The 230,686-nt window shown below is 32.2% G+C and carries 183 protein-coding genes, 25 tRNA genes, 6 rRNA genes, 11 pseudogenes, 1 riboswitch and 2 other annotated features; of the genes and pseudogenes, 201 read left to right on the top strand and 24 right to left on the bottom strand.

All coding sequences use genetic code 11. From position 1 onward, the window contains the following. The first annotated feature begins 412 nt into the window (after window positions 1-412). A complete protein-coding gene (locus ACFWTK_RS07120) occupies window positions 413-1,765 on the top strand; it encodes a glucose-6-phosphate isomerase (protein ID WP_415875320.1) in 1,353 nt (450 codons plus the stop codon). Between the two features lie 115 nt (window positions 1,766-1,880). On the opposite strand, the gene ACFWTK_RS07115 is transcribed toward ACFWTK_RS07120, so the two are convergent. After that, on the bottom strand, window positions 1,881-4,274 hold the full coding sequence (locus ACFWTK_RS07115) for a YcdB/YcdC domain-containing protein (protein WP_415875318.1): 2,394 nt from the start codon (window positions 4,272-4,274) through the stop codon (window positions 1,881-1,883). A 175-nt stretch (window positions 4,275-4,449) separates the two neighbouring features. On the opposite strand from ACFWTK_RS07115, the gene ACFWTK_RS07110 reads away from it, so the two are divergent. After that, a complete protein-coding gene (locus ACFWTK_RS07110) occupies window positions 4,450-4,893 on the top strand; it encodes a YaiI/YqxD family protein (protein WP_415875317.1) in 444 nt (147 codons plus the stop codon). A 44-nt stretch (window positions 4,894-4,937) separates the two neighbouring features. Further along, entirely contained in the window at window positions 4,938-5,597 is a 660-nt protein-coding gene (locus ACFWTK_RS07105) for a phosphatase PAP2 family protein (protein WP_415875316.1), read from the top strand. Window positions 5,598-5,658: 61 nt separating this feature from the next. Here ACFWTK_RS07105 and pulA read toward each other — a convergent pair whose 3' ends face one another. Next, window positions 5,659-7,803 (bottom strand): type I pullulanase, encoded by a 2,145-nt coding sequence (gene pulA, locus ACFWTK_RS07100; protein WP_415875315.1) that lies wholly within the window; start codon window positions 7,801-7,803, stop codon window positions 5,659-5,661. A 253-nt stretch (window positions 7,804-8,056) separates the two neighbouring features. On the opposite strand from pulA, the gene ACFWTK_RS07095 reads away from it, so the two are divergent. The 10 genes and pseudogenes from ACFWTK_RS07095 to ACFWTK_RS07050 all read left to right on the top strand — a co-directional run bounded on the left by ACFWTK_RS07095 (window position 8,057) and on the right by ACFWTK_RS07050 (window position 23,102). Further along, on the top strand, window positions 8,057-10,093 hold the full coding sequence (locus ACFWTK_RS07095) for a triple tyrosine motif-containing protein (RefSeq protein WP_415875314.1): 2,037 nt from the start codon (window positions 8,057-8,059) through the stop codon (window positions 10,091-10,093). A gap of 603 nt (window positions 10,094-10,696) precedes the next feature. Next, complete coding sequence (locus ACFWTK_RS07090; RefSeq protein ID WP_415875313.1) at window positions 10,697-11,413, top strand: pseudouridine synthase; 717 nt, start codon at window positions 10,697-10,699, stop codon at window positions 11,411-11,413. 568 nt (window positions 11,414-11,981) lie between these two features. Beyond that, entirely contained in the window at window positions 11,982-12,281 is a 300-nt protein-coding gene (locus ACFWTK_RS07085) for a YerC/YecD family TrpR-related protein (RefSeq protein ID WP_415875312.1), read from the top strand. Between the two features lie 28 nt (window positions 12,282-12,309). Beyond that, window positions 12,310-15,201: pseudogene (locus ACFWTK_RS07075) on the top strand (UvrD-helicase domain-containing protein); the annotation flags it as partial. Between the two features lie 15 nt (window positions 15,202-15,216). Further along, complete coding sequence (locus ACFWTK_RS13220) at window positions 15,217-15,684, top strand: hypothetical protein (protein ID WP_438825481.1); 468 nt, start codon at window positions 15,217-15,219, stop codon at window positions 15,682-15,684. A gap of 85 nt (window positions 15,685-15,769) precedes the next feature. Next, complete coding sequence (ligA, locus tag ACFWTK_RS07070) at window positions 15,770-17,761, top strand: NAD-dependent DNA ligase LigA (protein WP_415875311.1); 1,992 nt, start codon at window positions 15,770-15,772, stop codon at window positions 17,759-17,761. Window positions 17,762-18,189: 428 nt separating this feature from the next. Next, window positions 18,190-18,477: an Asp-tRNA(Asn)/Glu-tRNA(Gln) amidotransferase subunit GatC gene (gene gatC / locus ACFWTK_RS07065; protein WP_415875310.1), complete on the top strand. Its 288-nt coding sequence runs from the start codon at window positions 18,190-18,192 to the stop codon at window positions 18,475-18,477. A 14-nt stretch (window positions 18,478-18,491) separates the two neighbouring features. Continuing rightward, window positions 18,492-19,949 carry an Asp-tRNA(Asn)/Glu-tRNA(Gln) amidotransferase subunit GatA gene (gene gatA, locus ACFWTK_RS07060; protein ID WP_415875309.1) on the top strand — a complete coding sequence of 486 codons (1,458 nt, stop codon included), beginning with the start codon at window positions 18,492-18,494 and terminating at the stop codon, window positions 19,947-19,949. A gap of 15 nt (window positions 19,950-19,964) precedes the next feature. Beyond that, window positions 19,965-21,395 carry an Asp-tRNA(Asn)/Glu-tRNA(Gln) amidotransferase subunit GatB gene (gene gatB / locus ACFWTK_RS07055; RefSeq protein WP_415875308.1) on the top strand — a complete coding sequence of 477 codons (1,431 nt, stop codon included), beginning with the start codon at window positions 19,965-19,967 and terminating at the stop codon, window positions 21,393-21,395. A 138-nt stretch (window positions 21,396-21,533) separates the two neighbouring features. Further along, entirely contained in the window at window positions 21,534-23,102 is a 1,569-nt protein-coding gene (locus tag ACFWTK_RS07050; RefSeq protein ID WP_415875307.1) for a peptide ABC transporter substrate-binding protein, read from the top strand. An 11-nt stretch (window positions 23,103-23,113) separates the two neighbouring features. Here ACFWTK_RS07050 and ACFWTK_RS07045 read toward each other — a convergent pair whose 3' ends face one another. After that, window positions 23,114-24,490: a hypothetical protein gene (locus tag ACFWTK_RS07045; protein ID WP_415875306.1), complete on the bottom strand. Its 1,377-nt coding sequence runs from the start codon at window positions 24,488-24,490 to the stop codon at window positions 23,114-23,116. Between the two features lie 90 nt (window positions 24,491-24,580). On the opposite strand from ACFWTK_RS07045, the gene ACFWTK_RS07040 reads away from it, so the two are divergent. From ACFWTK_RS07040 to ACFWTK_RS06890, 31 genes and pseudogenes are all read left to right on the top strand, one after another. Continuing rightward, the gene (locus tag ACFWTK_RS07040) at window positions 24,581-25,564 is read left to right on the top strand and encodes an AIR synthase family protein (protein ID WP_415875305.1); all 984 of its coding nucleotides are present in this window, start codon (window positions 24,581-24,583) and stop codon (window positions 25,562-25,564) included. A gap of 35 nt (window positions 25,565-25,599) precedes the next feature. Next, on the top strand, window positions 25,600-26,196 hold the full coding sequence (locus ACFWTK_RS07035; protein WP_415875304.1) for an XTP/dITP diphosphatase: 597 nt from the start codon (window positions 25,600-25,602) through the stop codon (window positions 26,194-26,196). An 11-nt stretch (window positions 26,197-26,207) separates the two neighbouring features. Beyond that, window positions 26,208-26,672: pseudogene (locus ACFWTK_RS07030) on the top strand (metallophosphoesterase). A 327-nt stretch (window positions 26,673-26,999) separates the two neighbouring features. Beyond that, window positions 27,000-27,075: transfer RNA gene (locus ACFWTK_RS07025), tRNA-Pro, on the top strand. A 7-nt stretch (window positions 27,076-27,082) separates the two neighbouring features. Further along, a tRNA-Gly gene (locus ACFWTK_RS07020) sits at window positions 27,083-27,157 on the top strand. 4 nt (window positions 27,158-27,161) lie between these two features. Continuing rightward, a tRNA-Gly gene (locus ACFWTK_RS07015) sits at window positions 27,162-27,235 on the top strand. A 5-nt stretch (window positions 27,236-27,240) separates the two neighbouring features. Next, window positions 27,241-27,317: transfer RNA gene (locus ACFWTK_RS07010), tRNA-Arg, on the top strand. Window positions 27,318-27,322: 5 nt separating this feature from the next. Beyond that, window positions 27,323-27,398: transfer RNA gene (locus ACFWTK_RS07005), tRNA-Lys, on the top strand. 6 nt (window positions 27,399-27,404) lie between these two features. Beyond that, a tRNA-His gene (locus ACFWTK_RS07000) sits at window positions 27,405-27,480 on the top strand. An 8-nt stretch (window positions 27,481-27,488) separates the two neighbouring features. Beyond that, window positions 27,489-27,563 (top strand) — tRNA-Gln (locus ACFWTK_RS06995). A 4-nt stretch (window positions 27,564-27,567) separates the two neighbouring features. Beyond that, window positions 27,568-27,643: transfer RNA gene (locus ACFWTK_RS06990), tRNA-Lys, on the top strand. A 20-nt stretch (window positions 27,644-27,663) separates the two neighbouring features. Continuing rightward, window positions 27,664-27,747 (top strand) — tRNA-Leu (locus ACFWTK_RS06985). A 6-nt stretch (window positions 27,748-27,753) separates the two neighbouring features. After that, window positions 27,754-27,828 (top strand) — tRNA-Gly (locus tag ACFWTK_RS06980). A gap of 4 nt (window positions 27,829-27,832) precedes the next feature. Next, window positions 27,833-27,906 (top strand) — tRNA-Gly (locus tag ACFWTK_RS06975). A 5-nt stretch (window positions 27,907-27,911) separates the two neighbouring features. Continuing rightward, window positions 27,912-27,988, top strand: a tRNA-Arg gene (locus tag ACFWTK_RS06970). Window positions 27,989-27,993: 5 nt separating this feature from the next. Further along, a tRNA-Lys gene (locus ACFWTK_RS06965) sits at window positions 27,994-28,069 on the top strand. A 37-nt stretch (window positions 28,070-28,106) separates the two neighbouring features. After that, window positions 28,107-28,182, top strand: a tRNA-Pro gene (locus tag ACFWTK_RS06960). 6 nt (window positions 28,183-28,188) lie between these two features. Next, window positions 28,189-28,262: transfer RNA gene (locus ACFWTK_RS06955), tRNA-Gly, on the top strand. Between the two features lie 5 nt (window positions 28,263-28,267). Continuing rightward, a tRNA-Arg gene (locus tag ACFWTK_RS06950) sits at window positions 28,268-28,344 on the top strand. Window positions 28,345-28,349: 5 nt separating this feature from the next. After that, window positions 28,350-28,425 (top strand) — tRNA-Lys (locus ACFWTK_RS06945). A gap of 7 nt (window positions 28,426-28,432) precedes the next feature. Then, window positions 28,433-28,508: transfer RNA gene (locus ACFWTK_RS06940), tRNA-His, on the top strand. 8 nt (window positions 28,509-28,516) lie between these two features. Then, window positions 28,517-28,591 (top strand) — tRNA-Gln (locus tag ACFWTK_RS06935). A 4-nt stretch (window positions 28,592-28,595) separates the two neighbouring features. Beyond that, window positions 28,596-28,671, top strand: a tRNA-Lys gene (locus tag ACFWTK_RS06930). A gap of 24 nt (window positions 28,672-28,695) precedes the next feature. After that, a tRNA-Gly gene (locus ACFWTK_RS06925) sits at window positions 28,696-28,769 on the top strand. Window positions 28,770-28,781: 12 nt separating this feature from the next. Beyond that, window positions 28,782-28,858, top strand: a tRNA-Arg gene (locus ACFWTK_RS06920). A gap of 366 nt (window positions 28,859-29,224) precedes the next feature. After that, window positions 29,225-30,397 (top strand): NAD(P)-dependent malic enzyme, encoded by a 1,173-nt coding sequence (locus ACFWTK_RS06915; protein ID WP_061857912.1) that lies wholly within the window; start codon window positions 29,225-29,227, stop codon window positions 30,395-30,397. Window positions 30,398-30,466: 69 nt separating this feature from the next. After that, window positions 30,467-31,444, top strand: a complete 978-nt coding sequence (locus tag ACFWTK_RS06910) for a 2-keto-3-deoxygluconate permease (RefSeq protein ID WP_061857911.1) — start codon at window positions 30,467-30,469, stop codon at window positions 31,442-31,444. A gap of 326 nt (window positions 31,445-31,770) precedes the next feature. Continuing rightward, on the top strand, window positions 31,771-33,378 hold the full coding sequence (locus ACFWTK_RS06905) for a Spo0B domain-containing protein (RefSeq protein WP_061857909.1): 1,608 nt from the start codon (window positions 31,771-31,773) through the stop codon (window positions 33,376-33,378). Next, a complete protein-coding gene (locus tag ACFWTK_RS06900) occupies window positions 33,371-34,045 on the top strand; it encodes a response regulator (protein WP_061857908.1) in 675 nt (224 codons plus the stop codon). The genes ACFWTK_RS06905 and ACFWTK_RS06900 overlap by 8 nt, the downstream gene beginning before the upstream one ends. After that, window positions 34,011-34,271, top strand: a complete 261-nt coding sequence (locus ACFWTK_RS06895) for a helix-turn-helix domain-containing protein (RefSeq protein ID WP_415875303.1) — start codon at window positions 34,011-34,013, stop codon at window positions 34,269-34,271. The genes ACFWTK_RS06900 and ACFWTK_RS06895 overlap by 35 nt, the downstream gene beginning before the upstream one ends. Window positions 34,272-34,990: 719 nt before the next feature. Continuing rightward, window positions 34,991-36,115, top strand: a complete 1,125-nt coding sequence (locus ACFWTK_RS06890; protein ID WP_133241823.1) for an ATP-binding protein — start codon at window positions 34,991-34,993, stop codon at window positions 36,113-36,115. 32 nt (window positions 36,116-36,147) lie between these two features. On the opposite strand, the gene ACFWTK_RS06885 is transcribed toward ACFWTK_RS06890, so the two are convergent. Further along, complete coding sequence (locus ACFWTK_RS06885) at window positions 36,148-36,384, bottom strand: PH domain-containing protein (RefSeq protein WP_082787843.1); 237 nt, start codon at window positions 36,382-36,384, stop codon at window positions 36,148-36,150. 367 nt (window positions 36,385-36,751) lie between these two features. Between ACFWTK_RS06885 and ACFWTK_RS06880 the strand changes: the two genes are divergently transcribed. The 12 genes and pseudogenes from ACFWTK_RS06880 (at window position 36,752) to ACFWTK_RS06825 (ending at window position 46,182) form a co-directional block, all read left to right on the top strand. Further along, window positions 36,752-38,836 (top strand): BglG family transcription antiterminator, encoded by a 2,085-nt coding sequence (locus ACFWTK_RS06880; RefSeq protein ID WP_415875302.1) that lies wholly within the window; start codon window positions 36,752-36,754, stop codon window positions 38,834-38,836. A 173-nt stretch (window positions 38,837-39,009) separates the two neighbouring features. Next, window positions 39,010-39,477, top strand: a complete 468-nt coding sequence (locus ACFWTK_RS06875) for a PTS sugar transporter subunit IIA (RefSeq protein WP_061857904.1) — start codon at window positions 39,010-39,012, stop codon at window positions 39,475-39,477. Further along, window positions 39,467-39,754, top strand: a complete 288-nt coding sequence (locus tag ACFWTK_RS06870) for a PTS sugar transporter subunit IIB (protein ID WP_415875301.1) — start codon at window positions 39,467-39,469, stop codon at window positions 39,752-39,754. Before ACFWTK_RS06875 ends, ACFWTK_RS06870 begins: the two co-directional genes overlap by 11 nt. A gap of 155 nt (window positions 39,755-39,909) precedes the next feature. Continuing rightward, window positions 39,910-40,637: pseudogene (locus ACFWTK_RS06865) on the top strand (PTS transporter subunit IIC). Next, window positions 40,543-41,145, top strand: coding sequence for a PTS transporter subunit IIC (locus tag ACFWTK_RS06860; RefSeq protein WP_415875300.1), 603 nt, complete (start codon window positions 40,543-40,545; stop codon window positions 41,143-41,145). The pseudogene ACFWTK_RS06865 and the gene ACFWTK_RS06860 overlap by 95 nt, the downstream one beginning before the upstream one ends. Window positions 41,146-41,159: 14 nt before the next feature. Next, window positions 41,160-42,209 (top strand): galactitol-1-phosphate 5-dehydrogenase, encoded by a 1,050-nt coding sequence (locus ACFWTK_RS06855; protein ID WP_106024576.1) that lies wholly within the window; start codon window positions 41,160-41,162, stop codon window positions 42,207-42,209. 9 nt (window positions 42,210-42,218) lie between these two features. Next, window positions 42,219-43,148, top strand: coding sequence for a 1-phosphofructokinase (gene pfkB / locus ACFWTK_RS06850; protein ID WP_061857900.1), 930 nt, complete (start codon window positions 42,219-42,221; stop codon window positions 43,146-43,148). 17 nt (window positions 43,149-43,165) lie between these two features. Continuing rightward, a complete protein-coding gene (gene fba / locus ACFWTK_RS06845) occupies window positions 43,166-44,020 on the top strand; it encodes a class II fructose-1,6-bisphosphate aldolase (RefSeq protein ID WP_106024577.1) in 855 nt (284 codons plus the stop codon). Window positions 44,021-44,404: 384 nt separating this feature from the next. Further along, entirely contained in the window at window positions 44,405-44,671 is a 267-nt protein-coding gene (locus ACFWTK_RS06840; RefSeq protein ID WP_061857898.1) for an HPr family phosphocarrier protein, read from the top strand. 3 nt (window positions 44,672-44,674) lie between these two features. Further along, the gene (locus ACFWTK_RS06835) at window positions 44,675-44,803 is read left to right on the top strand and encodes a hypothetical protein (RefSeq protein WP_273091983.1); all 129 of its coding nucleotides are present in this window, start codon (window positions 44,675-44,677) and stop codon (window positions 44,801-44,803) included. Window positions 44,804-45,092: 289 nt separating this feature from the next. Beyond that, window positions 45,093-45,527, top strand: coding sequence for a putative RNA methyltransferase (locus ACFWTK_RS06830; protein ID WP_415875298.1), 435 nt, complete (start codon window positions 45,093-45,095; stop codon window positions 45,525-45,527). 85 nt (window positions 45,528-45,612) lie between these two features. After that, entirely contained in the window at window positions 45,613-46,182 is a 570-nt protein-coding gene (locus ACFWTK_RS06825) for a methyltransferase domain-containing protein (RefSeq protein ID WP_415875490.1), read from the top strand. 429 nt (window positions 46,183-46,611) lie between these two features. On the opposite strand, the gene ACFWTK_RS06820 is transcribed toward ACFWTK_RS06825, so the two are convergent. Further along, window positions 46,612-47,211 (bottom strand): ECF transporter S component, encoded by a 600-nt coding sequence (locus ACFWTK_RS06820; protein WP_061857896.1) that lies wholly within the window; start codon window positions 47,209-47,211, stop codon window positions 46,612-46,614. A gap of 227 nt (window positions 47,212-47,438) precedes the next feature. On the opposite strand from ACFWTK_RS06820, the gene ACFWTK_RS06815 reads away from it, so the two are divergent. From ACFWTK_RS06815 to ACFWTK_RS06645, 35 genes and pseudogenes are all read left to right on the top strand, one after another. After that, window positions 47,439-47,897, top strand: a complete 459-nt coding sequence (locus tag ACFWTK_RS06815; protein ID WP_415875489.1) for a GNAT family N-acetyltransferase — start codon at window positions 47,439-47,441, stop codon at window positions 47,895-47,897. 76 nt (window positions 47,898-47,973) lie between these two features. Continuing rightward, window positions 47,974-48,708 carry a DUF169 domain-containing protein gene (locus ACFWTK_RS06810; protein ID WP_415875297.1) on the top strand — a complete coding sequence of 245 codons (735 nt, stop codon included), beginning with the start codon at window positions 47,974-47,976 and terminating at the stop codon, window positions 48,706-48,708. Between the two features lie 688 nt (window positions 48,709-49,396). After that, window positions 49,397-51,163, top strand: coding sequence for a methyl-accepting chemotaxis protein (locus ACFWTK_RS06805; protein ID WP_415875296.1), 1,767 nt, complete (start codon window positions 49,397-49,399; stop codon window positions 51,161-51,163). Between the two features lie 220 nt (window positions 51,164-51,383). After that, window positions 51,384-52,079, top strand: a complete 696-nt coding sequence (locus ACFWTK_RS06800) for an N-acetylmuramoyl-L-alanine amidase (RefSeq protein WP_415875295.1) — start codon at window positions 51,384-51,386, stop codon at window positions 52,077-52,079. A gap of 324 nt (window positions 52,080-52,403) precedes the next feature. After that, complete coding sequence (locus ACFWTK_RS06795) at window positions 52,404-53,570, top strand: MFS transporter (RefSeq protein WP_415875488.1); 1,167 nt, start codon at window positions 52,404-52,406, stop codon at window positions 53,568-53,570. A 263-nt stretch (window positions 53,571-53,833) separates the two neighbouring features. After that, window positions 53,834-55,123 (top strand): dicarboxylate/amino acid:cation symporter, encoded by a 1,290-nt coding sequence (locus tag ACFWTK_RS06790; RefSeq protein WP_415875294.1) that lies wholly within the window; start codon window positions 53,834-53,836, stop codon window positions 55,121-55,123. A 143-nt stretch (window positions 55,124-55,266) separates the two neighbouring features. Beyond that, a riboswitch (purine riboswitch) is annotated at window positions 55,267-55,368 on the top strand. A 207-nt stretch (window positions 55,369-55,575) separates the two neighbouring features. Continuing rightward, entirely contained in the window at window positions 55,576-56,148 is a 573-nt protein-coding gene (locus ACFWTK_RS06785; RefSeq protein WP_415875293.1) for a xanthine phosphoribosyltransferase, read from the top strand. A gap of 20 nt (window positions 56,149-56,168) precedes the next feature. Continuing rightward, entirely contained in the window at window positions 56,169-57,311 is a 1,143-nt protein-coding gene (locus ACFWTK_RS06780) for a BMP family ABC transporter substrate-binding protein (RefSeq protein WP_415875292.1), read from the top strand. Further along, a complete protein-coding gene (locus tag ACFWTK_RS06775) occupies window positions 57,298-58,824 on the top strand; it encodes an ABC transporter ATP-binding protein (RefSeq protein WP_415875291.1) in 1,527 nt (508 codons plus the stop codon). Before ACFWTK_RS06780 ends, ACFWTK_RS06775 begins: the two co-directional genes overlap by 14 nt. Beyond that, on the top strand, window positions 58,824-59,927 hold the full coding sequence (locus tag ACFWTK_RS06770; protein WP_415875290.1) for an ABC transporter permease: 1,104 nt from the start codon (window positions 58,824-58,826) through the stop codon (window positions 59,925-59,927). The genes ACFWTK_RS06775 and ACFWTK_RS06770 overlap by 1 nt, the downstream gene beginning before the upstream one ends. After that, window positions 59,915-60,856: an ABC transporter permease gene (locus tag ACFWTK_RS06765; RefSeq protein WP_415875289.1), complete on the top strand. Its 942-nt coding sequence runs from the start codon at window positions 59,915-59,917 to the stop codon at window positions 60,854-60,856. The genes ACFWTK_RS06770 and ACFWTK_RS06765 overlap by 13 nt, the downstream gene beginning before the upstream one ends. 160 nt (window positions 60,857-61,016) lie before the next feature. Beyond that, the gene (locus ACFWTK_RS06760) at window positions 61,017-61,439 is read left to right on the top strand and encodes a MaoC family dehydratase (RefSeq protein WP_415875288.1); all 423 of its coding nucleotides are present in this window, start codon (window positions 61,017-61,019) and stop codon (window positions 61,437-61,439) included. A gap of 254 nt (window positions 61,440-61,693) precedes the next feature. Then, complete coding sequence (locus tag ACFWTK_RS06755) at window positions 61,694-63,376, top strand: sigma 54-interacting transcriptional regulator (protein ID WP_415875487.1); 1,683 nt, start codon at window positions 61,694-61,696, stop codon at window positions 63,374-63,376. 330 nt (window positions 63,377-63,706) lie between these two features. Beyond that, complete coding sequence (locus ACFWTK_RS06750) at window positions 63,707-65,257, top strand: acyl CoA:acetate/3-ketoacid CoA transferase (protein ID WP_415875287.1); 1,551 nt, start codon at window positions 63,707-63,709, stop codon at window positions 65,255-65,257. Between the two features lie 360 nt (window positions 65,258-65,617). After that, window positions 65,618-67,000, top strand: coding sequence for a GntP family permease (locus tag ACFWTK_RS06745; RefSeq protein ID WP_415875286.1), 1,383 nt, complete (start codon window positions 65,618-65,620; stop codon window positions 66,998-67,000). A 289-nt stretch (window positions 67,001-67,289) separates the two neighbouring features. Then, entirely contained in the window at window positions 67,290-68,216 is a 927-nt protein-coding gene (pyrB, locus tag ACFWTK_RS06740; RefSeq protein ID WP_415875285.1) for an aspartate carbamoyltransferase, read from the top strand. An 11-nt stretch (window positions 68,217-68,227) separates the two neighbouring features. Then, window positions 68,228-68,419 (top strand): annotated as a pseudogene (locus ACFWTK_RS06735) (aspartate carbamoyltransferase regulatory subunit); the annotation flags it as partial. Between the two features lie 11 nt (window positions 68,420-68,430). Beyond that, window positions 68,431-69,618 carry a dihydroorotase gene (locus ACFWTK_RS06730; RefSeq protein ID WP_415875284.1) on the top strand — a complete coding sequence of 396 codons (1,188 nt, stop codon included), beginning with the start codon at window positions 68,431-68,433 and terminating at the stop codon, window positions 69,616-69,618. Between the two features lie 34 nt (window positions 69,619-69,652). Then, window positions 69,653-70,519 (top strand): orotidine-5'-phosphate decarboxylase, encoded by an 867-nt coding sequence (pyrF, locus tag ACFWTK_RS06725; RefSeq protein ID WP_415875283.1) that lies wholly within the window; start codon window positions 69,653-69,655, stop codon window positions 70,517-70,519. Between the two features lie 15 nt (window positions 70,520-70,534). Beyond that, window positions 70,535-71,270, top strand: a pseudogene (locus tag ACFWTK_RS06720) (dihydroorotate dehydrogenase electron transfer subunit). Further along, a pseudogene (locus ACFWTK_RS06715) lies at window positions 71,263-72,161 on the top strand (dihydroorotate dehydrogenase). The pseudogenes ACFWTK_RS06720 and ACFWTK_RS06715 overlap by 8 nt, the downstream one beginning before the upstream one ends. Window positions 72,162-72,209: 48 nt before the next feature. Then, complete coding sequence (pyrE, locus tag ACFWTK_RS06710) at window positions 72,210-72,782, top strand: orotate phosphoribosyltransferase (RefSeq protein WP_415875282.1); 573 nt, start codon at window positions 72,210-72,212, stop codon at window positions 72,780-72,782. A gap of 252 nt (window positions 72,783-73,034) precedes the next feature. Further along, window positions 73,035-74,120 carry a glutamine-hydrolyzing carbamoyl-phosphate synthase small subunit gene (gene carA / locus ACFWTK_RS06705; RefSeq protein ID WP_415875281.1) on the top strand — a complete coding sequence of 362 codons (1,086 nt, stop codon included), beginning with the start codon at window positions 73,035-73,037 and terminating at the stop codon, window positions 74,118-74,120. 27 nt (window positions 74,121-74,147) lie between these two features. Then, window positions 74,148-77,339 (top strand): carbamoyl-phosphate synthase (glutamine-hydrolyzing) large subunit, encoded by a 3,192-nt coding sequence (carB, locus tag ACFWTK_RS06700; protein ID WP_415875280.1) that lies wholly within the window; start codon window positions 74,148-74,150, stop codon window positions 77,337-77,339. Window positions 77,340-77,479: 140 nt separating this feature from the next. Then, on the top strand, window positions 77,480-78,298 hold the full coding sequence (locus tag ACFWTK_RS06695; protein WP_415875279.1) for a hypothetical protein: 819 nt from the start codon (window positions 77,480-77,482) through the stop codon (window positions 78,296-78,298). A gap of 20 nt (window positions 78,299-78,318) precedes the next feature. Then, on the top strand, window positions 78,319-79,101 hold the full coding sequence (locus tag ACFWTK_RS06690) for a sugar phosphate isomerase/epimerase family protein (RefSeq protein ID WP_415875278.1): 783 nt from the start codon (window positions 78,319-78,321) through the stop codon (window positions 79,099-79,101). Window positions 79,102-79,258: 157 nt separating this feature from the next. Continuing rightward, the gene (gene tig / locus ACFWTK_RS06685; RefSeq protein ID WP_415875277.1) at window positions 79,259-80,551 is read left to right on the top strand and encodes a trigger factor; all 1,293 of its coding nucleotides are present in this window, start codon (window positions 79,259-79,261) and stop codon (window positions 80,549-80,551) included. Window positions 80,552-80,688: 137 nt separating this feature from the next. Beyond that, the gene (gene clpP, locus ACFWTK_RS06680) at window positions 80,689-81,276 is read left to right on the top strand and encodes an ATP-dependent Clp endopeptidase proteolytic subunit ClpP (RefSeq protein WP_415875276.1); all 588 of its coding nucleotides are present in this window, start codon (window positions 80,689-80,691) and stop codon (window positions 81,274-81,276) included. Window positions 81,277-81,295: 19 nt separating this feature from the next. Further along, window positions 81,296-82,588: an ATP-dependent Clp protease ATP-binding subunit ClpX gene (gene clpX, locus ACFWTK_RS06675; protein ID WP_415875275.1), complete on the top strand. Its 1,293-nt coding sequence runs from the start codon at window positions 81,296-81,298 to the stop codon at window positions 82,586-82,588. A 190-nt stretch (window positions 82,589-82,778) separates the two neighbouring features. Further along, a complete protein-coding gene (gene lonB / locus ACFWTK_RS06670) occupies window positions 82,779-84,473 on the top strand; it encodes an ATP-dependent protease LonB (RefSeq protein ID WP_415875274.1) in 1,695 nt (564 codons plus the stop codon). Between the two features lie 147 nt (window positions 84,474-84,620). Further along, a complete protein-coding gene (lon, locus tag ACFWTK_RS06665) occupies window positions 84,621-86,954 on the top strand; it encodes an endopeptidase La (protein WP_415875273.1) in 2,334 nt (777 codons plus the stop codon). Continuing rightward, on the top strand, window positions 86,944-87,543 hold the full coding sequence (gene yihA, locus ACFWTK_RS06660) for a ribosome biogenesis GTP-binding protein YihA/YsxC (protein WP_415875272.1): 600 nt from the start codon (window positions 86,944-86,946) through the stop codon (window positions 87,541-87,543). The genes lon and yihA overlap by 11 nt, the downstream gene beginning before the upstream one ends. A gap of 212 nt (window positions 87,544-87,755) precedes the next feature. Continuing rightward, complete coding sequence (locus ACFWTK_RS06655; RefSeq protein ID WP_415875271.1) at window positions 87,756-88,289, top strand: hypothetical protein; 534 nt, start codon at window positions 87,756-87,758, stop codon at window positions 88,287-88,289. A 39-nt stretch (window positions 88,290-88,328) separates the two neighbouring features. Next, window positions 88,329-88,574, top strand: coding sequence for a hypothetical protein (locus ACFWTK_RS06650; protein ID WP_415875270.1), 246 nt, complete (start codon window positions 88,329-88,331; stop codon window positions 88,572-88,574). 47 nt (window positions 88,575-88,621) lie between these two features. Beyond that, window positions 88,622-89,122: a hypothetical protein gene (locus tag ACFWTK_RS06645; RefSeq protein WP_415875269.1), complete on the top strand. Its 501-nt coding sequence runs from the start codon at window positions 88,622-88,624 to the stop codon at window positions 89,120-89,122. 34 nt (window positions 89,123-89,156) lie between these two features. Here ACFWTK_RS06645 and ACFWTK_RS06640 read toward each other — a convergent pair whose 3' ends face one another. Next, complete coding sequence (locus tag ACFWTK_RS06640; RefSeq protein WP_415875268.1) at window positions 89,157-89,501, bottom strand: bactofilin family protein; 345 nt, start codon at window positions 89,499-89,501, stop codon at window positions 89,157-89,159. Between the two features lie 129 nt (window positions 89,502-89,630). Here ACFWTK_RS06640 and ACFWTK_RS06635 point away from each other — a divergent pair, with 129 nt between their 5' ends. Continuing rightward, entirely contained in the window at window positions 89,631-90,578 is a 948-nt protein-coding gene (locus ACFWTK_RS06635) for a helix-turn-helix transcriptional regulator (protein WP_415875267.1), read from the top strand. Between the two features lie 160 nt (window positions 90,579-90,738). On the opposite strand, the gene ACFWTK_RS06630 is transcribed toward ACFWTK_RS06635, so the two are convergent. Both ACFWTK_RS06630 and ACFWTK_RS06625 read right to left on the bottom strand, forming a co-directional pair. Then, window positions 90,739-91,695 (bottom strand): FG-GAP repeat domain-containing protein, encoded by a 957-nt coding sequence (locus tag ACFWTK_RS06630; RefSeq protein ID WP_415875486.1) that lies wholly within the window; start codon window positions 91,693-91,695, stop codon window positions 90,739-90,741. Between the two features lie 72 nt (window positions 91,696-91,767). Further along, complete coding sequence (locus ACFWTK_RS06625; RefSeq protein WP_415875266.1) at window positions 91,768-92,184, bottom strand: Fur family transcriptional regulator; 417 nt, start codon at window positions 92,182-92,184, stop codon at window positions 91,768-91,770. A gap of 155 nt (window positions 92,185-92,339) precedes the next feature. Here ACFWTK_RS06625 and ACFWTK_RS06620 point away from each other — a divergent pair, with 155 nt between their 5' ends. The 13 genes from ACFWTK_RS06620 to ACFWTK_RS06560 all read left to right on the top strand — a co-directional run bounded on the left by ACFWTK_RS06620 (window position 92,340) and on the right by ACFWTK_RS06560 (window position 109,032). After that, entirely contained in the window at window positions 92,340-93,716 is a 1,377-nt protein-coding gene (locus tag ACFWTK_RS06620) for a PhoH family protein (protein ID WP_415875265.1), read from the top strand. A gap of 146 nt (window positions 93,717-93,862) precedes the next feature. Further along, window positions 93,863-95,302: an LCP family protein gene (locus tag ACFWTK_RS06615; protein ID WP_415875264.1), complete on the top strand. Its 1,440-nt coding sequence runs from the start codon at window positions 93,863-93,865 to the stop codon at window positions 95,300-95,302. A 142-nt stretch (window positions 95,303-95,444) separates the two neighbouring features. Beyond that, a complete protein-coding gene (locus ACFWTK_RS06610; protein WP_415875263.1) occupies window positions 95,445-96,470 on the top strand; it encodes a phosphodiester glycosidase family protein in 1,026 nt (341 codons plus the stop codon). Window positions 96,471-96,483: 13 nt separating this feature from the next. Further along, complete coding sequence (locus ACFWTK_RS06605; RefSeq protein WP_415875262.1) at window positions 96,484-97,557, top strand: hypothetical protein; 1,074 nt, start codon at window positions 96,484-96,486, stop codon at window positions 97,555-97,557. A 191-nt stretch (window positions 97,558-97,748) separates the two neighbouring features. Further along, entirely contained in the window at window positions 97,749-101,357 is a 3,609-nt protein-coding gene (locus ACFWTK_RS06600; protein ID WP_415875261.1) for a 5'-nucleotidase C-terminal domain-containing protein, read from the top strand. Between the two features lie 171 nt (window positions 101,358-101,528). After that, window positions 101,529-102,191: a site-2 protease family protein gene (locus tag ACFWTK_RS06595; RefSeq protein ID WP_415875260.1), complete on the top strand. Its 663-nt coding sequence runs from the start codon at window positions 101,529-101,531 to the stop codon at window positions 102,189-102,191. Between the two features lie 140 nt (window positions 102,192-102,331). Beyond that, on the top strand, window positions 102,332-102,976 hold the full coding sequence (trmB, locus tag ACFWTK_RS06590; protein ID WP_415875259.1) for a tRNA (guanosine(46)-N7)-methyltransferase TrmB: 645 nt from the start codon (window positions 102,332-102,334) through the stop codon (window positions 102,974-102,976). 191 nt (window positions 102,977-103,167) lie between these two features. Continuing rightward, window positions 103,168-103,419 (top strand): DUF3892 domain-containing protein, encoded by a 252-nt coding sequence (locus ACFWTK_RS06585; RefSeq protein WP_415875258.1) that lies wholly within the window; start codon window positions 103,168-103,170, stop codon window positions 103,417-103,419. A gap of 420 nt (window positions 103,420-103,839) precedes the next feature. Beyond that, window positions 103,840-104,361, top strand: a complete 522-nt coding sequence (cobO, locus tag ACFWTK_RS06580; protein ID WP_415875257.1) for a cob(I)yrinic acid a,c-diamide adenosyltransferase — start codon at window positions 103,840-103,842, stop codon at window positions 104,359-104,361. A 99-nt stretch (window positions 104,362-104,460) separates the two neighbouring features. Then, window positions 104,461-105,078 (top strand): DUF3793 family protein, encoded by a 618-nt coding sequence (locus ACFWTK_RS06575; protein ID WP_415875256.1) that lies wholly within the window; start codon window positions 104,461-104,463, stop codon window positions 105,076-105,078. Between the two features lie 92 nt (window positions 105,079-105,170). After that, window positions 105,171-105,911, top strand: a complete 741-nt coding sequence (gene ymfI, locus ACFWTK_RS06570) for an elongation factor P 5-aminopentanone reductase (protein ID WP_415875255.1) — start codon at window positions 105,171-105,173, stop codon at window positions 105,909-105,911. A gap of 56 nt (window positions 105,912-105,967) precedes the next feature. Beyond that, window positions 105,968-107,608 (top strand): methyl-accepting chemotaxis protein, encoded by a 1,641-nt coding sequence (locus ACFWTK_RS06565; protein ID WP_415875254.1) that lies wholly within the window; start codon window positions 105,968-105,970, stop codon window positions 107,606-107,608. 101 nt (window positions 107,609-107,709) lie between these two features. Beyond that, window positions 107,710-109,032 carry a ComEC/Rec2 family competence protein gene (locus tag ACFWTK_RS06560; protein WP_415875253.1) on the top strand — a complete coding sequence of 441 codons (1,323 nt, stop codon included), beginning with the start codon at window positions 107,710-107,712 and terminating at the stop codon, window positions 109,030-109,032. A gap of 32 nt (window positions 109,033-109,064) precedes the next feature. On the opposite strand, the gene ACFWTK_RS06555 is transcribed toward ACFWTK_RS06560, so the two are convergent. Beyond that, window positions 109,065-109,637: a restriction endonuclease gene (locus ACFWTK_RS06555; RefSeq protein ID WP_415875252.1), complete on the bottom strand. Its 573-nt coding sequence runs from the start codon at window positions 109,635-109,637 to the stop codon at window positions 109,065-109,067. Between the two features lie 18 nt (window positions 109,638-109,655). Next, window positions 109,656-110,237 carry a restriction endonuclease gene (locus ACFWTK_RS06550; protein WP_415875251.1) on the bottom strand — a complete coding sequence of 194 codons (582 nt, stop codon included), beginning with the start codon at window positions 110,235-110,237 and terminating at the stop codon, window positions 109,656-109,658. 225 nt (window positions 110,238-110,462) lie between these two features. Between ACFWTK_RS06550 and ACFWTK_RS06545 the strand changes: the two genes are divergently transcribed. After that, window positions 110,463-110,630 (top strand): zinc-ribbon domain-containing protein, encoded by a 168-nt coding sequence (locus ACFWTK_RS06545; protein WP_061857848.1) that lies wholly within the window; start codon window positions 110,463-110,465, stop codon window positions 110,628-110,630. 190 nt (window positions 110,631-110,820) lie between these two features. Continuing rightward, window positions 110,821-111,510, top strand: coding sequence for a hydrolase (locus tag ACFWTK_RS06540; protein ID WP_415875250.1), 690 nt, complete (start codon window positions 110,821-110,823; stop codon window positions 111,508-111,510). A gap of 905 nt (window positions 111,511-112,415) precedes the next feature. Here the strand turns inward: ACFWTK_RS06540 and ACFWTK_RS06535 are convergent. Beyond that, the gene (locus tag ACFWTK_RS06535; protein WP_415875249.1) at window positions 112,416-113,072 is read right to left on the bottom strand and encodes a lytic transglycosylase domain-containing protein; all 657 of its coding nucleotides are present in this window, start codon (window positions 113,070-113,072) and stop codon (window positions 112,416-112,418) included. 238 nt (window positions 113,073-113,310) lie between these two features. On the opposite strand from ACFWTK_RS06535, the gene ACFWTK_RS06530 reads away from it, so the two are divergent. From ACFWTK_RS06530 to ACFWTK_RS06455, 16 genes are all read left to right on the top strand, one after another. Beyond that, a complete protein-coding gene (locus ACFWTK_RS06530; RefSeq protein WP_415875248.1) occupies window positions 113,311-113,556 on the top strand; it encodes a hypothetical protein in 246 nt (81 codons plus the stop codon). A gap of 181 nt (window positions 113,557-113,737) precedes the next feature. Continuing rightward, window positions 113,738-113,813, top strand: a tRNA-Ala gene (locus ACFWTK_RS06525). Between the two features lie 6 nt (window positions 113,814-113,819). Continuing rightward, a tRNA-Ile gene (locus ACFWTK_RS06520) sits at window positions 113,820-113,896 on the top strand. 37 nt (window positions 113,897-113,933) lie between these two features. After that, window positions 113,934-114,007: transfer RNA gene (locus tag ACFWTK_RS06515), tRNA-Gly, on the top strand. A gap of 291 nt (window positions 114,008-114,298) precedes the next feature. After that, entirely contained in the window at window positions 114,299-114,883 is a 585-nt protein-coding gene (locus tag ACFWTK_RS06510; protein WP_415875247.1) for an ECF transporter S component, read from the top strand. A 241-nt stretch (window positions 114,884-115,124) separates the two neighbouring features. After that, window positions 115,125-117,149 (top strand): sigma 54-interacting transcriptional regulator, encoded by a 2,025-nt coding sequence (locus ACFWTK_RS06505; protein ID WP_415875485.1) that lies wholly within the window; start codon window positions 115,125-115,127, stop codon window positions 117,147-117,149. A 221-nt stretch (window positions 117,150-117,370) separates the two neighbouring features. Next, on the top strand, window positions 117,371-118,369 hold the full coding sequence (dhaK, locus tag ACFWTK_RS06500; protein ID WP_415875246.1) for a dihydroxyacetone kinase subunit DhaK: 999 nt from the start codon (window positions 117,371-117,373) through the stop codon (window positions 118,367-118,369). Window positions 118,370-118,390: 21 nt separating this feature from the next. Continuing rightward, window positions 118,391-119,017, top strand: coding sequence for a dihydroxyacetone kinase subunit DhaL (gene dhaL / locus ACFWTK_RS06495; RefSeq protein WP_415875245.1), 627 nt, complete (start codon window positions 118,391-118,393; stop codon window positions 119,015-119,017). 107 nt (window positions 119,018-119,124) lie between these two features. After that, window positions 119,125-119,514: a dihydroxyacetone kinase phosphoryl donor subunit DhaM gene (gene dhaM, locus ACFWTK_RS06490; RefSeq protein ID WP_415875244.1), complete on the top strand. Its 390-nt coding sequence runs from the start codon at window positions 119,125-119,127 to the stop codon at window positions 119,512-119,514. A 693-nt stretch (window positions 119,515-120,207) separates the two neighbouring features. Beyond that, window positions 120,208-121,719, top strand: a 16S ribosomal RNA gene (locus ACFWTK_RS06485). A 232-nt stretch (window positions 121,720-121,951) separates the two neighbouring features. Next, window positions 121,952-124,855: ribosomal RNA gene (locus ACFWTK_RS06480) — 23S ribosomal RNA — on the top strand. Between the two features lie 111 nt (window positions 124,856-124,966). Beyond that, window positions 124,967-125,083 (top strand): 5S ribosomal RNA (rrf, locus tag ACFWTK_RS06475). The 16S, 23S and 5S rRNA genes sit together here, the layout of an rRNA operon. Before the next feature lie 83 nt (window positions 125,084-125,166). Continuing rightward, a complete protein-coding gene (gene cobT / locus ACFWTK_RS06470; RefSeq protein WP_415875243.1) occupies window positions 125,167-126,240 on the top strand; it encodes a nicotinate-nucleotide--dimethylbenzimidazole phosphoribosyltransferase in 1,074 nt (357 codons plus the stop codon). A 13-nt stretch (window positions 126,241-126,253) separates the two neighbouring features. Next, complete coding sequence (gene cobU / locus ACFWTK_RS06465) at window positions 126,254-126,790, top strand: bifunctional adenosylcobinamide kinase/adenosylcobinamide-phosphate guanylyltransferase (RefSeq protein WP_415875242.1); 537 nt, start codon at window positions 126,254-126,256, stop codon at window positions 126,788-126,790. Further along, window positions 126,787-127,521 carry an adenosylcobinamide-GDP ribazoletransferase gene (gene cobS / locus ACFWTK_RS06460; protein ID WP_415875241.1) on the top strand — a complete coding sequence of 245 codons (735 nt, stop codon included), beginning with the start codon at window positions 126,787-126,789 and terminating at the stop codon, window positions 127,519-127,521. Before cobU ends, cobS begins: the two co-directional genes overlap by 4 nt. Further along, complete coding sequence (locus ACFWTK_RS06455) at window positions 127,512-128,081, top strand: histidine phosphatase family protein (protein WP_415875240.1); 570 nt, start codon at window positions 127,512-127,514, stop codon at window positions 128,079-128,081. Before cobS ends, ACFWTK_RS06455 begins: the two co-directional genes overlap by 10 nt. Before the next feature lie 58 nt (window positions 128,082-128,139). Here ACFWTK_RS06455 and ACFWTK_RS06450 read toward each other — a convergent pair whose 3' ends face one another. Further along, window positions 128,140-128,637 carry a TspO/MBR family protein gene (locus tag ACFWTK_RS06450; protein ID WP_415875484.1) on the bottom strand — a complete coding sequence of 166 codons (498 nt, stop codon included), beginning with the start codon at window positions 128,635-128,637 and terminating at the stop codon, window positions 128,140-128,142. Window positions 128,638-128,943: 306 nt separating this feature from the next. Here ACFWTK_RS06450 and ACFWTK_RS06445 point away from each other — a divergent pair, with 306 nt between their 5' ends. Together ACFWTK_RS06445 and ACFWTK_RS06440 are read left to right on the top strand one after the other, a co-directional pair. Further along, on the top strand, window positions 128,944-130,206 hold the full coding sequence (locus ACFWTK_RS06445) for an Nramp family divalent metal transporter (RefSeq protein ID WP_415875239.1): 1,263 nt from the start codon (window positions 128,944-128,946) through the stop codon (window positions 130,204-130,206). Between the two features lie 88 nt (window positions 130,207-130,294). Next, window positions 130,295-130,504 (top strand): hypothetical protein, encoded by a 210-nt coding sequence (locus ACFWTK_RS06440; RefSeq protein ID WP_415875238.1) that lies wholly within the window; start codon window positions 130,295-130,297, stop codon window positions 130,502-130,504. Window positions 130,505-130,551: 47 nt separating this feature from the next. Here the strand turns inward: ACFWTK_RS06440 and pflA are convergent, their stop codons facing one another. Both pflA and pflB read right to left on the bottom strand, forming a co-directional pair. Next, window positions 130,552-131,271 carry a pyruvate formate-lyase-activating protein gene (pflA, locus tag ACFWTK_RS06435; RefSeq protein WP_415875237.1) on the bottom strand — a complete coding sequence of 240 codons (720 nt, stop codon included), beginning with the start codon at window positions 131,269-131,271 and terminating at the stop codon, window positions 130,552-130,554. Window positions 131,272-131,296: 25 nt separating this feature from the next. Then, a complete protein-coding gene (gene pflB, locus ACFWTK_RS06430; RefSeq protein WP_415875236.1) occupies window positions 131,297-133,519 on the bottom strand; it encodes a formate C-acetyltransferase in 2,223 nt (740 codons plus the stop codon). A 635-nt stretch (window positions 133,520-134,154) separates the two neighbouring features. Between pflB and ACFWTK_RS06425 the strand changes: the two genes are divergently transcribed. The 8 genes and pseudogenes from ACFWTK_RS06425 (at window position 134,155) to hemL (ending at window position 142,656) form a co-directional block, all read left to right on the top strand. Then, window positions 134,155-135,078: a (4Fe-4S)-binding protein gene (locus ACFWTK_RS06425; protein WP_415875235.1), complete on the top strand. Its 924-nt coding sequence runs from the start codon at window positions 134,155-134,157 to the stop codon at window positions 135,076-135,078. A gap of 180 nt (window positions 135,079-135,258) precedes the next feature. Further along, window positions 135,259-136,050, top strand: coding sequence for a sirohydrochlorin cobaltochelatase (locus ACFWTK_RS06420; RefSeq protein ID WP_116485982.1), 792 nt, complete (start codon window positions 135,259-135,261; stop codon window positions 136,048-136,050). A 9-nt stretch (window positions 136,051-136,059) separates the two neighbouring features. Continuing rightward, window positions 136,060-137,294 (top strand): annotated as a pseudogene (gene hemA, locus ACFWTK_RS06415) (glutamyl-tRNA reductase). A 14-nt stretch (window positions 137,295-137,308) separates the two neighbouring features. Next, complete coding sequence (locus ACFWTK_RS06410; protein WP_415875234.1) at window positions 137,309-137,926, top strand: precorrin-2 dehydrogenase/sirohydrochlorin ferrochelatase family protein; 618 nt, start codon at window positions 137,309-137,311, stop codon at window positions 137,924-137,926. Beyond that, window positions 137,923-138,825: a hydroxymethylbilane synthase gene (gene hemC / locus ACFWTK_RS06405; RefSeq protein ID WP_415875233.1), complete on the top strand. Its 903-nt coding sequence runs from the start codon at window positions 137,923-137,925 to the stop codon at window positions 138,823-138,825. Before ACFWTK_RS06410 ends, hemC begins: the two co-directional genes overlap by 4 nt. Window position 138,826: 1 nt before the next feature. Beyond that, window positions 138,827-140,317, top strand: coding sequence for a uroporphyrinogen-III C-methyltransferase (gene cobA, locus ACFWTK_RS06400; RefSeq protein ID WP_415875232.1), 1,491 nt, complete (start codon window positions 138,827-138,829; stop codon window positions 140,315-140,317). 72 nt (window positions 140,318-140,389) lie between these two features. Beyond that, window positions 140,390-141,361 carry a porphobilinogen synthase gene (gene hemB, locus ACFWTK_RS06395; RefSeq protein ID WP_415875230.1) on the top strand — a complete coding sequence of 324 codons (972 nt, stop codon included), beginning with the start codon at window positions 140,390-140,392 and terminating at the stop codon, window positions 141,359-141,361. Window positions 141,362-141,366: 5 nt separating this feature from the next. Then, window positions 141,367-142,656 (top strand): glutamate-1-semialdehyde 2,1-aminomutase, encoded by a 1,290-nt coding sequence (gene hemL / locus ACFWTK_RS06390; protein ID WP_415875229.1) that lies wholly within the window; start codon window positions 141,367-141,369, stop codon window positions 142,654-142,656. Window positions 142,657-142,767: 111 nt separating this feature from the next. Here the strand turns inward: hemL and ACFWTK_RS06385 are convergent, their stop codons facing one another. Continuing rightward, window positions 142,768-143,514, bottom strand: coding sequence for a peptidoglycan amidohydrolase family protein (locus ACFWTK_RS06385; RefSeq protein ID WP_415875228.1), 747 nt, complete (start codon window positions 143,512-143,514; stop codon window positions 142,768-142,770). Window positions 143,515-143,807: 293 nt separating this feature from the next. Here ACFWTK_RS06385 and ACFWTK_RS06380 point away from each other — a divergent pair, with 293 nt between their 5' ends. From ACFWTK_RS06380 to ACFWTK_RS06340, 9 genes are all read left to right on the top strand, one after another. Further along, window positions 143,808-144,350: a tRNA (mnm(5)s(2)U34)-methyltransferase gene (locus ACFWTK_RS06380; protein WP_415875483.1), complete on the top strand. Its 543-nt coding sequence runs from the start codon at window positions 143,808-143,810 to the stop codon at window positions 144,348-144,350. Window positions 144,351-144,716: 366 nt separating this feature from the next. Continuing rightward, window positions 144,717-145,223: a QueT transporter family protein gene (locus tag ACFWTK_RS06375; RefSeq protein WP_415875227.1), complete on the top strand. Its 507-nt coding sequence runs from the start codon at window positions 144,717-144,719 to the stop codon at window positions 145,221-145,223. 228 nt (window positions 145,224-145,451) lie between these two features. After that, window positions 145,452-146,006 carry a rubrerythrin family protein gene (locus tag ACFWTK_RS06370; RefSeq protein WP_415875226.1) on the top strand — a complete coding sequence of 185 codons (555 nt, stop codon included), beginning with the start codon at window positions 145,452-145,454 and terminating at the stop codon, window positions 146,004-146,006. Window positions 146,007-146,169: 163 nt separating this feature from the next. Beyond that, complete coding sequence (locus ACFWTK_RS06365) at window positions 146,170-146,643, top strand: methylated-DNA--[protein]-cysteine S-methyltransferase (protein WP_415875225.1); 474 nt, start codon at window positions 146,170-146,172, stop codon at window positions 146,641-146,643. A gap of 335 nt (window positions 146,644-146,978) precedes the next feature. After that, window positions 146,979-147,542 (top strand): 5' nucleotidase, NT5C type, encoded by a 564-nt coding sequence (locus tag ACFWTK_RS06360; protein ID WP_415875224.1) that lies wholly within the window; start codon window positions 146,979-146,981, stop codon window positions 147,540-147,542. A 213-nt stretch (window positions 147,543-147,755) separates the two neighbouring features. Further along, window positions 147,756-149,309: a L,D-transpeptidase family protein gene (locus tag ACFWTK_RS06355; protein WP_415875223.1), complete on the top strand. Its 1,554-nt coding sequence runs from the start codon at window positions 147,756-147,758 to the stop codon at window positions 149,307-149,309. Window positions 149,310-149,476: 167 nt separating this feature from the next. Continuing rightward, window positions 149,477-150,160, top strand: coding sequence for a DNA alkylation repair protein (locus ACFWTK_RS06350; protein ID WP_415875222.1), 684 nt, complete (start codon window positions 149,477-149,479; stop codon window positions 150,158-150,160). Window positions 150,161-150,271: 111 nt separating this feature from the next. Then, a complete protein-coding gene (locus ACFWTK_RS06345) occupies window positions 150,272-151,405 on the top strand; it encodes a betaine/proline/choline family ABC transporter ATP-binding protein (protein WP_415875221.1) in 1,134 nt (377 codons plus the stop codon). Next, on the top strand, window positions 151,405-152,961 hold the full coding sequence (locus ACFWTK_RS06340) for a glycine betaine ABC transporter substrate-binding protein (protein ID WP_415875220.1): 1,557 nt from the start codon (window positions 151,405-151,407) through the stop codon (window positions 152,959-152,961). Before ACFWTK_RS06345 ends, ACFWTK_RS06340 begins: the two co-directional genes overlap by 1 nt. Before the next feature lie 117 nt (window positions 152,962-153,078). Here the strand turns inward: ACFWTK_RS06340 and proS are convergent, their stop codons facing one another. After that, window positions 153,079-154,515 (bottom strand): proline--tRNA ligase, encoded by a 1,437-nt coding sequence (gene proS, locus ACFWTK_RS06335; RefSeq protein WP_415875219.1) that lies wholly within the window; start codon window positions 154,513-154,515, stop codon window positions 153,079-153,081. A 168-nt stretch (window positions 154,516-154,683) separates the two neighbouring features. After that, window positions 154,684-154,899: a binding site (T-box leader), on the bottom strand. Between the two features lie 213 nt (window positions 154,900-155,112). Between proS and ACFWTK_RS06330 the strand changes: the two genes are divergently transcribed. The 10 genes and pseudogenes from ACFWTK_RS06330 (at window position 155,113) to ACFWTK_RS06285 (ending at window position 168,887) form a co-directional block, all read left to right on the top strand. After that, complete coding sequence (locus tag ACFWTK_RS06330; protein WP_415875482.1) at window positions 155,113-157,533, top strand: GxGYxYP domain-containing protein; 2,421 nt, start codon at window positions 155,113-155,115, stop codon at window positions 157,531-157,533. A gap of 307 nt (window positions 157,534-157,840) precedes the next feature. Then, window positions 157,841-158,932, top strand: a complete 1,092-nt coding sequence (gene mglB / locus ACFWTK_RS06325; protein WP_415875218.1) for a galactose/glucose ABC transporter substrate-binding protein MglB — start codon at window positions 157,841-157,843, stop codon at window positions 158,930-158,932. Window positions 158,933-159,015: 83 nt separating this feature from the next. Continuing rightward, a complete protein-coding gene (gene mglA, locus ACFWTK_RS06320; RefSeq protein WP_415875217.1) occupies window positions 159,016-160,539 on the top strand; it encodes a galactose/methyl galactoside ABC transporter ATP-binding protein MglA in 1,524 nt (507 codons plus the stop codon). Between the two features lie 17 nt (window positions 160,540-160,556). After that, complete coding sequence (gene mglC / locus ACFWTK_RS06315) at window positions 160,557-161,573, top strand: galactose/methyl galactoside ABC transporter permease MglC (RefSeq protein WP_415875216.1); 1,017 nt, start codon at window positions 160,557-160,559, stop codon at window positions 161,571-161,573. A gap of 35 nt (window positions 161,574-161,608) precedes the next feature. Then, on the top strand, window positions 161,609-162,772 hold the full coding sequence (locus ACFWTK_RS06310; protein WP_415875215.1) for a galactokinase: 1,164 nt from the start codon (window positions 161,609-161,611) through the stop codon (window positions 162,770-162,772). Window positions 162,773-162,860: 88 nt separating this feature from the next. Then, window positions 162,861-164,363, top strand: a complete 1,503-nt coding sequence (galT, locus tag ACFWTK_RS06305) for a UDP-glucose--hexose-1-phosphate uridylyltransferase (RefSeq protein ID WP_415875214.1) — start codon at window positions 162,861-162,863, stop codon at window positions 164,361-164,363. A gap of 55 nt (window positions 164,364-164,418) precedes the next feature. After that, on the top strand, window positions 164,419-166,377 hold the full coding sequence (locus ACFWTK_RS06300; protein ID WP_415875213.1) for a beta-galactosidase: 1,959 nt from the start codon (window positions 164,419-164,421) through the stop codon (window positions 166,375-166,377). Window positions 166,378-166,396: 19 nt separating this feature from the next. After that, on the top strand, window positions 166,397-167,398 hold the full coding sequence (locus ACFWTK_RS06295; RefSeq protein WP_415875212.1) for a LacI family DNA-binding transcriptional regulator: 1,002 nt from the start codon (window positions 166,397-166,399) through the stop codon (window positions 167,396-167,398). 93 nt (window positions 167,399-167,491) lie between these two features. Continuing rightward, window positions 167,492-168,185: pseudogene (locus ACFWTK_RS06290) on the top strand (PHP domain-containing protein); the annotation flags it as partial. Then, entirely contained in the window at window positions 168,174-168,887 is a 714-nt protein-coding gene (locus ACFWTK_RS06285; RefSeq protein ID WP_415875481.1) for a DUF4397 domain-containing protein, read from the top strand. The pseudogene ACFWTK_RS06290 and the gene ACFWTK_RS06285, both read left to right, overlap by 12 nt. 75 nt (window positions 168,888-168,962) lie before the next feature. Here the strand turns inward: ACFWTK_RS06285 and ACFWTK_RS06280 are convergent, their stop codons facing one another. Next, complete coding sequence (locus tag ACFWTK_RS06280; protein ID WP_415875211.1) at window positions 168,963-169,844, bottom strand: CAP domain-containing protein; 882 nt, start codon at window positions 169,842-169,844, stop codon at window positions 168,963-168,965. 439 nt (window positions 169,845-170,283) lie between these two features. Between ACFWTK_RS06280 and ACFWTK_RS06275 the strand changes: the two genes are divergently transcribed. The 8 genes from ACFWTK_RS06275 (at window position 170,284) to ACFWTK_RS06240 (ending at window position 179,879) form a co-directional block, all read left to right on the top strand. Then, window positions 170,284-170,715, top strand: a complete 432-nt coding sequence (locus tag ACFWTK_RS06275) for a MarR family winged helix-turn-helix transcriptional regulator (RefSeq protein ID WP_415875210.1) — start codon at window positions 170,284-170,286, stop codon at window positions 170,713-170,715. A gap of 31 nt (window positions 170,716-170,746) precedes the next feature. Further along, window positions 170,747-172,474, top strand: a complete 1,728-nt coding sequence (locus ACFWTK_RS06270; RefSeq protein WP_415875209.1) for an ABC transporter ATP-binding protein — start codon at window positions 170,747-170,749, stop codon at window positions 172,472-172,474. Beyond that, complete coding sequence (locus tag ACFWTK_RS06265) at window positions 172,471-174,570, top strand: ABC transporter ATP-binding protein (RefSeq protein WP_415875208.1); 2,100 nt, start codon at window positions 172,471-172,473, stop codon at window positions 174,568-174,570. Before ACFWTK_RS06270 ends, ACFWTK_RS06265 begins: the two co-directional genes overlap by 4 nt. Window positions 174,571-175,014: 444 nt before the next feature. Then, window positions 175,015-176,040, top strand: a complete 1,026-nt coding sequence (locus tag ACFWTK_RS06260) for an ABC transporter ATP-binding protein (RefSeq protein WP_415875480.1) — start codon at window positions 175,015-175,017, stop codon at window positions 176,038-176,040. Between the two features lie 14 nt (window positions 176,041-176,054). Beyond that, entirely contained in the window at window positions 176,055-176,945 is an 891-nt protein-coding gene (locus ACFWTK_RS06255) for an ABC transporter permease (protein ID WP_415875207.1), read from the top strand. 3 nt (window positions 176,946-176,948) lie between these two features. After that, the gene (locus tag ACFWTK_RS06250) at window positions 176,949-178,787 is read left to right on the top strand and encodes an extracellular solute-binding protein (RefSeq protein ID WP_415875206.1); all 1,839 of its coding nucleotides are present in this window, start codon (window positions 176,949-176,951) and stop codon (window positions 178,785-178,787) included. Window positions 178,788-178,988: 201 nt separating this feature from the next. Continuing rightward, window positions 178,989-179,411, top strand: a complete 423-nt coding sequence (locus ACFWTK_RS06245) for a DMT family transporter (RefSeq protein ID WP_415875205.1) — start codon at window positions 178,989-178,991, stop codon at window positions 179,409-179,411. A 15-nt stretch (window positions 179,412-179,426) separates the two neighbouring features. Continuing rightward, a complete protein-coding gene (locus ACFWTK_RS06240) occupies window positions 179,427-179,879 on the top strand; it encodes a DMT family transporter (protein ID WP_415875204.1) in 453 nt (150 codons plus the stop codon). A 53-nt stretch (window positions 179,880-179,932) separates the two neighbouring features. On the opposite strand, the gene ACFWTK_RS06235 is transcribed toward ACFWTK_RS06240, so the two are convergent. Beyond that, window positions 179,933-181,168: an ammonium transporter gene (locus tag ACFWTK_RS06235; RefSeq protein ID WP_415875203.1), complete on the bottom strand. Its 1,236-nt coding sequence runs from the start codon at window positions 181,166-181,168 to the stop codon at window positions 179,933-179,935. Window positions 181,169-181,472: 304 nt separating this feature from the next. On the opposite strand from ACFWTK_RS06235, the gene rluF reads away from it, so the two are divergent. The 10 genes from rluF to ACFWTK_RS06185 all read left to right on the top strand — a co-directional run bounded on the left by rluF (window position 181,473) and on the right by ACFWTK_RS06185 (window position 188,423). Continuing rightward, complete coding sequence (gene rluF / locus ACFWTK_RS06230; protein ID WP_415875202.1) at window positions 181,473-182,162, top strand: 23S rRNA pseudouridine(2604) synthase RluF; 690 nt, start codon at window positions 181,473-181,475, stop codon at window positions 182,160-182,162. A 321-nt stretch (window positions 182,163-182,483) separates the two neighbouring features. After that, window positions 182,484-183,152 carry a hypothetical protein gene (locus ACFWTK_RS06225; protein ID WP_415875201.1) on the top strand — a complete coding sequence of 223 codons (669 nt, stop codon included), beginning with the start codon at window positions 182,484-182,486 and terminating at the stop codon, window positions 183,150-183,152. A 189-nt stretch (window positions 183,153-183,341) separates the two neighbouring features. Further along, the gene (locus ACFWTK_RS06220; RefSeq protein ID WP_415875200.1) at window positions 183,342-183,788 is read left to right on the top strand and encodes a hypothetical protein; all 447 of its coding nucleotides are present in this window, start codon (window positions 183,342-183,344) and stop codon (window positions 183,786-183,788) included. Next, window positions 183,745-184,170 carry a methyl-accepting chemotaxis protein gene (locus ACFWTK_RS06215; protein ID WP_415875199.1) on the top strand — a complete coding sequence of 142 codons (426 nt, stop codon included), beginning with the start codon at window positions 183,745-183,747 and terminating at the stop codon, window positions 184,168-184,170. Before ACFWTK_RS06220 ends, ACFWTK_RS06215 begins: the two co-directional genes overlap by 44 nt. A gap of 119 nt (window positions 184,171-184,289) precedes the next feature. Continuing rightward, entirely contained in the window at window positions 184,290-184,433 is a 144-nt protein-coding gene (locus ACFWTK_RS06210; protein ID WP_415875198.1) for a hypothetical protein, read from the top strand. Window positions 184,434-184,461: 28 nt separating this feature from the next. Next, window positions 184,462-184,626, top strand: a complete 165-nt coding sequence (locus tag ACFWTK_RS06205; protein WP_415875197.1) for a hypothetical protein — start codon at window positions 184,462-184,464, stop codon at window positions 184,624-184,626. After that, window positions 184,623-186,185: an SNF2 helicase associated domain-containing protein gene (locus ACFWTK_RS06200; RefSeq protein ID WP_415875196.1), complete on the top strand. Its 1,563-nt coding sequence runs from the start codon at window positions 184,623-184,625 to the stop codon at window positions 186,183-186,185. Before ACFWTK_RS06205 ends, ACFWTK_RS06200 begins: the two co-directional genes overlap by 4 nt. Next, on the top strand, window positions 186,142-187,422 hold the full coding sequence (locus ACFWTK_RS06195) for a DEAD/DEAH box helicase (protein WP_415875195.1): 1,281 nt from the start codon (window positions 186,142-186,144) through the stop codon (window positions 187,420-187,422). The genes ACFWTK_RS06200 and ACFWTK_RS06195 overlap by 44 nt, the downstream gene beginning before the upstream one ends. 80 nt (window positions 187,423-187,502) lie before the next feature. Next, window positions 187,503-188,045, top strand: coding sequence for a phosphodiesterase (gene yfcE / locus ACFWTK_RS06190; protein ID WP_415875194.1), 543 nt, complete (start codon window positions 187,503-187,505; stop codon window positions 188,043-188,045). An 84-nt stretch (window positions 188,046-188,129) separates the two neighbouring features. Beyond that, a complete protein-coding gene (locus ACFWTK_RS06185; RefSeq protein WP_415875193.1) occupies window positions 188,130-188,423 on the top strand; it encodes a rhodanese-like domain-containing protein in 294 nt (97 codons plus the stop codon). Between the two features lie 49 nt (window positions 188,424-188,472). On the opposite strand, the gene ACFWTK_RS06180 is transcribed toward ACFWTK_RS06185, so the two are convergent. Next, the gene (locus ACFWTK_RS06180; RefSeq protein ID WP_415875192.1) at window positions 188,473-189,549 is read right to left on the bottom strand and encodes a GIY-YIG nuclease family protein; all 1,077 of its coding nucleotides are present in this window, start codon (window positions 189,547-189,549) and stop codon (window positions 188,473-188,475) included. Window positions 189,550-189,829: 280 nt separating this feature from the next. Here ACFWTK_RS06180 and mutT point away from each other — a divergent pair, with 280 nt between their 5' ends. Then, complete coding sequence (gene mutT, locus ACFWTK_RS06175; protein ID WP_415875191.1) at window positions 189,830-190,213, top strand: 8-oxo-dGTP diphosphatase MutT; 384 nt, start codon at window positions 189,830-189,832, stop codon at window positions 190,211-190,213. A 70-nt stretch (window positions 190,214-190,283) separates the two neighbouring features. On the opposite strand, the gene ACFWTK_RS06170 is transcribed toward mutT, so the two are convergent. Then, complete coding sequence (locus ACFWTK_RS06170; RefSeq protein ID WP_415875190.1) at window positions 190,284-193,262, bottom strand: DUF3427 domain-containing protein; 2,979 nt, start codon at window positions 193,260-193,262, stop codon at window positions 190,284-190,286. 374 nt (window positions 193,263-193,636) lie between these two features. Here ACFWTK_RS06170 and ACFWTK_RS06165 point away from each other — a divergent pair, with 374 nt between their 5' ends. The 14 genes from ACFWTK_RS06165 (at window position 193,637) to ACFWTK_RS06100 (ending at window position 208,254) form a co-directional block, all read left to right on the top strand. Then, a complete protein-coding gene (locus ACFWTK_RS06165; RefSeq protein WP_061859036.1) occupies window positions 193,637-194,794 on the top strand; it encodes an HNH endonuclease domain-containing protein in 1,158 nt (385 codons plus the stop codon). Between the two features lie 40 nt (window positions 194,795-194,834). Next, window positions 194,835-195,362 (top strand): hypothetical protein, encoded by a 528-nt coding sequence (locus ACFWTK_RS06160; protein WP_061859035.1) that lies wholly within the window; start codon window positions 194,835-194,837, stop codon window positions 195,360-195,362. Between the two features lie 52 nt (window positions 195,363-195,414). After that, complete coding sequence (locus tag ACFWTK_RS06155) at window positions 195,415-196,134, top strand: TRM11 family SAM-dependent methyltransferase (protein WP_061859034.1); 720 nt, start codon at window positions 195,415-195,417, stop codon at window positions 196,132-196,134. 99 nt (window positions 196,135-196,233) lie between these two features. Continuing rightward, a complete protein-coding gene (locus ACFWTK_RS06150) occupies window positions 196,234-197,016 on the top strand; it encodes a DNA-methyltransferase (protein ID WP_242862649.1) in 783 nt (260 codons plus the stop codon). After that, complete coding sequence (locus tag ACFWTK_RS06145; RefSeq protein ID WP_156473398.1) at window positions 197,006-198,001, top strand: DNA adenine methylase; 996 nt, start codon at window positions 197,006-197,008, stop codon at window positions 197,999-198,001. Before ACFWTK_RS06150 ends, ACFWTK_RS06145 begins: the two co-directional genes overlap by 11 nt. Before the next feature lie 22 nt (window positions 198,002-198,023). Beyond that, the gene (locus tag ACFWTK_RS06140) at window positions 198,024-198,923 is read left to right on the top strand and encodes a type II restriction endonuclease (RefSeq protein WP_061859031.1); all 900 of its coding nucleotides are present in this window, start codon (window positions 198,024-198,026) and stop codon (window positions 198,921-198,923) included. Window positions 198,924-199,215: 292 nt separating this feature from the next. Further along, on the top strand, window positions 199,216-200,085 hold the full coding sequence (locus tag ACFWTK_RS06135) for a radical SAM protein (protein ID WP_415875189.1): 870 nt from the start codon (window positions 199,216-199,218) through the stop codon (window positions 200,083-200,085). Between the two features lie 144 nt (window positions 200,086-200,229). Then, window positions 200,230-201,414 carry a BMP family lipoprotein gene (locus ACFWTK_RS06130; protein ID WP_415875188.1) on the top strand — a complete coding sequence of 395 codons (1,185 nt, stop codon included), beginning with the start codon at window positions 200,230-200,232 and terminating at the stop codon, window positions 201,412-201,414. Between the two features lie 124 nt (window positions 201,415-201,538). Further along, a complete protein-coding gene (locus tag ACFWTK_RS06125) occupies window positions 201,539-203,083 on the top strand; it encodes an ABC transporter ATP-binding protein (RefSeq protein ID WP_415875187.1) in 1,545 nt (514 codons plus the stop codon). Next, entirely contained in the window at window positions 203,076-204,254 is a 1,179-nt protein-coding gene (locus ACFWTK_RS06120; protein ID WP_415875186.1) for an ABC transporter permease, read from the top strand. The genes ACFWTK_RS06125 and ACFWTK_RS06120 overlap by 8 nt, the downstream gene beginning before the upstream one ends. A 3-nt stretch (window positions 204,255-204,257) precedes the next feature. Further along, on the top strand, window positions 204,258-205,220 hold the full coding sequence (locus ACFWTK_RS06115) for an ABC transporter permease (RefSeq protein ID WP_415875185.1): 963 nt from the start codon (window positions 204,258-204,260) through the stop codon (window positions 205,218-205,220). Between the two features lie 243 nt (window positions 205,221-205,463). Beyond that, the gene (locus ACFWTK_RS06110; RefSeq protein WP_415875184.1) at window positions 205,464-206,282 is read left to right on the top strand and encodes an ion transporter; all 819 of its coding nucleotides are present in this window, start codon (window positions 205,464-205,466) and stop codon (window positions 206,280-206,282) included. Window positions 206,283-206,430: 148 nt separating this feature from the next. Next, on the top strand, window positions 206,431-207,321 hold the full coding sequence (locus tag ACFWTK_RS06105; RefSeq protein WP_415875183.1) for a C40 family peptidase: 891 nt from the start codon (window positions 206,431-206,433) through the stop codon (window positions 207,319-207,321). Between the two features lie 120 nt (window positions 207,322-207,441). Continuing rightward, the gene (locus tag ACFWTK_RS06100) at window positions 207,442-208,254 is read left to right on the top strand and encodes an alpha/beta fold hydrolase (RefSeq protein ID WP_415875182.1); all 813 of its coding nucleotides are present in this window, start codon (window positions 207,442-207,444) and stop codon (window positions 208,252-208,254) included. Window positions 208,255-208,386: 132 nt separating this feature from the next. On the opposite strand, the gene ACFWTK_RS06095 is transcribed toward ACFWTK_RS06100, so the two are convergent. After that, complete coding sequence (locus tag ACFWTK_RS06095) at window positions 208,387-209,802, bottom strand: MATE family efflux transporter (protein WP_415875181.1); 1,416 nt, start codon at window positions 209,800-209,802, stop codon at window positions 208,387-208,389. A 1-nt stretch (window position 209,803) separates the two neighbouring features. Further along, window positions 209,804-210,250 (bottom strand): MarR family winged helix-turn-helix transcriptional regulator, encoded by a 447-nt coding sequence (locus ACFWTK_RS06090; RefSeq protein ID WP_415875180.1) that lies wholly within the window; start codon window positions 210,248-210,250, stop codon window positions 209,804-209,806. Window positions 210,251-210,493: 243 nt separating this feature from the next. Here ACFWTK_RS06090 and ACFWTK_RS06085 point away from each other — a divergent pair, with 243 nt between their 5' ends. From ACFWTK_RS06085 to ACFWTK_RS06065, 5 genes are all read left to right on the top strand, one after another. After that, window positions 210,494-211,219: a VCBS repeat-containing protein gene (locus ACFWTK_RS06085; protein WP_415875179.1), complete on the top strand. Its 726-nt coding sequence runs from the start codon at window positions 210,494-210,496 to the stop codon at window positions 211,217-211,219. Window positions 211,220-211,492: 273 nt separating this feature from the next. Next, the gene (locus ACFWTK_RS06080) at window positions 211,493-212,470 is read left to right on the top strand and encodes a diaminopimelate dehydrogenase (protein WP_415875178.1); all 978 of its coding nucleotides are present in this window, start codon (window positions 211,493-211,495) and stop codon (window positions 212,468-212,470) included. A 152-nt stretch (window positions 212,471-212,622) separates the two neighbouring features. Next, the gene (locus ACFWTK_RS06075; protein ID WP_415875177.1) at window positions 212,623-213,156 is read left to right on the top strand and encodes an RNA polymerase sigma factor; all 534 of its coding nucleotides are present in this window, start codon (window positions 212,623-212,625) and stop codon (window positions 213,154-213,156) included. Beyond that, entirely contained in the window at window positions 213,153-214,472 is a 1,320-nt protein-coding gene (locus ACFWTK_RS06070) for a DUF4179 domain-containing protein (RefSeq protein ID WP_415875176.1), read from the top strand. The genes ACFWTK_RS06075 and ACFWTK_RS06070 overlap by 4 nt, the downstream gene beginning before the upstream one ends. 113 nt (window positions 214,473-214,585) lie before the next feature. Then, entirely contained in the window at window positions 214,586-215,062 is a 477-nt protein-coding gene (locus ACFWTK_RS06065; RefSeq protein WP_415875175.1) for a PLP-dependent transferase, read from the top strand. A 94-nt stretch (window positions 215,063-215,156) separates the two neighbouring features. On the opposite strand, the gene larA is transcribed toward ACFWTK_RS06065, so the two are convergent. Together larA and ACFWTK_RS06055 are read right to left on the bottom strand one after the other, a co-directional pair. Further along, a complete protein-coding gene (gene larA / locus ACFWTK_RS06060) occupies window positions 215,157-216,431 on the bottom strand; it encodes a nickel-dependent lactate racemase (RefSeq protein ID WP_415875174.1) in 1,275 nt (424 codons plus the stop codon). Continuing rightward, entirely contained in the window at window positions 216,425-217,831 is a 1,407-nt protein-coding gene (locus ACFWTK_RS06055; RefSeq protein ID WP_106024432.1) for a sodium:solute symporter family protein, read from the bottom strand. The genes larA and ACFWTK_RS06055 overlap by 7 nt, the downstream gene beginning before the upstream one ends. Before the next feature lie 148 nt (window positions 217,832-217,979). After that, window positions 217,980-218,250, bottom strand: a binding site (T-box leader). Between the two features lie 389 nt (window positions 218,251-218,639). On the opposite strand from ACFWTK_RS06055, the gene ACFWTK_RS06050 reads away from it, so the two are divergent. From ACFWTK_RS06050 to nagA, 11 genes and pseudogenes are all read left to right on the top strand, one after another. Beyond that, window positions 218,640-220,151: ribosomal RNA gene (locus ACFWTK_RS06050) — 16S ribosomal RNA — on the top strand. Window positions 220,152-220,430: 279 nt separating this feature from the next. Further along, window positions 220,431-223,334 (top strand): 23S ribosomal RNA (locus tag ACFWTK_RS06045). 109 nt (window positions 223,335-223,443) lie between these two features. Next, window positions 223,444-223,560 (top strand): 5S ribosomal RNA (gene rrf, locus ACFWTK_RS06040). Between the two features lie 280 nt (window positions 223,561-223,840). Further along, the gene (locus ACFWTK_RS06035) at window positions 223,841-224,527 is read left to right on the top strand and encodes an N-acetylmannosamine-6-phosphate 2-epimerase (protein ID WP_415875479.1); all 687 of its coding nucleotides are present in this window, start codon (window positions 223,841-223,843) and stop codon (window positions 224,525-224,527) included. 47 nt (window positions 224,528-224,574) lie between these two features. Further along, window positions 224,575-225,430, top strand: a pseudogene (locus ACFWTK_RS06030) (N-acetylneuraminate lyase). Window positions 225,431-225,584: 154 nt separating this feature from the next. Then, a pseudogene (locus ACFWTK_RS06025) lies at window positions 225,585-227,061 on the top strand (sodium:solute symporter). A 109-nt stretch (window positions 227,062-227,170) separates the two neighbouring features. After that, window positions 227,171-227,623: a YhcH/YjgK/YiaL family protein gene (locus ACFWTK_RS06020; RefSeq protein WP_415875173.1), complete on the top strand. Its 453-nt coding sequence runs from the start codon at window positions 227,171-227,173 to the stop codon at window positions 227,621-227,623. 120 nt (window positions 227,624-227,743) lie between these two features. After that, a pseudogene (locus ACFWTK_RS06015) lies at window positions 227,744-228,604 on the top strand (ROK family protein). Between the two features lie 90 nt (window positions 228,605-228,694). Continuing rightward, a complete protein-coding gene (locus ACFWTK_RS06010; RefSeq protein WP_415875172.1) occupies window positions 228,695-229,132 on the top strand; it encodes a MurR/RpiR family transcriptional regulator in 438 nt (145 codons plus the stop codon). Beyond that, complete coding sequence (locus ACFWTK_RS06005; RefSeq protein ID WP_415875171.1) at window positions 229,084-229,515, top strand: SIS domain-containing protein; 432 nt, start codon at window positions 229,084-229,086, stop codon at window positions 229,513-229,515. The genes ACFWTK_RS06010 and ACFWTK_RS06005 overlap by 49 nt, the downstream gene beginning before the upstream one ends. A gap of 176 nt (window positions 229,516-229,691) precedes the next feature. Beyond that, a partial coding sequence (nagA, locus tag ACFWTK_RS06000; protein WP_415875170.1) for an N-acetylglucosamine-6-phosphate deacetylase occupies window positions 229,692-230,686 on the top strand: 995 nt, incomplete at its 3' end.

The following is a 230,686-nucleotide window of genomic DNA, read 5'->3' as shown; positions in this document are numbered from 1 at the left end:
ACCTATGGAATTTGCATTGTAGAAAGCATTGAACAAGCATTAGAAGCTCTTTATTTCTGGAGTTAAAGCACCGTAAGAACCTTCTATTGTTTGAGCGGCAGCGGGTTTAGAAGGTTTAGGGGCTTTAAATCCAGAAATATTAGAGCTTTTTTGCGAAGTGAAGCTTTCCTAAATGCAAATTCCATAGGTGATGTTCCATATAATAAATTGTGTCGCATTTTTCTTACAGGCTGATTATAAATTAAAATGGATGGGAATATTAAGTGGGTAAGTATGAATATATTAATAAGGTGATTTAAAAATATGTAAACGTAATAAACGTTTGTCCTGTTACTTGAATTCATTGAATAAATGGATTAAAATCTTCGTAAAGACAAATATAATTATTTTATTAATAAGGGAGGGTCAATTTATGTCCAGAGGTATAAGTTTAGATTTATCAAAGACTAAGCCTTACTTAAATGATCATGAAATAGAGCAGTTTCAACCTATGATAAATGCAGCTCATGATATGCTGCATAACAAAACAGGTGCAGGAAGCGACTTTCTAGGATGGGTTGATTTGCCCAATAATTATGATAAAGAAGAATTTGTAAGAATAAAAAAGGCTGCTGAAAAGATAAAGGAAAATTCAGAGGCGCTTGTTGTTATAGGAATAGGAGGATCATATTTAGGAGCTAGAGCTGCTATTGAAATGTTAAATCATACCTTCTATAATATTATTTCAAAAGATGGCAGAAAAGCTCCACTAATATTCTTTGCTGGAAACAATATTAGTTCTACATATATGGCAGAGCTAATAGAAACAGTAAAAGATATGGACTTTTCAGTTAATGTTATATCAAAGTCAGGAACTACTACAGAGCCTGCTATAGCTTTTAGAATATTTAAGGATTTATTAGAAAAGAAATATGGAAAAGAAGGAGCAAAAAAAAGAATTTTTGCTACAACTGATAAAGAAAAGGGAGCACTTAGAACTCTAGCAAAAGCAGAAGGCTATGAAACTTTTGTAATTCCAGATGATGTAGGAGGAAGATATTCAGTTCTAACAGCAGTTGGATTACTTCCAATAGCAGCAGCAGGAATAGATATAGATGAGATGATGAGAGGCGCTGAAGATGCTAGAAAAGAGTACAGCACTCCAGATTTAAAGAATAATGCAGCATACAGATATGCAGCTGCAAGAAATGCCTTATACAATAAAGGCAAAACTATTGAAATGATAGTTAACTTTGAACCATCTCTTCACTACATGGGTGAATGGTGGAAACAGTTGTTTGGAGAAAGTGAAGGAAAAGACAATAAAGGTATATTCCCTGCAGCAGCAGATTTTTCAACAGACTTACATTCTATGGGACAATATATCCAAGATGGTTTAAGAAACCTAATGGAAACACATATTAATATTGAAAAGCCAAGAAAGTCAGTTATTATAGAATCAAATGAGGATAATCTTGACGGATTAAACTTCCTTCAAGGAAAAGATATGGACTTTGTAAATAAGCAGGCATTTAGAGGAACAGTAGTAGCTCATAATGATGGCGGAGTTCCAAATATGATTGTAAATGTTCCAGAATTAACTCCTTATTATTTTGGATATTTAGTATATTTCTTTGAAAAAGCTTGTGGAATGAGCGGATACTTATTAGGAGTTAATCCATTCAATCAGCCTGGAGTTGAAGCTTATAAGAAAAACATGTTTGCTCTTCTTGGAAAGCCTGGATATGAAGACATGAAGGCAGAGATAGAAGCAAAGCTTAAATAAGTTTACAATTGAACTTGTAAAAAAGTCAGCCACCACAGCAAACTGTGATGACTGACTTTTTTAGTTTTCCATTATAAAAACATTATTAGCTATCAAGTGTGCATTGTAAATTATATTATTTATACATAGGGTAGAAATTAGTACTTACATCTTTATTTTGCAGTGCTCTAAAAAGTCCAAGAGCGAGGTCTTCTGATGTAGCTGTTTTTTTAGGGTTTATTTTATTATCTTCCAACTCTATTAAATTGAGTCCTTTAGCTAGAGTAACGTAGCCGAGATTATTCTCATCTACATCCTTAGCATCATCGGAGTTGAGAGTAAAGATATCCAGGCATTTAGCTACATTTTCATATTTAAGGAACCTTATTAAAGCCTTACACATTTCTTCTCTGGATACAGGAGCTTTTATATCGAAGCTGTTTAAGTCTTTATCTATTATGCCATAGTATTTTGCCATAGTTAAATAATCCTCTTCAGAAAGAGCAGTTTGATTTGTATTAACAGAAGATTCTTTTTTATCAGAATCTAGTGATGAATTTGCAGCATCAGCGGTTACTATATAAGGAGTATAAGCAAGGGCATCAACTAGGGTCTTTATCAAATCCATATATTTAACTTCTCTTTTTAATCTAAAATCATTTGTATCTATTAAACCTTTATAGGCTAATATAGTTATCTCTTTTTCAGCTTTACTTCCTTTTATTTCATTTAAGAAATCTGAAATATCAAATTTAATTTCTTCACCATCATAGTCGTTTAGTATTTTACTATCAAAGGCATCAATAAAGCTGCTAGTTACATCTAAAGAGTACGTCAATTTTAATTCGTTCTTTGTTGTTTTAGGGTCGGAGCTTGTGTTTATAAGCATATATTTTAGTAAAGGTGTATATTTATTGTAGTAAATAGTTTTAGCCTTTGAGGTACTTATGCTTGAATCAGGTTTAGGAAACTCTATGCTGTCATCCCAGGATAGATTCATGTTAGATACTTCGCCAGTCTCTGCATTAAATTCTATATAAATATTGTCATTTTCATAAGGTATACCATTTACCTTTCTTATAAATGAATATCTATAAAATCTTTCAGGCTCTGTTGAATTAGAATTTTCACTAGGAATCAATTCTGTATGAGTCAAACTAAATTCTATATCCTTAACTTTATCTTTATAATATTGTTCTATAAGGTTCAAGGATTTGTAATAACCTTCTTTCCAGGTTAATTTTGGAGTAAAGTTTTCTTTATATTCATAAGGTGCATAATTATAAATAGATAATAATTGACCATTTGAAGCATTAATGGATATAGATCCTTGTTTTACTATTGTGTTTATTGTTTGTCCTTTTTCATCTTTAACATCTATTTTTTTGGTAAAAGGAGCAGACCAGACTTTAGCTGAATTAGTATTAACAGAACTGTTATCTTCTTTGTATCTTAAATCGCCTATAGTATATCCTTCACCATATATATTGTAAATTGCATTAGACATGATATTTGAAGCCTCTTCTTTTTTTAGAGGTTCTTTTCTATTTTCAAGCTTTCTATACTTTTTATATATTTCATCAATTTCTTTTTTGTTAAGACTTATAGTTTCTACTTTAGAACCTGGAGTTTCAACTAAGTTTATAGGGTTTCCTGTTTTTGCATCTATTATAGATCCATTTTTTAGTGTAGGTTCATATACAAGTTTTATATTTTTTTTGTTATCTGCATTTTGATATTCATATTTATTTTTAAAGAGTTTATATTTTAAAGTCATATTTGTGTTATTCTTAAAGATAGTTTTTGCCTCATCTAAAGATAGAGAGTCATTGCTGTTAGGGAACACTAAGGAATTATTCCAATTATAATGATAAGATGTAATTTCTCCTGTAACTCCATCCACATTTATATATATACTATCATTTTCGTAATAAGCATCGTTTATAAATCTAACAAAATTGAAACCATAATTTGAAGAATTGTACCTATTTGAAAACCATCTATCGGTTCCTAACTTTAAAGTTTTTAATTCCTCAGGATTTATCTTTTTAATAGCTTCTTGAGCAATACGTTTTGCTTCATCTATAGATAGAGTTGGAATTGATTTCTGACTGCCGTTGTTATAGCTGTTTTTATTCATGGAAATTAGCTTTCCACTGTTGCCATCTAAACATAAACTTATGGTTGTATCACCTTTAAAAGATGAATTTTGCCAGCACATATTCCACACATAAGATTTAGTTTCTTTAATTTCACTGGTTACATAAGGATCTAGGCTTATGTTAAATTTAAAATCATTTTCGTTAATATCAATGTTAAAATACTTTTTTAGAATAGCTTTTCCTTTTAAAATAGCATCTTCCTTAGAAATAGCTACATTTATATCTTCATTAGATGATATTTTATCACTGGATGAGGATATGGTCTCTATACTAGTACTATTATAAGACGTTGCAGCAAGAGCTTGTTGTGCAAAGGGAGAAATAAGAGAAGATGCTAATAAAATAGAAAAAAGTTTTTGTTTATTCATAGATATACCTCCTTATTTTATATAATTGATTGCTCATTGTAGCAGAATTTTCTTAATCATTCATACATAAATATATACGTTGTAAAAATTAATAAGTTATTTAATTATTGGTTAAATAGTTATAATTTAAGTTATACATATGCTAAAATAAGTTTGATAAGGATGGTGAGAAAAGATGAGGATAATAGTTGATGCAGATGCCTGTCCTGGAAGAGAAGTTATTGAAAAGGCAGCAAAAGAAAATAATGTGGATGTAATAATGTATTGCGATATAAATCATGCTATAACCAGTGAGTACAGCACAGTAAGAATTGTGGACAGCGGATTTCAAAGTGTAGATATGAAGGTAGCTAATGAAGCAAAGAATGGCGATATTATCGTGACTCAAGACTATGGGGTAGCTGCTATGGTACTTGGAAAGAAAGCTTATGCAATAAGTCCTAAGGGGTATATTTATGATAATGACAATATAGATAGACTACTATTTGAAAGACACTTATCTTCAAAAGTAAGAAGAGGTGGTGGAAAGACTTTTAATCCTAAAAAAAGGACAGAAGAAGATGATGAAAGACTGTATAGAAATATTTTAAAGCTTATTAAAAAAGCAGATAATTATTAAAGTTATTCATATAATTTATATTATTATTTACGAGGTGGACTGCAGTGAATTACATAAGAAGATTCATAAAGGAAAATAATCATTTTTTATATTTACTTTTATTTATTCCTTTAATACTTGTATTTTATTTTTGTGAAAAATTCATAACACCTAAGTATATAATGCATTCAAAATATGATGATTATATACCATTTATAAAATTTTTTATAATACCATATATGTTTTGGTTTGTATATATGGCTATTGGTTTTGTGTATTTTGGATTAAAATCTAGAGAAGATTTTATAAAACTATTTAAGTTTATTTTTTTTGGCATGAGCATCAGTTATGCCATATTTATACTATTTCCTAATTGGCAGAATATGAGGCCAGTTTTAAGGGATAAAGATGTATTTTCAGAAGCTGTAGGATTTATTTATTCTGTAGATTCGTCAACAAATGTTTTTCCAAGTATACATGTTATAAATGCTATTGGAGTAAATATTGCAATTTGTAAAAGTTCATTATTTGAAGGAAGAAAGAATATGAAGATTTTATCATCACTAGCTATGATTCTTATATGCGCATCCACTTTATTTATAAAACAGCACTCTTTAATTGATGTTATAGGAGGAATAGTGCTTTCTACGATTTTATATGTGTGTATTTACTATGTTCCTGAAAGACATAAAGCAAAATACAATGGAGAAGTGAAGATTTCATAATTGCAAATTCCATGGGTGATGTTCGATATAAGAAAAATGCTGCGCATTTTTCTTATATCCTTTAGTTTGAATAAAGTACATTCAATGATATGCCGTCTACGTCTATTCTATTAGAGGAAATAGTTTTAAAAGGTGTGGTGCCAGCGGTATATTTATCTATTACTTGGTGCCAAGTACCTTTAGGGATATCAATTGATGTTGAAATTCTGTTTCCATTATATATAACTAAGATATTTCTCCAAATGTCATTGTTAGCATGATTTTTAAGTAAGAAAGCTGCGGTATTTTTAGGTGTATTTTCTATAAATTCCAAGTGATTTTTTATATCTTCAACTGAGTACATTCTAAAAGCAGGATGTTCTTTTCTTAGTTTTATCAATCCTTTATAATAATTAAACACATCTAAGAATTCAAACTTTCTATCATAATCAAGATTATTTATTTCATCAGAGGATTTAACGCTGTCCTCAATTCCTTGCTTTGTTCTGCAAAATTCTACTCCAGAGTGAAGAAAGGCAACACCTTGACTGGTTAGAATTATTCCGTTTGCAAGCTTAACCATATGCTTTCTCTCATCTTCGGTATACTCTGGATTACTAAGCTGAAGCTTATCCCAAAGAGTGTTATTATCGTGGCAGGATACATAGTTTATAGCTTGATTAGGAGAAACATATATAGGTTTAAAGTTATCTGTAGAAATAGTGCATGCAGCAATACATCCCTTTATAATATCATCTAAATCTTCTTTGCCGTTTATAAAGCCTCTGTCCTTCTTTAGAAACACATTTCCTTTTATAACATCTCTTATAGTATTATTAAAAAATCCAATTTCAGGAATTTTTTCTGCATTAGTTTGCGTAGCTCTTATATTTTCAGGTAGAGTAGTGTTTAATTCCCATCCTTCACCATATATCATTATGGATTTATTTAATTTATTTAAAGCTTCTTTAACACATTTCATAGTATTAATGTCGTGTAATCCCATTAGATCAAATCTAAAGCCGTCTATATGGTATTCTTTTGCCCAATATAGGACAGAATCAACAATGAACTTTCTCATCATTCTGTGTTCAGAAGCGGTATCATTTCCGCAGCCGCTTCCATTAGAAAAACTTTCATCTTCGTTAAATCTGAAGTAATAGCCAGGAAATATTTTTTCAAGGTTATTATCTGTATTATTATACATATGATTATAAACTACATCCATGTTCACGCTGAGATTATTATTATGAAGATGCTGTATCATCTTTTTTAGCTCTATAATTCTGCATTTAGGGTCGTAAGGGTTAGTAGAATAACTCCCTTCTGGAACATTATAGTTTTGAGGATCATATCCCCAGTTATATTTTTCAGGATTCTTCTCATCTGTGCTGATGCAGCTAAAATCAAAAAACGGCATAATCTGAACATGAGTTACACCTAGTTCTTTTATGTGAGATAATCCAGTAGATATACCTTTATTTGAAAAAGTATTATCTTCAGTTAAACCTAAAAATTTCCCTTTATTGATTATTCCACTATTTTCATTCATGGACATATCTCTAATGCTTATTTCATATATTATGGCATCAGTATAATGCTTTAGAGATGGTGAAAAGTCTTTATCCCAATTTAAAGGATTAGTTTCTTTTAAATCTATAATAGCTCCTCTTAGCCCGTTTATTCCTACAGCTTTAGCATATGGATCCACAACTTCATTTATATAATCATATACATGCACTTTATAAGTGTAGAAGTAGTTTTTTAAATCACCTTTTATAGTTATGCTCCAAAGCCCGTTAGATTCATTGAGGCTTTTTTCTATGGGTTCTTCAGGAATATCTATATCTCCATTTTTATATAAAAGAAGAGAAATTGATTTAGCTGCAGGAGACCATATATTAAATGTAGAAAAATTCTTATTATATAAAACCCCTAAATCTCCACTGTAGTAAAATCTGTCATTAAATTCGCAGCTTGAAAATAGTTTATTATAGCTTGCTTTAATTTTGCTGGCTTTATAATATACATAGCAATAGAATTTTATATTGATATCTTTGTTCAAAAATATCAAAAAGGAATCCGCGCTTTTTGCAGTATAATTATCTATGGTTAGAAGATTATTACCATTTTTTATAGATAGTTTTCTTATATCAAAGTTTCTAGGATCAGGAAAGCTTATTAAAATTTTTCTAAATCCTAAAACCTGAGCTTTTATTTTATGCATAAATTACCTCCAAATACATAAAAAGGTTATAATATCCTAATTATAAATCTTAAAGTATGCTAAGTCAAAAGCTTAATGAAAATCAATAAATATTATTATATGAAAGAAGCCATTAAAATATTCTTTTACAAAATATGGAATTATAGTATAATATTTATACTGAAGAAATTCATCTACTTACGTCTTAGCACTTAAATTAGAAATAAATTTTTGCACAATTTATTTCGATTATGTTATTAAGGGGGGTTGTGATATGAATGAAATCATTATAGGATGCAACATGGAATCTGTGCAGGAAGATAATGCAGAGATGATTATAGATATTTTAAGCGAACCTGAAGAAAATTTATTATATAAGTTTATTGCGGGATTTGATGGAACATGGGAAACTCTAAAAGATTTTGGAAAAGAAAAAAAGATTATATGGAAACCTAAAAGCCAAGGAAGTTATATTTTGATGGTACAAGCTAAGAAAGAAGATAGTACTAAAGCATTTGATTATGTATCAAGAAAACGTATATCTATAGGAGATTTTAGTGAAAAAATTATATCAAATATATATATAGATAAGGAAAGTATATCTATAGGAGAAAAGGTTACTGTAAAGGTAGAGGTAAAAAATGAACTTGTAATGTTTAGATATTTAATAAAAGAGAAAGAAAGATGGGTGCTTGCAAAAGATTATTGCACTGAAAGCAGTTTTTCATGGAGAGCTAATTCTCCAGGAAAGCATGAAATTCTTGTACAGTGCAAATCTTTGGATTCAGATAAAAATTTTGAGGATGCAATGAAGGTTGAATTTGAAGTAGTAAGCCTTGCAAAGTTAGAAATTACTAATTTTAAATGCCTTAGTTCCTCTTTATTAGTAGATGAGGAACTTTTATTTGAAGTTGAATCAAAGTGTGATGATAGCAGAACTATATTATATAAGTTTATAAAGATAAGTGAAGATGGACAGGCAAAGTGTATACAGGATTACTCTACTAAAAAGATAGTAGCTTATACAGAAAAATGCAGTGGGGATTACAAACTATTATGTGAAGCTAAGGATATGTATTCTAACAATGAATATGATGATAGAGCTGTAATTCATTATAAAGTGAAGCCTTATGAACCCGTAGTTATTGAAAGCTTTACCAGTGATTTAAGCTCTCCTCAAATAATGACTAAAAAGATTACATTAAAGGCATTAGCAAGTGGAGGAAAAGATCTTAGATATAGATTCATAATAGAAGGAAGCAAAAATGATGACAGCGGCTATATAAGAAGTGATACATATGTATGGCAGCCAAAACAGGAGGGACATTATAAGATAAGCTTATGGGTAAAGGATATTTCTTCTAAGGAAAAATATGAAGCCTGTGATGAGTTAGAATTTGATATCGATGAAGTGCCAAGGGAACCAATAGAAATAAAAGATGTAATCGTAAATAAGAGAGAAAATATGCTAATAGGTGAAACCATAAATGTTAAGACAATAGTAGATGGAGGTATGAAGCCGCTGTACAAGTTTATAATTAAAAAAGATAAGGAAGAAGTTGAATCTACTGGTTATAGGGAATGCAGCTGGATTAACTTTACTCCAGAAGAAGAGGGAAGATTTGAAATTGAAATAAGAGTAAAGGATAAGTATTCAGATAAAGAGTTTGATGCACATCATATAGTTTCTCTACGTTGTTATGAATATATACCTGCAAAGATAGATTATGTATTAATGGAACCTAGAGAGTATTACTTAGTTGGAGATCAGATTGTATTAAACACTATAACCAGAGATACGTCAAATATCCTATTAAGATATGTACTTAGTATAAATGGCCATAAGGTAGAGGAAACAGAGTATATAAAAAATAAAAAATATATACTTACTCCAAAATGCAGTGGAAGATATACAGTTAGAGTATATGCTAAAAATGAAAAGAGCAAGAAAGAATTTGATAGTACAAAACAAATAAGTTTAATAGTTAATGAAGCCCCTCCTATAACAAATACCATTTTAAAGTGTGACAGAATAGAATTCTACCACAGTGAACCAATTACAGTTACAGCGGAAAGCTGTGGAGGAAAAGATATAGTTTATGAGTTTTATTTAATGGAAAAAGGAGAATGGAATTTGGTGCAAAGATATAGCAAGAAAGATTATTATACATTTATTCCATTTTCAAAAGGAATATATAAAGTGCTGGTTTTAGCTAAGAATAGCTATAAAAATGTATCTTATGAAGATTACTGCATGATAGAAATAAAAGTTAATGAAAAATTGCTCAGTGAAGTGGTAGCTGCACAATAAAAATAAATTGTGACAATCTTTAATATTGAACCTCCATATGAGATTTGCATTTAGGAAAGCTTCACTACGCAAAGAAGCTCTAATATTTCTGGATTCAAAACCCCTAAACCTTCTAGACTCACTACCGTTCAGACAATAGAAGGTTCTTACGGTGTTTTAAATCCATAAACAAAGAGCTTCTAACGCTTGTTCAACGCTTTCTACAATGCAAATCTCATACTCCGGTTCAATATTAAAAAGATTATTCACATTTATTAAAGAAAAGCATTTTTATAAAATTAAATACACATACAGACAAATCTAATATTAGACTTACAATCATTAGCGTTTATTTAAACTTCATATTTAGGTGCACTTAAAAATTGACACAAAATAATTTCTGCAATTGTTTATATAAATCAAAAAAACCGAGTAAGTTGATGAGGGTGTATCGACTTACTCGGTTTTACTTATGCATTTTCCATAATAATTTAAGATTTAAGTGTATCTTTTAAATTGATATTTTCACAATTAAATCACACTAACAGATACTTCTTTTTGTCTGAAATAACACATAAAATCTGGTAGAATGGTTTAGGATAATATAAATAAGGAGTGAATCATATGGAAAGACTAGATAAGGTTTTGTCTAATTTAGGATATGGATCGAGAAAAGAAATAAAAGCTCTTGTTAAAAATGGGATAGTTGAAGTTAATGGAGAAGTTGTAAAGAGCAGTGATGTGAAGGTGGACCCAGAAAAGGATGAGATAAAAGTATCAGGTGAAGAAATTAATTACAGGAAATATATTTATATCATGATGAATAAGCCAGCAGGAGTGGTTTCAGCTACCTTTGATAACTATGATGAAACTGTAATAGATTTGCTTGAACCAGAACATGCAGTTTTTAATCCTTTTCCTGTGGGAAGATTAGATAAAGATACAGAAGGACTGCTGCTCATAACAAATGATGGAGAATTAAATCATAGGCTTACATCTCCAAAATGGCATGTAGATAAGGTGTACTATGCACAAATAGATAAGCCAGTGGATGAAAATGATGTTAAAGCTTTTGAAAAAGGAATTGTACTAGATGATGGATATAAATGTTTGCCTGCAAAATTAGAAATCATAGCGTCAGATGAGCATGGTTCAGAAGTGAACATTACCATACAGGAAGGAAAGTTTCACCAGGTAAAAAGAATGTTTGAAGCTAGAAATAAAAATGTATTATATTTAAAAAGAATAAAAATGGGAAATTTAGTATTAGATGAGGAGCTAGAAGAAGGAGAATACAGAGAATTGTCGAAAGAAGAATTACGTATAATAAAAGAGAGATAATTTAGTAAAATGCAATAGTATCAACGCTAAATTTAAAGAAATGTGAAAGATAATTACTTTTATAATAGTTTATTTACAATTAATTCTGCAAAACAGCTTGCATTTTTTTGCTTTATTTAATATAATAGCTTTTGTAAGGGAAAAATAAAAAGAATGAATAGCCCCCTTTTTATTTAAGTCAGTCCCGCCCCAGGACTGAACTTACCCTAAATAATAAAAAAACACTATCACCGGAGATAGTGTTTTTTTATTGTATGTAAACTACTTTTCAAATATAAAAGCATATAAAATAAGTTTGTAATATAAATTTAAAATTTTATATGCATATTTTATTAATTAAGAATTATTTCTTTCAATATTTTATTAATAAATTTGTCCAATTAAACTTGTTTCTAGATGTTTCAAAATTCTTCCTTATAAATCCATGAAATATAATTTTTGCAATATTCAATATGTAAATTTTAAGTATTAAAATAGAGAGAAGTGTAAATAAATATGGAGAAAACTACTTTAAAGTGTTAAAATCTAAGTATGCTCAAATAGGTTAATAAAATAGGAGTGAAATTTCATGTCAGAATATAAATCAAGATTAGAAAGCTTGGAAATGGATTATTTATGTGAGGCTATTTTATCTTTAGAGACAAAAGAAGAATGTTATAGGTTTTTCGAGGACATATTTACCATTAATGAATTAAAAGCGGCAGAGCAGAGGCTACAGGTAGCAAAAATGCTAAAGCAAAAGAAAACCTATGCAGAGATAGCATCAAGTACAGGTGCAAGTACAGCTACAATAAGTAGAGTGAATAGATGTTTAAATTACGGAAGTGATGGATATAATTTAGTACTAGATAAAATTGGTTGGAAGTAATGCATAGAAAGTCATAAGGAGGGATTATATGGATTTAAAGTCGCTATTAAATAAAGAGCAGTATGAAGCAGCTGTGGCTATAGAAGGACCTGTGCTTGTTTTAGCAGGTGCTGGTTCAGGAAAGACAAGAGTTTTAACCTATAGAATAGCTCATATGATACAGGATCTAGGAATTCCTCAATACAATATATTAGCTATAACATTTACAAACAAAGCTGCAGAAGAAATGAAAGATAGGATCAGAGGACTGGTTAAGTGTGACATAGATAATATGTGGGTATCAACTTTTCATTCCTCTTGTGTTAGGATACTAAGACGAGAAATAGATAAGCTTGGATATAGTAAAAACTTTGCTATATATGATTCTTCTGACCAAAAAACTTTGATAAAACAATGCATGAAAGAGCTTAATATAAACGATAAAGATATAAATGAAAAAGAAATAATAAATAAAATAAGCAATCAAAAGGATAATTTGATTTCTCCAGAAGAATATAAGAAATTAAATGAAAGAGATTTTAGAAAAAATAAGATAGCCGATGTTTATCTTTTATATCAAAAAAAGCTTAAGAGCAATAATGCCTTAGATTTTGATGACTTAATTTATAAGACAGTAGAACTTTTTAAGAAGAATCCAGAAGTCCTAGAGTTCTATCAAAATAAATTTAAATACATAATGGTAGACGAGTATCAGGATACCAATAAGGCTCAATATGAGTTAGTTAAGATGTTGGCTTCAGCTCATAGAAATATATTTGTAGTTGGAGACGATGATCAATGTCTTCCAGAAGGCTCTCTAATACATACGGATAATGGAACAATAAAGGTTGAGGATGTGGTAGAAGGACAGCAGATATATAGTGCTGCAGGCAATGGTGAAATTACTAAAGGTACAGTAGAGAAGGTTCTAAAAAAAGAATATAAGGGTACTCTAGTTAAGATTAAAACTATGGGCGGAAGAGAAATTTCAGCTACACCTAATCATATCACTTTTGCATCTCTTAATATGAAGGAAGATCTTCATTATGTATGCTTAATGTACAAATTAGGAATGGGATATAGAGTAGGTCAAGCTGAAGGAGTTAAAAGCATATATGAAGATGATCATAATAGTGGCCTAGCAGTAAGACTTAATAATGAAGAAGCTGATAAGATATGGATAGTAAAAACGTGTAAAACAAAAGCAGAAGCAAGTTACTATGAGCAATATTACTCTGTTAAGTATGGTATACCTACTGCTGTTTTTTGCCATAAAGATAGAACTTCGACTGTGGATCAAGAATATATTGACAAGTTATTTAAGGAAATAGATACCTATAGTGCTGCTGAAAAATTAATGGAGAATTTATATCTATTTAAAGATTATCCACATTATTTTGGTGGTGATATGGCTTCTAGAGAAACTTCAAGAAAAACTATAAATATAGATTATTTTTCAAGTAAAAAGCCTGAAGATAGAGGATGTTATTCCCATAGAGTTAGTTTTGCAACTTCTAGTGAGGATGAAAAGAATAAGTCCCTAGATGCTGGGTTCAATACAAGATATGATAGAGAAAATACTTGTATAATGGAAATGGAAAGAAGTATGTATGATGAAGCGGAAGCTCTAGGAAGAAAGCTTTGTTCAACAATAGATGGACTAAATATTATTAGAAAAGCAAAGCTTGTACAAGATAAATCATACTATTTTATGCCTTTTGGAAGTTTAAGACAAGGTATGAGTATAGTTACATACTGTAATGGAAAGATTGAAGAGGATATTATATCAGAAATCAGCTGTGAGGATTATGAAGGAATTGTATATGATTTAAGCATTCCAGAATTAAGGCAATATATAGCAAATGATGTAGTTGTCCATAATTGTATTTATCAATGGAGAGGTGCAGATATTAAGAATATTTTAGACTTTGAAAAAGACTATCCAGAAGCTAAAGTAGTTAAGCTTGAACAAAACTATAGATCAAAGGCTAATATATTAAATGCTGCTAATGCGGTTATAAAGAATAACTCTCAAAGAAAGAGTAAAGTTCTTAGAACTGAAAATGAAAGCGGAGAGAAAATAAAAGTATATAGAGCTTATTCAGATATAGATGAAGGAAACTTTATAGCAAATGAAATAAATAGAATTATGGAAAAGGAAAATAGAAAATATAGAGATTTTGCTATTCTTTATAGAACAAATGCTCAGTCGAGAGTATTTGAAGATGTTTTTATGAAGAGAAATATTCCATATAGAATTTTAGGAGGATTAAAGTTCTACGATAGAAAAGAAATAAAGGATATAACAGCATATCTAAAGTTTATAAACAACCTTCAAGATGATATAAGCTTGAGAAGAATAATAAATGTACCAAAGAGAGGTATAGGTGCGGCAACTATTGATAAGATACAGGAATATGCAAATTATATGGATGAATGCATGTATAGTGTGATGCTTGACATTGAAAGCATACCTGGAATGACTAAAAGAACTATAACTTCTATAAATAAATTTACAAGCCTTATAAATAGTTTTAATAGAACAAAGGATAAAATTAGTGTTTCAAAGCTCATAGAAGAAATACTGGAGAGTACAGGCTATCTAAAGGCTTTAAGAGAGTCTAATGATATAGAGGATATAAGTAGAATCGAAAACATAAAAGAATTAGTATCAGCAGCAGTAGATTTCGAAAACATTTCAGAAGATAAGTCGCTTTCTGCTTTTTTAGAGAAAATTACATTGGTGTCTGATGTAGACAACTACGATGAGAATGCAGATACTACGGTAATGATGACTTTGCACAGCGCTAAAGGATTAGAATTTCCAGTAGTGTTTATGGTAGGAATGGAAAATGGAATTTTTCCAGGATTGCAGTCATTAGAAAACTTTTATGAGATGGAAGAATCAAGAAGACTTTGTTATGTTGGTATAACTAGAGCTAAAGAAAAATTATATATGACTTCAGCAAGTACGAGAAAAGTATTTGGTAGAACTGTAGCTTATTCAGAATCAGACTTTTTAAGTGAGATATCTCCAGAATTAAAAGAAGTTGTATCGGAAAGAAAAATGAATTTAGGAAGCAATACAGCTAATAGAGGAGTTTTAAATGGAGTCTTTGGAGGAACTAGCTTTAATTCTCATTCTTTACCAAGCTTTGGAGCTAGGAAGGCAGAACAAAAGATAAATTCAATGTTGAGTGATAGTAATTTATCACAAAGGCTAGTTGAAGATAGAAAAAAAGGTGTAGAAGGTGTAAAATTAGATGAAGTAACTCCAGGAAGAAAGGTTAAGCATGATAAGTTTGGCATAGGAACTATAGTGAGTGCATCTAAAACATCTAATGATGTAAAGATTACTGTAGCCTTTGACAATATGGGAATTAAACAACTTATGTTTAGCATGGCACCGATTAAGCTTATATAAATGTTAAAATTATAAGTTATAAATAAGTGTGAAGATTAAAATCGCTCTGATTACTGGTTATTAAAACAGAAGAGAGGTGGAAGGTGTGGAAAATAAGGGACAAAGAATTCGTGAGCTGGTAGATGAACTTAATAGGCTAGCTTATGAATATTACACCTTAGATAATCCAAGTGCATCTGATAGAGAGTATGATAAAAAGTATGATGAATTAGTAAGACTTGAGAAGGAAACGGGAATAGTACTGCCCTATTCCCCTACTCAAAGAGTTGGAGATGTGATTTTATCACAATTTGAAAAGTATACACATAAGGCAAAGCTTTGGAGCCTGGGCAAAGCTCAAAATCTAGGAGAGTTAAGAGAATGGCACAATAAAAATATGAAGGCAGTAGATGAATATAATAGAACTCATGACAAAAAATTGCCGCCTTTAAAATATATCATAACTAAAAAATTCGATGGACTTACTGTAAATTGTACATATAACGAAGAGGGAATATTGGTTACTGCTGCTACTAGAGGAACTGGAGAAGTTGGAGAGGATATTACAGCTCAAGTTAAAACTATAAAGACTATTCCCTTAAAAATTGAAAACAATGCTGTGATAGAGGTCCACGGAGAGGCCATAATGACAAAAAAGGCTTTTGAGGAATATAATAAAGTAGCGGAGGTTCCTCTAAAAAATTTAAGAAATGGAGCAGCAGGTGCTCTTAGAAATCTAAATACAAAAGAAACAGCAAGAAGGAATTTATCTGCCTTTTTCTATGATGTAGGATATAATGAAGGAACACCATTTAAGACATATACTGAAATGCTTAATTTTATAAAAGAAAAAGGTTTTCCTATGGATGATTATATAAAAGAATGTACCACAGTAGAGGAAATAGAAAGAGAAATTAAATATATAGAAGAAATAAGAGAAGATTTGAATTATGAAATTGATGGAATTGTAATAGCTGTGGATGATATTTTAACTAGACAGCTGTTAGGATATACAGTAAAATTTCCAAAGTGGGCAATAGCGTATAAATTTGAGGCACAAGAAGCTACAACAAAGCTTTTAGGTGTGGAATGGAATGTAGGAAGAAGCGGAAGAGTTACACCTACAGCTTTACTAGATCCTGTAGATATAGGAGGAGTTACAGTAAAAAGAGCTACATTAAATAATATGGATGACATAAAAAGAAAAGGTGTTAAAATAGGAAGCAGAGTATTTGTAAGACGTTCTAATGATGTAATTCCTGAGATTATGGGAGTATCAGAAGAAAAAGAAGATGCACAAGAAATATTACCACCTAAAGTTTGTCCTTATTGTGGAAGTGAACTTGTACAAGAGGGGGTTCATTATTTTTGTGAAAACACTCTTTCATGTAAGCCTCAGCTAGTAAAATCTATTGTTCATTTTGGAAGCAGAGAAGCTATGAATATAGCTGGCTTTAGTGAGAAGACAGCAGAACAATTATTCGAGCAATTAGATATAAAATCTATACCAGATTTGTATAGAATTAAAAAGGAAGATTTATTGAATCTAGAGAGATTTGGAGATAAAAAAGCTCAAAATCTAATAGATGCTATTGAAAAAAGCAAGAATTGTGATTTAGCTTCATTTATATATTCACTTGGAATTCCTAACGTAGGAAAGAAAACAAGCACAGATTTGGCAAAGAAGTTTAAATCTCTTCATAGGCTAATAGAAGCTGATTTTGAAGAACTCATCTCAGTAGAAGATATAGGAGATATAGTTGCAAAGAGTATACTTGAATTTTTTAAGGATAAGAAAATATTAGATAGTGTAGAAGAACTTTTAAGTTTAGGAGTAAAGCCTTACTTTGAAGAAGAGGACATAGAGGATAATTTATTTAATGGAAAAACTGTAGTTGTTACAGGTTCTTTAGAGAGCTTCACAAGGAGCGAAATAAAAGAAAAATTAGAGTCTTTGGGAGCTAAGGTGTCCAGCAGCGTAAGCAAAAAAACAGATTATGTTTTAGTTGGAAAGGACCCAGGATCTAAATACGATAAGGCTGTTCAACTTGGTGTTAAAATTATCAATGAAGATGAGTTTAAACAAATGCTCCATTAATGAGTATAATGTGAAATAGGGGGAAGAAAAATGAAAAAGTTTATAAGTACATTGGCGTGGATGTTTGTAGCCGTTACGAGTCTATGTCTGATACTTACTATGCTTTCCACCTGCAGGTTTATAAATATAGGTTATTTCAATAATTATTATTTATTTCAAGTCAGCACAATTATAACAATGTTCCTGTGGAGTATTAAGCAGCTTGAACCAAAAACAAAAGAATGGATAAATTCTATTCTGTGTATGGCAATGGGATTTTGCACTATTATCTTTATGGTTATGGAAATATATTAAGGTAAGCTATAACTTTAGATTAAAGTTAGATGTAAGAAAGAGTTAAAAAATAAAAGCTTGAAAGTTAAAAAGAGCTGTAGAAAAAAGTTATATCTATAGCTCTTTTTTGTATAAGAAAGAAGGGGAAAATTAGTATGTCAATTTCAAAACAAGATGTAGAGCTTATAGCAAAGCTTTCTAATCTAAATTTTGGAGAAAAAGAAGAAGAAAAGATAATAAAAGACTTAGAACAGATATTGAAGTATATGGAGAAACTTAATGAATTAGATACCGATAATGTAGAAGAAACAGTGAATCCTTACTATATGGAAAATAATTTTAGAGATGATGAAATTGAGACATCTTTACATATTGAAAATGTTATAGAGAACGCTCCAAATAGCAAAAATGAATACATTTTAGTACCTAGAGTGATAAATTAACAAGAGGTGAAAAAATGGAAATTTACAAGATGAAGGCTCATGAACTTAAAAATATGATAAAAAATAAAGAAATTAAAGTAGAAGAAGTTGTAGGGGCTTTTATAGAAAGAATAAATGAAGTGGAAAGTAAGTTAGAAGCCTGGCTGTATATAGATGAAGAAAAAGCTTTACTTAAAGCAAAGGAATTAGATAAAAAAATAGATAATGGAGAAGAACTTGAAGGACTTTGGGGAGTTCCTGTTGGGATTAAAGATAATATAAGTGTTCAGGATATGAAAAATACTTGTGCATCAAAAATGTTGGAAAATTATATTGCACCCTATGATGCTTATGTTGTATCAAAGATAAAAGAAAACCACGGTATAATCTTAGGGAAGCTTAATATGGATGAGTTTGGAATGGGATCATCTACTGAAAACAGTGCATTTAAGAAGACTAAAAATCCATGGAATTTAAAAAAGGTTCCAGGGGGTTCCTCAGGAGGTTCTGCAGCGGCAGTAGGAAGTAGAGAGGTACCTTTAGCTTTAGGCAGTGATACTGGAGGTTCTGTAAGGCAGCCTGCAGCTTTTTGTGGAGTTGTAGGATTTAAACCTACCTATGGTAGAGTGTCAAGATATGGACTTACAGCCTTTGGATCAACTTTAGATCAAGTAGGAACCTTTGGAGAAGATGTAGAGGACTGCGCTTTATTAACAGAAGTAATATCAGGTTTTGATAGGAGAGATTCTACAAGTGCAAATATACCAGTGCCTAATTATACTAAAAGTTTAAGCAAGAATTTAAAGGGAAAGAAAATTGGTGTTCCTAAAGAATTATTTAGTGGAAACTTACAGGAAGGAACAGCATCAGCAATAAGAGAAGCCTTAAGGGTATTACAAGATAATGGAGCAGAAATTAGGGAATGTTCCCTTCCATTTATAGATTATTCTCTTTCAGATTATTATATAATATCCAGTGCTGAAGCTTCATCTAATCTTGCTAGATTTGATGGAGTGAGATATGGATTTAGGGCAAAAGACGCTAAAACTTTAGAAGAACTATACATAAAATCGAGAAGTGAAGGCTTTGGAGAAGAAGTTAAAAGGAGAATAATGCTTGGAACTTACGTACTATCAAAAGGGTATTACGACGCTTATTATAGAAAGGCATTGAAAGTAAGGCAGCTTATAAAAGAAGATTTTAAGAAGGTCTTTAAAGAATTTCATGCTGTAATTTCTCCAACATCACCAACAATTGCTTTTGATTTTCATGAGAAAAGTAAGGATATAATGTCCATGTATAGTGCAGACATATACACAGTGCCTATAAATTTGGCAGGACTTCCTGCTGTATCAGTTCCTTGCGGATTTGTAGAAAATCTTCCAGTGGGATTTCAGATTATAGGAGATTATTTTAAAGAGGACAATCTTTTTAACATAGCTTATAGCTATGAACAATCAACACAGTGGCATAAAAGAATGCCGAATCTATAAAAGGAAGGTGAGAACATGGAATTTGAAGCAGTTATAGGTCTTGAGGTTCACTCGGAACTTTCAACTAAAACTAAGGCATTTTGTGGATGCAGTACAGAGTTTGGGAAAAAGCCAAATACTCAAGTATGTCCTATATGTCTAGGACTTCCTGGGGCTCTTCCTAAAATAAATAAAAAGGTTGTAGAGTATGGAATAAAGGCAGGGTTAGCGTTTAACTGCAAAATAAATAAGTCTACTAGGATGGATAGAAAAAATTACTTTTATCCAGATGCTCCTAAAAATTATCAAATAACTCAGATGTATTATCCATTATGTGAAAATGGATATATAGAAATAGAACCAGTCAGCGGCAAAAAGAAAAAAATAGAAATAGAAAGAATACATATAGAAGAAGATGCGGGAAAGCTCATTCATACTGATGAAGGAACTTTAATAGATTTTAATAGAGCAGGAACTCCTCTTATTGAGATTGTATCAAAACCTGATATTAGAACTCCAAAAGAGGCTGTTTTATACCTTACAAGATTAAAAAGTATACTTCAAGCTATTGGAGTTTCAGACTGTAAAATGGAGGAAGGATCTCTAAGGTGCGATGCCAATATATCTGTGAGAAAAAAGGGAAGATGCGATTTTGGAGTTAAATGTGAGATAAAAAATATGAATTCTTTTAAAGCATTAGAAAAGGCATTGGAATATGAGTACAAAAGGCAGATAGCAATAATAGAAAAAGGAGAAAACTTAAAGCAGGAAACAAGGCGCTGGGATGAAGATAATAATATAACTGCAGCAATGAGAAGTAAGGAAGAAGCCAACGACTATAGATATTTTCCAGAAGGAGATTTAATGGCTATAAATATTTCAGATGAGTGGATAGATAAAATCAGAGAAACTATTCCGGAGCTTCCTCATGAAAAACAAGAAAGATTTGTAATGGAATTTAACATTCCAAGATATGATGCTTCCATCCTTACCAGCAGCAGCGATTTATCAGATTTTTTTGAGGAAACAGCAATGTTAAGTGGTGATGCAAAGTCTTCATCCAATTGGATAATGGGAGATATTTTAAGACTGATAAATAAAGAAAACATTTCAATTAAGGATATTAAGTTTACTCCAGCATATCTTGCAGAACTCATTAAACTTATAAATGAAGGAACTATTTCTAATTCTGCAGGAAAAATAGTTATAGAAGAAATGTTTTATAGTGGGAAAATGCCTAGGGCTATAGTTAAAGAAAAAGGTTTAACTCAAAATAATGATGAAGAAGAAATACTTAAAATAGTAAGAAAGGTTTTAGATGAAAATCCAGAAAACATTGAGCAATATAAGAGTGGCAAAACTAAGATATTAGGATATTTTGTAGGGCAGGTAATGAAAAATACGGGAGGCAGAAGCAATCCTAAAATAGTTAATAAGCTTATACTACAAGAAATAAATAAGATATAATGTTTTAATCAAAAATTTTACATATCTTTTCAATCAATAAACAAAGTATTGTTAATTTTTATTAGCGATATTTTGTTTATTTTTTTATTATATGGTAAATAATTAAGATATATTTTATATAAAATGGTGATTAATAAGATGAAAAAGATTATATGTGTGTGTTTAAGCATTATGATGTGTATAAGCTGTGGATGCGTGCAAAAAAAAGTATACAGTCAAAGTCAACGAGATTATATAGTATACAATATGGAAAGCCTTCCTGATGATTTATTAATGATAAATAGCAGAAACATAAGGCAGCAAGATCTAATCTCAGCTTTGTTTGAAGGATTGGTATCCGTGGATTCAGAAGGCAATATTATTCCTGCTCTAGCTTCAGAATGGACAGTATCAAAAGATAAATTAACTTACACTTTTAAAATAAGAGAAAATGCTAGATGGAGCGATGGAAGCAAGATAACTTCTAAGGACTTTGTAGACTTTTTTTCTAGAATATTAAGAGAAGAAAATAACCTTTATGCTAAGCAGCTTGAATGTATATTTGGAGCTAAAGATTATGCAGATAAGAAAATAGATTTTGATGGAATGGCGATTACAAATAAAAGTGATGATGAATTAGAAATAAGGCTTAATTATCCCTGCAGCTATTTTTTAGATATAATTAGCAATCCTGCACTGTCATTAAAAGAGAATTTTTATAATTTAAAGCAATGGAAAAAAGAATATAAGAAGATAAAATATTCTGGACCATTTATAATTGACAATATATATGAAAACGGAGAAGTTTGTCTTAAGAAAAATAATAGCTATTGGAATAAAGAAAATGTAAAAACCTCAAAAATTCATATAAGAAATGAAAAAAATGCTGCTTTTGCTTTAGCAGGCTATAAGTATAATAATATTGATATTTTAACAAACATTCCTTTTAGTGAAGTGGAGAATATAAATTCAAATGAAAAAATGGTTAAAGGATTTTATAGAGAAGGAATAAGCTTAAATTTCAACTTAGATAAAAATAAAGTTACATCTAACTCCAACTTTAGAAAGGCAGTAAAATATGCAATCAACAAAGAAGAAATTGCAAATGAACTTAATACTATCTTGGAAAAAGCATCATTTTATATACCTTCAAATACTAAAGGAATGAATAGAACAGAAGATGAATTGGATATTAAAAAAGGTGCAAATGATATAAAAGAGCTGCTAGATAACAGCGAATATGAAGAAGAAAATATAAGTTTAGTATACTATAGCAGCAATGATATTAATAAGAAAATAGCAGATCATATTGTTAAAAGTTTAAAAGATGTAGGAATTAAGATTATGGCTAAAGGTTATAGCGATCAGGAGCTAAAAGAAATTATATATAATGGTGACTATGATATGCTCCTTACAAATTATATGGGAGATTACGACTCTCCATATGCATTTTTAGAAAGATGGATTAGTAACTCATCTGAAAATATAAGTCAATATAAAAATTCTGAATTTGATAGTTATGTATTAAGATCAAAAGTTACTAGTGATAATGATGAAATGATAAAGGGATTCAAAGAAGCTGAGAAAATTTTACTGGATGATGTGGCTTGTATACCAATTGGATTTTATAAGACTGTTTTGTGCAAAAAAGCTTATATAAATGGTATAGAGATAAATAAAAGGGGAAATATAAATTTAAAAAATATATATGCTGAAAAATTAAAATAGCCCCCTTAAATTTAGGGGGTTTTACTCAAAGTGAAAAGTATTAAGAAAAATAAATTAAGGTTTCTTCTACTATCAAAACTACATTTGCTAGCCTTAAAGGTATGCTTTTCCTTATTATAAACCACATATTTAATAAATATAGGTGCTAGTTGGCTGATTTCAGGAGCAGGTATAGTAGGTAATTTAAAATATTGGTCATCTAGTAGATTTTCTGGTTTTGAGTTGAAGTCTTTATAATGTTCAACATTGTCTAATGTAGGTATATCAGGCCAGCTTAATACTATTCCAGAATCAACTAGTTGTGACTTAAATACGTCTGTAATAATTTTTTCATCAACATCATCCTCTAGGTGGTATTGATAGATCATAGAAATTAAGTAAAGTACAATTTCATCACAAGAAAATTTTATTTCTTTAGATTCTGTGGTCTTTATGAACATACATAAATCTTTATCGTAATGTTTTTTCAAAATATCATTGATTTTGCTGCTTATTCTTTTAAACTTGAACATATTTGTATGTTTAAAAAGAAAAGCTGAATTTAAGTACATTAAGCAAAGATGTTGAATCTTATCATCTGATGAGGAGCTATTATATTCTTCATACAATAAATCAAATATGTCTAAAATAAGAGGTTTAACGTCCTCTATTTTAGAATAAGTATAAAAAATATTTAGATTTAAACATAGATTGCACCTATCTTCAAAGGAAACATCATAAATTTCATCTTTAAATTCTAAAAACATGTTTAGAATATCTAAAGAGAAATTTTTATATGAATCTTTAACTTCTCCTTCTAAGTAAGTAGAGCATTTATAAAAAGCATTCATGAGGAGAGCTTGCTCCCAGAACTTGAAACCTTTATTTTTATCTTTGATTTTAAGCTTGCCAATTAAGGGATCGGTACAGTCTTTTTTATCTACAAAAACTCCTTCTAAGTTTCTAAGATTAGAAGCATAAAATTCTAACTGCTTCCTAGCTAGTTCAACATATACATTACTTAAAGCATACTTTTTTTTATCTATATCTTTGAATTTTTTATAGTAATCTGCAAGTTCTAAAAGGGCTAAGGTCATGTATCCGTTGCTCGATATGTTAATATCTTTTTTAAAGTCCTCCTCATCCCAACAAAGTTTATTATTTTTATTTTTCAATTTAGGGTTAGCTTTTTTATATATACATAAAAGTGGAGAGTTTAGGTTTATTGTGTTAATATCTGTATTAGGTATGTTTTTTAGATTAGATTCTTTAGGATCTAAAACAATTCCACATTTTGAATTAAATACCAATTGTTTTATACTTTCCTTAGATAAGTGGAATAGTTGGTTTTCCACCTGTTCTAAGCTAAGTTTATTCATTCGTAGAAAGGGTCCTATATATCTTAACATATCTACACCACCATAAATTAATCCTTATATAAATAATATGAGAACATATAATAAATAATGATAATTTTTTAGATTTAAGGGGAGATTTTCATGAAGATAGGCAAACTTGATTGGAAAGATTTAAATGAAATAATATCAAATAATAAAGGTTCCTTAAGGAAAGATGTAAGAATAAGAAGCGGCATTGGAGAGGACTGCTGTGTTATAAATTTTGGAGAATATGAATGTGTTATGTCAACAGATCCAATAACAGGAGCTGAAGGCAATGTAGGAAAGCTTGCTGTACATATAAATTCTAATGATATAGCTTCTTGTGGGGTAGAACCTTTAGGTATACTTGTAACTATTCTAGTACCTCCTAAAACTGAATTAGAAGAAATAAAAAAAGTAATGGAAGAAATACATGAGGAGAGTAAAGCATTAAATATGGAAGTGTTAGGAGGGCATACTGAGGTTACAGATGCAGTAAACAGGATTGTAATTTCATGCACAACTATAGGTAAGACAAAATCAGGAAAGGCTGTATCAACTAGGGGAGCACAAAAAGGAGATGATATAATTGTTACAAAGCAGTTATGTCTTGAAGGTACATCTATTTTGGTTAATGATTACTATGACAAAATAAAGAGTATACTCACTAAAGAAGAGATACATGAAGCTAAGAATTATATCAATAAAATAAGTGTTGTTAAAGAGGGAAAGATAGCAGGGCAATTTGGAGTGAACTCTATGCATGATATAACGGAAGGCGGTCTATTAGGAGCTTTATGGGAAGTGGCGGAAGGAAGTAATGTAGGATTTACTATATATAAAAATTTACTTCCAATTTCTAATATAACAAAAAAGGTTTGTGATTTGTTTTCTATTGATCCACTAAGGTTTATATCTTCAGGAAGCATGCTTATTACTTGTAAAAATGGTAGTGATTTAATTGAAAGGTTAAAAGAAAATGGTGTAGATGCAGCCATCGTAGGAGAGATTACTGATGAAAGTAAGGTTTTAGTGGAGAATAATGAAAAAAAATTAGTTTATCCACCAGAAAGTGATGAACTTTTCAAAGCATTAGAGTTATAATAAAAATAAGATAAGTTCAAGGGGATGAAGAGGATATGAGAAGGCTTATTGTAGCAAGTAATAATGAACATAAAATAAAAGAAATTAAACAAATGCTAAGGGAATTTCCTCTAGAAGTGCTTTCATTAAAAGAAGCAGGGATCAATATAGATGTTGAAGAAAACGGAACAACATTTATGGAAAATGCGCATATAAAAGCAAGTGAGATATATAAAATTGCAGAGAATTCTATGGTATTGGCAGACGATTCGGGTTTAGCCGTTGATATTTTAAATGGGGAACCAGGAGTATATTCTGCCCGCTATAGTGGTGAACATGGAAATGATAAAAAGAATAATGAAAAGTTGCTTTCCAAATTAAAGGGCATAGACTTTGAAAAGAGAAGTGGTAAATTTATCTGCGCAATGGAACTAATTATAAATAAGGACAAAATTATAAATGTACAAGGTGAAATAAACGGATATATAACTGAAGAAGAAAAAGGAAATAATGGTTTTGGATACGATCCATTATTTTATGTTCCAGAGTTTAATAAGACTATGGCTGAGATGAGTGAGGAAGAAAAGAATTCTATAAGTCATAGAGGAAGAGCACTTGAGAGGTTAAAACAAGAGTTAAAGAAATATCTGTAGGAGGGATTATCATGTTGATAGCTGTAGTTAGTGATACCCACAGGAATAGTACAATAATAAGGAAAGTTGCTAATATTGTAGAAGAAGCAGATATATTAATACATTTGGGAGATAACGTAGCAGATATAGATGAACTAAAAGAAATATATAAGAATAAGATTATAAGTGTTAGAGGAAACTGTGATTTTACCACAAAGTCTCCTATTGAAAGAGTAGAGGATATTAATGAAGTCAGAATTTTAGTAACTCATGGACATAAATATGATGTAAAAAGCGGAATATGGCAGCTAAAAGATAAGGCAAAAGAAGTGGGAGCAGATATAGCTTTATTTGGACACACTCATATTTCGAAAAAATAAGATGGCATATGGATTATAAATCCAGGCAGCGCTTCATTGCCAAGAGATGGACAAAGAAGTATTGCTTTTATAGAGATAGAAGGCAGAGAAATAAGACCAACCATACATTTTATATAAACTAATATAAAAAAATTAAAAAAAAGTATTGACGTAGATTTAAATATAGTGTAGAATAATCAATGTCGCTAAGGCAAGCAGTTAAAACTGCAAAGCCAATCGACAGATTACAAGTAAATTTTCCGCAGATGGAGATGGACAAAGAAGTATTGCTTTTATAGAGATAGAAGGCAGAGAAATAAGACCAACCATACATTTTATATAAACTAATATAAAAAAATTAAAAAAAAGTATTGACGTAGATTTAAATATAGTGTAGAATAATCAATGTCGCTAAGGCAAGCAGTTAAAACTGCAAAGCCAATCGACAGATTACAAGTAAATTTTCGGGGTATAGCGCAGATGGTAGCGCGCGTGGTTTGGGACCATGAGGCCGCGGGTTCGAGCCCTGCTACCCCGACCAAAAATAAGCGGGAGTGGCTCAGTGGTAGAGCGTCACCTTGCCAAGGTGAACGTCGCGAGTTCGAATCTCGTCTTCCGCTCCAATATGCGGGTATGGTTCAATGGTAGAACGTCAGCCTTCCAAGCTGAACACAGGGGTTCGATTCCCCTTACCCGCTCCAAATATGCGTCTTTAGCTCAGCTGGATAGAGCAACGCCCTTCTAAGGCGTGGGCCAGGGGTTCGAATCCCTTAAGACGCACCAAATATGCGCCATTAGCTCAGATGGTAGAGCAACTGACTCTTAATCAGTGGGCCCCGGGTTCGAGTCCCTGATGGCGCACCAAATATGGTGGACGTAGTTCAGTTGGTAGAGCGCCAGATTGTGGTTCTGGTTGTCGAGGGTTCGAGTCCCTCCGTTCACCCCATTAAGAATTGGGATGTCGCCAAGCGGTAAGGCATAGCACTTTGACTGCTACATGCGTAGGTTCGAATCCTGCCATCCCAGCCATTATGATTCACTAGCTCAGTCGGTAGAGCACTTGACTTTTAATCAAGTTGTCCGGGGTTCGATTCCCCGGTGGATCACCACAATATTATAATTATAACGTGCAGGTGTGGCGGAATTGGCAGACGCACTAGACTTAGGATCTAGCGCCTTTGGCGTGGGGGTTCGACTCCCTTCACCTGCACCAAAATAAGCGGGAGTGGCTCAGTGGTAGAGCGTCACCTTGCCAAGGTGAACGTCGCGAGTTCGAATCTCGTCTTCCGCTCCAATATGCGGGTATGGTTCAATGGTAGAACGTCAGCCTTCCAAGCTGAACACAGGGGTTCGATTCCCCTTACCCGCTCCAAACATGCGTCTTTAGCTCAGCTGGATAGAGCAACGCCCTTCTAAGGCGTGGGCCAGGGGTTCGAATCCCTTAAGACGCACCAAATATGCGCCATTAGCTCAGATGGTAGAGCAACTGACTCTTAATCAGTGGGCCCTGGGTTCGAGTCCCCGATGGCGCACCATTTATTTTGAAACTAAATAATAAAGCAAAAATAATTTCGGGGTATAGCGCAGATGGTAGCGCGCGTGGTTTGGGACCATGAGGCCGCGGGTTCGAGCCCTGCTACCCCGACCATTTTATGCGGGTATGGTTCAATGGTAGAACGTCAGCCTTCCAAGCTGAACACAGGGGTTCGATTCCCCTTACCCGCTCCAAATATGCGTCTTTAGCTCAGCTGGATAGAGCAACGCCCTTCTAAGGCGTGGGCCAGGGGTTCGAATCCCTTAAGACGCACCAAATATGCGCCATTAGCTCAGATGGTAGAGCAACTGACTCTTAATCAGTGGGCCCCGGGTTCGAGTCCCTGATGGCGCACCAGAATACGGTGGACGTAGTTCAGTTGGTAGAGCGCCAGATTGTGGTTCTGGTTGTCGAGGGTTCGAGTCCCTCCGTTCACCCCATTAAGAATTGGGATGTCGCCAAGCGGTAAGGCATAGCACTTTGACTGCTACATGCGTAGGTTCGAATCCTGCCATCCCAGCCATTATGATTCACTAGCTCAGTCGGTAGAGCACTTGACTTTTAATCAAGTTGTCCGGGGTTCGATTCCCCGGTGGATCACCATTAATTTAATATAATTATACTTATGCGGGTATGGTTCAATGGTAGAACGTCAGCCTTCCAAGCTGAACACAGGGGTTCGATTCCCCTTACCCGCTCCATTTATATTTTTTGCATCCATAGCTCAGCTGGATAGAGTTACGGACTTCGAATCCGGAGGTCGCAGGTTCGAATCCTGTTGGGTGCACCAATTATAAGGTTTTCCTAAGTTTAGGAAAGCCTTTTTTTATTAAATGTGACATAGCTTGTGTTGTGTTAAAAAATTGAAGATGTAACTTTAAAGCTTTTCTCATAATTCTATCCCATCTAAAGTTCAAGTATCGTTCTTAAAAACACTTTTCTTAAATCTTTTTAGTTATTTTAGATATTCCTTGTTTTTGCATCAATCATTTACTAAAAATAACAAAGGATTGGTTAATGAATTAACAAAGTATTCTTTATGAACATAATATTTTTTTAATATTCAAAATATTTAAACAATCAATATTTTATATTATTATTTATTTGCAATAAGGAATTATTAATTTCTATATAAAAATAAATCGGAGGGGTTTGAATGAATTATTTTGAAGAAAGTTTAAAGCTTCATGAAAAAAATGCAGGTAAGGTAAGTGTAGTATCAAAAGTAAAGGTACAGACAAAAGACGATTTAAGTCTTGCCTACACTCCTGGAGTGGCAGAACCTTGCAGAAGAATTTACGAAATAGAAGAAAATGTATACAAATACACTTCAAAAGGAAACATGGTAGCCGTAGTTACAGATGGTTCAGCGGTGCTAGGACTAGGAAATATAGGCGCAAAAGCTGCATTACCTGTTATGGAAGGAAAGTCTATTTTGTTCAAAGAATTTGCAGACGTTGATGCATTTCCTATATGTTTAGATACTCAGGATGTTAATGAAATCGTTATGACTGTTAAACTTATAGCCCCAAGTTTTGGTGGAATTAATCTAGAAGATATTGGAGCTCCAAGATGCTTCGAAATTGAAGAAAGGTTAAGGAAAGAGCTTGATATACCTGTATTTCACGATGACCAACATGGAACTGCAATAGTTGTTCTTGCAGGAATAATAAATGCTTTAAAAGTTGTTAATAAAAAAATACAAGATATAAAGGTTGTCGTAAATGGTGCAGGAGCTGCAGGAACTGCTATAGCCAAATTATTACTTGCCTCAGGAGTAAAGAATCTAATTGTATGTGATAAAGTTGGTATTCTTTACAGAGGAATAGAAAATGTGGATGAAACTAAAAAAGAACTTGCAAAGGCAACTAATCCAGATAATATTAGGGGAACTTTAGCTGATGCATTAGTAGGTGCGGATGTGTTTATAGGAGTTTCAGTACCTGGAATAGTAAATCGAGATATGGTGAGATCAATGAATAAAGATGCTATATTATTTGCTATGGCAAATCCGATTCCAGAAATAATGCCAGATGAAGCAAAAGAAGCAGGGGCAAGAGTAATAGGTACTGGACGCTCAGATTTTCCTAACCAAGTTAATAATGTATTAGCATTCCCAGGAGTATTTAGAGGTGCTATGGATGTTAGGGCAAGAGAAATTAATGAAGAAATGAAAATAGCGGCAGCTTATGCTATAGCTTCTATGATAAAAAATGAAAACTTAAATGAGAATAATGTAATTCCTAATGCGCTAGATAGAAATGTAGCTGTTAATGTTGCTGAAGCTGTAAAAAAAGCAGCAAGAAAAAGCGGAGTAGCAAGAATATAAAAACAATAAAGTTATCTATTTAACGATGACCAAATTTAATATATGACTAAAATAAATGGAGGGATATAAATGCAAATTCCAATTAAGAAAACAATCGATAAAATTCCAGGTGGTATGATGATTGTTCCGCTTTTCTTAGGAGTTTTAGTTAATACATTTTTTCCACAATTTTTACAAATTGGTGGTTTTACAACAGCATTATTCGGCCCAAAAGCATCAACAACTATTTTAGCTTGTTTTATGTTCTTAATTGGTTCACAAATTAATTTTAAATTAGCACCAAAGGCACTAAAAAAGGGTGCAATATTAATAGCAGGAAAGTTTATTGTAGGTGCTGGTATTGGTATATTTGTTGGAAAAGCTTTTGGGTATGGTGGAGTATTGGGTTTATCGCCATTAGCTATTATAGCTGCATTAACAAATTCTAATGGTGGGTTATATGCATCACTCGCTTCAGAGTATGGAGATGAGACAGATGTAGGTGCTTATGCTTTATTCTCTTTAAAAGATGGTCCATTTTTTACATTAGTCGCATTAGGTGCATCAGGACTTGCACAAGTTCCTATTAAGTCACTTATTGCAGTTATAATTCCAATAGCAGTAGGAATGATTTTAGGAAATATTGATTCTGATATGAGGACTTTTCTTGGAAGTAGTAAGTTATTGTTAATTCCATTTTTCTCATTTCCATTAGGTGCAGGAATGGATCTTAGAACTATTATAAATGCCGGAGGACCTGGTATATTATTAGGTGTAATATCTGTATTTACAGGAATAGGACCATATATTCTTCTTAAATTATTTAAAGAAGAGCCAAGAATTGGATTAGGAACAGGATCAACTGCCGGAAATGCTGTAGCTACACCAGGCGTTGTTGCAGCATTAGACCCAGCATTTGCTGCCATAGCATCAAGAGCTACTGCTCAAGTTGCAGCAGCATGTGTAGTATCTGCATTGATTTGTCCATTTATTGTTTCTTATGCATTTAAATTTAAAGATAACAAAACGAAAAAGCTATTACATCATAAAAATGATTGTAAATTTTAATATAATATGAAAAATTGAAGCCATAGTTTCAAATCACCGGGTGATATAGATTGAAAATAAAGGCAGTACACAGGAGGGTTGAGACTATGGTTAAAATAATAAGTGTTGCATTTAGTATTGCGATTTATAAATTGCGATTTATAACAATAATTAATCTACACGGAAAGATGGAGGACATGGTAGAGGAAATGGTATATAATAGAATTAAATCTATTACTATTAATTCTTCTAGACGCATGCATGGTTTTCTATTATTTCGTGTTTTTTTAAGTCATTTACATATAAACTAAATTAAATTTGTATGCATTAAGATTGAGGAGATAAATATGAAGAAAGCGATGAAGCTGCAAACAAAGATTATATTATTGGTTGTTACAGTAGTATTTGTTTCTATATCTATAATTATTTTATTTGTAATCTCATGGGCAACTGGAAATATTGAAAACAAGGTCAGAACTAATATTATGAATGTAGCTGAAATGGTAGCACATTCTAGAGAGATAATAGATGAGTTAAAGGTTAGAGATCCAAACCAAAAAATTGATTACTACGTTAATACGCAGCTTAAGAATTTAGAATTGGTTGACTATATAATTATAGCAGACAGTGATGAAATTAGATATTCTCATCCAAACCATGAAATGATAGGTAAAAAATTCGTGGGAGGAGATCAGTATAGAGCAATTCAAAAAGGAGAAGCATATATCTCTGAGGCTACAGGAACACTCGGAAAGGCTCTTAGAGCCTTTGCTCCAATATATGATGAAGAAAATAAAAAAGAGATAGGCTTTGTTGCCGTAGGTACACTTACTAATGACATTGAGAAGGCTAAGTATACAGCTGTTTTGTATATAATTTTGATTGGTTTAGTCGGGCTTACGACAGGTATAATAGGAGCAGTTTTATTAGCTAATAACATAAAGAATACTTTGATGGGATTGGAGCCTGAAGAAATAACAAAGCTTTATAATGAAAAAATGGCAATTCTTAATACTATTCATGAAGGGTTAATATCAGTTGATCATATGGGCAGAATCACTCTTATAAGTAATTCGGCATTAAAAATCTTACACTTTGAGGATAATATTAAAAAAGAGAATATTACTGGGAAGAACATAGAAGAGGTTATTCCTGATACACGTATTATGAATGTGTTAAAAACAGGTAAGCCGGAATTTGAGGTAGAACAGAGGATAAATAACACCATAATAATAACTAATATAGTTCCTTTGATGAATAAAGAAAGGGTTATAGGAGCTATTACTAGCTTCAGAGATAAAACAGAGATAACTAAAATGGCAGAAGAACTTACAGGTGTAAAAAAAATGGCATGGTCTTTAAGAGCTCAAAATCATGAATTTATGAATAAGCTTCATACTATTTCAGGGCTTATACAGCTGGAAGAGTATGATAAAGTACTTGAATTTATTTCAGATATAACTAAAAGTAGAAACAATATAAGCAATATTTTAACACAGAATATAAAAGACTCTTCTGTATCAGCTTTATTATTATCAAAATATATCAAAGCTGAAGAGTGTAGAGTTAAGCTAAAAATAGATGAAGATTCAAAACTTACAAAGTTACCAGAGAATATTACATCTGAAGAAATTGTATCGGTTTTAGGCAATCTAATAGAAAATTCTTTAGATGAAGTTAAAAATGATGGAACTGGATTAATATATATAAAAATAGTCCAAAATGAAGAATTTTTAAATATAATAGTTAAGGATAATGGTGGTGGAATTTCTGTTGAATTTAAAGAAAAAATATATGAACGAGGTTTTTCAACAAAAGATGGGCAACGTGGTTATGGAATGTATATAGTAAAGAAAATAATTGATGAATCTAATGGCATAATAAAACTTGATGTGAATAATGGCGTCATTTGGAATATAACAATACCAATGACAAGGAGTGATAAGCTTGATTAATGTAATGATTATTGAAGATGACCCTATGGTTATGGAGATAAATTCTAAGTTTTTGAAAAAGATAGAAGGATTTATTTTATATAAAGCAGTTTCTAATCTTAATGATGCAAAGAAATTTATATCGATTAAAAAGCCAGATTTAATATTACTTGATGTGTATCTTCCTAAGGAAAACGGGATTGATTTATTGAAGTGGATAAGGGGACAAGAGTTAGACATAGATATTATTTTAATTACAGCAGATAAAACAATTGAAAGAGTACAGGAGGCTTTTAGATATGGAGTTGTAGATTATCTTATAAAGCCTTTTAGTTTTGAAAGATTTAAAGAATCACTTATTCGATTTAAGGGGAGACATAATCAATTTAAAGACAATGATGTGATTGAACAAGAGGAACTAGATAAATTAATGTCTAGTCCTAATATTGCTCAAGATGAAAATGATTTTGTTAAGGGACTTAATAAATATACATATAGGGCTATATTGGATGAAATAGAAAAAAGTAATTATGAACATTTTACAGCAGAGGATTTGGCAGAAAAATTAGGTATAGCAAGAGTAACAGTTAGAAGATATCTTGAATATATGCAAAGAGAGAATAAAGTAGATAAATTTGTAGAATACGGTAGGGTTGGTAGGCCACAATATAAATATTATAAAATTTGATGTAGTTGAAGTTTCAGGATATGATTATGTTTTTAAATATCTACATGAGGAAGAAAAAGATATAACAATAAAAGAGTTTAGAGATAAATATAACATTGGGTATAACAATGCTTATAAGATAATACATCAAAAGGATTTTCCATGTGTGTTTGTAGGAATGGAGTATTTAATAATTAGCTCAGAAGTAGACAAATGGTTTGAGAAACATATAGGAGAATCTTTTTAATATTTATTTGAATTCATTGAGGTTTTATATTCTAGAAAATAAAGATAATAGTCTAATATTAATATAATATAATAAACATGCTCATGCACATAACATTAATGTTGCAGAAAACTTTAAAGATAAAATGCGGTCAATTGATAGAATGATTAATTGTTCTAAATCTTTTTATGAACAACGATGCACCGCAGTTGCTTCTAACAAAAATCATGCAGCTATTATTTTGTCGTATTCAGGAAGGGCTACGTTTTTACCAACTATTGCAGAAATATTATATAAAAAGGAATAGAAATAATTTGGATAGGAGGGCTTGGAAAAATGTGGTTCCAGATTATATAAAGCATCATTTATATATAAGTAATAAAAAAATTTAAGAAATATAATATCTCAGTTTTTATCACATATTGCAATGCAGTATATGTTAGATGTTATTTCTAGTTATATTTTTAAAATTGATTATTAAAAAACATAGATTACATAGAAGAGGTTGCTAGCATTTTTGATGTTAGAAAAACCAATAAAGATAAATAGCTAGTAATATTTTTGAGCTTGCCAGAGAAAATTTCTGACAAGCTTTTTATTTGAAAAATTTTTATACTTATTTTATGTGAATAAAAGGACTTGCTAAACTATTGAAATTAAAAAATATAGCGTCTTTTATATAATGATGTAATAAAATAGCTAAAACAATAATAGATTATAATATAATCAATATAATTTAGGTGATTATTATTAATAATGAAATTGTTCACATGGAACCAACTAAGGAGTTTTTTATAAATGCACTGACAAGGGATATTAAACTTGACAGAACTGTTTTAGATTTAATTGATAATTCTATTGATGCTGCACGTAAGTCAGATAGAGATTTTTCAACATTTGAAATTAGACTAACATTAAATAAAAAATGCTTCATTATAGAAGATAATTGTGATGGAATCTCAAAGGAGTCAGCTAAAAGCTATGCTTTTAAATTTGGGAATAGCCAAGGTAAAAACACAAGACAATTCTCCATAGGACATTATGGTATTGGTATGAAAAGGGCATTCTTTAAAATAGGAAAAATGATTTATGTGGAATCAGCTACAAGAGAAGATTTTTTTTCTTTATTTTTAGATGTTGATGAGTGGAGTAAAAGTAAAGAGTGGAATATACTTTTTAAAGATTCAGGAATAAATGATAATCATAAAAAAATTGGAACAAAAATTGAAATTAATAAACTAACTGATGAAGCTAAAGATAGTTTTTCCGATGAACAGTTTATTAAAAATTTAATAGATACTATATCTAAGACATATGAGAATGATATAAGAAGAGGTATTAAAATTATTGTAAATGGCAGAGGGATTACTATTTCATCAAGGGACAGTGAGACTGAAATATTAAAGTATTCAATCGATTGTAGAAATTATACAGCGGAAATTATAATTAAGAAGGATATACCTAATTATAATGAGTCTGGCTGGTATGTTAAAGTAAATGATAGATTAGTTGTTAGTGCTGATAAAACTGAATTGACAGGATGGGATATTAGTAGCGATTCAAAATATGATATACTTAGAGGATATGCATATATAAAAATATTAAAAGAAGCACCGCCTTTTAATACTATAAAGGAAGGATTAGATACAAGCAATCCAATTTACAAAGAGCTTAAGAATTATATGAGAAAGGCTTTACAAGAGGCATTACCGAAAATAAAAGGTGGCTATTTTGCTACTATAACATATCAGAGACCTAGAAATGAAGCTGATAAGTTAAAGAAGATTCTAAATGTAAAAAGCTATAAGAAGATTGGAGAAATAACTTACGAGGATTATTTAGAGAAAAATAATATAAAAGTATAGTATCAAAATAAATACACTAAGTTGTAATATAGTTATTTTATTAAGCCAATGGCTAAATTTAAGATTAAATTCAAAGCATACTTCTTTGCCTTAGTATATAGTATTAATTCATCTGTAAAAGCAAATACTTTTTCATTTTTTACTAATCCAGTGCCATGTATTTTATCGTATGGAATAATAACTATTGTAGTTTTTAGTTCTTTAAAACTTAAGTCCTTATCAACAAAAATTAATCTCTTATTTGTAAAGCATAAGAAGTCAAATAATATAGTTTAATTTCACCTCATAAAAGGATTGGAAGTACTTCTAATCCTCTACTTCTATTTAGCTCACTAAAATTTCAGTGAATTAATAAGACATTATAATATTAAATAAATAATTACTCACTAAGTATTGATATTATTTTAGATAATAAGCAAAGGAAATTATTAAAAATTTTCTTAGATGCTTATTTCGATAGTATAAAATTTTACTAGAATTAATGAAAAAGATTATACTTTTATCTAAATATTGGTGATAGTATATTTAGAATAGAATATAAAACGTGAATATCATGAATAGGGTGGAGGATGCTATGAAAAGGTATGTAATATTTAATGCAGTTAAGCAATTGATATGAAAGTGTGAGGTGAGTCAATGAACAAGCGAATTATATCAATTATTCAAGAATTGTGTAAATTAGAAAAAAACATAAATATTTCTGGTTTAGCAAAACAATTTCAGGTTTCACAGAGAACTATTAGAAATGATTTGAATGCAATCAATGAAATTCTAAAAGAACATGGACTTGCTGAATTGAAAGTAAAAAAAGGCGGAAGTATTTCTAGGAATAATAAATTTGTTGATATTTTATCGTTTGTTTCTGAAAAAAGTTTTTATGAGTATAAACTTTCTAAAGAAGAACGAAAGAGAGTTGCATCTGCGTTACTTGTTAATTCCACGGGATACATAACACTCTCTATGATTGCTGATAATTTGTTTGTTAGCCGCGCTACTATTATTAGTGATCTTGATGAGATTAAAGCATTTATAAAAAAAGGAAATTTAAAAGTATTATCGCATCCGAATAAAGGACTTCGTGTAGAGGGAAGAGAAAGTGATAAAAGATTGTTCTTAATGAGGCTATTTGATTCCAATAATGATATTGTAGAACGAGAAATGATAGAAAAATATATTAGTGTGCAGGCAGAAAGTAAGATGATAATTCAAAAAATTATATATGAACAGGAACATGTGCATAAGAGTTTTCTTACAGATGATTCTTTTCAGAAGGTACTGCTTTATTTGGGCATTATGATAAATCGCAATATGCAAGGAGAATATGTTGAAGTTAGAAGAGAAAAAAATAATAGTAAGCATCTTATGGCACAGGACATTCTTAAATATATTTCTCAATATTGTCATATTAATACTACAGAAGATGAAGTACGGTTTTTAAGCGAAATATTAACTAAGGTTAGATATATGAAACAAAGTACCTCAGATAAAAATGCTATAAAAATTCAGTTTATTACAAGGCAATTTATTGAAAACGTTTCAGAAGAGATTGAAATTAACCTAAATGGAGATTATGATTTTTTTGAAAATTTGTCAAACCATTTGGAATCAGTATTTGCTTCAGTACCTATTGTAAATCTAGAAAATTCAATAGTTGACGAAATTATGAAGGAAAATTATGAAATAGTAAAAGCTGTAAGAAAAGAGCTGCCTTTACTTACACAATATATAGGAAGGAAAATTACTGAAGCTGAGATAGGATATATTGCGGTTCATGTATGTGCTGCAATAGAACGAAAAAAGAATAAAGAGATTGCATTTCATGTTATTGTTGCTTGCAATTCAGGAATTGAAACATCTCAACTACTTTTAGAAAAACTAAAAAGGCATTTTAATTTTCATATAGTCGATATCATATCTTCTCATGAAGCAAAAAACTTAGAAACTGAAAAAGCAGACTTTATTATTTCTACAGTTCCATTAAAAGCTTGTAAACTTGATCATGTAGTAGTTTCACCTATGTTGAGAGATGAAGATTATATTAGAATTGGAAATAAAATTGATGAATTACGTAGGATAAGGCATTTACCTTCACGTATGAAAGAAAATAAGATAACACCAAAAGGATTGATGGATGAAATTATACCTGTTATATATGATAAAGCTCCAGAGAAAGCACCTATTTTAATAAAAGAGTTAAAAAAGATAGTGAGAGATTATTTTAAAAAGTCTGTAGAGAAAGATGCGGAAATTTTTTCACCTTATCTGCACCATCTACTTCCTTATAATCATATAGAATTAGATGTAGAATGTAAGAATTGGCGTGAAGCTGTATATAAGTCAGCAGAGAATATATTGCGTCTTGGATATATCGAGGAAAGATATATTGATTCAATGATTAAGAATATTGAGGAGAATGGTCCATATATTGTGCTTTCAAGCGGTTTTGCTGTTCCTCATGCTGGACCAGAATATGGGAGCATTAAAGTAGGAATGAATCTAATTCGATTAAAAAATCCAGTATCTTTTGGAATTGAAGAAATGGATCCAGTGGAATTTGTTTGTTGTCTCAGTGCAGTTGATCATAAAACACATTTGAAAGCATTTCTAAATTTAGTTAATATTTTTAAAAATAAACAGTTTAAGAAAGAATTGCACATATGTAAAACACCAAAAGAAGCGGCTGAAATTATTAGAAGATATGAATATGCTATTGAAAAATAAAAAAGAATGGTTAAAATTTTTTCAAAATATATAGAAAAATTTTTAACCATTCTATTTCTTTGTAAAAACGTTGGTAGAACTTTTGACTGTTTTTAGTAAGAATGGCATGCTACCATATATATAGAAAGATAAAGCCGGCTTATAATCGATCTAATACACTGGAGGAAATTAAAATGATTTGGGAAGAATTAAAAGAATCACTTATTCTCACCGAACTGAGTGCAAAATCTTATGAAGATGTAATGCATAAGTTAGGTTGGGCTTTAGTTAAAGAAGGTTATGCAAAGGAATCCTATATAGATGCATTAATTTCTAGGGAAAAGAATTTTCCTACAGGAATTGATGTAAATGGTGTTGGAATAGCAATACCTCATACAGATGTCAGTCATGTAAATAAAACTGGCATTGCTATAGGAGTTCTAAATGAACCTGTTACATTTTTTCAAATGGGAACAGATGATGAAACGGTTGAGGTGCAACTAGTGTTCATGATTGCTGTTGCGAATCCTAATAATCATATTGAACAATTACAGAGAATTGTCACCATTATTCAGGATAAGGATGTACTTAATCAACTTATAAAAGTAAGAGATAAAAATGAAATTATAAAAATTATTAGAGAAAAGGAGAATGAGATATGAGAAAAAAAGTAATTGTAGCATGTGGGGGAGCAGTAGCAACATCAACATTGCTGCTAATAAGATAGTAGAATTGTGCAAAAAGAATGGTATTGACGTGGAAATCTGTCAAATAAGAATTTCTGAAATCGATTCAAACCTTGAAGGAGCTGATTTGATTGTAACCACATCTAAGGTAAAAAGAGACTATGGAGTGCCTCTTATTACTGGTATGCCATTTATATCAGGTGTAGGTGTAGAAAAAACAGAGGCATCTATTTTAAAAGTACTTAAAGGTTGATATAGCAAGAATAATGTAATAGGGGGTATGGTATATGTTAAAGGTAATTCAGTATATAGTTGATATGGGTGCTTCGGTTATGTTGCCAATAGTAATTGCAATAATAAGTATTTGCATTGGCGTTGAAAGTAGGAAAAGCTATTCGTTCAGGATTGATGATTGGTGTTGGATTTGTAGGAATGGGTTTAATTGTTGATATGATGAATGCACAACTTGGACCAGCAGCACAAGCAATGTCTGAGAAGTTTGGTCTATCTTTAAGTGTTGTAGATATTGGATGGCCAGGAGCGTCTCCTATGACATGGGCGTCTAACATTGCTATTGTAGCAATTCCTATTGCTATTTTGGTAAATTTGTTTATGCTTTTAGCAAAAATGACTAAGACTGTAAATATTGATATCTGGAACATATGGCATATGACTTTTACTGGTGCTATTGCTTATGCTGTTACAGGAAGTTACTGGATTGGAATTCTAGGCGTAGTGTTTCATGCAGCAATCGCATATAAGCTTGGAGATTTATGGGCACCTTTGATGACTGATATTTTGAACTAGATGGATTGACAGTGCCTCATGGTACTTCTGCTTATATGGCTCCCATTGCTTGTTTGGTAGATGTAGTTATAGATAAGATTCCTGGAGTTAAAAATGTTGATATAACAGCAGATTCTTTACAAGAAAAAGTTGGTGTGCTAGGAGAGCCTATTGTAATTGGTGGAATTTTAGGAGCTGTAATAGGGTTTCTTGCTGGATATTCGCCTAAGGAAGCGTTACCCTCTAGGGGTAAATATGTCAGCTGTAATGGTTTTGATGCCAAAAGCTGTAAAATGCATTATGGAAGGTTTAATGCCATTATCAGAACGCGCAAAGGAAATTCTAACTAAGAAGTTTGGAAGTTCAGAATTTTATATAGGATTGGATCCTGCAATTCTTTTAGGAGATGCTCAGGTTGTGACAACTGGATTAATATTTATCCCACTGACTTTATTAATTGCGATTATTGTTCCTGGAAATAGAGTTTTGCCTTTTGGAGATTTAGCTACTATTAGCTTCTTTATTGCAATTGCAGTTGCTGTGCATAAAGGTAATATCTTTAGAACACTGTTATCCGGAAGTGCTATTATGTACATGACTATTTGGATTGCGAATCAGACCATTCCATGGATGACAGCATTGGCTAAAACGACTGGTACAACAGATGGAAAAAACTTAGTGGCAGCGCTAGATCAAGGTGGATCACCGATTACTTATATGTACACGGAGATATTTACTAAAGAAAACGTTATCGGAGCTGTAGTTATTGCTGTTATATATGTAATATGTTTATTGTTTACAATTAACCATTCTAAAAAGAGAGCAGAAGCATTGAAAGCAGCAGAAGAAATAATTTGAATGGAGGAATTGATATGAAGGCAGGAGTTGTACATGCTAGAGATGATATCCGATATGAGGAGATAGAAAAGCCAATTCCTAGAAAAGGTCAGGTATTGATTAAAGTAAAGTATACTGGAATTTGTGGGTCTGATGTACCAAGAGTTAATGGGGATGCTTGTCACTTCTTTCCAAATGTATTAGGTCATGAGTTTTCTGGTACGGTTGCACAAATTGGAGAGGGAGTTACTTCTGTGAAAGTAGGGGATAGAGTGGCTGGTGTACCATTGGTTCCATGTATGAAGTGTGAAAATTGCCAGAAAGGAGATTATTCCCTGTGCAAACAATATAGCTTCATAGGATCTAGACAATTTGGTAGCTTTGCAGAATATGTGGTGGTTCCTGAGAAAAATGCTATACCATTTGATAATGATGTTTCTTTTGAACAGGGAGCATTCTTTGAACCAGCTACTGTAGCACTTCATGGAATTATGCGTGTCCCTTACGAGGGTGGGAAAACTGTTGCTATCCTAGGTGGTGGAACAATAGGAATGTTTGTGATGCAATGGGCTAGAATTTTTGGAGCCAGGGAAACTGTAATATTTGATATTGCCAGTGAGAGATTGGAGCTGGGAAAACGCCTTGGAGCAACTGCTGGAATAAATACATTGGATGAAGGATTTATGGAAAGAGCAATGGAATTGACTGGTGGAAGAGGATTTGATTATGTTTTTGAAACTGCAGGAAATACAATTACTATGAAAATGGCATTTGAACTGGCTGCTAATAAAGCACACTTATGCTTCATTGGAACACCAACAAAAGAACTAAGCTTTTCTGTGAAAGAATGGGAGAATATGAATCGAAAAGAGTTTACATTAACAGGTTCTTGGATGTCCTATAGTGCTCCTTTTCCAGGCATTGAGTGGAAGCTTGTATCTCATTATTTCAAGACAGGTGATTTAAAGTTTGACGAATCCTTTATTTTTACTAAAATTCCTTTAAGTCGTATTGCAGATGCTTTTCAAATGTATAAGGTACCAGGTGCTGCAAGGGGAAAGATATTAATTGACAGCGAAGGCTAGGTGATTGATATGATAACGACAGTAACTCTAAATGCATCTATTGATAAAGCATATTACATGGATGGAATAATTGAAAATGGAAAGGTTATGCGCGTTGCTTCCTGCAGAAATTCTGCAGGAGGTAAAGGTTTAAATGTTGCTAGGATTGTGAAGTTGTGTGGCTCAGAAGTTCAAGCTACTGGCTTTGTTGGAGGATTTAATGGAAAGTATTTGGAGGCATTGCTGGACATTGATGGAATCCCACATAATTTTAAGCATGTAAAAGGAGAGACTAGAAGCTGTATTAATATTCTGGATAAGAAATATGGTTCTACAGAATATTTGGAACCTGGTTGTGAAATAACATCAGAAGAAGAAAGTCAGTTTATAGAGTTATTTCCTAATATCATAAAAAACAGCAGTATTATTACTATTTCGGGAAGTATACCTAAAGGTGTCAGTAAAGATATTTATGCACAGATGGTTCTTATAGCAAAAAAAATGGGAAAACATGTACTCTTAGATACTAGCGGTGAGCTTTTAAAGAGAGGAATTAAATCCTGTCCAACAATGGTAAAACCCAATAAGGATGAACTAGAGCAGTTATTTCATATAAAAATCAAAGGAATAGAAGATGTAATTAGATATGCAAAAAAGATATTTGATTTTGGAATTCCTTATGTAATTATTTCATTAGGTAGTGACGGAGCTTTAATGGTCTGTAAAGAAGGTGTATTTCTTGGAAGTCCTCCAGTCGTAGAGGTCGTGAATACTGTTGGGTGTGGTGATTCTATGGTAGGTGCTTTTGCTGTTGCCTTAGAAAGAAATATTCCATCAAATGAGATTTTGAGATATGCTATCGCTGTTGCAACAGCTAATGCAATGTCAACTAATACTGGAGATTTTGATCCAGATATATGTAGAAAAATTATTAATGATGTAAATATCAGAAGATTGTAGAAAAGAGAGGTGGGCTTATGCCATTAGTTACAACAAAACAATTATTGTTGGATGCACAAAAAGGTGGTTATGCAATCGGAGCATTTAATGTTGAAAATATGGAAATGGTTCAGGCTGTAGTAGCAGCTGCTGAGGAATTAAAGTCACCAGTCATTATGCAGACAACTCCGTCTACAGTAAAGTATGCTGATATGTCATATTTTTATGCAACTGTAAAGAATGCAGCTGAAAAGGCCAGTGTTCCTGTTGTTATACACTTGGATCACGGAAACAGTTTTGAACTTGCTATGCAGGCTTTGAGGGTTGGATATACGTCAATTATGATTGACGGATCACATAGAACATTTGAAGAAAATATAGCGTTAACTAAATCGGTTGTAAAAGCTTGTCATCCATCTGGGATACCAGTAGAAGCAGAGCTTGGAAAGGTTGGAGGAAAAGAGGATGATTTAGAAGGTGGATATGAGAATCCATACACAGATCCAAAGGAAGCAAAAATATTTGTAGAGAAAACCAGTGTAGATTCTTTGGCTGTTGCAATAGGTACAGCTCATGGTGTATATAAAGGCATACCTAAATTAGATATGGAGCGTTTAAGCGAAATTAGAGAGGTTGTTTCCATTCCATTGGTGCTTCATGGGACTTCTGGTGTTCCGGATGATGTCGTTATGGAATGTATTCAAAGAGGAATTTGCAAAGTTAATTATGCAACAGATTTACGAATTTCCTTTTCAAATGGTGTAAAGTCAGTGCTGAAGGAACATCCGGAAACTATTGATCCGAAGAAGTATAATGCTCAAGGTAGAGAAAAAGTAAAACAATATGTAATGAGTAAAATTAAGGTTTGTGGAAGTGTAGGAAAAGCAAAATAAGAATAGTATATAACATGTAAACTATATTTTAAAAAAAATTAATGTTTAACAGTTTCATTTAAATCTTTTTAAGAGGTTCTCAGCTCTATCAAGATTAAAGATGGAATATATTAATTGTAGTAAGTTGATAAAACCTGCTGGGGTGATCAGGCCCCAGTGCTTTTTTTAAATATGAGGATGTTTATGAAATGATATAGAAAAAATCTGTGACAATAAAGTAACTGAAATGCTAAGACATAGAATTATAGGAAAAAAGAATTTTTACATATATATGTTTAAAAATAGAAAAATTGAATTGTTTTTATCTACGAAAGTTTAACCATTGATAATAAAAGAAAAATGGTACAAAAATTTTAACTAATATAAATTTTAGGAGGATTTAATATGGTAATTAAAAGTGTAACAATAACTAATAAATCAGGCATACATGCAAGACCAGCTTCTTTATTTATTAAAATTGCAGCAAATTTTAAATCAAATATTACCATAGAAAATGGTAATAACAAAGGTAATGCAAAGTCTTTAATAAGTCTACTTAGTTTAGCTATAGCTTGTGGGAGTGAAGTTACAATTACTGCAGATGGACCAGATGAAAATGAAGCTATAGATGCTTTAGTTAAATTAATAGAATCTAAATTTGGTGAAGAGTAAAAATTGATCAGAAAGGTGCCGGAAGAATATAAAAATGTATTCTTGCATTTAAAAGAGATGCATAATCTAATCAATTCAGCCGTATTAAGACTTATAAAGATGATAATAGAAATGAAAAATAGCATTATATAGTAATATAATAAGGCTTGGACAATTTTAATTAATATGTAATGCTCTTGTATTACTCACATTTTTGACAGAAATTTTGTTACATGTTATCATAATTATGGATTATATTAGTTTAATATAGTCATAAATAAAATATGTTTTACGGAGGATATATATGGGCATCTCATTCAGACGTTTAAGGTAATGAAGTACGGAACAAAAACTAACCTCAACCAAGGTATTTTGGCTGAGTTTATTTGTGCTGTACATTTTTCATTTCCTATAAACTACGAATGAATGAGGTGTATTTTTTATGTCTAAAAATAAAATCCAGGAAAATATTGAATTATTTAAATGTCCTATATGTGGCAACAAAATGGATCTTTATAATTTGAAAAGTTTAATTTGTTCTAAGAATCATTGTTTTGATTTATCTAAAACTGGATATGTGAACTTTTTACTGAATTCTGTAAAAACGCAGTATGATAAAGAAATGTTAAAATCAAGAAATATCGTATGCAAAAACAGTTTTTTTGAGCCAATGGTGGAGCAAGTAAGTGAAATAATATTAAGGTATATAAGTAATGTATCCTGTAAAAAAAGCATGATATTAGATGCTGGTTGTGGCGAGGGCTCTCACCTTAATCAAGTTATTAATAAATTGAATGATAAGAGTAGGATTAAATTTGATGGTATAGGAATTGATATTTCCAAAGAAGGAATAAAAATTGCTTCAAACACCATTTGACAAAGAACCTTTTTTTGAGCCATGGTGGAGCAAGTAAGGAAATAATATTAAGTATATAAGTAATGTATCGTAAAAAAAGCATGATATAGATGCTGGTTGTGGCGAGGGCTCTCACCTTAATCAAGTTATTAATAAATTGAATGATAAGAGTAGGATTAAATTTGATGGTATAGGAATTGATATTTCCAAAGAAGGAATAAAAATTGCTTCAAAAGAATATCCGGATAACATATGGTGTGTTGGGGATTTAGCTAAAATTCCATTTATGAATAAGAAATTTGATGTGATACTTAACATTCTATCCCCTTCAAATTATTCCGAATTTAACAGGACTATATCAGATAGAGGAATACTTATTAAAGTCGTCCCAGGAAGCAGTCACCTTAAAGAATTAAGAGGATTATTCTATGGTAAAACGGATAAACAAGAATATTCAAATGAGAAAGTTTTGAGACATTTTAATAATAACTTCCATATGATACATGAGCAGCAGATTCTATATACTGTAGAATTAGACAAAGAATATCTTGAACGACTAATAAAAATGACGCCATTGTCATGGAATGCCTCAAAGGATAAAATTCAAAGAGCTTTTAATATTGGCTTAGAGAATATAACAGTAGATTTTACCGTAATGTGTGGTAAAAAGAATTAAATATAAAAAGTAATAAGAGAGAACTAAACTAAACTAAACTTAGATTTAGTATAGTTCTCTTATTTTTTATATATTATTGTTTCGTATTTATTTCTTATAGGTATATAATATTATTAGCATAACAATTTAAAGATGTTGGGAAATTGGCATAAATCTTCAGAATAGAAAATTTTAATGGGCAAAAAATATACCTTTACTAAGTTAATGAATAAGATTTCGCTTTTTATTCTTATTTTTATTAACATCCCGTTATCAGCAATATGCACTGAAAAGATAATTAAATTATATCTGTACCAATTTTAAACATGGTGTTATCAATAATAATATACAGAGACTAGTAGAAAGTAAATATTATTTTATATGGTATAATATTTATGTTTGCAACAAGCGTAATATTTACAAAATAAATCTAGTTTATTAGGGAGAAATTTACTTTTTTTCTTCTGATATTAAAAGCCCTGATTTTTTTAGAGCTGGCATTAAAGCATTATAAATCAGAGTTACTAATATTATAGATACTATTGCATTAACAAAGGTAGTCACTGCACTTAGCTTTGCTAGAATTGATGCTGCTTTCTGAGGCTGCCCTAAAATGTATTGTTTGTAAAAGTACCCTATAATAGGATCAAAAACAACATTAAAGGTTAATCCACAACTTGAAGCAATAAGTACCCATTTAAACACATATCTTTTATCATTGCTATTATTTATCTTAGCGTAATTATGAGCAACTAAGCCTGTTATTAAACCAATACATAGCTTTAATAGGAAGGTTTTAGGTGCTGATAAAATATATATAGGATCCAATATATCTGCTATGGTCATTCCTATAGCTCCAGCTAAACCTCCATACCATCCTCCAAGAATTAAGGCAGCTAATACACAGAAAGCATTTCCTACGTGGAAGGAGGTTGCACCAGCTCCTGGTACTGGAATTTTAATTTGAATAAATGTGAAAGATATAAAACATAAGGCTGCAAATAATGCAGTTTCAGTTAATTTTAGTAATCTTAAATTTTTATTTTTCATGTAAATCCCCCTATAGTTAATATTTATATTAAGTTACAAAAATTATATAACATGAAGGATAGTTATACCAAGTGTACCCATACATTACTAAAAATATTTTCTCGGAGTACTATAGATGACGCACTTAAATCCTTTGCTGTCAATGGTTACAAGAAAACCTCAATAGGTGGCATAGCTTCAGATGTGAGAAGTTCTAAGGCTATAAAAAAACATCTTTTAATCCCAGTATTTTTATAAGAAAGTTAGATACAGTTAAGAATGAAGAATTTTATACGAATAAATATCAGGAAGAACAATTAGATAAAGAGTTATATGATACTGAAAATAAAAGATCTTTTAGGCTATGGGTTTTCAAAAAAGATGATGAGAATATAGGAATAGATTCTGTTGGTTTTAATAATATTGTGATGGGGGCCTTTCTATCCTGCCATCTTGGTTACAAGTTAGACAAGGAAGAAGTAAATAAAGGTTATATAACTGAGGCAATTCGAAAGGGTATTGAAATTATGTTTAATGAATTTGGATTGCATAGAATTGAAGCAAATATAATGCCTAAGAATAAGCGTTCTTTAAGGGTGGTTGAAAAGTTAGGATTTTATAACGAGGGATTGGCATACAAATATTTAAAAATAAATGGGAGATGGGAAGATCATATACATATGGTTTTATTAAACCATAAGGTTTAGTAAAGATAATATTAGTTGTGATGGCAGCTAAGTTTTATGTATAGCATTGTATTTAAAAGAAAGTGGTGAGAATGATATGGATAGTTCTTTAGTTAAAAGTTTAAGCTTGAGTTATGAACCAGTAGCATTCTTACTTAGCAATGAAAAGCCTGAAGGAGCACTTCAAGGGAAAGAAGGGCATAGAAGCTGCACAATTCCATTATTTATTGCTGCAGCAAAGGGAAAAACTTCAGTTTTTGAACGTAAAACTGTAACATGTAATGGTGGTAAAGTAGGATTTGGGTTTGGGCAATTTCCTAATTATCCAAATGGAATCGAGTATTTTTTAACAGTTGGTAAGGAAGGTAAATTTGAAGGAGAAGGATATATGAAAAATCCAGAATTAGGAGATGACTTTGTTAAGTGTTTACCAATAACTGATATTCCATACCAGTATGTTATCTTTAAACCTTTGTCACAAGTTGATGCTGCTAAAGAAAAACCTGAATTAATTATATTCTATGTTAATCCTAATCAGTTATCAGCCCTTACGGTACTTGCAAATTACTATAGACCAGGGTATGAAAATGTTATGATACCATTTTCCTCAGGATGCCAGTCTATTTTCCTTATTCCCTATGCTGAATCTAAGAAGGAAAATCCAAGAGCAGTAGTGGGATTAATTGATATTACAGTACGTCCTATGGTTGAAGCCGATATGCTTTCATTTTCTGTTCCTTATAAGATGTTTATGGATATGGAGGAAAGTGTAGAAGGAAGTTTTTTGGAGAAAGATTTATGGCACAGAGTAATAGGAAAGGCAGAAAAATAAAACTTATATATGAACATTAATTGGGTTGACTAAATAGTCAAAATGTGACAAAAAATTATACGATAATACAAAGCTATTATATAATATTCATCTTTTAACAAATATTCATATAAATATAAAATCATGGTATAGTACTTATTAAATAACAATTGTTATTGTACTAAATATATAATGGGTTAAATCAAGAATTGTAAAAAAGAAGAGTATTTCATAATTATAATTTTTTTACTAGAAAGGTGGTTAATTATAAAGTTGGAGGACTTGTAACAATGCAGTTTCTCTAATTTTTTACATGTTTGTCTATAAATACACATTTATTTTTTTAGAATTTCTATTTAGTAATATATTTAAATGAAATTTTAGAAGGGGCTTATGGCATTATATAGGCAATTAAAGTGATAATTTTTACTTTAAGATGGAGATATTCATACTTATCCAACAATTAATATATATTTATTCCTATTATTCTGATTATTGTAATCATTCTCAAAAAATGTTTAAAAATTTTACAATTTTAATAAATAATATGATACAATATGTAATAAATAGAACTACATGACATATTTAAAAGTTTAATAAATTTCTGTTTTATTTATGTTAAGGCATTTTTTCTTGGAATCGTTTACGTTAAATGATTTTGTGGAGTTTGCTGAGGACAATATTATTAATAAATTAGGGGGACACAAATATGAAGAAGATAAGTTATAAAATAACCATGTTAACATTATTAATAGTCTTTATTACAGGAATAATTATAAGTGGTACTATAACTTATAAAAATATTAAAACTACTACTAAATTGTTATCTTCTGAAAAGGAAGCTTTAAATGATGACTACGATAAAAAGATAAAGGAAGAAGTTGAAATTGCGATTTCTATGATAGATGAAATAAATAAAAAGACCAAAACAGGAGAACTTACTGTTGAACAAGCTAAAAAGCTAAGTGCAGATTTATTAAGGGGTCTAAGGTTTGGTGATGATGGTTATTTCTGGGCAGATACTACTGATGGTGTGAATGTTGTGCTATATGGTTCTGAAACTGAAGGAACTAATAGGTTAAATTTAAAAGATGCTAAAGGTAAATATCTTATAAAGGAAATAATTGAGAATGGCAAAAAAGAAGATGGTGGTTATACAGATTTTTGGTTTCCAAAGGAAGGAGAAACAACAGCATTACCTAAAAGAGGATACAGTAAATTATATGCTCCTTTTAATTGGGTAATAGGTACAGGTAATTATGTAAATGATATCGATAAAATAATAGCTGATAAGCAAGCTATTATAAAATCAGATTTGATGCAAAGCATAGTAATTAGTATAGTCTTATTTGTAGGAGCATTAATTCTAGGAGCTATTTTATCAAGTATTTTAAGTAAAAGAATAGCAAACTCATTAATAATGGTTAAAGATTTTGCTAAAAGGCTATCTAATTATGATTTCTCAACTCCAATTACTATTACAAGTAAAGACGAAGTTGGACAAATAGGCGAAGCTTTAAATATTGCTCAAAATAATATAAGCGACTTAGTAAAACTAATAATTAATGATTCACAGAATATGAGTGCATCAAGTGAAGAACTTTCTGCTACAGTACAAGAAATATCGGAAAAAACTCAGGAAATAGATGTTGCACTTCGAAGTATAGTAGCTGGAATTCAAGAAAGTAGTGCAGCTTCAGAAGAAATAGCTGCTTCTGTAGAAGAGGTAGATTCAAGCATTAATGAATTATCTGGCAAAGCTATGGAAGGAAGCAATAATGCAAGTGAATCTAAAGAAAGAGCTAATAAGGTTGTTAAGAAAGGAAAAGAAGCTATAAAAGGAGCTAGAGAACTATATGCAGAAAAGAAAGAAAACATGTTAAAGGCAATTGAAGAAGGTAAGATTGTAGATAATATAAAGATTATGGCAGACACAATTGCAAGTATAGCAGAACAAACTAATTTGCTTGCGCTAAATGCAGCTATTGAGGCAGCTAGAGCTGGAGAAGAAGGCAGGGGCTTTTCTGTGGTAGCAGAAGAAGTTAGAAAACTTGCAGAGCAATCTTCTGAGGCAGTAGCAGGTATTCAGGATACTATTGTAAAGGTCCAAAGCGCATTTGGAAATCTATCCAAGAACAGTAATGATGTATTAAAGTTTATAAATGAAAATGTAAGGCCAGAATTTGATGAATTTATGAATCTGGGAAATCAATATTATAGTGATGCAGAATTTGTAAGCGCTATGTCAGAAGAGATAGCATCTATGTCTGAAGAAGTTACTGCAACAATTGGACAAGTAAGTGATTCGGCACAAAACATGGCAGAAGTTTCGCAGAGGTCTTCAGAACATGCAGAAACAATATCAGAAAATATTGGGGAAACATCAAAAGCAGTAGAACAAATGGTTTTAGCTGCAGAAGAACAGGCAAAACTTGCACAGAAACTTCATGAAATGGTGTTGAAATTTAAGATATAGGTAAAAAAATAGTTAAAGTAAAAAAGCCTTTCCAATATTTTGAAAGGCTTTTTTGTGTGAAATAACATATATTTCTCTTCATATGCTGCATATTTTATTAATATCAGAAGGTATATCAATCATGAATTTTAATGCATATGATATTATGCAGGGAGTTTTAGTAATTGTTTATGTTAATCATATGCTAAAACAAACTGTTGAAAAAAAGGAGGAATAATGTATGAAAATAGCTATTAGAGGAGGACACAATTATGGAGTACCAGGAGCTTCAGGAATATTAAATGAAGTTGCAGAAGATAGAAAGATTTATGTTAAGGTTATAGAATATCTTAAAAAGCTTGGACATGAGGTATTAGATGTAACACCTAATAAAACATCTACAAGTGCTGAAGATTTGTATTTTGGAGTATCTAAAGCCAACAGCTGGGGAGCAGACTATTTTTGCTCCATTCACCTTAACGCTGGAGGTGGACAAGGTACAGAAGTCTTATACTATAATGGAAGTTCTAAGGGAAAGCTTATGGCTGCAAAAATAGCAAGTAAAATAGCTGAATTAGGTTTTACTAACCGAGGAGCTAAGATAGACACTAGAGGACTTTACGAACTAAGAAGCACTAGAATGCCAGCTAATATAATAGAAGTATGTTTCGTAGACAGCAATGTGGATGCAGCCTTGTACAGAAAAGTTGGAGTTAGCAAGATTGCCAAAGCTATAGCAGAGGGAATAACTGGACAAACCATTAAAGTAGAAACTGAAGTTAAAGGAAATAAATATACTGTTAATTATTGCCTAGAATTTCAGAAGTGGTATAACAAGATTACTCAAACAAGAGCACCGCTTACTGAAGATGGAGTGTACGGACCAGCAACAGAGGAAGCATTACAGAAAATTATAAATATCATAAGAGAATTTTAGATTTCTCTGGTCAAATCTGAAAAAAGTTTCATTTAGTAATGAAATATTTAGATTTGCAGAAGAGGAAGCTAAAATTGACGTTAAAATAAATAAAGTGGTATACTACTTTATGGTCATTATCACTAAATATAACAGTTCTTTGATCAACCAAGACCGCAATTGCGGTCTCTGTTTGTATCTATATTTTATAAGAATGTTCTTTATTATAATTATATAAATTTATAAAAGTTATACTTGTCTATTATCTTATTGGATTATGATTAGTAGCTTTAAAAAGGAGATGTACTAAAATTGAAGTGGAAACGCACGCTTGGAATACTATGGGTGTCAAATTTTTTTGTTACCGCTGGCATGAGTTTGGTAATTCCGTTTCTTCCATTATACATTGAGAAACTTGGAGTACACCAACTGCAGAGTGTTGAGCGATGGGCAGGATGGGTATTCTCTGCACAATACGTAACGTCCGTTATTTTTCAACCAATTTGGGGAAGAGTTGCAGATAAGCATGGTCGTAAAATAAACCTTTTACGTGCTGGAATGGGTATGGGAATAGTGACCACATTGATGGGTGCTGTTAGCTCAGTAAAACAATTGCTTTTGCTTCGCTTGCTTAATGGAGTCTTTTCTGGATTTATATCTATGTCTGTTTCATTACAAGCTTCTATAACACCTAATGAAGATGCAGGACGAGCTCTTGGCATGCTTCAAACCGGGTCTGTTGCTGGAAATCTAATTGGCCCGCTAATTGGAGGTGTACTTGCTGAAGTCTTTGGATTTCGTACTGTATTTTTCTTAACAGGCAGCTTGCTTATACTTGCTAGTGTTATTGTTATGATATTTGTGCAAGAACAGCATGAACCTAAAGAGGTTGTTGAAAGCAATATAATAGATAATCTTATGAAATTAAAACCCTTGTTTCCAGTATTTTTAGCTTCTACAGTTACTCAAATTGGCATGATGAGTATTGAGCCTATAGTTTCAATCTATGCGAAAACCTTATATACAGGTGCGCATCTAGCTACGATTGCTGGTCTTGTTGTTGCAATAAGCGGTGTTGCTAATCTTATTGGTGCGCCAACTTTGGGAAGATTAGGTGATCGTATTGGTCAGCGTAAGGTTTTAATATTGTCTTTTTGTGCAGCAGTATGCATGTATATTCCTCAAGCTTTGGCAAAAAATATTACTGTTTTGCTTGTTGGACGATTTCTTTTAGGGCTGTTTATTGGCGGCATGATACCATCATTAAATGTATTAGTAAAACTGAAAGCTCCCGAAGAATTACAGGCTACAGCATTTGGATTTAATTCAGCTTCTACATTTTTAGGGAATTTAATAGGACCACTTATTGGCAGCAGTGTAGCTGCATCTTATGGAATTAAAGATGTGTTTTATATTACTATGATAGTGCTTTTAGCTAATGCTATAATGATTTTGTTCAATAAAAAGTTAGATATTAAACCATGTATTAATGAAGAGAAAAGACCAGCTTAGTAGACTTTTAGATATTAAAAACAATGTATAAGTTTTGTTTCATAAAATAAATGTTGCCCCTAAAATAGGAAATCAATATATATTTTCATTAAAACAACTTATGAAAGAATAAAATAAAGTGTTATTCATAAGTTATACAATTATGAAGGAAATATAATTTTAAAAATTCATATCATATTGAAAAATCTGTAAATGTATGATATAATTATTATGAAAATGAATGTTTAAGTACAAATTAAAATCTTTTTTATGGGGGGATGCGAATGAAACGACATAAAAAAATGTCATTAGCTACTAAAATACTTTTATCACTAGCTTTTGGTATAATCTTTGGATTAGTGGCTAATGCATTTTTTTCCACGACAGTAAATAGTGGGCTAAGCAAATGGGTTTTATCACCTTTAGGAGATATATTTTTAAGAGCCATAAAAATGTTAGTAGTTCCTCTTGTGCTTTGTTCTTTGATAACTGGAGTTGCTAGTATAGGAGATGTAAAAAAACTTGGAAGGGTTGGAGTTAGGACAGTTGTATATTATACCTTAACAACAGCTTTAGCAATTACTTTAGCTTTAGGAATAGCTAGTATAATAAAACCAGGAGTTGGCACAGCTCTTTCTTTATCCCAAGTTAAAGAAAGTGTAGAAGCTGCAGAAGCACCTTTTATTATGGATGTTTTTGTTAACATGGTTCCTACAAATCCTATTGAAGCTATGGTAAAGGGAGATATGCTTCAAATAATAGTTTTTGCTATTATATTTGGAATTTGTATAACCCTAATAGGAAAAAAGGTAAAACCGCTTTTAGATATAATAACCGAAGTAAATGAAGTACTTTTGAAGATGATAGGGGTTATAATGCTTGCAGCTCCAATAGGAGTTTTTGCTTTGATTTCAAAAGTTATAATGCTTCAAGGAACAGCGGTATTGATTCCGCTTATGAACTACCTATTAACAGTTGCTCTAGTATTAGCACTTCAAGGTGTACTTGTGTATGGATTAGCTTTAAGGGTTTTAGGAAAAGTGAATCCTATTAAGTTTTATAAAAAGTTTTGGCCAGTTATGCTAGTGGCATTCAGCACTTCTAGTAGCAATGCAACAATTCCAATGAACCTTGAGACTTGTGAAGAAAAACTAGGTGCTCCAAAATCTATCTCTAGCTTTACCATACCTCTTGGAGCTACTATAAATATGGATGGAACAGCTGTAATGCAGGGAGTAGCAGCTATATTTATTTCTCAATTAGTAGGAGTAGATCTTACTATGAACCAAATGATTATGGTAATATTAACTGCTACATTAGCTTCTATAGGAACAGCAGGAGTTCCTGGAGCAGGAGCTGTAATGCTTTCCATGGTGCTTCAGCAGATAGGACTTCCTCTTGAAGGAGTTGCCTTGGTGTTAAGTGTAGACAGAATAGTAGATATGATGAGAACCACTGTAAATATAACTGGAGACGCTGCAGCTACTATAATTATGTCTAACATGGAAAAAGAACTTGATTTATCTATATATAATAGTGAGAGTAAAGAAGTAAATAATGAAGTTATAGTATAAAGTCTTTTATAGGATATTTAAAATTATTCAAGCCGCAGTTAGAAAAAATCTAGCTGCGGCTTAAAAATTAGGTATTGCTTTTTGATTAAATATAATTTATTATATTTAATATAAAGAAACGTTACGAATTATATGCATTAAAAATTAAATAATATTCGTATACTCGTATATGCTGGGAAATATGGTTCCAGCGTTTCTACCAGACAGCCTTAAACTGTTTGACTACGGGTGTTTATATGATAACTTGTTAACTTTAATAAATTCATTAAATTTGATAATCATTTATGTTCGTATTAGCCTATGGACAAATAATTCTGTTCAATTATTTTATATGCTGATATGAATTCATGATTTTTATAAATTTATTATAAGTTAATTTAGAATTTTGGAAATATAAACTCCCTAGTCTTCTAGGGAGTTTTTTTAATGGAATAATAATGTGGGGGGATAGTATGGAAGCGTTAAAAAGCAGAATTTTATCTAACGGAAGAGTTTTGGAAAAAAGGATACTAAAGGTGGACAGCTTTTTAAATCATCAAATAGATGTAAAACTTTTTAATGAAATAGGAAAAGAATTTAAAAGAAGATTTGAGAAAAAACAGATAACAAAAATTCTTACCATAGAAGCCTCAGGCATAGGAATAGCTTGTATAACAGCTCAATACTTTGATGTTCCTGTGGTTTTTGCTAAAAAGCATGAAGGAAGCAATATGGATAAAGAAACCTATGAAGCTGATGTATTTTCATATACAAAAAATAAATCGTATAAAGTAAGAGTCTCCAAAAATTACATAACATCAGAGGATAAGGTACTGATAATAGATGATTTTCTAGCAAAAGGAAGTGCAGTATCTGGACTTATAGATATAGTTACTCAAGCTAATGCAGAAGTCGTTGGCGTAGGGATTGTAATCGAAAAGGGATTTCAAGAAGGAAGAAAGATTATTCAAGAAAAAAATATTCAGTTAGAGTCACTAGCCATTATAAAGTCTATGGAAGAAGGTAAAATTATTTTTGAAAATTAAAATAAATGAGGGGGAGAATTATGAAAAAGCTAACAGGAATATTATTAATTTTTATCTTAACATTAGGAGTGCTACTAACAGGATGCAGTTCAGGTGGAGAAAAAGCTGCACAGTCTAACAGCAGCCAATCAAAGGAAAGTGAATCAGGAGCAAAGTTAGAGGCTAAAGATATAAAAGTAGGATTTTTATATGTTGGACCAGTTGGGGATGGCGGATACAGCTATGCACATGACCAAGGAAGAATATATATGGAAAAAGAGCTAGGCCTTCAACCATCAATAGTTAAGGAATCTGTACCAGAAGATGATGCTGAAGTTCAAAATGTTATTGCAAGTATGATTGATGAAGGTGCAAATGTTATTATTGGTACAAGCTTTGGATTTATGAATGGTATGAAAAAAGCAGCACAAGAATACCCAGATGTTAAATTCTTGCACTGCTCAGGAAATCAAACTGCTGAAAACATGTCAAATTATTTTGGAAGAATGTATCAAGCTAGATATTTATCTGGTATAGTTGCTGGAATGAAAACAAAGTCAAATATAATTGGATATGTTGGTGCTTTCGAAATACCAGAGGTTGTAAGAGGGTTAAATGCATTTACATTAGGAGTTCGTTCAGTTAATCCTAAGGCTGTAGTTAAAATAAAATATACTAATACTTGGTATGATCCAGCTAAAGAAAAAGAAGCAGCAAAGGCCCTTTTAGATGAAGGTGCAGATGTAATTGCTCAACATCAAGATACAGCAGGACCACAACAAGCAGCAGAGGAAAAAGGGGCATTTTCAATAGGATATGATACTGATATGGAAAGTTCAGCACCAAATGCTAATATGACATCAGCTGTTTGGAATTGGGGAAAATACTATGTAGAACAAATAAAAGCTATAATGGATGGAACTTGGAAGAGTGAAAGCTATTGGAAGGGTATGGAGACAGGAATAGTTGATTTAGCACCGCTTACTAAAAATGCACCTGAAGGCGCAGAAGAAAAAGTAAAGAAAGCTAAGGAAGATATAATATCTGGTAAGAATAAAATATTTGTTGGACCTATAAAAGATAATAAAGGAACAGAAAGAGTAGCTAAGGATAAGGTTATGACAGACGAGGAATTATTAAACTTTGATTGGTATGTAGAAGGTGTTGAAAATGCTGGAAAATAAAGTTCCTTATATACAAATGAAGAATATTACTAAAAGATTTGGAAAGGTAATAGCTAATAATAATATAAATCTAGAAGTGTATGGAGGAGAAGTTCATGCACTTTTGGGAGAAAATGGAGCTGGAAAAAGCACACTTATGAATATGCTATCAGGGGTTTATACTCCTGATAGCGGCTCTATCTTTATACATGGAAAAGAAGAAAATTTTATGTCACCAAAGGATGCAATAAAAGCTGGTATAGGAATGATATATCAACATTTTAAATTAGTAGAGACTATGACTGCTATAGAAAATGTGATGATTGGGCAAAAGGGCGGAATATTTATAGACAAAAAGAAAAATATAAAAAAAGTTAAAGATATTATAGAGAGATTTGGTCTTGAAATAAATTTAGACAAAAATGTTTATGAGATGTCCGTTGGTGAAAAGCAGAATCTTGAAATATTAAAGGTATTATACAGAGGAGCGGATATACTCATTCTTGATGAGCCTACGGCTGTTTTTACTCCTCAAGAAACCGAAAAGTTATTTAAAATAGTAAAAAAGATGAAAGATGAAGGTTGTGCTGTAATATTTATTACTCATAAGATGGATGAAGTTATGGCTATGGCAGATAGAATAACTGTCTTAAGAAAAGGTGAAACAATAGGAACATTAAATAAAATAGAAACCAATCCTAAGGAACTTACTAATCTGATGGTAGGACGTTCTGTAGATTTATCAATAAAAAATATCCCATTTAAAAAAGAAGATAAAGTTTTAGAAGTAAAAGACTTAAAGGTTTTAAATGAAGAAAAAATAGAAGTGATTAAAAATATAAGTTTTCAGGTTTATGAAGGTGAAATTTTAGGAATAGCAGGAATAGCAGGAAGTGGACAAAAGGAACTTTGTGAAGTTATAGCGGGAATTCAAAAGTCTGAGAGTGGAGAAATTATTTTTCAAGGAGAAAATATAGTCAACAAAAGTGCAAGAGAAATCATAATAAAAGGTATAAGCATGAGCTTTATTCCAGAAGATAGACTTGGAATGGGACTTGTAGGCTCCATGGATATGGTAGATAACCTTCTTTTAAAGAGTTATCAAAAAGAAAAGGGATTTTTTATTAATAGAAAACCTGCTGAGAATAAAGCTAAAGAAATAGTAAAAAAGCTTGAAATAAAAACTCCTGACATCCATTATCCTATAAAATATCTATCAGGAGGAAATATCCAGAAAATATTGCTTGGAAGAGAGTTAAGCTTATCTCCTAAGCTGCTTATAATGGCATACCCAGTTAGAGGGCTAGATATAAACACATGTTATACCATATACGATTTAATCAATGAAGAGAAGAAAAAAGGCAGCTCTATAATTTTTGTGGGAGAAGACTTAGATGTTTTGATGGAATTATGTGATAGAATTATGGTTATGTACAATGGAAATATAACTGGAGTAGTAGACGCTAAGAGTACTTCAAGGGAAGAACTAGGAATGCTCATGGTAGGAAATAACTTAGATGAGGAGGCTTCTTAATGCTTAGAATTGTAAAAAAAGGTGAGATAGACAAGAAAGACAGCATAAAAATAAAAGCTGTAGCTATAGTTCTGTCACTTATAGTAGTAGGAATTTTTATATTCAGCTTAGGACTAAATCCTCTTAAAGTATATACTTCTATGATGGAAGGAGCTTTTGGATCTGAGTATAAAATTAAACAGACTATTATAAAAGCAATTCCTCTTTTGATAACCGCATTAGGAATATCTATAGCTTTTAAAATGCAGTTTCAAAATATAGGGGGAGAGGGACAGATAATAATGGGAGCCTTTGCTGCATCCTACTTCGCTTTGAATTTTTATAATCTACCTAAGCCTGTCTTACTGATTATTATGGCAGTATCAGCAGTGATTGCTGGTGGACTTTGGGCTATAATTCCAGCCTTGTTGAAGACTAAGTGGGGAACTAATGAAACTATAGTCACTTTAATGATGAACTATATAGCTCTAAATTGGATTACATTTCTACAATTTGATTTGTGGAAGGATCCAAAGGCAGGAGGATTCCCAAGAATAGCATCCTTTGATGATAATGCCATACTTCCAAAGGTACTTGGAGTTCACATTGGATGGATAATGGCTGTAGTTTTAACAATAGTGGTATATATATTTATGAAGTATTCTAAAAAGGGTTATGAAATAAGTGTTCTTGGAGAAAGTGAAAGTACTGCTAAATATGCAGGAATAAATATCAAAAAGACCATAATCTCTGCTGTATTTATAAGTGGAGGACTATGCGGGCTTGTAGGCATGATTCAAGCTTCTGCTGTAAGTAATACTTTATCAGTTGAGGTTACAGGCGGAGTTGGATTTACTGCAATAATAATAAGCTGGCTTGCATCATTAAGTGCTCCTATAATACTTATAACATCCATACTGTTTGCTGCTCTAGTTCAAGGAGGAACATATATTCAAGTAGCTTTTGGAATACCATCAGCTGCAGCATCCATACTTCAAGGAACTATATTATTCTTTGTATTAGGCAGTGAGTTCTTTATAAAATATAGAGTAACTTTTCATAAGGATAATGAGATAAAAACTAATAGCAAGGTTTTGAAGGAGGCGGGAGAATGGATTCAATAGTCATATTTCTAAGTGCTGCTGTTGTTGCAGGAACTCCCCTTCTTTTTGCCACTCTAGGTGAAATTCTTACAGAAAAAGTAGGTAATTTAAACCTAGGTGTTGAAGGTATGATGCTTATGGGAGCTGTTACAGGATTTTTGCTTGGATTTAAGACGGGAAATCCAGTGCTTGCGTTAATTGGAGCAGCTGCAGCAGGAGCCATTGGTGCTTTAATATATGCTTTTTTAACTATAGGATTAAGGGCAAATCAAGTCGTGGCTGGACTTACATTGACTATATTTGGTACGGGCTTTTCAAGTGTAATAGGTCAGTCTGCGAAGTTAATAGGGGAAAAGGTACCTAACACTCTGGATAAGTTTTTCGATGTTCTTCCTGTTCCGGGGTTAAATAATATACCTTTTATAGGACCTGTATTTTTTAACCATGATCCATTTGTTTATTTAGGTTATATATTAGCTATAATACTAGGAATATATCTGTACAATACAAATAAAGGATTAAATTTAAGAGCTGTTGGGGAAAATCCTGTCTGTGCAGATGCTGCCAGTATTAATGTAAATTTATACAAGTATGTAAATGTGCTTATTGGAGGAGCACTATGCGGACTTGGGGGGGCTTATCTATCTTTAGTATATATTCCTTCATGGCAGGAAAATGTAACTGCAGGAAGGGGCTGGATTGCAGTTGCGCTTGTAATCTTTGCGGCTTGGAATCCATATAAAGCTATATTTGGGTCTTATCTCTTTGGTGGATTGAGTATAGTTGCTTTTAGATTTGAAATATTAACAAGATATATACCTCAATATTTTATAGATATGCTTCCATATCTGGTTACTATAATTGTATTAGTATGTGTATCTATGAAAAAGAATAAGAAAAATGCACCACCGCTAGCATTAGGAAATGCATATTTCAGAGAAGAAAGATAATATTAGAAAATTAGGCCGCATCTTTCTCACATCTACCATTTATATATAAAGAATAAAACATCATAAAATTAATAGCAAGTTGGTATAAAACTTGCTGTTAATTTTTTTGAGGTTATTTATAAAATAACTTTGAAAAAACTTGCACAAGGTGGTGTTTTAAATGATAGGAAAGACTATTGATCAAATTCAAATTGGAGACAAGGCTTCATTCACTAAAACTATGTCAGAAAGTGACGTATATTTATTTGGAGGAATATCAGGAGATTTAAACCCTGCGCATTTTGACCAAGTTGCTTCTGAAAAAACTATGTTTAAAGGCAGAATATGTCACGGCATGTTAGTTTCTAGCTTAATTTCAACAGTACTTGGTATGTATCTTCCAGGACCAGGAACAATATACATGAGCCAAGAGTTAAGATTCGTTGCGCCAGTAAAAATGGGAGATACAGTTACTGCAGAAGCAGAAGTTATTGAAAGAAATATAGAAAAGAACAGATTAGTTCTTAAGACAATCGTAACTAATCAAGACGGCAAAGTTGTTATAGAAGGCCAAGCAAAGGTTATGCCTCCTAAAGCAGTATAAGAAAACTATTAAAGGAAATCTCTAAAATAAGGCACTACACTTAAAGCGTAGTTGCCTTATTTTTGTGGAACTGATATAGTGAATTAAAAAGCCATATATGCTAAAAATATTAGCATAGTAAGTAAAATCCGATTTAGCTGAGGTTCTTATTCTATGTAAAATTTAATGTTATTTGGTTAAGAAATAAAAATTATATTCAATTAAAGGGGTTAGTAAATGTGAAAAGATTTTGTGTTGATAATGCTCCAAAGATAATGCAAGTTATAAATGATAATATAAATATCGGAATTATTATTATAAGTCCTGATAGAAATATTATAGAAATTAATAATTCAGCTAAAAAACTTCTTAACTTAAAAAGTAGAGAGCTGCTAGATCGGCCTATTGCAGAAGTGTTTCCAGAATTAAATATTGATAGAGTTATATACTCAAGTGTAAAGGAGAAAGGCGTAAGGATACAGTATAAGGGTAAGGAATTAATAGTTGACAAGTTACCATTATCAATTGAAAAAGAAAGTATAGGCGCTGTTGTTCTTATCTATGATAATACTGAATATAAAAGTGTGTTAGAAGAGTTAAATAAAGAAAGAAACGTAAGAGAAATACTAAATACTATATTAGAAATTGTATATGATGGAATTACTGTAGTAGATTCAAATGGTATTATTACCATGATAAGTACAGCTTATGCTGAATTTTTAGGAGTGGATAGAGAAGCTGCAATAGGTAAACATGTCACAGATATTATAGAAAATACAAGAATGCACATTGTGGCAAAGACAGGGATAGCAGAGGTTGCGCAATTGCAAAAGATCAAAGGGAAATATATGATAGCCACAAGAATTCCTATAATAAAAGAAGGTAAAGTTCAAGGAGCCGTTGGTAAGGTTTTATTTAGAAATATTAAAGACTTTAACTCTTTATATAAAAAGGTACGAAAAATAGAAAAGGATGCTCAAATATACGGTGGCTATGTGAAGGAAAGCAATAGTGCCACTTATTCCTTCAGCAATATAATTGGAAATAGTAAAAAATTAGAAGAAGCAAAAAATATAGCAAGAAAAGCAGCATTAACAAACTCTAATGTCCTCTTGAAGGGAGAGAGTGGAACCGGAAAAGAACTCTTTGCTCATGCAATTCATAATGCTAGTGATCGAGCTCATGAAAATTTTGTTAAGGTAAATTGTGCTGCTATACCAATGGATTTATTGGAATCTGAGCTTTTTGGCTATGAGAAGGGTTCTTTTACTGGAGCTAATAAAGAAGGGAAAATTGGTAAATTTGAATTAGCAGATGGAGGGACTATTTTCTTAGATGAAATAGGAGATATGCCATTACATATGCAAGTAAAGCTTTTAAGAGTTCTTCAGGAGAAGGAAGTTGAGAGGATTGGCTCTGTAGTTACGAAACACATAGATATTAGAGTCGTGGCAGCAACAAACAGAAATTTAGAGGATATGATTAAGTTGGGGGAGTTTAGAGAAGATTTGTATTATAGGCTTAATGTAGTTACTATAAATATACCTCCTCTTAGAGAAAGACCAGATGATATAGTTACTCTTACATCTTTTTTAATAGATAAAATATGCAATAAGCTAGATAAAAAAATTAGCGGAATTAGCAGTAAAGCTATGAATTATATGAAAAGGTATAGGTGGGAAGGAAATGTACGACAACTTGAGAATGTACTAGAAAGGGCAATAAATTTAGTAGAGTATGATGAAGAAATAGGATTAGAGCATTTACCTCAAGATATAATTGGAAATATAATTGAAAGCCCTATAGAAAAGCTGGAAGATACCTTGAATAAAGCTGAAAAAGAAGCTATATTAGATGCTTTACGAGTGTTTAATGGCAATAAAAGTAAGGCAGCTAAAGCATTAAATATAAGCAGAACTACCTTGTATGAGAAGATGGCTAAGCACAATATGGAATAGCATATAAGTTTGTAAGAAAGTTAAGGTTTATACAGATTCAAGAAGTATATAACATAAAAAATAAATAATAAGATTAATGTGTAAGTAAAACCTTACATAAAATTATGTATAAAAAAGTGTAGTGTTCGGAAGACATTACACTTTTTTATTTTAAAATTAATCAAGTGTACGAAAAGCTTTACAAAAATAAAATTTATATTGGATTGCATTATAAAAATACTAAGTGAAATTAGCATTTTAGCTAAAAAGTAAGGATGTAATATTTTTGGCACGGTAGTTGCTTTATAAATAGGTGAGTATAAAAAAATATTATTAAAGGAGGGGAAGAAGGTGGCTTCAAAGGTAAAAACTATGGAAGAAGCTATTGCAATGATTAAAGATGGAGATATGGTTGCTATATCTGGTTTCTTAGGCGCTGTGCATCCAGAGGGCATAACTACTGCAATAGAAGAAAAGTTTTTAAAAGAAGGATGTCCAAAAAACTTAGGATTAGTTTATGCAGCAGGTCAAGGTGACTCAAAGAATAAAGGCTTAAATCATTTAGGACACGAAGGCCTAGTAGCAAAAGTAATAGGCGGACATTGGGGACTTGCTCCAAAGCTTCAAAAGTTAGCGTTAGAAAACAAAATAGAAGCTTATAACTTACCACAGGGTACAATATCTCAATTAATGAGAGACATTGCAGCTGGTAAGATAGGAACAATTACTCATGTAGGCTTGAAAACGTTTGTTGATCCACGTCTTGAGGGTGGAAAATTAAATGAAAAAACTACTGAGGATATAGTTAAGGTTGTTAACGTAGAAGGACATGAAAGACTACTATATAAGGCTTTTCCAATCAATGTGGCTTTACTTAGAGGAAGCTACGCTGATGAAAGAGGAAATGTTTCACTTGAAAAAGAGGTTGCTACATTAGAAGTTTTATCAATGGCTCAGGCAGCTAAAATTTCTGGTGGAAAAGTTATTGTTCAGGTTAACAAGATAGTTAATAATGGTTCATTAGATCCAAAACAAGTTAAGATACCTGGAATATATGTGGATGCTATAGTTGTTGTTGGAGAAGGAGAATGTTCATGGCAGACATTTGGTGAACCATTTAAGCCAGAATATTGTGGAGAAACTACAATTCCATTAAGTGACATTCAATCAGTTGGATTAAATGAAAGAAAGCTTATTGCAAGAAGAGCTGCTATGGAATTACCTAAGGATGCAATTGTAAACCTAGGTATAGGAGTTCCAGAAATGGTAGCTATGGTAGCTAATGAAGAAGGAATTGGTCATAGCATGACTTTAACTGTTGAAGCAGGTCCAGTAGGAGGAGTGCCTCTAGGTGGATTGAACTTTGGTGGAGCAATCAATGCAGAAGCCGTATTAGATCAAGCGTATCAATTTGACTTCTATGATGGAGGAGGACTTGATGTAGCATTCTTAGGACTTGCACAATGCGATATTAAAGGAAATATCAATGTGAGTAAGTTTGGTCCAAAGATTGCAGGATGTGGTGGATTCATAAATATCACACAAAATGCTAAGAAAGTTATATACTGCGGAACATTTACTGCAGGTGGATTAGAAGTTAAAGCTGAAGACGGTAAATTAATTATCGTAAAAGAAGGAAAGGTTAAGAAGTTCATACCAGAAGTTGAACAAGTTACATTCAGTGGAGACTATGCTAAAGAAGTTGGTCAACCTGTTCTATATATTACAGAAAGAGCTGTATTTGAATTAAGAAAAGAAGGATTAGTTCTTACTGAAATAGCACCAGGAATAGATCTTCAAAAAGATGTGTTAGACCAAATGGCATTTGCACCAATAGTTGCTGAAGACCTTAAATTAATGGATGAAAGAATCTTTAGAGATGGACTAATGGGACTTAAATAGCCTTTAAATTTAAATTAATTATAAAAATATTAAGCATAAAAATAAACTTTAAGCTTAATAATATACCCTACTTTCACTAAAACATTATAGTTTAAACTCTATAATAATTAATGTTTAAACTCTATAATAAATTAATCAATTTGAATTAAAAAAATGAAGACAAACTCATATACCCCCATAATGAAATAAAGATAAAACTCATATACCCCCATAATTGAATAAAGATAAAACTCATACACCCCCATAATATAATTTAACTGGTTATTAATTATTAATGCACAAAATTAGTTTTCTTAGGAGAAGCAATTCTCCTAGAAAACTTAATATTACAAAATAAACGTATGAAAGGAAGATGAACTAATGTTAGGAGTTATTGGAGTTATACTTTCACTTGCATTATTGATGTACCTTGCTTATAGAGGTATAACAGTACTTATTCTTGCACCGATTTTGGCATTATTAGCGGTATTATTAAATGGTGGAGTGCCTATAATGGCAACGTATACAGAAGTATTTATGAATGCATTTGCTGGATATGCTAAATCTTATTTCCCTATATTCTTGCTAGGAGCTATATTTGGTAAGATTATGGATGATTCAGGAGCAGCTAAAGCAATTGCCCATGCTATTGCTCATAAACTAGGTAAAGATAAAGCAATACTAGCAGTTGTGTTATCTTGCGGTATATTGACATATGGTGGAGTTTCATTATTCGTTGTTGCATTTGCAGTATTCCCAATAGCAATGCAATTATTTAAAGAAGCTGATATTCCAAAAAGATTAATACCTGGAGCTATCGCATTAGGATCATTTACATTTACAATGACAGCGTTACCAGGAACACCACAAATACAAAATGCTATACCAATGCCATACTTTGGGACTAATGCTTATGCCGCACCAATTATAGGTATTATTGGCGGTGTATGTATGTTTACTGGTGGTATGGCATGGTTAACAATGAGAGCTAAAAAAGCTGCAGCTGCTGGAGAAGGTTATGGAAATCACTCAGGAGAAAAAGTTAGCAACTTAGATGAAAACAATTTACCATCATTAACATTAGCAATATTACCAATAATATTAGTTTTAATTATTAATTTTATATTATCAAAATTCGTTTTTGTAGCAGGTAAATATAATGGTGACTATTTAAAATTAGAACCATATTTGACTGAGTTATCAAAAGTTTCTGGTACTTGGAGCTTAATTATAGCACTTGTTATAGGAATTATATTTACTATATTATTTAACTTAAAGAGATTTGAGGCTAAGAAGAGTGTTAATGATGGTGCAATTGGTTCACTTCTTGCAATTATCAATACATCTTCAGAAGTTGGATACGGAAATGTTATTCAAATGTTAGCTGGATTTGCTATCATAAAAGGAGCAATTCTTGGTGTTTCAAGCAATCCTATAATTTCAGAAGCTATATCTGTTAACGTACTTGCTGGTATCACTGGTTCTTCATCAGGTGGTATGAGTATAGCACTTGGAATATTAGGAAAACAATATATGGACATGGCTATACAACATGGAATAAATCCACAAGTGTTTCATAGAATAGCAACCATGGCTAGTGGTGGTTTTGACTCACTTCCACACAATGGAGCAGTTATAACATTGCTTGCAATCTGTGGAATGACACATAAGGAATCTTATGCTGATATAGGTATGATTTCAGTTGTAATTCCTGTATTATCAACTATAGTAGCAATTATATTTGCTGTTATGGGAGTTGTTTAATAAAAATAATATTTCCAATAAAATTATATTCAATATCAATTAAAGATTTTATAAAATAATGATTTCACATTTTTCTATTGATTTTATAGTTTATCTATGTTAAAATGAATCAAAAATAAATAGAAAATGCCTTTAACTAAGTACGAGATACTGAGAAGGATGAATGTGAAATGCATACAATGGTTTATTGTATGTTTATATGGTTGTATTTTCATGCCTTCTCGTATACGGGAAGGCATTTTTATATACCTTTAAAATTAGTTCAGAGAGACTAAGAAGGGAGATAATTATGATAAAAGGGAGAAGTTTAATTGACCCAATAGATTTTACTATAGGGGAATTAGAGGAGATTTTTAACTTAGCAGGAAATATAATTAAAAATCCTGAGGAATATTCAACGATTTGCCGTGGAAAGATTTTAGCCACACTTTTTTATGAACCTAGTACAAGAACTAGATTAAGCTTTGAAGCAGCTATGCTCAGATTAGGAGGACAGGTTTTAGGATTTTCTGATGCAAACTCCAGCTCTGTGTCAAAAGGAGAAAGCCTGGCCGACACTGTTAGAACTGTAGGGTGTTATGCTGATATTATAGCAATAAGAAGTCCAAAAGAAGGAGCTGCTAAAGTTGCCTCTATGTACTCAAGTATACCTGTGATTAATGCAGGAGATGGAGGACATCAACATCCAACTCAAACTTTAACAGATCTATTAACTATCAAAAATATAAAAGGAAGTTTTTCAAATCATACAATTGGCCTTTGTGGTGATTTAAAGTTTGGAAGAACTGTACACTCTTTAGTTAAGGCCTTGTCAAGATATGAGAATAATAAGTTTATTTTAATCTCACCAGAAGAATTAAAAATTCCAGATTATATAAGAGAAGAAGTATTAGAAAAGAAAAATATAGAGTTTTTAGAAACAGAAAGATTAGAAGAAGTTATAGAAAAGCTAGACATACTCTATATGACAAGAGTTCAAAGAGAAAGATTTTTTAATGAAGAAGATTATATAAGACTTAAGGATTGCTATATTTTAAATGAAGAAAAGATGAAGTATGCAAAAAAGGATATGATAATTCTTCATCCACTTCCAAGAGTTAATGAAATATCAATTGAAGTAGATAAGGATTCAAGAGCGTGTTATTTTAAACAAGCGAAATTGGGAATGTTCGTAAGGATGGCTTTAATATGCAAGCTTTTGGGGGTGTGTGATTAATGTTAAATATAGATAGTATAAAAGATAGAATTGTAATTGAACCGCGGCTTCCTGAGGAAGTTGAGAATGTAATAAGATGTAAGAATCCTAGATGCATAACAACCGTAGAGAAATACGTTCCTCACAGATTTTATTTAGCAAACAAGGCCACAGGAGAGTATAGATGTAAATATTGTGACGAAGCATATAAAAGTGAAATCTAGGAGGAAACAAGATGGAAGTGCTAATAAAAAACGTAAAAATAGTAGACTGGGTGCGAGACTTTTATGGAGAGGTTTATATAAATAAGGGAAAGATTTATGAAGTTGGTAAGCATATATCTAAAAAGTGTAAGGTTATAGATGGAAAAGGAAAAGTACTGATGCCTGCTTTTGTGGATATGCATGCTCACTTTAGAGATCCGGGATTTACTTATAAAGAAGATATATTAAGCGGAAGCAGGGCAGCTGTAACAGGAGGATATACTACAGTTAATTTAATGGCAAATACAAATCCTATAAGTTCAGATATGCGCATTGTCAATTATGTAAGAGAAAAAGCTAGAAAAATAGGATTTATAGATGTGCATCAAGTAGTTTCAATTACTAAGAACTTAGATGGAAAAACTTTAAGTCATTTAGATGAAATAGAAGGAAATGTAAAGTTTATATCGGATGATGGAAAAGGTGTATCTGATGATAAGATTATGTTTAAAGCTATGTTAAAAGCAAAGAGGGAAGGAATTACTGTAATATCTCATGCTGAAAATCCTGAGATGAGCGATATAGACATGAGGGCAGCGGAAAATATGATGACATGGAGAGACCTGTATCTTGCAAAGAATACAGGATGCAGACTTCACATGGCTCATGTAAGTACAAAGGAAGCAATGAGATATGTAATAGAGGCTAAAAAAGAGGGGGTAAAGGTTACTTGTGAGGTAACTCCACACCATCTAGCTTTAACAAGTAAAGATGAGTATAGAGTGAACCCACCAATTAGAGAGAAAGAAGATGTGGACTTTTTAGTTAAAGCGATAAGAGAGGGTTTTGTTGACGCAATTGCAACAGATCATGCACCTCATACACTAGAAGATAAATTGAATGGAGCGCCAGGAATTTCAGGAATAGAAACTTCATTTTCTGTATGCTATACAAAACTTGTTAAGAAAGAAAATATATCATTAAACAAATTATCAGAACTTATGTCAAAAAGACCAGCAGAAATAATGGGTTTAAATAAAGGACAAATTTCAATAGGCTTTGATGGAGATTTAGTTTTAGTAGACTTAGATGAGGAATATGTAATAAATTCAAAAGATTTTGTGTCCAAGGGAAAGAATACTCCTTTTGATGGGCACAAGATTTTTGGAAAAGTGCTTATGACAATTAAAGGTGGAAAAATAGTCTATCAGAATAGTTAAAAATTTATAGTGTAAATTAGGGGGCGGAATTAAGTTGATTATAGATAGATTATATGAAGAAGTAGAGAGAAAAGGAAACGTTTGTGTAGGACTAGATACGAATTTAAGTTATATACCAGCTGTGTTTTTAAATAAATACACTAACATAGAAGATGGAATTTTTCAATTCAATAAAAAAATAATAGATGCAACAATGGACCATGCTGCTTGTTTTAAAGTGCAGATAGCCTACTACGAGGCTTTAGGTATAAAAGGGCTTATGGCATATAAAAGGACTTTAGAATATATAAGAAGTTTAGGATGTATAGCAATCTCTGATATTAAAAGAGGTGATATTTCTGATACAGCAAAGATGTATGCAAAGGCACATTTTGAAGGAGATTTTGAAACAGATTTTATTACTGTAAATCCTTATATGGGAATGGACAGCATAGAAGCCTATATGGATTATATTAAGAATAAAGAAAAAGGACTCTTTGTACTAATGAGAACGTCTAATAAAGGAGCTCAGGATTTTGAGTATGTACAAGACAGTTCTAAAAGAAGAATTTATGAAATTGTAGGAGAAAAAGTACAAGTACTTGGGGAAGAAGTATTAGGAAGCTGCGGCTATAGTTCTATAGGTGGAGTAATAGGATGTACTACTGCAGAAGACGGCAAGAAGATAAGAGAGGATTTAGATAAAACATTTTTCTTAATTCCTGGCTTTGGAGCTCAGGGTGGTGGAGCGAAGGAAGCTAGTGTATATATAAAGAATGGTAATGGTGGTGTAGTAAACTCTTCTAGAGGAATACTTCTAGCTTACAAGAAGTATGAAGATGGTGAAGAAAAATTTGATGAATATGCTAGAAAAGAAGTTATGAAGATGAAAAAAGAACTTGGATTTACTAAATCCGAATAGAAGAAGGTGCTGGAAATGATATATGATAAAGAGAAGGTTAAAGAGAATATTAAAGTTTCAGCAGATATATTTAAGCTTACTATAAAAGGAAGTTTTAAGGCAAAGCCTGGGCAATTTTATATGTTAAAAGCATGGGAAGAAGGATTATTACTTCCAAGACCTATAAGTGTACATGATGTAGATGAAGAGGGAATAACCTTTCTTTATGCAGTTGTAGGTAAAGGGACAAAGATATTAAGTAAATTAAAAGAAAATGATGAAGTCAGTATAATGGGACCCTTAGGAAATGGGATTTGATGTTGAGAATATAAGAGGAAAGGTTGCAGTGATTTCAGGTGGAGTAGGCATTGCTCCTATGAATTATCTGATAAAAAGTCTTAAAGGATGCAGTATGGATTTATATGCTGGATTTAGAGATTCTAGTTATGGTTTAGAGAAAATTGAAGGACGTGTGAATTCCATACATATTGCAAGTGAAACAGGTAAAACAGGATATAGAGGCTTTGTTACAGATTTATTAAAGCCAGAAGAATATGATTTAGTGATATGCTGCGGGCCTGAAGTTATGATGAAAAAAGTTGCGTATATGTGCGTGGAAAAGGTGTAGAAGTATATGTTTCTATGGAAAATAGGATGGCCTGTGGGGTAGGAGCATGTTTAGTTTGTACTTGCAAGACAAAAGAAGGAAAATAAAAGAACATGCAAAGATGGTCCAGTATTTAAAGGAAGGGATTTGATTTTTTATGATTAGTGTAGATATCTGTGGAGTTAATTTTTAAAAATCCCATAATTGCTGCATTCTGGAACTTTTGGTTTTGGAGAAGAGTATTCAAATATTTTTGATGTTTCAAAGTTAGGAGGCATTTCTACAAAAGGGCTTACAATAAATAAAAAAGAAGGCAATGATGGCATTAGAATATATGAAACTGCAAGTGGCATAATGAACAGCGTAGGACTTCAAAATCCAGGCATAGATAGCTTTATTAATGAAAAACTGCCAGAAATGAGAAAACTAAACACAGTAATAATTGCAAACTTAGGTGGAGGAACTGTTGAAGATTATCTAAGAGGCATAGAAAAGTTAAATGATACTGATGTAGATATGATTGAACTCAACATATCCTGCCCAAATGTAAAAAGTGGAGGAATGGCTTTTGGCATAAAATCTAAGATTGCCTTTGAGGTGGTTTCAGAAGTGAGAAAGCTCTGCAAAAAGCCTCTTATAGTAAAGTTGTCACCAAATGCTGAGAATATAGTGGATATGGCATGCAAATGCAGAGAAGCTGGAGCCGACGCCTTATCTTTAGTAAATACTTTTAAAGGCATGGCTATTGATATAAAGAAAGGAAAGCCAGTTTTTGATAATATCTTTGCAGGATTATCTGGGCCAGCAATTAAGCCGATTGCTCTTAGAATGGTTTATGAGGTATGTAAAAATATGGACATACCTGTAATAGGAATAGGAGGAATAGCCAGTGCAGAAGATGCTGTAGAATTCATAATGGCAGGAGCTCATGCTGTTCAAGTAGGAAGTGCAAACTTTATGAAACCAGATATTACTTTGGATATAATAAGTGGAATTCAAGATTTTATGGATAAGGAAGGAATTAAGGATTTAAGTGAGATTAGAGGAATAGTTTAGGTGCTAATGTGCCATTGGAGAAGAAATAAAAGAATGGGGGAAATTATTATGGATAATAACATAAACGTATTGGATATTTTAAAAGAAGTAGGAGCATTGTTAGAGGGACATTTTCTATTATCTTCAGGAAGACACAGCAATAGATATGTACAGTGTGCTAAGCTTTTGCAATATCCAGATAGAGCGGAGAAGGTTCTAAGTGTAGTATATGATAAGGTGAAGAATTTAGATTTTGATATAGTTTTGGGACCTGCTATGGGAGGAGTTGTAGTTGCCTATGAGCTTGGACGTCAGCTTGGAAAGCCTGCAATATTTACAGAAAGAGTAGATGGAAAGATGACTTTAAGACGAGGTTTTGAAATAAAACAAGGACAGAAGGTATTGATAACAGAAGATGTAGTAACTACAGGAAAGTCCTCTTTAGAAACTGCTGAGGTTATTAAAAGTTTTGGAGGAGAAGTTATAGGAATTGCTTGTATAGCTGACAGAAAAAGCAGCAAAGTCCAGTATCCTATATATAGTGCTATAGAATTAGAGGTACAAAGCTTTGAGAAGGATGAATGCCCTTTATGTAAGAAAGGAATAGAATATGTAAAACCGGGAAGTAGAAACATAAAATAAATATGAAACCTTATGCCTTCTGGCAAAAGGTTTCTATTTATGTATTGACAATGAAAAGTTAAAGTGATAATCTTTGTATAAATATAAAAAATGAATGAATAAAAATTACAACATAAAAAATATATTATCAGTATAATTGTATGCAAAATCAGCAATTACAATGTGGTAAACATTAATTTAACATATACAAGGATTGTGCATAAAGTTTCACAAAAATGTAGATGCATATACAGCAAAGAGGGGGTAAATTTAATGAATGGAATGCTATATTTTGAAGATGGAACAATTTATAGTGGAAAGGGTTTTGGAAAGAAGGGTACTTCAGTAGGAGAGTTGGTTTTTAATACTTCTATGACAGGTTACGAAGAAATAGTTACAGATCCATCTTATGCAGGTCAAATTATAAACATGACATATCCTCTGATTGGCAATTATGGGGTGAATGAAAGAGATTGGGAATCTAAAAAGATACATGCAAGAGGACTTGTAGTTAAATCTATTTGTGATATGCCTTCCAATTATACTAGTGAAGAAACTATAAATGATATGCTAGAAGATATGAATGTAGTTGGGGTATATGGAGTAGATACAAGAAGTATTACTAAAAAGATAAGAGAAAAGGGAACTATGAGATGCGTTATAACAAATGAAGAATTAACAATAAGTCAACTTGAAAACTGCTTAAAGACATATAATGATGAAAAAAACTATGTTAAGGAAGTAAGTACTAAAGAAATTTATCATATTCCAGGTAAAGGACATAAAGTAGTTTTAATAGATTTTGGGGCAAAAGCAAATATAATTGAAAATCTGAAGAAAAGAAACTGCGATATTACTGTAGTTCCCTATAACACAAGTTTTGAAGAAATAATGAGGTTAAATCCAGAAGGAGTAATGTTAAGTAATGGACCTGGAGATCCAAAGGATGTACCAGAAGCAGTAGAAACTGTTAAAATGATTGTGAAGGTTAAGCCAACATTTGGAATATGTTTAGGTCATCAAATATTGGCTCTTGCTTTTGGAGGTAATACCTATAAGATGAAGTTCGGCCATAGAGGTGGAAACCATGGGGTTTATGATATAGAAAGAGATAAGGTATATATAACAGCTCAAAATCATGGATATGCTGTAGAGAAGAAAAGCATAGATGATAAGAAACTGATTGTTACTCATGTAAACTTAAATGATAATACTGTAGAAGGAATAAGGCATAAGTTTTTACCTGTATTCTCGGTTCAGTTTCATCCAGAGGGGGCACCAGGTCCTGCAGATAGCTCATATTTATTTGATAAATTCATAGCGTGTATGGAGCAAAAATTAAAAGAGCAGGCAATGTAGAAAGATTCATCTCAAGGGGGAAAAAATATGTCACTAGATAAAAGTTTAAAAAAGATTTTAATTTTAGGTTCAGGTCCTATAATTATAGGGCAGGCAGCAGAATTTGACTATTCAGGAACTCAAGCTTGTAAGTCTATAAAAGAAGAAGGAATTGAGACTATTTTAGTAAACAGCAACCCTGCTACTATAATGACTGATTTAAATATAGCCGATAAAGTGTACATTGAACCTCTAAAGGTGGAGGTTGTAGAAAAAATTATTGAAAAGGAAAAGCCTAGTGGAATACTTGCAGGATTCGGAGGACAAACTGCTCTAAATATAGCTATGGAACTTCAGAACAAGGGAGTTTTAAAAAAGCATAATGTGAAACTATTAGGTATTAATGCTGAGACTATAAAAAAAGCAGAAGATAGAGAAGAATTTAAGAAATTAATGATAGAAATCAAAGAGCCTATTCCAGAAAGCGCTATTGCAACAAATATGGATCAATGCAGGGAATTTGTAAAGAAACACGGACTGCCTATAATTATAAGACCAGCCTATACATTAGGAGGAACTGGCGGCGGAATTGCGGAGAACATGGAGCAATATTTAGAAATATGTGAACTGGGATTAACCATGAGTCCTATCCATCAGATACTTCTTGAACAAAGCGTTGCTGGGTGGAAAGAATTAGAATATGAGGTCATTAGGGACAAAAAGGATAACTGCATTATAATATGTAACATGGAAAATATAGATCCAGTAGGAGTTCATACTGGAGATAGTATAGTAGTAGCTCCTTCTCAAACCCTGACAGATAAGCAGTATCATATGTTAAGAAATTCAGCTCTTAAAATTATAAGAAGTCTTAAGATTGAGGGAGGGTGTAACATACAATTTGCTCTAGATCCTTTTAGCGACAGGTATATAGTTATAGAGGTAAATCCAAGAGTTAGCCGTTCTAGTGCTTTAGCGTCTAAAGCTGCGGGTTATCCAATAGCAAAGATTGCTTCAAAAATAGCCATAGGATACAGTTTAGATGAACTGAAGAATTATGTTACACAAACTTCAAGTGCTTGTTTTGAACCAGCTCTGGATTATGTAGTGGTTAAAATGCCGAAGTGGCCTTTTGATAAATTTAGTACTGCTGCAAGAAGACTTGGAACTCAAATGAAGGCAACAGGTGAAGTTATGGCCATTGATAGAAATTTTGAAAGTGCATTTTTAAAGGCTATAACTTGTTTAGAGGGCAAAATTATTGGGCTAAAGCTTGCAAACGGAAATGAGCTGTCAGATGAAGAAGTAATAGATAAAATAAAAATGCAGGATGATGAAAGAATATTTGCCATAGGAGAAGCTCTAAGAAGAGATATTTCTATAGATTTTATATATGAGTTAACAAAAATCGATAAGTGGTTTTTAAATAAAATAAATAACATAATTAAAATAGAAAAAAGACTTGAAAGCAAGCACATAGATAATGAATTGATTTGCGATGCTAGTACTTTAGGATTTACAGATGAACAAATAAGCAAACTATCTAATATAGATGTTGAAAAAATAGAAATAGTTAAGAAATTAAAAGATATATATCCAGTATATAAAATGGTAGATACATGCAGCGGAGAGTTTGAAGCTAAAACTCCATATTATTACTCATGCTATGATAAGGAAGATGAAAATACAGTTTCAGATAAAGGAAAAATTATGGTGATAGGCTCTGGTCCTATAAGAATAGGCCAGGGAATAGAATTTGATTACTGCTGTGTGCATGGAGTATGGGCAATCAATGAAGCTGGATATGAATCAATTATGATAAATAACAATCCTGAAACTGTAAGTACAGATTTTGATACCTCTGATAAGCTTTATTTTGAATCTTTATATATAGATGATGTTATGAATGTGATAAGAAAGGAAAATCCAAAAGGAGTAATACTTCAATTTGGCGGGCAGACATCTATAAATCTTGCAGAGAAGTTATCTAAAAAAGGAGTAAATATACTAGGAACTCAATTTGAGTCTATAGACTTAGCTGAAGATAGGGATAAATTTAGAAAACTTTTAGAGAGCTTAGATATAAAAACTCCTACAGGTAGAGCTGTTAGCAATGTAGAAGAGGCTTTCCATGTAGTGGAAAAGCTAGGATATCCAGTTATAGTAAGACCTTCTTATGTAATAGGGGGAAGGGCTATGGAAGTTATATATGATAAGGCAGCCTTAGAAAAATACATGAATGAAGCAGTAAACTTAGAAAATGGTCATACTATAATTGTAGATAAGTATGTGAAGGGAACAGAAATAGAAGTAGATGCCATATCAGATGGAGAAGACATTTTAATTCCAGGTATAATGGAACATGTTGAAAGAACTGGAGTGCATTCGGGAGATAGTATAACAGTATATCCACCTATGACATTAAAAGAGGAAACTATTGAGAAGCTGGTTGAAAATACTAAAAAGATAGCAAAAGCTCTAAAGACAGTAGGCCTTATAAATATTCAGTATGTATTTGATGGAAAAGATGTTTATGTAATTGAAGTTAACCCAAGAGCGTCAAGAACTGTACCTATATTAAGCAAAGTAACAGGAGTTCCTATGGTAAAGATAGCAGTGAAGATCATGCTTGGGGAAAAATTAAAGGATATGTGTTATGGAACTGGTCTTAAAAAAGAAAATTCTCTTCATGCAGTTAAGGTACCAGTGTTTTCTAATGAAAAGCTTGCTGATGTAGATATTTATTTAGGACCAGAGATGAAATCTACTGGAGAAGTTTTAGGGATAGATTATGATTTGGATAAGGCTATCTATAAAGGACTTTTAAGTGCAGGGATAAAAATTGAAACTGAAGGAGCCATATACGTATCTCTCAAAGATGTAGACAAGATAGAAGGAGCAAACATAATAAAGGAATACTACGATTTAGGCTTTAAGGTATATAGTTCAGAAGGAACTGGAAGAATATTGAGAGAAAATAATATAAAATGTGAAGTTATAGATACAGAAAAGCTATTTGATTTAATAAGTAAGAAAAAGATAAAATTTATAGTAAACACTCCTACTAAGGGGAACAATAGTGAAAGCGAAGGATTTAAAATAAGAAGAAAAAGTGCTGAATACAGAGTTCCTATTTTTACATGTATAGATACAGCAAAAATTTGTTTAAGAGCCATAAAACTAGTTAAGCAAAATGAAAAAATTGAGTATAGAGCTTTAAATAAATATTTTGCTAGTTAATAGAAAAAGAAGCTAAGATTTTTGAAATCTTAGTTCTTTTTCTGTATAATATATTTGTTAAAATACAGAGAATAGTATTATAATTATGATAAGAGAAAAATATTTTATTGTGACTAGTTCTTAGGTCGGGAGGTGCCTTAATGCCAAAGCCTAGCATTTTTAGCAGTCAGTATAATGAAGAAATGAAAAGAAGAAAAAGAATAAAGATAATAATAGGCATAGTTCTTTTAATCATTGCTCTAACAGCAGTATTTGGTGGAAGCATAAACGATAGCATTGGAGAAAAGGTGAAGTTAAAATTTGAGAAGTCTAAGGAAAAAGGTAAAGACCAGAAAGATGGAGCTGATAACATAAAGCAAGATAGTAAGAGTAAGCAAGAAAATGAAAAAAGTCAAGCAAATGAAATGAAAGAGAAAGAAATAAAAAAAGATGTTCCTAAGACTGGAAATTACAATATCAAACTTTCAAATGGAGAAGAAGTAAAATTAAGCTATAATATAGTAAATAATGAAAAACAGTATACTGGGGTTCTTCCAAAAGGAATTAATTATGATATAAGTCCTTCTAAGAAAAATATAGTCATTCTAGAAAATAAGACTCAAAATATGATATTGGTTGATTCTAATGGTAATACAAAAGACATAACTAAAAAAGAATATGTATCCAGCAAAAATGATGTATTTAAAAAAGATGATATTTTGCAATATAATTCTAATTACATATGGTGTAGCTCTCCTAAGTATTTAAATGAGGATAATATACTTTATATTTCGCAGCTGCCATGGTTTAATAAGGAAGATCAAAAATATCTTTGGAAATATAATATAAGCAGTAATAATCATTATCACAATTTATCGCAAGCAGGGGGAGAAATTTCAGGTGTGGATATAAAATATGGCAGCAATACTCCAGAAGGTCTAGAAGTAATAGTTGATGGAGTGAAAAACATTATAAAATAAGATAAGGATGGTTTAAGATATTGGAAATAGGTATTTCGTCAGCATGTTTTTATCCAGATATAAATTTAGAAGACAGCATAAAGCTAATGAAAAGTCTTGGATTTAATAAAGGAGAGATTTTCTTTAACTGCCCAAGTGAATTTACTGAAGAATTTACGGAAATATTGTTAGAAGAGAGTAAAAAACATGAGTTTCTTATAAATTCTGTTCATGCTTTTTCATCTTTTTTTGAACCATATATTTTTGATAGTTACAAAAGAAGAAGGGAAGATATGATAAAGTACTTCAAGCAAGTATGTAAGGCAGGTAAGGCTCTTGGAGCAAAATCATATACATTTCATGGCATAAGAAAAATAGATAACAGGTTTTTAAATAGGAAACATATAATTGATACATACGATGAATTAATATATATATCAGAAGAAATAGGCATAAAGCTAGCTCAGGAGAATGTATCATGGTGCATGTCATCAGATTTAGATTTCTTAGAGGCGCTTCAAGACAAATGCAAGTATCCCATAAGTTTTACTTTAGATATAAAACAGGCCTATAGAGCAGGAATAGCTCCTGAAAGTTATATAGATATAATGGGAAATCAAATTATAAACCTTCATTTAAATGATAGGGACGACAAAAGTTCATGCTTGCTTCCTGGAAAAGGCAATGTAAATTTTAAAAATTTGTTTAAAAAACTAAAAGATGTAGAATATAATGGTATAGGAATATTAGAAGTATATAAAGATAACTTTTTAAAAAATGAAGAATTAATAGAGTGCAGTAAATATTTAACAGAAATTCAATAAATGATTTTTTATATAAAATCATTGTTGTAATCTCAACTTTTTAGTATATAATTAGTATTATGATAAAATACGCATATATATTTGTAAAAAAAGTATATTGTGTGTTATAATATATGAAGTCAAAATAAGTATTTACGGTGATTGGGAGGAAAACTTAATGAACACTAAAATTGAAAAAGTAGAAAATAATGTTGTGAAATTAGAGATAACAGTCGATAAAGAAAAATTTAACGAGGCTATACAAAAAGCATATAAAAAAAATGTTAAGAGATTTAATATTCCTGGATTTAGAAAAGGAAAAGCTCCATTAAGCATAATAAAAAGATATTATGGCGAAGGAGTATTTTATGAAGACGCAATGAATTACTGCTGTGAAGATACATATCCAAAGGCTGTAGAAGAACATAATTTATCACCAGTTGACTATCCTAAGATAGACATAGTTGAAATTGGAGAAGGTAAGAATTTTGTTTACACTGCTGAAGTTACAGTTAAGCCTGAAGTAAAGCTTAATGACTATAAGGGCGTAGAAGTAAAGAAGAATACTTACACTGTAAGTGATGAAGATGTTGAAAAGCAATTAAAGAACATGCAAGAAAAGAATGCAAGAATATCAGTTAAAGAAGAAGGCGCAATAGAAAAAGGCGATATAGCTATAATAGACTTCAAAGGATATATAGATGATACAGCATTTGAAGGCGGAGAAGCAACTGACTATTCATTAGAAATAGGTTCTGGTACTTTCATAGATACTTTTGAAGATCAATTAATCGGCTTAAAGAATGGAGAAGAGAAAGACGTAAAAGTTACTTTCCCAGAGAACTATGGAAGAGAAGAGTTAAATGGAAAACCAGCAGTATTTAAGGTAAAGGTTAAAGAAATAAAAGTTAAAGAATTACCAGAAATAGATGATGAATTTGCTAAAGAAGTTTCAGAGTTTGATACTTTAGAAGAATTAAAAAATGATATAAAGGCAAAATTAGAAGAAAGTAATAAAGCAAGAGAAAAAGCAGAATATGAAGAAGCTGTTATAGAAGCTGTAACTGATAAAGCTGAAGTTGAAATTCCAAAGGTTATGATAGATAAAGAAATAGATATGATGCTTAAAGATTTAGAGATGAGATTAAAATATCAAGGATTAGACCTTGAATCATACTATCAATATACAAATAACACAGAAGAAAAAGTTAGAGATTACATGAAAGAAACAGCTGAAAAGAGAGTAAAGACAGAATTAGTTCTTGAAAAGATAGTTAAAGATGAAAATATAGTAGCTACTGATGAAGAAATAAAAGAAAAGGCTATGGAAATGGCAAAACAATATGGCGGCAGCGAGCCAGAAAAGATAGTAGATGCTATAGTTAACTCACAAAAAGAAATGTTAGCTACACAAATAGTAAATGAAAAGGCTATAAAGCTTTTAGTAGATAACAGCAAGGAGATCGCATAATATATAATAAAGATAAAGCTAATTGCCAGAAAGTATTCTGGCAATTAATTTTACAACAAATTATAAAATTATGAATATGATACGTAATATAGGCGATAATTTAAAGAGTAGACTATTAAAAAGGAGGAAGATTTTGTATGAGTTTGGTACCAGTAGTAGTTGAACAAACTAATAGAGGAGAAAGATCTTACGATATCTATTCTAGATTATTAAAAGACAGAATAGTCTTTCTTGGAGAAGAAGTAAATGATGTAACTGCTAGTTTAATTGTAGCGCAATTACTATTCTTAGAAGGGGAAGATCCAGATAAAGATATATACCTATATATAAACAGTCCTGGTGGTTCAATAACAGCAGGAATGGCTATATACGACACAATGCAGTATATAAAGCCGGATGTATCAACTATATGTGTTGGTATGGCTGCTTCTATGGGAGCTTTTCTTTTAGCCTCAGGTGCAAAAGGAAAGAGATTTGCTCTTCCTAACAGTGAAATAATGATTCACCAACCTCTTGGAGGATTCCAAGGTCAGGCTACAGACATTGACATTCACGCTAAAAGAATTTTAAGAATTAAAGATAAGTTAAATAAGATTCTAAGCGAGAGAACTGGAAAACCATTGGAACAAATACAAAGAGATGTTGAAAGAGATAACTTCATGGAGGCTTATGAAGCTAAAGAGTATGGTCTAATTGACGACGTTATAACTAATAGAAAAAAATAAACCTTAGTGAGGTGTTTGAATGTCTAAATACGATGATAAAAAACAATTGAAGTGTTCTTTTTGTGGTAAGGGACAGGAGCAGGTAAGAAGACTTATTGCAGGCCCTGGTGTATATATATGTGATGAATGTATAGATTTATGTTCTGAAATAATTGAAGATGAATTTGAAGAAACTACACAGGTTGATTTAACTTCTCTTCCAAAGCCAAGTGAAATTAAATCATATCTTGATCAATATGTAATAGGGCAAGATGATGCAAAAAAGTCATTATCAGTTGCAGTATATAATCACTACAAAAGAATAAACTCAGCTATTGATGTAGATGATGTTGAGCTTCAGAAAAGCAATATACTTCTTCTAGGGCCTACTGGTTCTGGAAAGACTTTATTAGCTCAAACTTTAGCTAAGCTTTTAAATGTACCTTTTGCTATAGCTGATGCAACTACACTAACTGAAGCTGGGTATGTTGGAGAAGATGTCGAAAATATATTATTAAAGTTAATTCAAAATGCAGAATATGATATAGAGAGGGCCGAAAGAGGAATAATCTATATTGATGAAATAGATAAAATAGCAAGAAAGTCAGAAAATCCTTCAATAACAAGAGATGTATCAGGAGAAGGTGTACAGCAGGCCTTACTAAAAATATTAGAAGGAACTGTTGCGTCTGTTCCTCCTCAAGGCGGAAGAAAACACCCACATCAAGAGTTTATACAAATAAATACATCGAATATATTATTTATTTGTGGTGGTGCTTTTGATGGTCTTGATAAAATCATAGCTAAAAGAACTAGAAAGAGTTCTTTAGGGTTCGGTTCAGAAGTAAGATCTAAAGAAGATAAGGATATTGGAGAATTATTAAAAGAAATCGTTCCAGAAGATTTGTTGAAATTTGGACTTATACCTGAATTTATAGGAAGACTACCTATATTAGTAACTCTACAATCATTAGATATTGAAGCTCTTGTAAGGATTTTAAAAGAGCCAAAAAATGCTTTAGTAAAACAATATCAGAAGTTGCTGCTTATGGATAATGTTGAACTAGAGTTTAAAGATGAGGCTTTAAGACTAATTGCTAATGAAGCTATTGAAAGAAAAACAGGAGCTAGAGGCCTTAGATCTATAATTGAAGATATAATGAGAGATATAATGTTTGATATACCTTCAAAGACTGATATAAAGAAGGTTATAATAAACGAGGAAGCAGTAAAGTCTAAGAAACCAGAACTTGTTTTAACTGACGGTGAGGAAAGACCAGTTATTGCCCAACCAAAGCGCAAAAGAAATAAAAAAGGACCTGAAACAGCGTAAAATGAAATTATAGATAGTTTAGGCGCTGCAATCAGTTTAGAGAAAAGCTTAAAAGTTTAGGAGAGTTTGTTCATAAATCTTCTAAACTTTTTTTATTTATGAGAAATTGTATTGAATTATCCCTATTTGCACAAAATACAAAAAGAGATTACATAACTACAAATATGATGAGTTAGGGGATGATATATCAATGACAGGTTCAATATTAAGTATTATAAGTTTAGGTGTTACGATTATTATGGGTATGTATTTCTTTAATGCTCTCAAAGAACAAAATAGCAGCAAGACGATTGTGAATAGAGAAAGCAGAAAAGAAATGGAAAAGTTAAGAAGAATGGAAAGCCTTAAATTGACGGAGCCACTTACAGAAAAAAGCAGGCCAACTTCCTTTGAAGAGATAATAGGTCAGGAAAAAGGAATAAAAGCTCTTCAAGCTGCAATATGCAGTCCTAATCCTCAACATGTCATAATATATGGTCCTCCAGGTGTAGGAAAGACTGCAGCTGCAAGGTTAGTACTAGAATATGCTAAAAGAAAAAGTTTTTCGCCATTTAAAGAAAATTCAAAGTTTGTTGAAATAGATGCAACCACTGTCAGATTTGATGATAGAGGAATAGCTGATCCACTTATCGGTTCTGTACATGATCCTATATACCAAGGAGCAGGTCCTCTTGGAAGTGCAGGAATACCTCAACCTAAGCCTGGAGCAGTAACAAAAGCTCATGGAGGTATACTATTTATAGATGAAATAGGAGAACTTCATCCCATAGAAATGAATAAACTTCTAAAAGTTATGGAAGATAGAAAAGTATTTTTAGAAAGTGCCTACTATAATTCAGAAGATCCTAATATGCCAGCATATATAAAGGAAGTATTTGATAAAGGACTTCCAGCAGATTTTAGATTGATAGGGGCTACAACAAGAAGTCCAGAGGAAATATGTCCAGCTATACGTTCTCGATGTGTTGAAATATATTTTAGGCCTCTTCTTGGAGAGGAAATAGAGATAATAGCTCAAAATGCAGTAGATAAGATAGGATTTAAAATAGAAGAAAAGGCTAAAAAGCTAGTAGGAAAGTATGCTAACAATGGAAGAGATGCAGTAAGTTTAATACAGTTAGCATCAGGAATAGCTTTAAATGAAGAAAGAGAACTTATAAAGGTTGAAGATATAGAATGGGTTATAGAAAATGGTCAGTACTCCCCAAGACCAGAGAAGACTGTTCCAGAAGAACCTCAAATAGGGTATGTAAATGGCCTTGCAGTTTATGGTGCTAACATGGGAATTGTTATGGAAATAGAGGCTAGTGCAACAAAAGCTATTGGAGGAAAGGGAAGACTTACTATAACAGGAATAGTAGAAGAAGAGGAAATAAGAAGTATTAACAAAAAAATAACTAGAAAAAGTACTGTGAGAAGCTCTATAGAAAATGTTTTAACTGTCCTTAAAAAGATATTTGGCATAAACTGTGATGATTATGATATCCATGTGAATTTTCCAGGTGGAATGCCTGTAGATGGTCCATCTGCTGGAATAAGCATGGCTACAGCAGTTTACAGTGCAATAATGGGTATACCAGTAGATAATAAAGTTGCTATGACAGGTGAGATTTCTCTTCATGGTATGGTTAAGCCAATAGGAGGAGTAAATGCAAAAATATCAGCTGCTAAAAAGGCAGGAGCAAAGACCATAATAATTCCAAAAGAGAACTGGCAGGATAGATTTAAAGATGAGAAAAATGTTAAGATTATCCCAGTAACATATATTAAAGATGTAATCGATGTAGCCCTATTGAAGGAAGTTAAAAAGGAAGAAAAAGAAGGTGCTGTTATAGAAGTAAACCCTAAAATAGATGTTCTTACAGCTGAATCTGTAATGAACTAGTTAAATAAAATTCCATAGAAACTAATTGTGGCTTCAAATGAAAATTAATTGAAAAAAAACGGGTTTATGGTTATAATAGCATAGTATAAATTATTTTAATTATACTACATGACGTATAGATAATATAGATAGAAGTGAGGGAAAAGTATGGAGAAAAACTTAAAAGTTCTTCCTTTGATTCCATTAAGAGGCCTAACCATATTTCCTCATATGGTGCTGCATTTTGATGTAGGAAGAGAAAAATCTCTTCTAGCAGTTGAAGAAGCTATGCTAAATGGTCAAGAAATTTTTTTAGTATCACAAAGAGAAGCTAAGATAGAAGATCCAGAAGAAGATGATATCTTCAAAGTAGGAACCATTTGTAATATAAAACAGATACTAAAACTTCCAGGTGACACAGTTAGGGTATTAGTAGAGGGAGAAAGCAGGGCAAAGTTAGTTGAATATATAGATAAGGACCCTTTCTTTAAAGTAGAAGTAGAAATATTAGATGATAATACTTGCGAAGATGCTAAAAAATGCGAGGCTTTAATTCGTTCTGTAAAAGAAGCCTTTGAAGAATATACAAGACTTTCTAATACAGTTTCATCTGAAATACTATTAAACATAGATGAATTAGATGAGCCAGGAAGATTTGCCGATGTAGTAAGTTCATATCTCATATTAAAAGAAATAAAAAAGCAAGAGCTATTGGAAGCATATGATGTAAATGAAAGATTAGAAAAACTTCTTATAATCTTGAAAAATGAAATCGAGATTTTAAAAATAGAAAAGAAGATCGGATTAAAAGTAAAAAGCAAGATTGATAAATCTCAAAGAGAGTACTTTTTAAGAGAACAGCTAAAGGCAATACAAGAAGAGCTTGGAGAAGATGATGAAAATAAAAAAGAGTTGGATGAATATGAAAAGAAGATAAAAAAAGCAAAACTTCCTAAAGAGGTAAAAGATAAGGTTTATTATGAATTAAATAGGCTTAAAAATGCTGGATCATACTCATCAGAAGGTGGAGTAATAAGAACCTATTTAGATTGGGTTTTAGATATGCCGTGGAGCAAAAAAACGGCAGACAACTTAGACATAAAAAGAGCAAGAGAAATTCTAGAGAATGAACATTATGGATTAGAAGATGTCAAAGACAGAATAATTGAGTTTTTAGCTGTTAAAAGTATGAGTAAATCAATAAAGGGACCTATACTTTGCTTAGTTGGTCCTCCAGGAGTAGGAAAGACTTCCATAGCAAAATCTATTGCTAATGCTCTAAATAGAAAGTTTGTAAGAATGTCTCTAGGTGGAGTTAGAGATGAGGCAGAAATAAGAGGACATAGAAGGACTTATGTTGGAGCTATTCCAGGAAGAATAGTGTATGGTATGAAAGAAGCTGGCTATAAGAATCCATTATTCTTATTAGATGAAATTGATAAGTTAAATGGAGATTTTAGAGGAGATCCAGCTAGTGCATTATTAGAAGTTTTAGACCCAGAGCAAAATAAAACCTTTAGAGATCACTACTTAGAACTAGAATTAGATTTATCAGAGGTTATGTTTATAACTACTGCTAATACTTTAGATACAATCCCAAGGCCTCTTTTAGATAGAATGGAAATAATAGAAGTGTCTGGATATACTTATGAAGAAAAGTTCCATATTGCTAAAAGACATCTTGTAAAAAAGCAGCTTTTAGAACATAAAATAGATGAAACAAAAATTTCTTTTTCAGATTCAGCTATATATAAGATTATAGAAGATTATACTAGAGAATCTGGAGTTAGAAGCTTAGACAGAAAGATTGCTGCTATTATAAGAAAAGCAATTGCAGAAATGTTAGAAAAAGATAAGAATAAAATTCATGTAACAGCTAACCATGTAAGGAAGTATTTAGGGCCAGAAATATATGCTTATGACAAAATTGACAAGGAAGATAAAATAGGTGTGGTAACTGGAATGGCTTGGACTGGATATGGTGGAGATACACTTCCAGTGGAAGTTACAGTGATGCAAGGTAAAGGAAATCTTCACCTTACTGGACAATTAGGAGATGTAATGAAAGAATCAGCAGAGGCTGGATACAGTTATGTTAGAGCTAATGCCGAAAAGTATAATATAAATCCTGACTTTTACAAAGATAAGGACATACATATCCATGCTCCAGAAGGTGCTGTACCTAAGGATGGTCCTTCTGCAGGTGTGACTATGATAACTGCTATGGTGTCAGCCTTAAGCAATAGAAAGGTAAAGCATAATGTAGCAATGACTGGAGAAATAACTTTGACGGGAAGAGTTCTACCTATTGGTGGATTAAAAGAGAAAACTTTAGCTGCTTTTAGGGCTGGAATAGATACAATAATAATTCCAAAAGCAAATGAAAAAGATTTAAGAAAGATACCTAAATCAATTTTAAGCAAAATGAAGGTGATTACAGCAGAAAAAATAGAAGATGTACTTGAAAATGCACTTATAGGAGAGAAAGCTAATGATAATTAAAAAATCAGAATTTATAATTTCAGCAGTTAAGCCTTCACAATATCCAGAAGATAATAGAGTGGAGATAGCCTTTGTTGGAAGATCAAATGCAGGTAAATCATCTTTAATAAATGCTTTAACAAATAGAAGAAATTTAGCTAAAACGAGTTCTACTCCTGGTAAGACAAGGTTAATAAACTTTTTTCTTATAAATGATGATTTCTATTTTGTAGATTTACCAGGGTATGGATTTGCTAAAGTTTCTAAAAATGAGCAAGAAAAATGGGGACATATGATGGAGGATTATCTCATAGATAGACCTCAATTAAAAAAGATAGTTTTATTAGTAGATTCAAGACACAAGCCTACTAAAGAAGACGTTCAAATGTATGAATGGATTAAATACTATGGATATGAAGCTATAATTGTAGCAACTAAAAGCGACAAATTAAAGAGAAACGATTTTAATAAGAATAAAAAAATAATAAAAGAAACTTTAGGTATTAAGCCAGAAGATAAGTTTACTTTCTTTTCTGCTCTTAATAAAGAGGGAAAAGAAGAGCTGATAGACCTTATTTTAGAAGGAGTACCAAAGAAAGAGATATTATAAAGCTTGTTTAAAAAGATTATTAGATTATCTTATAAGATAATTTAATAGTCTTTTTTCTTTAGCAAGCTCTAAAAAATAGTTAAAGTTTATTATTTGTTGTTCAAATGAAGGTACCCATAAAATTTAATTATTTTTGTGTCAAATTAAAATATGGATACATAGTATATACTATACAAAAGATAAATGAGGATGGGCAGAAAGGGGGAGGTAAAGTGGATCCAAACAACTTAGAGAGCTTAGGCTCTTTAATAAACAATCTAACAGGCGGGGCTGGTATTAAGGGGCTCGGCGACCTTAGCAAACTCACAGGCCTATTAGGAAATAAAGGAATAGGAGGAACGGGAAGCAATAAGTTTCCACTGCTCTTAATCCTACTACTGATAATCCTATTTGGCAATAGGGGTTATGGCTATGGTTATAATTCCCCACAATATATGTGCTGCTGTTGTAAGAAAAAACATCATAAGCACCGCAGGAGAAAAGATTGCTGCTGCGACTGTGGCTACGGCGGATATAGCGGCTACGGCAGCTATGGAGGCTATGGAGGATGCGGTAGCTATGGCGGCTATGGAGGTTTTAGCAATATAATTTTTATAATAATAATATTGCTCCTTATTCGTTCAAGTAAAGGTGCTAGCCCAATAACGTCACCTGCTACACGTAATATCTTCAACCTTAACGCCACAGATAATTTAGATACAGAGGATGAAAATATAGACTGTATGGATGCTAATGAAGAAGAATAAATTACATTGAAACCATGGCCCAAGAAAGGGGGGTATATCATGTCAAGAAGATGTAAATGCAGATGCGGTTACGCTGGTTATCCAGCAGGAGTAGCAGGAGTATCACAGGCTCCAGTATCAGGATGCGGAGGATTTGATCCATGCAGATTAGTATTATTCTTATTAATATTGAAGAGAGCATGTATCATCGATCATGAAACTGCAACAATATTAATATTCTTATTCATGCTTTGCTGCAGAGGATTTGGATCAAGAAGCATATGCGCAGGAGGATTTGGTTACTAAAATTCAGGGAGGGCTTCATGCCCTCCTATTTATAGAGAGGTGATGTAATGGGAAAGCATAGAAAACATAGATCTAAATACAGCAAAAATTATGATGAGGTAAGTGCAGGAAACGGTTTAAATGTAAATAATTTATCCTCTATACTAGGTAATATAGACATAAATCAAATAGCCTCTCTTTTGAACACAACAGGTATTCTAGATAACTTTGCAGGTAATCAAGGAAATCAAGATGTTTCAGATACAGCTCAAAGAGAGATTAATGCAGATGGAGTTAATGGTATAGATTTTCTCAAACTAATCAATCAAGCTAGCAATTTAAATAATATGATCATGAATAATGAGGAAAATATAGATGAAAAAGATAGAAATGAACATGATAAAGAAAATAAGAGGAGAGAAATTGAAGAAAATTATGTGGAAGGATCACCCACAGGAACAGATGATGCAGTTGTAATGCTTCTAAATGCTATAAAACCTATGGTAAACATAGAAAAGGCTCAGATATTAGATAAAATAATAGACTTATACATCCAAGGAAAAATATAAGTTGATGAAAAATATAAACTTCCAATTTGGAAGTTTATATTTTTGGAGCTATATTACATTTTCCGTTGAGTTTACCACCTTCGTCTATTATAAGCTTTGATACGTTTATATCTCCAAATATCTTTCCGCGGCTCTGTATGAGTAAAGCCTCTTCGCAAAGTACATTTCCTTCAACTGTTCCATTTATAATAGCATTTTTACAAGAAATATTTCCCTTACATACAGAAGAAGAATCCAAGATTACATTCTCTTCCCAAAGAATATCTCCTTCTATAGTTCCATCAATTTTAAGCGAACCACTTCCATGAATTTTACCGATGATTTTACAGTCCGCGCCTATTAAATTTTCAATTTTATTTAAATCCTTTTCACTAAACATAATAAAATCCTCCAATATATGTATTTAATTTAAAATATGATTGAAATTTAAAAATTATAATAATATAATTATTAAATTTTATGTAAAATTGCACGATAAAATATTTAAGAACAAGTTGGAGGGAAAATAATGTCTAAACTTTCGCATTTGCTAAATTTAATCATCATACTACAATATAAAGAGTTTACAACAGCTTCCGAGCTTGCAGATATATTAGAGGTGGATAAGAAAACTATATATAGATATATTAATACACTTCAAATGTCCAACATTCCGATAGAAACAAGAAAAGGAAGAAATGGTGGATTTTACATAAATAAAAATTTTTATATGAGATATCCTGGCTTAGAAATAAAAGAGTTAGAAGCACTGATAATGGCTTCTAAAATATTAACTAAAGAAAATGGTTTTTTATATGCTCCTGAGCTGCAAAATGCTGTAACAAAAATAAAAAATACTTGTTTAAATTATTCGAAGGAGTTTTGTGAATTAGAAGAAAATATATCATCTGTATTTAATGAAAGCAGAAGTTTAGAGAGCTTTAATGATGTTATGTCTAAAATTAATACAGCCATGAGTAAAGGAAGAATATTAAAAATAGTATATGATTTTAACAATGGTGAAATTGAAACAGAAATAAGCCCATACTCTATATTTTTTAAAGATGGAAAATGGTGTTTAATCGCTTATTGTAACGTTAAGGAAAAAGAAGTTATATTTGACATTTCTAAAATTAAAGAGTTAGAGCTTACTAGAGATATATTTATAAAGTCTAAGAACTTCAATATGGCAGAATCTCTATCAAATTTGCGTGATATATATGAGGAAGATACAGTGAATGTAAAAATTAAATTTAGTAAAAAAAGTGAGAAGCATCTTATAAAAAATGAATGGAATTTAATCAAAAATAGAAAGTATCTTTCTAATGGAAATGTAATTTTTAAAATAAGAAAGAATGAATTAGAAGCAATGAAAAGATGGATTTTAGGATTTGGAGCTGATGCTGAAGTTTTAGAACCTTTAGAATTGAGAAGTGAGATAAAAGAAGAAATGGGGAAAATTATAGAAAAATACTAAAAACATTAAAGGTTAGTGAATAAAATATGTAAAAGGGGATAACATATATAATGTACAATGGAGGAGTAACAATACATAAATAAAATGTTACCCTCTCACTAGTGCTAAAACCCCCCATCCCCCTTTTGATTGGGACCGCCAAATGCGGTCCATTTTTTTATTATTTCTTAATATACAATGAGGATATTTTAAAACAATACTTTTCTTTAGAATCCTTAAAGAAATTTAGGTTTAACTTTAAGGTATAATTTTTAATATCTTTTAATTCTTTTGAAGAATTTGCTCTAAAATTTAGTGTCCATTCTACTTGTGTAGGGTCGCCATCTTTATTAGACTTAGTATCTATAAAGCTTGCATCCTGAAATATAAAATTAGAACTAGAATTAGCCATGCTTTCAATGATAGATATGGATTTATCATAAGTTTTAGAATCAAAGATTTCCTGTGGAAGCTGAAGATTTTCTGGATTGAGAGAAGTTATTGCGTTAATAAAGCTTAATATAGTGTCCTTTCCCATAAATGTTTCTTCAGCTTTATAATCATATTTTTCTAGTTTACCTTGGAGTAAAATGTAGTTTGAAAAAGAAAAATTATTCTTAGATATATTACCTGATATCATCTTAGGAGTTTTATTATTTGTACAATCCATAAATCCTAGTATATTATTATAGCTGCAAAATATATCTTTAAACCTGTTTTTTTCGTATAAGAAAACATGCTGAATAGGTTTGTTTTCTTTGGAAGATTGAATGAAAATTTCTGGAATCTTGTCCCTGGAAATATCTAAAATATTAACACGCATAGGCCAATAAGGATAGTAATTTCCAACTGAGGCTAAGTTTTTACTAGGTTCAAGATAAAAGCTATCTTTTTCCGTATTTACCTGAAGATAATATTTATTTTTATTTAAGGTTATGTAAAGGACATCTTGTTTACCATCGCCAGTAAGATCAGACTTATAAGTCTTGTCCACTGAACCTACACTGAACGTGGCATAAGAGGCTCTGTTATTTGATAAAATAGAGAAACCAAAAAATATCAATACTACAACAATAAGTAAAAAATAATAAATTTGCTTACGCTTTAAAAATAGTACCCTGAATTTCAAAATTAACACCCCCATTTACTTATATTTATGAATGAGGGGGAAAAAATATTTACAAAAAAAGAAAAATAGGCAAGTTAATGCCTATTTTTTATCTTTACATTCAGTACATATTCCGTAAAAATAAACTTTATTTGATACTACTTCATAGTCAGTATAGTCTTTTACTCTATCGTTTAAATCATCCAATAAAAGACCTTCAATATCGTCCACTCTTCCACAACACATACACTGAATATGTGGATGAGGAGATACATTGGCATCATATCTAAAATTGCCTTCACCTACATTTAATTCCCTTACAAGATTTACTTCTACTAAAGTTTTTAAAGCTTTATATACAGTAGCTAAGCTCATTGTTGGGTAGTCTTTGTGCAAGGCTTTATAAATAGCTTCTGCTGATGGATGCTCCTTAGTTGAACGTAGATACATATAAACTGCAATTCGTTGAGGTGTTAATTTTAATTTGTTTTCTTTAAATATAGTTGTTATATTATCCATAGACACCACCCTTCTTGTTCTATTATTAATTATTATATAATAAAAGTTATTCTTAGTCAATTGTTATATATGACTGTAAGTCTTTTTTTCCTTTTTTCATACATATATGTGCTTTATAGCATAATATAATATAGAAAGAGAGGGGGAATTTTGATTTGAGTAAAACTTATGTGTTAGATACTAACGTAATTTTGTATTCTCCGCGTTCTATTCTTTGCTTTGATGACGCTGATGTAGTCATACCCGAAGTGGTGCTAGAAGAATTAGATGCTTTAAAAAAAAATAGTGGTGAGCTTGGAGCCAATGCGCGAATAGCAGCACGGCTTATAGATTCTATTAGAAAACAGGGAAACCTTGTAAAAGGTATAGAACTGCCCAATGGGGGAAAACTTAGGGTAGAGATGAATCATTATGATACAAAGATACCTTCTTATTGGGACAAGATGAAAGCAGATAATAGGATAATACAAGTATGCATAGGATTGAAAGCTAAAGGTGAGGATGTTTACCTCATTACTAAGGATATATTTGAAAGGATTAAAGCTGACACAGTAGGCATTAAAGTTGATGATTATTATGAAAAGGTTGTTCCAGAATATGATGATCAATATACAGGAAGAATTGATGTATATGCTTCTTCCGATAAAATAGATTTTTTCTATAAAAATAGATGGCTGGATATTGAATCTTTACAGATTTATTCACAGGAGGCAGAAGAGTATTCTGTTCCCACATTATATCCTAATGAGTTTCTTATAATCCATTCTTTGGAGAATCATAAACAAACTGCATTAGCTAAATTTGATGGAGAAAAGGTTGTTCCCCTCATATATAAGGATAGTTGCCCTATGGGAATCACTCCAAGAAATGTAGGACAAAAATTTATGTTAGAAGCATTATTTACTGAAGCAAAAAAAGCGCCTTTAGCCATAATAAAGGGACCAGCAGGAACTGCTAAAACTCTTTTTTCTCTTGCAGTAGGACTTCATAAGATTTTGGAAGAAGATAGCGGTGAGTATAGAAGAGTACTAGTTTGCAGACCTAATGTGACTATGGATGAAGAGATTGGATTTTTACCAGGGACAGAGCAGGAAAAAATCGCTCCTTATATGAGGCCTGTTTTAGATAATTTAGAGATTTTAATAGATTCAGATGAGAAAGAAAGATATAAAAATGAGAAAGAACTAAATGATAAAATCAGAGAACTGTTTGATAGAAGAATTATAACTACAGAAGCTGTAGCCTTTTTAAGAGGAAGATCTATAGTTAAGAATTGGGTTATAATAGACGAAGCGCAAAATTTATCTCCAAAACAAGTAAAAGCAATTACAACAAGGGTTGGAGAGGGAACAAAATTAGTGCTTATAGGAGATCCAGAGCAGATAGATCAGCCATTTTTAGATTATAGGTCAAATGGACTATGTTATGCATCAGAAAGAATGAAAGGAAGTAAATTATGCTATCAAGTAACTCTTAAATATGATGAATGTGAAAGATCAGAGCTTGCTCATGAAGCTTCACAGAGATTATAAAGCACCAAAAACTTGGTGCTTTTTTATATAAGTAGCAATCATTTGTAATATGATAAATATTTGTAAACAAAGTGTGTAAATTTATGATTTTGTTATATAATTATTATTATAATGTAATTAATTTACAAATATGAGAGGTGAGGCGTTTGGCAAAACATGAAAGAGGAATAAAAAAAGATATAAAAGTAAAAAAGATAATATTAACTTTTATCATATGTATAGTCGTTATATTTTTATCTCTTGGAGGATATTTATACTTATCCTTTAGATATAACTCCTACATAAATGACAGATACGGACAAGGTAATGAGGGAAATTACAAGGAAGTTGATGGTATAACCAATATATTGCTGCTGGGGAGCGATGCTAGAACTTTAGACGAACAAGCAAGAGCTGATGCAATTTTAATATTATCCATAGACAATATACATAAAAATTTAAAGTTGGTTTCTATCATGAGAGACAGCTATGTAAAAATACCAGGTCATGGAGAACAGAAAATTAATCATGCATATTCAATAGGAGGAGTAGAACTGTTAACGCAAACAATAGAAGAGAACTTTAACATAAGGTTGGATAACTATTCCATAATCAACTTTAATGGATTTCAGCAGCTTATAGATTCAATAGGAGGATTAGATTTAGATGTATCTTCTATAGAAATGAACGAAATGAATAAATTTATACCAGAGGTAAATCCTGAAGATCCGCATCTAGTACAAAATCCTGGATTGCAGCATTTAGATGGTCAGCAGGTTTTAAGTTATGCTAGAATAAGAAAGGTAGGAAATGGAGACTATGATAGAACTAAAAGACAAAGAGAAGTAATCTCTGCTATAATAGATAAACTTAAAGACACAAACATATTAAAGTACCCTTTAGTAGCATCTAAACTATTTCCATATATTAAGACCAATACAGATATAGGAGAAATATTAAATTATGCTTATACTGTATATAAAATAAATAACTTTACACCAGAGCAAATTCTTATTCCAGTTCCAGAGATAACAGAATCAAAAATATTGAAGAATAAAGGATGGGTTCTCCTTATGGATATAGAACAAAATGCAAAAATAATGAATGACTTTATTTTTAATAATATAAAATATGATACTAAGGATTTAGATATGGATTCTTTTAGGATGGCTATGGAAAAGTATAATGAAGATGTCAGCACTAATCCAAAAGATGCAAAGGATGAGGAGCCTATATATAATAAGGAGAATGCTATAAAGGAAATAAGAGAGGAAGAAAAGAGCAGTGAAAAAGAAAGATATAAGAAAGAAAATATAAAAGAAAATATAGAAAAGAATGAAAGTACAATACCAAATAACAAAGAAGAAATGAATTCAAATCACAGCAAGAATGAGAATAAAGATGATAAGCCAAAAGATGAAAATAATAAAGAAACAGAAAATATAAATCAGGATGAAGATTCTAAAAAAGATAGTACAGAAGAGAAGGAAGAAACAGAAAATAAGGATGCAAATATAAATGAAAAAGAAAAAAGTGAGTCTTCCCTCAATAAGGAGGATACTGTCGATAATATATCTGATACTGATATAAAAAATAAGATTCCATAAATAAAGCTATATAGGGCATAAAAGGAAAATTTGGTGATAAAAATTACAATAATTCCAAAAAACCAGTTTGAAAAAAGTCGAATTTATTGTACAATATAATTTGTACTATTATAAAGATAAAACCAAAAAGGATGATTAATAAATGAAGAAAGCTGGTAAAAAAAATAACAAGAAGAAAAGAAAAAAGAGATTTTCTTTTAAAATGTTTTTAGCTTTTATTATTTTTGAAGTTGTATTCACAGGAGTAACTGGACCTTTTATGCTTTATTATGGACCATTTACAAATGCAAGAGATGCTATGGTTGGAGCTGCAATGACTACTTTAAGCCATCAATGGATTGCAACTACCTTTTTATCAAAGGAACGAATAGATGAAATTTTAAATGCTAATAAAATACATGATTTAGATCAGAATAGTACAAGCAGTGAAGGAGAGATAGACATAAAAGGTATTAATGATGATACCATAGAAAGATATGATATAGAAGGAAAAACTTTTAAAGGGTATCTCTTAGTTATTCATGATCCAAAACGTGTTAGAGTAGGTTATAGCAGCAAGCTTGGAAAAGTAGGAGAAACTACAAGTAAGATTGCTAAAGAAAATAATGCAGTAGCAGCTGTGAATGCAGGAGGTTTTATAGATGAATCTGCTAGCGGTAAACAATGGGCTGGTACTGGTGGAATTCCAAGAGGAATTATAATGTCAAAGGGAAAAATTATACACAATGACTATAAAAACGAAAATGTAAAGGATGATATTGTTGCGATTACAGAAGAAGGTGAATTGTTAGTAGGAAAACACACCATAGAAGAGCTTAAGAAAAAAGAAGTTAGCGAAGCAGTATCCTTTGGTCCAGCACTAATAGTCAATGGAGAGAAGGCTATTACAAATGGTGATGGAGGTTGGGGAAAAGCCCCTAGAACAGCTATAGGACAAAGAAAAGATGGAAGTATACTTTTACTGGTTCTTGATGGTAAACAAATATCAAGACTTGCTGCAACTCTAAGAGATGTACAAGATGTGCTTTATGAATATGGTGCTTATAATGCCAGCAATTTAGATGGTGGTTCATCAACTACTATGTATTATAATGGTAAGGTTATAAATGAACCTGATAGTGCTTTAGGTGAAAGATCAATACCATCTGTTATATATGTTGAGCCTTAAAGGAGAGAAATAAATGAAAGCTTTGAAAAGAATAATAGTATGGATACTTATATCTTTAGGTTTACAGATAGCTGTTTTATACTATGTAGATAATTATTTCTTTGCGTCAGAAAGTGTGAGCAATACCATAGTCTCTACAAAAGTTGATGATGAAAAAGAGAATGAGAAAAAGGATATAGATATATCAATTCCAGAGGAAGCAAAAAATATATCTTTATCCTATGATGGAACGTATTTATCTTACTATGATGATGAGGTTTTAAAGATAGTTGATACTTCTACTGGAAAAGAAAACAATATAGAACTTGATGATGATATCAAAGTATCGTTCTATAGATGGGCGCCAGATAGAAATATAATGCTTATATCTGGAAAAAAGGAATATAATAATAGCTCAAAGTTTTTATTCTATTCTTATGATGCGGAAAGAGATCTACAGGAAAAGTTAGAGACAAAAGAACAGGATGAAACAGCTCTTACATCAAATAAATCAGCAGAGGTTGAAGATTTACAGTTATCACCTCTTACCAATATGATTTATATTAAGACTGCTTTAAAAGGCGGCAAAAGCAGCATTCATAATATAAATATAATGAAGAGAATAGAAAAAGTAAGTACTAAAGTAACCTTCATAGGAGATATAAGAATAATACCTAATGATGATAGGATAGCTTATGAAGGAATTAATAAGAACAGAGTATATGTAACAGGAAATGAATCAGCTATATCCATCGATGGAGTGGATAAGTTATGCCTCATAGATGTGGATGATAATGATAACATTTATGTAGGAGAATTAGAGGAAGACAGTGCTTCTGGAGAATATAATATTAAGAGTATATACTATGGTACAATAGATGAAGATACAGATGGATGGAATAAAATTAATCTTCCAGAAAATATCAATAAAAAAGATATATATGTATCAAGAAGTGGTAAGATTTATATAAATGATAATTTAAAGGGAGAAGTTACAGAGCTTGATTCTCAAAAGAAAATAGAATATAGAGGAATTTTCCTTCAGGTGTATGATGGAGGAGTAGCTTCTATAAGCGAAGGAAAATTGCTAGAGACGTCATTAAAATAGATAAAAAAATCCTTACTGGTTAGCAGTAAGGATTTTTTATTGGCTAAAAACTAAAAGTCAATTAAATTTTTAATACTCCTTTACATATAATAGCAAAATTTGTATAATTTAATTATGAACCAAATTATTTATATAGCTTACAATATGATGATTAGCTTTAATAATTTGGACTAAAATAAGGGGGGATAACATTGTTCAAAAACTTCAAAATGAAGAAAGTCACATCTTTATTAGTGACATTTTTGATGATGTTCTCATTAGTAGCACCATCAACAGTTCTAGCCTCAACGGCAAATGAGGATGCAATTACACTTCAAGTACTTGCTACAAGTGATGTACATGGTGTATTTTATCCTTATGATTACGCAACTAATACCGCCGATGAATCAGGAAGCTTAGCTCAAATAGCAACGGCAGTAAAGGAACTAAAGAAAGAAAATCCTAATACCATATTAGTAGATGCTGGAGATGTTATAGAAGGAAACTCCCAGGGATTGTTTTTAAATGAAACAAATCCTATGATTGTAGCTATGAATGAAATCGGTTACGATACATGGACATTAGGAAATCATGAGTTTAATAAAGGAATTCCAACTTTAGAGAAGAATATGAATCAATTTAAAGGTACTATTCTTGCAGGAAACGTATATAAAAAAGATGGTACCACTCTTGGAAAGCCTTATACTATAATAGAAAAAGCAGGGGTTAAAGTTGGAATAATAGGAATGACTAATCCTAACATAACTAGATGGGATGGCCCAAGATTAACAGAGTGTAAGGTAACTAGCCCAATAGAGGAAACTAAAAAGGCAATTGCAGAGATAAAAGATAAAGTAGATGTAATAATAGCTGTTGATCATATGGGAGATACTCAGGAATACGTTCCAGAAGATTCAGCAGAAAATTTGGCTAAAGAATGTCCTGAACTTGACGCTATTGTAGCTGCTCATGCACATAAGGCTGTAGAAGGAATAAAGGTTAATGGTACTACAATAGTTGAAAATAAGAATACTGGAGATACTTTAGCAAAGTTAGACATAAAAGTAACTAAGAAGAATGGTAAATATGTAGTTGAAAACAAAGAAACAGATGTAACATCTAAATTAGTTTATATGCAGGATCCAAATACTAAAGAAGTTAACTACAAAGCTGATGAAACTTTGTTGGAAATGTTAAAGCCTTATCATGAAAAAGCTTTAAAAGATGCTAATACTGTAATAGGTGAATTAAAAGGTGGAGACTTAGTAGGACCTGAAAAGATAAAAGGAATACCTAATGCTCAAGTTGAAGATACAGCTATGATTGATTTAATCAATGATGTACAAATGTATTATACTGGAGCAGATGTAGCAGCTGCCGCTGCATTTAGAGAAGATGCTAATATGAAGGAAGGTCCAATTAAAAAGTCTGATGCAGCTTTAATTTACAAGTATGACAATATGCTTTATCTATTGGAAGTAACAGGAAAACAGTTAAAGCAGTATATGGAATGGTCAGCTAGTTTCTATAACACATATAAACCTGGAGATTTAACTGTATCCTTCAATCCAAATATAAGAGGATATAACTATGATATGTTCTCTGGTGTTAAATACGATGTTGATGTAAGCAAAGAGCCAGGAAATAGAATAGTTAATTTAAGAAGAATGGATGATACTCCAATAAAGGATACTGATGTATTAAAGCTTGCTGTAAATAACTATAGATATGATTCTCAATTATCAAAACCAGGTATAATATATGCCGAAGGAGAAGAACTTCCAAAATTAATACAATCAGATGTAGAAAATACTCCTATAAGAGAATTAATCAAGACTTATATTCAAGATGTTAAAGGTGGAGTTATAACTCCAGAACTTGATAACAACTGGAAGATAGTAGGAACAAACTGGGATGAAGCTAAGAGAGCAGAGGCTATAAAACTTGTAAATGAAGGAAAGATTAAAATACCTACATCAGCAGATGGAAGAACCGCTAATGCTGCTGCAGTTACTGAAAAAGACCTTATAAAATATAATGGTGGAAAAGTTATTGATATAGTATCCTTTAATGACTTGCATGGTTCTGTAGAGGAAAGTGGAAAGAACCAAGGTATAGCTAAGCTTGCTGGAGCAATTAATGAAATGAGAAATCAAAATCCAAGCACTATAGTTGTATCAGGCGGAGACATGTATCAAGGAAGTGCAATATCTAACTTAACTTATGGTGCTGTAGTTAATGAATTCTTAAAATCAGTAGGAATTGAAGCATCAGCAGTAGGAAATCATGAGTTTGACTGGGGAGCAGATAGAATAGCAAACTGGGCAAAGGATGGAAATTTTGATTTCTTAGCATCTAATATTTATGATAAAAATACAGGAAAAGCGGTAACATGGGCTAAACCTTATAAGATAGTTGAAAAGGATGGAGTTAAAATTGGATTAGTAGGTCTTGCAACTCCTGAAACAGTATATAAGGTTAAAGCTGAAAATGTTAAAGATGTAGAATTTAGAGATCCTATTGAAGCAGCAAAGGAATGGGCAAAGGTAGCAAGAGACAATGGCGCTGACGTAGTTATAGCATTAACTCACTTAGGAGCAACTCAAGACAGTAACACTAAAGAAATTACAGGTGAAGCTGCAGAACTTGCAAAATCAGGTGTATTAGATGCTGTTATTTCGGCTCATACACATACAACAGTATGCGGAAATGTAAACAATGTACCTGTAGTTCAAGCTTATTATAATGGTAGAACATTAGCAAAATTAGAGTTAACATTTGATAAAGATAATAATCTTTTGTCAATAGAACCATCTCTTGACGAACTATATAACAGATCAAATACAATAGTAGAGGATGAAAAAGCAAAAGCAATACTTGAAGACTACAAAGTAAAGGTAGGACCAATACTAGCAGAAGTTGTTGGAACAACTGATAAGGATTTAACTCATGATAGATATGAAGGAGCTTCATTGCTTGGTGAATGGATTTGTGATGTTATGAGAGAGGCAGCAGGAACACAAATTGCAATAACTAATGGTGGTGGAATTAGAACTTCAATAGCAAAAGGCAATATAACTATGGGAAATCTTTATGAAGTTATGCCTTTTGATAACACATTAGTTAAGATGGAACTTAAAGGTTCAGATTTGAAGGCTAATATTGAATATGGTATAGACAATCAAAATATAGGTTGGGTTCAAATATCTGGAGTTAAGGTAACTTACAAAGATAAAAAGATAAATTCTATGACTCTTTTAGATGGAACTCCAGTAGAGATGGATAAATATTATACAGTAGTTACAAATGATTTCATGGCTACAAATGGTGATGGATATAACTTTGATAATGCTAGAAATGTAGTCGATACAGGAATACCAGTTAGGGATGCTATGGTTGATGCTCTAAAGAAAGTTAAGAACCTTTCAATTACTAAAGTTGGATACTTAACTGAAGGAGAAGCACCAGCAGTTAAACCAGAAGTAAAACCACAACCACAAGAAAAACTTTCAAACGTATATGTAGTAAAGAGCGGAGACACTCTACGTAAGATTGGAGAAAGATACGGAGTAGACTATAGAGAAATAATAAAAGCTAATGGAATTAAAAATCCTAGCATGATCTTCCCTGGACAAAAGATTAAGATTCCAGGAAAGATAGTTATAAATAAAGATACAGTTTACACTGTAGTTAAAGGAGACACACTTAGAAAGATAAGCGATAAATTTAGTGTGGATTATAGAGAAATAGCTAAGAAGAACAATATTAAGAATGTAAATATGATTTATATAGGACAACAACTAGTAATACCAGCAGCTTAACTTATAAATCATAACAAGTACTATAAAAAAACCACCAGCTAGACTGGTGGTTTTTTTATTATAGTTGATGAATCTTTTTAATTATAAGGCTTATGAAAATAAGTATTAAGCATAATGTTTTTATCCTCTACTTTTGATATAATAAGGTTATTAAAGATTAGGAGGAAAGATATGTTTAACAGCGAAAATGTACTGTACACAATATTATTGATACCTGGAATACTATTTGGGCTTACATTTCATGAGTATGCTCATGCATGGGTAGCAGATAAATTAGGAGATAAAACTCCTAAATTTCAAGGAAGACTTACTTTAAATCCATTAGCTCATATAGATCCAATAGGTTTTATTATGATATTGATTTTTAAATTTGGATGGGCAAAGCCAGTACAGACTAATCCAAGTGCTTTTAAAAATTATTATAAAGACGACCTAAAAGTATCCATAGCAGGAGTAGTAGGTAATTTATTTGTAGCATTTATATCATCTATAGTTTTAGCTCTAATCTTAAAATTGCCAACGCAGAATCAAAACTTACTGCAGATACTAACCTTAATAGCACTTTTTTCAATACAAATGAATTGTTTATTATTTGTACTAAATCTGCTTCCACTTCCAGGTTTTGATGGATTTCATATTCTGAGAGACTTGTTTCCTAATGTTTTTTACAAAGCAGAAAATGCTCTTTATAGATTACAATTCTTAATATTAATAATATTTATCATGCCTATTTTCGGAGGAAGCTCACTTATTGGAATTATTATAGGTGGACCTGCAGCTATAATGTCTAATATATTCGTTAAATTTACTTATGCACTAATGAATCTTTTTTAGCTAAAATCATCATATCTACATGAAAGCTAGCGCAGAGATTTAGTATTTATAATTATGCATAATGGTTGTTTAGAATTTATGATTAAAGTATAATATGGAGTGGAAAGTCATAGGAAGAATAAACTCTGAGGAGGAAAATCATGAGACTAAGGAAAAAGAGATGGGCAAGACCAGAATTAGAGGCAAGTCCTTTATTTAAATCATTTGAAGAAGCAAAAGAATTAAAAGGAAGATGGAAAGAAGAATTTAAAAATGATAATGATATATATTTAGAATTAGGCTGTGGAAGAGGCGGATTTGCAAAACAAATCGCTGCAAGGTATCCTAATAAAAATTTAATTTCCGTGGATATTAAAGATGAGATTTTAGTTTATGCTCTTAGAAATGTAGTAGAAGCAGAGCTTACAAATGTAAGAATTATAGCCATGCAAATAGCTTTTATAGAAGAAGTATTTGATAAGAATGAAATAAGCAGAATATATATAAACTTTTGTAATCCTTGGCCAAAAGAAAGGCACAATAAAAGAAGGCTTACGCATACAAGATTTTTGACTAAATATAAGACCTTTATAAAACCTAGCACAGAAATTTATTTTAAGACGGATGATTTAGAATTATTTGAAGATTCTCTTGAATACTTTGAAGAAAGCGGATTTGACCTTATTTACAAGACTTATGACTTGCATAATAGCGATTATGCTGGAGAAAATATAATGACGGAGTATGAAAGCAAATTTAAAGAAAAAGGAATAAAGAGCAAGTTTCTTATAGCAAAACTTAGATAAAAAAAGTTAGAAAAATAAGTTAGAAAAATTTTTCTAACTTTTAACATTAATAAACTGATTTGAGCAGCCAGTTCCTTTAATTGCTATAATATATAATTGTAAAAATAGAAATAATATCTCTTATAGAAATATATTTTTAAATAAATCAAATGAGATAATTTGAAAAAAGTAACTATAGGAGGTACATGGTAATGTATATAGATTTTACTTTTGCACATGTAATAACTGATTTAGTAAAAGGACCTAGTGATGATGTTATAGGATATAGATTAGAAAATGGAGAAGTAATATCAAAAGGAGAAGCTGTAGATCTTTCAAGGCAAGGAGCTGTAAAAGGCATAAGCGAAGAAGTTTACAAACATCAAGATGAGTTTTTGAGGAGCATACCTCATGAAGAACTTAGCAATATTCTAGAGTTACCAGTTATTAAAGACTACGACTAAAAAATAAAGTGTGGCAATCTTTAATATTGAACATTCCATATGAGATTTGCATTTAGGAAAGCTTCACTATGCAAAGAAGCTCTAATATTTCTGACTTTAAAACCCCTAAACCTTCTAAACTCACTATCGTTCAAACAATAGAAGGTTTTTTACGGTGTTTTAAACCCAGAAATAAAGAGCTTCTAATACTAGTTCAACGCTTTTTACAATGCAAATCTCATATTCCAGTTCAATATTAAAAAGATTATCCACATTTGTTAAAGGAGAGCTTTTTAGTAAAAATAAATACACATACAGACAAATCTGATATGAGATTTATAATTATTCTCATCGCGCCTTGTGGCGCCTCCACTTAATAAAAATGCTTCGTATTTTTATTATATGATGTAAGAAATTTTAAAATGCAGTGAGGAATAAGATATGATGAAGGACAAGGGTTATATACATATTTATACTGGAAATGGAAAAGGGAAAACCACCTGTGCTTTAGGTCTTTCTTTAAGAGCAGTTTGTGCAGGTAAAAGGGTGTTTTTTGCACAATTTGTGAAAGGTATGGATTATAGTGAGCTGGAAGCTCCAAAGTATCTGCCTAATTTTTGCATGAAACAGTATGGAAAAGATACATTTATAATAAAGAATCCTAAGAAAGAAGATATTGAATTAGCAAGAGAAGGATTAAAGGAAATAGAGAAAATATTAATGAGTGAAGAGTATGATTTAGTTGTAATGGATGAACTTAATATAGCTCTTTATTATAAGTTATTTTCACTAGAAGAAGTAATAAATATATTAAATAAAAGAAATGAAAAAATTGAGGTAGTAATTACGGGAAGATATGCACCACAAGAACTTATAGATATGGCGGATTTAGTGACGGAAATGAAGGAAATAAAACATTATTATACCCAAGGGGTTGAAGCGAGAGAAGGGATAGAAAAATAGTCCCTTCTTTTTTATGTTATGAATTAATTACATAATCCATACAATATAATACACATAATAAATATATACAAAAGTTTAAAATATTATAGGAGATATTTTATGTGTAATGAATTAGCTAAAAATTTTATTGATAGTATAGAAAAATTTGATGACAAAACATATCTTTTATCTATAATAATATATAATATAGCTCCTGTTATAGCAAAATATAAACCTTCTTATCTAATAATATTTCACGATAAAGGAAGAAGAAATCTATATGAGGCTTGGGAGAAATATAAAAATTTTATAAAAAAAGAGTTAAAGATGGAGTTCTATCAATTAAAAAAAGCAAATTACAATACAGCAGTGCTTTTCTATAATGAGGATGATTTAAGCTCGGTACTTAAGCAAGAAAGACACGTAGAATTTCTAAGCACTTATGGATATCCAAAAGATATGTCCTTAGAAAAAAGCTTGGAAAGGTTAAAAGAGAGATATGAAAAAGAATGTCCGCATGAGATTGGAATATTTCTAGGATATCCAATAGATGATGTAATTGATTTTATAAATTCTTCAGGTAAGGATGCATTAACCTTTGGATATTGGAAGGTTTATAATAATAAAGATGAAGCCATTAGTACATTTAAAAAGTATGATGAAGTAAAGGAAAAGGTTATGAAATTAATTATGCATGGAGTGGAACCATTGAACATTATAAATGATATGTTAATTTAACATATATAGTAAAAAATAACTGTATATTTCTTGACAATGAAAATGAAAATGGTATATTTTCATTTGTAGAACGATTAAAAGTAGGTGAATTCATGAATTTTAATGGAAAAGTGATTTTAATTACAGGAGGGAGTCGAGGCATAGGGAAAAGTATATCTAAAGAATTTGCAAAATTAGGAGGTAATGTTATAATAAACTATGTTCATAATGATGCAGCAGCAGAAGAAACCTTAGAAGAGATTAGAGCTTTTGGAGGATATGCTATAAGTATTAAAGGAGATATAAGTAATTATAATTTTACTAAGGACATGGTAGAAAAAGTTTTAAATAAATTTGGTAAAATAGATGTGCTTGTAAACAATGCTGGTATATCAAAGGTAGGACTTTTTATAGATATGAAAGAAGAAGATTTTGATAATATTATGAATACCAATCTAAAGGGAGTATTTAATACTTGTCATAATGTAGTAAAACATATGATTTACAGGAAGCAGGGGAGCATCATAAATATATCTTCTATATGGGGTGAAGCAGGAGCTTCCTGCGAGGTACTTTACTCTGCTTCAAAAGGTGGAATTAATTCCTTTACAAAGGCTTTAGGAAAAGAACTAGCTTCATCAGGGGTGAGGGTAAATGCTGTGCAGCCAGGAGTTATAAATACTGAAATGAATAAATGGCTTACTAAAGAAGAAAGGAAAGATTTAGAAAGTGATATTCCTATGATGAAATTCGGAGAGGGAGAAGATATAGCTAAAATTACAACATTTTTAGCTAGTGAAGATTCAAAGTATATAACTTCTCAGATTATTACTGTGGATGGAGGATATTTATAGGTTAGAAGTTAAAGATTATATATTTGTAATTTATAAGGCTAATTAGGGGGGATTTTATGTTTAAATCATTAAAAAATAAAATAATATTAGGATTTATTTCAGTAACTTTGATAACGATGATATTGCTTACGGGCTTAGGTGTTTATGGAGTAAGTAAAGCAGTGAATAGGCAGATGGATGATGCAAGCAAGTTTGTTGCGGCCACAGCAAGAGAAGCTATAGAAAAGTATTCTATTGATAATGCTGAGGAAATAAGTAGTATATTAAAGCAGATACAAGAGGATTCTAATGAAGAAGTTAGGTATGTATTTGTAGCAGATAAAAACAATAATGTTATAGCAAATGGAACTGATTCTGTAACCAATATAGAACAAGTGGATTTTGATAGAGCAATAAAGGGAGAAGTAGTAGGTAAAATAGTTAAAAATGATGGACAAATTATATATAATGTGGTAACTCCATTTTATAATAAAAATGGAGGAGAAATAGATGGAGTAATTTCTATCGGTATAACACTTCCAGGTATTACAGGAACATTAAAATCATACATGAAAGATACAATTATTTTGAGCATTGGAGTATTAGTAATAGTTACAATAATTGGGTATGTAATTTCAATGAATATTGTAAAGCCAATAAATATTATATCAAAAAATATGAAGAGAGTAGTTAAAGGAGATTTTACTGTGGAATTTCATCCTAAAAAGAAGGATGAAATTGGAGAGCTTATGAATAGTTTAAATTATGTCACCAATACTTTAAGAGATATCATTGGTAAAATACAAGAATCTACTAAAAAAATAGATGATATGTCACAAAGCTTAAGTGCTTCTAGTGAGGAAGTTTCCGCTACAAGCTCAGAAATTACAAGTAGTGTGGATGGAATAGCTCAGAATTCTAGTGAGCAATCCGTAGCTATGGCAGATACTGCTGAGAGTGTGGAAAGATTCTCAAAGAACATTGATGTTATTTATAATAGAGTGGAGAAAGTATCAGTTAGTGGTGAAAATATAAGACAAGCAGCTGAACTTGGAGAAAATGAGCTTAAAACTTTTGTATCAGTTATAGAGGATATGAAGAATGCTTTTGAACATTCAGCAGAAAAGATAGAATTCTTAGACAGTAATATAGGAAAGATAACAGAAATTACAGATGTTATAAATGCTGTAGCGGAGCAAACAAATCTTCTTGCCCTTAATGCAGCTATAGAGGCAGCAAGAGCAGGAGAATCAGGAAAGGGCTTTGCAGTAGTAGCAGATGAAATAAGGAAGCTAGCAGAGCAAGTACTTCATTCTTCTAAAAGCATTACAAGTTTAGTACAAACTATAATGTTGAGTACTAAAGAAGTGTCTGAAACTACTGACTTAGTATCAAATAAGATGAAAACAGAGATGAAAACTGTTGATGGTACGGTAGATTCTATAAAAAATATACTTAATGAAGTTGAAGCCATAATGCCTCATATTCAGGAAGTTTATAATGCTTTAGATGAGTCTATAGGAGAAAAGAATAAGGTTCTTGAAAATGTAGAAAATATAAATGGAAAGTCCCAGCAATTAGCAGCTAGCATTGAAGAGATATCAGCCTCCATTCAAACTCAAGAAGGTTTAGTAGAGGAATTTTCGGCATCTGCGGGAGAATTAGCTGGTATATCTTCTGAAGTTGCGGAAAGTATAGGCAAGTTTAAGATTGAATAAAACAATAATAAGAAACCCTGTTGTAAAACTTTAGACCAAGATTTCTATATAAAATTATGATATTATATCATTGAGACAATTAAACAGGGAGGAGAAAAGCATTGAACGAATATCTAAAGACAAAAGATAAGCTAAGAAAGCATTCTATAACAGCTTTGCTAATTTCACTAATAAGTATTATGATTTTATTTACTTCTTGTGGGAACAGCAATACAGGTAATAGTAGCATAAAAAATCAAGATAGCATAAAGGTATCTAACACATCTGAAGATAATAAAAATTTATCTGAAGAAAAAAAGAATGAATTAAAAGTAAACTCTAATGAAGAGGACAAGCTTAAAAATAATGAAATATCCACAAAAAGCAGCGGCGATTTAAAGGTACATTTTATAGATGTTGGTCAAGCTGACAGCATATTGATAACTCAAGGCAGTAATAGCATGCTAATAGATGCTGGAAATAATGAAGATAGCAATCTAGTTGTAAATTATTTAAAAAAGCAGGGAATTACAAAACTTGACTATGTAGTGGGAACTCATCCTCATGAAGATCATATTGGAGGATTGGATGCTGTAATAAGAGCTTTTGATGTGAAAAAGGTATATATGCCAAAGAAAACAAGCACAACTAAGACCTACAAAGATGTGATAACAGCTATAAAAGACAAGGGATTAAAAATAGCAATACCAGCAAGAGGAACTACTTTTAAGTTAGGAGAAGCCACAGCCACAGTAGTAGCTCCATCTGAAAGTGGAGATTACGAAGATGTTAATAATTACTCTATAGTAATTAAGTTAAAGTATAAAAATACCAGTTTCTTATTTGCAGGAGATGCAGAGGATGTATCAGAGCAAGAAATAATAAAAGGTGGATACGATATAAAAGCTGATGTACTAAAAGTAGGACATCACGGAAGTCGTTCTTCCACTACAGAGGTGTTTTTAAATAAAGTATCACCTAAGTATGCTGTAATTTCTGTTGGTGAAGGAAATGAGTATGGACATCCGCACAAATCAACTATGGATAGGTTGAAGTCAAAAGGAATACCAGTGTATAGAACAGATGAAGCAGGAACTATTATAGCCACCAGCAATGGAAACAGCATAACTTTTAGCTCTAAGGCAGGAAGCTATAATTATAGAGACAACAGTTCTAAGTCATCACAAAGTAATAAATACTATACAGATACTTCATCATCCAAAGCCTCTACTGGATCATCAACTAAAAGCACTACAAATAATGCTTCAAAAAGTACAACGAACAATAATGCTTCTAAAGGTCTTATAAAAGGAAATATAAATAGTAAGGGAGAAAAAATATATCACATTCCAGGAGGAGCTTATTACGATAAGACTGTTCCAGAGGTATGGTTTAACACAGAAGAAGAGGCTAAGGCAGCAGGCTTTAGACCATCAAAAAGATAAAAATTGCACTCTATAAAGGGTGCAATTTTTTATTAAGCATTAACAAGGGAGGAACCTACAAGATTATTGTACTCTTTTACTAAAGATGCACCATCATATACGGTTATAGAGTAAGGCTTAGGTAAAGAATAAATATAATCTATAGCCCTTTTAGTAAGCAATCCTGTAGTGATTATAATACCGTTTTTGATTTCATCAACTTCCATAGCACCAACAAGTTTCCGAGCAATTTCCACATCTACAAAATTAGATTTTGAATATTTTTTACATTCTACATAATAGGTTTCTGTACCTCTTTTGCAAACTATATCTTTGCCACCATCTGGACCGTAAGGAGATACAATTATATCAGTAAAGCCCTGTTTTTCTAAAAATAAAGCAGACCAATGTTCAAATTCTTTTGGAGAAAGATCCTCCAAATCATCTGTAGTAAGTATTCCTTCTTTTAATATTTCAATATGTATGCTTTCCTTTTTGTAGGTCTTTACTAAATTTATAAGTCTATAAATTGTCTTTATAATTGAAATACTTATAGGAACGAGCAGCAAAAAACTTATAAAGTTTGCTAAAAGCATTGAAAGGGATGTAATGTAATCATAAATCATGTTATTACCTCCTTAATCTTATGAAAGTAAGTTTGCAAGAGAAAGATTTTTAATATTTTTTTGTCTGATTTCCCAGGAAATTTTAGATAATTCAATACCATTTATGAGTTTTATGTCATACTCTAAAGGAAGATGATTAACGTATTCAATAGCATAATCAGAAAAATCTCCAGTTGTGATTACTATACCTTTTTTTACTTTATCATGAACCATAATACCTATAAATTTTTGAAGTTCAGGTCTTCCTACTATAGCATAGTTATCATCTGTGTTGTTTTCCTTATAAGGTGATTTAACGCAGCTTACATATATTTTAGAATTACTAGATTTGTTACATACAAGACTTAACCCTCCTGTAAAATCTTCAGATATAGGCATTATATTAGAATACCCTATGTTGTTTAGTAAGTAACTGCAATATTCTTCAAATTCATTTTGACTTAAATTGGATAAAAAGTATCTAGAAATCAAGCCATATACAGCCATTTCTTGTTTAAATCTGTTTTTAATTTTATCTTCCATAGGATATAGAAGTTTGTTTAAAATCTTTAGAAATATTAATGTAGATACACATAAAATAAGTTTTTTTAAAGGATCCATAAAATTCACTCCTAAAATTTTAATTTTATCCTTACAATTCTTAACATAAATTTTAAAAAGTATACAATAAAACATTATAAATTCATTGAATATTTTTTGGCAATATGATAAAATTATATAATAAATAAAGCGATTGAGGTATCGTACAATGGCGTTTTCGAATAAAAAAAGCTTCCTTTGTGTGATAAAGTAAGTCGCGATTTAAGAAAAGAGGAGAATTTTAAAATGGCAGATAAAACATTAGTATGTAAAGATTGTGGAAAAGAATTTATATTCACTGAAGGAGAACAACAATTCTATAAAGAAAAAGGATTCGAAAACGACCCAGTAAGATGCCCAGAATGTAGAAAAATCAGAAAACAACAAAGAAACAACAGAAACTTCAATAGATAGTGAATATATAGGAGCTGTAATGCAGCTCCTTTTTTTTATTAAAAAATATAATTAAATAAAAAAGTATAGAAAAATATCTAACATAATATATAATTTATATGAGGAGATTTTATACTAAAATTCAGGATAGAAAAAGATACACAAGCATCGATACAATGCAAAATTTTATTCAAGAAGAGGGGGAGAAAATATGAAAAAAAATGTGCCAGAGTTAAATGGAAATTTAAGAAGTCATATGATAAAGATGCCTGCTATTATAAGAGAGTCAAGTGGTATAATAGTTCTAGGAAAAAGAATTAAATCCTTAGTATTTAGTACAGATGTAGCAGTTATACGAAATACAAATGCAGATGCTGTAATGGCTGTATATCCTTTTACCCCTCAACCACTAATAACAGCAGCTTTAGTTATGTCAGCAGATGTGCCAGTATTTTGCGGGGTAGGTGGAGGAGTAACAACTGGAAAAAGAGTAGTAAATTTAGCTTTAGATGCGGAGTTTAAAGGAGCTTTAGGAGTTGTATTAAATAACCCGACATCTAATAAAGTTTTAAACCAAGTGAGGAAAACTATAGATATTCCTGTAGTAATAACAGTAGTATCAGAATATGAGGATATACAAGCAAGAATAGACGCGGGAGCAAGCATATTGAATGTTTCAGGAGCTAAAAGAACTCCAGATATAGTTAGAGATATTAGAAAGAAGTATCCTAATATTCCTATAATAGCTACTGGAGGACCTAGTGAAGAGACTATAAAAGAAACTATAGAAGCTGGGGCTAATGCTATTACTTATACACCGCCATCATCAGCAGATCTTTTCTCAGAGCTTATGGTAAAGTATAGAAAAGAGCATAAAGAAGAAGCTCAGGAACATCAATAAGTATGATTGTATACTGTGAAGAATATGCATAAGAATTTCTGAAATTTACAAAGATTTCTTAAAATAAGAGTACTACAAGTTAATGTAATGCTCTTATTTCTATATTATAAAGAATTTGTAAAATAAAAAGAGTACATTCATTGTATATCCATGGCCATACAATAAATGTACTCTAATTATGTTCTAATTTATTCTCCTTTGTCAAACTATTAACTCCTTCTATCCTTTAATTGGTGGTATCACCCCCAAGCTTTAGAATTTTATAACTCTGTATAAATGAGCAACACCTCCACTTTTTATATTTGTAAGCTTTATTTTATTGAACTTTATAGTATAATAATACACCCTATAAAAATTGTTGTCAATATATTCTGAAAATTTTTTAAAAACAATAGAAATATATTATTTTTTATATTAGATTTACCGTCAATATTAGAAAAATAAAAAAATGAAGTTATTTCTAGTGGAGAAGTTGAGAGTAGAGGGAGCTAAAGCTCCAGTGGAGAAAAGAGCAGTTTAGAGAGTTTAGGGAGTAAGGAAATAATTAAGCAGAGCTTAATTATAATTTGCCATTGCTAGCAAGCTGTAATGAACATAATAGGACCTGCGGTTCTAAATTGTAGTTTTGCTTGCGGCGAAGCATCCATAATTTTCCGATAATTTCTACTCCTCTAATTGTCTTTATTTATCTTATTTAAAGATTACGATACATTGGTGAGATATTTGAACATCACACAAGGAATTTGCATTGTAGAAAGCGTTGAACAAGTTTTATAAGTAGATTTTTTCTAAACTAAGCTCGGCGACTAAACTTTATAAACTCCCTAAACTGCATTTTTCTCTACTCTCCACTGCGCCTATAGGCGCCTCCACTTCTCCACTTAAGAAAATGCTGCGCATTTTTCTTATTTCCCGTAGTATTTCATTATCTTTTTTACGTAGTCCTGTGTTTCAGATGGAAGTTTAGAGATTTCTTCTACAGTGTCCACGCCTCTTCGTTTAAGAGTGCCTGGTCCAGCATTGTATGCAGCTAGGGCTAGTTGTTTTGAATTGCTATACATTTCAAGCATAGATTTTAAATATTTTGTTCCTCCATCTATGTTTTGTTCAATATCATAGGGATTTGTAACTCCAAGATCACTAGCAGTTCCAGGCATAAGCTGCATAAGTCCTTGAGCTCCAGCGTGAGAAGTAGAATTAGGGTCAAAATCAGATTCTTGTTTTATTACAGCCATAATAAGGTCTTTATCTATACCATATTTTCTTGATGCTTTTTCTACAGCCTGCTCTATTGATGTGTTTCCAGAGCTTAGAGAAGTTTTTATATTATTATATATATTATTAAGTCTTTCGCCTCCGCCATATCCAAGTTTGCTTAAATCTGCATCTGATAAACCTAACTTGCTTAAGTCAATATTTCCTTTATCATCTGTAGCAGCATTTAAAAGACTTTCCATTGCTATTTGAAAAGTAGAAGAGTCTCCAGCAGCTTGTTTTAACATTTCTGTCATCAATTGAAATTGCATAAATTGTTCTATTTGTTTAGAATTATTTACTTCCATAACATCACCAACCTTTTTATTTACGAACAAATAACTTTATACTCTAATTTTATCGTAAAGTTATAATGCAAGCTTTATAGCAGATCTATGGTGAATATAAATTATAATTGTGAATAAAATTATTATTATGTGGAAAAATATCAAATAGCTATGTGGAAAAGTCTATAAAATTTTCTGAGAACTATATATCTAAAAGGAATCTTATAATATAGTATATCAAGGGAGATGATTGTAAATCATGGAGTATAATTGGGAAGAAGCACATTTTAATAATGTCTTTGAAGAAACCTACAATTCATTAAAATCATCTATAGAAAATGGCTCTAGATACAATGCAGAAAATCTAAAAGATTTATTGAATAATTTATATATGCAGCAAGGGAATAATCAACTTGGAATGGGTGAAGCAATGTCAATATGTATAGATGCACAAATAGCTGCATGTGAAGCACTTTTAGCAGAGTACAATGGCAGTCTTAACTAAACGCTCCCTAGCGTGTCAATATAAGAAAAGGAAAGATATAGTGAGAAATAATAAAGTGGAGAAGAATAATTAAATTAAATCATTTACAATAGGCTTCGCCTAAAAATGATGTGTGATAAAATAACACTTGTCCTAAGGAAAAACAAATTAAGTTAAGTAATTTTTGGTATGTAAAGTTTATGGGGGTATAGCTCAGCTGGGAGAGCACCTGCCTTGCACGCAGGGGGTCAAGAGTTCGAATCTCTTTATCTCCACCATATTTTGGGTCTATAGCTCAGCTGGTTAGAGCGCACGCCTGATAAGCGTGAGGTCGATGGTTCGAGTCCATTTAGACCCACCAATTAAGCTAATTATAAAAATTAATATTAATAAAATATGCGGGTATGGTTCAATGGTAGAACGTCAGCCTTCCAAGCTGAACACAGGGGTTCGATTCCCCTTACCCGCTCCAATAAAAAAACACCTCAATAAGAGGTGTTTTTTTATTTCTAATTATAAACAAAGTGAAAGATTGATATAAATTTAACAAAAAACAGTATAATAAGTACTTCAACAGAAGAAATGAGGATATATTTGGGATAAATCGTTATTTTTCACTTTAAATCATATTTTAATTTAAATAAATATTGAAGTAAAATATACCTAGTTGGTATTCTTGTGAAACCAAACTGTATAATTATTTATAATCAATTTAATTTAACAACTTATATCCGATTTGGGAATAAGAATGGAGGAAATTATTATGCAAGAAAAGGTTTTAACCAAAACAAAGTTTACTACAAGACAAATTGCAGTAGTAGGAATGCTATTTGCAATTACAATAGTCTTGGGAGCAACAGGAATTGGATTTATACCAATACCACCATTTAAGCTAACTATAATGCACTTACCAGTTATTATAGGTTCATTAATAGAAGGACCCATAATCGGAGGGTTACTTGGATTACTTTTTGGACTATTTAGTATGTTTCAAGCTATAAACACACCATCTCCAGTATCATTTATATTTATGAATCCTTTAGTGGCAGTTTTACCTAGAATTTTAATAGGAGTAACACCATATTTAGCTTACAAATATATAAATATAAAAAAGTTCAAACTTAAATTAGCAATATCAGCGGCTATAGGATCTTTTACTAATACAATAGGAGTAGTAGGAGTGATTTATGCACTTTACTTAAAAGCTTATGCTGAGGCGTTACATATATCAATTGGCGCCGCTAGCAAATCTTTATTTATTTTAATAATCAATGGGTTTAATTCAGCTGCTCTTGCTATTTTTGTAACAGTTCCTATAGTATTAGCAGTTAATAGGACTAGAAAATAGAATAGAATAATGCAAGGTTTATATAAGGATACCAAGAAGACTGCCTAATTTAACTATCATAGAGGCAGTCCTTTTTTATTTTATAAAATATGAACTTGGCTATTGTTGCAATTAAAGAGATCATTAGGATAAAATAAAATATAACATAGGAGAACTAATTTCTATAATTATGACTGGGGGAATTTAGTTGATTAGTAAAAGACAAGTAAGAGTTCATCATGAAAAAGGACTTCATGCTAGAATGGCTGCTATGGTAGTGAACAAGGCTAATGAACTTGAAAAAAAGTATAATGTGGAGTTATATATTTCTTATAAAAACAAAAAGAAGGTTCCAGCAACAAGTCTAATGCCTATAGTACTTTTAAAAATCAAGAGGTTCGAAGAAATAACAGTTGAAGCTGTCGGAGAAGAGACAGAATTGGCTTTATGTGAGATGGTTAATTTTTTAGAAAGCGATTTTTGTGAACGGGATGAAAATACCATAGAGCAAGTAGACAATATAATAAATAACAATACAATAACCCTTGAACAGGTTTTCGAAAATACAGCAAATGGGATTATGGCAATAGATGAAAATGATATTGTAACTATATTTAATCCTTCTGCTGAGAAAATTTTGGGAATTCAAGCGTCTGATGTAATAGGAAAGAAAGTAACAGATGTGCTATCTTCATCTAGGTTAGATATAGTCAAAAATACAAAAAAAGAAGAGATTGCCTCTAGGCAAGTAGTTGGAAATAGGGTTATTCTCACTAATAGAAGCCCTATACTAATTGACGGAAAATCAAAGGGAGCTGTAGCGATATTTGAAGATATATCAAACATTGAAAAGGTAAAAGGGGAGCTTAAAGAAGTAAAGGAGCTTAAAGAAAGACTTCAGCTTATTTTAGAGTCAGTACAGGATGGAATATGCGTTTTAGATGCTAATGGAGTCATAGATTATGTAAATGGTGCTTATCTTAGAATTGTAGGGGATAGTAAGGAAAATATGTTAGGAAAAAATATTAAAGAAATATCTCCTAATGGTGCAAGAAGTAGAGTTTTGAAGGAAAAAAAGAACATTATAGGAGCCATAAGTCATAAAGCTAATGGTATTACTGTAGTATCTAACGTAAATCCTATAATTGTAGATGGAGAAATGGCAGGGGTTGTATCCGTAGTTAAAAATGTTACAGAAATACAGGAGCTATCGGAAAGACTAAATAAGGTTTCAGAGAAGGCTGAATATTTAGAACAAGAGCTTATAAGAAGCAAAAAACCTCACTCTGCCTTTTCAAAATTTATTGGACAAAGTGGTAAAATATTAGATGCTCTTGCCATGGCTCGTAAGGCTGCTAGAGGAAATGCTACTGTACTTATTAGAGGGGAAAGTGGGACAGGCAAGGAATTGATTGCAGAAGGAATTCATTACTCTAGTGCTAATGCTAAAGGACCATTTATAAGGGTTAATTGTGCCGCTATACCATCAAATCTTTTAGAAAGTGAACTTTTTGGCCACGAAAAGGGAGCTTTTACTGGAGCAATAAAGAGAAAATTAGGCAAATTTGAGCTTGCTAATAATGGAACTATATTTTTAGATGAAATAGGGGAAATGGAAAAAAGCATGCAGGCAAAGGTTCTAAGAGTTATACAAGAAAAGGAATTTGAAAGAGTTGGAGGAGAGGAAACTATAAAAACTGATACCAGAATAATTGCTGCTACGAATAGAAACCTTGAGGAAATGGTGCAAAAAGGAGAATTTAGAGAGGACTTATATTACAGATTAAATGTAATCCCTATAATACTACCTCCTTTAAGAGAAAGAAAACAGGATTTAGCTCTGCTTTTAGAATATTTCATAGAAAAGTTAAGCAAAGATTTGGGCATACCAGCAAAGGGAGTTTCTAACGAAGCTATGGAAGCAATTTTAGAATATAAGTGGCCTGGTAATGTAAGAGAACTTGAAAATCTGGTAGAGAGAATAATGACATTAGCTGATGGATATGAAATTCAGCTTTCGGATTTACCTGTATATATTAGAAATGGACTTAAAGATTCAAAAGAAACTTGCGAAAAGATTGGGAAAATAGAAAATATAAAACAATTCGTTGTAGAAAGCGATGAGATACTTCCTATGAGAGAGTATGAAAAGATTATTATAGAAAAGGCTCTTAAGAAATATGGAAGTTTTAATGCTGCTGGAAAAGCTCTTGGGATTACTCATAAGACAGTAGCTTCTAAAGCAAGGTTGTATGGAATAGAAAAAACAACATCTTGGGAAAAATGAACAATATGGTAAAAAATATCAATTGTTAAAAGAAAAAAGTTGATATTTTCTCTCAATATAAAATGGATATAAGGCAGGACTACTGATATGTAGTCCTTTACAATTTTGGCATGACTTTTGCTTAAGTAGATATTAAGAAATTTTAAAAACTAGTTTTAAATCAGCAGCATGAGAAATAAAGTTATATAAACAATAAAAATATTTTGAGGGGGAATACAATAATGAAAAAGTTAATTAACAATCCAGAGAATGTTGTACAAGAAATGCTAGATGGAATGGTGCTAGCACATCCAGAATATATAAGGAAATTAGATAACTTTAATGTCATAGTAAGAAAAAATTCACCAGTACAAGGTAAAGTTGCTTTAGTAAGTGGTGGAGGAAGCGGTCATGAGCCAGCTCATGGAGGATATGTAGGAAAAGGAATGCTAAATGCTGCAGTAGCTGGAGATGTATTTACATCACCAACACCAGATCCAGTATATGAGGCTATTAAGGCTGTAGATGGAGGAGCAGGTGTACTTTTAGTTGTTAAAAACTATACTGGAGATGTAATGAACTTTGAAATGGCAAAAGATTTGGCCGAAATGGATGGCATTAATGTAGATTATGTAGTAGTTAATGATGACGTAGCTGTAGAAAATAGTACTTATACTGCAGGAAGGCGTGGTATTGCAGGAACGATTTTTGTTCATAAGATAGCTGGAGCAAAGGCTGAAACAGGGGCAAGTCTAGCAGAAGTTAAGGCAGTTGCTGAAAAGGTTATCAAAAATGTAAGAAGTATGGGAATGGCTTTAACACCATGCATAGTTCCAGCAGCAGGAAAAGCTAATTTTACATTGGCAGAAGATGAAATGGAAATTGGAATGGGTATTCATGGAGAACCAGGAACTCATAGAGAAACTATAAAAACAGCTGATGAGATTACAGAACACTTAGTAAATAAAATTTTAGAAGACATGCCTCTAAATGAAGGGGAAGAAGTTGCAGTTATGGTAAATGGTCTAGCAGCTACACCTCTTATGGAACTTTATATAGTTAATAGAAAAGTAAATCAAATGCTACAAGCAAAAGGAGTTAAGGTTCATAAGACTCTAGTTGGAGAATTTATGACTTCACTTGAAATGACAGGATGTTCAGTTAGTATATTAAAATTAGATGATGAATTAAAAGAACTTTTGGATGCACCAGCAGATACACCGGCTTTAAAGGTACTATAAGAAAAAATAGGGGAGATTATAATGAGCGTAAACGGATCAAGAGTTACAGAAATAATAAATAAAATTGGAGAAGTTATAGAAGAAAACAAATTATTCTTGACAGAGCTTGATGCTGCAATTGGAGATGGAGACCATGGACTTAATATGAGCAAAGGCTTCAATGCAGTAAAAGAAAAATTAAAAGATGATAGTGGAAACAATATAGGTGATATCCTTAAGAAAACAGGTATGGCTTTAGTATCAAATGTAGGAGGGGCATCAGGTCCTCTATATGGAACAGCTTTTATGAAAGCAGCTATGGTGGTAAACGGAAAAAGTGAAATTGATATAAAAGATTTTGAAAAAATGCTCGAAGCAGCCTTAGGCGGCATAAAGATGAGAGGCAAAGCAGAATTAAATGATAAAACCATGATAGATGCTATAGAACCAGCATTAAATAGTTTAAGAAGTTCCATAGAAAATGGGTTATCTTCAAAAGAAGCTCTAAAAGAGGCGGTAGAAGCAGCTTATAAAGGAGTAGAACATACAAAAGAAATAGCAGCAAGAAAAGGTAGAGCTAGTTACTTAGGAGAGAGAAGCATAGGGCATCAAGATGCAGGAGCTACTTCCAGTGCTTTGATTTTAGAAACTATATACAAAGAAATTTAAGGATAGTAATAGATAAAAAATTATTTTAAATTAAAAGGGCCTTAGATTTACTGAAAGAGTTCATCTAAGGTCTTCTATATATAGCTGAAAGTAAAGGAGAGAAGTACATGGTAGGATTAGTAATAGTATCTCACAGCGAGAAAGTAGCACAAGGAGTAAAAGAACTTGCAAGTCAAATGGCAGCAGGTGTTCCTATTGCAGCAGCAGGAGGGACTAATGATGGAAGATTAGGAACAGATATGGAGAAAATCTCAAATGCCATAAATGAAGTTTATTCTGAAGATGGAGTTTTGATTATATTTGATTTAGGCAGTGCATATATGAATGCAGAAATGGCACTTGAATTTCTTGAAGAAAATATGAAAAATAAGGTAGAGATAATAGATACCGCAATTGTAGAAGGTGCTATTACTGCTGCAGTTGAGAGCAGCATAGGTAAAACTATGTCAGAAATAAAAGAAGCGGTAAAGAATATGAGCCTTGGGAAAATGCCGTAATAGAAATAAATTGTGACAATCTTTAATATTGAACCTCCGTATGAGATTTGCATTTAGGAAAGCTTCACTACGCAAAGAAGCTCTAATATTTCTGGATTCAAAACCCCTAAACCTTCTAAACTCACTACCGTTCAGACAATAGAAGGTTCTTACGGTATTTTAAATCCATAAACAAAGAGCTTCTAACGCTTGTTCAACGCTTTCTACAATGCAAATCTCATACTCCGGTTCAATATTAAAAAGATTATTCACATTTATTAAAGAAAAGCATTTTTATAAAATTAAATACACATACAGACAAATCTAATATCAGGCTTACAATCATTAGCGTTTATTTAAACTTCATATTTAGGTGCACTTAAGAAAATTGCATCGCAATTTTATCATATATCGTATACCTTGCCAAGAGTATCACTGTATAAAAAATGTAGAATAAGCTTAAAAGAGTTAGAAATATCGTTATAAATTGATGTAATAATAAATAATAAATAACATAATAATATTAATTTTGATAAGATAATCCATGTCGTCACGAGAGAGACGACGAAAAATAAAAGATTTGGTCTTTGAAAATTAAACAGAATTAAGGTAAATAAATGCCAGTCAATAACTTATGAGTAGAGCTAAGGAAACTCACTCAGCAGAGCTGAGGAGTAAAAGCTTACACGAAATCGAAGATTTCTAGTAATCTTTTAAATTGAGAGTTTGATCCTGGCTCAGGACGAACGCTGGCGGCGTGCCTAACACATGCAAGTCGAGCGAGAAGAACTCCTTCGGGAGGGATTCTAGCGGCGGACGGGTGAGTAACACGTGGGCAACCTGCCTTAGTGAGGGGGATAGCCTCCCGAAAGGGAGATTAATACCGCATAACATTATTCTACCGCATGGTAGAATAATCAAAGGAGTAATCCGCACTAAGATGGGCCCGCGGCGCATTAGCTAGTTGGTGAGGTAAGGGCTCACCAAGGCGACGATGCGTAGCCGACCTGAGAGGGTGATCGGCCACATTGGAACTGAGACACGGTCCAGACTCCTACGGGAGGCAGCAGTGGGGAATATTGCGCAATGGGGGAAACCCTGACGCAGCAACGCCGCGTGAGCGATGAAGGTCTTCGGATTGTAAAGCTCTGTCTTTAGGGACGATAATGACGGTACCTAAGGAGGAAGCCACGGCTAACTACGTGCCAGCAGCCGCGGTAATACGTAGGTGGCAAGCGTTGTCCGGATTTACTGGGCGTAAAGAGTATGTAGGCGGATATTTAAGTCAGATGTGAAATTCCCGGGCTTAACCTGGGCGCTGCATTTGATACTGGATATCTAGAGTGTGGGAGAGGAAAGTGGAATTCCTAGTGTAGCGGTGAAATGCGTAGAGATTAGGAAGAACACCAGTGGCGAAGGCGGCTTTCTGGACCATAACTGACGCTGAGATACGAAAGCGTGGGGAGCAAACAGGATTAGATACCCTGGTAGTCCACGCCGTAAACGATGAATACTAGGTGTCGGAGGGTACCACCTTCGGTGCCGCAGCAAACGCAATAAGTATTCCGCCTGGGGAGTACGGTCGCAAGATTAAAACTCAAAGGAATTGACGGGGACCCGCACAAGCAGCGGAGCATGTGGTTTAATTCGAAGCAACGCGAAGAACCTTACCTAGACTTGACATCTCCTGAATTACTCGTAACGGAGGAAGCCCTTCGGGGCAGGAAGACAGGTGGTGCATGGTTGTCGTCAGCTCGTGTCGTGAGATGTTGGGTTAAGTCCCGCAACGAGCGCAACCCTTATTGTTAGTTGCTACCATTAAGTTGAGCACTCTAACGAGACTGCCGCGGTTAACGTGGAGGAAGGTGGGGATGACGTCAAATCATCATGCCCCTTATGTCTAGGGCTACACACGTGCTACAATGGCCGGTACAATAAGATGCAATCCCGTGAGGGGGAGCTAAACTCAAAAGCCGGTCCCAGTTCGGATTGTAGGCTGAAACTCGCCTACATGAAGTTGGAGTTGCTAGTAATCGCGAATCAGCATGTCGCGGTGAATACGTTCCCGGGTCTTGTACACACCGCCCGTCACACCATGAGAGCCGGTAACACCCGAAGTCCGTGAGGTAACCTTTATGGAGCCAGCGGCCGAAGGTGGGATTGGTGATTGGGGTGAAGTCGTAACAAGGTAGCCGTAGGAGAACCTGCGGCTGGATCACCTCCTTTCTAGGGAGAAATGAAAGCAAAGCTTTCATAGACTGGATACTTAATTCTGTTTAATTTTGAGAGACTAATGTCTTTCAAAATTTGTTCTTTGAAAATTGCACAGTGTATATAAAGATTAAACCTAGAATACTTCAATGAGAAGTAAAGCTGATTAAAAATTTTGTAATCTTGTTACAGGAAACAAGATTTAGAGATTCTTAACAAGGATTAGGAATGAAAATATACGAATGAAGATCAAGTAAAAAAGGGCGCACGGTGGATGCCCTGGCACTAGGAGCCGATGAAGGACGTGATAAGCTGCGATAAGCTGCGGGTAGATGCAAATAATCTGTGATCCGCAGATTTCCGAATGGGGAAACCCACTTAGCTAACGCTGAGTACTATATGCTGAATACATAGGCATATAGAGGTACACCTGGGGAACTGAAACATCTAAGTACCCAGAGGAAGAGAAAGAAAAATCGATTCCCTAAGTAGCGGCGAGCGAACGGGGAAGAGCCCAAACCAGGAACTTTGTTTCTGGGGTTGAGGATAGATCATAAATCTTCGATTTTCTTAGCCGAATAGAACTGGAAAGTTCAGTCACAGAAGGTAATAACCCTGTAGGCAAAAAGAAAAGAGAAGCAGATCTACTCCAGAGTACCACGAGACACGTGAAACCTTGTGGGAAGCAGGGAGGACCATCTCCCAAGGCTAAATACTACCTAGTGACCGATAGTGAAGCAGTACCGTGAGGGAAAGGTGAAAAGAACCCCGGGAGGGGAGTGAAATAGAGCCTGAAACCGTGTGCCTACAATCGGTGGGAGCACTTTAATGTGTGACCGCGTACTTTTTGTAGAACGGGCCAGCGAGTTACGATATGCAGCAAGGTTAAGCACCTCTAGTGCGGAGCCGAAGGGAAACCGAGTCTGAATAGGGCAACTAGTTGCATATCGTAGACCCGAAACCGGGTGACCTATCCATGGCCAGGATGAAGCGAAAGTAAAATTTCGTGGAGGTCCGAACCACGTTGGTGTTGAAAAACCATGGGATGAGCTGTGGATAGCGGAGAAATTCCAATCGAACTCGGAGATAGCTGGTTCTCCTCGAAATAGCTTTAGGGCTAGCGTCGGGTAATTAAGTAGTGGAGGTAGAGCACTGAATGGGCTAGGGGCTGACAACAGTTACTGAACCCTATCAAACTCCGAATGCCATATACTTGTACCCCGGCAGTCAGACTGCGAATGATAAGATCCGTGGTCAAAAGGGAAAGAGCCCAGACCATCAGCTAAGGTCCCAAAGTGTAAGTTAAGTGGTAAAGGATGTGGGATTTCTAAGACAACTAGGATGTTGGCTTAGAAGCAGCCACTCATTTAAAGAGTGCGTAATAGCTCACTAGTCGAGAGATCCTGCGCCGAAGATGTCCGGGGCTAAAACTTACCACCGAAGCTATGGATGTGTCGTAAGACACGTGGTAGAGGAGCTTTCTATACAGGTTGAAGCTGTACCGTAAGGAGCGGTGGACAGTATAGAAGTGAGAATGCTGGCATAAGTAGCGAGAAACAGGTGAGAATCCTGTTGGCCGAATATCTAAGGTTTCCTGGGGAAGGCTCGTCCTCCCAGGGTTAGTCGGGACCTAAGCCGAGGCTGAAAAGCGTAGGTGATGGACAACTGGTTGATATTCCAGTACCACCATAATGCGTTTGACAAATGGGATGACGCAGAAGGATAGGATGTGCGCACTATTGGATGTGCGTCTAAGCACTTAGGATGTTGAGCAGGCAAATCCGCTCAACGCGAAGTCTGAGGTGTTATGGGGAGCCTATTTTGGCGAAGTATCTGATTCCATGCTGCCAAGAAAAGTCTCTATGGAGCAAAGTGGTGCCCGTACCGCAAACCGACACAGGTAGATGAGGAGAGAATCCTAAGGCCGTCGGAAGAATTGCTGCTAAGGAACTCGGCAAATTGACCCCGTAAGTTCGCGAGAAGGGGTGCCTGCGAGAGCAGGCCGCAGTGACAAGGCCCAAGCAACTGTTTATCAAAAACACAGGTCTCTGCTAAAGCGTAAGCTGATGTATAGGGGCTGACGCCTGCCCGGTGCTGGAAGGTTAAGGGGAATAGTTAGCGCAAGCGAAGCTATGAACTTAAGCCCCAGTAAACGGCGGCCGTAACTATAACGGTCCTAAGGTAGCGAAATTCCTTGTCGGGTAAGTTCCGACCCGCACGAATGGCGTAATGATTTGGGCACTGTCTCGGCAGCAAATCCGGTGAAATTGTAGTGCAAGTGAAGATGCTTGCTACCCGCGGTTGGACGGAAAGACCCCGTAGAGCTTTACTGTAGCTTAGCATTGAATTTCGGTATTGTCTGTACAGGATAGGTGGGAGACTTAGAAGTAGGGACGTCAGTCTCTATGGAGTCGCCCTTGGGATACCACCCTGACAGTACTGGAATTCTAACTGGAGGCCATGAATCTGGTCACAGGACATTGTTAGGTGGGCAGTTTGACTGGGGCGGTCGCCTCCTAAAAGGTAACGGAGGCGCCCAAAGGTTCCCTCAGCGCGGTCGGAAATCGCGCGTAGAGTGCAAAGGCAGAAGGGAGCCTGACTGCGACACATACAGGTGGAGCAGGGACGAAAGTCGGGCTTAGTGATCCGGTGGTTCTGTATGGAAGGGCCATCGCTCAACGGATAAAAGCTACCTCGGGGATAACAGGCTGATCTCCCCCAAGAGTCCACATCGACGGGGAGGTTTGGCACCTCGATGTCGGCTCGTCGCATCCTGGGGCTGTAGTCGGTCCCAAGGGTTGGGCTGTTCGCCCATTAAAGCGGCACGCGAGCTGGGTTCAGAACGTCGTGAGACAGTTCGGTCCCTATCCGCCGTGGGCGTAGGAAATTTGAGAGGAGCTGTCCTTAGTACGAGAGGACCGGGATGGACTGACCTCTGGTGCACCAGTTGTTCCGCCAGGAGCACAGCTGGGTAGCTATGTCGGGAAGGGATAAACGCTGAAAGCATCTAAGCGTGAAGCCCACCTCAAGATTAGATTTCCCATAGTTTAACTAGTAAGATCCCTGGAAGACTACCAGGTTGATAGGTCAGAGGTGTAAGTGCAGTAATGTATTGAGCTGACTGATACTAATAGATCGAGGACTTGATCAAATAAAGTACACTGTGCAATTTTGAGAGAATAAATTTCTCTAATGAAACTCACTCAGCAAAGCTGAGGAGTACCATTATTCTAAAAAATCGAAGATTTTGAGAAGAATGGCATCTGGTGGTTATGGCTTGAAGGTAACACCCGTTCCCATACCGAACACGAAGGTTAAGCTTCAAAGCGCCGATGGTACTGCACTGGAGACGGTGTGGAAGAGTAGGTCGCCGCCGGGTAAGAAAAAAAGCACTAAGAAATTTCTTAGTGCTTTTTTATTATATCAAGAATAGAGGAATAAAACTATTGGAGGTGGCAGATTTTGAATTTGTTAAAAGAAACTTTAAGTAAAATCACTGAACCAGATAAAAAAGTAAAAGAAGAAGTTAGAAAGAAGTGGGATGGACTACTTAAGCCAATAGGAAGTTTAGGGGCATTAGAAGAGATTATTATTAAGATATGTGGTATGAGTGGAAAAGTAATTAATAAATTTGATAAAAAAGCTATAGCTGTAATGTGCAGTGATAATGGAGTTGTAGATGAGGGGGTAAGTTCTGCACCACAAATATTTACAAAAATATTAGCAGAGAGTATGCCAAAAGGGCTAACAGGAGTTGCTACACTAGGTAAATATACAGGTACGGATATTTTTACTGTTAATTTAGGCATAAAAGGAAAAGTGGACAATCCTCAAGTACTAGATAGAAAGATTGCAGATGGTACTAAGAATTTTACAAAAGGACCAGCAATGACCTATGATGAGGCAGTTAAATCTATAGAAATAGGTATTGAAGTTGCAGATGAAATATTTGCTAAAGGGTATGATATATTAGGAACAGGAGAAGTAGGAATTGGAAATACCTCTACTACAGTAGCAGTACTATCAAGTTTATCAGGTTTAGATGTAGATTTGATTTGTGGAAAAGGAGCAGGGCTTACAGAGGAACAACACATATGTAAAAAAGAAATCATAAAAAAGGCTATAGCTATTAATAAACCTAATAAAGATAATCCTATAGATGTTATATCAAAGGTAGGAGGATTTGATATAGGTGGTATGTGTGGCTTATGTTTATCTGCAGCTAAAAATAAAAAGCCTGTTGTTATAGATGGATTTATATCTTCTGTGGCAGCTCTTTGTGCTACTAAGCTTAACCCTTATGTAAGAGAATACATAATACCTTCTCATTTATCAGCTGAACCTGGTGCAAAGTACGTATTTGATGAACTAGGGTTAAAACCAATGCTAAATTTAGAAATGAGATTAGGGGAAGGTTCTGGATGTCCAATTGCATTTCAAATCATAGATATGGCAGAGTATGTATTTGAAAATATGGGAACACACGATGATGTTTCAATGAATACCTCATATTTAGTAGATATAAGAGAGGGATAAAGGAGGTAAAAGGATGATAACATTAGTTACTGGTGGTGCTAGGTCCGGCAAAAGCACATTTGCAGAAAGTTTATATGAAAATGATAAGGATGTAGTATATATAGCCACAGCTAAAGCTATAGATGATGAAATGAAACAAAGGGTAAAGCACCATCAAAATTCTAGGCCCAAACAGTGGCGTACATATGAAGGAAATTATAACTTAAGCAAGGCAATTGGTAATGAGGAAAAATATTTGCTTGATTGTGTTACAATTCTTACATCTAATATAATGTATGATATGTCCAAAGATGAAGAAAATATAAGTTTTGAACTTCAAAAGTTGATTGAAGACAAGGTATTCTTTGAGGTAAAAGGGTTAATAGATAAAATTAGAGAAAAAAATTACAATCTTGTTATAGTAACTAATGAAGTTGGCGATTCTATTGTGCCAAGTCATCCTGTATCTAGAGCTTTTAGAGATATTCAAGGACGTGTAAACCAGCGTATTGCAGCAGTGGCAGATCAAGTTTATTTAGTATGCTGTGGAATTCCGGTGAAGATAAAATGATTGAAGGATTAATATTAGCAATACAGTTTTTTACGAGAATACCTATTAATGTTGCTGTGAAGTTTAATGAAAAAAACATTAGATATTGCATATTTTTTATGCCATTGGTTGGAGCTATTATTGGTGGCTTTGGTGGTATAGTATATTATTTAATTGTACCTTATAATAAGCTTATGGCATCATTTCTAACACTTTTAATAACCATAATTCTAACTGGTGGACTTCATATAGATGGTTTAGCAGATACCTTTGATGGCTTTTTAGCAAATAGGGATAGTGAAAAAACTTTAGAAATTATGAAGGATAGCAGAATAGGAACCTTCGGAGTAATTAGTATAGTTTTGTATTTAATGTTCTTATTTGTATTAATAATGAGCATTAATAATGTACCTTTAGCAATGGTTTTGTCTTTTGCTAATAGTAGACTAGTATCAAGTATAATTATATCTACTAAGAAATCAGCTAAGAATACTGGATTAGGCACTTTATTTCATAAAAGCAATCCTAAAAAGCTGATAATAATAAGCACTATTATTTACTTAATTCTTTTAATATCTATAAATATAAAATATGTAATACCTCTTATAATTAACTATCTTTTAGCAGAAATCATTAGCCATATATCATATAAAAAAATAAATGGTTTAACCGGTGACGTGTATGGTACCATAATCGAATTAGGAATGCTTATTTCTCTATTCTCATTTTGGGGTGTGAGTCAATGGATATAATTATGGTTAGACATGGTGAGAGTGAGGATAATGTAAAGAAAGTATATAGTAGTATTTCTACTCCTTTAACTGAGAAAGGTAAAGCAAAAATTTTACAAATAAAAAAATTATTAGAGAAATATAATTATGAAGAGATTTATTATAGTCCTTATAAAAGAGCTGTAGATACCATACATTATTTAGATTTAGAAGGTAAAGAAGATAATAGAATAAGAGAGATTGATTTTGGGATATTTGAAGGAAAAACCTTTGAAGAAATATCAAAAATTTACCCAGAGGAAACAAAGCTTTGGATAGAGGATATCTATAACTATAGGATTCCAAAAGGAGAATCGTTACTAGATGTATATAATAGAGTAAGTGAATTTTTAGAAGAGCTATGTAAGATGAATAAGTCTGTTCTTTTAGTTACTCATGATTCTGTAATTCGTTTAGCTTTATGTTGGGTATTTGATGAACCATTGTATTTTTATAGGTTTAAGGTAGATAATGTCAGTATAACTACCATTACGGTAAATGAAGGATATAAGTATATTAACAGATTAAATCAAACATATTAATTAATAAATGGATAATATTAATAGAGCGTGGTGAAAAATTTACACCACGCTCTATTAATTACATTTCATTAAGCATCCATATGACAAAGTTTAAAACACCTGCAAAGGATGCCCAAGCAATATATGGAATCATTAAGAACGAAGCTATTTTATCATGTCTGCAAAACTCAAATGTGGTTAAAAGGATAAAAACGAGCATTAAAAGTATCTCTATAAACGCTAGTCCATATAAATTAAGTTTAAAGAAAATGTTTGTCCAAATTAGATTTAAAAATAATTGAATAAAAAACAAAATTAAAGCTTTAGTTATATTATTATTCTGCTTTCCTTTTAATATTATTCTGTAAAGAGAAACGGCCATAAGAAAGTATAATACAGCCCAGACAATTGGAAAAATCCATCCTGGAGGAGCAAAAGAAGGTTTTATAATATTTTGATAGGATCCCATATTAGACATTCCTAGAAATCCAGATAAAAATCCAGCTCCTTCTATCAATAATATAATTAGAATGAGCAATCCAATATTTCTTTTTTCTCCTACTTTAAATATGTTAATCACTGTAACACCTCCCTAAGAACTTGCTTATTAATAATATATAATGCATAACATTTTAAGTTTATGTTTCAATATGATGAAATTCATCTTAAATTTTTAGTATTATAAACCTTTTTAAAATTAAGATTTATTTTTATCCATAATGAAAATTATAATATTGAATTTATGAGATAAATAATTTATAATTGAATATTAATAATTATTATTTATTAATAGAAATTATTCTGCTTTATAGAATTTTCTAGTATAATAGAGGATACAATTAAAATATTATGAAATTCTATTAAATAGATTGAGGTGAATAATATGAGACTGTTAAAGTCTATGGGCAATTGGGGGAAAAATCATAAAGCAAAGTTAATGGCTTTAGACTTTTTTAAATATATAGGACCGGGGCTTTTGGTTACAGTAGGATTTATCGATCCAGGAAATTGGGCATCTAATGTAGCTGCAGGAGCAGATTATGGATACACACTTCTTTGGATGGTAACATTGTCAACCTTTATGCTAATTATGCTGCAGCATAATGCAGCTCATCTTGGCATTGTTACAGGATACTGTTTATCAGAATCTGCTACAGTATATCTTAGACCTTGGGTGAGCAGAATAGCTTTAATAACAGCAATCATGGCTACAATTTCTACAGCTTTAGCAGAAATTTTAGGAGGAGCTATAGCTCTTCAGATGCTCTTTGGACTTCCATTAAAGATAGGTGCAGTTTTAGTTTTAGGAGTAGTTATGTGGATGCTTTATACAAACTCCTATAAGAAGCTTGAAAAGTGGATTATAGGTTTTGTATCACTAATAGGTTTATCTTTTATAGTAGAGCTTACTTTTGTCAATGTAAATTGGAGCGAAGCCGCTATAAGTTGGGCAAAGCCAAGCTTTCCTAAAGGATCCATGCCGGTTATAATGAGCGTTCTTGGTGCAGTTGTAATGCCGCATAATCTATTTTTACACTCAGAAGTTATTCAAAGCAGACAGTGGAACTTAGAGGATGATGAGGTAATAGCAAAGCAGCTAAAATATGAATTTCTTGATACTTTCCTTTCAATGATAATAGGTTGGGCAATAAATAGTGCTATGATACTTATTGCAGCATCTACTTTCTTTACACAAAAAATTCATGTTACAGAATTAGGTCAAGCACAGCAAATGCTAAGACCTCTTTTAGGAAACACGGCTTCTGTAATATTTGCAATTGCGCTGCTTCTTGCAGGAATATCTTCTTCTGTAACTGCTGGTATGGCAGGAGGAAGTATTTTTGCAGGGCTTTTTAAGGAACCTTATGATATAAATGACAGTCATACAAAAGCAGGAGTTGGAATTACTTTAATTGTGGCTGCTCTTGCAATTTTCTTCATAAGTGATCCTTTTAAGGGGCTTGTATATTCTCAGATGTTTTTAAGTGTTCAGTTACCTATCTCAGTATTGCTGCAAATATACTTAACATCATCTAAAAAGGTTATGGGTAAGTATGCAAATTCAGGTATAGAAAAGATATTGCTTTGGATTATAGGAATCATAGTAGCTGCTCTAAATATAGCTTTATTGATAAGCAGTTTATAAAAATTAATAATCTTCATTTATATGCTTATACTACTATTAGATTTCTTTTAAACTTTACAGCAATTTTAGTGTTAAGGAGGAGATAGTAGTGACTGAAAAGAGCCATATAGATATAAACAAATTAAATGCTATTCCTTCAGGACGTCCTTTTGAATATAAGGATGTGGTAATGGAGGAATTCCCAGTAGAAAAAAGAACAGAGGATGGAAAGAAGTTTAAGGCAGAAGTTGAGAATGGTGAATTTGATGCAGTAATCATAGAGGACGATACTGATAGGGTTCAATATAGAAAGTTATAGAAAAAAGCTACTTAGAAATCTCTAAGTAGCTTTTTAAGGTTTATATATTAACAAAGGAGGAGCCGAGTTAGAAGGGATTCAAGCCCTTTTAGCTTATTTTTATCCATTGGCGGAGTATCCTTTAATAAGTAGTCTAGCCCCAGTCTATCGTATTTATTAACACCAAGAGTGTGATAGGGAAGCAATTCTACTTTTTCTACATTATCTATTTGTTTTATTATATGAGCGAGCTTTGAAATATGTTCCTCAGAATCTGTAATTTTTGGAACTACAACATGGCGTATCCAAAGTTTTGTACCTGATTTAGCTAAAGCTTTTAAAAACTCATCTAAACCTTTTTTCCCTTGGCCAGTTAAGTTTTTATATCCCGCATCATCTACATGTTTAATATCTAATATTACTAGGTCAGTGTATTTTAAAATTTCATCATATTTTCCAAGGCCAAAGCCAGAAGTATCAAGGGTTGTGTGTATATCATTTTCTTTGCATAATTTTAAGATTTCTAGTAAAAAGTCTGGTTGAAGGAGTACTTCTCCGCCAGAGAAAGTAACTCCGCCTCCTGATTTTTCAAAATAGGGCTTAAATCTTAAAATCTTTTTTAAAAGTTCTTCAGGTGTAAATTCCGTTCCGCCTTGCATATTCCAAGTGTCAGGATTGTGACAATAAGCACATCTTAAAGGGCAGCCTTGAAAAAATACTACCGTTCTAATACCAGGCCCGTCTACTAGTCCCATGCTTTCTATTGAGTGAATTCTTCCCTTTGGCATAATATCACCTCATAAGGTTAATTTATTACATTTTTTCATGGAAAGTTCTGCTTATAACTTCTTTTTGTTGAGCTTTTGATAATTTGTTAAAGTTAACTGCATATCCTGAAACTCTTATTGTAAGTGTTGGATATTTTTCAGGATGGTCCATAGCATCTATTAAAGTTTCTCTGTTCAATACATTTACGTTTAAGTGATGAGCACCTTGACCAAAATATCCGTCCATTATATAAACTAAATTATTTATTCTAGTTTGTCCATCTTTTCCTAAAGCATCTGGAATTATGGAGAAAGTATTTGAAACTCCATCTTGGCATGCACAATATGGTATTTTAGCAACTGAGTTAAGAGAAGCTAGGGCTCCTTCAATATCTCTTCCGTGCATTGGGTTTGCTCCAGGAGCTAAAGGTTCTCCAAGCTTTCTTCCATCAGGTGTTGAACCAGTTTTCTTTCCGTAAACTACATTTGATGTTATTGTTAATACTGAAAGTGTATGTTCAGCATTTCTATAGGTTGGATGTTTTTTAAGTTCTTTAGAGAACCTATCAACAATTTCTACAGCAATATTGTCTACTCTATCATCATCATTTCCGTATTTAGGGAAATCACCTTGAACTTCAAAGTCAACAGTTATCCCATTTTTTCTTATAGGTTTTACTTTTGCGAATTTAATTGCACTTAATGAGTCTGTTGCAACAGATAATCCAGCTACACCAAAGGCCATTAATCTTCCAACATTTGTATCGTGAAGAGCCATTTGAGAAGCTTCATAAGCATATTTATCATGCATAAAGTGAATTATATTCATTGTGTTAACATAAAGATCTCCAATGTACTCTAATACTTTAAAATAGTTAGATTTTACTTTTTCATAATCTAAAACTTCATCAGTTATAGGTTCTATATTTGGTACAACTTTTAAGCCTTTCTTTTCATCAATTCCGCCGTTGATTGCAAGAAGTAGAGCTTTTGCAAGGTTGCATCTTGCTCCAAAGAACTGCATTTGCTTACCAACTTGCATAGCAGATACACAACATGCTATAGCATAATCGTCTCCATAGATAGGGCGCATAATGTCGTCATTTTCGTATTGAATTGAATCAGTTAAAATAGACATTTCAGCGCAGTACTTCTTAAAGTTTTCAGGAAGGTCTTGAGACCATAGAACTGTCATATTTGGTTCTGGTGCAGTTCCAAGATTTATTAAAGTGTGAAGATATCTAAAGGAAGTCTTTGTAACAAGGGTTCTTCCATCTACTCCCATCCCAGCTATAGATTCAGTTACCCAAGTTGGATCGCCTGCAAATAAATCATTATATTCAGGAGTTCTTAAGTGTCTTGCCATTCTAAGCTTAATTATGAATTGATCTATAATTTCTTGAGCTTCTTCCTCTGTAATTATTCCATTTTGAAGATCTCTTTCAATATATATATCAAGGAAAGTGCTAGTTCTTCCAAGAGACATTGCAGCACCATTATTTTCTTTTATACCGGCCAAATATCCAAAGTATAAGAATTGAGCAGCTTCTCTAGCATTTTTTGCAGGCTCTGATATATCAAATTCATAAGATGCAGCCATTTTCTTTATCTCTTCAAGAGCTTTAATTTGATCTGTAACTTCTTCACGAAGTCTTATAAGTTCATCAAGCATAACTCCTTTTAATTTTTTAAGATCTTTTTTCTTTTCTTCAATTAAGAAATCTATACCATAAAGAGAAATTCTTCTATAGTCTCCAATAATTCTTCCTCTTCCATATGCATCGGGAAGTCCAGTTAAAACTCCAGTTGTTCTTGCAACCCTTGTTTCTTCAGTATAGGCATCAAAAACTCCTTGATTATGAGTCTTTCTATATTTAGTAAAGATTTCTTCCATTTCTTTATCTATTTCGTAACCATAAGCTTCTAGGGCTTGTTTTGCCATTCTTATTCCACCAAAAGGATTTGTAATTCTCTTAAGGGGAGCATCTGTTTGAAAGCCTACTATAACTTCGTTTTCTTTGTCTAAATATCCAGGCTTAAAGCTGTTTATTCCTGATATAGTTTTTGTATCAACATCAAGAATACCTTTTTTTGCTTCTTCCAGTATAAGCTGGCTGGCCTTTTCCCAAACCGCTTTTGTCTTCTCAGTTGGGCCCGCTAAAAAGCTTTTATCTCCAGTGTATGGAGTATAGTTTAATTGAATAAAGTTCCTTACGTCTATAGTTTTACTCCAATTCCCATCTTTAAAACCTTCCCATTGTTTAAACATACTTACACACTCCTTTAATATATAGTTAGTGTATTACATCAATAATATGATGTGTTATATTTCATTGAATAACCTTTTTATAGGCTAATTATAAGGGGGTTATCATTTTAAGTCTATAATCTGTATCAATGAAATTTTAAGTCTGTTATAATTTGCTTATAATTTATTATAATATTTGATAATGTTAAAATATGTGATTATAATCACAAAATATAAAAAATAAAAAGAGAATATCCAGTATATTCATAATGCAAAATACTAGCAGCATTATAGATTCATAAATCATATGCTCATAATTATGTAAATAAAATTATTTTTTTAGGACGTTATGTTATAATAATAACATTCTCATCTAGATAAATCAATATAATAGCAAATATTAAATTAAATAATATTCGTATATATACATATTAATTTCTAAAAAAATCAAGTAATGTTCGTATAAGTTAAGGCGGCTAAATTGAAGTAATCAAAAGTTATGGTTAATTTATAAGCTTTATTTATGAATTTATGACAAATTCTGATTGGATTTTGGTAAAAATCAGTAGTAATATGTAATTGTAGAGAAAGTAAAATATTTAAAAAAGATTGATAAAGTTATGACAATATATGAAATTTATTTAGGAGGAATAGTTATGACTAATCTGACTTCAGAAGAAATAGCTGGATTAAAGGGACAAGGATTCATAATGCAAAGAGATAAAGAGCATTTTATATGTAGAATAGTAACAGTAGATGGTACTATGGATCCTAAAAAAATGAGAAAGGTAGTAGAAATATCTGAAAAGTATGGAGAAGGGCATATGGCCTTTACTTCAAGACTTAGTATTGAGATACGCGGAATTAAATATGAAGATATAGATAAGGTTAAAGATGAGCTTAAAGAAGTAGGACTTTATTCTGGTGGAACAGGCGCAAGAGTTAGACCAATTACTTCTTGCAAGGGAACAGTTTGCACATGGGGGCTTTTAGATACTCAAGAGTTAAGCAGAACTATACATGAAAGATTTTATGATGGATGGTATGATGTAAAACTTCCACATAAATTTAAAATAGCTGTTGGAGGATGTCCTAATAATTGTGCAAAACCTAGTCTAAATGATTTAGGAATAATGGGACAAAGGAAGCCAAAGCTAGATCAAGATAAATGTTTAGGATGCAAAAAATGTGCTGTTGAGGAAACTTGTAAGGCAGGCGCTGCTAAGAGAGTAGATAATAAAATGAAAATAGACTTTGATAAGTGCAGGAAATGTGGACAATGCATAGGCAAATGCCACTTTGATGCAGTAGAACTAGATAAAGAAGGAGTAAAAATATTTCTAGGTGGTAAGTGGGGTAAGCTCCCTAGAGTAGGAGACTTGGTGAACAATATATTTACTGTAGAAGAAGCATTAGAATTTATAGAAAAGTCTATACTATATTATAAAGAATACGGAAAAGACGGAGAAAGATTTGGAGATATGATTGATAGAATAGGCTTTGAACAAGTGGAAAAAGTATTGCTTACTAATGAAATGATGGATAGGAAAGAAGAAATATTAAGTGCTCAAAGTATGTAAAGGATATACATGATAGAAATTAATTTAAGCCGTATGATTAAATCATACGGTTTCGTTTATGTAGGGCAAGTATAAGGGTTAGATTGGTAAAAGTATTTATGCGCTAGGATTTTACATTTCTATAATAAATGCTTATAATTTGTGTAATAAAGTAAAGTTATATATGAGGGAGTTTTATAAATGGGTAGAAAAACAATACACAAAAGAGGAGTTCTTGTGATTAGCTCAGGCTCTAGCAATATGGAAGCTATAAGAGTATCATTAGGAAGTATAGAAAATATGATATCAGAAGAATTTAAAGATTGGGAGGTTAGAAGAGCTTTCACTTCGGAAGCTATAATTGAGAAATTAAGAAAAAACAGTGGTATAATAGTAGATAATGTTGAAAAGGCGTTGAAAAAAATGAATGTGGAAGGATTTGAAAATGTGATACTTCAGCCTCTTCATATAATACCAGGAAGCGAGTATGAAAAAATTGTAGAAACCTTAAAAAAGTATAAGACTATTTTTAAAAACATAGCTTTAGGAAGGCCTATTTTATATTACGAAAAGGATTATAAAAGAGCATTAGATGCACTGAGAACTCAAGTGCCATGCTTAAACCATGATGAAGCAGTTGTTCTAGTAGGTCATGGAACAAAGCATACATCTAATATATTCTATAAGAGGTTTCAAGAAATTATTGATGAAGAGGGATTAAGATTCTACGTGGTAACTCTTGATGAATATCCTACTATTTATGATATAATATCAAAATTGAAAAAGGATGAGGTAAGAAAAATATTTCTAATGCCTTTTATGCTGTTTTTTGGAGGGCATGGAATGCGTGATATTGCTGGAGATAAAGATGACTCATTAAAAAATATATTGAAAAGAGAAGAGTTTGAGGTAAGCATTTATGAGCATGGTCTAGGGGAAAATATAGAATATCAAAAGATATACCTTCAGCATGTAAAAGATGTTATGTATTAGGAGGACATTATGAATCTAGCAGTAATAGGAGTTAACTATAATAATACGCCTATAGATATAAGAGAAAAAGTTTCTTTTTCTAGGTCTCAAAAAGAGAAAGCAGGAAAGTATCTTATAGATAAAGGAATAAAAGAAATTGTTATATTGTCAACTTGCAATAGAAGTGAAATATATGTAATCAGTGAAAAGTTAGATAAGGATATTGATACAGTTAAAAAATTTTATAAAGAATTTTTTAGCATAGAAAACATAGAAGAATATTTATTTACAAAAAAAATAAGGATGCTTTGTTTCATGTATATTATGTAGCAGCAGGTTTAGATTCTATGATACTTTGTGAAGATCAAATACTAGGTCAAGTTAAAGAGGCGTTAGACTTTTCCATAAAGCATAAGCTAAGCGGAAAGGTATTAAACAAGCTTTTTAAAGAAGCTGTAACCTCAGCTAAAAGGATAAAAACTGATTTAAAGGTGTCAGAAACACCTATTTCTATGGTTTACATAGCTATAAAGATTTTAAAAGAAAAATTAGGTTCTCTCAAAGGAAAAAAGGCTTGTATAATAGGAATTGGAGAGATTGGAAGGCTTGCTTTAACTCATCTTTTAGAGGAAGATTTATGTGAAATATACATAGCTAATAGAACTTATAATAATATTTTAGACTTGCTTTCTAAATTTCATAATGTAAAGCCAATACAGTTTGAAAAGCGCTATGAGGTAATAGAAAATGTGGATATTGTAATTACAGCAACCTCAGCTCCACATACTATACTAGATTTTAATCACATGAAGGAAATACATAATAATTTATACATAATGGATCTTGCCCTTCCAAGAGATGTGGAAAAAAAGGTAGCAACTTTAGAGAATATTACTCTTTGTGATGTAGATGATTTTAAAAATATATCAGAAGAAAATATGAAAAAGAGAGAAGAACTTTCAAAAATTGCAAAGGATATCATAAATTCAAAGGTTGAGGAATTTATTGATTGGTCAAAGGGTATAAAGGTTGACTCAGTAATTAAGAATTTAAATGAAAGATGTAGTGAAATAAAGGATGAATACTTTCAATATATAGATAAGAAGCTAGAATTAGATGAAAAGAGCAAAAAAGTAATAGATAAAATGCTCTCATCAGCTCTTACAAAGTTAGTAAAGGATCCTATTTTAAATTTAAAAGGATTAAAAGATGAAGAAAAAATAAATGAGTATATAAATGTAGTAAACGATATATTTAATTTTTAATAAGAGGGGATATTATGTACTATCCTTTAATGATAGATATAGAAGATAAGTTAATTGCAGTAATAGGTGGAGGAAAGGTTGCTCTAAGGAAGGTGAAAAAGTTTCTAGAATTTCAAGGAAAGGTTAGAGTTATAAGTCCAGAGTTTTTAGATGAATTTAAAGAGCTAAAGAATAGATTTAGTGGAAAACTAGAGATAATAGAGGATAAATTTAAAGAAGATTATATAAAAGATGCTTTTTTAGTAATAGGAGCAACAGATAGGGCAGAAATAAATAAAGATATAAGTACTTACTGCAGAAAAAATAATATACTTTGTAACATAATCGATAATATGGGACTTTCAGATTTTATAGTTCCTTCTTCTATAAAAAGGGGAAGTCTTGTAATATCCATATCAACCATGGGAAAAAGTCCATCTCTAGCAGCTAAAATAAAAAGAGACTTAGAAAATACATATTCTGAAGAATATGAAGAGTATATAGACTTATTAGGAGAAGCAAGAAAACTTATATTAAAAAACTATAATGATGATGTAGAGAAAAGGAAAATACTAAAAGATATAATAAATATGCCTATTGAAGAGCTTAAAAGGTTTATTGAGAATGAGAGGAGAAAGGGGCATAATATATGAAAATAGTAGTTGGCTCTAGGGGAAGTAAGCTTGCACTTACTCAGACAAATTGGGTTATTGAAAAGTTAAAAGAAAAGCATCCTGAGGTAGAGTTTGAAGTAAAAGTAATACAGACAAAAGGTGATAAAATAAAGGACGTGGCTTTAGATAAAATAGGAGGAAAGGGAATATTTGTTCAAGAAATTGAAGAACAGCTTGAAAGTGGAGAAATAGATATGGCAGTCCACAGTATGAAGGATATGGCTACTTCAGTTCCTGATAATCTTAAGTTTTCTTATATACCAGAAAGAGAAGATTATAGAGATATTCTAGTGCTTAAGAGAGAATATAAAACCATAGATGACCTTCCTAAAGGAGCTAAAATAGGTACAGGCAGCAAGAGAAGAAAGTATCAACTTTTAAGATATAGAGGAGATTTAGACATTGTGCCTATAAGAGGAAATGTAGACACTAGAATAAGAAAGATAGAAAGCGAAAATCTTCATGGTGTAGTTCTAGCTGCAGCAGGAGTGAGAAGGCTAGGATTAATTAATAATATTGATTATAATATATTTTATTTAGATAAAAATATAGTACTTCCAGCCCCTGCTCAAGGAATACTAGCTCTTGAGATAAAGCGTGGAAGAGAAGATTTAGAGAATATATTAAAATCTATAGAGGATAAGAATGCAAAGATACAAGCTGAATGTGAAAGAGCATTTTTAAAAGGTGTAAATGGAGGATGCCACCTTCCTATAGGAGCAATTTGTACTATAAATAATGATAAGATAAAGCTAGAAGGGCTTTTAGGAAAAGAGGATGGCTCAAAGCTTGTTCAAAAAGCCATAGAAGGAAATGTTGAAGGAGCAGAAGATTTAGGATTTAAACTTGCAGAAATGATACTTAAGGAGATAGATTAACATGAGAGGAAAAGTATATCTAGTCGGTGCAGGACCAGGGGATTATAAGCTTATAACTCTAAAAGGTATGGACTCTATAAGAATTGCAGATGTTATTGTATATGATAGGTTAGTTAATAAGAATTTATTAAAGAATGCAAAGAAAGATTGTGAATTTATATATGTAGGAAAGAAGTCCAGCAATCATACTAAAACTCAAGACGAGATAAATGATATAATTGCTGATAAGGCAAAGGAAGGAAAGATAGTTACAAGGCTTAAGGGAGGAGACCCTTATGTTTTTGGAAGAGGAGGAGAAGAAGGAGAGTATTTAAGGGAAAGAGGAATTGATTTTGAAGTTGTTCCTGGGATTACTTCAGCCATAGGAGGACTTTGTTATGCAGGTATTCCTATAACCCATAGAGATTATGCCTCTTCTTTTCATGTTATAACAGGTCACTTAAAGGATGAAGATAAGGAATTAGATTGGCAATCTTTAGCTAAGCTAAAGGGTACTTTAGTATTTTTAATGGGAATAGCAAATTTAAATAAAATAGCTGCAAATCTTATTGAAAATGGAAAAGATAAAGCTACTCCTACTGCTTTAATAAATTGGGCCACAACACAAAATCAAAGAGTTGTAGAGGGAACTCTTGAAAATATATATGAAATAGCTTTAAAAGAAAATATAGAATCTCCAACTATTATTGTTGTTGGAGAGGTTGTTAAGCTAAGGAAGCACTTAAACTTTTTTGAGAGTAAGCCACTATTCGGGAAAAACATAGTAGTAACCAGGTCAAGAGCCCAAAGCAGCAAACTTGTAGATAATATAATGAATCTTGGCGGAAATCCAATAGAATTCCCAACTATTAAAATAGAGAAAATAAAACCCAATGAGGCTTTAGATAGAGAGATAGAAAGGCTAAGTCAGTATTCATATATAATATTTACAAGTGAAAATGGTGTGAAAATATTCTTTGATAGATTGTTTGAATTAAATTATGACAGCAGAAAATTAGGAAATATAAAGATAGTAGCCATAGGACCAGCTACATCAAAAGCACTTAAAGAAAGAGGAATAGCTGCAGATATAATCCCTAAAAGATTTGTAGGAGAAGCTGTGGTAGAAGAACTTCAAGGGATTTTATCAAAGAAAGACAGAATACTTATTCCTAGAGCTAGTGAAGCTAGACCATATTTGGTAGAAAAGTTAAGTGAAATATGTGATGTAGTAGAATGTAAAACATATAGGACAGTAAAGGGCGAAGGAAATAAGGAAGAAATACTGGAACTTTTAAATGAAGATAAAATAGACTATGTAACTTTTACAAGCTCATCTACAGTTAAAAATTTCGTTGAAATAATAGGAAAAGAAAACCTAGATAAACTAAAGAATACAAAGATAATATCTATAGGACCAATAACATCAAATACAATAAAGGATTTTGGACTCAATGTATATAAGGAAGCAGAAGAGTACACTATAGATGGAATCATAAAAGCACTTATTTAAGTATTTAATTAAAGTTTTTTAAGAAACTTTAATAATTGACAATAGTCAATAATGCGTTGGGAGGAATCAAAAGTGAATATAATAAAAAGGCCAAGAAGGCTTAGAGTTAATGAAACAATTAGGGGATTGGTTAGGGAAACTAGGATTAGTGTTGAATCTTTAGTGTATCCATTGTTTGTAGTAGAAGGGGAAAATATAAAGAGAGAAATTACTTCTTTAAAGGGAAATTATCATCTTTCTGTTGATAAGTTAGAAGAAGAGATTAAAGAACTTGTGGATTTAGGAATAAAATCTGTTATATTGTTTGGAATTCCTAATGATAAGGACGAGTTTGGCTGCGAAGCTTATCATGAACATGGAATAGTACAGAAGGCTGTAAGAGAGATAAAAAGTAAGTTTCCTGATATGTATGTCATAACTGATGTATGCATGTGTGAATATACTTCTCATGGACACTGTGGAATACTTACAGAGAGCGGTTATGTAGATAACGATAAAACTCTTGAGTACCTTGGTAAAATAGCTGTAAGCCATGCAGAGGCTGGAGCTGATATGATAGCTCCTTCTGATATGATGGATGGAAGAATTGGATTTATTAGAAATGCCTTGGATAAGGCAGGATATGTTAATATACCTATAATGGCTTATAGTGCAAAATATGCTTCAGCTTTTTATGGACCTTTTAGAGAGGCAGCAGATTCCGCACCTTCCTTTGGAGACAGAAAGTCTTATCAAATGGATCCTGCTAATATAAATGAGGCTATAAGAGAAGTAGAGCTTGACATAGAAGAGGGAGCAGATATAGTAATGGTAAAGCCAGCTCTTTCTTATTTAGATGTTATAAGAAAAGTTAAAGATAGCTTTAACATGCCTATTGCAGCTTATAATGTAAGCGGAGAATATGCTATGATAAGAAGCTGCATAGATAACGGACTTTTAAGTGAGAATGCAATTATGGAATCCTTAATTTCTATTAAAAGAGCAGGAGCAGATATAATAATAACTTACTTTGCAAAGGATGCAGCTAGAATGCTTAGGAGGTAAGAAATGTGAGGTACGCTAAATCAGAAGAATTATTCAAAGAAGCGGTGAAGTATATTCCAGGAGGAGTAAACAGCCCTGTTAGAGCTTTTGGTTCTGTTGGAATGAGTCCAATATTTATAGAGAGGGCAGAAGGTTCCAAAATTTATGATATAGATGGAAATGAGTACATAGATTACATATGCTCTTGGGGACCGCTTATATTAGGTCACAGCAAAAAAGAGCTTATTGAAGGTTTAGAAGATATAGTAAAGAGAGGAACGAGCTACGGAGTTCCAACTAAGATAGAAGTTGAAATGGCAAAACTTATAATTGAAGCCTACCCTTCAGTGGATATGGTAAGAATGGTGAACTCAGGAACCGAAGCTACCATGAGTGCTTTAAGGCTAGCAAGGGGTTACACTAAGAGAAACAAGATTTTAAAGTTTGAAGGATGTTATCATGGTCATTCTGATGCCTTATTAGTAAAGTCAGGTTCAGGCACTATAACCTTTGGTGTTCCAACAAGTCCAGGAGTTCCAGATGATACAGTTAAGGATACTTTGGTTTGCAGATTCAATGATATAGAAGCTGTTAAAAAAGTCTTTGAAGAACAAGGGAAAGAAATAGCAGCAGTGATAGTAGAACCAGTATCAGGCAACATGGGAGTAGTTCCTGCAAAAGAAGAGTTTTTAAGAGAACTTAGAGAAATAACAAAACAATATGGAACGATTTTAATATTTGATGAGGTTATAACAGGCTTTAGACTATCATTTGGTGGAGCTCAAGAGGTTTACGGAATAAAGCCAGATTTAACTTGCTTTGGAAAGATAATAGGAGCAGGGCTTCCAGTAGGGGCTTATGGTGGAAAAAGAGAGATAATGGAGTGTATATCACCAGTAGGTCCTGTATATCAAGCTGGAACTTTATCGGGAAATCCACTTGCTATGCATATGGGATATAAAAATTTGAATATATTAAAAAATAATAAGAATATATATAAGGAATTAGAAGATAAAGCTATAAAATTAGAAAAGGGCTTTAACGAAAATATAAAGAAATTAGGAGTAAAGGCTGCAGTAGTAAGATTTAAGTCTATGCTTTGCCTATTCTTTGGAGAAGGTCCTTTTGAAAACTATGATGATGTATCAAAATGTGATACTGAAAAGTATGCAGTATATTTTAAAGAGATGCTAAATAGAGGAATACTAGCAGCACCATCACAATTTGAAGCTATATTTTTATCTGCTTCCCACAGTGATGAAGATATTGAAAAAACAATAAAAGCAAACTATGAGGCATTGTGTAAGGTTAGATAAAAGCAGTTTAGAAAGTGGAGAAGTGGAGAAAAGAGTTTAGGCAGTTTAGAGAGTTTATATAAAAAGAACCTAATTAAGCTAAGCTTAATTAGGTTCTTTTTATATCAGAAATTATTTCTTTCTCATAAAGAAGTTAAACTTGTCTTTTGTAGGTGTTGAAGAATCTATGTTTCTTTTATGATAAGTGTCACTGTATTCAGAAACTTGATTGTCCACTATATATGCATAGTCTGTTTTTCCTTCTTTAACCCAATCCATGAATATATATGTATGAGATGGAGCTCCACTCTTAGAATTAGATGTAAAGCATATATCTCCAGGTTGAAGTTTGTTATAGTCTGAAACCTTTTCCCATCCAGCCTTTTCTAATTCATCAACTAATCTATTAGTGTTGATAATTGAATTACTTATATTATAGCCATTATCTCTCAAGATTTGTGCTACAAATATTGTTGATAAACCTTTGTCGCTTCCTTTATTTAGTTTTATAGACTTTTGTAAAGAACTATTTCTGTTATTTTTATCTTTTAGATAAGTGTATATTTTGTCATTCAAAGCTTCAGAAACAGTAGAAGCTTCAGCTTCAGCTTCTGTAGAAGTACTTTTAGAAGTATCATTGGATGTTACTTGAACTTCTGTAGAAGTACTATCGCTTTTAGCTAAGTTTATTGTAAAAGAAAACATTTGTACTAGAGTCAGCACAAATATAATAGCAATAGGCGCAGCTATTGCTGCAAATGCTATGTTGCTCTTACTCTCTGTTTTATCGGCCATATCGTACATTTCTTTTATGTATTTTTTTGTTTGTTCACTGCTCTCCAGTTTACTATACTGGTTGTTAAATTTATTTTTACTCATCAATTATCATACTCCCATATTCATTCTTTTATCATTTTAATGGATTTTTATTTGAAGCTATTATATTTAATAATGTAATTTATTCTTAATCGACTACAATTTTTATTTTAACAGATAATCCGTCCTGAGTAAACTGCTCCGATTTTAACAAAATGAAAACTTTATGGAGATAAGTATCTATATATGTAAAAAATAGTTGTAATCAGTTATAAGTATTATGATAAAATTATTAAAAATAGTTTTAATTAGAAAAGGAGAAATAAAAAGTGAAAGAATGTCTTTTAACTAATTCTATGAACTTAGCTAAAAATATAGCTATTAGCAAGCTTGGCAAGGGAGATATTGTAGTAGATGCAACTATGGGAAATGGGAATGATACGGTCTTTTTAGCTAATTTAGTTGGAGAAGAAGGAAAGGTTTATTCTTTTGATGTTCAAGAAGTTGCATTAGAAAACACAAAAAGAAAGCTCATAGAAAATAATATTTTTAAGGGAGTACAGTTAATTCATGATGGGCATGAGAATATAGATAAGTACGTTGAAGAAAACGTTGATTTAATTATGTTCAATTTAGGATATCTTCCAAGTGCTTCGCATGAAATCACTACAAAAGGCGAAACTACAATAATTGCTTTAGAAAAGTCTTTAAAGATTTTAAATAAAGGTGGAGTAATTCTTCTTGTAATATATTATGGGCATGAAAATGGGAAAATAGAGAAAGAGATGGTGGAGGAATTTGCTTCTAAATTAAATCAAAAGGAATATAATGTAGTAAGATTAGAATTTATCAATCAGATTAATAATCCGCCAATACTAATTGCTGTAGAAAAAAGATAAGCATAATGTTTTTAGATATATGGGTTATTGATTTTGCAAAGCTTATATATTATAATAACAACAGGACACTTGTCCATGGCAGTTCGAGAGCCTCCTGCCAATAAACAAAACTAAGGCAATACAATCAAAATATATAGTAAGCTGTGATTATTTATTGCGGCTTTTTTGAAATGTATAAATTGTATTGACTGCTTAGTTTTAAAAGCAGTCTTTTTTATTTTTGAAAGTGTTTCCTTGGTGCCACTCTAAAAACAAGGGGGGATAAAATCTAGTTTTATTTTAATTATGGTAAAATTGAGGCTTATGCTAACTATATAGAATTAGCGTGGGAGGGTACATAAATTATTTAATGAAAGGAGTAGAACAATGAAAGACAATAAAATAAATAAATTAGTTAAAATAGCAATAGTCGCAGCAGTTTATGCAGTTTTAACAGTAGCCATAGCCCCTATAAGTTACGGAGCTGTTCAATTTAGATTATCAGAGGTTATGACACTTCTTGCTTTTATTGATCCTTTATATATACCGGGTTTAGTTTTAGGGTGTGCCATAGCAAACCTTTATAGTACTGTGGGAGTTGTAGATGTTGTTGTAGGTACTTTTGCTACTTTTCTTAGCGTATATATGATCAGTAAATCAAAGAATCTTTTTATTGCTACTTTATGGCCAACTTTATTTAATGGATTTATAATAGGTGGAGAGTTATACTTTATATTGAAGCTGCCATTCTGGCTAAGTTCAGCACAAGTTGCTCTTGGAGAATTTGTGGTAGTAACTGTAATAGGGTATCCGTTATTTAGATGGTTGTTGTCTAATAAGAACATAGTAAGTGTTTTGAAAATAAGAGAAACTAAAACCATACATGAAAGTTAATATGAGTATATATGAAAAGAGGAACAGAATTTTAAACTGTTCCTCTTTTTTAGATTAACATATGGAACAAAACAAGGTATGAAATATTATTGTTTTTGACTTATAAAATTAATAAGCACAAATTGTAAGTATGAATAAATAAAATTATATATATGTGGGTATCATAATAAATAGTAATAGGATTAAGACAATTTTAATGGTCTAAATTTATGTTAAGAGGTGAAATTTATGTCAGTAAAAAATGCTATGACAGCGGATTTTCTTCGTTCAGCTTATGGTGGAGAAAGTATGGCTCATATGAGATACCTAGTTTGGGGTGAAGCTGCAGAAAAGGACGGATTTCCTAATATAGGAAGATTATTTAGAGCTGTTTCTCATGCAGAATGGGTTCATGCAAAGAATCACTTTAAAGTACTTAAAGATCAGGTAGGAGATTATACTGTTCCAGCAGGAGCTGTATTTGGATTTACAGACATAGTTGAAAATTTACAAGGTGCCATAAATGGTGAACTTCATGAAATCGATCAAATGTATCCTGTATATCTTGAAACTGCAAAATTTCAAGAAGAAAATGACGCTGAAAAGTCTTTCCACTATGCTGTTGAGGCAGAAAAACAGCATGCTGAGTTATTCAAAAAGGCTCAAGGCTTAGCAAAAGAAAAGAAAGATATGGAGAATAATCCTTTCTATGTTTGCCCAGTTTGCGGCTTTACTGTAGAAGGAGAAGCACCAGAAAAGTGTCCAATTTGTGGTGTTAAGAAGGATATGTTTGAAAAATTCTAAAACAAACTACATAGGGTACTGTTGATAATTAATTTTATCAGCAGTATTTTTTATTTTTGATGGAACTTTTTCAATATAAATTAAAAAAACTTATGTTATAATTATTAACTATAAAGAGAAGCGTGGTTAACATTTAAAATTAGAATAAAGGTGGAAAGAAACTATGGGAAAAGGTGAAGCAACATATACAGCTTATTATGAATCCCCAATTGGAATAGTAGAAATTAGAAGTAATGAAGATTCTATAACTCATATTAATTTTGTAGATAAGTCAGGAAAAAATGATAGAATGATTCCAATTTTAAAACAAGCCTATACTCAGTTAGATGAATATTTTAAAGGAAAGAGAAAAAGCTTTGATTTAAAGCTTCATATAGATGGAACTGAGTTTCAAAAGAAAGTGTGGACAGAACTTACTAAGATTCCTTACGGAGAGGTAGCTACATATAAAGATATTGCTATTAGAATAGGAAACGAAAAAGCTGTAAGGGCTGTTGGAAACTCCAATAATAAAAATAAAATAGCAATAGTTCTTCCTTGCCACAGAGTAATAGGCAGCAATGGAAAGCTTGTAGGATATGCAGGAGGGCTGCACATAAAAGAATGGCTTTTGAATCACGAAAAGAAATTTAAGTAAACATAATAAAAATAAATTGTGACAATCTTTAATATTGAACCTTCCGTATGAGATTTGTATTTAGAAAAGCTTCACTGCGCAAAGAAGCTCTAATATTTTTGACTTTAAAACACCTAACCCTTCTAAATTCACTATTGTTCAGACAATAGAAGGTTTTTACGGTGTTTTAAACCCAGAAATAAAGAGCTTCTAATGCTTGTTCAACGCTTTCTACAATGCAAATCTCATACTCCGGTTCAATATTAAAAAGATTATCTACATTTGTTAATGGAGAGTGTTTTGGTAGAAGTAGACTAAAAAGAAAGATGCTGTGCATTTTTTTAAAGGAGGTACATATGAAAAAGCTTTTTTTAGACTTTGACTGTACTATTGTGGATTCAGTTAAGACCTATTGCAATGTATATAATAAATTATATAAGAATAGAGAGAAATTTAAAGAGGCTGACCACAAAAAGGTTAATAGATATGATTTAAAGGATCAATGTCCTATGGTTGCTCATCAAGAGGAGATTTTTTCAAGTAAGGAGTTTTTTGAACATTTAGAGTTTATGGAAGATGCAAGAGAAGTTATTGAAAAGCTGTCAACAAAATATGAATTGATAATTTGTTCCATAGGGACTTTGGATAATATTTCGTATAAGTCTAAATGGATTAAAGATAACTTACCCTTTATAAAGAGTGTTGTATTGATTTCTAATAATGTAGAGAAGAGTGGCATAAAAACAGATAAGAGCGTAATTAATATGAAAGATGCTGTATTTATAGATGATCATGAAGATAATTTAATAAGCAGTGATGCAGAATTAAAGATATGCTTTGGTAAGAAATATGATTGGAATAAGCATTGGGAAGGACAAAGGTGCTTTAATTGGAAAGGTGTTGAAAAACTGCTGCTTTGAGGTGCTGAGCACCTTTTTTTTATTTTTTGCAGTAACTTCACTGTAATCTTCAATATAAGAACTTAATTATGAAAATTAATTTTTAAAATTTATAAATATAATTGTCTTAAGTATAAAAGTTAGCACATAGAATGAAATGTGAGCTTATTAGTATAAGATTCACTAATCTCTTAAGGACAAATTACTAATTCTAAATTTTGTTTTAGGTAAGAGGTGAGTGCTACGGAAAAGGAAGTAGAAAAATCAATAGGAGAATCGTTAAAAAAAATAGGAGAGCCAATTGATGAAAAGGTTGAAGAGTCAGCAGAAGAAGGAAAAATGCTAAATGAGAAAACAGAGAGTTCAACAAATGAGATGACAGAGGATTCAACTGAAGAGGAGATAGTAAAGCCAGCTGAAAAACGTAAAAAAGTTGTCATTGGTATAGCGGTGGCTCTTTGCACCTTGCTTGTTATTTATTTTGGAATGGCAAAGTATTATACCAATCATTTTTACTTTGGCTCTAAGATTAATTCTATTGATGTTTCGGGAAAAACTATAGAGGAAGTAGCAGAAATAATGACATCTGAAATTGAAAATTATTCATTAAATCTAAAAGAACGAGGGAATAAAAGTGAGAAAATAAAAGCCAGTGATGTGGGATTAAAATATAATTTATTAGATGACAAATTAAAAAAATTTAGAGATAGGCAAAACCCTTTTAAATGGATTTTTGCATTTTTTAACACAGAAGATTCTAGAATTACAGTGGAAGTTTCATATGATGAGAAATTGTTAAAGAATAAAATCGATAAATTATCATGTTTTGATAGCAAAAATGTAATTGAACCTAAGAATCCAAGATTTCAATATAAAGAAAGTAATTATTCAATTATAGGTGAGATTCCAGGAAATAAGGTAGATAAAAACATTTTATACGCTCATGTAGTAGATTCAATTCTTAAGAGAGAAGCTGAACTAGATTTGGAATCATCTGGCTGCTATATAAAGCCAAAATATAATTCAAAGTCACCAAAAATTATAGAAGTTAGAGATACCCTTAATAAGTACGTATCTTCGAAAGTCACATATACTTCTAGAAAAAAGACAGAAATCTTAGATGGTTCTATAATAAATAAGTGGCTTACAGTTGATGAAAACTTTGAAATTAAATTTGATAAAAACAAGGTAAAAGAATACGTAGATATGCTTTCTAAAACTTATAATACAGTTGGTAAGATGAGAAGTTTTACTACATCATCAGGAAATGTTATAAATATTGGTGGTGGTGATTACGGTTGGCGTATCGATAAGACTAAGGAAGTAGAAGATCTAATTAAAATCATAAAGGAAGGAAAAACAATAACAAAGGAACCTGTATACAGCCAAACTGCCTTTTCTAGTAATAACAATGATATTGGAAATACCTATGTAGAAATTGATTTATCAAAACAGCACTTATGGTTTTATAAAAATGGTTCATTAATAGTACAGGGGGATGTTGTCACAGGTAATGTACAAAGGGGAGATGCAACACCTAAGGGCATCTACAGCTTAAAATATAAGCAAAGGAATGCTGTTCTTAGAGGTGCAAATTATGCTTCACCCGTTGACTTTTGGATGCCTTTTAATGGAGGTATAGGAATTCATGATGCTAGCTGGAGAAGCGTGTTTGGAGGAAATATATATAAGACAAATGGCTCCCATGGATGCATAAATTCACCTTATAATGTAGCAAAGGCTATATTTAACAATATCGATGAAGGTACTCCTATTATTTGTTACTAGTAGGCTTAAAGTTATTTCTTTCACAATAAGGAATGAAAAAGTGGTAAATAGGACACGCATATTAAATACAATATACGTGTCTTATTCCTAGTAGTTTTAAATCCTTTTTTAGGTTATATTATAACTATAAGATAATTAATTGGAAAGGCCAAAGAATGAGGTGGGATATGGAGAACATAGTAAGGCAACAAATTTTTCAATTAGCAGATGAAGAATATAAAAAGTTTCATAGCAAATTGTGTCCTAATACTAATAATATTGTTGGAGTTAGACTGCCAATATTAAGAAAAATGGCCAAACAGTTAGTTAAAGAAAATTGGCGAGAGTATATGAAAGCAGCACCAAGTGATTACTATGAGGAAGTTATGCTGCAGGGACTGATACTTGGATATGTGAAGGATGATATTGAAGAAGTCTTAAATTATGCTGCTGATTTTATACCTAGAATTGATAATTGGGCTATTTGTGATAGTTTTTGTAATGGATTAAAGTTTACAAAAGCAAATAAGAAACGCGTTTGGAATTTTATACAACCATATTTATCATCTGAGCGAGAATTTGATGTGCGTTTTGGAGTTGTAATGCTTCTTAGTTTTTATATAGAAAAAGATTATATTGACAGAGTATTAAAGGTACTAGACACAATAAAACATGAAGGATATTATGTAAAAATGGCTATTGCTTGGGCTATTTCAGTTTGTTATGTTAAGTTTCCAGAAAAAACAATGGAATATTTAAAAAATAATAGATTAGATGATTTTACATATAACAAATCACTACAAAAGATTACGGAATCTTTACGAGTAGACAAGAAAACAAAAGCTCTTATTCGTAATATGAAGCGCAGATAGAAAAAAGTTCTATAAGAAATATAAGTATTTATCAAATGAGCTAGTACTTATATTTTTTTATTTATTTGGAAAACTACTACAGAGAATTTAACAACAATAGGAGGTTAGCATATGTTAATCCAATTTAAAGATGTTAAGAAATCCTATGGAGATACAGTAGTTTTAGATGATTTGAATTTAAATATTGATAAAGGTGAGTTTGTAGTCCTCATTGGAGAAAGTGGATCAGGTAAAACTACTACCATGAAAATGATAAATAGATTAATTGAGCCTACTACAGGAAAAATCTATATTGATGGCAAGGATATCTCTAAAATCAATTTGATAGAGCTTAGAAGAAGCATTGGATACGTTATACAAAAGGTAGGGTTGCTGCCTCATATGACTGTTGGAGAAAATATAGAGTTAGTACCACTATTAAAGAACTGGGATAAAGGGAAAAGGCGCAGCAGGGCAGAGGAACTTTTAGACTTAGTAGGACTTCCAGCAAATGAGTATTACAGCCGATTTCCAAGGGAATTAAGTGGAGGACAGCAGCAAAGAATAGGAATAGCTAGAGCCATGGCTGCAAATCCCGATATAATTCTAATGGATGAACCATTTTCTGCTTTAGATCCTATAACTAGAGAGCAGCTGCAAGATGAAATGATAAGACTTCAAGAGCAACTCGATAAAACTATTGTGTTAGTATCACATGATATGGATGAGGCTATAAAGCTAGCTGACAAAATTGCTGTCATGCAAAATGGACGCATAGTACAGTATGATTCACCAGAGGAGATACTTTTAAATCCTGCAAATGAATTTGTAAGCAGTTTTGTTGGAAAGAATCGTTTATGGAACCAACCTGAATTAGTAACAGTTAAGGATATTATGACAAGAGAGTATCCTAAAATTTTAAATAGAAGAAGTACAGCAGAAGCAATAGAGCGTATGAAAGAAAGGCGTTCTGACTTTTTAATTGTGGTTAATGAGAAAGGGGAATATACAGGATATATCCTAGGAAAGCAGCTTCGGCATCATAATCACTCTGTATTAATGGCCGATATAAAGAAAACAGATATACAAACTCTAAATGAAGATACAAACATGGTTGAAGTAATCAATATCCTAAAAGAGAGCCCTATTAGTTTTGTTCCAGTTGTAAGCTCAGATAATAAAATACAAGGAGTTGTTACAAGGGTAGATGTACTGAATATTATATCTGACTTAATGCCGATGGACGTGGAAGGAGGCGAAGAATAGTGGTTTTTGATTATATGATTAAAAATTCAGGGGAAGTTTTTAGGAGACTGATTGAGCATATGCAAATAACACTATTTGCAGTACTTTTAGCTATTGTTATAGGTGTTCCCTTGGGAATACTAGTTTCTAAAAATAAAAAATTAGGCAATGGTATTTTGGCTGTAGCAAATGTATTTCAGACTATACCCAGTTTAGCTTTGTTTGGATTTATAATCCCTCTACCTGTAATAGGAGGAATTGGATATAGACCAGCAGTAATTGTATTATTTCTTTATGCTCTTTTGCCTATTATAAAAAATACATATATAGGCATAGAAGGAGTAGATGATGCAATTGTAGAATCTGCAAGAGGAATGGGGATGACTCCCATCCAAATTCTTTTCATGGTAACACTACCAATATCTTTTCCAGTTCTTATGGGAGGAATAAGAGTAGCAACGGTAATAAATATAGGGACAGCCACAATAGCTTCTCTAATAGGTGCTGGGGGACTAGGAGATTTTATTTTTAGAGGAATATCTATGAGTGATAATTCTATTATCTTAGCAGGAGCAATACCTACAACCATATTAGCACTTTTAATTGACTCTCTTATGGGTCTAGCAGAGAAAAAAGCTTCAGCAAGCTTTTTTGGGAAAATAGTTACTGATAAAAAGATGAGAAGAAATTTGCTTATTGTGACTACGTCTATAGTTTTAGCTATAGTTGGAATAAGTATTTATCAAAAAAGAGCTAATAAAAACACTATCATAATAGGTACAAAGAATTTTACAGAGTCTAGAGTGCTAGGCAGTTTATTGGAGAATATGTTAGAAGAAAATTCAGATTTAAAGGTTGAGGTAAGAGAACTTGGAGGAACTCTTCCAAATTTTCAAGCCTTGCAAAGCAAAGATATAGACATGTATGTTGAATATACTGGAACAGGATATATAACTATTTTAAAAAAGGAAGGAAATATACCCTCTTCAGATGAAGTTTATAATATAGTAAAAAAAGAGTTTAATGAAAAGTACAATACAACTTGGTTAAAACCGTTAGGATTTAATAACACATATACACTTGCAGTGAAAAAGGAAACAGCTGAGAAGTATAATTTAAAAACACTTTCAGATTTAGTTCCATATTCAAATCAATTTACTTTTGGAGCTACAGCAGAAGTTTTGGAAAGGCCAGATGGTTATCCGGGTTTAAGAAAGCTTTATGGGTATGAATTTAAGGAAATAAAGTCTTTAGATCCAGGACTAAGATATAATGCTATAGGTAATGATGAAGTACAAGTAATAGATGCCTTTTCAACAGACGGAAAGCTTACAGAATTGAATCTTGTAATATTACAGGATGATAAAGAGTACTTTCCTCCATATTATGCTGTTCCAGTAGTTAATAATAGTACTATAGAAAGTAATCCAGAAATTCAGAGTATTCTATATAGAATGGAGAATATATTATCAGATGAAGAAATGCGGCAGCTTAATTATAGGGTGGATGTTAAGAAAGAAGCTATAGAAGATGTAGCTAGAAGCTTCTTACAGAAGAAGGGTTTAATAGGTGGATAGAAACTTAAAATTATATGAAGCCTCATGAATTTTAAATTTCTATAAAGGTTTATGATAGCATAAAAAAAACTTAGGTGCTCATGCAGAAGCATACACCTAAGCTTTTTATTGATTATATTAGTACGCTTTTCCCCAATAAACCATGTGTTTAGCTGCTCCTCCACAGCAGATACATTTATCAGAGATAGTTTCTTGTTCAAATGGAATACATCTTGAAGTTACTCCAGCAACTTCTTTTAACTTTTCTTCACAAGCTTTATCTCCACACCACATTGCTTTAATAAAGCCAGGTTTATTTTCTGCAATGTCTTTAAATTCATCTAAAGTTGCTGCAGAGTAAGTATTTTCTTCTCTGTGCTTTAGAGCATGCTCATACATGGATTTTTGAATATCCTCTAAAAGCTCAGTAACTTTAGTTTCTAGTTCATCCATGGAAACAAATATTTTTTCTCTAGTATCACGGCGTACTAGTACAACTTGATTGTTTTCTATATCCTTTGGCCCAACTTCAAGACGAACAGGAATACCTTTCATTTCATATTCATTAAATTTCCATCCAGGCATCTTGTCGCTAATATCTATGCCAACTCTAGCAACCTTAGATATTCTACCCTTAAGCTCCATTGCTTTTTCAATAACTCCTTCTTTGTGTTGTGCAACTGGAACTATCATAACTTGAATTGGTGCAATTTTTGGTGGTAATTTTAGACCGCTATCATCACCATGTACCATGATTATTGCTCCAATAATTCTTGTTGTCATACCCCAAGAAGTTTGGTGAACATATTGAAGCTGACCATTTTTATCAGCATATTGAATGTTAAATGCTCTTGAGAAGTTATCCCCAAAGTTGTGGGATGTACCACTTTGTAATGCCTTACCATCATGCATTAAACTTTCTATTGTGTAAGTTGCTTTTGCACCAGCAAATTTTTCTTTTTCTGTTTTTTGTCCTTTTACAACTGGTATTGCTAGAACATTTTCACAGAAATCAGCATAAACATTTAGCATATCTATAGTTTCTTTTTCTGATTCTTCAGCTGTTGCATGAGCTGTGTGACCTTCTTGCCATAAGAATTCAGTTGTTCTTAAGAAAGGACGAGTTGTTTTTTCCCATCTTACTACAGAGCACCATTGATTATATTTCTTTGGAAGATCGTTGTAAGATTGAATTATCTTTGCATAGTGGTCGCAGAATAGAGTTTCAGAAGTAGGACGAACACATAATCTTTCTGCAAGTTCTTCATTACCTCCATGAGTTACCCAAGCAACCTCAGGAGCAAAACCTTCAACGTGGTCCTTTTCTCTTTGAAGCAAGCTTTCAGGAATGAACATTGGCATATATACATTTTCATGTCCTGTTTCCTTAAATTTTTGATCTAAATATTTTTGAATGTTTTCCCATATTGAATATCCATAAGGACGAATAATCATACATCCTCTAACACTTGAATAATCAACAAGTTCAGCCTTTTTTACAATGTCAGTATACCATTGAGCAAAATCTACATCCATGGCAGTTATAGCTTCAACGAATTTTTTTTGTTTTCCCATGTGTTTAATTCCTCCTTAGATTTTTTTATTATTTTAAAAACTTTTCACTTTAAACTTGCTTTAGTTTGCCACTTCTCCACTCGCGCCATAGGCGCCTCCACTCATCGACTTAATAAAATTGCTTCACATTTTTATATTACAAAAAAACAAAAAAGCCCAAATTCCTAAAATAGGGACCGAGCTTACGGTGGTACCACCCTTGTTAATATATAAAAATGATATATTCACTCATTCTTTTAACGGTAAAGTTCCGCTGCAGCCTACTATTATTTCGGTGCAGAACTCAGAGGCTGGTTTGACATTAATCTTTTAGAAGCCTTTCACCAATAACTTCCTCTCTTTGAAAAGATTTGAATATCTACTATTCCTCATCATAGTAATAACAATATTAATTTGTTCCATGATTATTTTCTTTAAAACTCTTTTTTATCATTATTATATAATATAAGGTTAATTTAGGATTGTCAATAGGAAAAATGTTATGTATAGATATGATTTTGTTACGTCATACTATAATTAATCAATTTAATTATTTTTGCAAAGAAAGAAGGGATTATTTTGCGTAAAAGTATAAAAAAAGTGGCATTATTTTTACTTATGATAATGACTATTTCATTATCACTCTTGCCAAATACAGCTATTAAAGCTCAAGCTGTAGATACCCAAGAAGATGTAAATCTTGTAGTGGATTTAGTACATGATGTAAATGAGTTGCCAAAGAATTTCCGTAAAACTACAAACTTAGCTGTTATAGAAAACAATAAAGAAATAAATTTAACAGGACTTGATAAATTAAATATTTCAGGCAGCTCGGAATTCTCAGTAAACAATCTTCCTATGTTGATTGATGCTATTGGAACTTCATTGCCAATAACAGTAATAGATCTAAGGCAGGAGTCACATGGGTTTATTAATGAATATGCAGTGAGTTGGGCAGATAAAAAAAATAATGCTAATGTGGGACTAACTAGAGAACAGGTTCTAAAAAAGGAAGCGCAACAACTAAATAGTATTAAATTAAATAAACCTATCACTTTTTACAATCATCCTAAATTAACTGTAATACCTACAAAAGTTCAAGATGAGGATAAGCTTGTAAAGTCAAAAGGTTTGTCTTATAAAAGAGTAACTGTAAGAGACGGAGGAATACCAACGGATGACATGGTTGATTACTTTGTAGATATAATTAAGAATCAACCAAAAGATTCTTGGCTTCATTTTCACTGTAAAGAGGGCATAGGAAGAACTTCTACTTTTATGATCATGTATGACATGATGAGAAATCACAAGTCTCTTAGTGCAGATGAGATTATAAAGAGACAGCTAGCATTGGCAAATTATAAGGAAAGTACCGTACAATCATTCTACAACAAGGAAAGAATAGGCTTCTTGAATAAATTCTATGAGTATTGCAAAGCAAATGGAGATAATTTCGATACAAAATGGAGCCAATGGACAAAAGCTGCTGACAACTCAGCAGCTTTTTCTATTAATAGTTTTAATACTTCTTCCAGCTATATAAAAAATCCGGTAATGCCTAAAAACTTATATGTTGTTTCACTAGATTCTATGAAATCTAGTGAAAAGACATTGATTTCAAGCCTTCAGGGGATAGTGAATGGACGATCTTTTTCTCAAATATACACGCTTAGCTCTTCACATCCAGATTATAATATATGGTTAGAGGACTTAAAAGATAATTATAATGTTTCCTACACAATGATTTCGGATCCTTGGGAGTTAATTAAAATTTACAAAAATTATATAAATGGATATGTTCTTTATAAGAGAAAATCACCAAAAGATCCTTCAATAAATAATGCTTGTTCTCTTGCCTCATTAAACAATGCTATAGTAGTTGAAGAATCAATTGAGGATAAAGTAAAGCTTTATGGTATAAAAAAAGTCATAGGAGATTGCAGAAATACTGACGAAAGCTGGGCATATGAAAACCTGTGGAATAAAGGATTAAATCACTCTATGGTTATTCAGCTTTCTCCAGATAAGGCAGCTCCATTAAGAGATTATGCTATTATGACAAAATCTTTAGTGTTTTATGAAAGCGATATAAATAAAACTGATTTTCGAAGTAAGGTATTTTCTTCAATGAAGGGGAATGCTGTATGTTTAGGATGGGGACCGGATGAATTTATTAATGTTAGTACAGCCTCAAAATATGGTGTATCTGTAGTTGCAGCAGATTGGTCATATAATCTGACTACATTAAGTGCATTCCCGTTAAAATCTATACCAAAGAAAGCATCGCCCTCCATTATGAAAGAAGATAATGTGCATTATGTAACATTTCTAATGTCAGATGGGGATAATCAGCAGTGGAATTTAGGCAATAATTATTCCGTTTATAAATGGTTTGGCAATCCTAATAGAGATAGTCTTAACCTAGGGTGGTCTATGAGCCCATCATTATATTATTTATCACCTACTGTATTTCAAATGTATTATAAAAGTATAAGCAATGAAAAAGCAGAGAATAACTTTATTGTGCCGCCATCAGGAAACGGGTATATTTTTCCAAGCAAATTTGATAAAAGCAAACTGGGTTCATTCATTAATGAGTTAAACAATTACATGGGGCAAGTAAATGAAAAGTATGTGGCAATAATTGATGATTCTTCCTTTTATGATGTAAGTCTATGGGATAAGTTTACTTTAAAATCAAACATAGATGGATTGTTCTATCTCGATTACAGCAGACATGATAAATTTCAAGGTAAAATTATATGGTCTAATAATAAACCAATCGTATCTTGTAGGGATCTACTGTGGAATAATCTTGAGAGTGAAGATGAATTAGTAAAAAGAATCAATGATAGAGTTGATTTAGGAGAAATAGATGTAAAAAAACCGAGTGCCTATACTTTCGTATATGTTCATGTTTGGAGCAAAGGTGTTCCTAATGTTGAAGAGGTTGTAAACAGATTAAAGCAGAATAGCAAGGTAAGGATAGTAACTCCTGAAATGTTCATGGAATTGATAAGAAATAATATTGAGCATTAGTTTATATACAATCAGTGCCAATCGAAGTGATTGGTACTTTTTTTGCGCATAGACAGAAGAGAGATAGCGACGGCATTGGATTTTAGTAAAAGTTTACTTAAAAATTAAAAAAAAACTTTATAACTTGAGAATTAAATCTCAGCAGGCTAAATATAATGATATGTAGATATAAAATATAGCATACTTAGTTACAAAATTAACAATATAATAAATTTTCAAAATATATTGACAAATGAGTAAAAATTTAGTAAATTAATATTGTGAAAACGTTTTGTTAACATTGTTAAAATGTAAGGGGGATTTTAGTATGGCCAAGAAAAAAATATTATCACTATTAGCTGTATGTGCGTTAACATTTTCGTTAACAGCATGCGGTGCTAAGCAGACAAACAGCGGAGCAGCTGGAAACAATTCAAAAGCAGCATCATCAGATACAACTAAGGACACAGCAAAAACAGAAAAACCAAAAATTGGTGTTACAATCTATAAGTTTGATGATAATTTCATGTCTTTCGTACGTAGAGCAGTAGAAGATTCAGCAAAAGACAAGGCAGAACTAATCCTAAATGACTCCCAAAATAGCCAAGTTACTCAAAATGAGCAAGTAGATATGATGATTTCAAAAGGAGCTAAGGCTTTAGCTATTAACTTAGTTGACCCACAAGCTGCGCCAACAATTATATCTAAAGCACAAGCTGCTAATATACCAGTAATATTCTTTAATAAAGAGCCAACTGAAGAGGCAATGAAGAGCTATGATAAGACTTGGTATGTAGGAACTGCTTCTGCAGAATCAGGAATTAAACAAGGTGAGATAGTTGCTAAGAGCTGGAAAGAAAACCCTAAGTTTGACAAGAATAAAGACGGAAAAATACAATACGTATTACTAAAAGGTGAACCAGGACATCCAGATGCTGAAGCTCGTACAAAATATGTTATAGATGAAATTAAAAAGGAAGGAATTGAAGTTGAACAATTAGAGCTTCAAACAGGTATGTGGGATACTGTTAAAGGTAAGGAATTAATGGATGCATGGCTATCTAAACATGGAGATAAGATAGAATATGTAATAGCTAATAATGATGCTATGGCATTAGGTGCTATACAATCTCTAAAGGCAGCTGGATATTTTACTAACGATAAGTATATGCCAGTTGTAGGTGTAGACGCTATACCAGATGCTATAGAACAAATCAAGAGCGGATTAATGCTAGGCTCAGTACTTAACGATGCTAAGAACCAAGGAACTGCTACAGTACAGTTAGCAATAAACGCTGCTCTAGGCAAAGATGTACTAGATGGAACAGAGTGGAAGCTAGACGATAATAAAGCTGTTCGTGTACCATATGTAGGAATTACAAAGGAAAATATATCAGTAGCTGAAGATTCATATAAATAATAGATAATTTCTGTATTAAACAAGGATGCATACTCCTGCATCCTTGTTTGCTAAAGTAGATATATAGAGATGGGGTGTAACATATGGAAAAAAATACACAATCAAAGAGCAGTGAAAAGTATTTATTAGAAATGATCAATATATCTAAGGAATTTCCAGGGGTAAAGGCATTAGATAAAGTACAGCTTAAAGTACGCCCAGGTACTGTTCATGCCCTAGTAGGAGAAAACGGTGCCGGAAAATCCACTTTAATGAAATGTTTATTTGGTATATATAATGCAGACGAGGGAGAAATTTATCTAGATGGTAAAAAGGTAAAATTTACTTGTGCAAAGGAAGCTCTTGATAATGGAGTGTCAATGGTGCATCAGGAGCTAAATCAGGTTCGTCAGCGAAATATTGTAGATAATATATGGTTAGGACGTTATCCTAAAAACGGTTTTTTTGTTGATGAAAAGAAAATGTACGAAGATACTAAAGCCATTTTTAAGGATTTGGAAATTAATATAGATCCAAGAGAAAAGGTGGAAAAGTTATCTGTATCAGAGATGCAAATGGTGGAGATAGCAAAGGCGGTTTCATATAACTCTAAAATTATAGTAATGGATGAGCCCACATCTTCACTAACTGAAAAAGAGGTTAATCACCTATTTAAGATTATTAACGCCTTAAGGGATAGAGGCGCAGGAATCATTTATATATCTCATAAGATGGAAGAAATTTTACAGATATCAGATGATGTTACTATCATGCGGGATGGTAAATGGATTGCAACACATGCTGCTAAGGATTTGACTATAGATAAGATTATAAGCTTGATGGTTGGGCGTGATTTAACAAATCGTTTCCCAGAGAAGGATAACAAACCAGGAGATGTAATTTTAAAAGTAGAAGGATTAACTGCAACATACCAGCCTTCAATTAATAATGTTTCCTTTGAACTGCGTAAAGGTGAAATTTTAGGTATAGCAGGACTTGTTGGTTCTAAGCGTACAGAAATTGTTGAATCCTTATTTGGATTACGACATATATCTTCTGGAAAGGTGTATGTACATGGAAAAGAGGTTAAAAATGGCTCACCTCAGGAAGCTATGAAAAATGGATTTGCATTGGTTACAGAGGAACGACGATTAAATGGAATATTTGGGATATTAAGTATTAATTTTAATTCGATAATTGCCAATATGGATAAGTATACAAATAAATATGGGATAGTTAATGAAAACGAATGTAAAAAGGATACTCAGTGGGTTATTGATAGTATGAGTGTAAAAACTCCATCTCAAAAGACGCCTATAGGTTCGCTATCAGGAGGAAATCAGCAAAAAGTAATATTAGGACGATGGCTGCTTACAGAGCCAGAAATTTTAATGCTAGATGAGCCAACTCGTGGTATTGACGTTGGAGCTAAGTATGAGATATATCAATTAATGATTGACTTAGCTAAGAGAGGAAAAGGAATCATTATGATATCCTCAGAAATGCCTGAGCTACTTGGCGTTACAGATAGAATTCTTGTTATGAGTAACGGTAGAGTAGGTGGAATTGTTGATACTTACAAAACAAATCAAGAAGAAATATTACGCTTAGCAGCGAAATACTTGTAAGATAGGGAGTGAATGTAATGAAGATTTCAGAAAAAAAAGATATTAAATCTTGGATGGTAAATAATGCAATTCTTGTAGTATTAGTTGCATTGCTAGTAATCATAATAGCAATTGAACCAAGTTTTATTTCCTTAAATAACTTCCGTAATATTTTAGCCCAAGCTTCAACCCGTGTTATTATAGCCTTAGGTATTGGTGCAGTAATCATTACTCAAGGAACAGACCTTTCTGCTGGACGTATAGTTGGACTTTCTGCTGTTGTATCTGCATCATTATTGCAATCACCAACTTATGCTTATAGGATGTATCCTAATTTGCCACAATTACCAATAATATTACCTCTTTTAATTTCAGCAGTTGCGGCTGGTATTATAGGATTAATTAATGGACTAGTCATTTCAAAATTAAAGGTTACTCCATTTATAACTACATTAGGTACTCAAATTATTGTATATGGACTAACTTCAACATACTTTGACCGTCCTCCTTATGGAGCACAGCCAATTGGTGGATTAGATCCTAAATATATGAAGTTTGCTCAAGGGAGTATTAATATAGGCGGTTTTAGAATACCTTATCTTGTTATATATGCTGCTATAGTATCAGTATTTATATGGATATTATGGAATAAAACTCGTATAGGTAAGAACATATTTGCTGTAGGTGGAAATCCAGAAGCAGCGGTTGTATCTGGAGTTGATTTAGTAAAAACTCTTTTAGTAGTTTACATTCTTGCGGGGGCATTATATGGATTTGCAGGTTCTCTAGAAGCAGCTCGTGTAGGTAGCGCTACAAATAATACTGGTAATATGTATGAACTTGATGCTATTGCAGCCTGCGTCGTTGGTGGAGTTTCCTTTACAGGAGGTATAGGTACTGTAAGTGGAATAATTATTGGAGTTTTAATATTCCAGGTAATAAATTATGGACTTGCTTTCATTGGAGTTAACCCATACTTACAATATATTATAAAAGGTTTAATAATCATAATAGCTGTAGCTATAGATACTCGTAAATATATAAAGAAGAAGTAAAGGGAGAATGAGGCTTTAATTAGGAGGTGTAACCAATGGATCTAGAAAATTTAATGAGAGATTTCTCAGAAGTATTTAAGACAGATAAAGAAATATACGCATTCTTTGCACCTGGTAGAGTTAATTTAATTGGTGAGCACACTGACTATAATGGAGGATATGTATTTCCCTGTGCCCTAAACTTTGGAACCTATGCTCTTGCAAGGAAAAGAGAGGATTCAAAAGTTAAAATGATTTCTAAAAATTTTGAAGAGCTAGGGGTTATTGAATTTGATATCAATAATCTGGTTTACCGTGAAGAGGATAATTGGGCAAACTATCCAAAGGGAATAATAAAGACATTTAAAGATGCAAGATATAATATTGATAGTGGGCTTGAAATTTTATTCTTTGGAAATATCCCAAATGGTGCAGGGCTTTCATCTAGCGCTTCTATCGAGCTTGCTACTAGCATAGCTTTAAAGTCCTTATTTAATTTGAATATTCTTATGATTGAAATGGTTGAATTAAGTCAGAAGTCAGAAAATCAATTTAATGGGGTAAAGTGCGGAATTATGGATCAGTTCGCCTGCGGAATGGGTAGGAAAGATCATGCTATCTTGCTAGATACAAATAAAATGAGATATGAATACGTTCCTATAAAGTTAGATGGAATTTCTATAGTTATTGCTAATACAAATAAGCATCGAGACCTTATGGATTCAAAGTATAATGAAAGACGCAGTGAGTGTGAAAATGCTCTTAGGGCTCTGCAAGAAAAGTTAGAAATCTTCTCTTTAGGTGATTTATCAGAAGAGGAGTTTGAAGAAAATAAGCATTTAATTAAAAATGAGATAGAAAGGAAACGGGCTAAGCACGCAGTATATGAAAATCAAAGAACGATTAAGGCTGTTCGTGCGTTAACAGAAGGAGATATAGAGAAATTTGGAAGGCTCATGAATGAGTCTCATATATCCCTTAGAGATGACTATGAAGTTACTGGAATTGAGCTGGATACATTAGTGGAAGCAGCTTGGAGAAATGGCGCTATAGGCTCAAGGATGACAGGGGCAGGCTTTGGTGGATGTACTGTTAGTTTGGTGAGAAATGATGAAATTGAAAGCTTTATTGAAAAGATTGGAGAAGAATATGAAAGAAGAATTGGATATAAAGCTGATTTTTATATAGTTTCTATTGGTGATGGAGCTAGGCGCATTTAGTCTTTTGGAGTGTAAGGGGTAGTTTTCAAATAAAAACTGCCTCTTATTATATATAGAAGGCAATCTTGAATATAGGGAGTGATTTCTCATGAATATCAGCAGAGAGATAAAAAGGTTAATTAATTATGGTGTGCAAAATAATCTTATTTATAAAGAAGATAAAATTTACGCAAGAAATAGAATCTTAGAGATTTTAAAATTAGATGAGTATGAGGATGTGATAGTAGAGGAGTCTGTAGAAAACCCACAAGAAATTCTAAATAATATTTTAGATTATGCTTATGAAATGGGGATCTTAGAAGAAAACACAGTAACATATAGAGACCTTTTAGATACACAAATTATGGATGCTTTAATGCCTCGTCCTAGTGAGGTTATAAGAAAATTTTATAAGGACTATAAAGAGGACCCCAAAGCTGCGACAGATAACTACTATAACATGTCAAAGGCATCAAATTATATAAGAACAGAAAGAATATCAAGAGATTTGAGATGGAAAGCTAATACTTACTTTGGGGAAATGGATATTACTATAAATCTTTCAAAACCAGAAAAAGATCCAACTGCCATTGCAAAAGCTAAAAATATTAAATCATCCTCATATCCTAAATGTTTGCTATGTAAAGAAAATGAAGGTTATGCAGGGAGAATTAATCATCCAGCAAGACAAAATCATAGAATTATTCCTTTAGAGTTATGCGGCGAAGAATGGTTTTTTCAATATTCTCCCTATGTTTATTATAATGAGCACTGCATTGTATTTAAAGGAAATCATGAACCTATGAAGATTTCAAAGCTTACTTTTGATAGACTGCTGGAGTTTGTTGAAAAGTTTCCGCATTATTTTATCGGTTCTAATGCAGATTTGCCTATTGTAGGAGGATCTATCTTATCCCATGATCATTTTCAAGGTGGAAATTATAGATTTGCTATGGAAATGGCACCTATTATAAAGTATGTGAGCATTAAAGAATTTGAAGATGTAGAAGCTGGTATTATCAAATGGCCTTTATCTGTTATACGTATAAGAAGTGAAAAAAAGGAGCGACTTTCTGAGCTTGGGAAAATAATACTTGATGCTTGGAGAGGTTACAGCGATGAGAGCGTAGGAATTTTATCTCAAACTAAAGGTGAACCACATAATACTATAACTCCTATAGCAAGATTTAGAGAAGGCAAATTTGAACTAGACTTGGCTCTTAGGAATAACAGAACAGATAAGGAACACCCTTTGGGTATATTTCATCCACATGAAGATGTTCATCATATTAAAAAAGAAAATATTGGACTTATAGAAGTTATGGGACTTGCAGTTCTTCCTCCAAGGCTTAAGAATGAACTAGAGCTGTTAAAAGAGTGTCTTAAAGGAGAGAAAAATATCAATGATTATGATGAACTAGACAAACATAAAGAATGGTATCAGTATCTAAAGGAAAGATATAAGGACAGTTCTTTGGACTTTGATAAAATATTAAAATTAGAAGTAGGCAAAAAGTTTGAAAAGGTATTAATGGATGCAGGAGTATTTAAACAGAATAAAAAAGGATTAAATGCCTTTGAAAACTTTGTTAAGTTTTTATCCAAGGAATAACATGGCACATGAAAATTATATATAATTTCTCGGTTATATGGGAGGATATAATATAATGTATTTAGGAGTGGATTACTACCCAGAGCATTGGAATGTAAATACGATAGATGAAGATATGCAGCGCATGAGAGAAATGGGAGCAAATATTATACGCATTGGAGAATTTGCTTGGCACCTTATGGAGAAAGAGGAAGGAAAATATGATTTTTCTTTCTTCGATATGGTAATAAAAAAGGCAAAAGAACATGAACTAAAGGTTATATTTGGAACACCTACTGCTACCTTTCCAGCTTGGCTGGCACAGAAACATCCATCTATTTTATCAGAAGATGAGTATGGACATAAAAGAAGTTTTGGAGGAAGAAGACAATATTGTTTTAACTCGCAGGTTTATAGAGAATATACAGAAAAAATTGTAACTAAACTTGTTGAGCATTATAAGGATGAAGATGCTATAATAGCTTGGCAGATAGATAATGAAATGGGACATGAAGGAAGCGATATATGCTATTGTTATCAGTGTGAATCTAAGTTTAGAGAATTTTTAAAAAATAAGTATAAAGATATACACATACTAAATGAAGTTTATGGAACCATATTCTGGGGACAGACCTACAATAATTTTGGAGAAGTTCCAGCTCCAAGGCTTACTATTACTATTCATAATCCTTCATTAGCATTGGATTGGGCTAGATTCAGATCTTATTCTATAGAGAGCTATGCTAAACTTCAAATTGATTTAGTAAGAAGGTTGAAAGGAAAACATCAACAAATCACTCATAATTTTAGTGGTGGATTCTTTGATAAGGCTTTTGATTTTAATAAGATAGCAGAAAAATTAGATTTTGTTTCCTATGATAATTATCCAGTATGGGGAGGACTTAAAGAGCCTTTATCTCCTGCACATATTGCAATGACCCATGATTATATAAGAGGATTAAAATGTAAGAATTATTGGATAGTAGAAGAGCTTATGGGGGCACAGGGACATAATATTATAGGATATCTTCCTCGTCCTAATGAAGCAAAGATGTGGGCATATCAGGCTGTGGCTCATGGCTGTGAAAATATGTTATTTTTTAGGTGGAGAGGAATGACAAGGGGAGCAGAGCAGTTCTGCCTTGGAATCATTGACCAGGATAATGAGAATGGACGTAAGTTTTATGAAGTGCAATCCTTCATAAATGATATTGAGAATTATGAAGATGTTATAAAAAGTGAAATAAAATCAGATATAGCTATTTTATATGACTTTGATAATATTTGGTCATGGAGGCATCAGCAGCAATCTCTAGAATTTAACTTTACAGAAGAATTACTTAGGTTATATATTCCATTTTATAATTTAAATACAAATATAGATGTAATAAGTATAGATAAGGATTTTTCTAAGTATAAGATTTTAGTTGTTCCTGTTATGCAGATAGTAGATGAGGAATTAAGCAAAAGGTTTGAAAGATTTGCTAAAGATGGTGGAAAAATTATATTTTCCTTTAGAGCAGGTATAAAGGATAAAAATAATAATATTCACTTTGGGAAAACTATTCCTTGTAATATAAGAGATATGGTTGGTATAAGAATTAAAGAGTCAGAAAGTCTTCAAAAAGGGCAAGAAGTTGGAATTCTTGGAGTTGGAAGATATGATAATAAGAGAGGAATTTGCTCTGTTTGGAGAGATCTAATTATTCCAGAAAAGGCTAAAGTTTTGTATAAATATAACGACGAATTTTATAGAGAAAACGCATGTATTACTGAAAACACTTATGGAAAGGGGAAAATATACTATATAGGCGGAGGCGTAGACACAGGTGTATTAAGCGAACTTGCGAAAGAAATAGTAATAGAAAATAATATTTCTTATGTGGAATCTGAGGAAGGACTAGAGATTTATATAAGAAATGTTAAAAATGAAGAGTGGTTATTCATAAATAATCATACAGATAAGAAAATGGAGTTCAAAGGAAATACTTTGAATGCATATGATAGTAAGATTATAAAAAAGAAAAGCAGTTAATTTTGAAAGGAACATCTGTATGGCTACTATAAAAGATATAGCAAAGTTAGCTAAAGTTTCAACAGCTACAGTATCACGAATATTAAATAATGATACAAGTCTTTCAGTATCTGAAAATACAAGAAAACGGGTAATTAAAATAGCGGAGAATTTGAACTATATCCCTGTTAAACGAAGGAATAAAAGTGCGCAGACAATTACAAAGATTGGAGTTATCCATTGGTATTCGCAAAAGGAAGAGTTAGGAGATCCTTATTATGTGTCCATAACCAATGGAATTGAAAAAGAGTGCATTAACAAAGGCATAGAAATTGTGACAATTTTTAAAAATAATGATGAATATATTACAAGTGAATTAAATGATTTGGATGGAGTTATAGCTATAGGGAAATTTAGCAAAGAGGATGTGGAAAAATTTTCTATGTATTCTCCAATTATAGTCTTTGTAGACTCGTCGCCAGATGAAAAAAAATATGATTCTGTGGTAATTGATTTTAAAAAGGCTATGAGAGAAGTGCTGGGTTATCTACTATCAAAAGGACACAACAATATAGGATTTATTGGAGGAAGGGAGTATGTTGGAGCAAAGAGAGAACCTATAGAGGATGAACGTGAAACAGCATATATAGAATTCATGAGAAGTAAGGGACTATACGATATAAATAATGTGTATATCGGAAGATTTACTCCAGAAGATGGTTATAGATTAATGAGAGAAGCTATTAAAAAGGGAGATTTACCTACAGCTTTTTTTATAGCAAGCGATTCTATGGTAATAGGTGCTTTTAGTGCCTTATATGAAGCTAACATAAATGTACCAAAGGATGTAAGCATAGTAGGCTTTAATGATATACCTAATTCAAGGTTCCTAATTCCTTCCCTTAGTACAGTTAAGGTTCATACAGAATTTATGGGGGTTACCGCAGTCAACTTGCTTCTTGAAAGATTAAATGATAAAAGAAAAATTTCTAAAAAAGTAGTTATTCCTACTGAATTAATTATAAGAGAAAGCTCTAAATAAAAAAACTTCCGTATTATTCGGAAGTTTTTTGCTTATCACAATATAGTGAAAATATAAATATCATGGATATATAGCAATATAAAGAGGTTTTATATGTTTGAAAAAGGTGACTTTCATATACACTCAAAGGCATCAGATGGAGAACTTACTCCAAGAGAAGTGGTGGAGCTTGCAAGGAGAAGGGGAATAGATATAATAGCTCTTACGGATCACAATACAACTTTAGGAGTAGATGATGCTTTAAGAGCTGGTATAGAATATGGAGTTATTGTAATTCCGGCAGTTGAACTATCTACTAGATTTCATAACGAGAGAATTCATATATTAGGATACTTTAAAGATGATAGATACAAAAGTCAGGTATTTCAAAAAGATACTAAAGCTAATAAAAGCTCATAAAACAAAGAGTGCTCAAGTTTTAATAAAAAGATTAAGTAATATAGATATAGACATAGATGAAGATAGCGGAAGATTGTCAGTTTTAGGAGGCATAAGGCTGCTTAGAATTTTTGGAGCCTCTGTAGTTTTAGCGCATCCAGTTTTAATAAATAAAAAATACTTAACAGAAATTATAAATATGCCTTTTGATGGAATTGAGGCAAAGTATTGCAGAAATAGCGAAGATGACACAGAATTTTTTATAAGGCTTTCTAAAGATATGGAGAAGTTTTATACTGCGGGCTCTGATTTTCATACAGACAGGACTAGAGATTTAAAGCACGGTTTAATTGGAGATGTATATCTTAATTCTCATGAAATAGATATATTTTTAAAAATGTCAGGGCTTATTGATAGAGTGAGCACATATAAAAATTTTATTTCATATAATTATAATAGCGAGAAATATGAAAGGATAAAAAGAAATATGTATTGTTACCCATATAGACAAGTCATACCAGCCAATTCTTATTTTAGGATGATGAATGCATCTTTCAATGCTCCAGCTTTGGATATTTATGCAAATGGAATTTTAATTCTTAGTAACTTCCAATATAAAGAGGTATCTCCTTATATGTTTGCTCCAATTGGAAATCACAATATAGAAGTTTATATTTCTGGTGATAGAACTAATCCTATTATACAGCAAAATATCACCATACCAAGAGAACTTATATTAAATTTAGCAATAATAGGAGCTTTTCCAGATATAAGCATTTATCCTTTGCCAGAGCCATCTAGTGCGCAGAAATTTGGAAGACCATGTGTAAGATTTATAAATTTATCTCCTAAATCCTCACCTATGGATATAGCCTTGCCAGATGAAACCATAATATTTAGAAACTTAGGCTATAGGGAATTTACGGAATATGCTTGTATTTTAGAGGGAAGATATAGTTTTCAAATTAGAAGTGCAGGAACTGAAAAAGTTATACTAACTACTAAAAGTTTTCAGTTAAACCCTAATAATTATTATAGTGTATACATTTTAGGAGAAGGAAGTGAGGATAAAGGAATAGAAGTCCTTACCATATTAGAACCGAGGGAATAAATAAATTTTATAATAGAAGAGATAAGTATAAGCCATGCTAACATTCATGCATGGCTTATATACTTAAATAATATATTATTGAGGCTTGCTTATAAACATTTGTGTAAACATATTTCCGTAAGGTCCACCTTTTCTAATACCTATTCCTATATGAGTGAATTCTGGATTTAGTATATTTTTTCTATGTCCAGGAGAGTTCATTAATGCATTATGAGCACTTTCAACACTTTGATTTCCTGCTATGTTTTCCCCTGCTTGAACATATTTTATTCCAAAAGACTTCATCATATCAAAAGGACTACCATATTTAGGAGAATTATGGCTAAAATAGTTATTGTCTATCATATCTTGAGATTTAGTTCTAGCAACATTAGAAAGCTCAGTATCTATTTTTAAAGGCGGTACATTATTTTGAGCACGAGCTTCGTTAACTAATTTAAGCATTTGCTGTTCTGCATCGCTTAAAGAAGCAGTATTTGTATTAGCGCTTGGTGTTTTTGGTGTAGTTCCACCTTGGGATCCTCCTTGTGTTGTTTCTTGAGGTGTTGCCTGCTGTGGTGATGGAGGAGCAGGAGTTTCATCTTCGACAACTATTGGTTTACAATCTTCTTGAGGAACGAATCCTACTTTATTGTTAGGAAGTTTTACTGCAAACCAATCACCAACTTGACTTATTACATCTAAAGTAGAATTTTTATTTTGAGTTGTGATTGTAGGAGTATCATTAGAAACACCAATTTTTACATTTGCTTTGTCAGAAATAATTCTTATCCTTTCAATATTGCCCATTTGAGAAATAGAAGATTCTACTCCACCTATAACTTTTTTTGTTGTTGAGTATTTCGAGCTTGTTTGCTTATTTTGCTGATTTTGCTTACTCTGTTGATCATTCTGTGCACAGCCGCCTGAAATAATAAGTAGTGCAGATAGGGCTATAGCACTTAGTTTCTTATTCATGAAAATTCCTCCTTAGATTTAAGTCTGTATTCTATAGTACATATATTAGTATTAGAAAATGTTTTAAAATTTATTATGTGAAATTTTAACAAATATGATGCAATAAGAAGAATGCTGGTAAAGTCTTGCTGGCATTCTTCTTATTTATAAGAGTTTATAAAGTTTTAGGTTAATATGAATTAAAAAATCTCACAGCAAGCTTGAAACACTATTATATATTTCTTTTAAAGTGATGTCATATTGTAAAGAATAATTGTAAAAAATAATATATTGATTTTTAAAAAATAGAGTAGTATACTAATAACATTATTTCGAACACGAAATATTTCAATAGTAAATATTCGAACTAAAAATATTAGTATTAAAAATATTTTTATTAATGAATATTTTTATTCATAATAAAGACATATTCTAATTGCTATGAGAGGGTGATAAATTTATGGAATACGATAGAGGAACAAGAATATCTCTTCTAATTAAAGATGTGAATAATCTCATGCATCGAAGCATAAAAGAGAACTTTGATGAAACAGGGCTCACTACTCCTCAGGTAATGGTATTGTACATTTTAGGTAAGCACGGAAGTATGAAACTTAGCGACATAAGTGAAAAGTTAAGCCTTTCTAATAGTACCATATCTGGAATTGTAGATAGACTTGAAAAGCAAAAATATGTTGAAAGAATTAGAAGCAAGGAAGATAGGAGAGTTATATATGTTTCTCCATGTGAAAATTCAAAAAAAATAATGCCATCTAATGTTTGTAAGAAAATAGAGGATAATCTGAATAAGAAACTTATGAAAGCTAAAGAAGGCGAAATTGAGGCAATAATAAATGGATTAGAGACATTAAAGGCTCTTTTAAAAGATTGATTTAAGCTTAACAGAATGGAGATGAGAATTTATGATTAGACTTTTTAGATTTTTAAAGCCTTATAAGGACAAGATAGCAATAGCTGTAGTGCTCTTGTTTTTGCAGGTTATGGCTGAGTTATATTTACCAACATTGATGTCTGACATTGTTAATAAAGGAATAGTTAATGGAGACACCAAATATATTATGAAAATTGGAGGGTTTATGCTTCTTGTAGCTGCAGGAAATAGCATTGCTACAATTTTAGCGAACTTTTTCTCTTCAAAATTTGCAACAGCTTTTGGTAGAGATTTGAGAAGAATGGTCTTTACAAAAGGAGAAGGATTTTCTCTTCATGAATTTGACAAAATAGGAACTCCTTCTATGATTACAAGGACTACCAATGATATCACTCAAATCCAACAATTTGTAGTTATTATGATGAAATTTATGGTTACAGCTCCAATAATGGCTGTAGGTGGTTTTGCTATGGCTTTATCCAAGGATAAAAAGTTAACGTTAGTATTAGCTGTTTCAATACCACTTCTTATAATAATTATATTTTCAGTAGCAAGAAAGGCGATACCTCTATTTAAGGCAATGCAAAATAAGGTGGATAAAATAAACTTAGTTTTGCGTGAAAACCTTACAGGAATTAGAGTAATACGTGCCTTTAACCGTATTGATGATGAAAAGGAGCGCTTTAAGAAAGCAAGCTATGATTTTACAGTTACAGCTATTAAAGTAAATAAGATGATTTCAATTATAATGCCTATGATGATGCTTATAATGAATTTTACAAGTGTTGCTATTGTTTGGTTTGGAGGAATTCGTATTGACAACGGAAATATGCAAGTTGGAGATATGATGGCATTTATTCAATATATAATGCAGATTATGTTCTCTTTCCTTATGCTTGCTATGATGTTTGTTATGATACCTCGTGCTGAAGCATCAGCAGACAGAATAAATGAAGTTTTAGATATGGAACCTGAAATTACTGATCCTGAAAACCCTAAAAATGAGTGTGTGAAAACAGGGTATGTGGAATTTAAGGATGTTACCTTTAATTATCCAGGTTCACAAGAGCCAGCTATAAAGAATATAAGCTTTAGCGTAAAGCCTGGAGAAACAACAGCAATAATAGGCGGCACAGGCTCAGGAAAATCTACACTCATAAATCTTATTCCTCGTTTTTATGATGTAACTTCAGGAGCAGTGCTGGTAGACGGAATAGATGTAAGAGATATGTCTCAAAAAGAACTTAGAAAGAAAATAGGTTTTGTACCACAAAAGGCAGTTTTATTTACTGGTACTATTGCAGAAAACATTAGATATGGTAAAGAAGATGCAACTGAGATAGAAATAAGACATGCAGCAGATGTAGCTCAAGCCGCAGAATTTATTTCTAATATGAAAGAAGGGTATGATACACTAATTGCCCAAGGTGGTAATAACGTATCAGGAGGACAAAAGCAGCGTCTTTCTATTGCCCGTGCTCTTATTGGAAGACCAGAAATATATATATTCGATGATAGCTTTTCAGCTCTTGATTTTAAGACTGATGCAAAGCTTCGTGCGGCTCTTAAAGAAGAAACTAAAAATTCAACAGTAATTATTGTAGCTCAGAGAGTCAGCACTGTAATGGATGCAGATAGAATAATAGTTTTAGATGAAGGACAAATTGTGGGAATAGGAACTCACAAGGAGCTATTAAAATCTAGTGAAGTTTATCGTGAGATTGTATCTTCACAGCTTAGTGAGGAGGAATTAGCATGAGTGATAATAGAACACAAAGAAGAGGTCCAGGAAGACATGGTGGAGGACCTGCAATGGGAAGACCAGCTGAAAAGGCTAAAGATTTTAAGGGAACTGTAAAGAGATTATTGAAATACTTAAGGCCTCGAAGATTTAACATTATAGTTGTTTTCATAGCTGCTATAGCAAGTACTATATTTAGTATTGTAAGTCCTAAAATTATGGGAAGAGCTACAAATAAGCTATTTGAAGGATTAATGGCAAAGGGACAATATGCTAAAAATCTGTTTAAACCGGAGAATATACCTAACCTTTTAAAAATGCCAGATTTGCCAGAGTCACTTAGAAAAATGATAAATGATATGATGACAAATCCTACTGCTGCTAAAACAAAAGGAACCATGGATATTTCAAGTATAGACCCTGATATTTGGAAATTTATAAGTACCCATGGACCAAAGATAGATTTTAATTATGTAGGAAAAATCGTTTTAATACTTATAGGTCTTTATGCTGTAAGCTCTATATTTAGTTATATCCAACAGTATATTATGGCAGGAGTTGCTCAAAATACAGTTTATGATATGCGTAAGGATGTAAATGAAAAGCTTAATAAATTACCTTTAAAATATTATGATTCTCGTACCAATGGTGAAATATTGAGCCGTGTTACTAATGACCTTGATACAGTTGCTTCAACGCTTCAGCAAAGTTTAACACAGCTTGTAACAGCCATTGTAACAATTATAGGTATTATTATAATGATGCTTACTATAAGTCCTCTGCTTACTCTTGTTACATTTATAACATTACCTCTTTCTGTACTTGTAACAACAGGAGTTGCAAAGAAGTCTCAAAAATATTTTAAAAGTCAACAGCAGATTCTTGGAGAACTAAATGGACATGTAGAGGAAATGTATACAGGACATAAAATAGTAAAAGTCTTTACAAATGAAGAAAAATCTATACAAGAGTTTAATGAAGTAAATGAAAGACTTTACGAAGTTGGATGGAAGGCGCAGTTTATTTCAAGCGTAATAATGCCAATGATGAATTTTGTAAATAATATCGGATATGTTTTAGTCTGTGTAATTGGAGGAGTTTTTGTAACTAAAGGAAGAATGGATGTTGGTGGAGTCCAAGCGTTTATCCAATATTCCAGACAGTTTGGCCAGCCTATAGTTCAAACTGCAAATATAGCAAATATTCTTCAATCTACTGTAGCAGCAGCTGAACGTGTCTTTGAAATACTAGATGAGATTGAAGAGATCCCAGACAAAGAAGACGCTAAGATTGTTGACTTTGAAAATGGAGAGATAAAAGAAAAAGATAAAAACAATAATATAAAAACTATAGGAAAGCTAAAAGGAGAAGTTGCATTCCAGCATGTTAAGTTTGGATATAATGAAACTGTTCCTCTTATGGAAGATATGAATATAGATGTAAAGCAAGGTCAGACTATAGCAATAGTAGGTCCTACAGGAGCAGGAAAAACTACCCTTGTAAACTTGCTTATGCGCTTTTATGAAATTCAAGGAGGAAGAATCACTATAGATGGAGTTGATATAAGAGATTTTAAACGGGGTGATTTGCGTTCTATGTTTGGTATGGTGCTTCAAGATACATGGCTATTTAATGGTTCTATAAGAGATAATATAGCTTACAGCAAAAAAGATGCCACATTTGAAGAAATAGTTGCAGCAGCAAGAGCAGCTCATGTAGATCACTTTATTAGAACTCTTCCAGAAGGTTATGACACAGTGTTAAATGAAGAAGCTTCTAATATATCACAAGGACAAAAGCAGCTATTAACTATTGCCAGGGTAATATTAAAAGATCCATCAATCCTAATCCTTGATGAGGCTACTTCAAGTGTTGATACAAGAACGGAAATTCAAATACAAAAAGCTATGAACAATCTTATGAAGGGAAGAACAAGCTTTGTTATTGCTCACAGATTATCTACAATTCGTGATGCAGATTTAATACTTGTTATGAACAATGGAAGAATCATTGAACAAGGAAATCACAAAGAGCTTCTTGAAAAAGGCGGTTTTTATGCAGATTTATATAATAGTCAATTTACAGGAAAGAGTTTTGAGGGAGAAGCTGTATAAATAGATAAAAGTTGTATAGCATTTTAAAGTGCTGTACAACTTTTTTATATAGTATATTTTGCTATTTTTAGAAGTGAATTAGAAAATAGATATAAGGCAAGCTAAATCCTTATTTCTCAACGGGTTGACAGGTTTAAAAAAATCATAGAATAATAGCAAAAAACTATTGAGATTTAGAAACAATTGTGTTATATTCTTATGGGTTATAATATATAGACTTGACTATAGTTATAATGATATCTAATAACCTTCTTTTTGGCTTTAAGCATGCCATGAGAGGTTTTATTTTTATTTTATTAAACCTGTAAAAATTAGAAAATTTTTACAAACGTTCAAAACAAAATAAGTATGTAAAAATATGGTTAGTAAAGGAGTTGTTAAGGTGTGACAGGAGATATTTTTGTTCAATTATCAAATGTTTGTAAAGTGTATGATCAAGAGGATATGGTAGTTAAAAACTTAAACCTTGAGATTAAAAAAGGAGAATTTCTGACTATATTAGGTCCAAGTGGTTGTGGAAAAACCACTACTTTAAGAATGATTGCCGGGTTTGAAACACCTACTAGTGGAGAAATAATAATCGATGGAGAGAATATTACTAATAAGTCACCCCATCAAAGACCTGTAAATACGGCTTTTCAAAATTATGCTTTATTTCCTCATATGAATATTTATGATAATATTGCCTTTGGTTTGAGAATGAAAAAGGTGCCAAAGGATGAGATTAATAAAAGGGTATTGGAAATGCTCAAGGTTGTTCAATTAGAAGGGTATGAAACTAGAATGCCATCCCAGCTAAGCGGCGGTCAGAAGCAGCGTGTATCTATTGCTAGAGCCTTAATTAATAACCCAAAGGTTCTGTTACTAGATGAACCGCTAGGCGCTCTTGACTTAAAACTTCGCAAACAGATGCAATTGGAACTTAAATATCTTCAAAGGAGCCTTGGTACAACATTTATATTTGTAACTCATGATCAAGAAGAAGCTTTAACTATGTCTGACAGAATAGTGGTTATGAATAAAGGTGTAATAGAGCAGGTAGGATTACCAGAGGAACTTTACGAAAGACCAAAAACTAAATTCGTTGCCGATTTCTTAGGAGAAACAAATCTTCTTGAAGGGGAAGTAATCAAATTAAAAGAAACAGAAGTATTGCTTCACCTTGAGGAAGAACAGGATATAATAAGAATTCCAAATCTAAATTATGATTTAGGAGACAAGTTTACTGTTTCAGTAAGACCAGAGAGAATAAAAATAAAGACAGAGCCAGAAGATGGAGATGTATGGCTTCAATGTAAGCTGAAGGAAAGAATATATGTTGGTTCTTCTGTTAAAACAGTAATGCTTCTAAAAAACGGTAAAGAGATTATAGTAAATGAACCAATAGGTCAAAGCTTTAATTTTCAAGATAACATAGAAGACTATTTTGTTACTTGGAAATCAGTACACACAGTAGTTATTAAGGCTTAAGGGAGGTAGTGAAAATGGAAAATAGAAATTCCCTTAGCAGAATAATAAACAAGCTTAAAGAAAAGGCAGGCATGATGGCAACAGTACTGCCAGTGAGTATATGGATGCTAGCATTTTTCATAGTGCCATTAATTTTGATTCTTGTAGTTAGCTTTTCTTCAAGAGGAGAAGCAGGAGATATTGTATTTAAGTTTACATTGAACAATTATGCTAGAATATTTAACAAACTTTATATCATCATATTTTGTAAATCACTTTTGATAGGATTAGGTACCACAGCAATATGTCTAGTACTTGGATACCCATTTGCATTTATAATCGCAAGGGCCGGAAAAAAATTAAAACCATTATTTTTATTGTTGATTATATTACCATTCTGGACAAATTCTTTGGTCAGAACCTATGCTATGATAATATTGTTGAGAACTGAGGGGATTTTAAATCACATTCTCTTAGGGATAGGATTAATAAATGAACCTTTACATCTTATGTATAACAACATAGCTGTAATGATAGGAATGCTATACATGATGTTCCCATTTATGGTACTTCCTCTTTATTCATCAATTGAAAAACTGGACATGAGCCTTTTAGAAGCGGCAGATGACTTAGGAGCAAGTCCATTAAATAAGTTTTTGAAGATAACACTTCCTCTTACAAAGGGAGGTATATTATCAGGTTCACTTTTGGTATTTGTCCCAACACTTGGACTGTTCTTTATAACAGATTTAATGGGAGGAAGTAAAGTGGTACTCATGAGTAATTTGGTTAAGAACCAGTTCTTAACCGCAAGAGACTGGCCTTTTGGATCAGCCATATCTGTTATTCTCATGATAGTAATGATAATATTAATCTTCTATTACACTAAATTTAGCGGCAATAAAAATAAATGGGAGGTGTTATAGAAGGTGAAAGGTTCAACTGGAAAAATACTTAAAGGAATTTATGCCCTATTAATATACATGTTTTTATATATTCCTATAATGGTGCTTATAGTTTTCTCATTTAATGAATCTAAGCTTAATGTAGTTTGGACAGGTTTTACGTTTAAGTGGTATGAGAGCTTAATGCATAATGCTGGTATATTAGAAGCAGTAAAGAACTCACTAATAGTGGCAATTGTAAGTACCATAATTGCTACTATTATAGGAACATTAGCTGCAATAGGGCTTTATAGATATAAATTCAAAGGAAAAAATATACTAGATTCTGTACTGAATATACCTTTAGTTATACCGGAAATAGTTATGGGTATATCACTGCTTGCTTTTTTCTCAGTTGTAGATATGCCTCTTGGAAGGATTACATTAATCATTGCGCATATAACTTTTAGTATAGCTTATGTCATAGCAGTTGTAAGGACAAGATTAGATGGCTTTGATACGTCTGTAGAAGAAGCAGCACTTGATTTAGGGGCAACACCTATGCAGACATTTTTATATGTTACATTACCTATAATTATGCCTGGAGTTATTGGGGGAGCACTACTTGCATTCACATTATCTTTAGACGATGTGATTATAAGCTTCTTCGTTGCAGGAGCAGGAAGCACAACTCTTCCACTTAAGGTATTTTCAATGGTTAAGTTTGGAGTAACTCCTGAAATAAATGCTTTATCTACAATAATTATTGTATTTACCTTTGTTGTAATAGGATTATCCTCAGTTTTAAAGAATATTAATCTTAATATGAAAAAAATAGGTACAGTAGTGCTTTCTATTGTACTTGTAATTTCAGGGATAAGCTACGGAGTTTGGGGATTTGCTAAGGCAAATGATGCACCAAAGCAAGTACTAAACGTATTTAACTGGTCCGAATATCTTCCTCAGTCTGTTATAGATAAATTTGAACAGACTTACAATATAAAGGTCAACTACAGCACTTTTTCATCTAATGAAGAAATGCTTGCAAAGATTATGGCGGGTGGAGGAGACTATGATATTGCTGTAGCAAGTGACTTTATGGTTGAAATTCTTAAAAAGCAGAATTTAGTAAGAGAGATTGATAAGGATAATATTCCAAATCTAAAAAATATGGATCCACAATTTATGAATTTGCCTTTTGATGAAGGTAATAAATATAGTGTGCCATATATGTGGCTTGCTGGAATAATAGCTTATGACAGCACTAAGATTCCAGAGGGAGCTATAACAAGCTATGCTGATTTATGGAAGGATGAATTTAAAAATTCCTTAACAATATTAGATGATGAAAGAGCTATTATAGGTATTACACTAAAGAAACTTGGATATTCCATAAATGAAACTTCTCCTGAAGCTTTGGCAAAGGCAAAGGAAGAACTTAAAAAGCTTCAACCTAATGTTAAAGCTTATGACAGTGATAGTCCAAAGACTTCTCTTATAAATGGGGAATCCAAAGCAATATTTGCTTGGGGAGCAGAAGGTTCTCTTGCAAGAAGAGAAAACCCTAATGTTAAATATGTAATACCTAAAGAAGGACTTTTCCTTCAGCAGGATAATTTTGTAATTCCAAAGGATGCACAAAACGTTAAAGCTGCTGAGCTATTTATAAACTTTGTAATGGATCCTGAAATTTCAGCTGAAATATCTGAAGCCTTCCCATATGGAAATCCTAATAAGGAAGCTCAGAAACTTATGAAGAAAGAAATGCTTTCTGATATAGCTGTTTATCCACCAAATGAAGAAGTTGAAAAGGGTGAATATCTAAAAGATATAGGAGAGTCTATAACTGAATTTGATAAGATTTGGTCACAAGTTAAACAATAGAGGAGATAATTTGAAAAAATAGGAGATAGCTGTGAATTAGCTGTTTCCTATTTTTCTTATTGGCATTTGAAAGTAACTGTTTTGATTTCGTTTTATATTTATAATATGAAATTGAGAAAATCATAGAAGGCTATTAATTATTGTTAAAATAAGTTATTATATTTATTGGGAAAGAAAAGCATCAAAGGAAGGTGATAGAATATGTATAAGTTATCTGCAGTGTTTATAGGATTAATAATTGCAGTTATGGTAAGTTTTAATGGAACTCTTGCAAGCTATGTTGGGGATTATTCAGGAGTGCTCATAACACAGATTGTAGCTCTTATTACAATAAGTATAACATTAATAGTCAAAAGAAAAGGAATTAATTTAAAAAGGGATATTCCATTTTATTTATTTTCTGGCGGAACTATAGGAGTTGTTTTAACTTTATTCAACAATATATGTTATAAGAATTTAGGAGTATCTTTAAGTTTATCCTTAGGATTACTTGGTCAATCAGTTGCCGCAGTTATTATAGACCATTTTGGTTTATTTGGAATGGATAAATATCATTTTAAAAGAGAGAAACTCATAGGTTTTGGACTAGCTTTTGCAGGAATAGTCATTATGATAATTTACTAGAAAGGAAGATTAAATATGATATATATAATTTTAGCTTTTGCCTCTGGTGTACTAACTCTTCTTTCTATGATAGTAAATTCTAGTTTAGGAAAAAGAATAGGAGAATTTCAATCAAGCTTTGTGAACTTTTTTGTTGGAGTGATTTCTGCTCTTATATTAGTACTTATCATTGAGAGAAAAATATCATTTAGCGAAAAGCTTCATGGTATACCAATTTGGGCTTATCTTGGAGGATTTTTAGGAGTCATGGTGGTTATTATATCGAATATTATAATACCTAAAATTCCTACTATATACTCAACCTTGCTTATCTTTATTGGCCAGCTTTTTACTGGAATTGTATTGGATTATCTTACTGGTATGGAAATATCTAAGGGAAAAGTTGTTGGAGGATTATTAATTTTGGCTGGAATGGCTTATAACTCTATGATAGATAGAAAAGAATTGGAAGAAAATGGACATGAGTGAGCCTAAAAAGGCTCACTCGAATAATTAGCTGTTTTTGTTTAATTCTACTCTTTTTACACGGCAATATCACCATAAGCTTCTTCGGAATGCTCTGACATATCTAGGCCAGTTTCTTCTGCTTCCTCAGTTACCCTTATGTCAATAAATTTACTTATAAATTTTATGATTACAAATGTCATTACTGCTGCAAAAATGACTGTAGCTATTATTGAAATCAATTGAACTCCTAATAATTTGAAGTTACCAAATATTAATCCATCAGCTCCATCAGGATTTATAGCTTTTGAAGCAAATATTCCAGTAGCTATTCCTCCCCATATTCCACCAATTCCATGACATCCAAAAGCATCTAAAGCATCATCATAGTTAAATCTATTTTTCATAACAGTCACTGCAAAGAAGCATATGATACCCCCTATAAGACCAATTAACATGGATGATAATGGGCTTACAAAACCAGCTCCAGGAGTTATAGATACAAGACCAGCAATGGCTCCACTGGCCACACCTAATGAAGTTGCCTTCTTTTTCGTGAATAGTTCACATAAGCTCCAGCCAATAGCTCCTGAGGCAGCTGAAGTATTAGTAGTAATAAATGCATTTAATGCTACATCATTTACACCTAATGCACTTCCAGCATTAAAACCAATCCATCCAAACCACAATATTCCGGCTCCTAGCATGGTCATTGGCAAATTACTAGGTGCAGCTTCTCCTGATTTTTTTCTTTTTCCTAGTACTATGGCTAAAACTAAACCTGAAATACCTGAGCTGATATGAATAACATTTCCACCAGCAAAATCTAAAGCGCCTAAGTCTTTCATCCAACCTCCAACACCCCATACCCAATGTGCTAAAGGATCATAAACAAAAGTGGTCCAAAGTAAAATAAAGATTGCAAAAGGTAAAAATCTCATTCTTTCTGCTACAGCTCCAGAAATTAAAGCAGGAGTTATTATAGCAAACATAAGCTGAAATAACATAAATATCTGTTGAGGAATGTTTGATGCATAATCTGCATTTGGTGTGAAATTTACTCCATTTAGCCCTAACCATTTCAAATCTCCTATTAAACCGCCAATATCTGTTCCGAAGCATAAAGTGTACCCGATTAATATCCATTGAATTGAAATCAATGCTATAGCAGCATAGCTGTGCATAGTAGTGCTTAGAATATTTTTTCTTCTAACCATGCCGCCATAAAATAAAGCTAACCCCGGTGTCATTAAAAATACTAATGCTGCTGCAAAAATCATAAAAATAGTATCTGTTCCGCTTATTGAATTCATATAATATCGCCCCCTATTGATAAAAGTGTAAAAATTAATTTAGTGAATAAATTAAGTGTTTATTAATATATTATCACTATAATGTTATATATATTAACATATTATTAAAAAATGTCAATATTATTTGATAAATTGTCATAAAAATCGCTAATAAATTATTAAATGCTTTGTGTGGACAAATTCATCCTGTAAACTCTAGATTTCATATGGCTGGGATGATATCATGTATTATATGATGAATTAGGATATAATAGCATTAGGTACAATAACATTAGATATATAGCTGACTAGAAAGGGTTCTAAAATGAGAATTAATAAATTTATTAGCGAAACAGGCATATGCTCAAGAAGAGAAGCGGATGCATATATTGAGGCAAAACGGGTTACTATTAACGGAAATACTGCAGAGCTTGGAAGCACTGTAGAGCCTGGAGATGTTGTAAAGCTTGATGGTAAGCAAATAGGGAAAAAAAGAAAGCCAGTATATATAGCTTTAAATAAGCCAGTAGGAATTATAAGCACTACAGAAAGACATGTAAAAGGAAATATTGTTGATTTTGTTAATCACAAAGAGCGTATATTTCCTATAGGTAGGCTGGATAAGGATTCTCAAGGATTGATTTTGCTTACTAATGATGGAGATATAGTAAATAAGATTTTGAGATCAGAGAATAATCATGAAAAGGAATATATAGTAACAGTAGATAAGCCTATTACGGATTCCTTTTTAAAGGGCATGGCAAGTGGAGTTAGAATTTTAGGAACAAAAACTAAGCCTTGCAAAGTAAGACGTATAAGCGATACAGTTTTTAATATAATTTTAACTCAAGGACTTAATCGTCAAATAAGAAGAATGTGCCAAGCTTTTGGTTATAAGGTAGTTAAATTAAAGCGCATTAGAATTATGAATATTAAGCTTGGAAACTTAAAAATTGGAGAGTGGAGGAATTTAACCAAAGAGGAATTAAGTGAATTAATGAGATTAATTGAATAATATATTGCTTTTATTCTGAAAAGAATTGTTGTAATATGTATAAAACATCCTATCTAACTAAATTTTAAAATTAATTTGTGACTTATTATATTAATTATGCCATAATAAAGTAGAACTTAATTTATATTACGAAAATTCCTTGTTTTACTATATTGTTATATTATAAGTTAATCCTATTTCAAATTTTATAACAAAAACTTGAAGTAGGATCTTTCTTGTTGAGAGCCAAGGAAGTAATAAATTGGTTAAAGAGTAACAATGAAATACATAATAAAGAAAGAAGGTGGGAAAAGTAAAAAACGAAGGAGGAGATAAGAAAAAATGAATAAAAGTAAGAAAAACAATAAGAAGAACAATGTATTAAAAGGAATAGCTGTTGGAGCAGTGCTTTTATCCATGGGACTTAGCAGCATTGCAGAAGTAACTTATGCAGTTTCTAGAGAGGTGAATACACCTTCTATAAGTGAAGGCTGCTGTAGAAAAAGAGAACATAAAAACATATTAAAGGAATCCTTAAAGGAGCTAGTTAAAGAAGGAAAGCTTACACAAGAGAAGGCTGATAATGTGCTTTCCTATATTAAAAAAAACAAAGATAGAAGAGAACATAGAGGTTTATTTGATGATATGGTAAAGGAAGGAGTTATTACAAAAGAAGAGGCAGAGGCTATTAGAGAGAAAAACAGAGATAAAAGAATGCTTTTAAGAAGAGAGGAGATAACTAAGAATCTCAATGAATTAGTAAAGGATAATACAATAACTCAAGAACAAGCAGATAAATTCGTAGAAAAGTTACAAAAGCAGGATGAGGAGATTAAAGAATTACATAAAAAAGCGAAAAATATGTCTCCAGAGCAAAAGAAAGAGTATATGAAGAATGCTTTAAAAGGCAAAGATATAATAGATCAGATGGTGAAAGAAGGAACAATCACACAAAAGCAAGCTGAATCTATGAGAGAAGTCATGCCAAGACCTCATAAAGAAAAAAGATGACATATAAAAGTTATCCAGCAGCAATAAAATGAAGACTGCTGGATTTTTTACTTGATTGTATGAATATATTATTTTTGGTATAATTAAGATTATTTAGTAAGTTTTATAAGATAGAAGCACAAAAGTAAATAATAGTGATATAATAAAAATAGCATGTGGCAGTATTGCCTAAAAAGGATGGGGATAATAATGGATCTTGAAATAAAAAATAAGGTGCAAAAGGCCTTTGATGAATTAATACCTTATATGCAGGCGTTTTTTGAAGATGAAATAGCATTTACAATTTCTACAACAGAATATTTTTTGAGGGTTGTAAACAGCGAAAATATAAATATGAATGCAAAACCAGGAGATCCTTTAAGACCAGGTGGTGCAGCGTATGAATGTATAAAAGCAAAGAAAGTGGTTTCTTTAATAGTTCCTAAAGAGATTTTTGGAGTAGAGATAAAGGCTATAGGAATACCTGTAAAAGATGAGAAGGGCTCTATAGTAGGAAGTATAGTACTAGTAAAAAGCTTAAAGAGACATTATGAAATGCTAAACTTATCTAGAACTTTATCACATTCATTAGAAGAAATAACAAAGAGTTCAAGTGAAGGTTTCATCTGGCATAGAAAATACAGTGAATTCAAATAATAAGATTTTATCAGAGCTTCAGGAAGCTGAAAACAGAGCAGAAGATACAAATGATGTCTTAAGCTTTATAAAAAATGTAGCTCATCAGACAAATCTTCTTGGATTGAATGCAGCTATAGAAGCTTCAAGGGCAGGAGAATATGGAAAAGGTTTTAGTGTTGTAGCTAATGAAATCAGAAAGTTATCTAATTCAAGCAGCGAATCAGTAAATAAAATAAATAATACCTTAACTCAAATAAAATCTTCAGTAAACAAAATATCTAAAAGCGTTGTATATACTACAGATACTTTTAATCAGCAATTGTCTGAAATTCAGCAAATAGATGCAGCATTGCAAAAGTTAAATTCCATAGCATCCATATTGAAAAAAAGCATAGAGTAGAAATATATGGTCCAAGCTTTGTGGAAGAATAGAATAAAAAAAGGTACATATAGTCCAGCAGCTATTAGAAGTAAAAGCAGCTGGACTATATATTATTTATAAATGAGAGGAGGTATAGAATGAATCTAAAAGAACTAGAAACAATAATTTTAACACCAGCTTCAAGCATAAGAATAGAAATGGGAAAAGAACTTTTAAAGAAAGGAATTAATATCCAGTGTAAAGGGAAGAAAGATAGAAAACACATATCATATTTATGGTAATGTATCAAATGAGATAAATCACAAGGAATTGAGTACTCATATAAAATTAAATCTTAAAAATAAAAAGTTAGAAGATGTGCGATGTACTTGTGATGATTTCAAAGAGTTCTCTAAAAATCAGCCCCTTTTTATGTGTGAACATTTAACAGGAACTGCATATAAGTTTTTGAGCTTAATGAATAAAAAAGAGTGAAAAAACAAGATTCAACAGAAGCCTTATCTAAAAATAAAATTCAAAAAACAGAAGTAGGTATTCAAATAAAGATAATTCATAAGTTATGGAAAGGAGTAACTACCTACGAACTAGAGTTTAGAATAGGCATAAATCACAAATATTTAATAAAAGATTTGAAGAAATTTATTCATGATTATGATGATGGAAAATATATCTACTTTAACAGTGGATTCGTATATAACCCAAATGAACATAGAATTTCAAAATCTTACATAAGAGTAATAGATTTTATAAGAAAGTATGATAAAAAAGATGATAGAAATTATATTTCAGGAAGAAATATAATTTTACATCCTAATGAATTGAGAGGATTTTTAGAGTGTGCTGCAGGAAACAAAGTGCAGTTAAAGTATAATGGAATTGAGTATAATTCAACTGTGCTCATGGGAGACTTGCCATTAAGCTTTACATTAAAAGAAGATGATGGATATTTTAAGCTGACTACTCATAAAAGATTTCCTATTCCATTAAATGAGGATAATAGTGTCTATCTGTTTAATAATGAAATATACTTACCTTCACAAAATCAAATTAAAAGATACCTTATTCTATATCCTAAATTAAAAAAGTACGGTAAAATATTATTTCATAAGAATATGGAAAACTACAATAAGATTATTTCACTAATAAGCAGTATTTCCAAGGATATTATCTTATCGGAGGATGTAAGGAAATTTGCAGCAGACTCGTCTAAGTTAGAGTTTTTAATCTACAAAGAGGAAGAAAATATTTATTGCAGCGTATATGCAACTTATAATAATGAAAAGATTAATATATTAAAAAAAGGCAGCAGAAAGACACAGCTTATAAGGGATTTTAAAATGGAAGAAAAGGCTCTTATGAAACTTGAATACTATAAATTTATAAGAAGAGAAGATAGGCTTTTATTTATTGGAAGTGATGAAGATATTTTCAATATTATAAACAGGAAAGAAAATATTATTACATCCTTAGGAACTCTTATTTTAGGCAGAGGATTTGAAGATGTGAAGATATATGATGGAAGTTCTATTAAAATAGATTTATATGAAGAAGATGAATATTTTAAATTTAATTATGCTATAGGAGATATAGATAGAGAGGAACTTCCGAGTATATTTCAGAGTTATAAAAAAGGCAGCAGGTTTTATAAAACTAAGAATAATAAGTTTATAGATCTTGAAGATGAAGATGTACAAAACTTTTTTAACTTAATTGAAATGTTAAATTTAGAGGAAAACATAAATGATGATTATAGTTATATAGCTAAAAATAAAGCTTTATATATGGCTGAAAAACTAAAGAATAGAGAATATAAATTTGGCTGCGGATCAGAATTATTAGATTACATAGAAAAAAGAGAAACTGGTATAAATGATGAAGCACCTATTCCTAAAAATCTAAAAGCAAAGCTTAGAGAATATCAAGTTAAGGGATTTAGATGGCTTAAAGGATTAAGTGAATTAGAGATTAGGTGGAATTTTAGCAGACGAGATGGGACTTGGGAAAACTATCCAAACTATAGCTTTTCTTCTTAGTGAAAAGAATAAAAAATCTTTAATAATAACTCCTACATCTCTTATATATAATTGGAAAAGCGAAATAGAAAGATTTGCTCCCTCTCTTAAAGTTGGTATTATCCATGGCAGCACAATAGAGCAAGCAAAGGCTATGGATAGTTTAGATGAGTATGATTTGATTTTAACCACCTATGGTACTTTAAGAAATAATATAGATAGATATAAAGATCTGATCTTTGACTATTGTATCATAGATGAGGCTCAAAATATAAAAAATCATCTATCTCAAAGCACTATAGCTGTAAAAATGGTAAATGCCAAGGTTAAATTTGCTTTAACAGGAACTCCTATAGAAAACAATTTAATGGAGCTTTGGTCCATATTTGATTTTATAATGCCAGGATATCTTTATTCAAAGGAAGTATTTCATGATAAATTTATTTTAGATGAGGATTCAAATTTAGAAGGCCTTAGGCTTATGATAAAGCCGTTTATTCTGAGAAGAACTAAAAGTGAGGTTATAGAGGATCTGCCAGATAAAATAGAAAAGAAAATATTAGTTGAAATGACATCTCAGCAGAAGGCAGTATATAAGGCTTACATAAAAAATGTAAGAGAAAGAATAAAAAATGATTTAGATGGAAATATTCCAATTTTTTCTTATTTAACAAGGTTGCGGCAGATTTGTCTTGAACCATCTCTTGTATTTAATGAGTATAAAGGCGGAAGTGGAAAAATTAAAATTGCACTGGATTTAGTAGAGGAGAATATAGATTCTGGTGGAAAAACCCTTCTTTTCTCTCAGTTTACTTCTGCATTGAAAATGATAGGAGAAACTTTAGAAAAGAGAGAAATTGAGTACTACTATCTGGACGGTGCAACTCCTTCTAAAGAAAGAATTAGACTGGTAAATGAGTTTAACAAGAGCAGCAAAGTGAAGGTATTTTTGATTTCACTAAAGGCAGGTGGAACAGGGCTTAATTTAACCAGTGCTAATCTTGTAATTCATTTTGACCCTTGGTGGAACCCAGCAGTAGAAAATCAGGCAACAGATAGAGCACACAGAATCGGTCAAAAGAATGTAGTGGAAGTTGTGAAGTTAGTGGCTAGAAGTACTATAGAGGAAAAGATAGTTCTCCTTCAAGAAGAGAAAAAAGAATTAGTTCACAATGTGCTTACCAGAGATTTTAAGGAAGGAATCATGCTTAACAGGTTATCACGGGAGGAACTCATGGAGCTTTTCTACAGAGAATAGCTATATTGTGGATTTATCCGCTCTCATAAATTATGGTAATATATAAGAGAAAAACATAAGAATAGAAAGGAATTGAACATATGAAATTATTTTTTATTTCAGATATTCATGGATCTTTATATTATTTAAATAAGGTCATGGAACAGTATAAGAAGGAAGATGCGGACTATATAGTTATATTAGGGGATGAACTATATCATGGTCCTAGAAATCCTATGCCAAAGGAATACAATCCGCAAGAAGTGGCAATGGTATTAAACAACTATAAGGATAAGATTATTGCAGTTCGTGGAAATTGTGACAGCGAAGTTGACCAGATGCTTATTGAATACCCTATTATGAGTGATTATTCTATAGTTTTATATGAGGGAAGAAGGCTCTTTTTAACTCATGGTCATATATATAATGAAGAAAATCTTCCAAGCTTAAGTGATGGAGATGTGCTAATTTATGGGCATATACATGTGCCTGTAGCGAAAAAAGAGAATGGCATATTTATACTAAATCCAGGTTCTATTGCTATACCAAAGGAAGACATACCTCATTGTTACGCTGTATTAGAGGATAATGTATTTAAGATAAAGACATTAGATGGAGAAATATATAAAGAAATTAGTATATAAAAATATAAAGAGAATATATCTGGAGGAATTTAGTCGTAGATATAAAAAAAGCACTCTGTTATAATTATTTTGGGTGATGAAACTATGGATAAAATAGATGTTAATGATTTAGAAAAACTACTTGGAAAAATAAATTTAATAGATATAAGAGAACCTTTCGAGTATGAAATTGGGCATCTTCCAACGGCGAAAAATATGCCAATGAAGGAGATGCTGAAAGACCCAGACAGCTTTTTAGATAAGAATAAGGAATACTATATAATTTGTCAAACAGGAAGAAGAAGCAGCATTACATGCAGCGAACTTAAGTTAAAAGGCTTTAAAGTAAAAGTTGTTACAGGTGGAACTGACATGTATGAAGGAGAGTTAGAAAGATAATATAAAAAGGAGTTAAGTAATCATTGGATACTTAGCTCCTTTGATTTTTTTAAACAGAGTTAAGCAACTTAAAAATAACATCATCTATATTATGACTATTATTAGGGGCAAGCCATTCTTCAGAAATTACAGTATATTTACATTTATTGTTTTTCAAATAACTATAAATTATCTCAGCTTCGTCTATCTCATCTCTAGTAATGTCTAATAAGTCACTGAATGTTCCAGGCTTAAAGTTGTCTAAAATATTGGACTTTATCATATTTAACACTTCTCTAATATCTGTTTTATCAAAATTATATTTTGTGCTAAAAAGTATCTTATTTCTTTTAATAAGAAATAATTTAAAAGTGTAGTTATCTAGCTCTTCAATCATTACTATATTTCTATTTTTCGCTGTAAAGTCTATAACTCTTTCTTTGCTTATAAGCACATTAATTGAATCTATAATATCTCTATATTTTGCTGCAGTTTCAAAATCAAAGTTTTCAGAGGCATGAAGCATTTCCTGTTTCATTTCTTTAAGTATGTCCATATCAGTCCCCTGAAATAGACCTATGATCTTGTTGATTATATTTTGGTATTCTTCGGCTACAGAATCTCCTGAGCACATACCTATACATTTGCCTAAGGAGTAGTTTAGGCATGAACTACTTCTTTTAGATGGATTATTGCAGAGTATTTTATAAAAATCTTTTATACCAAGTACGGTCTTTTCCACTAGGCTTTTATTAGTAAATGGACCAAAGTAAAGACTATTAGCATCATCTACAAAGTTGACAATATCTATATTAGGATAGGCTTTACCAGTTTGAATTTTAATATAAATATAAGATAGTGGACTTTTCATAAGCCTGTTGTATGTAGGTTTCAATTTCTTAATATACTTACATTCTACCATAAGAGCTTCAAATTCTGTATCTGTAGTGAGAAAATCAAAATCCTTAAGATTTTTTACAAGCTTTTGTACCTTAGTGCTGTGGGCTTTTGAATTATAAAAATAAGATTGAACCCTCTTTCTTAAACATTTGGACTTTCCTACGTATATAACATGTCCAAGAGAATCTTTCATAAAATATACCCCAGGGCACAAAGGCAAACTTCTTACTTTTTCTTTTAAATCCATATTATTTACCTCTTTTGTTTAATAGATGAATATCTATAATTTTATCATAATTACTCCAAGTGTGTAGCACTTAGTATTTAAAGAATACATGGCCAAGCAATTAGTTTTCAGACTTGCCTTGAGAAATCCGCACAATGATATTAGAATATTAATTGTATAAATAAATATATGATATTACAATTCTAATTAAAATTTGATAAATTTTTCATCTAGGTGATGAGTAAGAAACACAATTCTTAAATTAATTGTGGAAATTTAAACTTATTAGGTGGTGATACATATGAAAAATATAGAAGTTGCTGCGGCAATTATGAAACATAATAATAAAATATTTATTACACGCCGCAGTTACGGGGAATTTAAAGATATGTGGGAATTCCCCGGTGGTAAGATTGAAAAAGGTGAAACTCAGGAGGAAGCACTTATTCGTGAGATTAAAGAAGAACTGGAATTAGATATTGAAATATCTGAATATTTAACAACCATTGATTATGATTATCCAAACTTTCATCTTACAATGCACTGTTTTATATGTGATATTTGCGGTGGAGAGCTGCACTTAAATGCTCATAATGATGCTAAATGGGTAACACTAGATGAAGTGGACAATCTAAGATGGATTCCAGCAGATGTATTAGTGGTTGATAAACTTAAAAACATATAAAGTAAGGGTGATATTATCTAAATTGTAGTGAGTGTGCATTTAGATAATATCACTTTTTTACTATTTAATATTATGAAATTATGTAATCATAAATATCCTCTCTTACTGGTGTGTACAGCTGATATCTTATTTCTACAGCGGTTTTGTTGGTATTTGCCATAGTAATTAGATTAGGAGTTCCTACAGCTTTGATTCTTCCTAGAAAATAAAATTCTTTTGATATTTTATCATCTTTGTTTTTCCTTACAAATAAACTCATTTGAACCCCATCCTTTTCAGCATTATATGCTTGAACAACATCTGCGGAGTTTTCTGTCCTTCCCGATTTAGATATAGCAATTAATTGCGACGGTGATTCAAATCTATCTTCATAATTTATAGTAGCGCTGATATCGTCGGACTTATTATAATTTATAAATACAGGATAGGTTTTAGTATTTTTATCAAACTTGTAACCTCCTATATTTAGAGCTACTTCGGCTTTTTCCCATTCTAGGAGTCTGCATACATCTTCATAAGTATATTTTTGGTACAACTGAAAATTTGTATCCATGTAGCGTTGACTATAATTTTTGTTATATCTATCTATACCAAACTCTATTGTTTCCAGTACTATTTTTTTAAAGTAATCATTTTTTAATTGCTCCATAAAGATTTCAGATATTTTATAATCATCATTATGCTTTTGTAAAAATATACAATCCTTATAGGTTTCTTTATTGCTTCCACTGAGAAATTCATTTGTAAGCACATTAACTATAGAGGTTTCTGTATGAACTGTGAAATCAATATTATATTTTACTTTAAGGAGTTCTTTTAATCTAGACATCAAACAATCTTTGTAATTAATCGCACAGTTAATCATTTCTAATTCATGAACTCTTTTTCCAGAAGCCAGCTTTTTGGAAATAAACTCTATAAATGATTCCTGTATAGGTGTAAGTTCTACATTATATTCTTTTTCATATCTAGTCAAAAATTTATGGTAAGAACCTAGGCTGTTGTTATCAAATATTCTTACAGGGTCAATGGAATTATACAGATCAAAATCTTTTAATTTAGGGATTCTACCCAATTTCTGTTTTAAATTATTGTAGCTTTCCTTAATGAGTTTAATATCATTGAAGTTAGCTTTATCTATGGATTCAAAAATACGTCTTTTAGAGATTTCATCAAAATTTATTGTAGAGCAGCCAGGAATTAATCTATTACCTTCCATAACATATTTTCTAATAGTGTCTTTGTTATAGCTTCTATCTCCTGAAAGAGCTATTGGAATCAAAAAATTATTGATATAGTTTCCTATAAAATCAATTATAACAACATATTCTTTATTTTTATATTTTCTAAGACCGCGGCCTAATTGCTGTACAAAAACTATAGGTGATTTAGTAGCCCTTAACATAACTACTTGATTAACTGCTGGTATATCTACACCTTCATTGAAAATGTCAACAGTAAATATGTAATCTAAACAATTATTTTGTTCATCTTGTTCTAAACGCTGAATAGCCTTATCACGTTCTTCTTGAGAGCTTTCACCAGTTAGAGCTAAGGTTCTTAAGCCACGTTCATTAAATTTATTAGACAACTCTTTGGCCTCTTTTTTATCACTACAAAATATTAATCCTTTTACTCTGTCACCAGAATAGCCGTAGAAGTTGATTTTATTAAGTATATGATCAACTCTTTGATCACTAACTAAATATTTGAATTCTGTAAAATCATCTAATTCTTTACCATCTATAGATATGTCAGTAATTCCAAAGTAATGGAATGGACAAAGCAGGTCTTCTTCTAAAGCTTGCTGCAGACGAATTTCATAAGCTACATTATAATCAAACATTTTGAAAATATCAAAATCATCTGTTCTCTCAGGAGTAGCGGTCATACCCAATAAAAATTTAGGCTCAAAATAACCTAATATTTTTTGATATGTCATAGCACCAGCCTTATGAACTTCGTCTATAACTATATAATCAAATTCAGTCTTATCAAAACTTAACATTACTTCATCCTTTGATAAAGTTTGTATTGTTGAAAAAAGAAACTCATTGTTTATATCTTTTGAGTTACCTGAAAGAATTCCCATACTTCGAGTATCACCAAAGACATTTTTATAGCTTTCCATAGCTTTTCTAGCAATTTGTTCTCTATGAATAATGAATAAGGCCCTTTTTGGATTGAAATTTCTAATGTCAAAAGCTGACAAATAAGTTTTACCAGTACCTGTAGCAGATATTAATAATGCCTTTTTAGCCCCAGATTTTCTTATATTATCTAAGGCCTGAATTGCAGATATCTGCATTTTATTTGGTTTTAATTTATATTGGGAAATTCTTGGTACAGTACTCTTCTTTGCAGTTTCTCTTTGCTTTATATATATATCTTCATAAGTTTCAATCCACTCTAAGGTTAAGTCCTCAGCTTCTCTCCACATAGCTTCAAATTCATTTAATACTTCTTCTACCAGTGAGCCTTCTTCTAAAGAAGATATTTTTATATTCCACTCTTTATTTTTAGTTAATGCAGTTTGAGTCAAGTTTGAACTGCCAACAATAAGTTTATAGTGATCTTTATGTTTAAATATGTATCCTTTAGTATGAAAATTATCTTTACTATAAAGTCTTATACTAATATTAGAAAACTCTAAAAGCTTTTTTAAAGCCTTTGGTTCGCTAAAGTTTAGATAGTCTGTTGTTAGAATTTTGCCTTTGATACCATGTCTCTCTAAACATTTTAAAGTTTCCAGCAGAGGTGTTACACCACTATTAGTAATAAAAGCTACAGATATCATGAATTCATCGCACTTTGCAAGTTCTGATGAAATATGGCTTAAAACTTTACTACCTTTATTGTAATCATTTATTATAAGCTTAGGCCTCAATGCTAAATTTGAATTTACTAAATTATTAATTAGTCCGGTTTCACTTGCTTTTAAAATATCTTTAGCAAGTATTGATTTTTCAGACGAGCGTGTATCAATGGATTTAAAATTTATATCTGATTTTAGAATTTGTATATTATCCATTTTAGTAGAGCTATCCATATTATCCTTCCTTAAATGTTTTTTGAGTTTTATATGGTTTTAGTATATTTATTATAAGGATTTATTATCATTAAATATACAATTTATAATAATATTTTACAGTAAGTTGTTACAAATATATAGAAGTAACAGCAAATTTAGTTAGATTTTGCTTAATATTATAGCACTTGCATATGATTTTGCTATATGTAGTAAGATAGTTCTAATCACTTTTAAGGTACAACATATGATATATAGTTGTGGAAAGTGTAACAATATATAAAAATAAAGGATGTTGAGTAAAAATATGAAAGTGGGTAATATAACAAATTATTAATAAGTAAACATAATAATAATCGAAGTTTTTATAAGAGTTTAGAAAAGAGGATAGGTATATGAATAATATTATTGACATTTCTTTGGATGGTTTATCTTATAAAGAGATACAAACTAGTAGATTACCCAATAGTAGTAAAGTGGATTCTAGAACTTTTTCAAGACTTCTTGATGATGATAGAGTAGTAACTAGCTATAAGATGTACTGGTTGCTTGGAATATTAGAGGAAGTAAGTCTAGGGAAAATAGAAATTGAATTTAATAGGATTATAGTTAGGATGATAATTGAAGCTTGGTATCCAATTGTGCAATATAGATTAAGTTTTGGCATATTTGATAATCTAAAAAAGGTTATAAATTATGTATCTGGAAAATATGGCTTTACTTCAAACTATAATCAAAGCGAACTTCTAAATTTTTTATGTGAAAGTGAAGATAGAGAACTTAAAAAGAGGATAAAAGAATTAACTTTCAATGTTCCATATAGATTACTTTCACCATTTTTTTCAGAGAAACTTAAAGGAAAGAAAGATAGTTTAAAGGAAAAGTTAATTACTGAGTTATCTTTAGAAAGTGATAGATGTCTTTATAAAATCATAAAAGGAGAGAAGGATAAAATTGTCTTAAATGAAGGATGGGATGATTATCTTAAAGAAAATTATAGAGGCATAAAATCATGGATTTATTATAAACTTGTATGCTTCCTTCAAAAGAGAAACCCTAATGTTCCTGCTATAGCTTTTAAGCTGGAAGCTCCTAAGGTTAGAAATCTAGCTACTGCTATAAAGCTTTGGAAAGAGATTATTGCAACAAAGGATGTTAAAGATATTTACACAGAGAAAGTTTTTATCGAAGAAAACTATGGTGTGCTAAGTATTGAATATTTTATTCCATGGAGTTTTGTGCTTCATGATGAGATGTGGAATCTTGCACCTACTTTTAAGAATATTAATAGTTCTAAAAGTGATAAGTTGCTTAATTACAGTAGATATATAGAAAACTTTTGTGATATTCAGTACAAGGCAGTAACATATCTTTCAGAAAAAAGAAAACAAAAAGATTTAGAAGGATATATTGATGCTTTAAAAATAGAGAATTTTACAGAGTATTTAAAATACAAACCTAAAAAGGCTTTTTGTGAGAAATTAAAGCAGTGTATTTTACCATTATATCAGATTGCTGAGAATCAGGGGTTTGAGGTGGTTGATGAGATTTAGGTATAAGTATTAGTGTTATTAATAGCGGAGGAGTGATATTATGCCAATTAAACGAGAAAAATTATCTGTTAATGGGACAAGAAAAGAAATAAGAAATCAAGTAATTCTGAAGTTTTTAGATGAAGAACCTGGGACAGGTAGAGGTGAAAAATGTTCTAAGTATATATATGATGTTGAAAGTTTAAAGAATGGAAATAAAGTTTACTTAAAAAGACCTGCAAGCTTAAATAAGGGTGTTGATTTTACGGTTCATATTGAAGATATAAAGTTTAGAGATAGAGGTATTGTGGACATGCCTAGTCATGATAATATTATTGAAGACCTTAAAATAAAGCTAAAGGAAGACCCAAATGAGTATGAGAGAGTAAGGAATGTTATAAATAAACTCTATAACTGTAAAGCTATAACAGAAGGAGAATATAATAAAATTAACTTTAAACAAGGACATCCTATAGATGCAATACTAAAAGCTATAAAATGGCTATTTATAGAGCAGGATGTAACCTATTGGAATTGGAGTGGCAGAAGTATGTTGTATAACGTTTTAAAAGATAATAATCTTGTTTGAAAAAGATTAGTATTTAATTAAATGTCAATAATCTTAATAGAGGTGATTATTGATGGAATCAATCAAACAAGAATTGCAACAAACTACTTTATGGAGTTTTAAGGAAAGAGGAAATTGGGCAACACATAAAGGAGATTATCCAGGAAATTGGAGCCCTTATATACCTAGGAATGTAATTTTAAGATATAGTAAAGAGGGAGATTTAGTCCTAGATCAATTTTTAGGCGGTGGAACTACAGCAGTAGAAGCTGCCTTATTGAATAGAAAATTTATAGGCATAGATGTTAATGACAATGCTTTATCTTTAGCAAGAAAAAGATGTAGAAACTATATTAATAAAAATGTAAATATTTTAAAAGGTGATGCTAAAAATCTTGTAAATATAAAGAATGAAACAATAAATTTGATATGTACTCATCCTCCATATTCTAATATTATCAGATATAGCAACTCTAATAAAGATGATATATCTTTACTACAGTTAGAGGAATATTATAAAGCTATGGATATGGTTGCAAAGGAATGTTTTAGAATTCTTAAAAGAGGATCATATTGTGCTATTCTTTTAGGCGATACAAGAAAAAATGGATTTATTGAACCATTAGGATTTAAAGTAATGAATAGTTTTATTAATGCTGGATTTAAAATTAAGGAAATTATAATTAAAGAGCAACACAATTGCTCATCTGCAAAAAAGTGGTTAGAGATAAGTAAAAAAAGGAATTTTCTTCTTATAGCTCATGAATATTTATTTGTTTTTAAAAAGTCTTAAAAGGGCTGTCACAAAGCTCTTTTTTTATGTAAAATAAAGAGTATATTTGTAAAGTAAAGAGTATAAAATTAAAATAAATTTGCAATAATGGTGATAATAGTGGCAGTATATAAAAAGGAAGATAATTTTATATTATATAATGATGACTGCAATAAAATTTTAAAAAAGTTGGAAGAAAAGTCTGTAGATCTAATTTTTGCAGATCCGCCTTATATGCTAAGTAATGATGGCATTACTTGTAAAAGTGGCAAGATAGCAAGTGTTAATAAGGGGGAATGGGATAGATCTAAAGGGTTTAAGGAAGATATGAAGTTTCATAGAAAATGGTTAAAAAATTGTGATAGAGTTTTAAAGGACGAAGGCACTATATGGATATCTGGAACCTATCACTGTATACATCAAATAACGTATATATTGCTAGAAATGGGGTATTACATAATAAATGAGATTTCATGGATAAAGCCAAATGCAGCACCTAACATGGGCTGCAGATGCTTTACTGCAAGTCATGAAACTTTAATATGGGCTAAAAAATCAAAAGAGTTTAAGCATACTTTTAATTATGAGTTAATGAAAGAAATGAATGATGGCAAGCAAATGAGAAGTTTTTGGATTATACCGACTACACCAAAAAAGGAAAAGCTTCTAGGAAAACATCCAACACAAAAACCATTGGAACTGCTTAGAAGGATAATATTATCATCATCGAAGGAAGGAGATTTAATATTAGACCCTTTTGTTGGTTCAGGAAGTACTGGAGTTTCAGCGCTTATGTATAATAGAAGATTTATAGGTATTGACATGGAAAAAGAATATTTAGAACTAACATACAAAAGATTAAAAGAATATAAAGTGAATCGGAGTGAACATGATGACAAATAATGCAAAACCATTTTTAAAATGGGCTGGAGGAAAAACACAGCTTTTATCACAATTTGAAGAATATTATCCTATAGAGCTTAAAGAAAATAAAATAAAGACATATGTAGAGCCTTTTTTAGGAGGAGGGGCTGTATTTTTTAGTTTACAATCTAAAGAAAATTGTAATTTCGAAAATATAATATTAAATGACATAAATAAAGAACTTATTATAACATACAAAGTTATTCAGCAAAAGGTAGATGAATTGATAGAATGTTTATCAGATTTAGAACAAAGGTATTTGAGAGCTGAAATGGAAGAAAAAGAAAAGATGTATTACTCTCAGAGGGAAGCTTTCAATATTGAAAAAACAAGTATTGATTATAACAATTACAGTGATGATTGGATACAACATGCAGCTAAAATGATTTTTCTTAATAAAACTTGTTTTAATGGTTTATATAGAGAGAATAAAAAAGGTGGATTTAATGTTCCGTTTGGGAAAAGAAAAAATGTTACAATTTGTGATGAAAGTAATCTAAGAGAAGTGAATAAAGCCTTAACTGGTGTAATACTAACTTGTGGAGATTTTGAAGAAATAACTAATGATTATGAAATAAAAAATTTAATAGGTAAAGATACATTTGTATATATAGATCCACCATACAGGCCGCTTAATGCAACATCTAACTTTAATGATTATTCAAAGGAACCTTTCAATGATAAAAGTCAAATTAGATTAATAAATTGGACTAAAAAATTACATGATAGAGGATCACTATTTATGTACAGTAATTCTGATCCAACTAATATACAAGAAAAAGATGATTTTTTTGAAGTTGAATTTGAAAAAGCTTTTCATGGAGATAGAAGTATTAAAATAAATAGAGTTCAAGCATCAAGGGTAATAAATTCTAAAGGTACAGGAAGAGGCAAAATAAGAGAACTTTTAATTACAAATTATGAAGTTAATACTAGTAAAAGAGCAGTTGGTATTATTGATTGAAATTAAAATAGGGGGTTTTAGTATGCAATATGAAAAATCTGATAGGATGTTTAATTATCTTATGAGTACTTTAAAAGATAGTATAAAGGGATGGGATTATTTTGTTAACTGGAATAAAGTAAATTTTAATGTTAAAAGTTTAGAGGTTGAACTTAACATTTTGAATTATTTAATTGGAAAAAATAATATAAAAGAAGAATTAAAAAAATTATTAACAGAATATCCTAAAGTTGTACAAGCATTGCCTATACTTATAGCATGCAGAGAAAAGACATTTAAAATATTAAAATCTAGAGATAAACAAAATATAAGTTTTGAAAATGAGATTTATGAATTTAATAAAAATAAAAATCTATCTGAAGAAGAGATAAGTAAGATTATCGATTTCTGTGAAAATACAGGGGTGCTTAAAATAATACAGGATAAGCAAGTAAAAAATTTAGTTGATTATGTAATGGGGGTAGAAGTGGGACTTGATAGTAATGGAAGAAAAAATCGTTCTGGTACTGCAATGGAAAGTTTAGTTGAGTCATATATAAAAGATTTATGCAAAAAACATGAGTATGAATATATATCCCAAGCTACACCTAAATCAATAAAAGAAAAGTGGGATTTAGAAGTAAAAGTAGATAAAGCAAGCAGAAGATTTGACTTTGCAATTAAAACGAATAGGAGATTAATTTTGATAGAAACAAATTACTATAGTTCTGGAGGTTCTAAGCTTAAAGCTACGGCAGGGGAATATAAGACTCTTCAAGACTTAATTACATCTGATGGACATGAACTTATTTGGATAACAGATGGACTAGGATGGATTACAGCAAGTAAGTCGCTTCAAGAAACATTTGAACATAATAATTATATATTGAATTTGACGATGATTCAGGATGGAATGTTGGAAGATATTATAACAGAGAAGTAATTTTATATATATTTAAATTTTTAAAGAATTCAAAAACAATGATTAAAACATTATTTAAATGAGTGAAAAGTATGATATATGATTTGGGAAGGTATATGTCCATATACAAAAATTCCACAATTTTAGAACTTATCAACAAATAAAAAGAAATAGTCACTTATAAATTGAAGTGGATATCTTTTTTATTATATTAAATAACATATTTCTCTACTTATGAACTCTATTCATCCTTATGATATAATGATGAAAAAGCCATGTTATTTTAAAAATAGTGCCTGAAAGGAGTGAAAATATGAGATATGAAGGAGCAGTATATAGACCGCCAAGTGAAGCATACAGTTTAATAATTCAAGTAACCTTAGGTTGTTCTCATAATAAGTGTACATTTTGCAGTATGTTTAAGGATAAGAAGTTCAAGATAAGAAAATTAGAAGATATATTTGAAGATTTAGAAATGGCAAGAGAATACTATAAATATGTTAAAAGAATATTTTTAGCTGATGGTGATGCACTTATATTAAAGACACAGGACTTAGAAAAAATTCTTCTTAAAATAAAAGAACTTTTTCCAGAGTGTGAAAGAGTATCTATGTATGGTACACCAGGAGATATTTTGAGAAAGAGTGAAGAGGATTTAATTAAGCTTAAAAACTTAGGATTGAAAATAATATATTTAGGAATAGAAAGCGGCAGTGATGAGATACTTCAAGATATAAAAAAAGGTGTAACATCTAAGGAAATAATTGAAGCTGGAAAGAAAGTAGTTAAAACCGGAATTAAGCTTTCTGTAACATTGATTTCTAGCCTTGGTGGGAAAGAAAAGTGGAAAGACCATGCAGTTGAGTCTGCAAGAGTAATAAGTGAGATTAATCCAAATTATTTGGGACTCCTTACTCTTATGGTAGAGCCTGGTACTGAAATGTATTATAAAATTAGACAGGGAGAGCTAACTTTATTATCTCCAAAGGAAGTTATGGTAGAAACAAGAGAATTTATTAAAAACCTGGAGGTAGATAACTGTATATTTAGGAGCAATCATGCTTCAAATTATGCTCCACTTGCTGCAACTTTAAATATAGAAAAACAAAGGTTATTAGAGCAATTAGATGATATTATAGAAGGAAATTATGATTTTAAAGATGAGAACTATAGGAGACTTTAGGTAAAATGAAGTAATTAGTTTTTATTGGGTATGATTACTATATTAGGGTGATATTAAATTTTAAGAATTATTGAAAATTCTATTAATTATGTTATAATTTAATTATTAACCTAACTAAATAAAAAAAGAATAGGGGGATAAATTATGAAAAAGATTCTAGGAATCGTGTTAACTGCAGTACTTTCTGTTGGGTTGCTAGCAGGCTGCGGTGGAGGAAATAACAGCAGTAAGAGCGGCGGTGACACTAACAAGAGCGACAGCAGTAGTAAAGGCTTTGAAATAGCTCTAATAACTGATAAAGGAAACATTGATGACAAGTCATTTAACCAAGGGGCATGGGAAGGCGTAGTTAAGTTTGCAGAAGAAAACAATATTACGCACAAGTATTACAAACCAGAAGAAGCTTCCGATGCTGGTTATCTAGCACAAATCGATCTTGCTGTTGCAGGTGGAGCTAAGGTTGTAGTTACACCAGGTTATCTTTTTGAAGTTCCAGTTCATGTTGCTCAATCAAAGTATCCTGATGTAAAATTCATTTTACTAGATGGAGCACCTCACGATGCTGATTATAAAGACACTACAATTAAACCAAACGTTGCAAGTATTACTTATGCAGAAGAACAATCTGGATATCTTGCAGGATATGCTGCTGTAAAAGATGGTATGACAAAATTAGGTTTCATGGGAGGAATGGCAGTTCCAGCAGTTCAAGCATTTGGTTATGGATTCCTTCAAGGTGCTGAAGGTGCTGCAAAAGAATTAAATCTTCCAGATGGATCTATAAATGTTACTTATCATTATACTGGAGACTTTGCTGAAACCGATACCAATAAGGCTACAGCAAAGACAATATACCAAGAAGGAGCAGAAGTTATTTTCGCATGTGGTGGTTCTGTAGGCAAGAGTGTAATATCTGCAGCAGCTGAATCTGGTAAAAAAGTAATAGGTGTTGACGTTGACCAAAGATATGATAGCGAAACTGTTATTACTTCAGCAACTAAGGGACTTGGAGCATCTGTTATTGCAGTTCTTGAATCTATCTATAAAACAAATAAATGGGATACTTATGGTGGAAAAACTACTGTCTTCGCTGCAGCTAATGATGGTGTAGGTCTTCCTACAACTGTTATAGGTGATGAAAAAGCAAATGCATTTGATAGATTCCAGAAATTCACTAAAGAAGATTACGATAAAGTATATGAGACACTAAAGAGTGGTTCTGTTAAACCTATTCGTACATTCAAAGTTGCAGACCCAGATGGATATGCAACAGCTGATGAATTAACAAAAAATCTTAACCTTGTTAAGGTTAAAGTTAAAACAAGATAGTAATAATAAAGGATTAGCAATAGCAAACAATATTGTTAGACTTCATATAATATGATGATCACAAGGGGAAAAGGTTATTACTTTTCCCCTTATTTAAAATAAGTATGATGTCAGGGAGGTTAACATGGACAACTATATTATTGAAATGGTTAATATAACAAAAGAATTTCCCGGAATTATTGCAAATGATAATATAACTCTCAGATTAAAAAAAGGTGAAATACATGCTCTCCTTGGAGAAAATGGAGCTGGGAAATCTACGCTAATGAGTGTACTATTTGGTTTATATGAACCCGAAAAAGGGGAAATAAGAAAAAATGGTAAAGTAGTAAAAATAAGAAATCCAAGAGACGCTAACGATTTAGGAATTGGAATGGTACACCAGCACTTTAAATTAGTTGAAAACTTTACTGTATTAGAAAATATCATTCTTGGTGTAGAACCAAGCAAAATGGGATTTTTAGAAAGAAAAAAAGCTAGAGAGAAGGTTTTGGCTCTTAGCAAAAAATATGGACTTCAGGTAGATCCAGATGCTTTAATTGAAAAATTATCTGTTGGAATTCAGCAGAGGGTTGAAATCCTAAAAATGCTATACCGTGATAACGAAATTTTAATTTTTGATGAACCGACGGCTGTTTTAACACCGCAAGAGATAGATGAGCTTATGGATATTATGAGAGGCTTTGCAAAAGAGGGAAAATCTATTTTATTTATTACTCATAAACTAAATGAGATTATGGCTGTTGCTGATCGTTGTACTGTTCTTAGAAAGGGTAAACTTATTGGCAGTGTTGATACAAAGGATACTACTAAGAAAGAACTATCTAGAATGATGGTAGGAAGAGATGTTGCCCTAAAAGTAGATAAAAAAGAGAGTAAACCTGGCGATGTAATACTTTCTGTAGATAATTTAACAGTTTCATCAGGTGCGGGTAAGAAGAATGCCGTTAAAAATGTTTCTTTTGATGTAAGAGCAGGTGAAATTGTTTGTATAGCAGGTATAGATGGAAACGGACAAACTGAATTAGTATATGCAATTACAGGGCTTGAAAAGCCAAGTGATGGAAAGATTACTTTATGCGGAGAGGATATTACAAAAGCATCTATTCGTACGCGCTCAAAAATAGGAATGAGTCATATACCAGAGGACCGTCAAAAGCATGGACTAGTATTGGATTATTCCATAGAGGATAATTTAGTATTGCAGCGTTATTGGCAGCCTGAGTTCCAAAAAGGAGGATTCCTTAGAAGAAAGGAAATTCGTGCTTATGCAGAAAAAATGATTAAAAAGTATGATATAAGAAGTGGTCAAGGACCTATTACTATAACTCGTAATATGTCTGGTGGTAATCAACAAAAGGTAATCTTAGGAAGAGAACTTGATAAAGAACATAAGCTAGTAGTTGCTGTTCAGCCAACTAGAGGTCTTGATGTTGGAGCAATCGAGTACATACATAAGCAGCTAGTAGCAACTAGAGATGCAGGTAAAGCCGTATTGCTTGTATCTTTGGAAATTGATGAAGTTATGGATGTAAGTGACCGTATTCTTGTAATGTATGAAGGTGAAATTGTTGGAGAATTAAATCCAAAGGAAATAACAATTCAAGAACTTGGTCTATACATGTCAGGCGCAAAACGTAATGTGGGAAGGGAGAATCAACATGCATAAGAAATCGCTTTCTTCAAATTTTAAAATTAATGTGCAAAAGATAGTGAAAAGCAAAGCAGCTTCTGCATTTACATCGGCACTACTAGCAATTATTTTAGGATTAATTTTTGGATACATTATTATGGCTATTGCAAGCCCTGAAAATTCTATGGATGGACTTAGGACGGTTATACTTGGTGGATTTTCAAGGCTTGGAGATGTATTCTACTTTGCCACTCCAATATTAATGACAGGACTTGCAGTAGGTTTTGCATTTAAGATGGGATTGTTTAATATAGGAGCATCAGGGCAATATACTATGGGAATGTATTTCGCTTTATATGTAGGATTTATGTGGAAATTGCCTAGTTCTATACATTGGATAGTTTGTGTTATTGCTGGTTTAGTTGGAGGTATGATTTGGGGATTTATTCCTGGATTCTTCAAGGCATTTATGAATGTAAATGAAGTTATTACTTCAATAATGTTCAATTATATTGGCATGTATCTTGTAGATATGCTTATTCAAGGAAATGGAGTAATGTATATTTCATCAAAGACTAGAACAGCATATTTACCAGCTTCAGCACAAATACCTTCATTAGGCGTTGCTAATTCAAATGCAAATGTATCAATATTTATAGCTGTTGCTCTAGCGGTATGTTTGCATATAATTTTGAATAAGACTGTTTTTGGATATGAACTTAAGGCAACAGGATTTAGTAAACATGCCAGTCATTATGCAGGAATGAACTCAAAAAGAAATACAATACTTACCATGGTTATCGCAGGTGGTATGGCAGGTCTTGGCGGTGCTTTTGCAATATTAGCGCCTTCTATGATACCAGGCAGTAGTATGACTTATGAGCCTGTAAATATTATTGCTGCTAATGGATTTAATGGAATTGCAGTTGCACTACTTGGTAATTCGAGTCCACTTGGGATCATTTTATCTGCTATATTTATATCACATATTCAAAGAGGTGGAACACTTGCAGCACTATTTGGATATAAACCTGAGATAATTGATGTTGTAATAGCCGTTATCATTTATTTCTCTGCTTTTTCAATGGTTATGCAATCAGCTCTTGGAAGGTTTATTAAGGGTGGTCGTAGAAATAAGAAACTTAAGAGTGATGCAAATAAAGAAGATACTGTTGAAATAAGTACGAATGATGGAGAGGAGGCATAGATTATGGATACATTATACTATTTAGTTCAAAATACTTTGCCAGTTGCAATTCCATTATTACTAGTAGCACTAGGTGGTATGTTTAGTGAAAATAGTGGTATTATAAATATCGCACTTGAAGGTATTATGCTTTTTGGAGCATTTTTCGGATGTCTAGCTGTTTTGTTTATGCAAAATTCACAGATGAATGTGCAGTTAATATTAATTATAGCTATGATTATAGCTGCTATTTCAGGAATAGTATATTCCATGTTATTGGCTTGGGCATCTATTAATATGAAGGCGGACCAGACTATTACAGGTACAGCTCTTAACATGTTAATCCCAGCTGCAATATTGCTATTTTCGAAAATGAAATTTAACAGTGATGGTATTACAACCAGTGTAAGTTTTTATATGAAGGAAATTCCTGTGCTAGGTAAGATTCCTGTAATAGGAGATTTATTTTTCAAAAACACATATATTACTGTGTATATTGGATTATTACTTCTTGTTATATCAACTATTGTTTTCTATATGACAAAATTTGGCCTTAGACTTAGAGCATGTGGTGAACATCCTCATGCAGCAGATTCTGTTGGTATAAGTGTTTATTTAATGAGATACATGGGTGTAGGCATTTCAGGATTTTTAGGAGGAATTGGAGGATTCTTTTATTCTGTAGGAGTAATGGATGGTAATGTAAATGGACACACAGGTGTTGCTGGTTTTGGTTTCCTTGCACTTGCAGTAATGATTTTTGGACAGTGGAGACCTATGAAGATATTTTGGGCATCTTTATTCTTCGCATTCCTTAGAACACTTGCATATTCAGTTTCCCTAATTCCTTTCTTAAATAATTTAGGCATAAATCAAACATTCTATAAAATGCTGCCTTATATTGCCACTATGATTGCTCTTATGTTTACTTCTAAAAAATCAAGAGCACCAAAGGCAGAAGGAATACCATTTACTAAGAGTAGGTAAAATAGAGATTATTAAGATAGTCACTTGAAATAAAAGTTCAAGTGACTATCTTTTTTTATAGTGGAAGTTTTATATTTCTGATACTAATGATGACCAAATAAAAAGGGCTAGGTAAAGTAATAGCTAGTGTAAGGGATAGTAGTAAAAATGCATATAGGGTACAGTAGTTGCTAAAAATAAAAGTGTTCATAATAGGGTATATATTTATGAAATTTAAATGCTAAGAAAGGAGAAATAAGCTCATTGAATTTGATTGATGAAAAGACGAAAAGTAAGATATATAGCATAATGTTTGAAAATGATACCCCAGCAGGAAGAGCCTTTGATATAGGATTGATTGTTGCAATTCTAAGCAACAGCATTTTAACAATTGCTAAAACTGTGGATACTATTAGAAACCACTATGGAATATGGATATTAACACTAGAATGGATTTTTGTAGTTGCTTTTACAATTGAGTATGTTTTTAGATTATTAGTCGTTAAGAATAAACTTGCTTATCTTTTAAGCTTTTATGGATTTATAGATTTGCTAGCCATTTTGCCTGCATATTTAAGCTTGTTCTTGCCCCAAATGAGAATTTTAGTTATTATTCGTATATTTAGGCTGTTGAGATTATTTAATATTCTAAATATGGGATCTTATATTGCTGAGTCTACTCGTCTGCTAGATGCGCTTATAGAAAGTAGGATTAAGATCATAATCTTTCTTTTTTCAAGCTTAATTATTATAGTGCTAGTTGGAGCAGTTATGTATATTGTGGAGGGCCCTAAAAATGGTTTTAACAGTATTCCTGAGTCGATGTATTGGGCAATTGTTACTGTTTCTACCGTTGGTTATGGAGACATATCTCCGAAAACATCTATGGGGAGAGTAATATCCAGTTTGCTTATGATTATGGGTTATGGAATACTAGCAGTGCCTACTGGTATCATCTCCAGTGAGCTTACCAATGCTCCTAAAAGACGTAGAAAAGCAAAAATTTGTCCTAAGTGCCATCATAAATCTTACTCGAAAAATGATAAATTTTGTTCTAAGTGTGGTACTGCCTTTAGAAATTGATAATATAACCGATAAATTAATTATTCCGAAAAAATATAAGAGAAAAAATATTAAACTCAAAAATATCACAATTATATAATGATTTTTTTTTACTAAAAAAGTATGGTATATTATACATATATAATGCATATTATTTAGGGGGGAAAGTATGGTAAAGAATGTAGTGATTGTAGCTGCGACTATATTACTTTTAAGTGGACAAACAGTTAGTGCAAGTACAGGAGAAATAACAGCCAGTAGTCTTAATGTGAGAGCAAAAGCTAGTTTATCATCTTCTGTCATAGGACATTTGTATAAAAATGATAAGGTAAATACTATTTCGAAAGAAGGAGAATTTTATAAAATAAATTATAATGGCAAATATGGATATATATATGATTCCTATGTAAAAATTTTATCTTCAGAAAATAGTAAGACCACTACAAAGACAGGTGAAGTTACAGCTAGTTGTCTTAATGTGAGATCTGGAGCAGGTACAGGATATTCTGTTATAGGAAAACTTTTAGAAGGTACAAAAGTTGATCTTTATGAAAATGTAAATGGATTTTATAAAATAAATTATAAAGGAAAAACAGGATACATAAGTGATGATTATATTAAAATTATACAAAACAATAATCAGCATTCAAAAATAAATGGAGACGATATTGTAAATTATGCAAAGAGCTTTCTAGGAATGCCATATGCTCAGAGTGGTACAACGCCAGCTAGGTATGATAGTAATGGTAAATATATAGGAGGCGGCTTTGATTGTTCTGGTTACACCCAATACGTATTTAAAAAATTTGGAGTAACATTGCCTAGAGTATCTAGGGATCAAGCTAACGTAGGAACTACAGTAAATATAAAAAATCTTCAAAAAGGAGACTTATTATTTTTTGCAACAAATTCAAGCCAGCCATCTCAAATTTCTCATGTTGGCATATATATAGGTAATAATGAATTTCTTCATTCTCCTAAACTTAATGATGTTATAAAAATATCTGAATTTGAAGGCTATTTTAGAAATAATTTTGTGGTTGCAAAAAGAGTTATTTAATAGTAATAGTTGGGTGATAGATCTTATATAAGATGATTATGAATTATCTTATAAAGCGTAACAATTTAATAAGCAATAGAATAACATATTCATATAGCTTTTTGCTTATGGAGGTTATTGATGGGATATTATATTGCAGTAGAACCTACTGTAAAAGTCTATGTGGAGGATCTTAATCCTGGAGGAAATAAGACAATAGTGTTTTTACATGGTTGGCCAGGCAGTCATAAGTTATTTGAATATCAGTTTGATCATCTTCCAAGTATGGGATATAGATGCATTGGAATAGATACTAGAGGCTTTGGAAACTCAGATAAGCCGTATAAAGGTTATGATTATAATCGATTAGCAGATGACGTTAGATGTGTTGTTAATGCCTTAAGATTGAAAAATTTTATACTTGTAGGACACTCAACTGGAGGGGCTATAGCTGTTAGGTATATGGCTCGTCATAAAGGATATGGAGTATCCAAGCTTGCTCTCTTTGCAGCAGCAGTTCCTAGCCTTATAAAACGTCCTAATTTTCCATATGGTTTAGAAAAAGAAGTGGTAGTAAATATCATTCAGGGAACATACAATGACCGTCCCAAAATGCTTAGAGATTTCGGAGATATATTTTTCTTTAAGTATGTTACTAAAGAATTGTCTGACTGGCTATTCCAATTAGGATTACAGGCGGCAGGATGGGCCACTGCTGCTGTTGCAAATACTTGGCTGCGTGAAGTACTATTTTATGATTTAGAAACAATAACTGTTCCAACCTTAATTCTTCACGGAATTCATGATAAAGTTGTTCCCTTCTCATTAGCTAAAGTTCAGGAACAGTGTATTGAAAATTCAAAACTTGTACCATTTAAATTTAGTGGCCATGGATTGTTTTATGATGAGAAGGATAGATTTAATGAAGAGTTAGTTAAGTTTATTGAAGGATAATAAAATATATAAACTGCTTAATTTCTAAAATACCTGATTTTATTTGAGGAATGCCATAATTTCAGAAGTTGTCCATAAATAAAAGAGATAGTCACTGGGAATAGAAGTTCAAGTGATTATCTCTATAATTCTTTAATCAATCTTATCTTTAGTTGCATCTTCTGTGACAGCAGCATTCAAACTTATATCAACCTTTTCTGTATTCTCTTCAGGCACTAGAGTTTTTATACAACGATAAAACCATATGCCTGTTACTAAAGAAGAGAAGAAGTCTGCAAATGGTGCTGCATGTAATAAACCCTTAATACCCCAAAATCTTGGAAATATTAGTAGTGCTGGAATAAGAAGAATTATTTGTCGTGTAAGAGTCAAAAATATAGCGGATTTAGATCTGCCAATAGCCTGGAAGAAGTTTGCTCCAGTAATTTGGAATCCAATAACAGGAAGGCATAAGAACCAGGTAATCAGTGCATATCTTCCAAATTCAATTAATTCAGGATCTTGATTAAATAGTGAAATCATCTGCTCAGGGAATAATCTTGTAACTATATATCCAACAATTACGATAACGGTAGCAGCCATTATAGCTAATTTTATAGTACTTTTAACTCTATGAAGTTTTTTAGCTCCAAAATTAAAACTGATAATAGGCTGAGAACCTTGAATTATACCGGTGATAGGCATTAGCAAGATAGTTTGTATGCTGTTTATTATTCCCATACCGGATATAGCAATATCTCCACCATAAATAAGCAAACTATTATTAAGTATTATGTTTAGAAGACTGTTAGCAAGTTGAAGTAAAAAATTAGGTAATCCTAGAGAAATAATTCTTAAAACTATGCTAGATTTTAACTTCATGTATTTTAATTTAAGCTTGTTTCGGCTTTTTTTACCTAAAAAATATAATATAACCCAAGTCGCTGAACTTAATTGTGATAAAATTGTAGCAAGAGCTGCTCCACTCATGCCCATTCCAAAAACATATATAAATATAGGATCTAGTAATGTATTTAATCCAGCTCCTAAGAACATAGTCAGCATAGCTATTTTAGGGTTGCCGTCAGCTCTGATAAAGTTATTTATACCAATGCTTATCATGTTAAACATGGCTCCAAATAAAATAATCCTCATATATTCCATTGAATATGGAAGTATGGTTTCACTAGCACCAAATAAAATCAATATAGGTTTTAAAAAAATCTGACCTAAAATCATAATAGAAAGTCCGGAAATGACTAAAAGTACAAAAGAATTTCCAAGAACATTTTCTGCTTCATCATGTTTATTTTCACCTAATTTCATAGAAAACAGAGTAGCCCCACCTACTCCAGACAAAAGACCTAGGGATAAGATTATTATAGTAATAGGAAAGCCTATGGTTATTCCTGCTAAACCATTAGCGCCTAAATCGCTGCTGTTACCGATAAATATTCTATCAACAATATTATATAAAGCATTAACGAGCATACCTACAATGGCAGGTATAGAAAACTTTATTAATAGCTTGGATACTTTTTCTTCTCCTAATGGATTTACATACTCCATATTATAATTCCTCCAATTCTTTTTTTATGTCTGTGCTTTCTACAATGTTAACCATTTTTTCCAGAGAGGATAGAATTAAATCAAGAGCTGCTGGATCTATATCTTTGGTTAAAAGCTTGTTCCAACCCCAGACTGCTTCTCTTATTTTATCCTTATAAGTTATTGCTTTATTCGTAAGATAAACTCTATTATATCGTTTATCTAAATCATCTTTATTTTTTATTACATAACCCTTTTCTTCTAAAGACTTTATAGCTCTAGCTGTTGCAGATTTGTCTATATATAAGTAAGATGACAATTCGTCTTGAGTTGCACCATTATTTTTATATAGGTACATAAGAAAAGCATATTCAGCAGAGCTTATATTAAATTTTTTTAAAGAACAATTGATATATATCTGAGACTGTCTATGCAAAATGGACATTAAGCATCCTAAGTTCCTTTTCAAAATTTCACCTCCATAATTGATAGCATTAATCATTATGGTGTAGTTGACAAATCAACTATATCTATACTAATTATTATAAATATATACAGTTGATAAATCAACTTTAATTTAGCCATATCCTTAAGGTAAAAACAATGGATAATATAAAATCAAAATTTACATTGTGATCAAGATACTTTGTGTGTAACACAACTTATCATAATTTCATAATATATTGAAAAGTACTTATTAAAAGGAGTAGGTATGTATAATTTTTATTTCAGAGAAGATGTGATGAGGCCAATGATCGTTTCTTATGCTGTGGGAGATGTAAATGGAGATAGGATACTCGATAATATATATCTAACTGGCATAAAGACGGCAACTAGTCCATTTGTTCAGGATATTACACTTGTGATTCAGGATGGAAGAACAGGGAGACTTACTAGAATACCACTTAAAGAAAATACGGGGTATAATCCTAGACTATTTTTAGGAGATTTTACTGGTAATGGTGTTGATGATATCTTAATAAGCATTGATTCAGGCGGCAGCGGTGCAATGATGTATCATTATATTTATTCCTTCACTAATAATAATCCAAGACTGCTCTTTGACTTTAATGTATATAATGAACAATATAAATACGAAGTTACTTATATGGATAACTATAAGGTTCAAGTTATTAGCGAAGAAAATAATGCTAAGTATATTATAGATATATCACTTAAAGGAAAAGACTATTTAAATGAAATATATGATAAAGATGGAAAGCTAAAAAATCCAATTAGTGGATTTGTAAATCCTATAAGCAGTTTGCAGCCTGTAGACTTTGATGAAAATGGAGTATATGAACTATTAGCATTTCAAAGAATAGCTGGAAGGTATAATGCAGATGCTCTAGGCTATGTTCAAAATATTTTAAAATGGCAACGTAATAAGTTTATTTTAGATAATCAGTATGTAGCTATTTTTGGATCAGAAGGATAGGAGTTTGCATGGATTACTATTTTGTCTTAGGCTAAATATTATAAAATAGATGTGTGAAAGTAGCAGGTCAATATAAACAATAAAACAGTTATATTGATCTTGCTATTTTTACGCTGCTGAAATTTATCAGTTAAATAGTGTAGAAAAGTGTGGGTGATTATGATAAACTTACTAATATAAAATTTATATTACAAATATTTCAGATAATAAATCAAAAATTATAACAAATGTACATGAAAGGGGGCAACTTGACTTTATAAGTCAAGAAAGCAAATGGATAAAAAGATTAGAGTAGGTATTGTAGGCTATGGAAATCTTGGTAAAGGTGTAGAGTTATCTTTAAGACAAAATCCAGATTTTCAATTAGAAGCTATTTTTACAAGAAGAAATCCTAATAACTTACATTCAAATTCAAAGATGGTACATATTTCAGAAATTGCAAACTATAAAGGTAAGATTGATGTTATGATTCTTTGTGGAGGTTCTGCTACGGATTTACCAGAACAATCTCCTAAAATTGCATCAATGTTTAACACAGTAGACAGCTTTGATACTCATGCTAAAATACCAGAACACTTCAAAAGATTAGATGATGCAGCAAGAAAAGCTGGGACTATTGGACTTATGTCAGTTGGCTGGGATCCAGGTGTGTTTTCATTAATACGTCTTTTAGGACAGGCAGTACTTCCAATTGGAAAAGACTATACTTTCTGGGGAAGAGGGGTAAGTCAAGGCCATTCAGATGCTATAAGAAGAATAGATGGAGTTAAAGATGGTGTTCAGTACACTGTACCCGTGGAAGCTGCAATAGATATGGTTCGTTCAGGACAAAATCCAGAGCTTTCAACTAGAGAAAAGCATGAGAGAATTTGTTATGTAGTACCAGAAGCAGATGCTGATCAGGAGGCCATTGAAAAGCAAATCAAGAATATGCCAAACTATTTTGATGAGTATAACACTACAGTATACTTTATAACTGAAGAAGAAATGAACAGAAGTCATAAACGTATGCCTCATGGAGGTTTTGTAATTCGTACAGGAACCACTGGAGAGGATACTAAGCAAAGAATTGAGCTTAACTTAAATCTTGACAGCAATCCAGAGTTTACAGGCAGTGTATTAGTAGCTTATGCAAGAGCTGTTTATAGATTATCTAAGGAAGGCCAAACGGGGGCACGCACTGTATTAGACATTCCATTTAGTTATCTATCACCAAAGCCAGGAGAAGAATTAAGAAAAGAATTATTATAAAGGTACTTTATATAGTTTAAATTATAAAAGAACTAGCCAGTTAAATTTAATTAATATATGGCTAGCTCTTTTTTGTTTCAATAAATTTTTTATTAAAAAATGAACCTTTTGTGTAATAGAATACTCTTATATAGGAAAGGGGTGATAAGAAGTTGGATAGTATAGAACTAGTTAAAAGAGCAAAGGGTGGAGATAAGGAAGCGTTGATTAAGCTTATAATGGATAAAAAGCAGGATTATTATAAGCTTGCTTATGTATATATGAAAAATGAAGAAGATGCACTAGATGTTATGGAAGATATGATTTTAATTTTATATAAAAATATATACAAGCTAAAAAAGGAAGAGGCTTTTTATACCTGGAGTAAGACTATTCTAGTAAATTGCTGCAAAAAGGCTTTAACAAAAAGCAGCAGGGTGATTTTGCTAGAGGACATCAAAGAAAGGGAAAAAGATAATTATAAATATGAGGAAATAACAAATGAAAAGGATAGGAAAATAATTATAGATGAACATATGTCAAAATTAAATGCAAAATATCAAGAGGCAATAAAGCTTAGATATTTTTTAGACTTAGATTATAGTACTATTGCTAGTATATTAAAGATTCCTATTGGAACAGTGAAATCTCGTATATATATTGGACTTAAAAGGTTAAAGGAAAGTTTAGGGGGTGAAGAATTTTGAGCAGACTTGAAGATATATTAAATAATAAGAAGTTAGAGATAGAGGAGCTAGAAGTGCCAGATGAGTTAGAAGAAAGGTTAAGATGTGCTTTAGAAAAAGCAGAGCCTAAAAGAAAATCAAAATTCAGATTTATGGTAAAAGCTGCCTCTTTAATTATAGCAATTCTATTAATAGGATATAACAGTGATACCTTAGCTTTCTATGGTAAAAAGATAATAGGTTTTGATGGAGTCATGACGGATACATTAAAAGGACTTAATGATCTTGGCAAAGGGCAGATTATAGATAAAAGCTATACTTTTAAAAATGGAGTGAAAATCACTCTAGATGGAATTATGTTAGATGATAATCAGCTTTTAATGTTCTATACAATAAAAGATCCAAAAGGAAAAATAGATAAGCAGGAACTTAATGTACAGGTTAATCCATATTTAAAAGGTATTGTAGGAACTTATGATATAAAAGGAGGTACAGGGAAAAGAAATACAGAAAATACAGAGATAAAGTGGACAGTGGAAGTTGAAAAACCTTACTTTTTTGAAAAAAGTCTAGAATGGAAATTTGCACTGGTAGAAGAAAATAGGAAAGAAGAGGGAAAGATTTTATTTACTTTAGATAGAAGTAAAGCTATGGGCAGCAGCTTAAGGAAAAAGTTAAACAGCAGCATAAAAATAGATCAAGGGAATATAAAATTTAAGTCTATTACAGCTTCACCAACAACAACTTATATAGAAGGAGAAATACAAGATATATTTAATATGGCAAAGGATGAAATCTCTGGAGAAGGCTTTAGACCGATAGACATGGATATAGGACTTATAGCTAATGGAAAAGAAGTAGAGCCGCAGGGATCAAGTATAAGTACAGGAATGAAAGGAATTACCTTTGAAAATAATTTTGATGCCTTGCCAAAGGATCTTAAGAGCCTTCAAATTAAATTAGTAAGTCTTAAAACTAATAATAAAGTCAATGAAAGAGTAGAACTTAGCAAGAATAATGACAAGAATAATTATAAGAAACTAGAAGTTCTTGGACAAAAAATAGATATTAATAGTGTATATGAAAAGGAAGAAAAAACTTATGTAACTATTACCACAAAGGAGGATGTAGTTCTATCTAATGTATATATGATAATCGATGGAAAAAAGACAGAGCTTAAGAATACTGCTCCAAGTAAGCATGATAAAAAGCCAGATGGAACTATTAGCTACACTAGAACTTTATGTTTTGAAGGAAGTGGAGAAGAACTTATTCTAGAAATTAAGGGAATTATCTATAATAAGATTTATAATCAAGTCGTAGATGTAGAAGTATAGGATTTATGATGGGTGCTTCCACAAGGAGTAGATTCAAATTTTACATGACGAATTATACATGATACTATAATTGTAATTAATGCAGGAACTAAATGTAATTATAAGAATTGACAATGAGTCCATTTGATGTATGGTTACTAGCAAGAAGCCTTAGAACTCTTGAACTTAGGGTTAAAAAACACAGCGAAAATGCGTTAAAGGTAGCTAAATTCTTTGAAAATCATCCAAAGATAGAAAGAGTTTACTATTTAGGTCTTGAATCATCACCTTATTATGAATTAGGACAAAAATTATTTGTTGAAGGCAGATGCGGCGATATGTTAAGTGCAGACATCAAAGGTTGGAAAGAAGCTGCAAGCAAATTTATTGCAGAATGTGAGACAATTAAGCTTGTACCAAGTCTTGCAGGAGTAAGTACAACTATTTCTTATCCAGGAAAAACATCTCACCGTGCATATTCAAAGGAACAAATGAAGGCATGCGGAATAACAATGGGTCAGCTCCGAATAGGTCTTGAAGATGCTGATACATTATTGAAGAGTTTGAAAAGGCTATTGATAGAATATGGTTTGAGACACATAAGATATTAGATTAATCTAATATCTTATGTGTCTCAAATATAAAATCATTATTATGCATTTTATGAATACATTAGATGATAACTACAGTAATGAACAAAGTTAACTAATATAAAGGAACTGTGCTTCCTGCATAAGGCATAAGAATGACTTTTTTATCCTTAAATCCTTGGTCAACTCCTGCTAATTTAAGAGCTTCCTCAAGTGTTTTTACAGCTTTAATTCCCATTGGTTTAATTAATTCTCCATTCATTGATGTAACCAATATTACATTTGCATTCCTTGATCGTTCTATTGCTGCGTAGAATATATATCCTGGTATAGTAAATCCTTTTCTAAGGGCACTGTCCAGTTCTCCTTTTTTGAGAGGTTCTATCCAGCTGAAAAAGGAATCAGCTCCAGCACCATCCCTACATTCTGCTAAGAGAATCATAGTGCCTCCTTGTTTTAAGGCTAGGGCTGCATTAAAAAGGGATTTTGTTGATTGATATAAATTTATATCCTTTGGATAACCACCGCAGCTTGCTATAACAATATCTGCTTTTTCTTTAATTGGTATTCCAAAGTTTTCATCCGTCCATTTGCATCCTTCTTCCCAAGCTTTAAGAAAGTGACCTGCTACAAAATGAACGATATTTCCAGAGGTATTGACAATACTATTTATAAGAAAGTCTGGTTTAACAAGTGATGCAGCTTCAATCATGTCTAAATTAAGAGGGTTATTCGCAAGAACACCAACTCCAATAAGAGGATTAGAACATGGTTCATCCGGAGATAAAGAATGAAGGTGATTTTGATTGATGGTTTTTCTTGAAGAAATGCCAGGAAGTATTGACTTTCTGCCTCCACCAAAGCCAGCCATTACATGATGGACGATTCCACCAGTTAGTATTATTTTTTTCCCTTCAATAATTTTATTTACTTCTACCTCTGTGCCTCTTGAAGTTATTCCACAATATATCATTTCTCCGTCACAATCGTGGTCCAACACGGTTATTCTCTCATAGATTTCTTCACCTACTATTAATTTACGTTCCTCATCAGTTTGTCCTCTATGAGTCCCGGTAGCCACTATAATCGTAATATTTTTATCATCTATTCCCAATTTATTTAGCCTGTTTACTATTATAGGGAGAAAAGATGCAGTTTTAATCCACAATCTCGTTACATCACTTACTACTATTAACACTTCATCATCTTTCTTAAAAATCTGATTAAAAGGCTTTGTGCCAATAGGATTATCAAGAAGAGTATTGAGTTCCTTTTCTATATCCTTTATAGGTTCAAGTTCTTTTGAATAAAGTGTTGTGAGAACATTTTTATCATCAATCTGTAAATTAAGAATTTCACTTCCATATTTAAAAGAATAATTATTTAGCATACTTCTAACTCCTTTTCAATTATTTTTTCTCTATCAAATAATGAAACTAAAGGGAAAGTAATTCCGCAAACTAGCCATTCAAGATAAATTACATGAGGTAAAAATCTTATTTGTGGAATAAACTGCCATAAAACAAGTGCTGCTGCACCTGCAATGGTGGTATAAAAGGCAGAGTTTTTTCTGCAGAATCCTGGAGTAAAAATAGTAAATAACAGTGTTATACTAAAAGCAGTGGTAAGACTTAAGGCTATGCTTATAGTTTTTAGAATCCCTGATGCATTCATAGCTAGTAAAACAGTAAATAATCCTAACACAGCTGTAGAAATTTTATTTATTCTTCCAAGTTTTTTAGAATCTGCTGATGGGTTAATAAATCTTTTATATATGTCCTGAGAAAGTAGAGTCGCAGAGCCTAAAAGCAAGCTACATGCCGTTGATACATCTGCGGCCCACAAAGCTGCTAGAGTTATTCCTGCTAAGATTGGAGATAAGGACATAATAATTTTAGGAAGAGCAACTGTAGCATTTATGTCAGGATAGATAGCCTTTGCAGCTATACCAATAAGAGCAGCTATAAATCCAATAGGTAACATCATAAGCCCGCCTATAACAAATCCGTTTCTAGCAGTTTTTTCATCCTTGGCTGAAAGTGCTATTTGTACCACGCCTTGGCAAGATAAACACTGTGTAATCATTACTGCAAACCAGCTGAATATAACAATTCCACCAAGACCTTTGATAGGATGCATATAAGGAATGCTTTTAGGAAGGTTTGCAATAATGCTTTCCATTCCACCGCCTTTTATTATGATAGTAATAGCTGAAATAATTATTCCAGTATATATTAAAATTACATTGAGAATATTAGTTAATCCAGCTGTCATCATTCCTCCAACACAGGTGATTCCAATAAAAACGAACGAACTGAAAAGTATTCCCGTTTTTAAGCTGAAAATACTTGGAAGCATAGAGGTAAGCATTGCACCTCCTGCAATATATTGAAGTGAGGTTATGGCTATTTGAATAATAATTTGTCCAATAACACATGCAATTCTGCTTTTTTTATCATAGAATCTCTCGAAAAATTCTGGTACTGTAGTTATATTTAACTTTCTATATTTTTTAGCTGCTAATAGCCCCATACAAATAGCTCCAGCCCCCCAAGCTACGTTATACCAGCCTGCTGATAGTCCCACATCAAAAGCTTGTTCTGATACACCGATAGTAGAAGCTCCTCCAATAGCAAGTCCTGTTATTGTAACAGCCACAAGAGGAGTAGTAAGTTTTCTTCCTGCCAGTACAAATCCTTCATTTTCAGATCCAGCTAACTTGTTTGCATAAAAGCTAATTGCAAAAAGTGCAATTACATAAAGAATTATAATTAATAATATAATAGTCATTTTAAAGCCCCCCAATTATTTAATATTAAATTGCCCTCTAATTTTTTTTGCTGCCATACAATTTACGTTCTCACATAATAATTACCTCCTTTTCAATTTATTGTTTAGGATTAAAAAGAAAACATATAAAAAAACGTCCTTTGAAATATCAAAGGACGATCTAATAACCGTGTTACCACCTAAGTTTATTAACAGTTTGCACTGTTAATCTCAATAAGTATCTATATAAATTAATATTATATAAATACTTTACATTTTTAACGGAAGCCCCCGGCGCCTTCTAATTAGATTAAAAAATCTGTTCAAAGGGCAGCTCATAAGATGAATTCAGAAAAACCGTTCTTTGCACCTCTCATCAACCGGTTACTTTCTGTTAAGAACTTCTGTTTTTCTTACTTGTTCTTTGTCATAGCTTTTATTTTAAGTTTTTTAACTATAATAACTTTTTTTGATATTATTGTCAATATAGTTTTTTGTGATTTTTCTTAATTATTAAAAAATAAGTTAATCATTAAATCGATGGTTTTTTAATTGATGATTTTTTAATTATTTTAATTGTTTTTGCTACAATAAGAGATTAGAAATTTAATTTTAAAATTAAGTTCAAAAAAGTGTTGACAAACAAAAATAAACTTGTTATACTGAATAAGCTGTCAGATGACGGCGAAAGAAATTTGGTCTTTGAAAATTAAACAGAATTAAGGTAAATAAATGCCAGTCAATAACTTATGAGTAGAGCTAAGGAAACTCACTCAGCAGAGCTGAGGAGTAAAAGCTTACACGAAATCGAAGATTTCTAGTAATCTTTTAAATTGAGAGTTTGATCCTGGCTCAGGACGAACGCTGGCGGCGTGCCTAACACATGCAAGTCGAGCGAGAAGAGCTCCTTCGGGAGTAATTCTAGCGGCGGACGGGTGAGTAACACGTGGGCAACCTACCTTAGTGAGGGGGATAGCCTCCCGAAAGGGAGATTAATACCGCATAACATTATTCTATCGCATGATAGGATAATCAAAGGAGCAATCCGCACTAAGATGGGCCCGCGGCGCATTAGCTAGTTGGTGAGGTAAGGGCTCACCAAGGCGACGATGCGTAGCCGACCTGAGAGGGTGATCGGCCACATTGGAACTGAGACACGGTCCAGACTCCTACGGGAGGCAGCAGTGGGGAATATTGCGCAATGGGGGAAACCCTGACGCAGCAACGCCGCGTGGGCGATGAAGGTCTTCGGATTGTAAAGCTCTGTCTTTAGGGACGATAATGACGGTACCTAAGGAGGAAGCCACGGCTAACTACGTGCCAGCAGCCGCGGTAATACGTAGGTGGCAAGCGTTGTCCGGATTTACTGGGCGTAAAGAGTATGTAGGCGGATATTTAAGTCAGATGTGAAATTCCCGGGCTTAACCTGGGCGCTGCATTTGATACTGGATATCTAGAGTGTGGGAGAGGAAAGCGGAATTCCTAGTGTAGCGGTGAAATGCGTAGAGATTAGGAAGAACACCAGTGGCGAAGGCGGCTTTCTGGACCATAACTGACGCTGAGATACGAAAGCGTGGGGAGCAAACAGGATTAGATACCCTGGTAGTCCACGCCGTAAACGATGAATACTAGGTGTCGGGGGTTACCACCCTCGGTGCCGCAGCAAACGCAATAAGTATTCCGCCTGGGGAGTACGGTCGCAAGATTAAAACTCAAAGGAATTGACGGGGACCCGCACAAGCAGCGGAGCATGTGGTTTAATTCGAAGCAACGCGAAGAACCTTACCTAGACTTGACATCTCCTGAATTACTCGTAACGGAGGAAGCCCTTCGGGGCAGGAAGACAGGTGGTGCATGGTTGTCGTCAGCTCGTGTCGTGAGATGTTGGGTTAAGTCCCGCAACGAGCGCAACCCTTATTGTTAGTTGCTACCATTAAGTTGAGCACTCTAACGAGACTGCCGCGGTTAACGTGGAGGAAGGTGGGGATGACGTCAAATCATCATGCCCCTTATGTCTAGGGCTACACACGTGCTACAATGGCCGGTACAACAAGATGCAATCCCGTGAGGGGGAGCTAAACTCAAAAGCCGGTCCCAGTTCGGATTGTAGGCTGAAACTCGCCTACATGAAGTTGGAGTTGCTAGTAATCGCGAATCAGCATGTCGCGGTGAATACGTTCCCGGGTCTTGTACACACCGCCCGTCACACCATGAGAGCCGGTAACACCCGAAGTCCGTGAGGTAACCTTTATGGAGCCAGCGGCCGAAGGTGGGATTGGTGATTGGGGTGAAGTCGTAACAAGGTAGCCGTAGGAGAACCTGCGGCTGGATCACCTCCTTTCTAGGGAGAAATGAAAGCAAAGCTTTCATAGACTGGATACTTAATTCTGTTTAATTTTGAGAGACTAATGTCTTTCAAGTCTTTGAAAATTGCACAATATTTGTTCTTTGAAAATTGCGAAAGCAGTAGTAGTATATTTTCCAACTAAACCTTGAGTTTTTAGAACCTTAGTGAGCGTAGAATACTTGTTACAATAACAAGAGACGCATGCGAAGTAGAAATTTTCAATGCTTAGAGATTCTTAACGAAACGAAGGAGCAGGAATAAAATATAGAATGACATCAAGTTAAAAAGGGCGCACGGTGGATGCCCTGGCACTAGGAGCCGATGAAGGACGTGATAAGCTGCGATAAGCTGCGGGTAGATGCAAATAATCTGTGATCCGCAGATTTCCGAATGGGGAAACCCACTTAGCTAACGCTGAGTACTATATGCTGAATACATAGGCATATAGAGGTACACCTGGGGAACTGAAACATCTAAGTACCCAGAGGAAGAGAAAGAAAAATCGATTCCCTAAGTAGCGGCGAGCGAACGGGGAAGAGCCCAAACCAGGAACTTTGTTTCTGGGGTTGAGGATAGATCATAAATCTTCGATTTTCTTAGCTGAATAGAACTGGAAAGTTCAGTCACAGAAGGTAATAACCCTGTAGGCAAAAAGAAAAGAGAAGCAGATCTACTCCAGAGTACCACGAGACACGTGAAACCTTGTGGGAAGCAGGGAGGACCATCTCCCAAGGCTAAATACTACCTAGTGACCGATAGTGAAGCAGTACCGTGAGGGAAAGGTGAAAAGAACCCCGGGAGGGGAGTGAAATAGAACCTGAAACCGTGTGCCTACAATCGGTGGGAGCACTTTTATGTGTGACCGCGTACTTTTTGTAGAACGGGCCAGCGAGTTACGATATGCAGCAAGGTTAAGCACCTCTAGTGCGGAGCCGAAGGGAAACCGAGTCTGAATAGGGCAACTAGTTGCATATCGTAGACCCGAAACCGGGTGACCTATCCATGGCCAGGATGAAGCGAAAGTAAAATTTCGTGGAGGTCCGAACCACGTTGGTGTTGAAAAACCATGGGATGAGCTGTGGATAGCGGAGAAATTCCAATCGAACTCGGAGATAGCTGGTTCTCCTCGAAATAGCTTTAGGGCTAGCGTCGGGTAATTAAGTAGTGGAGGTAGAGCACTGAATGGGCTAGGGGCTGACAACAGTTACTGAACCCTATCAAACTCCGAATGCCATATACTTGTACCCCGGCAGTCAGACTGCGAATGATAAGATCCGTGGTCAAAAGGGAAAGAGCCCAGACCATCAGCTAAGGTCCCAAAGTGTAAGTTAAGTGGTAAAGGATGTGGGATTTCTAAGACAACTAGGATGTTGGCTTAGAAGCAGCCACTCATTTAAAGAGTGCGTAATAGCTCACTAGTCGAGAGATCCTGCGCCGAAGATGTCCGGGGCTAAAACTTACCACCGAAGCTATGGATGTGTCGTAAGACACGTGGTAGAGGAGCTTTCTATACAGGTTGAAGCTGTACCGTAAGGAGCGGTGGACAGTATAGAAGTGAGAATGCTGGCATAAGTAGCGAGAAACAGGTGAGAATCCTGTTGGCCGAATATCTAAGGTTTCCTGGGGAAGGCTCGTCCTCCCAGGGTTAGTCGGGACCTAAGCCGAGGCTGAAAAGCGTAGGTGATGGACAACTGGTTGATATTCCAGTACCACCATAATGCGTTTGACAAATGGGATGACGCAGAAGGATAGGATGTGCGCACTATTGGATGTGCGTCTAAGCACTTAGGATGTTGAGCAGGCAAATCCGCTCAACGCGAAGTCTGAGGTGTTATGGGGAGCCTATTTTGGCGAAGTATCTGATTCCATGCTGCCAAGAAAAGTCTCTATGGAGCAAAGTGGTGCCCGTACCGCAAACCGACACAGGTAGATGAGGAGAGAATCCTAAGGCCGTCGGAAGAATTGCTGCTAAGGAACTCGGCAAATTGACCCCGTAAGTTCGCGAGAAGGGGTGCCTGCGAGAGCAGGCCGCAGTGACAAGGCCCAAGCAACTGTTTATCAAAAACACAGGTCTCTGCTAAAGCGTAAGCTGATGTATAGGGGCTGACGCCTGCCCGGTGCTGGAAGGTTAAGGGGAATAGTTAGCATATGCGAAGCTATGAACTTAAGCCCCAGTAAACGGCGGCCGTAACTATAACGGTCCTAAGGTAGCGAAATTCCTTGTCGGGTAAGTTCCGACCCGCACGAATGGCGTAATGATTTGGGCACTGTCTCGGCAGCAAATCCGGTGAAATTGTAGTGCAAGTGAAGATGCTTGCTACCCGCGGTTGGACGGAAAGACCCCGTAGAGCTTTACTGTAGCTTAGCATTGAATTTCGGTATTGTCTGTACAGGATAGGTGGGAGACTTAGAAGTAGGGACGTCAGTCTCTATGGAGTCGCCCTTGGGATACCACCCTGACAGTACTGGAATTCTAACTGGAGGCCATGAATCTGGTCACAGGACATTGTTAGGTGGGCAGTTTGACTGGGGCGGTCGCCTCCTAAAAGGTAACGGAGGCGCCCAAAGGTTCCCTCAGTGCGGTCGGAAATCGCGCGTAGAGTGTAAAGGCAGAAGGGAGCCTGACTGCGACACATACAGGTGGAGCAGGGACGAAAGTCGGGCTTAGTGATCCGGTGGTTCTGTATGGAAGGGCCATCGCTCAACGGATAAAAGCTACCTCGGGGATAACAGGCTGATCTCCCCCAAGAGTCCACATCGACGGGGAGGTTTGGCACCTCGATGTCGGCTCGTCGCATCCTGGGGCTGTAGTCGGTCCCAAGGGTTGGGCTGTTCGCCCATTAAAGCGGCACGCGAGCTGGGTTCAGAACGTCGTGAGACAGTTCGGTCCCTATCCGCCGTGGGCGTAGGAAATTTGAGAGGAGCTGTCCTTAGTACGAGAGGACCGGGATGGACTGACCTCTGGTGCACCAGTTGTTCCGCCAGGAGCACAGCTGGGTAGCTATGTCGGGAAGGGATAAACGCTGAAAGCATCTAAGCGTGAAGCCCACCTCAAGATTAGATTTCCCATAGTTTAACTAGTAAGATCCCTGGAAGACTACCAGGTTGATAGGTCAGAGGTGTAAGTGCAGTAATGCATTAAGCTGACTGATACTAATAGATCGAGGACTTGATCAAATAATGCACTGTGCAATTTTGAGAGAATAAATTTCTCTAATGAAACTCACTCAGCAAAGCTGAGGAGTACCATTATTCTAAAAAATCAAAGATTTTAAGAAGAATGGCATCTGGTGGTTATGGCTTGAAGGTAACACCCGTTCCCATTCCGAACACGAAGGTTAAGCTTCAAAGCGCCGATGGTACTGCACTGGAGACGGTGTGGAAGAGTAGGTCGCTGCCGGGTAAGAATTAAAGCACTAAGAAATTTCTTAGTGCTTTTTACTTTGTTATGCAAAGACACCAAGAACTTTTTAATAGAAGTTCTTGGTGTTTTTTTATACTTGTTTGTACTTTTATATTTTTAAAAAAGTTTAAAAGTCCTTTCAATATTTTATTAATATAAGGAGATAAATAAGCATTTTATGAAAGTACTTTCTATAAATTTTAAAAATGTTGAAATTATTTTCAAGGGCGGTTATACTGTAACCAAGATAAAAAACAGTTATGAAAAGGAGTTTAAAATAATGAGTCATCATTTAGAGGAGCTGAAAGGAAAGTTAATAGTTTCGTGTCAGGCACTACCAGATGAACCACTACATTCTTCGTTTATTATGGGAAGAATGGCAAAAGCAGCATATGAAGGTGGGGCAGCAGGAATACGAGCAAATACAAAAGAAGACATAGCTGAAATAAAAAGAAATGTCAATCTTCCTATTATCGGAATAGTTAAAAGAAATTATCCAGATAGCAAAGTGTATATAACACCTACAATGAAAGAAGTAGATGAGCTAATAGAAGTAAAACCAGAAATAATTGCATTAGATGCTACTAGTAATTTAAGACCCAATAATGTAACATTAGATGAATTTTATAACGATATTAGGAGAAAATATCCTAGTCAAAAGTTAATGGCAGATTGCTCTACTATAGAAGAAGCAATCCATGCTGATGAATTAGGATTTGACTTTATTGGTACAACCTTAGTAGGATACACAGAACAAAGTAAAGATTTAAAAATTGAAGAAAATGATTTTGAAATTATTAGAACAATTCTTTCTAAAGTTTCTAACAAGGTAATTGCGGAAGGAAATATTAATACCCCGGAAAAAGCAAAAAGAGTTATTGAACTTGGATGTTTTAGTGTAGTGGTTGGTTCTATTATTACAAGACCTCAAATTATTACTAAATTATTTACAGATACTTTAAAATAAAATTTTAATAATAAAAGGAGAAGATTATTATGCTTAAGAACTCAGATATGAAAGGTATTTATAGTGCTTTACTAGTAGCTTTTGACGAAAATGGAAACGTTGACGAAGCAGGTTTAAGAGAAATAGTTCGTCACAATATTGATAATATGAAAATTGATGGATTATATGTTGGTGGAAGTACTGGAGAAAACTTCATGCTATCTACAGAACAAAAGAAGCAAATTTTTAGTATTGCAAAAGACGAAGCAAAAGATGCTATTAAGTTAATTGCTCAAGTTGGTTCTATTAATGTATATGAATCAGTTGAACTTGCAAAGTTTGTTACAGATTTAGGATATGATGCAATATCAGCAGTAACTCCATTCTATTATAAATTCTCATTTTCAGAAATTAAAGACTATTATAACACAATTATTAACAGCGTAGATAATCGTCTTATTATTTATTCTATCCCATTCTTAACTGGTGTAGATATGAGCGTAGAACAATTTGGTGAGTTATTTGAAAATGAAAAAATAATCGGAGTTAAATTTACAGCAGCAGATTTTTATTTGTTAGAAAGATTAAGAAAAGCATTTCCAGAACATTTAAATATATGCTGGATTTGATGAAATGATGCTTCCAGCAGCTGTACTTGGAGTAGATGGAGCAATTGGTTCTACATTTAATGTAAACGGTATTCGTGCAAGAAAGATTTTTGAATTAGCACAGGAAGGTAAAGTAAAAGAAGCATTAGAAATTCAACATGTAACAAATGATTTAATAACTGCAATTCTTGGAAACGGTTTATATTCAACTTTAAAAGAATTATTAGAGTTACAAGGTGTTCATGCTGGACTTTGCCACAAACCTATGTCAAGCACAAATGATAAGCAAAAGGCTGTTGCAAAAGAAATTTTTTGAAGCATACTTAAAATAAAGTAAACTCATAAAGTTCTTTCATATGGATTTTCTCTACATTATCTTTATATTATATTTTCCTAATATAGTATACCTCTATAAAAGTTAGAGAAAATCCTATGATATATATTTTATATATTATGGTGGAGGTATTATTATGCAGGGATTTACAACTATAGATTTGATTATTTTAATAGCTTACCTAGCTGCTGTATTATTTGCAGGATTATATTTTTCAAAGAAAGAAATGTCAGGGAAGGAATTCTTTAAAGGTGATGGAACTATTCCGTGGTGGGTAACAAGTGTATCTATTTTCGCAACGTTATTAAGTCCGATTTCATTTCTATCATTGCCAGGTAACTCATATACTGGAACATGGCTTCTATGGTTTGGACAATTAGGTATGATTATAGCAATTCCAATTACTATTAGATTCTTCTTACCTATCTACAGTAAATTAGACATTGACACTGCTTATCATTATCTTGAACTAAGATTTAATAGTAAGGGCCTTCGTATAGCTGGTGCTATAATGTTTATTATCTACCAAATTGGTCGTATGTCAATTATTATGTATTTACCATCTGCAGTACTAGCTGATCTAACTGGTATTAATGTAAACATTTTAATTATTGTTATGGGAGTTATAGCTATCATCTATTCTTATACAGGCGGATTAAAATCAGTATTATGGGACGGACTTTATCCAAGGAACTGTTCTATTAGTTGGTGTTACATTTGCACTTTTATTCCTAGCTCATGGAATAGATGGAGGATTCGGAAGTATATTTAATAGTTTAGGAACAGGTAAATTCTTAGCTCAAAACGAAGTAATATTTAACCCAAATATATTTAAAGATAGTGTATTTATAATAATTGTAGGAGCAGGTTTAAATACATGTTCATCATATATTTCAAGCCAAGATATAGTACAAAGGTTTACAACTACAACTGATAGAAAACAATTAAATAAAATGATGTTAACAAATGGTGTATTATCACTATTTATTGCAACTGTATTCTATTTAATTGGAACTGGTTTACATGTATTCTATGGTCAAAATCCTACACTAGCGCAGACAGCACAACAAGATCAAATTTTTGCATCATATATCGCATATCAATTGCCAGTTGGAATTACAGGCTTGTTACTAGCAGCTATTTATGCCGCAGCTCAATCAACTCTTTCTACTGGATTAAACTCTGTAGCAACAAGCTGGACATTAGATATTCAGGAACGTTTAGCTAAAAAGGAAATGAGCTTTGAACTTCAAACTAAAATTGCACAATATATATCATTAGGAGTTGGAATAATAGCGATTGGAGTATCTATAATATTAGCAAATGGTGAAATTCAATCTGCATATGTTTGGTTTAATGGATTTATGGGATTAGTACTTGGAGTATTGTGTGGAACATTTGTACTTGGAGTATTTACTAAAGTAGCTAACTCAACTGGTGCATTTGCAGCACTTATAGTATCTTCAATAGTTATGGTAATAGTTAAGTATGCAATGACAGGTGTTAGTATTTGGTCATACTCAATAATCTCAATTGTAGTTTCACTAATAGTTGGTATTCCAGTAAGTATTATTTCTAGGAAGATAAAAGGTGAAGGGAAAAGAGAAGGTTAATTTAGATACAGTTATTTTTGATAAATAGTTTCATTAAAAGTATCAAGAATATTCCAACTATATCAATTAGTTTGAATTTATGTAACTCACAATATTAAGGAGGCTAAATATGATATTTGGAAATATAAAAAATATACATGAGTTTAATTATTTACCACAAGACATAAAAAAATGTTTTGAATATGCTAAAACTCATGATTTAATTAATTATGATAAAGGAACTTATGAAATAGAAGGACAAGATATTTTCGTAAATATAGTAGAATATGAAACTACGACTCCGGAAAAGCGTTTTTGGGAAGCACATCGTAATTATTTAGACTTACATTTAATGTTAAAGGGTGCTGAACAAATTGACATGAATTTCATTGATAATATGGAACAAAAAGAATTTGTAGAAAAAGATGATTTTCTTCCATTAGAAGGGGATAAAAATAGTTATGTTTCTTTAAATGAAGGCGACTTTCTAATTTGTTATCCAAATGATGCACATAGAACTGCTGTTGCAATAGGAGAACCATGTACAATTAAGAAAGCTATTTTTAAAATAATTATTAAGTAATAATTTTATACAAAAATATAAATTTTAAGAGAGTGAAAATGTTAATAACAACACTCTCTTATAACAATTTATATAAAGGAAAGGAAATTTTAATGAGAAAATATATTTGCATTGATATTGGTGGGCACATCAATAAAATATGGAATTTTAGATGAAAATAGAGTTTTTATTGATTCAAATGAAATCCCAACAGAAGCAAATAAAGGCGGAATGCACATACTCAATAAAGCAATGGATATTGTAAAAGAGTATATAAAAGAATACAGGATAGATGGAATTTGTGTATCTACTGCAGGTGTAGTAGATACTGATAAAGGTGAAATTATTTATGCATCACCAACTATTCCTAAGTATAAGGGCATAAAAATAAAGAAAGCTATGGAGGAAGCATTTTCAATTCCTTGTGAAGTTGAGAATGATGTAAATTGTGCTTGTCTTGCAGAACATTTTGGAGGAGCTGCAAAAGGAAGTTCAGTTACTTTATGTCTTACTATTGGAACTGGAATCGGAGGAGGCATTATAATTAATGATGAGGTCTTTCATGGATTTTCAGGAAGTGCCTGTGAAGTAGGTTATATGCATCTATTTGATAGCAGCTTTGAAAAACTAGATCTACTAGCGCTTTAGTAAAAAAAGTGGCAAATATAAAAAAATGCAGTGAAACTGAAATCAATGGAAAAATTATTTTTGAAAATGCTAAAAAAAGGAGATAAAGATTGTATTCAAGCTATTGATGAAATGGTAGATGTATTAGGAAGAGGTATAGCTAATCTTTGTTATATAATTAATCCTGAAGTAGTTGTCCTTGGTGGAGGAATTATGGTACAAAAGGATTATTTATATGATAAGATAAGGTTGAGCTTAGATAAGTATCTTATTGAATTCATAGGAAGCAAAACAAGATTAGAGTTTGCTAAGAATGGAAATAAGGCGGGAATGTTAGGCGCCTATTATAACTTTATAAAAAAGCATAAAATATGAATTTGAATTTATGAAGTTCATTATTGAATTTGGATTTTAACACTATATAAGTGGATTTCGGTAAATTATATAAATATAGGAGTTATTAAAATGGAGCAGTATGAAAAGACTATAATACCTAAAATTGAATCTTTATATGAGAATTTTACACCTCTTGAAAGAACCATAGCAGATTTTTTTATTCATAATACTGAGGAAATGGATTTTTCTTCAAAAAGTATTTCCGAGAAGCTTTTTGTTTCTGAAGCATCACTTTCAAGATTTTCTAAAAAATGCGGTTTTAAAGGATATAGGGAATTTATATTCGAATACAAGCAAGGGCTTGTTAAAAAGCCATGCAATTTCACTACAGATTGCACAAAAAATGTTCTAAATACCTATCAAGAACTTCTAAATAAAAGTTATACCTTGCTTGATGAAACACAAATGGAAAGAATTACAGAACTTTTTACTAAAAGAAGAGGGTTTATGTTTATGGTATGGGAAGTTCGGCACTTGCTGCCCAAGAAATTAAAATTCGTTTTATGAGAATAGGGGTTAATGTGGAAGCTATAGTTGATAGCCATATCATGAAAATGAACGTGGTACTTTTAGATTCTGATTGTATTGTAATTGGAATTAGTGTCAGTGGAAAAACTAGTGAAGTTTTAAATTCTTTAAAGGCAGCAAAATCTCGTAATGCTACTACTATTTTAATGACTTCAAGAAAAGAGAACGAATTTGAAGAGTTTTGTGATGAAGTTGTACTTTTAGCTGTAAAGGAACATTTAGAAAACGGAAAAGCAATTTCTCCTCAATTCCCTGTTTTGATTATGATAGATATATTTTATGCACATTTTCTTCAATCAGATAAATTTTATAAAGAGAAATTGCATGATTACACACTTAGTGTTCTTCATGATGAATCTTAAAATAATACTAATTTAACTTCCATGTTATTTTATGCATAACAAAAGATAGAAAAAATGAAGAAGGGAAGTAAAAAAATTGCGAGCAATTACTAATGGTAAGATTATTTTAAAAGATACAACTGTAGAAAATAAGATAATTATATTTGATGAAAAAATCAAAAATATTATAGAAAAAGATGAGTTTTTATAAAATAAATAATAAATTAGAAAATTTAGATATTATAGATGCTAATGGATGTTATGTATCTCCTGGATTTATTGACTTGCATATTCATGGCTCTGGTGGAAGTGATGCTATGGATGGAACACTAAAAGATTTAAAAGTAATAAGTCAAGTTATAGCACAAAAAGGAGTTACAGGCTTTTTGCCAACAACTATGACTATGAGTAAAGAAAAAATTTATAAAGCTTTAGATACTATAAAGGAAGGAATGCAATTAGATTTAGGTGGGGCTAAAGTGCTTGGTGCACACATGGAAGGACCATTCATAAATCCTAAATATAAAGGTGTACAAGATGAAAAATATATAATAAAACCCAGCTATGATTTTATTAATGGTTATGAGAAAGTAATCAAGATTATAACCTTAGCTCCAGAAAAAGATTATAATTTTGAATTTATTAAAAAAGTAAAAGAGAATACAAGTATAGTTTTATCAATAGGACATTCGGATGCAATTTATGAGGAAGTAATTGAAGCAATAAAAAATGGTATAAGTCATGCAACTCATCTTTTCAATGCAATGAGTCCATTACATCACAGAAGACCAGGTGTTGTTGGAGCAGTGTTAAGTAGTGATATAAATTGTGAGTTTATAGCAGATAAGATACACATACATCCAGGAGTTTTTGAATTAATTATTAATGCTAAAGGGCCTAATAAGGTTATTCTTGTAACGGACTCTATGAGAGCTGAATGTATGAAGAATGGAATATCTGAATTAGGCGGACAAAAAGTTATAGTTAAAGACAACTTAGCTATGCTAGAAGATGGAACTTTAGCGGGAAGCGTTTTAACTTTAAATAGAGCTTTAAAAAAAGTATTAGAAAATACAAAATTAAAAATTCATGAGGTAGTAGCAATGGCCTCATCAAATGCAGCAAGGAATATAGGAATTGATAAAAGAAAAGGAAGCATAGAATTAGGAAAAGATGCCGATATAACTATATT

Origin of the sequence: Clostridium sp. (assembly GCF_047777555.1) — a bacterium.
Classification (GTDB): Bacteria; Bacillota; Clostridia; order Clostridiales; family Clostridiaceae; genus Clostridium_H.
This window is presented reverse-complemented; position numbering and strand designations above follow the sequence as displayed.

Coding starts and splice junctions, on each gene's coding strand:
- ACFWTK_RS06180 (WP_415875192.1), bottom strand. CDS start 189,549: ATGGATTTAAAAGAAAAAGTAAGAAGTTTGCCTTTGTGCCCTGGGGTA.
- proS (WP_415875219.1), bottom strand. CDS start 154,515: ATGGGAAAACAAAAAAAATTCGTTGAAGCTATAACTGCCATGGATGTA.
- ACFWTK_RS06120 (WP_415875186.1), top strand. CDS start 203,076: ATGCATAAGAAATCGCTTTCTTCAAATTTTAAAATTAATGTGCAAAAG.
- ACFWTK_RS06640 (WP_415875268.1), bottom strand. CDS start 89,501: ATGTTTAGTGAAAAGGATTTAAATAAAATTGAAAATTTAATAGGCGCG.
- mutT (WP_415875191.1), top strand. CDS start 189,830: ATGAAAAATATAGAAGTTGCTGCGGCAATTATGAAACATAATAATAAA.
- ACFWTK_RS07040 (WP_415875305.1), top strand. CDS start 24,581: ATGAAGATAGGCAAACTTGATTGGAAAGATTTAAATGAAATAATATCA.
- dhaK (WP_415875246.1), top strand. CDS start 117,371: ATGAAAAAGTTAATTAACAATCCAGAGAATGTTGTACAAGAAATGCTA.
- ACFWTK_RS06375 (WP_415875227.1), top strand. CDS start 144,717: ATGAAAGACAATAAAATAAATAAATTAGTTAAAATAGCAATAGTCGCA.
- ACFWTK_RS06010 (WP_415875172.1), top strand. CDS start 228,695: ATGGAGCAGTATGAAAAGACTATAATACCTAAAATTGAATCTTTATAT.
- ACFWTK_RS06585 (WP_415875258.1), top strand. CDS start 103,168: ATGTATATAGATTTTACTTTTGCACATGTAATAACTGATTTAGTAAAA.
- ACFWTK_RS06085 (WP_415875179.1), top strand. CDS start 210,494: ATGTATAATTTTTATTTCAGAGAAGATGTGATGAGGCCAATGATCGTT.
- ACFWTK_RS06100 (WP_415875182.1), top strand. CDS start 207,442: ATGGGATATTATATTGCAGTAGAACCTACTGTAAAAGTCTATGTGGAG.
- ACFWTK_RS06225 (WP_415875201.1), top strand. CDS start 182,484: ATGAATAAAAGTAAGAAAAACAATAAGAAGAACAATGTATTAAAAGGA.
- ACFWTK_RS07110 (WP_415875317.1), top strand. CDS start 4,450: ATGAGGATAATAGTTGATGCAGATGCCTGTCCTGGAAGAGAAGTTATT.
- ACFWTK_RS06905 (WP_061857909.1), top strand. CDS start 31,771: ATGAAGAAAGCGATGAAGCTGCAAACAAAGATTATATTATTGGTTGTT.
- ACFWTK_RS06820 (WP_061857896.1), bottom strand. CDS start 47,211: ATGAAAAATAAAAATTTAAGATTACTAAAATTAACTGAAACTGCATTA.
- ACFWTK_RS06140 (WP_061859031.1), top strand. CDS start 198,024: ATGCAATATGAAAAATCTGATAGGATGTTTAATTATCTTATGAGTACT.
- ACFWTK_RS06005 (WP_415875171.1), top strand. CDS start 229,084: ATGGGAAGTTCGGCACTTGCTGCCCAAGAAATTAAAATTCGTTTTATG.
- ACFWTK_RS07035 (WP_415875304.1), top strand. CDS start 25,600: ATGAGAAGGCTTATTGTAGCAAGTAATAATGAACATAAAATAAAAGAA.
- cobO (WP_415875257.1), top strand. CDS start 103,840: ATGATGAAGGACAAGGGTTATATACATATTTATACTGGAAATGGAAAA.
- mglA (WP_415875217.1), top strand. CDS start 159,016: ATGGAAAAAAATACACAATCAAAGAGCAGTGAAAAGTATTTATTAGAA.
- ACFWTK_RS06310 (WP_415875215.1), top strand. CDS start 161,609: ATGGATCTAGAAAATTTAATGAGAGATTTCTCAGAAGTATTTAAGACA.
- ACFWTK_RS06220 (WP_415875200.1), top strand. CDS start 183,342: ATGGATCTTGAAATAAAAAATAAGGTGCAAAAGGCCTTTGATGAATTA.
- ACFWTK_RS13220 (WP_438825481.1), top strand. CDS start 15,217: ATGACTTCAGCAAGTACGAGAAAAGTATTTGGTAGAACTGTAGCTTAT.
- ACFWTK_RS06280 (WP_415875211.1), bottom strand. CDS start 169,844: ATGAATAAGAAACTAAGTGCTATAGCCCTATCTGCACTACTTATTATT.
- cobS (WP_415875241.1), top strand. CDS start 126,787: ATGATTGAAGGATTAATATTAGCAATACAGTTTTTTACGAGAATACCT.
- ACFWTK_RS06300 (WP_415875213.1), top strand. CDS start 164,419: ATGTATTTAGGAGTGGATTACTACCCAGAGCATTGGAATGTAAATACG.
- ACFWTK_RS07045 (WP_415875306.1), bottom strand. CDS start 24,490: ATGTTAAGATATATAGGACCCTTTCTACGAATGAATAAACTTAGCTTA.
- rluF (WP_415875202.1), top strand. CDS start 181,473: ATGAGAATTAATAAATTTATTAGCGAAACAGGCATATGCTCAAGAAGA.
- ACFWTK_RS06235 (WP_415875203.1), bottom strand. CDS start 181,168: ATGAATTCAATAAGCGGAACAGATACTATTTTTATGATTTTTGCAGCA.
- mglC (WP_415875216.1), top strand. CDS start 160,557: ATGAAGATTTCAGAAAAAAAAGATATTAAATCTTGGATGGTAAATAAT.
- ACFWTK_RS06545 (WP_061857848.1), top strand. CDS start 110,463: ATGGCAGATAAAACATTAGTATGTAAAGATTGTGGAAAAGAATTTATA.
- yihA (WP_415875272.1), top strand. CDS start 86,944: ATGATAATTAAAAAATCAGAATTTATAATTTCAGCAGTTAAGCCTTCA.
- ACFWTK_RS06285 (WP_415875481.1), top strand. CDS start 168,174: ATGTCAGGGCTTATTGATAGAGTGAGCACATATAAAAATTTTATTTCA.
- ACFWTK_RS06245 (WP_415875205.1), top strand. CDS start 178,989: ATGTATAAGTTATCTGCAGTGTTTATAGGATTAATAATTGCAGTTATG.
- ACFWTK_RS06605 (WP_415875262.1), top strand. CDS start 96,484: ATGAAAGCTTTGAAAAGAATAATAGTATGGATACTTATATCTTTAGGT.
- ACFWTK_RS06785 (WP_415875293.1), top strand. CDS start 55,576: ATGGAAGCGTTAAAAAGCAGAATTTTATCTAACGGAAGAGTTTTGGAA.
- ACFWTK_RS06345 (WP_415875221.1), top strand. CDS start 150,272: ATGTTAATCCAATTTAAAGATGTTAAGAAATCCTATGGAGATACAGTA.
- cobU (WP_415875242.1), top strand. CDS start 126,254: ATGATAACATTAGTTACTGGTGGTGCTAGGTCCGGCAAAAGCACATTT.
- yfcE (WP_415875194.1), top strand. CDS start 187,503: ATGAAATTATTTTTTATTTCAGATATTCATGGATCTTTATATTATTTA.
- dhaM (WP_415875244.1), top strand. CDS start 119,125: ATGGTAGGATTAGTAATAGTATCTCACAGCGAGAAAGTAGCACAAGGA.
- ACFWTK_RS06420 (WP_116485982.1), top strand. CDS start 135,259: ATGGGTAGAAAAACAATACACAAAAGAGGAGTTCTTGTGATTAGCTCA.
- ACFWTK_RS07115 (WP_415875318.1), bottom strand. CDS start 4,274: ATGAATAAACAAAAACTTTTTTCTATTTTATTAGCATCTTCTCTTATT.
- ACFWTK_RS06330 (WP_415875482.1), top strand. CDS start 155,113: ATGATAATGACTATTTCATTATCACTCTTGCCAAATACAGCTATTAAA.
- ACFWTK_RS06270 (WP_415875209.1), top strand. CDS start 170,747: ATGATTAGACTTTTTAGATTTTTAAAGCCTTATAAGGACAAGATAGCA.
- mglB (WP_415875218.1), top strand. CDS start 157,841: ATGGCCAAGAAAAAAATATTATCACTATTAGCTGTATGTGCGTTAACA.
- ACFWTK_RS07095 (WP_415875314.1), top strand. CDS start 8,057: ATGAATGAAATCATTATAGGATGCAACATGGAATCTGTGCAGGAAGAT.
- ACFWTK_RS06910 (WP_061857911.1), top strand. CDS start 30,467: ATGCAAATTCCAATTAAGAAAACAATCGATAAAATTCCAGGTGGTATG.
- ACFWTK_RS07050 (WP_415875307.1), top strand. CDS start 21,534: ATGAAAAAGATTATATGTGTGTGTTTAAGCATTATGATGTGTATAAGC.
- pflB (WP_415875236.1), bottom strand. CDS start 133,519: ATGTTTAAACAATGGGAAGGTTTTAAAGATGGGAATTGGAGTAAAACT.
- pfkB (WP_061857900.1), top strand. CDS start 42,219: ATGATAACGACAGTAACTCTAAATGCATCTATTGATAAAGCATATTAC.
- cobA (WP_415875232.1), top strand. CDS start 138,827: ATGAGAGGAAAAGTATATCTAGTCGGTGCAGGACCAGGGGATTATAAG.
- gatA (WP_415875309.1), top strand. CDS start 18,492: ATGGAAATTTACAAGATGAAGGCTCATGAACTTAAAAATATGATAAAA.
- ACFWTK_RS06775 (WP_415875291.1), top strand. CDS start 57,298: ATGCTGGAAAATAAAGTTCCTTATATACAAATGAAGAATATTACTAAA.
- ACFWTK_RS07120 (WP_415875320.1), top strand. CDS start 413: ATGTCCAGAGGTATAAGTTTAGATTTATCAAAGACTAAGCCTTACTTA.
- ACFWTK_RS06505 (WP_415875485.1), top strand. CDS start 115,125: ATGGCTGCTATGGTAGTGAACAAGGCTAATGAACTTGAAAAAAAGTAT.
- ACFWTK_RS06510 (WP_415875247.1), top strand. CDS start 114,299: ATGCAAGAAAAGGTTTTAACCAAAACAAAGTTTACTACAAGACAAATT.
- ACFWTK_RS06575 (WP_415875256.1), top strand. CDS start 104,461: ATGTGTAATGAATTAGCTAAAAATTTTATTGATAGTATAGAAAAATTT.
- ACFWTK_RS06875 (WP_061857904.1), top strand. CDS start 39,010: ATGATTTGGGAAGAATTAAAAGAATCACTTATTCTCACCGAACTGAGT.
- ACFWTK_RS06240 (WP_415875204.1), top strand. CDS start 179,427: ATGATATATATAATTTTAGCTTTTGCCTCTGGTGTACTAACTCTTCTT.
- ACFWTK_RS06155 (WP_061859034.1), top strand. CDS start 195,415: ATGGAATCAATCAAACAAGAATTGCAACAAACTACTTTATGGAGTTTT.
- ACFWTK_RS06790 (WP_415875294.1), top strand. CDS start 53,834: ATGAAACGACATAAAAAAATGTCATTAGCTACTAAAATACTTTTATCA.
- ACFWTK_RS06080 (WP_415875178.1), top strand. CDS start 211,493: ATGGATAAAAAGATTAGAGTAGGTATTGTAGGCTATGGAAATCTTGGT.
- ACFWTK_RS06185 (WP_415875193.1), top strand. CDS start 188,130: ATGGATAAAATAGATGTTAATGATTTAGAAAAACTACTTGGAAAAATA.
- fba (WP_106024577.1), top strand. CDS start 43,166: ATGCCATTAGTTACAACAAAACAATTATTGTTGGATGCACAAAAAGGT.
- ACFWTK_RS07090 (WP_415875313.1), top strand. CDS start 10,697: ATGGAAAGACTAGATAAGGTTTTGTCTAATTTAGGATATGGATCGAGA.
- dhaL (WP_415875245.1), top strand. CDS start 118,391: ATGAGCGTAAACGGATCAAGAGTTACAGAAATAATAAATAAAATTGGA.
- ACFWTK_RS06105 (WP_415875183.1), top strand. CDS start 206,431: ATGGTAAAGAATGTAGTGATTGTAGCTGCGACTATATTACTTTTAAGT.
- ACFWTK_RS06530 (WP_415875248.1), top strand. CDS start 113,311: ATGGAGTATAATTGGGAAGAAGCACATTTTAATAATGTCTTTGAAGAA.
- ACFWTK_RS06210 (WP_415875198.1), top strand. CDS start 184,290: ATGAATCTAAAAGAACTAGAAACAATAATTTTAACACCAGCTTCAAGC.
- pflA (WP_415875237.1), bottom strand. CDS start 131,271: ATGCCAAAGGGAAGAATTCACTCAATAGAAAGCATGGGACTAGTAGAC.
- ACFWTK_RS06780 (WP_415875292.1), top strand. CDS start 56,169: ATGAAAAAGCTAACAGGAATATTATTAATTTTTATCTTAACATTAGGA.
- ACFWTK_RS07085 (WP_415875312.1), top strand. CDS start 11,982: ATGTCAGAATATAAATCAAGATTAGAAAGCTTGGAAATGGATTATTTA.
- ACFWTK_RS06380 (WP_415875483.1), top strand. CDS start 143,808: ATGAACTTAGCTAAAAATATAGCTATTAGCAAGCTTGGCAAGGGAGAT.
- ACFWTK_RS06055 (WP_106024432.1), bottom strand. CDS start 217,831: ATGACTATTATATTATTAATTATAATTCTTTATGTAATTGCACTTTTT.
- ACFWTK_RS06130 (WP_415875188.1), top strand. CDS start 200,230: ATGAAAAAGATTCTAGGAATCGTGTTAACTGCAGTACTTTCTGTTGGG.
- ACFWTK_RS06295 (WP_415875212.1), top strand. CDS start 166,397: ATGGCTACTATAAAAGATATAGCAAAGTTAGCTAAAGTTTCAACAGCT.
- ACFWTK_RS06610 (WP_415875263.1), top strand. CDS start 95,445: ATGAAGAAAGCTGGTAAAAAAAATAACAAGAAGAAAAGAAAAAAGAGA.
- ACFWTK_RS06860 (WP_415875300.1), top strand. CDS start 40,543: ATGTCAGCTGTAATGGTTTTGATGCCAAAAGCTGTAAAATGCATTATG.
- ACFWTK_RS06695 (WP_415875279.1), top strand. CDS start 77,480: ATGCCAAAGCCTAGCATTTTTAGCAGTCAGTATAATGAAGAAATGAAA.
- larA (WP_415875174.1), bottom strand. CDS start 216,431: ATGCTAAATAATTATTCTTTTAAATATGGAAGTGAAATTCTTAATTTA.
- gatB (WP_415875308.1), top strand. CDS start 19,965: ATGGAATTTGAAGCAGTTATAGGTCTTGAGGTTCACTCGGAACTTTCA.
- clpX (WP_415875275.1), top strand. CDS start 81,296: ATGTCTAAATACGATGATAAAAAACAATTGAAGTGTTCTTTTTGTGGT.
- ACFWTK_RS06425 (WP_415875235.1), top strand. CDS start 134,155: ATGACTAATCTGACTTCAGAAGAAATAGCTGGATTAAAGGGACAAGGA.
- galT (WP_415875214.1), top strand. CDS start 162,861: ATGAATATCAGCAGAGAGATAAAAAGGTTAATTAATTATGGTGTGCAA.
- ACFWTK_RS06915 (WP_061857912.1), top strand. CDS start 29,225: ATGAATTATTTTGAAGAAAGTTTAAAGCTTCATGAAAAAAATGCAGGT.
- ACFWTK_RS06755 (WP_415875487.1), top strand. CDS start 61,694: ATGCAAGTTATAAATGATAATATAAATATCGGAATTATTATTATAAGT.
- ACFWTK_RS06145 (WP_156473398.1), top strand. CDS start 197,006: ATGACAAATAATGCAAAACCATTTTTAAAATGGGCTGGAGGAAAAACA.
- ACFWTK_RS06565 (WP_415875254.1), top strand. CDS start 105,968: ATGTTTAAATCATTAAAAAATAAAATAATATTAGGATTTATTTCAGTA.
- ACFWTK_RS06445 (WP_415875239.1), top strand. CDS start 128,944: ATGAGACTGTTAAAGTCTATGGGCAATTGGGGGAAAAATCATAAAGCA.
- ACFWTK_RS06625 (WP_415875266.1), bottom strand. CDS start 92,184: ATGGATAATATAACAACTATATTTAAAGAAAACAAATTAAAATTAACA.
- ACFWTK_RS06455 (WP_415875240.1), top strand. CDS start 127,512: ATGGATATAATTATGGTTAGACATGGTGAGAGTGAGGATAATGTAAAG.
- ymfI (WP_415875255.1), top strand. CDS start 105,171: ATGAATTTTAATGGAAAAGTGATTTTAATTACAGGAGGGAGTCGAGGC.
- gatC (WP_415875310.1), top strand. CDS start 18,190: ATGTCAATTTCAAAACAAGATGTAGAGCTTATAGCAAAGCTTTCTAAT.
- ACFWTK_RS06870 (WP_415875301.1), top strand. CDS start 39,467: ATGAGATATGAGAAAAAAAGTAATTGTAGCATGTGGGGGAGCAGTAGC.
- ACFWTK_RS06360 (WP_415875224.1), top strand. CDS start 146,979: ATGAAAAAGCTTTTTTTAGACTTTGACTGTACTATTGTGGATTCAGTT.
- ACFWTK_RS06650 (WP_415875270.1), top strand. CDS start 88,329: ATGTCAAGAAGATGTAAATGCAGATGCGGTTACGCTGGTTATCCAGCA.
- tig (WP_415875277.1), top strand. CDS start 79,259: ATGAACACTAAAATTGAAAAAGTAGAAAATAATGTTGTGAAATTAGAG.
- ACFWTK_RS06765 (WP_415875289.1), top strand. CDS start 59,915: ATGGATTCAATAGTCATATTTCTAAGTGCTGCTGTTGTTGCAGGAACT.
- ACFWTK_RS06745 (WP_415875286.1), top strand. CDS start 65,618: ATGTTAGGAGTTATTGGAGTTATACTTTCACTTGCATTATTGATGTAC.
- ACFWTK_RS06255 (WP_415875207.1), top strand. CDS start 176,055: ATGGAAAATAGAAATTCCCTTAGCAGAATAATAAACAAGCTTAAAGAA.
- carB (WP_415875280.1), top strand. CDS start 74,148: ATGTCACTAGATAAAAGTTTAAAAAAGATTTTAATTTTAGGTTCAGGT.
- ACFWTK_RS06275 (WP_415875210.1), top strand. CDS start 170,284: ATGGAATACGATAGAGGAACAAGAATATCTCTTCTAATTAAAGATGTG.
- ACFWTK_RS06645 (WP_415875269.1), top strand. CDS start 88,622: ATGGGAAAGCATAGAAAACATAGATCTAAATACAGCAAAAATTATGAT.
- trmB (WP_415875259.1), top strand. CDS start 102,332: ATGAGACTAAGGAAAAAGAGATGGGCAAGACCAGAATTAGAGGCAAGT.
- ACFWTK_RS06115 (WP_415875185.1), top strand. CDS start 204,258: ATGGATACATTATACTATTTAGTTCAAAATACTTTGCCAGTTGCAATT.
- ACFWTK_RS06135 (WP_415875189.1), top strand. CDS start 199,216: ATGAGATATGAAGGAGCAGTATATAGACCGCCAAGTGAAGCATACAGT.
- ACFWTK_RS06635 (WP_415875267.1), top strand. CDS start 89,631: ATGTCTAAACTTTCGCATTTGCTAAATTTAATCATCATACTACAATAT.
- pyrE (WP_415875282.1), top strand. CDS start 72,210: ATGGATAATAACATAAACGTATTGGATATTTTAAAAGAAGTAGGAGCA.
- ACFWTK_RS06760 (WP_415875288.1), top strand. CDS start 61,017: ATGATAGGAAAGACTATTGATCAAATTCAAATTGGAGACAAGGCTTCA.
- ACFWTK_RS06125 (WP_415875187.1), top strand. CDS start 201,539: ATGGACAACTATATTATTGAAATGGTTAATATAACAAAAGAATTTCCC.
- ACFWTK_RS06840 (WP_061857898.1), top strand. CDS start 44,405: ATGGTAATTAAAAGTGTAACAATAACTAATAAATCAGGCATACATGCA.
- hemC (WP_415875233.1), top strand. CDS start 137,923: ATGAAAATAGTAGTTGGCTCTAGGGGAAGTAAGCTTGCACTTACTCAG.
- ACFWTK_RS06800 (WP_415875295.1), top strand. CDS start 51,384: ATGAAAATAGCTATTAGAGGAGGACACAATTATGGAGTACCAGGAGCT.
- ACFWTK_RS06035 (WP_415875479.1), top strand. CDS start 223,841: ATGAGTCATCATTTAGAGGAGCTGAAAGGAAAGTTAATAGTTTCGTGT.
- ACFWTK_RS06065 (WP_415875175.1), top strand. CDS start 214,586: ATGAGTCCATTTGATGTATGGTTACTAGCAAGAAGCCTTAGAACTCTT.
- ACFWTK_RS06170 (WP_415875190.1), bottom strand. CDS start 193,262: ATGGATAGCTCTACTAAAATGGATAATATACAAATTCTAAAATCAGAT.
- ACFWTK_RS06410 (WP_415875234.1), top strand. CDS start 137,309: ATGTACTATCCTTTAATGATAGATATAGAAGATAAGTTAATTGCAGTA.
- ACFWTK_RS06165 (WP_061859036.1), top strand. CDS start 193,637: ATGAATAATATTATTGACATTTCTTTGGATGGTTTATCTTATAAAGAG.
- ACFWTK_RS06260 (WP_415875480.1), top strand. CDS start 175,015: ATGGTAGTTAAAAACTTAAACCTTGAGATTAAAAAAGGAGAATTTCTG.
- ACFWTK_RS06385 (WP_415875228.1), bottom strand. CDS start 143,514: ATGAGTAAAAATAAATTTAACAACCAGTATAGTAAACTGGAGAGCAGT.
- ACFWTK_RS06195 (WP_415875195.1), top strand. CDS start 186,142: ATGGGACTTGGGAAAACTATCCAAACTATAGCTTTTCTTCTTAGTGAA.
- ACFWTK_RS06350 (WP_415875222.1), top strand. CDS start 149,477: ATGGAGAACATAGTAAGGCAACAAATTTTTCAATTAGCAGATGAAGAA.
- pyrB (WP_415875285.1), top strand. CDS start 67,290: ATGATAAAAGGGAGAAGTTTAATTGACCCAATAGATTTTACTATAGGG.
- clpP (WP_415875276.1), top strand. CDS start 80,689: ATGAGTTTGGTACCAGTAGTAGTTGAACAAACTAATAGAGGAGAAAGA.
- lon (WP_415875273.1), top strand. CDS start 84,621: ATGGAGAAAAACTTAAAAGTTCTTCCTTTGATTCCATTAAGAGGCCTA.
- ACFWTK_RS06810 (WP_415875297.1), top strand. CDS start 47,974: ATGGATAGTTCTTTAGTTAAAAGTTTAAGCTTGAGTTATGAACCAGTA.
- carA (WP_415875281.1), top strand. CDS start 73,035: ATGAATGGAATGCTATATTTTGAAGATGGAACAATTTATAGTGGAAAG.
- ACFWTK_RS06555 (WP_415875252.1), bottom strand. CDS start 109,637: ATGATTTATGATTACATTACATCCCTTTCAATGCTTTTAGCAAACTTT.
- ACFWTK_RS06855 (WP_106024576.1), top strand. CDS start 41,160: ATGAAGGCAGGAGTTGTACATGCTAGAGATGATATCCGATATGAGGAG.
- ACFWTK_RS06370 (WP_415875226.1), top strand. CDS start 145,452: ATGTCAGTAAAAAATGCTATGACAGCGGATTTTCTTCGTTCAGCTTAT.
- ACFWTK_RS06160 (WP_061859035.1), top strand. CDS start 194,835: ATGCCAATTAAACGAGAAAAATTATCTGTTAATGGGACAAGAAAAGAA.
- ACFWTK_RS06880 (WP_415875302.1), top strand. CDS start 36,752: ATGAACAAGCGAATTATATCAATTATTCAAGAATTGTGTAAATTAGAA.
- ACFWTK_RS06020 (WP_415875173.1), top strand. CDS start 227,171: ATGATATTTGGAAATATAAAAAATATACATGAGTTTAATTATTTACCA.
- ACFWTK_RS06265 (WP_415875208.1), top strand. CDS start 172,471: ATGAGTGATAATAGAACACAAAGAAGAGGTCCAGGAAGACATGGTGGA.
- ACFWTK_RS06805 (WP_415875296.1), top strand. CDS start 49,397: ATGAAGAAGATAAGTTATAAAATAACCATGTTAACATTATTAATAGTC.
- ACFWTK_RS06730 (WP_415875284.1), top strand. CDS start 68,431: ATGGAAGTGCTAATAAAAAACGTAAAAATAGTAGACTGGGTGCGAGAC.
- ACFWTK_RS06365 (WP_415875225.1), top strand. CDS start 146,170: ATGGGAAAAGGTGAAGCAACATATACAGCTTATTATGAATCCCCAATT.
- ACFWTK_RS06535 (WP_415875249.1), bottom strand. CDS start 113,072: ATGGAAGTAAATAATTCTAAACAAATAGAACAATTTATGCAATTTCAA.
- ACFWTK_RS06540 (WP_415875250.1), top strand. CDS start 110,821: ATGAAAAAAAATGTGCCAGAGTTAAATGGAAATTTAAGAAGTCATATG.
- ACFWTK_RS06550 (WP_415875251.1), bottom strand. CDS start 110,237: ATGGATCCTTTAAAAAAACTTATTTTATGTGTATCTACATTAATATTT.
- ACFWTK_RS06770 (WP_415875290.1), top strand. CDS start 58,824: ATGCTTAGAATTGTAAAAAAAGGTGAGATAGACAAGAAAGACAGCATA.
- ACFWTK_RS06830 (WP_415875298.1), top strand. CDS start 45,093: ATGTCTAAAAATAAAATCCAGGAAAATATTGAATTATTTAAATGTCCT.
- ACFWTK_RS06595 (WP_415875260.1), top strand. CDS start 101,529: ATGTTTAACAGCGAAAATGTACTGTACACAATATTATTGATACCTGGA.
- pulA (WP_415875315.1), bottom strand. CDS start 7,803: ATGCATAAAATAAAAGCTCAGGTTTTAGGATTTAGAAAAATTTTAATA.
- ACFWTK_RS06095 (WP_415875181.1), bottom strand. CDS start 209,802: ATGGAGTATGTAAATCCATTAGGAGAAGAAAAAGTATCCAAGCTATTA.
- lonB (WP_415875274.1), top strand. CDS start 82,779: ATGACAGGTTCAATATTAAGTATTATAAGTTTAGGTGTTACGATTATT.